199 protein-coding genes, 5 tRNA genes, 1 other RNA gene and 1 riboswitch (1 of these 206 only partly in view) are annotated in these 202,252 nt (G+C 69.7%); of the genes, 132 read left to right on the top strand and 73 right to left on the bottom strand.

Annotation, left to right across the window (positions count from 1 at the left end; genetic code table 11):
* The 3 genes from GEV27_RS12920 to GEV27_RS12910 form a co-directional block, all read right to left on the bottom strand.
* Nucleotides 1-454 (bottom strand): NAD(P)-binding protein (locus GEV27_RS12920; protein ID WP_153934580.1); only part of this gene is annotated, 454 nt, incomplete at its 3' end.
* Nucleotides 444-1,418 (bottom strand): glycosyltransferase, encoded by a 975-nt coding sequence (locus GEV27_RS12915; protein ID WP_309222232.1) that lies wholly within the window; start codon nucleotides 1,416-1,418, stop codon nucleotides 444-446. The genes GEV27_RS12915 and GEV27_RS12920, both read right to left, overlap by 11 nt.
* 52 nt (nucleotides 1,419-1,470) lie before the next feature.
* Entirely contained in the window at nucleotides 1,471-3,291 is a 1,821-nt protein-coding gene (locus tag GEV27_RS12910; protein WP_153934578.1) for a CDP-glycerol glycerophosphotransferase family protein, read from the bottom strand.
* 53 nt (nucleotides 3,292-3,344) lie between these two features.
* Between GEV27_RS12910 and GEV27_RS12905 the strand changes: the two genes are divergently transcribed.
* Complete coding sequence (locus GEV27_RS12905; protein WP_309222231.1) at nucleotides 3,345-4,700, top strand: potassium transporter TrkG; 1,356 nt, start codon at nucleotides 3,345-3,347, stop codon at nucleotides 4,698-4,700.
* The gene (locus tag GEV27_RS12900; protein ID WP_153911628.1) at nucleotides 4,693-5,367 is read left to right on the top strand and encodes a TrkA family potassium uptake protein; all 675 of its coding nucleotides are present in this window, start codon (nucleotides 4,693-4,695) and stop codon (nucleotides 5,365-5,367) included. Before GEV27_RS12905 ends, GEV27_RS12900 begins: the two co-directional genes overlap by 8 nt.
* 157 nt (nucleotides 5,368-5,524) lie before the next feature.
* Here the strand turns inward: GEV27_RS12900 and GEV27_RS12895 are convergent, their stop codons facing one another.
* Nucleotides 5,525-5,803, bottom strand: coding sequence for a protealysin inhibitor emfourin (locus tag GEV27_RS12895; protein WP_153652136.1), 279 nt, complete (start codon nucleotides 5,801-5,803; stop codon nucleotides 5,525-5,527).
* A gap of 18 nt (nucleotides 5,804-5,821) precedes the next feature.
* Nucleotides 5,822-6,874 (bottom strand): M4 family metallopeptidase, encoded by a 1,053-nt coding sequence (locus GEV27_RS12890; protein ID WP_153934576.1) that lies wholly within the window; start codon nucleotides 6,872-6,874, stop codon nucleotides 5,822-5,824.
* A gap of 137 nt (nucleotides 6,875-7,011) precedes the next feature.
* On the opposite strand from GEV27_RS12890, the gene GEV27_RS12885 reads away from it, so the two are divergent.
* From GEV27_RS12885 to GEV27_RS12840, 10 genes are all read left to right on the top strand, one after another.
* The gene (locus tag GEV27_RS12885; RefSeq protein WP_153652138.1) at nucleotides 7,012-8,709 is read left to right on the top strand and encodes a sodium:solute symporter family protein; all 1,698 of its coding nucleotides are present in this window, start codon (nucleotides 7,012-7,014) and stop codon (nucleotides 8,707-8,709) included.
* A gap of 9 nt (nucleotides 8,710-8,718) precedes the next feature.
* Complete coding sequence (locus GEV27_RS12880) at nucleotides 8,719-8,985, top strand: hypothetical protein (protein ID WP_153934574.1); 267 nt, start codon at nucleotides 8,719-8,721, stop codon at nucleotides 8,983-8,985.
* Between the two features lie 159 nt (nucleotides 8,986-9,144).
* Nucleotides 9,145-11,964 (top strand): leucine--tRNA ligase, encoded by a 2,820-nt coding sequence (gene leuS, locus GEV27_RS12875; protein ID WP_309222230.1) that lies wholly within the window; start codon nucleotides 9,145-9,147, stop codon nucleotides 11,962-11,964.
* A 25-nt stretch (nucleotides 11,965-11,989) separates the two neighbouring features.
* Nucleotides 11,990-12,829 (top strand): DegV family protein, encoded by an 840-nt coding sequence (locus GEV27_RS12870; protein ID WP_153652141.1) that lies wholly within the window; start codon nucleotides 11,990-11,992, stop codon nucleotides 12,827-12,829.
* 114 nt (nucleotides 12,830-12,943) lie between these two features.
* The gene (locus GEV27_RS12865) at nucleotides 12,944-13,720 is read left to right on the top strand and encodes a helix-hairpin-helix domain-containing protein (protein WP_309222229.1); all 777 of its coding nucleotides are present in this window, start codon (nucleotides 12,944-12,946) and stop codon (nucleotides 13,718-13,720) included.
* On the top strand, nucleotides 13,717-15,930 hold the full coding sequence (locus tag GEV27_RS12860; protein ID WP_153934570.1) for a ComEC/Rec2 family competence protein: 2,214 nt from the start codon (nucleotides 13,717-13,719) through the stop codon (nucleotides 15,928-15,930). Before GEV27_RS12865 ends, GEV27_RS12860 begins: the two co-directional genes overlap by 4 nt.
* 42 nt (nucleotides 15,931-15,972) lie before the next feature.
* Entirely contained in the window at nucleotides 15,973-17,142 is a 1,170-nt protein-coding gene (locus GEV27_RS12855; protein ID WP_309222228.1) for an exonuclease SbcCD subunit D C-terminal domain-containing protein, read from the top strand.
* Nucleotides 17,139-20,120, top strand: a complete 2,982-nt coding sequence (locus tag GEV27_RS12850; RefSeq protein ID WP_153934566.1) for an AAA family ATPase — start codon at nucleotides 17,139-17,141, stop codon at nucleotides 20,118-20,120. The genes GEV27_RS12855 and GEV27_RS12850 overlap by 4 nt, the downstream gene beginning before the upstream one ends.
* Nucleotides 20,121-20,169: 49 nt before the next feature.
* Nucleotides 20,170-21,141: a DNA polymerase III subunit delta gene (gene holA / locus GEV27_RS12845; RefSeq protein WP_309222227.1), complete on the top strand. Its 972-nt coding sequence runs from the start codon at nucleotides 20,170-20,172 to the stop codon at nucleotides 21,139-21,141.
* A gap of 2 nt (nucleotides 21,142-21,143) precedes the next feature.
* Nucleotides 21,144-22,280, top strand: coding sequence for a heparan-alpha-glucosaminide N-acetyltransferase domain-containing protein (locus tag GEV27_RS12840; protein WP_153911622.1), 1,137 nt, complete (start codon nucleotides 21,144-21,146; stop codon nucleotides 22,278-22,280).
* Between the two features lie 62 nt (nucleotides 22,281-22,342).
* Here the strand turns inward: GEV27_RS12840 and rpsT are convergent, their stop codons facing one another.
* Complete coding sequence (gene rpsT / locus GEV27_RS18095) at nucleotides 22,343-22,603, bottom strand: 30S ribosomal protein S20 (protein ID WP_153652148.1); 261 nt, start codon at nucleotides 22,601-22,603, stop codon at nucleotides 22,343-22,345.
* A gap of 180 nt (nucleotides 22,604-22,783) precedes the next feature.
* Between rpsT and lepA the strand changes: the two genes are divergently transcribed.
* The 4 genes from lepA (at nucleotide 22,784) to hemW (ending at nucleotide 28,472) form a co-directional block, all read left to right on the top strand.
* Nucleotides 22,784-24,640, top strand: coding sequence for a translation elongation factor 4 (gene lepA / locus GEV27_RS12830; RefSeq protein ID WP_153652149.1), 1,857 nt, complete (start codon nucleotides 22,784-22,786; stop codon nucleotides 24,638-24,640).
* Nucleotides 24,641-24,738: 98 nt separating this feature from the next.
* Nucleotides 24,739-25,374, top strand: coding sequence for an MOSC domain-containing protein (locus tag GEV27_RS12825; protein ID WP_153934564.1), 636 nt, complete (start codon nucleotides 24,739-24,741; stop codon nucleotides 25,372-25,374).
* A 68-nt stretch (nucleotides 25,375-25,442) separates the two neighbouring features.
* The gene (locus tag GEV27_RS12820; protein WP_153652151.1) at nucleotides 25,443-27,278 is read left to right on the top strand and encodes a long-chain fatty acid--CoA ligase; all 1,836 of its coding nucleotides are present in this window, start codon (nucleotides 25,443-25,445) and stop codon (nucleotides 27,276-27,278) included.
* 3 nt (nucleotides 27,279-27,281) lie between these two features.
* Entirely contained in the window at nucleotides 27,282-28,472 is a 1,191-nt protein-coding gene (hemW, locus tag GEV27_RS12815; protein WP_375335591.1) for a radical SAM family heme chaperone HemW, read from the top strand.
* A 133-nt stretch (nucleotides 28,473-28,605) separates the two neighbouring features.
* Here hemW and GEV27_RS12810 read toward each other — a convergent pair whose 3' ends face one another.
* A complete protein-coding gene (locus tag GEV27_RS12810) occupies nucleotides 28,606-29,439 on the bottom strand; it encodes a DUF3097 domain-containing protein (protein WP_153652153.1) in 834 nt (277 codons plus the stop codon).
* On the bottom strand, nucleotides 29,432-29,878 hold the full coding sequence (locus GEV27_RS12805) for a hypothetical protein (RefSeq protein WP_153911619.1): 447 nt from the start codon (nucleotides 29,876-29,878) through the stop codon (nucleotides 29,432-29,434). The genes GEV27_RS12810 and GEV27_RS12805 overlap by 8 nt, the downstream gene beginning before the upstream one ends.
* A 61-nt stretch (nucleotides 29,879-29,939) precedes the next feature.
* On the opposite strand from GEV27_RS12805, the gene hrcA reads away from it, so the two are divergent.
* Genes hrcA through era form a run of 8 tightly spaced genes read left to right on the top strand, consistent with a single transcriptional unit; the run spans nucleotide 29,940 to nucleotide 36,584 of the window.
* Entirely contained in the window at nucleotides 29,940-30,956 is a 1,017-nt protein-coding gene (hrcA, locus tag GEV27_RS12800; protein ID WP_153652155.1) for a heat-inducible transcriptional repressor HrcA, read from the top strand.
* A gap of 16 nt (nucleotides 30,957-30,972) precedes the next feature.
* Nucleotides 30,973-32,121, top strand: coding sequence for a molecular chaperone DnaJ (gene dnaJ / locus GEV27_RS12795; protein ID WP_153911618.1), 1,149 nt, complete (start codon nucleotides 30,973-30,975; stop codon nucleotides 32,119-32,121).
* Nucleotides 32,118-32,468 (top strand): histidine triad nucleotide-binding protein, encoded by a 351-nt coding sequence (locus GEV27_RS12790; RefSeq protein ID WP_309222226.1) that lies wholly within the window; start codon nucleotides 32,118-32,120, stop codon nucleotides 32,466-32,468. The genes dnaJ and GEV27_RS12790 overlap by 4 nt, the downstream gene beginning before the upstream one ends.
* A 43-nt stretch (nucleotides 32,469-32,511) precedes the next feature.
* Entirely contained in the window at nucleotides 32,512-33,552 is a 1,041-nt protein-coding gene (locus GEV27_RS12785; RefSeq protein WP_153652158.1) for a PhoH family protein, read from the top strand.
* Complete coding sequence (ybeY, locus tag GEV27_RS12780) at nucleotides 33,530-34,006, top strand: rRNA maturation RNase YbeY (RefSeq protein WP_153652159.1); 477 nt, start codon at nucleotides 33,530-33,532, stop codon at nucleotides 34,004-34,006. The genes GEV27_RS12785 and ybeY overlap by 23 nt, the downstream gene beginning before the upstream one ends.
* Nucleotides 34,007-34,016: 10 nt before the next feature.
* A complete protein-coding gene (locus GEV27_RS12775) occupies nucleotides 34,017-35,318 on the top strand; it encodes a hemolysin family protein (protein ID WP_153934562.1) in 1,302 nt (433 codons plus the stop codon).
* Nucleotides 35,302-35,640 carry a cytidine deaminase gene (locus GEV27_RS12770; protein WP_153652161.1) on the top strand — a complete coding sequence of 113 codons (339 nt, stop codon included), beginning with the start codon at nucleotides 35,302-35,304 and terminating at the stop codon, nucleotides 35,638-35,640. Before GEV27_RS12775 ends, GEV27_RS12770 begins: the two co-directional genes overlap by 17 nt.
* Nucleotides 35,637-36,584 carry a GTPase Era gene (gene era / locus GEV27_RS12765; RefSeq protein WP_153911617.1) on the top strand — a complete coding sequence of 316 codons (948 nt, stop codon included), beginning with the start codon at nucleotides 35,637-35,639 and terminating at the stop codon, nucleotides 36,582-36,584. Before GEV27_RS12770 ends, era begins: the two co-directional genes overlap by 4 nt.
* Nucleotides 36,585-36,634: 50 nt before the next feature.
* Here era and GEV27_RS12760 read toward each other — a convergent pair whose 3' ends face one another.
* Complete coding sequence (locus GEV27_RS12760; RefSeq protein WP_153934559.1) at nucleotides 36,635-37,930, bottom strand: HNH endonuclease signature motif containing protein; 1,296 nt, start codon at nucleotides 37,928-37,930, stop codon at nucleotides 36,635-36,637.
* Nucleotides 37,931-38,105: 175 nt separating this feature from the next.
* On the bottom strand, nucleotides 38,106-38,372 hold the full coding sequence (locus GEV27_RS12755) for an acylphosphatase (protein WP_153934557.1): 267 nt from the start codon (nucleotides 38,370-38,372) through the stop codon (nucleotides 38,106-38,108).
* Nucleotides 38,373-38,399: 27 nt separating this feature from the next.
* On the opposite strand from GEV27_RS12755, the gene GEV27_RS12750 reads away from it, so the two are divergent.
* Complete coding sequence (locus GEV27_RS12750; protein WP_309222225.1) at nucleotides 38,400-39,428, top strand: PHP domain-containing protein; 1,029 nt, start codon at nucleotides 38,400-38,402, stop codon at nucleotides 39,426-39,428.
* Here GEV27_RS12750 and GEV27_RS12745 read toward each other — a convergent pair.
* Complete coding sequence (locus GEV27_RS12745) at nucleotides 39,411-40,157, bottom strand: hypothetical protein (RefSeq protein ID WP_153934553.1); 747 nt, start codon at nucleotides 40,155-40,157, stop codon at nucleotides 39,411-39,413. The two genes, GEV27_RS12750 and GEV27_RS12745, sit on opposite strands and share 18 nt — an antisense overlap.
* Before the next feature lie 35 nt (nucleotides 40,158-40,192).
* The gene (locus GEV27_RS12740; protein ID WP_153934551.1) at nucleotides 40,193-40,675 is read right to left on the bottom strand and encodes a flavodoxin family protein; all 483 of its coding nucleotides are present in this window, start codon (nucleotides 40,673-40,675) and stop codon (nucleotides 40,193-40,195) included.
* Nucleotides 40,676-40,775: 100 nt separating this feature from the next.
* Here GEV27_RS12740 and GEV27_RS12735 point away from each other — a divergent pair, with 100 nt between their 5' ends.
* From GEV27_RS12735 to GEV27_RS12720, 4 genes are all read left to right on the top strand, one after another.
* Nucleotides 40,776-42,194 carry a bifunctional 2-polyprenyl-6-hydroxyphenol methylase/3-demethylubiquinol 3-O-methyltransferase UbiG gene (locus tag GEV27_RS12735; RefSeq protein WP_153934549.1) on the top strand — a complete coding sequence of 473 codons (1,419 nt, stop codon included), beginning with the start codon at nucleotides 40,776-40,778 and terminating at the stop codon, nucleotides 42,192-42,194.
* A gap of 72 nt (nucleotides 42,195-42,266) precedes the next feature.
* Entirely contained in the window at nucleotides 42,267-43,205 is a 939-nt protein-coding gene (locus GEV27_RS12730; RefSeq protein WP_153652169.1) for a MoxR family ATPase, read from the top strand.
* Nucleotides 43,206-43,254: 49 nt separating this feature from the next.
* Complete coding sequence (locus tag GEV27_RS12725; RefSeq protein ID WP_194839975.1) at nucleotides 43,255-44,469, top strand: DUF58 domain-containing protein; 1,215 nt, start codon at nucleotides 43,255-43,257, stop codon at nucleotides 44,467-44,469.
* Nucleotides 44,456-46,669, top strand: coding sequence for a DUF3488 and transglutaminase-like domain-containing protein (locus tag GEV27_RS12720; protein WP_153934547.1), 2,214 nt, complete (start codon nucleotides 44,456-44,458; stop codon nucleotides 46,667-46,669). Before GEV27_RS12725 ends, GEV27_RS12720 begins: the two co-directional genes overlap by 14 nt.
* A gap of 7 nt (nucleotides 46,670-46,676) precedes the next feature.
* Here GEV27_RS12720 and GEV27_RS12715 read toward each other — a convergent pair whose 3' ends face one another.
* Nucleotides 46,677-47,666 carry a glutathione S-transferase family protein gene (locus GEV27_RS12715; RefSeq protein WP_153934545.1) on the bottom strand — a complete coding sequence of 330 codons (990 nt, stop codon included), beginning with the start codon at nucleotides 47,664-47,666 and terminating at the stop codon, nucleotides 46,677-46,679.
* 54 nt (nucleotides 47,667-47,720) lie between these two features.
* Between GEV27_RS12715 and GEV27_RS12710 the strand changes: the two genes are divergently transcribed.
* Together GEV27_RS12710 and leuA are read left to right on the top strand one after the other, a co-directional pair.
* A complete protein-coding gene (locus GEV27_RS12710; protein ID WP_153934543.1) occupies nucleotides 47,721-48,368 on the top strand; it encodes a hypothetical protein in 648 nt (215 codons plus the stop codon).
* A gap of 162 nt (nucleotides 48,369-48,530) precedes the next feature.
* Nucleotides 48,531-50,276: a 2-isopropylmalate synthase gene (leuA, locus tag GEV27_RS12705; RefSeq protein WP_153934541.1), complete on the top strand. Its 1,746-nt coding sequence runs from the start codon at nucleotides 48,531-48,533 to the stop codon at nucleotides 50,274-50,276.
* Here leuA and GEV27_RS12700 read toward each other — a convergent pair.
* Complete coding sequence (locus GEV27_RS12700; RefSeq protein ID WP_153934539.1) at nucleotides 50,273-51,466, bottom strand: MFS transporter; 1,194 nt, start codon at nucleotides 51,464-51,466, stop codon at nucleotides 50,273-50,275. The genes leuA and GEV27_RS12700 overlap by 4 nt on opposite strands.
* A 201-nt stretch (nucleotides 51,467-51,667) precedes the next feature.
* Here GEV27_RS12700 and GEV27_RS12695 point away from each other — a divergent pair, with 201 nt between their 5' ends.
* The 3 genes from GEV27_RS12695 to GEV27_RS12685 are packed head-to-tail and all read left to right on the top strand — an operon-like array spanning nucleotide 51,668 to nucleotide 55,489.
* A complete protein-coding gene (locus tag GEV27_RS12695; protein ID WP_208431029.1) occupies nucleotides 51,668-52,750 on the top strand; it encodes a saccharopine dehydrogenase family protein in 1,083 nt (360 codons plus the stop codon).
* Nucleotides 52,751-52,754: 4 nt separating this feature from the next.
* Nucleotides 52,755-54,260 carry an aldehyde dehydrogenase family protein gene (locus GEV27_RS12690; RefSeq protein ID WP_309222224.1) on the top strand — a complete coding sequence of 502 codons (1,506 nt, stop codon included), beginning with the start codon at nucleotides 52,755-52,757 and terminating at the stop codon, nucleotides 54,258-54,260.
* Entirely contained in the window at nucleotides 54,257-55,489 is a 1,233-nt protein-coding gene (locus GEV27_RS12685) for a VOC family protein (protein ID WP_309222223.1), read from the top strand. The genes GEV27_RS12690 and GEV27_RS12685 overlap by 4 nt, the downstream gene beginning before the upstream one ends.
* On the opposite strand, the gene GEV27_RS12680 is transcribed toward GEV27_RS12685, so the two are convergent.
* Nucleotides 55,486-56,145: a DUF429 domain-containing protein gene (locus tag GEV27_RS12680; protein WP_194944198.1), complete on the bottom strand. Its 660-nt coding sequence runs from the start codon at nucleotides 56,143-56,145 to the stop codon at nucleotides 55,486-55,488. The genes GEV27_RS12685 and GEV27_RS12680 overlap by 4 nt on opposite strands.
* A 52-nt stretch (nucleotides 56,146-56,197) precedes the next feature.
* Here GEV27_RS12680 and GEV27_RS12675 point away from each other — a divergent pair, with 52 nt between their 5' ends.
* From GEV27_RS12675 to GEV27_RS12665, 3 genes are read left to right on the top strand one after another with little or no spacing between them, the layout of a single operon-like run.
* Nucleotides 56,198-56,635 (top strand): VOC family protein, encoded by a 438-nt coding sequence (locus tag GEV27_RS12675; protein ID WP_153934533.1) that lies wholly within the window; start codon nucleotides 56,198-56,200, stop codon nucleotides 56,633-56,635.
* 54 nt (nucleotides 56,636-56,689) lie between these two features.
* Nucleotides 56,690-57,418 carry a DNA repair protein RecO gene (recO, locus tag GEV27_RS12670; protein WP_309222222.1) on the top strand — a complete coding sequence of 243 codons (729 nt, stop codon included), beginning with the start codon at nucleotides 56,690-56,692 and terminating at the stop codon, nucleotides 57,416-57,418.
* Complete coding sequence (locus GEV27_RS12665) at nucleotides 57,415-58,179, top strand: isoprenyl transferase (RefSeq protein WP_153652179.1); 765 nt, start codon at nucleotides 57,415-57,417, stop codon at nucleotides 58,177-58,179. Before recO ends, GEV27_RS12665 begins: the two co-directional genes overlap by 4 nt.
* A gap of 109 nt (nucleotides 58,180-58,288) precedes the next feature.
* Here GEV27_RS12665 and GEV27_RS12660 read toward each other — a convergent pair whose 3' ends face one another.
* Entirely contained in the window at nucleotides 58,289-58,723 is a 435-nt protein-coding gene (locus GEV27_RS12660; RefSeq protein WP_153934531.1) for a MerR family transcriptional regulator, read from the bottom strand.
* A 53-nt stretch (nucleotides 58,724-58,776) separates the two neighbouring features.
* Between GEV27_RS12660 and GEV27_RS12655 the strand changes: the two genes are divergently transcribed.
* The 9 genes from GEV27_RS12655 (at nucleotide 58,777) to GEV27_RS12615 (ending at nucleotide 65,797) form a co-directional block, all read left to right on the top strand.
* Nucleotides 58,777-59,676, top strand: coding sequence for an NAD(P)/FAD-dependent oxidoreductase (locus GEV27_RS12655; RefSeq protein WP_153934529.1), 900 nt, complete (start codon nucleotides 58,777-58,779; stop codon nucleotides 59,674-59,676).
* Between the two features lie 143 nt (nucleotides 59,677-59,819).
* A complete protein-coding gene (locus tag GEV27_RS12650) occupies nucleotides 59,820-60,368 on the top strand; it encodes a hypothetical protein (protein ID WP_153934527.1) in 549 nt (182 codons plus the stop codon).
* Between the two features lie 40 nt (nucleotides 60,369-60,408).
* Nucleotides 60,409-60,930, top strand: a complete 522-nt coding sequence (locus GEV27_RS12645; RefSeq protein ID WP_153652183.1) for a hypothetical protein — start codon at nucleotides 60,409-60,411, stop codon at nucleotides 60,928-60,930.
* A complete protein-coding gene (locus GEV27_RS12640) occupies nucleotides 60,927-61,295 on the top strand; it encodes a WXG100 family type VII secretion target (protein WP_153652184.1) in 369 nt (122 codons plus the stop codon). Before GEV27_RS12645 ends, GEV27_RS12640 begins: the two co-directional genes overlap by 4 nt.
* Nucleotides 61,292-63,166, top strand: a complete 1,875-nt coding sequence (locus tag GEV27_RS12635; protein WP_153911599.1) for an alpha/beta hydrolase — start codon at nucleotides 61,292-61,294, stop codon at nucleotides 63,164-63,166. Before GEV27_RS12640 ends, GEV27_RS12635 begins: the two co-directional genes overlap by 4 nt.
* A gap of 62 nt (nucleotides 63,167-63,228) precedes the next feature.
* Nucleotides 63,229-64,011, top strand: coding sequence for a fumarylacetoacetate hydrolase family protein (locus GEV27_RS12630; RefSeq protein WP_153652186.1), 783 nt, complete (start codon nucleotides 63,229-63,231; stop codon nucleotides 64,009-64,011).
* Complete coding sequence (gltX, locus tag GEV27_RS12625) at nucleotides 64,004-65,512, top strand: glutamate--tRNA ligase (protein WP_153934525.1); 1,509 nt, start codon at nucleotides 64,004-64,006, stop codon at nucleotides 65,510-65,512. Before GEV27_RS12630 ends, gltX begins: the two co-directional genes overlap by 8 nt.
* 69 nt (nucleotides 65,513-65,581) lie before the next feature.
* Nucleotides 65,582-65,653, top strand: a tRNA-Gln gene (locus tag GEV27_RS12620).
* A gap of 68 nt (nucleotides 65,654-65,721) precedes the next feature.
* A tRNA-Glu gene (locus GEV27_RS12615) sits at nucleotides 65,722-65,797 on the top strand.
* 65 nt (nucleotides 65,798-65,862) lie between these two features.
* On the opposite strand, the gene GEV27_RS12610 is transcribed toward GEV27_RS12615, so the two are convergent.
* Complete coding sequence (locus tag GEV27_RS12610; protein WP_153934523.1) at nucleotides 65,863-67,209, bottom strand: MmgE/PrpD family protein; 1,347 nt, start codon at nucleotides 67,207-67,209, stop codon at nucleotides 65,863-65,865.
* Between the two features lie 175 nt (nucleotides 67,210-67,384).
* On the opposite strand from GEV27_RS12610, the gene GEV27_RS12605 reads away from it, so the two are divergent.
* Genes GEV27_RS12605 through GEV27_RS12590 form a run of 4 tightly spaced genes read left to right on the top strand, consistent with a single transcriptional unit; the run spans nucleotide 67,385 to nucleotide 72,329 of the window.
* On the top strand, nucleotides 67,385-68,584 hold the full coding sequence (locus tag GEV27_RS12605) for a CoA transferase (protein ID WP_309222221.1): 1,200 nt from the start codon (nucleotides 67,385-67,387) through the stop codon (nucleotides 68,582-68,584).
* Nucleotides 68,581-69,393, top strand: coding sequence for a cyclase family protein (locus GEV27_RS12600; protein ID WP_153934521.1), 813 nt, complete (start codon nucleotides 68,581-68,583; stop codon nucleotides 69,391-69,393). The genes GEV27_RS12605 and GEV27_RS12600 overlap by 4 nt, the downstream gene beginning before the upstream one ends.
* Complete coding sequence (locus GEV27_RS12595) at nucleotides 69,390-70,805, top strand: MmgE/PrpD family protein (RefSeq protein ID WP_153934519.1); 1,416 nt, start codon at nucleotides 69,390-69,392, stop codon at nucleotides 70,803-70,805. The genes GEV27_RS12600 and GEV27_RS12595 overlap by 4 nt, the downstream gene beginning before the upstream one ends.
* A gap of 60 nt (nucleotides 70,806-70,865) precedes the next feature.
* Nucleotides 70,866-72,329 (top strand): dihydroorotase family protein, encoded by a 1,464-nt coding sequence (locus tag GEV27_RS12590; RefSeq protein WP_153934517.1) that lies wholly within the window; start codon nucleotides 70,866-70,868, stop codon nucleotides 72,327-72,329.
* A 25-nt stretch (nucleotides 72,330-72,354) separates the two neighbouring features.
* On the opposite strand, the gene GEV27_RS12585 is transcribed toward GEV27_RS12590, so the two are convergent.
* Nucleotides 72,355-73,221 carry a CoA ester lyase gene (locus GEV27_RS12585; protein WP_153934515.1) on the bottom strand — a complete coding sequence of 289 codons (867 nt, stop codon included), beginning with the start codon at nucleotides 73,219-73,221 and terminating at the stop codon, nucleotides 72,355-72,357.
* Nucleotides 73,218-74,015, bottom strand: coding sequence for an IclR family transcriptional regulator (locus GEV27_RS12580; RefSeq protein WP_153911592.1), 798 nt, complete (start codon nucleotides 74,013-74,015; stop codon nucleotides 73,218-73,220). The genes GEV27_RS12585 and GEV27_RS12580 overlap by 4 nt, the downstream gene beginning before the upstream one ends.
* Nucleotides 74,016-74,239: 224 nt before the next feature.
* Here GEV27_RS12580 and GEV27_RS12575 point away from each other — a divergent pair, with 224 nt between their 5' ends.
* From GEV27_RS12575 to GEV27_RS12535, 9 genes are all read left to right on the top strand, one after another.
* Nucleotides 74,240-75,466, top strand: a complete 1,227-nt coding sequence (locus GEV27_RS12575) for an ABC transporter substrate-binding protein (protein WP_228765158.1) — start codon at nucleotides 74,240-74,242, stop codon at nucleotides 75,464-75,466.
* The gene (locus GEV27_RS12570) at nucleotides 75,463-76,446 is read left to right on the top strand and encodes a branched-chain amino acid ABC transporter permease (RefSeq protein WP_153934511.1); all 984 of its coding nucleotides are present in this window, start codon (nucleotides 75,463-75,465) and stop codon (nucleotides 76,444-76,446) included. Before GEV27_RS12575 ends, GEV27_RS12570 begins: the two co-directional genes overlap by 4 nt.
* Nucleotides 76,446-77,504 carry a branched-chain amino acid ABC transporter permease gene (locus GEV27_RS12565; protein WP_153652197.1) on the top strand — a complete coding sequence of 353 codons (1,059 nt, stop codon included), beginning with the start codon at nucleotides 76,446-76,448 and terminating at the stop codon, nucleotides 77,502-77,504. Before GEV27_RS12570 ends, GEV27_RS12565 begins: the two co-directional genes overlap by 1 nt.
* The gene (locus GEV27_RS12560; RefSeq protein WP_153911590.1) at nucleotides 77,501-78,217 is read left to right on the top strand and encodes an ABC transporter ATP-binding protein; all 717 of its coding nucleotides are present in this window, start codon (nucleotides 77,501-77,503) and stop codon (nucleotides 78,215-78,217) included. Before GEV27_RS12565 ends, GEV27_RS12560 begins: the two co-directional genes overlap by 4 nt.
* On the top strand, nucleotides 78,217-78,918 hold the full coding sequence (locus GEV27_RS12555) for an ABC transporter ATP-binding protein (protein ID WP_153654987.1): 702 nt from the start codon (nucleotides 78,217-78,219) through the stop codon (nucleotides 78,916-78,918). Before GEV27_RS12560 ends, GEV27_RS12555 begins: the two co-directional genes overlap by 1 nt.
* Entirely contained in the window at nucleotides 78,918-79,241 is a 324-nt protein-coding gene (locus tag GEV27_RS12550; protein WP_153911589.1) for a muconolactone Delta-isomerase, read from the top strand. The genes GEV27_RS12555 and GEV27_RS12550 overlap by 1 nt, the downstream gene beginning before the upstream one ends.
* Entirely contained in the window at nucleotides 79,238-79,879 is a 642-nt protein-coding gene (locus GEV27_RS12545) for a hydantoin racemase (protein WP_153934509.1), read from the top strand. The genes GEV27_RS12550 and GEV27_RS12545 overlap by 4 nt, the downstream gene beginning before the upstream one ends.
* On the top strand, nucleotides 79,876-81,243 hold the full coding sequence (locus tag GEV27_RS12540; RefSeq protein WP_309222220.1) for an FAD-binding protein: 1,368 nt from the start codon (nucleotides 79,876-79,878) through the stop codon (nucleotides 81,241-81,243). The genes GEV27_RS12545 and GEV27_RS12540 overlap by 4 nt, the downstream gene beginning before the upstream one ends.
* Before the next feature lie 189 nt (nucleotides 81,244-81,432).
* On the top strand, nucleotides 81,433-84,978 hold the full coding sequence (locus GEV27_RS12535) for a M1 family aminopeptidase (protein WP_194944196.1): 3,546 nt from the start codon (nucleotides 81,433-81,435) through the stop codon (nucleotides 84,976-84,978).
* Between the two features lie 65 nt (nucleotides 84,979-85,043).
* Here GEV27_RS12535 and GEV27_RS12530 read toward each other — a convergent pair whose 3' ends face one another.
* Nucleotides 85,044-88,334, bottom strand: a complete 3,291-nt coding sequence (locus tag GEV27_RS12530) for a M14 family metallopeptidase (RefSeq protein ID WP_194944195.1) — start codon at nucleotides 88,332-88,334, stop codon at nucleotides 85,044-85,046.
* Nucleotides 88,335-88,480: 146 nt separating this feature from the next.
* Nucleotides 88,481-88,915 carry an NAD(+)--rifampin ADP-ribosyltransferase gene (gene arr / locus GEV27_RS12525; protein WP_309222219.1) on the bottom strand — a complete coding sequence of 145 codons (435 nt, stop codon included), beginning with the start codon at nucleotides 88,913-88,915 and terminating at the stop codon, nucleotides 88,481-88,483.
* A 100-nt stretch (nucleotides 88,916-89,015) separates the two neighbouring features.
* Here arr and GEV27_RS12520 point away from each other — a divergent pair, with 100 nt between their 5' ends.
* The 4 genes from GEV27_RS12520 (at nucleotide 89,016) to GEV27_RS12505 (ending at nucleotide 92,029) form a co-directional block, all read left to right on the top strand.
* Entirely contained in the window at nucleotides 89,016-90,461 is a 1,446-nt protein-coding gene (locus GEV27_RS12520; protein ID WP_153911586.1) for a DNA-3-methyladenine glycosylase 2 family protein, read from the top strand.
* Complete coding sequence (locus tag GEV27_RS12515) at nucleotides 90,458-90,922, top strand: methylated-DNA--[protein]-cysteine S-methyltransferase (protein WP_153652206.1); 465 nt, start codon at nucleotides 90,458-90,460, stop codon at nucleotides 90,920-90,922. Before GEV27_RS12520 ends, GEV27_RS12515 begins: the two co-directional genes overlap by 4 nt.
* A 93-nt stretch (nucleotides 90,923-91,015) precedes the next feature.
* Nucleotides 91,016-91,519: a Rho termination factor N-terminal domain-containing protein gene (locus GEV27_RS17585; RefSeq protein WP_208430844.1), complete on the top strand. Its 504-nt coding sequence runs from the start codon at nucleotides 91,016-91,018 to the stop codon at nucleotides 91,517-91,519.
* Nucleotides 91,520-91,588: 69 nt separating this feature from the next.
* The gene (locus GEV27_RS12505; protein WP_153911585.1) at nucleotides 91,589-92,029 is read left to right on the top strand and encodes a hypothetical protein; all 441 of its coding nucleotides are present in this window, start codon (nucleotides 91,589-91,591) and stop codon (nucleotides 92,027-92,029) included.
* 7 nt (nucleotides 92,030-92,036) lie between these two features.
* On the opposite strand, the gene GEV27_RS12500 is transcribed toward GEV27_RS12505, so the two are convergent.
* Nucleotides 92,037-92,753, bottom strand: coding sequence for an IclR family transcriptional regulator (locus GEV27_RS12500; RefSeq protein ID WP_153652209.1), 717 nt, complete (start codon nucleotides 92,751-92,753; stop codon nucleotides 92,037-92,039).
* A 98-nt stretch (nucleotides 92,754-92,851) separates the two neighbouring features.
* Between GEV27_RS12500 and leuC the strand changes: the two genes are divergently transcribed.
* Together leuC and leuD are read left to right on the top strand one after the other, a co-directional pair.
* Complete coding sequence (gene leuC / locus GEV27_RS12495) at nucleotides 92,852-94,273, top strand: 3-isopropylmalate dehydratase large subunit (RefSeq protein WP_153911584.1); 1,422 nt, start codon at nucleotides 92,852-92,854, stop codon at nucleotides 94,271-94,273.
* A 2-nt stretch (nucleotides 94,274-94,275) separates the two neighbouring features.
* Nucleotides 94,276-94,875, top strand: coding sequence for a 3-isopropylmalate dehydratase small subunit (gene leuD, locus GEV27_RS12490; protein WP_153652211.1), 600 nt, complete (start codon nucleotides 94,276-94,278; stop codon nucleotides 94,873-94,875).
* 161 nt (nucleotides 94,876-95,036) lie between these two features.
* Here the strand turns inward: leuD and GEV27_RS12485 are convergent, their stop codons facing one another.
* The gene (locus GEV27_RS12485; RefSeq protein ID WP_153911583.1) at nucleotides 95,037-95,237 is read right to left on the bottom strand and encodes a cold-shock protein; all 201 of its coding nucleotides are present in this window, start codon (nucleotides 95,235-95,237) and stop codon (nucleotides 95,037-95,039) included.
* Nucleotides 95,238-95,280: 43 nt separating this feature from the next.
* Between GEV27_RS12485 and GEV27_RS12480 the strand changes: the two genes are divergently transcribed.
* Entirely contained in the window at nucleotides 95,281-96,009 is a 729-nt protein-coding gene (locus tag GEV27_RS12480) for a 1-acyl-sn-glycerol-3-phosphate acyltransferase (RefSeq protein WP_153652213.1), read from the top strand.
* 25 nt (nucleotides 96,010-96,034) lie between these two features.
* Nucleotides 96,035-97,036: an NAD(P)H-dependent glycerol-3-phosphate dehydrogenase gene (locus GEV27_RS12475; protein ID WP_153911582.1), complete on the top strand. Its 1,002-nt coding sequence runs from the start codon at nucleotides 96,035-96,037 to the stop codon at nucleotides 97,034-97,036.
* A 15-nt stretch (nucleotides 97,037-97,051) separates the two neighbouring features.
* Here GEV27_RS12475 and GEV27_RS12470 read toward each other — a convergent pair whose 3' ends face one another.
* Entirely contained in the window at nucleotides 97,052-98,119 is a 1,068-nt protein-coding gene (locus GEV27_RS12470; protein ID WP_153911581.1) for a PLP-dependent aspartate aminotransferase family protein, read from the bottom strand.
* A 36-nt stretch (nucleotides 98,120-98,155) separates the two neighbouring features.
* On the opposite strand from GEV27_RS12470, the gene GEV27_RS12465 reads away from it, so the two are divergent.
* Complete coding sequence (locus tag GEV27_RS12465; protein ID WP_153652216.1) at nucleotides 98,156-99,223, top strand: D-alanine--D-alanine ligase family protein; 1,068 nt, start codon at nucleotides 98,156-98,158, stop codon at nucleotides 99,221-99,223.
* 19 nt (nucleotides 99,224-99,242) lie between these two features.
* Here GEV27_RS12465 and GEV27_RS12460 read toward each other — a convergent pair whose 3' ends face one another.
* Nucleotides 99,243-99,710: a DUF3515 domain-containing protein gene (locus tag GEV27_RS12460; RefSeq protein WP_153911580.1), complete on the bottom strand. Its 468-nt coding sequence runs from the start codon at nucleotides 99,708-99,710 to the stop codon at nucleotides 99,243-99,245.
* A 3-nt stretch (nucleotides 99,711-99,713) separates the two neighbouring features.
* A complete protein-coding gene (locus GEV27_RS12455) occupies nucleotides 99,714-99,950 on the bottom strand; it encodes an Lrp/AsnC family transcriptional regulator (protein WP_153652218.1) in 237 nt (78 codons plus the stop codon).
* Nucleotides 99,951-100,036: 86 nt separating this feature from the next.
* Here GEV27_RS12455 and GEV27_RS12450 point away from each other — a divergent pair, with 86 nt between their 5' ends.
* Nucleotides 100,037-100,993, top strand: coding sequence for a thiamine-phosphate kinase (locus tag GEV27_RS12450; RefSeq protein WP_153911579.1), 957 nt, complete (start codon nucleotides 100,037-100,039; stop codon nucleotides 100,991-100,993).
* A 1-nt stretch (nucleotide 100,994) separates the two neighbouring features.
* On the opposite strand, the gene GEV27_RS12445 is transcribed toward GEV27_RS12450, so the two are convergent.
* Entirely contained in the window at nucleotides 100,995-102,416 is a 1,422-nt protein-coding gene (locus GEV27_RS12445; RefSeq protein ID WP_309222218.1) for an amidase, read from the bottom strand.
* Between the two features lie 62 nt (nucleotides 102,417-102,478).
* Nucleotides 102,479-102,664 (bottom strand): 50S ribosomal protein L28, encoded by a 186-nt coding sequence (rpmB, locus tag GEV27_RS12440; RefSeq protein ID WP_108577479.1) that lies wholly within the window; start codon nucleotides 102,662-102,664, stop codon nucleotides 102,479-102,481.
* A 157-nt stretch (nucleotides 102,665-102,821) separates the two neighbouring features.
* Between rpmB and GEV27_RS12435 the strand changes: the two genes are divergently transcribed.
* The 6 genes from GEV27_RS12435 (at nucleotide 102,822) to GEV27_RS12410 (ending at nucleotide 108,771) form a co-directional block, all read left to right on the top strand.
* Nucleotides 102,822-104,408, top strand: coding sequence for a DAK2 domain-containing protein (locus GEV27_RS12435; protein ID WP_153652220.1), 1,587 nt, complete (start codon nucleotides 102,822-102,824; stop codon nucleotides 104,406-104,408).
* A complete protein-coding gene (gene recG / locus GEV27_RS12430) occupies nucleotides 104,408-106,543 on the top strand; it encodes an ATP-dependent DNA helicase RecG (RefSeq protein ID WP_153911578.1) in 2,136 nt (711 codons plus the stop codon). The genes GEV27_RS12435 and recG overlap by 1 nt, the downstream gene beginning before the upstream one ends.
* Nucleotides 106,540-107,106 (top strand): 16S rRNA (guanine(966)-N(2))-methyltransferase RsmD, encoded by a 567-nt coding sequence (gene rsmD / locus GEV27_RS12425; protein ID WP_153652222.1) that lies wholly within the window; start codon nucleotides 106,540-106,542, stop codon nucleotides 107,104-107,106. Before recG ends, rsmD begins: the two co-directional genes overlap by 4 nt.
* Nucleotides 107,103-107,576: a pantetheine-phosphate adenylyltransferase gene (coaD, locus tag GEV27_RS12420; RefSeq protein ID WP_153652223.1), complete on the top strand. Its 474-nt coding sequence runs from the start codon at nucleotides 107,103-107,105 to the stop codon at nucleotides 107,574-107,576. The genes rsmD and coaD overlap by 4 nt, the downstream gene beginning before the upstream one ends.
* An 80-nt stretch (nucleotides 107,577-107,656) precedes the next feature.
* Nucleotides 107,657-108,538, top strand: coding sequence for a sigma-70 family RNA polymerase sigma factor (locus GEV27_RS12415; RefSeq protein ID WP_153911577.1), 882 nt, complete (start codon nucleotides 107,657-107,659; stop codon nucleotides 108,536-108,538).
* The gene (locus GEV27_RS12410) at nucleotides 108,535-108,771 is read left to right on the top strand and encodes a DUF1059 domain-containing protein (RefSeq protein ID WP_153911576.1); all 237 of its coding nucleotides are present in this window, start codon (nucleotides 108,535-108,537) and stop codon (nucleotides 108,769-108,771) included. Before GEV27_RS12415 ends, GEV27_RS12410 begins: the two co-directional genes overlap by 4 nt.
* A gap of 158 nt (nucleotides 108,772-108,929) precedes the next feature.
* Here GEV27_RS12410 and dinB read toward each other — a convergent pair whose 3' ends face one another.
* Nucleotides 108,930-110,114, bottom strand: a complete 1,185-nt coding sequence (gene dinB, locus GEV27_RS12405) for a DNA polymerase IV (RefSeq protein WP_153911575.1) — start codon at nucleotides 110,112-110,114, stop codon at nucleotides 108,930-108,932.
* Between the two features lie 6 nt (nucleotides 110,115-110,120).
* On the opposite strand from dinB, the gene GEV27_RS12400 reads away from it, so the two are divergent.
* The 10 genes from GEV27_RS12400 (at nucleotide 110,121) to GEV27_RS12355 (ending at nucleotide 117,901) form a co-directional block, all read left to right on the top strand.
* Nucleotides 110,121-110,834: a DUF177 domain-containing protein gene (locus tag GEV27_RS12400; protein WP_153911574.1), complete on the top strand. Its 714-nt coding sequence runs from the start codon at nucleotides 110,121-110,123 to the stop codon at nucleotides 110,832-110,834.
* A 3-nt stretch (nucleotides 110,835-110,837) separates the two neighbouring features.
* Nucleotides 110,838-111,023, top strand: coding sequence for a 50S ribosomal protein L32 (rpmF, locus tag GEV27_RS12395; protein ID WP_056607529.1), 186 nt, complete (start codon nucleotides 110,838-110,840; stop codon nucleotides 111,021-111,023).
* Nucleotides 111,023-111,733, top strand: a complete 711-nt coding sequence (gene rnc / locus GEV27_RS12390) for a ribonuclease III (protein WP_309222234.1) — start codon at nucleotides 111,023-111,025, stop codon at nucleotides 111,731-111,733. Before rpmF ends, rnc begins: the two co-directional genes overlap by 1 nt.
* A 4-nt stretch (nucleotides 111,734-111,737) precedes the next feature.
* Nucleotides 111,738-112,604, top strand: a complete 867-nt coding sequence (gene mutM / locus GEV27_RS12385) for a bifunctional DNA-formamidopyrimidine glycosylase/DNA-(apurinic or apyrimidinic site) lyase (protein ID WP_309222217.1) — start codon at nucleotides 111,738-111,740, stop codon at nucleotides 112,602-112,604.
* Between the two features lie 13 nt (nucleotides 112,605-112,617).
* Nucleotides 112,618-113,088: a GNAT family N-acetyltransferase gene (locus GEV27_RS12380; RefSeq protein WP_153911573.1), complete on the top strand. Its 471-nt coding sequence runs from the start codon at nucleotides 112,618-112,620 to the stop codon at nucleotides 113,086-113,088.
* Nucleotides 113,085-114,317: a deoxyguanosinetriphosphate triphosphohydrolase gene (locus GEV27_RS12375; RefSeq protein WP_153911572.1), complete on the top strand. Its 1,233-nt coding sequence runs from the start codon at nucleotides 113,085-113,087 to the stop codon at nucleotides 114,315-114,317. Before GEV27_RS12380 ends, GEV27_RS12375 begins: the two co-directional genes overlap by 4 nt.
* A gap of 51 nt (nucleotides 114,318-114,368) precedes the next feature.
* Complete coding sequence (dnaG, locus tag GEV27_RS12370) at nucleotides 114,369-116,258, top strand: DNA primase (protein WP_153911571.1); 1,890 nt, start codon at nucleotides 114,369-114,371, stop codon at nucleotides 116,256-116,258.
* Between the two features lie 75 nt (nucleotides 116,259-116,333).
* Complete coding sequence (locus GEV27_RS12365; RefSeq protein ID WP_153911570.1) at nucleotides 116,334-116,927, top strand: sigma factor; 594 nt, start codon at nucleotides 116,334-116,336, stop codon at nucleotides 116,925-116,927.
* A tRNA-Asn gene (locus tag GEV27_RS12360) sits at nucleotides 116,918-116,990 on the top strand. The genes GEV27_RS12365 and GEV27_RS12360 overlap by 10 nt, the downstream gene beginning before the upstream one ends.
* 245 nt (nucleotides 116,991-117,235) lie before the next feature.
* Nucleotides 117,236-117,901: a hypothetical protein gene (locus tag GEV27_RS12355; protein ID WP_153934505.1), complete on the top strand. Its 666-nt coding sequence runs from the start codon at nucleotides 117,236-117,238 to the stop codon at nucleotides 117,899-117,901.
* Between the two features lies 1 nt (nucleotide 117,902).
* Here the strand turns inward: GEV27_RS12355 and GEV27_RS12350 are convergent, their stop codons facing one another.
* Nucleotides 117,903-118,643: a PIG-L deacetylase family protein gene (locus tag GEV27_RS12350; protein ID WP_153911568.1), complete on the bottom strand. Its 741-nt coding sequence runs from the start codon at nucleotides 118,641-118,643 to the stop codon at nucleotides 117,903-117,905.
* A gap of 27 nt (nucleotides 118,644-118,670) precedes the next feature.
* Here GEV27_RS12350 and GEV27_RS12345 point away from each other — a divergent pair.
* Nucleotides 118,671-118,744, top strand: a tRNA-Met gene (locus tag GEV27_RS12345).
* Between the two features lie 18 nt (nucleotides 118,745-118,762).
* A complete protein-coding gene (locus tag GEV27_RS12340) occupies nucleotides 118,763-119,191 on the top strand; it encodes an HAD family acid phosphatase (protein ID WP_153934503.1) in 429 nt (142 codons plus the stop codon).
* Between the two features lie 4 nt (nucleotides 119,192-119,195).
* Here GEV27_RS12340 and GEV27_RS12335 read toward each other — a convergent pair whose 3' ends face one another.
* On the bottom strand, nucleotides 119,196-119,501 hold the full coding sequence (locus GEV27_RS12335; protein ID WP_153652236.1) for a GNAT family N-acetyltransferase: 306 nt from the start codon (nucleotides 119,499-119,501) through the stop codon (nucleotides 119,196-119,198).
* A gap of 126 nt (nucleotides 119,502-119,627) precedes the next feature.
* Here GEV27_RS12335 and GEV27_RS12330 point away from each other — a divergent pair, with 126 nt between their 5' ends.
* A complete protein-coding gene (locus GEV27_RS12330; RefSeq protein ID WP_194840018.1) occupies nucleotides 119,628-120,122 on the top strand; it encodes a DUF3145 domain-containing protein in 495 nt (164 codons plus the stop codon).
* Between the two features lie 12 nt (nucleotides 120,123-120,134).
* Here GEV27_RS12330 and GEV27_RS12325 read toward each other — a convergent pair whose 3' ends face one another.
* Entirely contained in the window at nucleotides 120,135-120,650 is a 516-nt protein-coding gene (locus GEV27_RS12325) for a hypothetical protein (RefSeq protein WP_153652237.1), read from the bottom strand.
* On the bottom strand, nucleotides 120,647-120,967 hold the full coding sequence (locus tag GEV27_RS12320) for an acyl carrier protein (protein WP_194944193.1): 321 nt from the start codon (nucleotides 120,965-120,967) through the stop codon (nucleotides 120,647-120,649). Before GEV27_RS12320 ends, GEV27_RS12325 begins: the two co-directional genes overlap by 4 nt.
* A 91-nt stretch (nucleotides 120,968-121,058) precedes the next feature.
* On the opposite strand from GEV27_RS12320, the gene GEV27_RS12315 reads away from it, so the two are divergent.
* Nucleotides 121,059-121,988, top strand: a complete 930-nt coding sequence (locus tag GEV27_RS12315; RefSeq protein WP_153934500.1) for an alpha/beta fold hydrolase — start codon at nucleotides 121,059-121,061, stop codon at nucleotides 121,986-121,988.
* On the opposite strand, the gene GEV27_RS12310 is transcribed toward GEV27_RS12315, so the two are convergent.
* On the bottom strand, nucleotides 121,972-123,078 hold the full coding sequence (locus tag GEV27_RS12310) for a phosphatase PAP2 family protein (RefSeq protein WP_153911564.1): 1,107 nt from the start codon (nucleotides 123,076-123,078) through the stop codon (nucleotides 121,972-121,974). The genes GEV27_RS12315 and GEV27_RS12310 overlap by 17 nt on opposite strands.
* Before the next feature lie 49 nt (nucleotides 123,079-123,127).
* Complete coding sequence (aceE, locus tag GEV27_RS12305) at nucleotides 123,128-125,884, bottom strand: pyruvate dehydrogenase (acetyl-transferring), homodimeric type (RefSeq protein WP_153652241.1); 2,757 nt, start codon at nucleotides 125,882-125,884, stop codon at nucleotides 123,128-123,130.
* Nucleotides 125,885-126,010: 126 nt separating this feature from the next.
* Here aceE and GEV27_RS12300 point away from each other — a divergent pair, with 126 nt between their 5' ends.
* The 3 genes from GEV27_RS12300 (at nucleotide 126,011) to GEV27_RS12290 (ending at nucleotide 127,327) form a co-directional block, all read left to right on the top strand.
* The gene (locus tag GEV27_RS12300) at nucleotides 126,011-126,397 is read left to right on the top strand and encodes a DUF3052 domain-containing protein (RefSeq protein WP_153652242.1); all 387 of its coding nucleotides are present in this window, start codon (nucleotides 126,011-126,013) and stop codon (nucleotides 126,395-126,397) included.
* A 223-nt stretch (nucleotides 126,398-126,620) separates the two neighbouring features.
* A complete protein-coding gene (locus tag GEV27_RS12295) occupies nucleotides 126,621-127,082 on the top strand; it encodes a peroxiredoxin (RefSeq protein ID WP_153652243.1) in 462 nt (153 codons plus the stop codon).
* A gap of 171 nt (nucleotides 127,083-127,253) precedes the next feature.
* Nucleotides 127,254-127,327, top strand: a tRNA-Val gene (locus GEV27_RS12290).
* Between the two features lie 353 nt (nucleotides 127,328-127,680).
* On the opposite strand, the gene GEV27_RS12285 is transcribed toward GEV27_RS12290, so the two are convergent.
* The 3 genes from GEV27_RS12285 to GEV27_RS12275 all read right to left on the bottom strand — a co-directional run bounded on the left by GEV27_RS12285 (nucleotide 127,681) and on the right by GEV27_RS12275 (nucleotide 130,519).
* Nucleotides 127,681-127,899: a hypothetical protein gene (locus tag GEV27_RS12285; protein ID WP_153934498.1), complete on the bottom strand. Its 219-nt coding sequence runs from the start codon at nucleotides 127,897-127,899 to the stop codon at nucleotides 127,681-127,683.
* 265 nt (nucleotides 127,900-128,164) lie between these two features.
* Nucleotides 128,165-128,695, bottom strand: a complete 531-nt coding sequence (locus tag GEV27_RS12280) for a hypothetical protein (protein WP_153934496.1) — start codon at nucleotides 128,693-128,695, stop codon at nucleotides 128,165-128,167.
* Between the two features lie 69 nt (nucleotides 128,696-128,764).
* Entirely contained in the window at nucleotides 128,765-130,519 is a 1,755-nt protein-coding gene (locus GEV27_RS12275) for a pyruvate dehydrogenase (protein WP_153934494.1), read from the bottom strand.
* Between the two features lie 119 nt (nucleotides 130,520-130,638).
* A riboswitch (guanidine-III (ykkC-III) riboswitch) is annotated at nucleotides 130,639-130,702 on the top strand.
* A 12-nt stretch (nucleotides 130,703-130,714) separates the two neighbouring features.
* Between GEV27_RS12275 and GEV27_RS12270 the strand changes: the two genes are divergently transcribed.
* Nucleotides 130,715-131,029 carry a multidrug efflux SMR transporter gene (locus GEV27_RS12270; protein ID WP_153934492.1) on the top strand — a complete coding sequence of 105 codons (315 nt, stop codon included), beginning with the start codon at nucleotides 130,715-130,717 and terminating at the stop codon, nucleotides 131,027-131,029.
* A gap of 12 nt (nucleotides 131,030-131,041) precedes the next feature.
* Here the strand turns inward: GEV27_RS12270 and GEV27_RS12265 are convergent, their stop codons facing one another.
* Complete coding sequence (locus GEV27_RS12265; protein WP_153934490.1) at nucleotides 131,042-131,437, bottom strand: hypothetical protein; 396 nt, start codon at nucleotides 131,435-131,437, stop codon at nucleotides 131,042-131,044.
* A 71-nt stretch (nucleotides 131,438-131,508) separates the two neighbouring features.
* Here GEV27_RS12265 and GEV27_RS12260 point away from each other — a divergent pair, with 71 nt between their 5' ends.
* The 7 genes from GEV27_RS12260 to GEV27_RS12230 all read left to right on the top strand — a co-directional run bounded on the left by GEV27_RS12260 (nucleotide 131,509) and on the right by GEV27_RS12230 (nucleotide 139,490).
* Nucleotides 131,509-132,288: a putative protein N(5)-glutamine methyltransferase gene (locus GEV27_RS12260; protein ID WP_153934488.1), complete on the top strand. Its 780-nt coding sequence runs from the start codon at nucleotides 131,509-131,511 to the stop codon at nucleotides 132,286-132,288.
* Nucleotides 132,289-132,319: 31 nt separating this feature from the next.
* Nucleotides 132,320-133,423: a hypothetical protein gene (locus GEV27_RS12255; RefSeq protein WP_153934486.1), complete on the top strand. Its 1,104-nt coding sequence runs from the start codon at nucleotides 132,320-132,322 to the stop codon at nucleotides 133,421-133,423.
* A gap of 227 nt (nucleotides 133,424-133,650) precedes the next feature.
* A complete protein-coding gene (locus GEV27_RS12250; RefSeq protein WP_153934484.1) occupies nucleotides 133,651-135,750 on the top strand; it encodes an ATP-dependent DNA helicase RecQ in 2,100 nt (699 codons plus the stop codon).
* A 21-nt stretch (nucleotides 135,751-135,771) separates the two neighbouring features.
* A complete protein-coding gene (locus GEV27_RS12245; RefSeq protein ID WP_153911555.1) occupies nucleotides 135,772-136,782 on the top strand; it encodes an aldo/keto reductase family protein in 1,011 nt (336 codons plus the stop codon).
* Nucleotides 136,783-136,822: 40 nt separating this feature from the next.
* A complete protein-coding gene (locus GEV27_RS12240) occupies nucleotides 136,823-137,650 on the top strand; it encodes a Nif3-like dinuclear metal center hexameric protein (protein WP_153934483.1) in 828 nt (275 codons plus the stop codon).
* Nucleotides 137,651-137,652: 2 nt separating this feature from the next.
* The gene (locus tag GEV27_RS12235) at nucleotides 137,653-138,393 is read left to right on the top strand and encodes a C4-type zinc ribbon domain-containing protein (protein ID WP_309222216.1); all 741 of its coding nucleotides are present in this window, start codon (nucleotides 137,653-137,655) and stop codon (nucleotides 138,391-138,393) included.
* On the top strand, nucleotides 138,390-139,490 hold the full coding sequence (locus tag GEV27_RS12230; RefSeq protein WP_309222215.1) for a bifunctional RNase H/acid phosphatase: 1,101 nt from the start codon (nucleotides 138,390-138,392) through the stop codon (nucleotides 139,488-139,490). The genes GEV27_RS12235 and GEV27_RS12230 overlap by 4 nt, the downstream gene beginning before the upstream one ends.
* Before the next feature lie 16 nt (nucleotides 139,491-139,506).
* On the opposite strand, the gene GEV27_RS12225 is transcribed toward GEV27_RS12230, so the two are convergent.
* The 3 genes from GEV27_RS12225 to GEV27_RS12215 are packed head-to-tail and all read right to left on the bottom strand — an operon-like array spanning nucleotide 139,507 to nucleotide 141,959.
* Entirely contained in the window at nucleotides 139,507-140,280 is a 774-nt protein-coding gene (locus tag GEV27_RS12225) for a peroxide stress protein YaaA (protein ID WP_309222214.1), read from the bottom strand.
* Nucleotides 140,281-140,305: 25 nt separating this feature from the next.
* Entirely contained in the window at nucleotides 140,306-141,367 is a 1,062-nt protein-coding gene (locus tag GEV27_RS12220; RefSeq protein ID WP_153934472.1) for an SLC13 family permease, read from the bottom strand.
* A gap of 19 nt (nucleotides 141,368-141,386) precedes the next feature.
* Complete coding sequence (locus GEV27_RS12215; protein WP_153652260.1) at nucleotides 141,387-141,959, bottom strand: TMEM165/GDT1 family protein; 573 nt, start codon at nucleotides 141,957-141,959, stop codon at nucleotides 141,387-141,389.
* Between the two features lie 242 nt (nucleotides 141,960-142,201).
* On the opposite strand from GEV27_RS12215, the gene rnpB reads away from it, so the two are divergent.
* From rnpB to GEV27_RS12200, 3 genes are all read left to right on the top strand, one after another.
* Nucleotides 142,202-142,621, top strand: an RNA gene (gene rnpB, locus GEV27_RS12210) — RNase P RNA component class A.
* A gap of 4 nt (nucleotides 142,622-142,625) precedes the next feature.
* Nucleotides 142,626-142,802, top strand: a complete 177-nt coding sequence (locus GEV27_RS12205) for a hypothetical protein (RefSeq protein WP_153934470.1) — start codon at nucleotides 142,626-142,628, stop codon at nucleotides 142,800-142,802.
* 160 nt (nucleotides 142,803-142,962) lie between these two features.
* Nucleotides 142,963-143,796, top strand: coding sequence for an aldo/keto reductase (locus GEV27_RS12200; protein WP_153934468.1), 834 nt, complete (start codon nucleotides 142,963-142,965; stop codon nucleotides 143,794-143,796).
* Between the two features lie 193 nt (nucleotides 143,797-143,989).
* On the opposite strand, the gene map is transcribed toward GEV27_RS12200, so the two are convergent.
* Nucleotides 143,990-144,838 (bottom strand): type I methionyl aminopeptidase, encoded by an 849-nt coding sequence (gene map / locus GEV27_RS12195; protein ID WP_309222213.1) that lies wholly within the window; start codon nucleotides 144,836-144,838, stop codon nucleotides 143,990-143,992.
* A gap of 51 nt (nucleotides 144,839-144,889) precedes the next feature.
* On the opposite strand from map, the gene GEV27_RS12190 reads away from it, so the two are divergent.
* The gene (locus tag GEV27_RS12190; protein ID WP_153652264.1) at nucleotides 144,890-145,096 is read left to right on the top strand and encodes a hypothetical protein; all 207 of its coding nucleotides are present in this window, start codon (nucleotides 144,890-144,892) and stop codon (nucleotides 145,094-145,096) included.
* Nucleotides 145,093-145,383 carry a hypothetical protein gene (locus tag GEV27_RS12185; protein ID WP_153934466.1) on the top strand — a complete coding sequence of 97 codons (291 nt, stop codon included), beginning with the start codon at nucleotides 145,093-145,095 and terminating at the stop codon, nucleotides 145,381-145,383. Before GEV27_RS12190 ends, GEV27_RS12185 begins: the two co-directional genes overlap by 4 nt.
* Before the next feature lie 3 nt (nucleotides 145,384-145,386).
* Here GEV27_RS12185 and panB read toward each other — a convergent pair whose 3' ends face one another.
* Together panB and GEV27_RS12175 are read right to left on the bottom strand one after the other, a co-directional pair.
* Nucleotides 145,387-146,256 (bottom strand): 3-methyl-2-oxobutanoate hydroxymethyltransferase, encoded by an 870-nt coding sequence (gene panB / locus GEV27_RS12180; protein ID WP_153934465.1) that lies wholly within the window; start codon nucleotides 146,254-146,256, stop codon nucleotides 145,387-145,389.
* A gap of 280 nt (nucleotides 146,257-146,536) precedes the next feature.
* Complete coding sequence (locus GEV27_RS12175; RefSeq protein WP_153934462.1) at nucleotides 146,537-148,288, bottom strand: NAD+ synthase; 1,752 nt, start codon at nucleotides 148,286-148,288, stop codon at nucleotides 146,537-146,539.
* A 90-nt stretch (nucleotides 148,289-148,378) separates the two neighbouring features.
* Here GEV27_RS12175 and glnA (GEV27_RS12170) point away from each other — a divergent pair, with 90 nt between their 5' ends.
* Nucleotides 148,379-149,716, top strand: a complete 1,338-nt coding sequence (glnA, locus tag GEV27_RS12170) for a type I glutamate--ammonia ligase (RefSeq protein WP_153652268.1) — start codon at nucleotides 148,379-148,381, stop codon at nucleotides 149,714-149,716.
* Nucleotides 149,717-149,728: 12 nt separating this feature from the next.
* Here the strand turns inward: glnA (GEV27_RS12170) and GEV27_RS12165 are convergent, their stop codons facing one another.
* Both GEV27_RS12165 and GEV27_RS12160 read right to left on the bottom strand, forming a co-directional pair.
* Nucleotides 149,729-151,003: an RNA polymerase sigma factor gene (locus GEV27_RS12165; protein WP_309222212.1), complete on the bottom strand. Its 1,275-nt coding sequence runs from the start codon at nucleotides 151,001-151,003 to the stop codon at nucleotides 149,729-149,731.
* 27 nt (nucleotides 151,004-151,030) lie between these two features.
* The gene (locus GEV27_RS12160) at nucleotides 151,031-151,459 is read right to left on the bottom strand and encodes a YciI family protein (RefSeq protein ID WP_153934458.1); all 429 of its coding nucleotides are present in this window, start codon (nucleotides 151,457-151,459) and stop codon (nucleotides 151,031-151,033) included.
* 111 nt (nucleotides 151,460-151,570) lie between these two features.
* Here GEV27_RS12160 and GEV27_RS12155 point away from each other — a divergent pair, with 111 nt between their 5' ends.
* Together GEV27_RS12155 and GEV27_RS12150 are read left to right on the top strand one after the other, a co-directional pair.
* Nucleotides 151,571-154,492, top strand: coding sequence for a bifunctional [glutamine synthetase] adenylyltransferase/[glutamine synthetase]-adenylyl-L-tyrosine phosphorylase (locus GEV27_RS12155; RefSeq protein WP_309222211.1), 2,922 nt, complete (start codon nucleotides 151,571-151,573; stop codon nucleotides 154,490-154,492).
* A 34-nt stretch (nucleotides 154,493-154,526) separates the two neighbouring features.
* Nucleotides 154,527-155,675 carry a DUF3152 domain-containing protein gene (locus tag GEV27_RS12150; RefSeq protein WP_194944192.1) on the top strand — a complete coding sequence of 383 codons (1,149 nt, stop codon included), beginning with the start codon at nucleotides 154,527-154,529 and terminating at the stop codon, nucleotides 155,673-155,675.
* Between the two features lie 12 nt (nucleotides 155,676-155,687).
* On the opposite strand, the gene GEV27_RS12145 is transcribed toward GEV27_RS12150, so the two are convergent.
* The 7 genes from GEV27_RS12145 to GEV27_RS12115 are packed head-to-tail and all read right to left on the bottom strand — an operon-like array spanning nucleotide 155,688 to nucleotide 161,916.
* Nucleotides 155,688-155,972 (bottom strand): WhiB family transcriptional regulator, encoded by a 285-nt coding sequence (locus GEV27_RS12145; RefSeq protein ID WP_153652273.1) that lies wholly within the window; start codon nucleotides 155,970-155,972, stop codon nucleotides 155,688-155,690.
* Nucleotides 155,973-155,975: 3 nt separating this feature from the next.
* On the bottom strand, nucleotides 155,976-157,205 hold the full coding sequence (locus GEV27_RS12140; protein WP_153911546.1) for a cyclopropane-fatty-acyl-phospholipid synthase family protein: 1,230 nt from the start codon (nucleotides 157,203-157,205) through the stop codon (nucleotides 155,976-155,978).
* Entirely contained in the window at nucleotides 157,202-157,969 is a 768-nt protein-coding gene (locus tag GEV27_RS12135; protein WP_309222210.1) for a DUF1365 domain-containing protein, read from the bottom strand. The genes GEV27_RS12140 and GEV27_RS12135 overlap by 4 nt, the downstream gene beginning before the upstream one ends.
* Nucleotides 157,966-159,243 carry an NAD(P)/FAD-dependent oxidoreductase gene (locus tag GEV27_RS12130; protein WP_153934454.1) on the bottom strand — a complete coding sequence of 426 codons (1,278 nt, stop codon included), beginning with the start codon at nucleotides 159,241-159,243 and terminating at the stop codon, nucleotides 157,966-157,968. The genes GEV27_RS12135 and GEV27_RS12130 overlap by 4 nt, the downstream gene beginning before the upstream one ends.
* 15 nt (nucleotides 159,244-159,258) lie before the next feature.
* Nucleotides 159,259-159,474, bottom strand: coding sequence for a hypothetical protein (locus tag GEV27_RS12125; protein WP_153652277.1), 216 nt, complete (start codon nucleotides 159,472-159,474; stop codon nucleotides 159,259-159,261).
* A 21-nt stretch (nucleotides 159,475-159,495) separates the two neighbouring features.
* Nucleotides 159,496-160,812, bottom strand: coding sequence for a fatty acid desaturase (locus GEV27_RS12120; protein ID WP_153911544.1), 1,317 nt, complete (start codon nucleotides 160,810-160,812; stop codon nucleotides 159,496-159,498).
* A 15-nt stretch (nucleotides 160,813-160,827) separates the two neighbouring features.
* Nucleotides 160,828-161,916 (bottom strand): ferredoxin reductase, encoded by a 1,089-nt coding sequence (locus GEV27_RS12115; protein ID WP_153652279.1) that lies wholly within the window; start codon nucleotides 161,914-161,916, stop codon nucleotides 160,828-160,830.
* 140 nt (nucleotides 161,917-162,056) lie between these two features.
* Between GEV27_RS12115 and GEV27_RS12110 the strand changes: the two genes are divergently transcribed.
* The gene (locus GEV27_RS12110) at nucleotides 162,057-162,689 is read left to right on the top strand and encodes a TetR family transcriptional regulator (RefSeq protein WP_153652280.1); all 633 of its coding nucleotides are present in this window, start codon (nucleotides 162,057-162,059) and stop codon (nucleotides 162,687-162,689) included.
* A 31-nt stretch (nucleotides 162,690-162,720) separates the two neighbouring features.
* Here the strand turns inward: GEV27_RS12110 and GEV27_RS12105 are convergent, their stop codons facing one another.
* Entirely contained in the window at nucleotides 162,721-163,134 is a 414-nt protein-coding gene (locus tag GEV27_RS12105; protein WP_153934452.1) for an SRPBCC family protein, read from the bottom strand.
* A 93-nt stretch (nucleotides 163,135-163,227) separates the two neighbouring features.
* Entirely contained in the window at nucleotides 163,228-163,875 is a 648-nt protein-coding gene (locus tag GEV27_RS12100) for a GNAT family N-acetyltransferase (RefSeq protein ID WP_194944191.1), read from the bottom strand.
* 105 nt (nucleotides 163,876-163,980) lie between these two features.
* Between GEV27_RS12100 and GEV27_RS12095 the strand changes: the two genes are divergently transcribed.
* The gene (locus GEV27_RS12095; RefSeq protein ID WP_194839980.1) at nucleotides 163,981-164,343 is read left to right on the top strand and encodes an STAS domain-containing protein; all 363 of its coding nucleotides are present in this window, start codon (nucleotides 163,981-163,983) and stop codon (nucleotides 164,341-164,343) included.
* A 117-nt stretch (nucleotides 164,344-164,460) separates the two neighbouring features.
* Here GEV27_RS12095 and GEV27_RS18085 read toward each other — a convergent pair whose 3' ends face one another.
* Nucleotides 164,461-164,592: a hypothetical protein gene (locus tag GEV27_RS18085; protein ID WP_255489194.1), complete on the bottom strand. Its 132-nt coding sequence runs from the start codon at nucleotides 164,590-164,592 to the stop codon at nucleotides 164,461-164,463.
* 92 nt (nucleotides 164,593-164,684) lie between these two features.
* Between GEV27_RS18085 and GEV27_RS12090 the strand changes: the two genes are divergently transcribed.
* On the top strand, nucleotides 164,685-165,224 hold the full coding sequence (locus tag GEV27_RS12090) for a universal stress protein (RefSeq protein ID WP_153934448.1): 540 nt from the start codon (nucleotides 164,685-164,687) through the stop codon (nucleotides 165,222-165,224).
* Between the two features lie 12 nt (nucleotides 165,225-165,236).
* Here the strand turns inward: GEV27_RS12090 and GEV27_RS12085 are convergent, their stop codons facing one another.
* Complete coding sequence (locus GEV27_RS12085) at nucleotides 165,237-166,745, bottom strand: acetyl-CoA hydrolase/transferase family protein (protein WP_153652285.1); 1,509 nt, start codon at nucleotides 166,743-166,745, stop codon at nucleotides 165,237-165,239.
* A 292-nt stretch (nucleotides 166,746-167,037) separates the two neighbouring features.
* On the opposite strand from GEV27_RS12085, the gene GEV27_RS12080 reads away from it, so the two are divergent.
* Nucleotides 167,038-167,508: a TspO/MBR family protein gene (locus GEV27_RS12080; RefSeq protein WP_153934446.1), complete on the top strand. Its 471-nt coding sequence runs from the start codon at nucleotides 167,038-167,040 to the stop codon at nucleotides 167,506-167,508.
* A 6-nt stretch (nucleotides 167,509-167,514) separates the two neighbouring features.
* On the opposite strand, the gene adhP is transcribed toward GEV27_RS12080, so the two are convergent.
* From adhP to GEV27_RS12055, 5 genes are all read right to left on the bottom strand, one after another.
* Nucleotides 167,515-168,525: an alcohol dehydrogenase AdhP gene (gene adhP / locus GEV27_RS12075; protein ID WP_153934443.1), complete on the bottom strand. Its 1,011-nt coding sequence runs from the start codon at nucleotides 168,523-168,525 to the stop codon at nucleotides 167,515-167,517.
* Nucleotides 168,526-168,628: 103 nt separating this feature from the next.
* Nucleotides 168,629-170,194, bottom strand: a complete 1,566-nt coding sequence (locus tag GEV27_RS12070) for a peptide chain release factor 3 (RefSeq protein WP_153652288.1) — start codon at nucleotides 170,192-170,194, stop codon at nucleotides 168,629-168,631.
* Between the two features lie 9 nt (nucleotides 170,195-170,203).
* Nucleotides 170,204-171,217, bottom strand: coding sequence for a 5'-3' exonuclease H3TH domain-containing protein (locus tag GEV27_RS12065; protein WP_153934442.1), 1,014 nt, complete (start codon nucleotides 171,215-171,217; stop codon nucleotides 170,204-170,206).
* 43 nt (nucleotides 171,218-171,260) lie between these two features.
* Complete coding sequence (locus GEV27_RS12060; RefSeq protein ID WP_153934440.1) at nucleotides 171,261-172,112, bottom strand: universal stress protein; 852 nt, start codon at nucleotides 172,110-172,112, stop codon at nucleotides 171,261-171,263.
* 51 nt (nucleotides 172,113-172,163) lie between these two features.
* A complete protein-coding gene (locus GEV27_RS12055) occupies nucleotides 172,164-173,228 on the bottom strand; it encodes a DUF2776 family protein (protein ID WP_153934438.1) in 1,065 nt (354 codons plus the stop codon).
* Nucleotides 173,229-173,348: 120 nt separating this feature from the next.
* Here GEV27_RS12055 and GEV27_RS12050 point away from each other — a divergent pair, with 120 nt between their 5' ends.
* Entirely contained in the window at nucleotides 173,349-174,992 is a 1,644-nt protein-coding gene (locus GEV27_RS12050; protein ID WP_194944190.1) for an APC family permease, read from the top strand.
* Nucleotides 174,993-174,995: 3 nt separating this feature from the next.
* Here GEV27_RS12050 and GEV27_RS17580 read toward each other — a convergent pair whose 3' ends face one another.
* Together GEV27_RS17580 and GEV27_RS12045 are read right to left on the bottom strand one after the other, a co-directional pair.
* The gene (locus GEV27_RS17580; protein WP_194839982.1) at nucleotides 174,996-175,157 is read right to left on the bottom strand and encodes a hypothetical protein; all 162 of its coding nucleotides are present in this window, start codon (nucleotides 175,155-175,157) and stop codon (nucleotides 174,996-174,998) included.
* 25 nt (nucleotides 175,158-175,182) lie between these two features.
* Complete coding sequence (locus GEV27_RS12045; protein ID WP_153652295.1) at nucleotides 175,183-175,569, bottom strand: carboxymuconolactone decarboxylase family protein; 387 nt, start codon at nucleotides 175,567-175,569, stop codon at nucleotides 175,183-175,185.
* 120 nt (nucleotides 175,570-175,689) lie between these two features.
* Between GEV27_RS12045 and GEV27_RS12040 the strand changes: the two genes are divergently transcribed.
* Nucleotides 175,690-175,950: a metal-sensitive transcriptional regulator gene (locus GEV27_RS12040; protein WP_153652296.1), complete on the top strand. Its 261-nt coding sequence runs from the start codon at nucleotides 175,690-175,692 to the stop codon at nucleotides 175,948-175,950.
* 18 nt (nucleotides 175,951-175,968) lie between these two features.
* Here GEV27_RS12040 and GEV27_RS12035 read toward each other — a convergent pair whose 3' ends face one another.
* Entirely contained in the window at nucleotides 175,969-176,547 is a 579-nt protein-coding gene (locus tag GEV27_RS12035; protein ID WP_153934435.1) for a TetR/AcrR family transcriptional regulator, read from the bottom strand.
* An 85-nt stretch (nucleotides 176,548-176,632) separates the two neighbouring features.
* On the opposite strand from GEV27_RS12035, the gene GEV27_RS12030 reads away from it, so the two are divergent.
* Nucleotides 176,633-177,349, top strand: a complete 717-nt coding sequence (locus GEV27_RS12030; RefSeq protein ID WP_153652298.1) for an SDR family oxidoreductase — start codon at nucleotides 176,633-176,635, stop codon at nucleotides 177,347-177,349.
* Between the two features lie 10 nt (nucleotides 177,350-177,359).
* On the opposite strand, the gene GEV27_RS12025 is transcribed toward GEV27_RS12030, so the two are convergent.
* Nucleotides 177,360-179,261: a carboxypeptidase-like regulatory domain-containing protein gene (locus GEV27_RS12025; RefSeq protein ID WP_194944189.1), complete on the bottom strand. Its 1,902-nt coding sequence runs from the start codon at nucleotides 179,259-179,261 to the stop codon at nucleotides 177,360-177,362.
* Nucleotides 179,262-179,578: 317 nt separating this feature from the next.
* Between GEV27_RS12025 and GEV27_RS12020 the strand changes: the two genes are divergently transcribed.
* The 14 genes from GEV27_RS12020 to GEV27_RS11955 all read left to right on the top strand — a co-directional run bounded on the left by GEV27_RS12020 (nucleotide 179,579) and on the right by GEV27_RS11955 (nucleotide 193,590).
* Nucleotides 179,579-180,112 carry an NADPH-dependent FMN reductase gene (locus GEV27_RS12020; protein WP_194839984.1) on the top strand — a complete coding sequence of 178 codons (534 nt, stop codon included), beginning with the start codon at nucleotides 179,579-179,581 and terminating at the stop codon, nucleotides 180,110-180,112.
* The gene (locus tag GEV27_RS12015; RefSeq protein ID WP_153652301.1) at nucleotides 180,109-180,600 is read left to right on the top strand and encodes a flavin reductase family protein; all 492 of its coding nucleotides are present in this window, start codon (nucleotides 180,109-180,111) and stop codon (nucleotides 180,598-180,600) included. The genes GEV27_RS12020 and GEV27_RS12015 overlap by 4 nt, the downstream gene beginning before the upstream one ends.
* Before the next feature lie 9 nt (nucleotides 180,601-180,609).
* Nucleotides 180,610-181,458 carry an ABC transporter ATP-binding protein gene (locus GEV27_RS12010; protein WP_153911527.1) on the top strand — a complete coding sequence of 283 codons (849 nt, stop codon included), beginning with the start codon at nucleotides 180,610-180,612 and terminating at the stop codon, nucleotides 181,456-181,458.
* Complete coding sequence (locus GEV27_RS12005; RefSeq protein WP_153652303.1) at nucleotides 181,458-182,357, top strand: ABC transporter permease; 900 nt, start codon at nucleotides 181,458-181,460, stop codon at nucleotides 182,355-182,357. Before GEV27_RS12010 ends, GEV27_RS12005 begins: the two co-directional genes overlap by 1 nt.
* A gap of 67 nt (nucleotides 182,358-182,424) precedes the next feature.
* Nucleotides 182,425-183,534 (top strand): ABC transporter substrate-binding protein, encoded by a 1,110-nt coding sequence (locus GEV27_RS12000; RefSeq protein ID WP_153652304.1) that lies wholly within the window; start codon nucleotides 182,425-182,427, stop codon nucleotides 183,532-183,534.
* Nucleotides 183,534-184,625, top strand: coding sequence for an LLM class flavin-dependent oxidoreductase (locus GEV27_RS11995; RefSeq protein ID WP_153652305.1), 1,092 nt, complete (start codon nucleotides 183,534-183,536; stop codon nucleotides 184,623-184,625). The genes GEV27_RS12000 and GEV27_RS11995 overlap by 1 nt, the downstream gene beginning before the upstream one ends.
* Entirely contained in the window at nucleotides 184,618-185,322 is a 705-nt protein-coding gene (locus GEV27_RS11990; protein WP_153934429.1) for a cysteine hydrolase family protein, read from the top strand. The genes GEV27_RS11995 and GEV27_RS11990 overlap by 8 nt, the downstream gene beginning before the upstream one ends.
* Complete coding sequence (locus tag GEV27_RS11985; RefSeq protein ID WP_153934427.1) at nucleotides 185,319-186,656, top strand: NtaA/DmoA family FMN-dependent monooxygenase; 1,338 nt, start codon at nucleotides 185,319-185,321, stop codon at nucleotides 186,654-186,656. Before GEV27_RS11990 ends, GEV27_RS11985 begins: the two co-directional genes overlap by 4 nt.
* Complete coding sequence (locus GEV27_RS11980) at nucleotides 186,647-187,906, top strand: MFS transporter (protein ID WP_153934425.1); 1,260 nt, start codon at nucleotides 186,647-186,649, stop codon at nucleotides 187,904-187,906. The genes GEV27_RS11985 and GEV27_RS11980 overlap by 10 nt, the downstream gene beginning before the upstream one ends.
* Before the next feature lie 9 nt (nucleotides 187,907-187,915).
* The gene (locus GEV27_RS11975; protein ID WP_153934423.1) at nucleotides 187,916-188,359 is read left to right on the top strand and encodes a hypothetical protein; all 444 of its coding nucleotides are present in this window, start codon (nucleotides 187,916-187,918) and stop codon (nucleotides 188,357-188,359) included.
* Nucleotides 188,360-188,461: 102 nt separating this feature from the next.
* Complete coding sequence (locus tag GEV27_RS11970) at nucleotides 188,462-189,574, top strand: LLM class flavin-dependent oxidoreductase (RefSeq protein WP_228765157.1); 1,113 nt, start codon at nucleotides 188,462-188,464, stop codon at nucleotides 189,572-189,574.
* Nucleotides 189,575-189,655: 81 nt separating this feature from the next.
* Complete coding sequence (locus GEV27_RS11965) at nucleotides 189,656-191,770, top strand: MMPL family transporter (protein ID WP_153934421.1); 2,115 nt, start codon at nucleotides 189,656-189,658, stop codon at nucleotides 191,768-191,770.
* 3 nt (nucleotides 191,771-191,773) lie between these two features.
* Nucleotides 191,774-192,949, top strand: a complete 1,176-nt coding sequence (locus GEV27_RS11960) for a sensor histidine kinase (protein ID WP_153934419.1) — start codon at nucleotides 191,774-191,776, stop codon at nucleotides 192,947-192,949.
* Nucleotides 192,946-193,590 carry a response regulator transcription factor gene (locus GEV27_RS11955; RefSeq protein ID WP_309222209.1) on the top strand — a complete coding sequence of 215 codons (645 nt, stop codon included), beginning with the start codon at nucleotides 192,946-192,948 and terminating at the stop codon, nucleotides 193,588-193,590. Before GEV27_RS11960 ends, GEV27_RS11955 begins: the two co-directional genes overlap by 4 nt.
* 34 nt (nucleotides 193,591-193,624) lie before the next feature.
* Here GEV27_RS11955 and GEV27_RS11950 read toward each other — a convergent pair whose 3' ends face one another.
* Complete coding sequence (locus GEV27_RS11950) at nucleotides 193,625-194,014, bottom strand: helix-turn-helix domain-containing protein (protein ID WP_153652313.1); 390 nt, start codon at nucleotides 194,012-194,014, stop codon at nucleotides 193,625-193,627.
* A 113-nt stretch (nucleotides 194,015-194,127) separates the two neighbouring features.
* Here GEV27_RS11950 and GEV27_RS11945 point away from each other — a divergent pair, with 113 nt between their 5' ends.
* A complete protein-coding gene (locus GEV27_RS11945; RefSeq protein WP_153652314.1) occupies nucleotides 194,128-194,499 on the top strand; it encodes a DoxX family protein in 372 nt (123 codons plus the stop codon).
* Nucleotides 194,500-194,656: 157 nt separating this feature from the next.
* Here GEV27_RS11945 and GEV27_RS11940 read toward each other — a convergent pair whose 3' ends face one another.
* The 3 genes from GEV27_RS11940 to glnA (GEV27_RS11930) form a co-directional block, all read right to left on the bottom strand.
* A complete protein-coding gene (locus GEV27_RS11940) occupies nucleotides 194,657-195,649 on the bottom strand; it encodes an HNH endonuclease (RefSeq protein ID WP_228765156.1) in 993 nt (330 codons plus the stop codon).
* A 740-nt stretch (nucleotides 195,650-196,389) separates the two neighbouring features.
* The gene (locus GEV27_RS18320; protein WP_375335592.1) at nucleotides 196,390-197,049 is read right to left on the bottom strand and encodes a DUF2971 domain-containing protein; all 660 of its coding nucleotides are present in this window, start codon (nucleotides 197,047-197,049) and stop codon (nucleotides 196,390-196,392) included.
* Between the two features lie 893 nt (nucleotides 197,050-197,942).
* Entirely contained in the window at nucleotides 197,943-199,364 is a 1,422-nt protein-coding gene (gene glnA, locus GEV27_RS11930) for a type I glutamate--ammonia ligase (RefSeq protein ID WP_153652321.1), read from the bottom strand.
* 172 nt (nucleotides 199,365-199,536) lie between these two features.
* Between glnA (GEV27_RS11930) and GEV27_RS11925 the strand changes: the two genes are divergently transcribed.
* Nucleotides 199,537-199,908 (top strand): RDD family protein, encoded by a 372-nt coding sequence (locus GEV27_RS11925; RefSeq protein WP_153652322.1) that lies wholly within the window; start codon nucleotides 199,537-199,539, stop codon nucleotides 199,906-199,908.
* A 7-nt stretch (nucleotides 199,909-199,915) separates the two neighbouring features.
* Here GEV27_RS11925 and GEV27_RS11920 read toward each other — a convergent pair whose 3' ends face one another.
* Both GEV27_RS11920 and lipA read right to left on the bottom strand, forming a co-directional pair.
* Nucleotides 199,916-200,623, bottom strand: coding sequence for a DUF4191 domain-containing protein (locus tag GEV27_RS11920; RefSeq protein WP_153652323.1), 708 nt, complete (start codon nucleotides 200,621-200,623; stop codon nucleotides 199,916-199,918).
* A 10-nt stretch (nucleotides 200,624-200,633) separates the two neighbouring features.
* Nucleotides 200,634-201,557 (bottom strand): lipoyl synthase, encoded by a 924-nt coding sequence (lipA, locus tag GEV27_RS11915; RefSeq protein ID WP_153911892.1) that lies wholly within the window; start codon nucleotides 201,555-201,557, stop codon nucleotides 200,634-200,636.
* A gap of 74 nt (nucleotides 201,558-201,631) precedes the next feature.
* Here lipA and GEV27_RS11910 point away from each other — a divergent pair, with 74 nt between their 5' ends.
* Nucleotides 201,632-202,252: the 5' portion of a sensor histidine kinase gene (locus GEV27_RS11910; protein WP_153911509.1), read on the top strand. It continues 654 nt past the right edge of the window; 621 of the gene's 1,275 nt are visible here — the first part of the coding sequence; it begins with the start codon at nucleotides 201,632-201,634; its stop codon lies beyond the right edge, outside the window.

Raw genomic sequence — 202,252 nt, 5'->3', positions numbered from 1 at the left:
TGAACGCCTCGTACAGCGGCTCGCCGATCAGCGAGATCGCCTTCTCCTCGAGGTTCGCCGGCTCGCCGGTGATCATCGCGGCCTGCTCGGCGACCCACGCGCGGGCCTCGTCGGGGGAGTACGCGGCACGCTGGAACTGGTTGATCGTGCCGAGGTTGATCGGCAGCGGGAACACCTCGCCGCGGTACGTCGTGTAGACGCGGTGCTGATAGGGCGTGAACGTCGTGAACCGGTTGACGTACTCCCACACCCGCTGGTTGGAGGTGTGGAACAGGTGCGCCCCGTAGCGGTGGACCTCGATGCCGGTCTCGGGATCGATCTCGGAGTAGGCGTTGCCGCCCAGGTGGTCGCGGCGGTCGATGATCTGGACCTTCAGGCCCAGCTCACGCGCACATCGGTCGGCGATCGTCAGGCCGAAGAAGCCCGAGCCGACGATCAGGAGGTCAGCGGTCATGACTCAATGGTGCCGGTACGTCCGCGGGATCCATCGGACGCCACGACTTGTCCCGCCACAGCGCGCGGTTGGCGCGGAAGCCCCGCGCGAGGTCGCCGATCCCCTTGAGGGTGTGCTGGACGACCACGAGGCGGAAGACCTCCTTGGCGAGCGTGAGCGCCGTGCCGAGACCGAAGCCGATGCGGTTGAGCTTGCCGTACTCGCGGAAGTACTTGCCGACGTAGGCCCGGTTGCGGATCACGTGGAAGCGGAACAGGGGGCTGCCGTCGTTGAGGTGCCGGATGCCCAGGTTGACCTGCTTCTGCTCGCGCTTGCGCTTCAGCACGAACGCATCCACGTACGCGACGTCGGTGTGCTGGGCGGCGAGCCACGCGTACGCGGCGTCGTCCCAGGAGATGAAGAAGCGGGGATCGGGCAGCCCGATCAGGCGCACGACGTCCGCGTGGATGAGCATGCCCTCGAACGTGCCGGAGTTGGTGATCGCATAGCCCTCGCGGCCGAACTGCTTTCCGCTGTAGGGCAGTGGCACGCCGAGGAACTCGTTGAACCGGGCCTGCCAGTAGAACGGGGTGCCGTCGAAGTCGTAACGACGACCGTGGATGACCTTGAAGCGCTCCATCCACGGGGCGAACTGCTCGATCGCGTCGGGCAGGATCTCGACGTCGTCGTCCATGAGCCAGACCCAGTCGGCGCCCAGCTCGAGCGCGAGCCGGGTGCCCTCGCTGAATCCTCCGGAGCCACCGGTGTTGGTGTCGAGGCGGTGGTTGACCAGCACGCCCTCGGGGAAGTCCTGCATCGCGGCGGCGATGACGTCCTGCGTGTCGTCGGTGCTGGCGTTGTCGACCACCACGATCCGAAACGGCGCCGTCCGCATGACCGCGGCGCTCGCGAGGAGCTCCTTGAGGAATGTCGATCGGTTGTACGTCACGATCGCGATGGCGATCTTCTCGGCAGCCGAATTCACCCGGCAACACTATCGCGAGGTGCCTGGTGGTCTGCGCTCCCGCTCGGCGCGCTCAGAGCTCGGCGGAGTCCGTCACGGGCATCTCGCTCGTCGGCGTGCCGTCGCGGTACGCGCCTCGCTCGGTCTCCGAGCGGACGATCATCGCGTCGATCGCGGCCTTGAACGACTCGAGGGTGCGGTGCTCGTGAGGGCCGAGCAGGTACGTCGCGAGGCGCTCGCGATCGGGAGCGAGCACGTCGGGAGCGGCGCGGGTGACGACGTCGATGAACTCCCCGATGCCCCGTCCGTCGCGGCCGATCGTGGTGCCCGCACTCGTCGAGGGGTACTCCGCGCGGAACGTCGCGTCGTCGAGATCGGTGTGGTTGAAGACCGCGTACGGCTTCTCGCTGGCGAGGAAGTCGCTGACGACGCTGGAGATGTCGGTGACCATCGCGGTCGCGCGGTTGAACCACTCGTTGATCGAGCCGCCCTTGACCACGCGGTGGTCGATGCCGGTCGCGGCCGCGGCGTCGTCGAGCAGGGCCGCGATGCGGGCGAGGACCGCGCGGTACTTCGCATCGCGCTGGCCGGTGAAGGGATGGGCCTTGAACACGACCCGGATCGGCGGCTCCGCGGCGAGCAGCGCCTCGACGACCCGGACGCCGACCGCAGAGACCGAGGAGTACTCCTGCTCGTGGTTGACGCCCTCCCAGGTCGGTGCGTAGAGGACGGTCGGGACCGCTTCGTCGCCGAGGCGCGGCTCCCGCGTGATCGCGTGCACCTGCGGGCGTCCGACGAACCGGTACTGGTCCTCGTGGATGCCGAGGCCGGAGCGACGGTAGCGGTCGGCGCCGGCCTCGCCCGCGACCCACAGCTCGTCGTACGCCCGGGAGAACGGGTTGTTCGAGGCGCTCTTGTCGCTGTCGCCGTGGCCGATGAACGCGCTCATGAGGGTCGGCAGACGCAGGAGGTGGATGTTGTTGCCCGTGTTGGACGGGTAGAGCGCGATGCGCGAGGAGGAGAAGTCGAGCATCAGGAGCTCACCGGCGTCCCGCAGCCCCAGCACCGGGATCGAGGTCGCGGCGATCTTGGCGAAGAGCGGCTGGTCGCGCACGACGATGAACACCCGCCGGTCGAGCGCCTCGAGGCTCTCCAGCCACGTGTTGATCTGGTACGCCGCGGTCTCGGGGCCGCTGAGGTGCACCACGACCTCGGGACGGTAGTCGTCGAGGAAGTCCTGGATCTGGCGCAGTGGGCCGGTGAACCCGGTCGCGCGCTTGGCCTGGCGCATCCGCCACGACGCGCGGACGTCCGGCCAGGTGAACCAGAACAGGGCCGCGGTGCCGACGGCTCCGAGCGCCAGCACGAGCCACCACGGTGCCTCGAGGGGGGCCGGCGCGAGCACCAGCAGCTGGGCGACCACGACCACGAGCAGGTGCTGCGGGGGAGCCTCGTGGATGCGAGGGGAGCCGGGGATGTTGCGCGTCGTCATGGGCTTCAGCGGGCCGACCCGGCGGTACTCCTCGTGCAGCGCCCGGCCGCACAGGGCGACCGCCAGCGCGATGCTGACCGCGAGCAGTGCGTGCCAGGCCCCCGGGTCGTCGAGGTGGCTGCGTCCGGCGACCAGGCAGACGATCGCGCGCAGCGCGAACCGCATGGGGACGCCCAGGGCGCCCTGGCGCAGCAGCTGGGCCGCGCTCGCCCGGGGACGTTCGAGGAGCAGCTCGCCGAGCACCGAGACTGCGAGCAGGACGAGGGCCACGGTGTCGAGCCCGACGGCGGCGCTGACCACCGCGAGGAACAGGCCGCCGACCGTGGTCGCCAGGCCCGGCAGCTCCTGATTGTGGCCCAGTCGGGAGAACACGGCCTGAGCAGCACGAACGGGCGAGACCATGACGAGGAAATTATCACGCGTGCGCTGGCTCCCTCCTGGGGTAACGTCGTGCCGTGCCCCGCCCTCTGAGGCTGCGGATTCCTGCCTCGATCGCGCATCCGGTCCGCCTGCTGCCCCTGACCTTCTTTGCCCTGATCCTCGTGGGGACGCTCCTGCTGCTCATGCCCTTCGCCCGGTCCGGGACGGAGTCGCCGGGGTTCATGCCGGCGTTCTTCACCTCGACGTCCGCGGTGACGGTGACGGGCCTGGCCACCGTCGACACCTCGACGTACTGGTCCCCGGCGGGGCAGGGCATCATCCTCGGGCTCGTGGAGATCGGCGGACTCGGCATCGTCGCGCTCGCGACCGTGCTGGGGCTGTTCATCGGCGGTCGCCTCGGGCTGCGGACCCGACTCGTGGCGCAGGCCGACATGCACGTCGTCAACATCGGCGAGGTCAAGCCGCTGTTCCGTCGCGTCGCGGTCACGATGCTGTTCTTCCAGACCGTCACCGCCGTGGTGCTGACAGCGCGCTACCGCGCGTCGTACTTCGACGATCTGCCCACGGCGCTCTGGCACGGCGTGTTCGACGCGATCATGGCGTTCAACAACGCAGGCTTCTCGCTCAACCGCGACAGCCTGGTGGGCTACGCGGGCGACGGTCTCATCATCATCCCCATCGCGTTCGCGGTGTTCGTCGGCGCGATCGGCTTCCCGGTGCTCGCCGAGCTGTTCACGGGCTGGCGCACCCCGTCGCGATGGACGATCCACACCCGGCTCACGATCTGGGGCTCGATCGGCCTGCTCATCGTGGGTGCGCTGGCCTTCCTCGCGCTGGAGTGGACCAATCCGGCCACGCTGGGCGGGGAGGGGGTCTGGCACAAGCTCGTGACCGGCATCGAGGGCGGCATCATGCCGCGCTCCGGCGGGCTCAACAGCTTCGACTGGGGTGCGGTGCGCCCCGAGACGCTCAACATGGGCACGATCTTGATGTTCATCGGCGGCGGCAGCGCCAGCACCGCGGGCGGCATCAAGATCACGACCTTCCTGCTCCTCGCGTACGTCATCTGGGCCGAGCTGCGTGGCGACCCCGAGATCACGGTCGGCGCCCGGTCGATCGGGCCGCGCGTCGCGCGTACCGCCATCACGATCGCGCTGCTCGCGGTGATGCTGGTCGTCACGACGACGTTCATCGTGATGGTGATGACCGACTTCGCATTCGACCAGGTCCTGTTCGAGTGCACGTCCGCCTTCGCGACGGTGGGTCTGAGCACCGGGATCACTCCCGATCTGCCGACCGACGCACAATGCGTCATCATCGTGCTCATGTTCGTCGGCCGTGTCGGTACGATCGCGGCGGCGGGCGCACTCGTGCTACGTCGCAGGATGCCGCGGTACCACCTTCCCGAGGAGCAACCGATCATTGGCTAAGGACCGCTCGACCTCACCCACCAGGCCGGTCATCGTGCTGGGCCTGGGCCGCTTCGGCACGGCCGTCGCCCGCTCGCTGGTGCAGCTGGGCCACGACGTGCTGGCCGTCGACGAACGCGCCGACATCGTCCAGAAGTACGCCAGCGACTTCACGCACGTCGTCGCCGCCGACACGACCGACACCGAGGCGCTGCGCCAGATCGGCGCCGAGCAGTTCCAGGTCGCGGTGGTCGGCATCGGCACCGACATCGAGGCAAGCGTGCTGACCGTGCTGGGCCTGCTCGACCTCGGGGTCAAGGAGGTGTGGGCCAAGGCGATCAGCGGCAAGCACGCCGCGATCCTCGAGCGCGTCGGCGCGACCCACGTGATCCGGCCCGAGTCCCAGATGGGCAAGCGCGTCGCGCACATGGTCACCGGCACGATGACCGACTTCATCGAGTTCGAGGGCAACTTCGCGATCGCGCGCACCCGCGCACCGTCCCGGGCGAGCGGCAAGACCCTGCAGGAGGCGGGGCTGCGACGCGACTTCGGCGTGACGATCGTGGCGATCAAGTCCCTCGGCTCGGACTTCATCTACGCCCAGGCGACGACCGTCGTGAGCGAGGGGGACGAGGTCATCGTCTCCGGGCCCACCACCAAGGTCGAGGCCTTCTGCGCCCAGCCCTGACCGCGCCCCCGGCGGGACGGGCGATGAGGGTTTGCGGCACCCCTAGCTGCCCGAAACCCTCATCGTCGGTCCCCGGCGGGACGGGCGATGAGGGTTTGCGGCACCCCCGGCTGCCCGAAACCCTCATCGTCGGTCCCGCGCGGCCTCGGGGACGGGACTACGGCGCGGTCGAGCGCTTGACCTCCTCGGCCAGCTGGCGCCACGGCCCGTCGAGCTCGCGCTCGGTGACGACGGCCTCCATGTCGGCGACGCGGAAGTCGTAGACGAATCCGTCGGGCGCGGGATCGTTCGGCGTGTGGTCCCACGGGCAGGCCTCGACGATCGGGCGCCAGTGCTCGGCCTCCTGCGGGGCGGCGACCTCGACCGTCCACTCGCGTCGGAGCCCGGCGAGCCCGCCGGTACGCACGACGGTGATGACGAACGGCAGCTCGTCCATCGCGGCACCTCCTGGCTGTCAGCCCCTCTGGACAGTGTCCCCGATCTGCACGCCGACGGTCGACCAGGCCCGCACCACGGCGGCGCGCTCGCTCGAGCCCTCGCCGTAGCGGGCCGCTGCGGCGGCAACCGTCGCCGCAGCGAAGTCGGCGAACGTCGCGGTGGGGCTCAGGTCGCCGCAGATCGCGTCGTACCAGATCTGTCCGGCCCGGTCCCAGGCCCGGCCACCCAGCTCGGTGGCCGCGAGGTAGAACGCATGGTTGGGGATGCCGGAGTTGAGGTGCACCCCGCCGTTGTCCTCGGTCGTGTCGATGTAGTCGGCCATCGTGGCCGGTTGGGGATCCTTGCCGAGCACGTCGTCGTCGTACGCGGTGCCCGGCGCCCTCATCGAGCGCAGGGCACTGCCCTGGACCTGGTCGGTGAACAGGCCCTCGCCGATCAGCCAGCTCGCCTCGGCTGCGTCCTGCCCGCGCGCATGCTGCTCCACGAGCGCGCCGAAGACGTCCGAGACGGACTCGTTGAGGGCACCCGACTGACCCGCGTAGACGAGCTCGGCGGTGTACTGGGTGACCCCGTGGGCGAGCTCGTGCCCGATCACCGACAGCGAGGCGGTGAACCGCCCGAACACCTGGCCGTCCCCGTCGCCGAACACCATCTGCTGCCCGTCCCAGAACGCGTTGTCGTAGTCGCGGCCGTAGTGGACCGTCGCCAGCAGTGGCAGCCCGGCGCCGTCGATCGACGCGCGCCCGAACGCCTCGGCGAACAGGGCGTACGTCGCGCCGAGGCCGTCGTACGCCTCGTCGGCCGCGGGATCGCCGGTGGGCCCCTCGCCCTCGCGCCTGACTGCGTCGCCGGGGAGCGTCTCGCTGCCGCGGGCGTCGGCGATCGTGCGCTCGGGGCCGGTCGGGCGTACGGGCGGCGGTGGGACCGTGGGCAGGGCGGCACCCCCGGGTCGGGGCCGCAGATCGTTCGCGAGAGCGCGTCGGGCCGCCTCCGCAGCGTCCCGGAGGTCCTCGCGGTCGAGGCGGGACAGGTGCTGCAGGAGATAGGGCGGGACGATTCCGTGACGCATGCCTTCACGGTAGGCGTGGCCGCCGACACATGCGAAGGCTCGAGGGGTCCTGCTGTGTGCACGACGAAGGGCCCGAGAGTAACGTCCCGTGGGGAGTCGACCGGGGGGTCGTGCTCGATCGGACAAGGGAGGCCTGCATGCTTCGCGCCGCAGAAGGAACGTTCCGGCTCGATGCCGACTTCTTCGACTACACGATCATCGCCCTCTACTTCGTCGTGGTGATCGGCATCGGCGTCCTCGCCCGGCGCCAGGTGTCGTCCAGCCTCGACTTCTTCTTGTCCGGGCGCTCCCTGCCCGCGTGGGTCACGGGTCTCGCGTTCATCTCGGCCAACCTCGGTGCGGTCGAGATCATGGGCATGTCGGCCAACGGCGCCCAGTTCGGCGTCGCCACGTTCCACTACTTCTGGATCGGCGCGGTCCCGGCCATGCTGTTCCTCGGCATCGTGATGATGCCCTTCTACTACGGCTCGGGCGTGCGCAGCGTCCCCGAGTTCATGCGGCGGCGGTTCGGCACGGGGGCGCACCTCGTCAACGCCCTGAGCTTCTCGATCGCCCAGCTCCTGATCGCCGGCATCAACCTGTACCTGCTCGCGACGATCGTCAACCGCCTGCTGGGCTGGCCGCTGTGGGTCTCGCTCATCGTCGCGGCGATCGTGGTGCTCAGCTACATCACGCTCGGCGGCCTGTCGGCGGCGATCTACAACGAGGTGCTGCAGTTCTTCGTGATCGTCGCGGCGCTGACCCCCTTGACGTTCATCGCGCTGCACAAGGTCGGCGGCTGGGAGGGTATCAAGGAGAAGGTGCAGCCCAACGGTGAGCAGCTGTCGTCGTGGCCCGGGACGGACCTCACCGGCATCGCCGATCCGTTCTGGTCGACCGTCGGCATCGTGTTCGGCCTCGGCTTCGTGCTGTCGTTCGGCTACTGGACGACCAACTTCGTCGAGGTGCAGCGGGCCATGGCCTCGGACTCGCTGTCGTCGGCCCGCCGCGCGCCGATCATCGGCGCGTTCCCGAAGATGTTCATCCCGTTCATCGTGATCATCCCGGGCATGGCCGCGGCCATCATCATCCCCGAGATCGCGAACCTCAAGTCCGGCGAGGGCGACACCGGTGGGGCGAAGTACAACGACGCGATCCTGCTCCTGATGCGCGATCTGCTCCCCAACGGCATGCTCGGGGTCGCGATCGCAGGTCTGCTGGCCTCCTTCATGGCCGGCATGGCCGCGAACATCTCGGCCTTCAACACGGTCTTCTCCTACGACCTGTGGCAGCAGTACGTGAAGAAGGACGAGAACGACAGCTACTACACCGGGGTCGGACGCATCGCGACCGTCGCCGCGACGGTCATCGCGATCGGGACGGCGTACTTCGCGTCCAACTACGACAACCTGATGAACTATCTGCAGACGCTGTTCGGCTTCTTCAACGCGCCGCTGTTCGCGACGTTCATCCTCGGCATGTTCTGGAAGCGCATGACGGCGACGGCCGGCTGGACCGGCCTGGTCGCGGGCACGGCCGCTGCGGTGACGGTCGCGTTCCTCAGTCAGGACGCGTTCGGTGGCGCCAGCACCGGCACCCTGGACCTCCGGGGACAGGGCGCGAGCTTCGCGGCCGCGGGTGCGGCGTTCGTCGTCGACATCATCGTCAGCATCATCGTCACCCTCATGACGAAGCCGCGGGTGGAGTCCGAGCTCAAGGGGCTGGTGTACTCCCTGACGCCGAAGGAGTCGCTGGTCGACCCCAACAGCGCGGCGCTCCCGTGGTACCAGTCGCCGACCCGGCTCGCGACGATCGGGCTCGTGCTGGTCATCATCCTCAACCTGCTGTTCCGATAGGAGATCACCATGAGTGACAGTGACAGCACGACCAAGAAGAAGGCCGGCCTCTTCGACATCCGGTTCGTGATCGCGGGTCTGCTCGGCGCCTACGGCGTGATCCTGGTGCTGCTCGGCATCTTCAACGCGACCGACGAGGAGCTTGCGCGGGGCGACGGGCTCAACATCAACCTGTGGGGCGGGCTCGGCATGCTGGTCGTCGCGATCGCCTTCGCGGTCTGGGCGCGCTTGCGCCCCGTCGTCGTCCCCGAGGATCCCGCCACCGACAGTCGCTGACGAGTCACGCACGGTCGCTGAGGAGTCGCGCACGGATCCCGTACGTGACTCCTCGCCTGCCATACGTGACTCGTCGCCGTCCGTGCGTGACTCGTCGGCGGATGGGGGGAGCGGGGGAGAGGCGCGGTGGGACGCAGGCGCACCGGTAACATCTCGTCAGTGAGCACGCCTGAGGAAACGACCACGTCCCACCGCTACACGAGCGAGCTGGCTGGGGACATCGAGCGCCGCTGGCAGGACCGGTGGGACGCCGAGGGGACGTTCGAGGCACCCAATCCCGTCGGGGACCTCGCCGGCGACGTCGCGGGCGAGAAGTACTTCATCATGGACATGTTCCCGTACCCCTCGGGTGCAGGGCTCCACGTCGGGCACCCGCTGGGCTACATCGCGACCGACGTGGTCGGCCGCTACCGCCGCATGCAGGGCGACAACGTGCTGCACGCGCTCGGCTACGACGCATTCGGCCTGCCCGCCGAGATCCACGCGGTGCAGACCGGCGAGCACCCGCGCACCAACACGGTCTCCAACATCGCCAACATGCGCCGTCAGCTGCGCCGGCTCGGGCTGGCCCACGACCCGCGCCGCAGCTTCGCCACGATCGACCCCGACTTCGTGAAGTGGACGCAGTGGATCTTCCTGCAGATCTTCGACGCCTGGTACGACGAGGAGCAGGGCCGCGCCCGCCCGATCAGCGAGCTGGTCGCCGAGTACGAGGCCGGCTCGCGCACCGCGCCCGACGGCGCCCCCTGGTCCGAGCTGGCCCCGCTCGAGCGTCGTCTGCTCATCGACTCCGTGCGCCTCGCGTACGTCGATGAGTCCCCGGTCAACTGGTGCCCGGGCCTCGGCACGGTGCTGGCCAACGAGGAGGTCACCGCGGAGGGCCGCAGCGAGCGCGGCAACTTCCCGGTCTTCACCCGCAACCTGCGCCAGTGGAAGATGCGGATCACCGCGTACTCCGACCGCCTGATCGACGACCTCGAGCGGGTCGACTGGCCCGAGTCGGTCAAGAACATGCAGCGCAACTGGATCGGCCGCTCGCACGGTGCCCGCGTCACGTTCCGGGTCGAGGACGCCGCGACGTCGTTCGACGTCTTCACGACCCGCCCCGACACGCTGTTCGGCGCGACGTACGCGGTCCTGGCCCCCGAGCACGAGCTCGTCGACACCCTGACGACCGAGGCCTGGCCCGAGGGCACCCCGCAGCTGTGGACCAACGGGCGCGCGACGCCCGCGGAGGCCGTGGCCGCGTACCGCGCGACGGCCGCCGCCAAGACCGACCTGGAGCGTCAGGAGAACAAGGAGAAGACCGGCGTCTTCACCGGCTCCTACGCGACCAACCCGGTCAACGGCGAGCAGATCCCGGTGTTCATCGCCGACTACGTGCTGACGGGCTACGGCACCGGCGCGATCATGGCCGTCCCCGGCGGCGACCAGCGCGACTGGGAGTTCGCCGAGGCGTACGACCTGCCGATCATCCGCACCGTCGAGGCGCCCGAGGGCGTCGAGGGCGCCTACCCGGGCGAGGGTCCCGCGGTGAACTCCGCGCACGGCGACCTGGACATCAACGGCCTCGGCATCGAGGACGCCAAGGCCGCGGTGATCACCTGGCTGCAGCAGCACGGCGCAGGCGAGGGCACCACGACGTACCGCCTGCGGGACTGGCTCTTCAGCCGCCAGCGCTACTGGGGCGAGCCGTTCCCGATCGTCTACGACGAGCTCGACCAGCCGATCGCGATCCCCGAGTCGATGCTGCCGGTCGACCTGCCCGACGTGCCCGACTACTCGCCCAAGACGTACGAGCCCGAGGACGCGCTGAGCAACCCCGAGCCGCCGCTGGCCCGCGCCGACGACTGGGTCAACGTGACCCTCGACCTCGGTGACGGCCCGCGCACCTACCGCCGTGAGACCAACACGATGCCCAACTGGGCAGGGTCGTCCTGGTACGAGCTGCGCTACACCGATCCGCACAACCCCGACCGCATCGCCGACCCCGAGAACGAGCGCTACTGGCTCGGCCCGCGCAAGGACGGCGAGACCGGTGGCGTCGACCTGTACGTCGGCGGTGTCGAGCACGCGGTGCTGCACCTGCTCTACGCCCGCTTCTGGCACAAGGTCCTGTTCGACCTCGGCCACGTCTCGAGCGAGGAGCCGTTCCACCGCCTGTTCAACCAGGGCTACATCCAGGCGTACGCGTACACCGACGAGCGCGGGACGTACGTGCCGGCCGACGAGGTCGAGGAGCGCGACGGTGGCTGGTTCCACGGCGACAAGCCGGTCAACCGTGAGTACGGCAAGATGGGCAAGAGCCTGAAGAACATCGTCACCCCCGACGAGATGTACGACGCGTACGGCGCCGACACGTTCCGGGTCTACGAGATGTCGATGGGCCCGCTCGACGTCTCCCGTCCGTGGGAGACGCGCGCAGTGGTCGGCGCGCAGCGGTTCCTGCAGCGCGTGTGGCGGCTGCTGGTCGACGAGGAGAGCGGTGAGCTCAGGGTCGACGACGCCGAGCTCGACCGCGACACCCTGCACGTGCTGCACACCACGATCGACGGTGTCCGCGCCGACATGGAGCACCTGCGGTTCAACACCGCGGTCGCCAAGCTGATCGAGCTGACGAACCACCTGACCAAGGTGGGCGTCAGCAGCCGCGCCGCGGTCGAGCCGCTCGTGCTGATGCTGGCGCCGCTGGCGCCGCACCTCGCAGAGGAGCTGTGGTCGCGCCTCGGCCACACCGAGTCCCTGATCCGCGCACCGTTCCCCGTCGCGGATCCCGCGCACCTCGCCGCGTCCTCGGTCACGTGCGTGATCCAGGTGCTCGGCAAGGTCCGCGGCAAGATCGAGGTCGACCCGGCGATCGGCGACGACGAGCTGACCGAGCTCGCGCTGGCCGAGCCCAACGTGGTGAGGTCGATCGACGGCCGCGACATCCGCAAGGTGATCGTCCGGGCGCCGAAGCTCGTCAGCATCGTCGTGTGACCAGGATCACCGCTAGGCTTCGGCCATGATCGCGATCGTCACGGACTCCACGTCGTCGCTGTCGGGGTCCGACGCAGAACGCGAGCGCATCACGGTCGTGCCCCTGCAGGTCATCATCGGGGCCGAGGTCCACACCGAGGGCGAGGACGTGACGTCGGAGATGATCGCCGACGCGCTGGCCTCGTTCGTGCCGGTCAGCACGTCGCGTCCCACCCCTGACGAGTTCCTCGCGGTCTACGAGCGGCTCGCCTCGGAGGGCGCCGAAGCGATCGTCTCGGTGCACCTGAGCGCGCGGATGTCGGGCACGCTCGACTCCGCGGTGCTGGCCGCGAAGCAGGCGTCGGTGCCCGTGACCTGTGTCGACTCGACGCAGGTCGGCATCGCCACCGGATTCGCGGCTGGGCGTGCCGCCCAGGCGCGGGACGCCGGCGAGGACGTCGTGGGGGTCGCGGACGCCGCGCGCCGGGCGGGCGAGACGTCCACGGCACTGCTCTACGTCGACACGCTGGAGTACCTGCGCCGTGGCGGACGCGTGGGCGCTGCGGCCGCGCTGATCGGCTCGGCGCTCGCGGTCAAGCCGATCCTCACGATCAGCGACGGCCTGGTCGTCCCGCTGGAGCGGGTCCGCACCCAGGCCAAGGCGCTCGCGCGTCTGGAGGCGCTCGCGGTCGAGTCGGCCCACGCGTGCGCCGACGGCTTCGACATCGGCGTCCAGCACCTGGCCGCGCTGTCCACGGCCACCGCGGTCGCCGAACGGCTGGCGTCCACCCTTGAGCGTGAGTCGATCCCGGTCGACGAGGTCGGCGCCGTGATCGGTGCCCACGTGGGGCCCGGCATGATCGCGGTGACGATCACCCCGCGCTGAGCGGTCGGGGCCGTCGACGCACGTTCTCCACCGTCGTCGGGCGCCGCGCGCGTCGTCCACAGGGGCGTGATCGCGCCGATGACGTACGCGCCCGGTCGTGCCTACGGTCGTGAGGTGAAGCCGAGCCACCGAGAGGCCCCCGACGAGACCAGGGCGGAGATCGCCCGGCGTCGCCTCGCCCAGCTGGCAGCGTCGTTCGACGCCGAGCTGCCGCCGCCCGAGGAGGAGCCGGCGCGCGTCCGGCCGCGGGTGGAGGTGCCGCACGTGCGCGCGCTGGCTGCCGTGGCCGTCGCCGCCTCGGTGCTGCTGGCGTGGTGGCTGCTGTCAGGACGTCCGGAGTCGAGCGGGCCGGTGGCGCCGCTCGCGTTCTCGTCCTCCGCGTCGCCCGGCCCGCCCGGCAGCGCGGGGACGGCGGGCCCGAGCGGCGCGCAGGGCTCCGCGACCCCGGCGCCGGCCGCCGAGGTCGTGGTCGACGTCGCAGGCAAGGTGCGTCGTCCCGGCATCGTGACCGTGCCCCGCGGATCGCGCGTCTACCAGGCGATCGAGGCCGCAGGGGGCGTCCGGGGAGAGGTCGACACCACCTCCCTCAACCTCGCTCGCGAGCTCACCGACGGGGAGCAGATCCTGGTCGGGCTCGAGCCTGTCGATCTCGGCGCCGCCGGCGTGGCTCCCGGCACCGGGGGAACGGCCGCCACCGGGGCGAAGGTCAATCTCAACACCGCGACCGCCGAGCAGCTCGACACCCTGCCCGGCGTCGGCCCGGTCACCGCCCAGGCGATCCTCGGGTGGCGCGAGGAGAACGGCCGGTTCTCGTCGGTCGACGACCTCCTCGACGTCAAGGGCATCGGGGAGGCGACCTTGGCCGAGCTGCGCGACCTCGTCGTCGTGTGACCCACGACCTGCGGATGCTCCCGGCCGCGGTGGTGGCCTGGGGTGCCGCCGCCTGGCTCGTCACGGCCGGGTCGGTCGCCGCGCTCGCGGTGGTGGCCGCAGGGATCGCGCTCGCGATGGTCGCGGCCCGGTTCGCACCCGTGCGTGCCGTCGCGCTCGTCGGCGTCTGCCTGGCCGCGGTCGCGGCGTCCTGCGCCTGGCGACTGGCCGTGGTCGAGCACTCACCGCTGACGGACCTGGCCCGCGAGCATCGTCTCGCGACCATGGACGTCGAGGTCGTCCGGGACGCCCGGTCCTTCAGCCACCAGGGACGCGATGCGGTCGTGGTCGAGGTGCGGGTCCGCCGGGTCGTGACCGCCGGGCAGGACGTCCGGGTGCGCGACCGGGCCACGGCCTTCGTCGACGGCAGTCCGAGCGATCTCGTGGTCGGCAGGCGGCTGGTCGTCGTCGGCCGGCTGAGCCCGTCGGAGGCGTCCGAGGAGGCGGCCGTGATCGACGTCCTGCGGCGCGGTCCGGCCGACCGGGCGGCGTGGTGGTGGGAGGCGTCGGAGCGGGTCCGCGAGGGCGTACGCCGCGCGGTCTCGCACCTCTCGGACGAGCCCCGGGCCCTGGTGCCTGCCCTGGTCGACGGCGACGACACCCGCATCACGGTCGAGATCGAGGAGGACTTCCGCCGCAGTGGGCTCACCCACCTCATGGCCGTCTCGGGCACCAACCTGACGATCGTGCTCGCGGTCGTCATGCTGCTGGCGCGTTCGGCCGGTCTGCGGCGGCGGGGTCTGTGGGTGGCCGGCGCCGTGTCGATCGTCGCGTTCGTGCTGCTCGCGCGCCCCGACCCGAGCGTCGTGCGGGCGGCGGCCATGGGCGCGGTCGGGGTCGCGACCCTGGGCTTCGGCTCCCGGGGCGGCGTGCGCGCGCTGTGCTGGGCGGTGATCGGCCTGCTGTTCCTCGACCCGTGGCTCTCACGCACGCCCGGATTCGTCCTGTCCGCGGTCGCGACGGGCGGGATCCTGCTGCTGGCCCCCGTGCTCACCCGTCGTCTGGAGCGGTGGATGCCGCGGTGGTGTGCCCTGGCGATCGCGGTGCCCGTCGCCGCGCAGCTCGCGTGCACCCCCGCGATCGCTGCGCTCTCGGGCGAGGTCTCGCTCGTCGCGGTCTTCGCCAACCTGCTCGCGGGTCCTGCGGTGGCCCCGGCCACCGTGGCGGGTCTGGCCGGTGGCCTGCTGGCCGTGGCCTGGGCTCCGCTGGGCCAGGCCTTCGGATGGCTGGCCGGTCTCTGCGCGAGCTGGATCCTGACGGTCGGGCACCGCGCCGCAGCGATGGAGGCGGCGTCGCTGGAGTGGCAGGCCCCGTGGCAGGTGCTGCTAGTGGTGGCGCCGGTCGCGACGTGGCTGGTCGTGCGGCTGTCGTCGCGTCCGGCGGTCTTCGTCGGCCTGGCGCTCGGGCTGGTGATCGGCATCTGGCGGCCGCCGCAGACGGGGTGGCCGCCCGCGGGGTGGGTCATGGTGAGCTGCGACGTGGGCCAGGGCGACGCGACGGTGCTGCCGGTCGCCGCGGGAGAGGCGGTCGTCGTCGACACCGGTGGGGAGGACGCGCCGGTCGACCGCTGCCTGACCTCGCTGGGCGTCCGGACGATCCGCCTGCTGGTGCTGACCCACGGCCACGCCGATCACGTCGACGGGTGGCGCGGTGCGGTCGCGGGGCGCCGGGTCGACCAGGTGGTCGTCGGGCCGTCGGGCGGGCCGCAGATCCCGGGGGCCGCTCGCCGCGTCGCGGGTGCAGGGGAGTCGTTCGTGCTCGGCGAGACCGGCGCGGAGGTGCTGTGGCCGCCTGCGCACGCGGCCGAGCGGGACGACCCCAACGCGGTCAGCCTCGTGCTGCGGGCCACGGTCCGTGGCGTGCACCTCCTGCTCGGCGGTGACGTGGGGGAGGAGGCCCAACGACGGTTGCTGCGGTCGGGCGTCGACGTCACGGCCGACGTCCTCAAGGTGCCGCACCACGGCAGCGCCGACCAGGACGACCGGTTCCTGACCGAGGTGGGAGCGTCCGTGGCCACGATCAGCGCGGGGGTGGACAACGACTACGGCCACCCCGCCGCCTCGCTGCTGACGCGGCTTCGGGAGCGGGACGCGCGGTGGTGGCGCACCGACGTCGACGGCGACATCGCGGTCGTGGTCCGTGACGGACGACTCGTCGTGGTGACACGCTGAGGGCGGGCGGACCTGTCGGTGGCGGGCACTACCGTTCTAGAGGTGAAGATCCTGCACACCTCCGACTGGCACCTGGGCCGCACGCTGCACGGCACCGACATGCACGAGCACCAGCGCGCCTTCGTCGACCACCTCGTCGAGCTCGTGCAGGAGCACGAGGTGGCGGCCGTGCTGATCAGCGGCGACGTGTACGACCGGGCGATCCCTGCGGTCGAGACCGTGCGGGTGCTCGAGGACGCTCTCGGCCGGCTGAGCCGGCTCACCACCGTGATCATCACCCCGGGCAACCACGACTCGGCGGTCCGGCTCGGCTTCGGTGCGGACCTCATGCGCGACAGCGTCCGCATCCTCGCCTCGGTGCCCGATCTCGACCGTCCGGTCATCCTCGACGACGGCGCGGTGCAGGTCGCGGTCTACGGGCTGCCCTACCTCGACCCCGAGACCGCCCGCGCGGTGCTCCTCGACGAGGCGGGCGAGCGCCCTGCCCGCAGCCACGAGGGAGTGATCGGTGCCGCGATGCGGCGGGTCACCGACGACCTGGCCACGCGCGGAGCGGTCCGCTCGATCGTCATGGCCCACGCGTTCGTCGTGGGCGGCGAGCCGTCCGACAGCGAGCGCGACCTGTCCGTCGGCGGCGTCCAGTCGGTGCCCTCGGGAGTGTTCGGCGGGGTCGACTACGTCGCCCTCGGCCATCTGCACGGCCCCCAGGTCGTGCCGGTGCCGGGCTCGGCGACGATCGCCCGCTACTCCGGGTCGCCGCTGGCCTACTCGTTCTCCGAGCGCTCCCACCGCAAGTCCACCGTGCTGCTCGAGCTCGCGCCGGAGGGACCGCCCTCGGTCACGCTGCTCGACGCCCCGGTCCCGCGCCGGCTCACCGAGATCCGCGGCGAGCTGGGCCACGTCCTGTCCTCGCAGACCGACGCCCACCTCGACGACTGGGTCAAGATCACCGTCACCGACCCCACGTATCCGCCCGACATGCACGCGCTGGTGCGCGCCCGGTTCCCCCACGTCCTGCACCTGACGCACGAGCCGGTCGCCGGCGAGCGGTCCGGTGCCGCCCCCGTGGTGACCGAGGCGATGCAGCCGACCCGGGTGGCGGCCGACTTCGTCGAGTTCGTGACCGCCTCGCCCGCCTCCGAGGTCGAGCTCGACGTCATCCAGCAGGCGTACGACGCCGTGCGGGCCGCCGCCGTCAAGGCGGACCGATGAAGCTCTACTCGCTGACACTCCAGGCGATCGGTCCGTTCGCGGGGCCCCACACGATCGATCTCGCGGCCCTGGGCCGGTCAGGACTGTTCCTCCTGGAGGGACCGACCGGTGCCGGCAAGTCCACGATCATCGATGCGATCGTGTTCGCCCTCTACGGAGGCCTGGCCGGCGAGACCGCGAGCAAGGAGCGGCTGCACTCGCACCACGCCGCCCCCGGCGTCGAGCCCTACGTCGACCTGGTGTTCGAGGTCGAGTCCGGCATCCACCGCGTACGCCGCACCGCATCGCACCGCCGGCCCAAGCGCCGCGGCGACGGCTTCACGCAGGAGAACGAGAAGGTCGTCCTCACGCGTCTGACCGACGTCGACGCACCTGACGCAGGCGTGACGATCTCGACCAGCACCCAGGAGGTCGGTCACGAGATCGCCGAGCTCGTCGGACTGCGCAAGGACCAGTTCCTCCAGACCGTCGTGCTGCCCCAGGGCGAGTTCGCCAAGTTCCTGCGCTCCTCCGGCGAGGACCGCAAGAAGCTGCTCGAGACGATCTTCCGCACCGACGTCTACGAGCTCATCACCCGCGCGCTGACCGAGATGCGTCGCGAGGCCAAGGTGCGCACCGAGGACGCCCGACAGGCCGTCGACACCGCGGTCGCCGTGCTCGCGGGCGCGGCCGGCGACGACCCCGCGGCGTTCGCCGACGACGGCATCGTCGATCTCGAGCGGGTCGATGCCGCGATCGCCGAGCTCGAGCAGGTCGCCGAGGTGGCCGCTGCCGCTGCCGCAGGGACCGCCGCGGCCCGGGTGGCCGCCGACGCCCGGGTCCGCGCCGCCGAGACACTGGCCGACTGCCTGGCACGACGCAGCGATCTCCTCGCGCGCCGACAGGCGCTGCACGACGAGGCCGGAAGCGTCGCCGAGACGGCGGCAGCGCTCGAGGCGGGTCGCCGCGCAGCCGTGGTCGCCACGGCCGTGGCAGCCGCCCGCCGGGCCGCCGCCGACGCCGAGGAGGCAGCAGCGGCGCACGCCGCCGCGTCCGCCGAGCTGGCGCCCCCGCACGAGCTCACCGAGGAGGAGTGCGCCGAGCTCGCCGACCGCCTGGGCGAGCGGCTGACCCATCTTCGCCAGTTCATCGACCTCGAAGCAGGCTTCCCGGCGCGCGACGCCGAGATCGAGCGACTCGACGGGCAGATCGCCGACGCCGATCTCCGGCTCGCCGAGATCGAGGCGAGACTCGCGGCACGGCCAGCCCGCTACGAGCTCCTGCAGCAGGCCCGCGACGAGCAGGTCGTGCTGGCCGACAGGCTGGCGGCGGCCACGACGAGCCACCACGAGGCCGTCCGCGAGCTCGACGCCGCCAAGAACGCCGAGGCCCGGCTCGACGAGGTGGCCACCGCGCACTCCCTGCGCGATGAACGCATCGGCGCCGCGCGAGCGGCCGTCGACCACCACCGCGATCTGCGCCAGCGACGGCTGCAGGGCATGGCCGGCGAGCTCGCCGTCTCCCTGGTCGAGGGCGAACCGTGTGTGGTGTGCGGCGGCGTCGAGCACCCCCGGCCCGCCGAGCAGGCCCACGACCACCCCGACGACGACTCGATCGCCGCAGCCGAGGCCGCAGCCGAGGTCGCCGAGCAGCTCGCGCGTCAGGCTGCCTCGGTCGTCGACCGGCTCGAGGCCGAGCTGGCCGCGGCCCAGGAGGCGGCAGGCGGGCTGACCGCTGCGGCAGCCGAGGCCGCCCGGACCGTGGCGGAGCAGGCGTTGCGCGACGCCGAGGGTGCAGTCCGCCAGATCGCCGTGATCGACGCCGAGGTCAAGCAGCTCGACGCCGCCGAGCTGGTCGACGAGAAGCAGCGGGCCGAGACCGACAAGGCACGCGGTCAGCTCGCCGACCGCAGGGTCACGATGGCCGAGTCGTTGGCTGCCGACCGCAAGCGGGTCGCGGCCGCGCTCGACGACGATGCGCCGTCGCTCGCGGTGGCGGCCCAGCGCGCCACACGCGAGCGCGCCCTCGTGCAGCGCTACGCCAGCACGGCCCGCGAGCGCCGCCGCGCCGACGTGCAGCTCACCGACGCCCGCGCCACGCTGCGGCGCCAGCTCGACGAGCAGCAGTTCCCCGACGAGGCGGCAGCGTTGGCCGCCGTCGTGCCCCCCGCCCGGCTGCGCGAGCACGAGCAGGTGGTCACGGCCCACGACAAGCAGCTCGCGATCGTCACCCACGGTCTGCAGGAGCCCGACGTCGCGGCGCTCACCGGCGACGAGGACCCTGATCTCGACGGCGCCCGTCAGGCCTGCGCCGAGGCTGCCTCGGCAGATCAGGTCGCGGCCGACGAGGCCAGCACCGCGAGACACCGCGCCGCGCAGGTCCGCCACCTGCGGGCCGGTCTCACCGCTGCGCTCGAGCAGCTCGACGCGGCAGCGGCAGACGCCGAGGCGGTCATCCGCATGGCCGACGTCGCCGACGGCACCTCCCGGGCCAATCTCAAGCACCTGACCCTCGGCACCTACGTGCTGATGCGTCGGTTCGAGGACGTCGTCGTCGCGGCCAATGCGCGCCTCGGACCGATGTCCGACGGCCGCTATCAGCTGCGCGCGACCGACGAGAAGGAGCGGGGCGCTCGTGGGCGCCGCACCGGCCTCGCGCTCGCAGTCGTCGACACCGAGACCGGTCAGGAGCGTGAGCCGCGCACCCTGTCGGGTGGCGAGACGTTCTACGCCTCGCTGTGCCTGGCGCTCGGGCTCGCAGACGTCGTCACGGGGGAGGCAGGCGGCGTCGAGATCGGGACGCTGTTCGTCGACGAGGGCTTCGGCTCGCTCGACCCCGAGACGCTCGAAGACGTCATGTCCGAGCTCACCGCCCTCGCGCGCGGCGGACGTGTCGTGGGCATCGTCAGCCACGTCGAGGACCTCAAGCTGCGCGTCGCCGACCGCATCGAGGTGCGCCGCCGGGACGACGGCTCGTCCACGTTGACCGTCCGCGCGTGATGCCGCAGTGCCCGCACGCGATGTCGTGACCCGCGACTAGGCTGAGCCCGTGGCCTCGGCATTCGGCAAGATCCTGCTCATCACCGGCAATGCCGAGTTCCTCGCCGACCGCACGCGCGCCAAGGCCGTCAAGGTCGTCACGGCCGAGCAGCCCGAGGTCGAGGTGGCCACGTCGACCGCGTCGGGCCTGCAGCCCGGCGAGCTGGCCGGACTGACCAGTCCGTCGCTGTTCAGCGACGCCAGCGCGTTGGTGCTGACTGAGCTGCAGGACCTCCCCGAGGTCGCCCAGAAGGAGCTGCTGGCCTATGTCGCAGAGCCCTCTCCCGACGTCGCCGTGATCCTCGTGCACAGCGGGGGCCAGAAGGGCAAGGGTCTGCTCGACAAGCTCCGCAAGTCGCCGGCCGTCACCGAGGTCAAGCTCGAGCAGCCCAAGTACGAGCGTGACTTCGCCTCGTGGGTCTTCACCGAGGTGCGCGATCTGGGCGCCCGCATCGACCAGGAGGCCGCGACCCTGCTGGTCGCCTCGATCGGCCAGGACCTGCGAGCTCTGGCCGGTGCGGCCGATCAGCTCGTGGCCAATCTCGAGAAGGGAGCCGAGATCTCGGCCTCCCTCGTCCGTCAGTACTTCGGCGGCCGCGCCGACGTGCGCGGCTACGAGATCGCCGACGCGACGATCAACGGGCAGATCAGCATCGCGCTGGAGCAGGCACGGTGGGCCGAGTCGGCCAAGGTCGCGCCCGTCCTGATTACCAGTGCCCTCGCCACCGGGCTGCGATCGCTGGCCAAGCTCGCCGGAGCGCCCGAGGGCATGCGGGACAACGACCTGGCGGCCCACATCGGGGCCCCGCCGTTCAAGATCCGGACGATGCGCTCGCAGCTGCGCAGCTGGGACCAGGCAGGTCTCGCGGCGGCGATCTCGGCGGTCGCGCAGGCCGATCTCGACGTCAAGGGCGGCGCGGCCGACCCCGCGTTCGCGGTCGAGCGCATGGTCCTGCAGGTCGCGGCGCAGCGCAGGCGTTAGCGATGGCGGTCGCGACGGAGCCCCGGGTGCTGGCCCCGTCGCGGGTCGAGGCGGTCGACGTCGCCCGCGGGGTGGCGCTGATCGGCATGATGCTCGCGCATCTCGGACCGGTCTGGTCCGGGACGGATCCGCCGCTCGGCCAGATGATCGCCGGGGGCCGGGCCGCGCCGTTGTTCGCGCTGCTGGCAGGCGTTTCGTTGACGCTGGTGCAGCGCCGCGATCCCGATGGGGTCGGATCGGTGCGGGCCACGGTCGTCCGGGGCATCCTGCTGGTCGCGCTCGGGCTCTCGCTCGGGGCCGTCGAGGACATGCCGGTGCTGATCATCCTGGCGTTCTACGGCCTGCTGATCGTGGCGGCGCTGCCCTTTCGGCGCCTGCCGACACCGTGGCTCGCGGCGGTGGCCGTGTCCTGGACGCTGCTCTCGGGGTTCCTCGTCGTGGGGGCCGAGGTGCTGCACGCCCCGGTCGATGCGGGCCAGGCCGAGGCCTCCGACCTGCAGCACCCGCTGTCGCTGCTGCGGGAGCTGACGGTCTTCGGCGCCTATCCCGCGCTGGCCTGGTTCTCGTACGTCCTGGTGGGCCTGCTGGTCGGGCGCCTCGACCTGCGCCGTGCCGCGGTCGCGTGGCGACTGGTTGTCGTCGGGGCGGCGCTGACGGCAGCGACCTTGGCCGCCGGCTGGTTCCTCGTGCGGACAGGTGCCCTCGACGACCCGCTCGGCCTCGGCTGGCGCTCGCTGTTCGCCGGCCGCCACCGTCAAGCGGAGTGGAACGACCTGCTCCAGGTCGGTGAGCACACCTCGACACCACTCAACCTCCTCAGCGCGACCGGATCGGCGCTGCTGGTCATCGGCCTGTGCGCCCTTGCAGTCCGCGTGCCGTGGGCACGGCTCGTGCTGACGCCGCTGCGCGCAGCAGGCATGATGACGCTGAGTCTCTACACCGTGCACGTGCTGTGGTTCTGGCGTCTCGCCTCGACCCGTGACGACACCCTCGGCCCGCGCGAGGGCGGCTACGACGACTGGCTGCTGCAGGTCGTGGTGCTGTGCCTGGCCGCGGTCGCGTGGCAGCGCTGGATCGGCAGGGGACCGCTCGAGTGGCTCATCCGCGTGGCGTCCGTCCGAGGCACCACGCGGCAATGAAAAACGTCCCGGACGAGGTCCGGGACGTCATTCGAGACCGCGAGACGGTCAGCAGGCTCAGGTCAGAGCGATGCGGCCTTCTTGGCGATGGCCGACTTGCGGTTGGCTGCCTGGTTCTTGTGGATGACCTTCTTGGAGGCAGCCTTGTCGAGCTTGCGAGTGGCCTCGCCGGCGAGCTTCTTGGCATCGTCGGTGTTGCCGGCCGTGATGGCCTCCTCGAAGCGGCGCACGGCCGTCTTCAGCGCGGAGCGCACGGACTTGTTGCGCTCGCGAGCCAGCTCGTTCTGCCGGTTGCGCTTGATCTGCGACTTGATATTCGCCACGGGGCAAACCTGTTTCTCTCGAATGGAACTCGGTGATGAAAAGTAGTGGACGTGCCGGGGGCACGCGACCGCCAACTCTACCAGCGACCTGCCCGCAGCCTCAAATCGGTGGCCGCCACCGGGCTGCGGCCGAAGCCGGTGGTACGCGCAGGGCCGAGGTGATGGGAGAATGGGCACATCATGAGCACCAGCCCCGTACCCCAGCCCGGGGCCACCGACCCGAGGATCCTGCGCAACTTCTGCATCATCGCGCACATCGACCACGGCAAGTCGACGTTGGCCGATCGCATGCTGCAGCACACCGGCGTGGTCGACGGCCGCGACATGAAGGCGCAGTACCTCGACCGCATGGACATCGAGCGTGAGCGCGGCATCACGATCAAGAGCCAGGCCGTCCGCATGCCATTCACCAAGAGCAGCGGCGACGACGCGGGCACGGTCTACGTGCTCAACATGATCGACACGCCCGGCCACGTCGACTTCACGTACGAGGTCAGCCGCAGCCTCGAGGCGTGCGAGGGCGCGATCCTGCTGGTCGACGCCGCGCAGGGCATCGAGGCCCAGACGCTGGCCAACCTCTATCTCGCGATCGACGCCGACCTCGACATCATCCCCGTGCTCAACAAGATCGACCTCCCCGGCGCGCAGCCGGAGAAGTACGCCGAGGAGATCGCCGGCATCATCGGCGGCAACCCCGACGACGTGCTGCGGGTCTCGGCCAAGACCGGCCAGGGCGTCGAGGAGCTGCTCAACCTCATCGTCGACGAGATCCCGCCGCCGCAGGGCGATCCCGACGGGCCGCCGCGAGCGCTGATCTTCGACTCGGTCTACGACACCTACCGCGGCGTCGTCACGTACGTCCGTGTGGTCGACGGCAAGCTGTCCCACCGCGACAAGATCAAGATGATGTCGACCGGGGCGGTGCACGAGATGCTCGAGGTCGGGGTCATCTCGCCCGAGCCGGTGAAGGCCCCGGACCTCGGCGTCGGCGAGGTGGGCTACCTCATCACCGGCGTGAAGGAGGTGCGGCAGTCGCGCGTCGGCGACACCGTCACGTCCAGCATCCGTGGTGCCACCGAGCCCCTCGGCGGCTACAAGACCCCCAACCCGATGGTCTACTCCGGCCTCTACCCGCTCGACGGCGACGACTACCCGACGCTGCGCGACGCGCTGGAGAAGCTGCAGCTCAATGACGCGGCGCTGGTCTACGAGCCGGAGTCGTCCGGTGCCCTCGGCTTCGGCTTCCGCATCGGCTTCCTGGGTCTGCTGCACCTCGAGATCGTCCGCGAGCGGCTCGAGCGCGAGTTCAACCTCGAGCTCATCTCGACCGCGCCCAACGTGGTCTACCGCGTCGAGATGGAGGACGGCAAGGAGATCGTCGTCACCAACCCGTCCGAGTACCCGTCGGACGGCAAGATCGACAAGGTCTACGAGCCCGTCGTCCGCGCGACGGTGCTCAGCCCCAGCGACTACATCGGCGTGATCATGGAGCTGTGCCAGGCGCGGCGCGGTCAGCTGATCGGCATGGACTACCTGTCCGAGGACCGGGTCGAGATCAAGTACACCCTGCCCATGGGCGAGATCATGTTCGACTTCTTCGACGCGCTGAAGAGCCGCACCAAGGGCTATGCGTCGCTGGACTACGAGCCGACCGGCGAGCAGGCGTCCGACCTGGTCAAGGTCGACGTGCTGCTGCAGGGCGAGGTCGTCGACGCGTTCAGCGCGATCGTCCACCGCGACAACGCATATGCGTACGGCGTCTCGTTGGCGGGCAAGCTCAAAGAGCTCATCCCGCGCCAGCAGTTCGAGGTGCCGATCCAGGCGGCGATCGGCGCCCGGGTCATCGCCCGAGAGAACATCCGCGCGATCCGCAAGGACGTGCTCGCCAAGTGCTACGGCGGCGACATCAGCCGCAAGCGCAAGCTGCTCGAGAAGCAGAAGGAGGGCAAGAAGCGCATGAAGATGGTCGGCCGCGTCGAGGTCCCCCAGGAGGCGTTCATCGCCGCGCTCTCGACCGGCGACGTCGACAAGAAGTAGCCCCACCCAGATCTGCGGGGTCCTGCACCGAATCGACCACGCAGAGCGTGCAGGAGTCCGCACATCTCGCCGGGTTGGCCGTGGATAGGGTGACGGCCATGAGTGGTGTCGTCTCGTCGGTCAACGTGGGTCCGGCGGTGGACGTGCCGTGGGGCAAGTACAAGTGGAGCGCGATCGACAAGCGTCCGGTGGACCACCCGGTCATGCTGCGAGCGTCCGGCGTCGAGGGCGACGAGATCGGCGACCTGGTCAACCACGGCGGCGCCGTCCAGGCGGTCTACGCGTACGCGGCCGAGGATCTGCAGGCGTGGTCCGACGAGCTGGGCCGCGAGCTCGTCCCCGGTCAGTTCGGCGAGAACCTCACCACCACCGGGATCGACCTGACGAACGCCCGCGCGGGCGAACGCTGGCGGGTCGGGGGAGCGCTGCTGGAGATCTCGGGCGTACGCATCCCGTGCTCGGTCTTCCAGGGATTCCTCGACGAGCGCCACTGGGTCAAGAGATTCATGCAGGGCCGGCGACCCGGCGCGTACTTCCGGGTCATCGAGGAAGGGCCGGTGTCGGCGGGTGACGTCGTCGAGGTCGCGGAGGAGCGCGATCACGAGGTCACGATCGACTTCTTGTTCCGGGCGCTGACCACCGAACGCGCGTTGATGCCGCGGCTGGCGGCCGAGCCACGGGCCGCCGAGTTCGTGGCTCGCAGGTTGGGTGAACATCGCAACGACCCCTCGTAGTGACCTGTCAGTAGGTTAGGGTGATCGGCACCACATTCCCCCAGTACGTCCGTGCGAAGGATCACCACATGCCCGCTCAAGTCGTCACGCCCGAACAGCTCGCAGTGATCGAGAACCGGCCCACGAGTGTGTCGGCCATGTTCTTCGACCGCGTCAAGAACAGCGGCTCCCGCGAGGCATACCGTTACCCCGACGCCGACGAGGTCTGGCAGTCGCTCACCTGGTCGCAGACGGGGGACCGGGTGAGCCGTCTCGCCGCGGGACTGGTCGCGCTCGGCATCCAGCCCGAGGAGCGGGTCGCGATCGCGTCCAACACGCGTGTGGAGTGGATCCTGTCCGATCTGGCGATCAACGCCGCCGGCGCCGCGACCACCACGGTCTACCCCACGACGATGGCCGACGACGTCGCGTACATCCTGGCCGACTCCGACAGCCGCATCGTGTTCGCCGAGGACGACGAGCAGGTCGCCAAGCTGCGCCAGAAGCACTCCGAGCTGCCCTCGATCGTCAAGGTCGTCGTGTTCGACGGCACCACCGACGGCGACTGGGTCATCGGTTTCGACGACCTGGAGGCCCTCGGCGAGAAGTACCTCGTCGAGCACCCCACGGTCGTGGAGGACCGGGTCGCAGCCATCACCGGCGACTCGCTCGCGACGCTGATCTACACCTCGGGCACCACGGGCCGGCCCAAGGGCGTCCGGCTGTCGCACGACGGCTGGGTCTACGAGGGCTATGTCATGGTCGCCGCCGACATCCTGTCCCAGGACGATCTGCAGTTCCTGTGGCTGCCGATGGCCCACTCGTTCGGCAAGGTGCTGCTGACGACGCAGCTCGCGATCGGGTTCCCCACCGCGATCGACGGCCGCGTCCCGCGCATCGTGGACAACCTCGCGGTCGTCAAGCCGACCTTCATGGGCGCCGCTCCCCGCATCTTCGAGAAGGCGTACGGCCGCATCGTCGGCATGACCGAGGCCGACGGCGGCGCCAAGCTCAAGATCTTCAAGTGGGCCGAGAAGGTCGGGCTCGAGTACTCGCGGGCGATCCGCTCGGGCAAGCCCGTCTCGCCGGTGCTCAAGGCGAAGTTCGGCCTCGCCGACAAGCTGGTGTTCTCCAAGGTGCGTGATCGCTTCGGCGGCCGGGTGCGCTTCTTCATCTCCGGCGCCGCGGCTCTCTCGCCCGACATCGCGGAGTGGTTCCACGCCGCAGGCGTCCTGATCCTCGAGGGCTACGGCCTCACCGAGACGTCCGCGGGCGCGTTCGTCAACCAGCCCGACAACTTCAAGCTCGGCTCGGTCGGTCGTGCGTTCCCCGGCAGCGAGGCCAAGATCGCCTCGGACGGCGAGGTGCTGATCAAGGGCCCGCACGTCATGCGCGGCTACCACAACCTCGACGGCGAGAGCGTCTCGTCGCTCACCGAGGACGGCTGGCTGCACACGGGCGACGAGGGCCGTATCGACGAGGACGGCTTCTTGTTCATCACGGGCCGCAAGAAGGAGCTGTTCAAGACGTCGGGCGGCAAGTACGTCGCGCCGCCGCACATCGAGGGCATCTTCAAGGGCATCAGCGCCCTCACGAGCCAGATCATCGTGCACGGCAACGACCGCAACTTCTGCTCCGCGCTCATCACGCTCGACCCCGACGCGGTCGCCGAGTGGGCCGCCCACCACGGCATGGAGGGCAAGTCGTACTCCGAGGTCGTCTCGTCCCCGCAGATGCACGAGGTCATCCAGGGGCAGATCGACGAGCTCAACTCCAAGCTCAACCGGTGGGAGACGATCAAGAAGTTCGCGATCCTCGACCACGACCTGTCGATCGAGAACGGCGAGATCACGCCGAGCATGAAGGTCAAGCGCACCGTCGTCGAAGCCAACAACAAGGCGATTCTGGACGGCTTCTACGCTTAGGGAGTGAACCCGACCGAGATCCCGCGCCCCACCACCGGGGAGCGGGATCTCGGCACGTCCGGGGCCGCGCGTCCGTTCGGCGTGTACGTCCACGTGCCGTTCTGCCGGGTCCGGTGCGGCTACTGCGACTTCAACACGTACACCGCGGACGAGCTCGGCGAAGGGGCGACGCGGGCCACGTACGCCGACACCGCGATCCGCGAGATCGTGCAGGCCGCCGAACGGTTCGGCCGTCGCCCGGTCGAGACAGTCTTCTTCGGCGGCGGCACCCCCACCCAGCTGCCCTCGACCGATCTCGTGCGGATCCTGCAAGCGATCGACGAGCGACTCGGCCTGGCCGAGGGCGTCGAGGTCACGACCGAGGCCAATCCCGACTCCGTGACGCCCGAGTCGCTCGCCGTCCTGCGTGCGGGCGGATTCACCCGCATCTCGTTCGGGGTGCAGTCGGCCGTCCCGCACGTGCTCGCGACCCTCGAGCGCACCCACGACCCCGCGAACGTCCCCCAGGCGGTCCGCTGGGCGCGTGAGGCGGGTTTCGAGCAGGTCAGCGTCGACCTGATCTACGGGACGCCGGGGGAGTCGTTCGATGACTGGCGCACGAGCCTGGAGCAGGCCATCGCGCTCGGGCCCGACCACGTGAGCGCGTACGCCCTGATCGTCGAGGAGGGGACCGCATTCGCCCGCAAGGTCCGGCGGGGCGAGGTCGTGATGCCCGACGACGACGAGACGGCTGACAAGTACGTCCTGGCGGACGAGATGCTGTCGGCCGCCGGTCTCGGCTGGTACGAGCTGTCCAACTGGGCGCGCGACGGGTCCGCCCAGTGCCGCCACAACGTGCTCTACTGGCGCAGCGACGACTGGCTCGGCATCGGACCGGGCGCGCACTCGCACGTCGCGGGTGAGCGCTGGTGGAACGTCAAGCACCCCGCGGCGTACGCGCAGCGGCTGGTCGCGGGGGAGTCACCGCGGCACGACGGCGAGACGATCGACGCCGGGACCGCGCACGTCGAGCAGATCATGCTCGAGACCCGGTTGCGCAGCGGGCTCGGGCTCGACACCCTCAGCGAGGCCGCGCGTGCGTCCGTCCCCGAGCTCGTGGCCCGCGATCTCGCGACGCTCGAGGGGGACCGGCTCGTCCTCACCCGCACGGGCCGCCTGCTGGCCGACGCCGTGGTCCGCGAGCTCGTCGACTGACGCCGAGGGGAGCCCCCGGTCCGCTGAGGGGAGCCCCCGGTCCGCCGAGGGGAGCCCCCGGTCCCACGTCGGCGGACGGGAGGCGCGCGTCGGCGGACGGGAGGCGCGCCTCAGCGAATTGGGGGGGGTGGGGTCAGGGGACGGTGACGAAGTCGATGAGCTCCTCGACGCGGCCGAGGAACTCCGGCTCGAGATCGGCATAGGAGTCGACCCGGCTGAGGATGTGCTTCCACGCACGGGCGATGTCGGTCTGGTCGCTGTGGGGCCAGCCGAGCTCGCGGCAGATGCCGTACTTCCAGTCCTGGCCCCGGGGGATCGTGGGCCAGGACTCGATGCCGAGGCGGGCAGGCTTCACCGACTGCCAGACGTCGATGTAGGGGTGCCCGACCACCAGCACGTGCGGCCGGCCGGAGACCTGCTCGGCCAGTCGGGTCTCCTTGGACCCCGGCACGAGGTGGTCGACCAGCACGCCGAGGCGGCGCTCGGCGGTCGGGGCGAACTCGTCCACGATCCCGACGAGGTCGTCGATGCCGCCGAGGTACTCCACCGCGACGCCCTCGATGCGCAGGTCGTCGCCCCAGACCTTCTCGACCAGCTCGGCGTCGTGGCGACCCTCGACGTAGATGCGGCTCGGCAGCGCGACCCGCGCCCGTGCGCCACGCACCGCGCGCGATCCCGACGCCGTACGCGTGGCGGTGGCCTTGGTCGCGGCCGACGGGGGCCGGGCGATGATCGGCTTGCCCTCCAGCAGATAGCCCGGGCCGAGCGGGAACGAGCGGCGGACCAGTCGGCGGTCCTCGAGGATCATCATCCCGAGGTCCTTCTCCACGACCATGACCTCGCCGCAGAAGCCGGTCGTGGCGTCCTCGATGACCATGCCGCGCTCGATCACGACCTCCTCGGAACGTCCGCGGGGAGGCTTCTTCCAGTCACCGGAGAGGACGTCGCTGCCGTACCGGTCAACCATGCAGAGCTCCCAGGAGTCGTTGGTGGAGGGTCTCGAGATCGTCCTTGGCGATGTCGGGCGCCAGCAGCACGGTGCCGTCGCCGACGAGACCGAGCGCCAGGTCGACCGCTACGGGCCAGCTCGGCGGGACGGTGCCGGGGACCTCGTCGGTCCACAGGGCGCCGACCAGGACGTAGGACGCGAGCACGGCACCATCTTCGCTCACTGCGGTGAGGCTCGTGACGAGCTCACCGCCCTCGGGCCCGTCGCCGAGGTGCATGACCTCGACGCTGATGCGATCGAGCTGGGTGGCCCACACGGACGCCAGTGAGCCGCCGCGCGACTCGTGGGCGATCGTCGTCCCGTCGTCGAGCACCACCTCGTAGGGGCCGATCGTGAGCGATCTCTCGTCGCCCTCGACGACGATGTGACCGTCGCTGTTCTCGGAGATGCTGCTCACCTCGCTAGACTGGCACTTGACCACTGAGAGTGCCAACAGGCTCGCGGGAGAGGGATGTGTGATGACTGACGATCGCCGGCTCGACGTCCTCCGGGCCATCGTCGAGGACTACGTCGCGACCCAGGAGCCCGTCGGCTCCCGCTCGCTGCTCGAGCGGCACCAGCTGGGCGTCTCGCCCGCCACGGTCCGCAACGACATGGCAGCGCTCGAGGAGGAGGGCTACCTCACCCAGCCCCACACGAGCGCAGGTCGCATCCCGACGGACAAGGGCTACCGGATGTTCGTCGACCGGCTCGCGACGGTCAAGGCGCTGTCGCCGGCCGAGCGCCGCGCCATCGAGACGTTCCTGAGCGGAGCGGTCGACGTCGACGACGTCGTGCAGCGCAGCGTCAAGGTGCTCGCGCAGCTGACCAACCAGGTCGCGATCGTGCAGTACCCGTCGCTGACCCGCTCGACGGTCCGCCACATCGAGCTCGTGTCGCTGGAGGGCTCCCGTGTCCTCCTCGTCGTGATCACCAGCAGCGGCCGGGTCGAGCAGCGCATCGTCGAGCTCGTCGAGACGCCCAGCGACGATCTGATGTCCGACATGCGCTCGCGCATCGCCCGCGCGACGATCGGCGAACGCCTGCCCGAGGCCTCGCTCCGGCTGGCCGACATGATCGAGACCTTCGGCGCCAACGACCGACCGATCGTCACCTCGATCGTCACGACGCTGTCGCACACGTTCACCAATGAGCGCAGCGACGAGCGCATCGCGGTCGGCGGCACGGCCAACCTGGCCCGCTTCGGCAGCGACTTCGACACCTCGATCAAGCCCGTGCTCGAGGCGATCGAGGAGCAGGTCGTCCTGCTCAAGCTGCTCGGCGAGGCCACGAGCGGACTCTCGGTCCGCATCGGCAGCGAGACCGGCCACGAGAGCCTCATGAGCACGACGGTCGTCTCCTCGGCGTACGGTTCGGACGACCTCGCACTCGCGACCCTGGGCACGGTCGGCCCCACCCGCATGGACTATCCCGCAACGATGGCAGCTGTCGGCGCCGTCGCCCGCTACGTCGGCCGCACGCTGGCGGACAACTGACACCCCTCGAGGACTCATGGCACAGGACTACTACGCAACACTCGGCGTCGACCGCGACGCCACGGCCGAGCAGCTGAAGAAGGCCTACCGCAAGCTGGCGCGGCAGTACCACCCCGACGTCAACGACGCGCCCGACGCCTCCGAGAAGTTCAAGGAGGTGACGCTCGCGTACGAGGTGCTGTCCGATCCGCAGAAGCGGGCGGTGTTCGACCGCGGCGGCGATCCCATGAGCAGCGGCGGTGGCGGCTTCGGCGGCGGCCAGGGGTTCAACTTCGACGACATCATGGACGCCTTCTTCGGGCAGAACGCCCAGCGCGGCCCGCGCCCGCGCCAGCAGCGCGGCCAGGACGCCCTGCTGCGGCTCAACGTCGACCTCGCGGAGGCGGCGTTCGGCGTCACCCACGAGATCAAAGTCGACACGGCCGTGACCTGCACGACGTGCGAGGGCAGCGGAGCCGCCAACGGCTCGCAGCCCGAGACCTGCCGCACCTGCCACGGCCACGGCGACGTCCAGCACGTTCAGCGCTCGCTGCTCGGCGACATCCGCACGTCGCGCCCGTGCCCCACGTGCCACGGCTTCGGCACGGTCATCCCCGACCCGTGCCCCGAGTGCAACGGCGAGGGCCGCGTGCGCTCGCGTCGCTCGATCTCGGTGACGATCCCCGCGGGCGTCGACCAGGGCACGCGGATCCAGCTCAGCGGTGAGGGCGAGGTCGGGCCCGGAGGCGGGCCTGCCGGCGACCTCTACCTCGAGATCAACGTGGCCCGGCACCCGATGTTCCAGCGCAAGGGCGATCAGCTGTTCTGCCAGGTCACCCTGCCGATGACGGCTGCGGCGCTCGGCACGCAGATCGACCTGCCGACCCTCGAGGCCGACGTGCCGGACTCCGACGAGGACGCGCGGACCGTACGCCTCGAGGTCGCGCCGGGCACGCAGTCCGGCGACACCCTCACGATCAAGGGCCAGGGCGTGCCGCGCCTTCGCGGCGCCGGTCGCGGGGACCTCAAGGTGCAGGTCGTCGTCGAGACGCCGACCCGCATCGACGACCAGCAACGTGCCCTGCTGGAGGAGCTCGCGCAGCTGCGCGACGAGGAGCGTCCCGAGACGCTCATGGCCACGAACCACAAGGGTGTGTTCGGCAAGATCAAGGATGCATTCAAGTGAGCGACACTGACCCGAACTGCCTGTTCTGCAAGATCGTCTCGGGCGACATCCCGGCCGAGATCGTCTCGGAGACCGAGCACACTGTCGCCTTCCGTGACGTCGATCCGCAGGCGCCCACGCACGTGCTGGTGATCCCGCGGGTGCATCAGCCCGACATCGCGAGCCTCGTCGACGCGGCGCCCGAGGCCGCGGTCGAGCTGCTCAAGGAGACGCGCCGCGTGGCCCAGGCCGACGGGCACGACTCCTACCGGCTGGTGTTCAACACCGGTCCCGATGCGCACCAGACGGTGTTCCACGTGCACGGCCACGTGCTTGCCGGTCGCAGTCTCACCTGGCCTCCGGGCTGACAATTCGCGCGCTGTCACACCGGATGCGTACGATTGAGACCACATGACTGATGACACCGTCCCCGCACCGCTGCCCACCCACACGTTCACGATCCCGTCGAGCGTCGCGGCCGTCGCCCTGCTCGGCCCTGCCGACGAGTTCCTGCGCCTGATCGAGGACTCGTTCAAGGCGCGCATCCACGCGCGCGGCAACACCATCACGGTGACCGGTGCGCCGTCGGAGGCAGCTCTCGTGGAGCGGCTGCTCGACGAGCTCGTCACGATCCTGCGCACCGGCCAGAACCTCACGCGCGAGACGGTCGAGCGCAGCGTCTCGATGCTGCGCACCGAGACCCGCGAGAAGCCGGCCGAGGTGCTGAGCCTCAACATCTTGTCCAACCGCGGACGGACGATCCGGCCCAAGACGGTCAACCAGAAGCGCTACGTCGACGCGATCGACAAGCACACGATCGTCTTCGGCATCGGCCCCGCCGGCACCGGCAAGACGTACCTCGCGATGGCCAAGGCCGTGCAGGCGCTGCAGGCCAAGGAGGTCAACCGCATCATCTTGACCCGGCCCGCGGTCGAGGCCGGCGAGCGACTGGGCTTCCTGCCGGGGTCGCTGAGCGAGAAGATCGATCCCTACCTGCGCCCGCTCTACGACGCGCTGCACGACATGCTCGACCCCGAGACCGTGCCCAAGCTGCTCGCCTCCGGCGTCATCGAGGTCGCTCCGCTGGCCTACATGCGCGGCCGCACGCTCAACGACGCGTTCATCATCCTGGACGAGGCGCAGAACACGACGCCCGAGCAGATGAAGATGTTCCTCACCCGACTGGGCTTCGGCTCCAAGATGGTCGTCACCGGCGACGTCACGCAGGTCGACCTGCCGTCGGGCAACAAGAGCGGCCTGCGGGTGGTCCAGGAGATCCTCGACGACGTCCGCGACATCCACTTCGCCAACCTGTCGTCCGCGGACGTCGTGCGCCACAAGCTCGTCGGCCACATCGTTGCGGCCTACGGTGAGTTCGAAGAGCAGGCTTCCCAGTCACTGCTGGCCCGCGAGGCAGGTGCTGACTCCCGTGAACGTCGACGTTCTCAATGAGTCCGGGACCGACGTCGACGTCGTCGGTCTGACCCGACTCTGCCGCTTCACGATGCGGCGCATGAGGCTGCACCCTGCGACCGAGCTGACCGTACGCCTCGTGGACCCCGACACCATCACAGTGCTCAACGAGCAGTGGATGGGCAAGAAGGGTCCCACCGACGTGCTGTCGTTCCCCATGGACGAGCTCACGCCCGGCACCGACGCCGCGGAGAGTCCCGAGGGATATCTCGGCGACATCGCCCTGTGCCCGCAGGTCGCGGAGCAGCAGGCACCCGCCGCCGGCCACTCGACGCAGGACGAGATCGAGCTGCTGACGGTGCACGGCATCCTGCACCTCCTCGGCTACGACCACGCCGAGCCGGCGGAGCACCAGGAGATGTTCGGCATCCAGGGACGACTGCTCCTCGAGTGGCAACAGGCCGCCGAGGGCATCGACCCCGAGCAGCAGTGAGGGCAGCTCCATGAACTGGCTTCCCGTGGTGCTGTCCGTGCTCCTCGCCGTCGCGGCGGGCATGCTCGCGAGCGTCGACGCGGCGATCTCCGCATTCTCCAAGGCCCGGGCCGAGGAGCTCGAGGACGAGGGACGCTCCGGCGCCTCCCGGCTCTCGCGCATCCTTGCGGACCCCGCCCCCTATCTCAACTCGGTCCTGCTCCTGCGGGTCATCGCCGAGACCGCGAGCATCGTGCTGGTCGCCCTGGTGGTGGCTGACGAGCTCGACGGCCTGTGGACGCGCGCGGCCGTCGCGGTCGCGATCATGTCCGTCGTGAGCTTCGTCCTCATCGGTGTCGGCCCGCGCACGCTCGGACGCCAGCACGCCGAGGCCATCGCGCTCGCGTCGGCCATGCCGGTCATCGGCGTCACCCGGCTGCTGGGTCCGGTCCCGAAGCTGCTGATCATGCTCGGCAACGCGGTCACGCCGGGCAAGGGGTTCAGCGAGGGACCGTTCGCCTCCGAGGTCGAGGTCCGTGAGCTCGTCGACCTCGCGGCCGCGAGCTCGCTGATCGAGACCGACGAGGGCAAGATGCTGCAGTCGGTCTTCGAGCTCGGCGACACCATCGTCCGCGAGGTCATGGTGCCCCGCACCGACCTGGTGTTCGTCGAGAAGCACAAGACCCTGCGCCAGGCGATGTCGCTGGCGCTGCGCAGCGGATACTCCCGCATGCCGGTGATCGACGAGAACCTCGACGACGTCGTCGGGATGGCCTATCTCAAGGACCTGACCAAGCGCGTGTTCGACAACCACGTCGCCGAGACGACCGAGCGGGTCGAGTCCATCGCACGACCGTGCCTGTTCGTCCCCGACACCAAGCCCGCAGGTGACCTCCTCAAGGAGATGCAGGCCCAGCACACGCACGTGGCGATCGTCGTGGACGAGTTCGGCGGCACCTCGGGCATGATCACGATCGAGGACATCCTCGAGGAGATCGTCGGCGAGATCACCGACGAGTACGACAACGAGCCCGAGGCCAAGGAGCAGCTCTCCGACGGCTCGTGGCGGGTCAGCTCGCGGTTCGAGGTCGACGATCTCGAGGACCTCTTCGACATCCCGATCGAGGACGAGGACGTCGACTCGGTCGGCGGCCTGATGGCCAAGCACCTGGGCAAGGTGCCGATCCGGGGCAGTGTCGTCGAGGTCGAGGGACTACGTTTCGAGGCCGAGGGGCCGTCCGGGCGACGCAACCGCATCGGTCACGTCCTCGTCAGCCGCATCGCACCTCCGCCAGAAGACCTGAAAGGCTCCGACCATGGATATCAGTCCTGAGGACGCAAAGCTGGTGACGCTCGCGCGCACCTCCCGCGCCCGCACCAACGCGGAGCACGGCGCCGCCGTCCGCGACCAGGACGGGCGCACCTACGTCGCGTCGACCGTCGTCCTGCCCTCGATCCGCATCGACGCCCTCGACCTCGCGGTCGCGATGGCCGTCTCGTCCGGCGCGACCGGCATCGAGGCCGGTGCGCTGGTGGGGGAGATGATGCCCGAGCCCCTGGTCAGCGGCACGGCCGTCCGGGACGTCTCGGGGCACGGCATCCACGTCTACCTGGCGGACCCGTCGGGTCAGGTCGTGCGGGTGAGGACCACATGAGCGCCGAGACGGGCCGCGTGCACCGCTCGGGATTCGCCTGCTTCGTCGGTCGTCCCAACGCGGGCAAGTCGACGCTGACCAATGCGCTGGTCGGTGGCAAGATCGCGATCACGTCCTCCAAGCCACAGACGACGCGGCATGCGATCCGCGGGCTGGTCAACCGTGACGACGCCCAGCTGATCCTCATCGACACCCCGGGCCTGCACAAGCCGCACACGCTGCTCGGCGAGCGGCTCAACGCCCTCGTGCGCTCCACCTGGTCGGAGGTCGACACGATCGGCATGTGCCTGCCGGCCAACGAGTCCGTCGGCGAGGGCGACAAGTTCCTCATCAAGGAGCTGGCCCAGATCAACCAGGGCAAGCGTCGGCCCAAGCCGATCTTCGCGATCGCGACCAAGATCGACCTGGTCAAGCCCGACCGGCTGCGTGACCACCTGCTCTCGATCCAACAGGCCGGTGCGGACGCAGGCCTGCAGTGGCAGGAGATCATCCCGGTCTCGGCCGTGGCCGACGACCAGGTCGACCTGCTGGCCGATCTGCTGATCGACACGCTGCCCGAGGGCCCGGCTCTCTATCCCGAGGGTCAGCTGACCGACGAGCCCGAGGAGACGCTCATCGCGGAGATCATCCGCGAGGCCGCGCTCGAGGGCGTCCGCGACGAGCTGCCCCACTCGATCGCCGTCGTGGTCGAGGAGATGGTGGCCCGCACCGACCGTCCGAAGGACAAGCCGCTCGTCGACGTCCGGGTCAACGTCTACGTCGAGCGGGACAGCCAGAAGGGCATCATCATCGGCAAGCAGGGCTCGCGGCTGCGCCAGATCGGCAGCGACTCGCGCTCCCAGATCGAGAAGATCCTCGGCACGCCCGTGTTCCTCGACCTGCACGTCAAGGTTGCCAAGGACTGGCAGCGCGACCCCAAGCAGCTCCGCAAGCTCGGCTTCTAGCTGCTGCGCCCCTCGGGCGCCTACGCTGCGGCCTCGCCCCCGCGCCACCCCTACGCGGCGCGGGGTTGCTGCTGGGTGAATCTGGCGTGGCGTCGAGGACGCTGCTCGGGGTCGATCCGGGGCGGCGGGATGATCTCGGGGATGCCGTCCTCGCCCATCCGGGCGGCCCACTCGCCTTCGTGGACCAGGAAGTGGTGGAAGTGGCACAGCAGCGCCGCGTTGGTCAGGTCGGTCGGTCCGCCTTCGGACCAGAAGCTGAGGTGGTGCGCCTCGCACCAGGCCGGAGGCCGGTCGCAACCGGGAAACACGCAGCCTTGGTCGCGGACCGCGAGGGCCAGTCGCTGGTGCCGGTCGTACAACCGCTTGGTCATGCCGTGGTCGATGACGCGCGTGCCGTTCTCGAGGTACAGCGCGACGAGATGGGCGTTGCAGGCCAGCCGCTGGGCCTTGGCGGCCGAGGTGGTCGTGCCGGACGTGTTGGTCGCGGTGCCCTGCCCGGTGCGCAGGTCGTCGATGTCGATCGTGACGGCCACCGTCGCGGCGAGCCCACCGGCCTGGGGGAGAGCGCCGGTCGGCAGGTGCTCGATCAGCTCGGTGAACGCGTGGCCCATCTTCTGGTCGCGCGGCAGCGCCAGCCAGTCGTCGGCGCCGAGGCCGTGGTGCTCGGCGTTCTCTGCGGTCCGGCGTGGCGCGATGATCCCCTCGATCGCCGCGCGCAACGTGTCGGCGTCCGCATCGGGGATCGTGAACGCTCCGTGCGTAGTGCCGTCGCCGCGCCGGCGCATCGACAGCTTCGTGGCGTCCCAGGCCTTCTGCTCCTGCTGGCGCAGCTGCTCGCCCAGGTGCTCATCGGCGCCGTCGGGGTCGATGACCTCCAGGACCCGGTTGGCCAGACGCCTCAGGTCGTCGAGTGAGTAGTCGGCGGCGAGACGGATCAGGTGCGCCTCGGCGTCGCCGCGCTCCTCGTCACCGCACCACTCGGGCAGCGCGTCGATCGCCTTCATGATCACGCCCGCCTGGTCGGTCGACAGCCCACCTGCGGCCCATGCCGCCCGGGTCGCCTCGGTGTGGGTGCCTGTGACCCGTGCCAGACCGACGAGCTTGGCGGCCTCGCCCTTGCTGATCCCCGTGGTGCTCGCCAACCAGGTCGTCGTCGAGGTCGCGCCCTCCTCCTTGGCCAGTCCCATGCCCTCGGCGCAACCGGCCAGTCTCGACAGGGCGGCATCCATCGAGGTCCGCGCCCTCACGAGCGCCAGCGCGACCTGCTTGACCTCCGAACCGGTCAACGTCCACGGCTCGAGCGCAGCCATGTCGTCGGTCAACGATGACAGCTGCTCGACGATCATGGGCGGACTCCGGAGGACTAGAACGTATGTTCGATCCTATCGCGCTCCGCGGCTCGAGCACAAGGGCTCGCGCAAAGAAGTATCCTGCAATGTCAGTCAGAATCGACCACGGAAAGTTCCCGGTCCCAGCCTACGCCGAGGCTCCGACACCGTCCCTGACGACTTGGTGGGGCGGTCAGCGGACCTCGAACCCGAGCTCGCCGACCGGCTGCTGCTCGGTCACCTGGACGTCGGACACGGCCGCCCGGGGCGGGCCGGTGCGGCACCACTCCACGAGCCGGTCGACCACTTCGGGCGGGCCCTCGAAAACGGCCTCGACCGATCCGTCGGGGCGGTTCGCGACCCACCCGGTGGCTCCCAGCCGAGCGGCCTCCTGCTGGCACGAAGCCCGGAAGAAGACGCCCTGCACGGTTCCTCGCACGATGACATGTCGACGCTCCATGTCTTCCACCGTAATAGGGTCGGGCAGGTGGAAGACCTCGATGCTGTCGACGCCCTGAAGGAGATCGCGTTCTGGCTGGAGCGCGCCCAGGCCAAGAGCTACCGCGTCGAGGCGTTCCGCAAGGCCGCTGCCGCGATCGGTCATCTCAGCCCCGACGAGATCGCCGCGCAGACCCGGGACGGCCGCATCAAGCGGATCAAGGGCATCGGCGACCGGACGTACGGCGTGATCGGCCAGGCCGTGGACGGGCAGGTGCCGGACTACCTCGCCGAGCTGCGCGAGGAGGGGGCAGCGCCCCTGGCGACGGGCGGTACGGAGCTCCGCGCGCAGCTGCGTGGCGACCTGCACAGCCACTCGGACTGGTCGGACGGCGGATCGTCCATCGAGGAGATGGCCCGCGCGGCCCGTTGGCGCGGCCGGGAGTACCAGGTGCTGACCGACCACTCGCCCCGCCTGACGATCGCCAACGGACTGAGCGTCGAACGCCTCACCGAGCAGCTCGACGTCGTCGCCGAGGTCGACGGGGCGTACGACGACTTCAGGCTGCTGAGCGGCATCGAGGTCGACATCCATGACGACGGCAGCCTCGACCAGACCGACGAGATGCTCGAGCGCCTCGACGTCGTGGTGGCCAGCGTCCACTCCAAGCTGCGGATGGACGCCCAGGCGATGACCCGCCGGATGATGACCGCGGTCGCCGATCCGCACACCAACGTCCTGGGCCACTGCACGGGCCGCCTGGTGCAGGGCGGGCGCGGGCAGCGACCGCAGTCGCAGTTCAACGCCAAGGCCGTTTTTGCGGCGTGCGCCGAGTTCGACGTCGCGGTCGAGATCAACTCCCGGCCCGAACGTCAGGATCCGCCCGACGAGCTCATCGCGCTGGCCCTCGACGCCGGTTGCCTGTTCGCGATCGACACGGACGCGCACGCACCCGGGCAGCTGGACTTCCTCGACCTCGGCGCCGCACGCGCGGAGGCGGGCGGCGTGCCGGCCGACCGGATCGTCACGACCTGGCCGGTCGACCGCCTGCTCGAGTGGTCACACGCCAAGCGTTGACGGTGAGCCCAGGCCGGCGGCGAGCTCGCGGACGTCGTGCTCGGTGACGTCCGGGACGAGGCGTCCGGTGACGGCGTCGTAGACGTCGATGAGCCCCGACAGGTCCTTGACCATGCGTCGCGCCCGTGCCGGGGCGTTGCCGCAGTCGGCCCGGCACTCGCCCGACGCGGCCACCTTGTGGGCGATCACGAGCGCCGTCAGTGCGTACGCCTCGGCGGTGCCCAGGTCGGGGGAGAGGGCGAACGGGAAGATCCGGGCCATCCGTTCGTGGAACCCGACGTGCTCGGGGTCGAGGTCGCCGTGGTGGGTCAGCGGGAACTGCATCGCCTCCGTGAACGCGGCGTGCACGTCGTCGTCGGTGTCGAGGCCGATCAGCCGCTCGGCCCGCTCGATCGCCGCCAGCGCAGGCCCTCTCGAGCTGGGCTCCAGCAGGGCGACGACCTGCCGGGCCTGCGCGAGACGCAGGTGTGCGCGCAGGGCGGGGGAGTCCTCGGTCGTGCCGAACAGGCGCCCGATCAGCGGCACGAGCCGTGAGCGGTCGCTGTCACGCAGCAGGTCGTTGACGGTGCGGGCCTCGTGGGACAGCAGCTCGTGGGTGCACTCGGGACGATCGCTCCACTCCTCGCCGGCCAGCAGCGAGACGTACTCCATCACGCAGGCCTCACCGCGCGAGGAGTCGTGGGACCCGGCCGAGAGGGTGGGCAGGGCGTCGGGCACGCGGGAGATCACCCCTTCATCCTCCTCGCGCCGTCAAGCACGCTCGCTCACGTGAGCAGGGCCGCGAGCGTGCCGCCCAGCTCGTACGCCCGGTCGAGGTCGTCCTGGCCCGGATCGCCCATCACCTCGAGCACGTCGGCCGACTGCGCCCATGGAAGTGCCTGGACGATGCTCTGGACCGATCGCACCGCGCCCGTCGTGTCGTACCTGCCGTGCACCCACAGTCCGTACGGCTTCCTCCCGGTCCCGGTCGGCCCGGCCGAGCCGTCATCGCTGAGCGCGCCGCCCACCTCGAGGAAGATCGTGTCGAAGAAGTGCTTGAGGGCGCCGCTCATGTAGCCGAAGTTGGCGCTCGTGCCGAGGACGTACCCGTCGGCACTGAGGACGTCGTCCGCGCGGGCCTCCAGCGCCGGACGCACGACCACGTCGACGCCTTGCACCTCATCGTCGTGGGCGCCGGCCACCACCGCCTCGGTGAGCTGCGTCAGGGTGGGCGTGGGCGAGTGGTGGACGATGAGCAGACGAGCCATGGGTCCAGCCTGCACCCTGACGCGGTCGCCCTCGCACGGCACGTGGCACGAGAGCTGATTCGCCCTCGAATCAGACCCTTCTTCCCCTAGTGTGAGCGACATGCGATCCGGTGCGCGGTCCCTCCTTCGTCGTGGTGCGCGCCGTGCGAGGACGGCCGCCCGGGTGCTCGTGCGGGGGCTGCCCCCGGCCCCGACGGCCGTCGCGCTGCCTGCCGCGAAGCGCTCCACAGATCCGATGCCGGGTCGCTGGGTGCGCCTCACGCACGGTCCGGCACGTGGAGCGGGGCTGCCCGAGCGGCGGGGCCTGGACCCGGCCGAGGCCGCTGCGGTGGACGCCGGCTGGCTGCTCGTGGACGCGTACGAGCGCATCAGCACCCACGCCGCGAAGCACGTCTTCGGGCACGAGCAGGAGGCGTGGGACGCCTATGCGCGGGACACGATCGAGCTGCTGAAGAGCCCCGAGGGCCGCCAGATGGTCGACATCGAGGAGAGCCGGGTCAACCGGCTGCGCTACCGACGCACGATGGATTTTGCGATGAAGGGCGACCGGGTCTTCGACGTGGGGTTCGGCCGTGGATATCTCGCGGCCCAGCTCATCAAGGGCCGCGAGGTCGCCCGCTATCACGGCATCGACATCATCGACACGTGGGTGGAGGAGTCCTACCGCCTCCTCGAGACCAATGGCCTGGCCGACGCCGACATCAGGCTCGAGGCGGGTGACCTGTTCGCGCTCACCGCCGAGAAGATCGCGGCGACCGATGCCAACCTGGTCATCTGCTGCGAGGTGCTGGAGCACGTCGACGACGCCGAGCTCGCGCTTCGGATCCTCGCGGACGCCCTTCCCGAGGGCGCGGACCTGCTGTTCTCGGTGCCGCTGCACGGCCGGCTCGAGCACGTGTGGGGCCATGTCTCGGTGTTCGACGTGGCGCGGCTGAAGGGCATGCTGGCCGGCGCGGGACTCTTCGCCCATCACGTCCAGCCGCTCGCGAACACCTGGACGCTCGTGGTCGCGTCGAGATCGCCCGAGCCGTCAGCACGCGTCCGTGACGCCGACCGCCGGCCGGACGTGGACGCCTCCGCCCCACTGGTCCGCGCGCGTCACTTCGTCGACGTGCCGCAGGCGGGGTTCGTCCCGGCGCGTGGCGGCGAGGCCACGGTGGAGCCGCAGCAGGGGTCGTGGGTCACCTGCCGCTCGACCGGCGGCGGCGTACGGTTCCCCGTCGCCGGCATCGAGTCGCTCCGCCTGGGTCTTGGCTACACCGAGTGTGCCGATCTCGAACGTCTCGACGTCGTGGCGTACGCGGGCACCACGCGCGTCACGTCGTGGTCGTTCAAGCCGAGCGAGCGGCTCCCCGCCGAGGGCAAGCGGGCCGTCTGGCTGCGTGCGGGGGAGGCGTCGAGGGGGTTCGTGCCCGCGCCGTACGGGGCGATGCTCGACGTGGACGCCGTCGAGGTCCGGCCCCGCCTGGGTGCTGGGGGATCGGCGACGTTCGAGCTGCGGGCGGCCTACCTGCCGTAGCCGAGGCCCCCGTGGTGTCGGGCGCACGCACTTTCTGGCTGCGCGTTTGCCTCCATGTGCTTACCATCACATATGGAGTTCGACACCGTAGCGCGGGCCATCCTCGGCAACATCGAGAAGGTCCTCGCCGGCAAGCGCGAGGCGGCCGAGGCCGCACTGGTGGTCGTCCTGGCCGAAGGACACCTCCTGATCGAGGACGTGCCCGGGGTCGGCAAGACCATGTTGGCAAAGGCGCTCGGCCGCTCGGTGAGCTGTTCGGTGCGACGCATCCAGTTCACGCCCGACCTGCTCCCGTCGGACATCACCGGCGTCTCGGTCTACAACCAGGTCGAGCGCGAGTTCGAGTTCAAGCCCGGTGCGGTGTTCGCCAACATCGTGATCGGCGACGAGATCAACCGGGCGTCGCCCAAGACCCAGGCAGCCCTGCTCGAGGCGATGGAGGAGCGGCAGGTCACGGTCGACGGGACGACCTACACGCTCGCCAGCCCGTTCTCGGTGGTCGCGACGCAGAACCCCTTCGAGATGGAGGGCACGTACGCCCTGCCCGAGGCTCAGCGCGATCGGTTCATGGCCCGCATCTCGATGGGCTATCCCGACGCCGCGGCCGAGCTGGCGATGGTGCAGGGCCGCGATGCGCAGAATCCGTTCGACGCGCTCGAGGCGGTGGCCACGATCGACGACGTCCAGCACATGATCGCGACGGCCCGCGCGGTCTACGTGTCACCGGCGGTCGAGCAGTACGCGGTCGCGATCGCGCAGGCCACCCGCGTGCATCCCGATCTCCGGCTCGGCGCGAGCCCGCGCGCCACGTTGCAGCTGGTGCGGGCGGCCAAGGCGCGCGCCGCCGTGCAGGGTCGCGACTTCGTCCTGCCCGACGACGTCGACGCGCTCGTCCAGGTGGTTCTTCCGCACCGACTGATCCCGATGCGCGGGGTCGCCTCGGTCGAGGACGTCGTGGCCCGCATCGTGGCCGAGACGCCCGTGCCGGCCGGCACCGTCCAGCCGAGCTGACATGGCCCGCGACAGACCTCAGGGTCGGCTGCGCGAAGCGGCGAGGTCGGTGGTCCTGACCCGACGCGGCATCGGCTTCCTCGTCGGTGCGGTCATCTCGTTCATCCTCGCGCCGCTGCTGTCGCTGCCGGCCATGCTGTACGTGACGGGGCTGCTGCTCGGCCTGGTCGTGCTGTCCACGGCGTTCGTCCTTCTCGGGCACTCGCGGGTACGGATCGAGCGGTCGTTCAGCCCGCAGGTCGTGCAGCCGGGCGCCCTGTCCCGGGCGACGGTGCGGGTCACCAACCTGTCGGTGCTGCCCTGTCTCGAGGCCCGGTGGGAGGACCATCTCCCGCACGGCATCTCGGGGGACGCCTCGGGTGTCCTGCCGGCCCTCGGCGGGAGCCACAGCGCCGAGTCGCGGGTCACCTTCTCGTACGCCCTGCAGGGCCTGCGGCGGGGGCGGCACGCGATCGGACCGCTGCGGGTCGACGTCTGCGACCCCTTCGGCCTGGTCTATCGCCGTCACGCGTTCGGCACGGCCGAGCCGCTCACGGTCCTGCCCCGGCTGGTCACCCTGCCGGCCATCACCCCGCGCGGGTCGAGCGCCGACGGCGCGACCCGGCCCGCCCCGCAGAACGCCGGTGTCGGCGACGACGACGTCGTCGCGCGCACCTATCTGCCTGGTGACGCGCTCAAGCGCATCAACTGGAAGGCCACCGCGCATCGCGACCAGCTCATGGTGCGTCAGGAGGAGCAGCAGATGACGCCTCGGGCCGCGGTCCATCTCGACTGCGAGCCGTCGAGCCAGGGAACGGCCCGCGACCGCAGGAACGACTGGGAGTACTCCAGCGCGTTCGAGTGGTGCGTCGCCGCCGCGGCCTCGGTCACGGCCCACCTCGTCCGGGCGGGTTACGTCGTCACGGTGCAGTCGAGCGGCCACGCCGTCGATCGCGTCGTCGCGGAGGGGCAGGACACCCTCGAGGACGCGATGGTCGACCTGGCGGTGCTGGAGCCCGAGCCGCGCGACCACGACGCGCGCATCAGTCCCGAGCGCGCAGTGTTCGCGGTGCTGGGGCGGCTCACGCCGGAGCGCGCCCGGCACTGGACGGCCGCTCTCGGGGCGTCGCGGTCAGTCCTCGCGTTCGTCGCGGTCGGCACGTCGACCGCGGCGCTCGACGTGCTCGACGCGGCCCGATGGAACGTCGTGGAGTACGAGCCGAAGGACGATCTGGCCGAGCTGTGGACCCACTTCGACGGGGCGAGGGCCGATGCTGCGAGCTGACCCCCACCCCCGCACGCCGGCCAGGAGCACCGGCGAGATCTGGTTCGACCACGCGCTCGTCGCGGTCGCGCTCCTGCTGCTGCTGAGCGGCTACGGCTCGATCATCGAGGGCAACGACTGGCGCGTCACGACGATGCTGATCGCCGCGATGACGGGCGTCACGTGTGCACTGCTGCGGGGGCTCGGGTTCCGGTTCGTGGCACCGGTGGCCCTTCTGGTCCTGCTGATCGCGATCGCGTGGATCTTCGTCCCCGACACCCTGCTCGCGATCCTCCCGACCGGGGACACGTTCAGCGCCCTGGCCGATCTCGGCCGGTCCGCACGCGAGATCATCGTCGAGGAGCAGGCGCCGGTGGGCGCGGCCGAGCCGATCGTCCTGGTCGTCTCCTCGTCGTTCGGCCTCATCGTGATCGTCGCGGACATGCTCCTGCAGAGCAGACGTGCGGCCCCGCTCATCGGCACGCTTCTGATGGCGGTCTTCGTTGCCCCGGGGCTGATCTCGGGCGAGACCCCGTCGCTGTGGCTCTTCCTGGCCGTCGCAGCGCTGTGGCTGGTGCTGCTGCGCTCCCGCACGCCCGGCACGGGCCTCGCACGCCGCGGGGCGGGACCCGCGCTGGTCCTGGGTGCGGGTGCGCTCGCCGCAGCGGTCGCCTTCCCGGTCGTGTCGCCCGACGTCAGCGCGGTGGCCGCGAGCTGGGGACGTCCGCCGCCGGCCGTGTTCGGGCGCGACATCAACCCGATGCTCCAGCTCGGGCAGAACCTGCGTCGCAACTCCAGCAGCCAGGCGCTGACCTACACGACCACCGCGGACACCGCGCAGTACCTCAAGGTCGCGACCCTGCGCGACTTCACCGGCAAGACGTGGCGGCCCGCCGAGTTCGGCCGCTTCGACCGGCTGGAGGGCCAGCTGCCGATCAACAACGAGATCGCGATCGACCAGATCAGGACCACGATCTCGATCAAGGGGCTGCGCAGCTCACTGCTGCCTGTCCCGTACCCGGCGCTGCCGATCGTCCGAGGCCTCAAGGGGGAGTGGAGCTTCCGCAACCCCGGCCTCACCCTGCGCTCGGAGCAGGACGACTCCCGCGGGGAGACGTACTCGGTCGAGAGCCTGGAGGTCGCGCCGACGGCCGAGCAGATGCGGGCGATCGAGACCCCGATCGGCCCCCAGCTGGCCCGATACGTCGAGCTTCCCAACGACCTGCCGCGCATCATCCGTGACACGGCCGAGGAGGTCACGGCGGGCGCGGACAACGACTACGACCGCGCACGGGCGCTGCAGAGCTTCTTCCGCTCGAGCGGCGGCTTCCGCTACTCCGAGACCACGCCCGCGGCCGAGGACTACGACGGCAACGGCATGGACGTGATCGCCAGGTTCCTCGAGGTCAAGGCCGGCTACTGCGTGCACTTCTCGTCCTCGATGGCCGTCATGGCCCGGGCGCTCGGCATGCCCGCGCGCATCGCGGTCGGCTACGCGCCGGGATCGGTGATCGGCGACCGGGGCGGCTCGACCGAGTACGAGGCGACCTCGGACAACCTGCACGCGTGGACCGAGATCTACTTCCAAGGCGTCGGGTGGACGCGCTTCGACCCGACCACCAACGTGGGCAGCTCGACCGCGTTCGAGGAGCCCGCCGCCGTGGTGGAGGACAGCGAGGACGAGGCGTCCCCGGCCCCCGCCGCGCGCGACCGGAGCCAGGACAACGTGCCCGAGGAGGCGGCCGCAGCCGAGGCCACCGAGTCCAAGACGTCGTCGCGCACCGCCTTCACGACGCTCGCGGCCCTCCTGGTCCTCGGCGCGGCTCCCTGGCTCGTGCGCAGCCTCCGACGACGGTGGCGGCTGGCGCGTGGACACACGTCCGTCGAGCCGTTGTGGCGTGAGCTCGAGGACGTCGCGCGTGATCTCGGGATCCCTGGCTCCGCCGCCGACACGCCACGCGGCTTCGCCGCTCGGCTGCGTCAGCGGGACGGGGTCGACACCGACGCGCTCGACCGGCTGCTCCGGCGGGTCGAGGCGACCCGCTTCGCCAAGGACGCAGCCGGCGGCGGTGACGAGACGGCCGACCTGGTCGCGGTCGCCTCCTCGCTCCGCGCGGGCGCGAGCCCGGTCGATCGGCTCCGAGCGACCCTCCTGCCCCGCTCGCTCGGTGGCCGGGTCGCGGTCCAGGCGCCCGCCGCGCCGGGCACGCTGGCCACCTGACCAGGCGTTACCGCTCGGGTGAGGGCGGGGTGCCGTCGCCGAACGGACGGCCGCCGAGCGCCTCGCGTCCGTGCGGGGTCAGCCAGACCTCCGGATCGGGGCCCTGCGGCACGATCTGTGTCGGGTTGATGTCGGTCTGCACGACGTAGTAGTGCTGCTTGATCTGATCGAAGTCGATCGTCTCGCCGAAACCCGGGGTCTGGAACAGATCGCGCGCGTACGCCCACAGCACCGGCATCTCGGTCAGCTTCTGCCGGTTGCACTTGAAATGACCGTGGTAGACCGCGTCGAAGCGGGCCAGGGTCGTGAACAGCCGCACGTCGGCCTCGGTGATCGAGTCGCCCATCAGGTAGCGGCGGTCCGCGAGCCGCTCCTCGAGCCAGTCCATCGCCGCCCACAGGCGTTCGTACGCTGAGTCGTACGCCTCCTGCGTGCCGGCGAAGCCGCAGCGGTAGACCCCGTTGTTGATCTCGGTGAAGATCCGCTTCATGACGTCGTCCATCTCGTCGCGGACGTCGGCGGGCCACAGGTCGGGGGCGCCCTCGCGGTGGTGCTCGGTCCACTCGGTCGCGAGGTCGTGGGTGATCCACGGGAAGTCGTTCGTGACGACCTGACCGGTCGGCACGTCGACCATCGCGGGCACCGTGATGCCTCGCGGGTAGTCGGGGAACCGCTTGAAGTACGCCTCCTGCAGGCGCTCGATGCCGAGCACCGGGTCGCGACCGCCGGGGTCGAGGTCGAAGGTCCAGCTGCGGGCGTCGTGGGTGGGACCGCAGTAGCCGATCGAGATGACGTCCTCGAGGCCCAGCAGGCGCCGGACGATGATCGCGCGGTTGGCCCACGGGCACGCCTTGGCCACGATCAGGCGGTAGCGCCCCGGCTCGACGGGCCAGCCATCGCGCCCGTCGCGGGTGATCCGGTCCGGGATGTAGTTCATGTCCCGGTCGAACTCCTTGTTCGGCTCGACGTACGACCCCATGCTCGACTGGCTGCTCATGCAGCCAGCGTAGATCGCAGGGGCAGACCGCGCCGGGCGACTAGGGTGACCTGCGTGTTGGAGCCGGCGGGGGAGGTCGAGAGCGACACGTTCGAGCGGGCGGTCGACCTCGGGCGGTTCGACCCGCGCGCACGGCGGACGTTGGTCGCCGCCGCGGCGACAGGTGTCGTCGGCATGATCTTCGCGGGATGGCCCGTGGTGTGGCACCTCCTGGACACGGCCGCGGTCCTCGGCGACGCGGCCGGGAGCGGTGCCCCATCGGCGCTGGACGGGGACCGGGCCTACTTGCCGCTGTACACCGCGGCGTACGTCGTCTCGATCCTCCCGTTCGTGATCGCGGTGGTCGCCTATCTGCTCTGGCGCCGGGGGCACGCCGCTGCCGACCGGTTGCCGACGCGGCTCCTGGTCGCCCTGGCTGCCCTGTTCGCCCTGCAGCTCACGTCGGTCGCGGTGGCCTGGGGCGATCAGTACACCGGTCGCGCGATCCAGGAATCGTTGGAGGACGTGGGCGTCAGTTGGTGGGGTCGCGACGTGATCGAGCGAGCCTGGTACGCAGGCTACGCGGCCCAGGCCGCGACGGCGGCCCTGTGCTCCGCCGTGCTCGGGCTCGACCCGCGTCGGGGGTGGTGGGTGTTCGCGATCGGCTTCGTCGCCGTGGTGCCCGCCGGGTGGCTGGTCCTGGGCGGGCCGTACCTGGGCTGACTCCAGGCCTGATAGCCTCAGGGCCTATGCGGAACCAGAGCCTGCTTCTTCTCTGCCGCGTCGAGGTCCTCTAGGTCGGACCCCTCGGCGCGGAGTTTGTCACGTCCCGGCCGCACGTCAGCCCCTGACGGACCATCACAGACAAACACCCCGAGGAATCCGATGAACGCCTACGTCTCCACCCCCCAGCAGCCGAGCGGGATGCCGTTCCAGCGCTACGCGCCGTTCGTGCCCGTCGACCTGCCGGACCGCACCTGGCCCGCGACGACCATCACGAAGGCCCCGCGCTGGTGCGCGGTCGACTTGCGCGACGGCAACCAGGCCCTGATCGACCCGATGACCCCCGCGCGCAAGCTGGCGATGTTCCAGCTGCTCGTCCGCATGGGCTACAAGGAGATCGAGGTCGGCTTCCCGAGCGCGAGCCAGACCGACTACGACTTCGTCCGCCAGCTCATCGAGGGCGACCACATCCCCGACGACGTGGTCATCCAGGTGCTGACGCAGTGCCGTGAGCCCTTGATCGACCGCACCTTCGAGTCGCTGGTCGGTGCCAAGCAGGCCATCGTCCACTTCTACAACTCCACCTCGACGCTGCAGCGCCGGGTCGTGTTCGGGCTGGACAAGGACGGCATCACCGACATCGCGACGCAGGGCGCGCGTCTGTGCATGAAGTACGCCGAGATCCACAGCCCCGACACGAAGATCTTCTACGAGTACTCGCCGGAGTCCTACACGGGCACCGAGCTGGACTACGCGCTCGAGGTCTGCAGCGCGGTCATCGACGTCATCGACCCGACGCCGGAGTGGCCGCTGATCATCAACCTGCCGGCGACGGTCGAGATGGCCACGCCCAACGTCTACGCCGACTCGATCGAGTGGATGCACCGCCACCTGCCGCGCCGCGACAGCATCATCTTGTCGCTGCACCCCCACAACGACCGGGGCACGGGCGTCGCGGCGGCCGAGCTGGGCTACATGGCCGGCGCCGACCGCATCGAGGGCTGCCTGTTCGGCAACGGCGAGCGCACGGGCAACGTGTGCCTGGTGACGCTGGGCATCAACATGTTCAGTCAGGGCATCGACCCCGAGATCGACTTCAGCAACATCGACGAGGTGCGCCGCACGGTCGAGTACTGCAACGAGCTGCCGGTGCCCGAGCGGCACCCGTACGGCGGCGACCTGGTCTACACCGCGTTCAGTGGCTCGCACCAGGACGCGATCAAGAAGGGCTTCGAGCACATGGCGGTCGACGCCGCGGCCGCGGGCCGCGACGTCGACGACATGCCGTGGGCGGTGCCCTACCTGCCGATCGACCCGAAGGACGTGGGCCGGTCGTACGAGGCGGTCATCCGGGTCAACAGCCAGTCCGGCAAGGGTGGCGTCGCGTACATCCTCAAGAACGACCACCAGCTGGACCTGCCGCGCCGCCTGCAGATCGAGTTCAGCCAGGTCGTCCAGGGCCTCACCGAGGGCGAGGCCGGAGAGATCGAGCCGGCCGAGATCTGGGCGGCGTTCCAGCGCGAGTACCTCGAGCGCGAGGCTCCCTACTCGTTGATCACCTACAGCTCGGTCACCTCGGCCGACGGCAGCGACCAGCAGGTCGTCGAGATGCAGGTGCGCGGCGAGGTGCAGGAGTTCAAGGGCGAGGGCAACGGCCCGGTCGCGGCCTTCATCGAGAGCCTGCGCCAGGCCGGCGCCGACATCCGTCTGCTGGACTACTCCGAGCACGCCCTGTCCTCGGGCGGTGACGCATTCGCCGCGGCGTACGTCGAGTGCGACGTCGCGGGCGAGACCGTGTGGGGCGTCGGCATCCACGAGAACATCGTCACCGCCTCGCTGCGGGCGGTCGTCTCGGCGGCCAACCGCGCCGCGGCCCAGACGATCCCGGCCCAGACGATCTCGGCCTAGCCGATCGCGGCCGCGCTGCGCCGCTGGTCGACCACGAGGGTCACCAGCGCCAGCGCGGCCAGCACGGCGGCCGCACCCGAGAACGCGATGCCGGTGGCGTCGAGGCCCCAGCGGTCCGACGCGATGCCGCTGCCGATGACCGGCACCGAGATCGCAACGTAGGCGACCACGAAGAACGCCGACGTCGTGCCGGCCCGCTCGTGGGCCGCCACCCGGGTGAGCACCGCCGCGAGGCCCTTGCTGAACGAGACGCCCTGGCCGGCACCCGCGACCACCGCGGCGACGAGCATGAGCCACAGCGACCTCTCGACCAGCGAGGTCGTGAAGAGCGCGAGACCCACGACCAGCAGGCCGCACCCCAGGTTGACGCCCGGATCGGTGGGCATGCGGTGCAGCAGCACCTGCGCGACGACCGAGGCGGCGAAGAGGGCGAACACGACCGAGACCGAGACGAGCGGGGTGGGGGAGTCGACCGCCTCGGCAACGAAGCGTGGCGACACTGCGGTGAACAGACCCGAGACGGCGAATCCCGCGAAGCCGGCGATGCCCGCGCCGATGAACGTCGTGCGTGCCGCGGCCGGGACGAGCGGACGCTGCAGGCGTGGGCGGGTGCCCCTGGCGACGTCGACGGTCTCGGGCACCTGGGTGAGGAGCACCAGCACGAGCAGCGCGGCGATCGCGTGCACCACGAACGTCAGGTGCAGGGGCCACGCGAAGGCGTCCACCAGCGTGGCGGCCACGACCGGGCCCAGACCCAGCCCGCCGATGTTGGCGACCGTCGCGAGGAGCGGTGCGCGGGCCCTCCACCGCTCGGGGGCGGCCTCGATGACCGCGGCTGTCGCGGCGCCGACGTAGATGCCGGCGGAGATCCCGGACACCGCCCGGGCCACGAGCAGGAGCCAGGTGGTGTCCGCGACGAGGAAGACCAGGTCGCTCGCGAGGGAGATCGCCAGGCCCGCGAGCAGCAGCGGGCGTCGGCCGATCGCGTCGGACCAGCGTCCGAACAGGAGCAGTGCCGCCAGGACCCCGAACGCGTAGGTCGCGAAGACGATCGTGATCGTGGTCAGGGAGAAGCCGATCTCGTCCTGGTAGAGCCCGTAGAGCGGGGTCGGCAGCGTCGTGCCGATCATCGTGACCATGAAGGCCAGCACGATGACGGCGAATGCGCGAGCGCCGGCGAGTCGAGGCATGGGAGGGCTCCTGAGGGGGACCACGGGGTCAACTCCGGTGTGCCCTGCGCGCGTCCCGAGCGCCGTGTGAGGTGCACCACTGGTGTACCGACCAGCCGGTACACAGACAACGGCCGGTGGGCGGTACGCTCGCTGTGACGCCGGTCACCACCGGCGCATCGGTGTGCTCCGCCGGACCGGCGGAGTCGTGAGGAGGATTCCGTGACGCGCATCATCAACCAGGTCGCCGTGTTCGGGCTCGGCAAGGTCGGCGAGCTCGTCGCCGACCTGCTCGGCGAGTCGGGCTTCAAGGTCGTCGGCTACGACGCAGCCCCCCGTGACGACCTCGCCTTCGAGGTCAAGGCGCTCGACGTCAGGGACGCCGCCGGTCTGCGCGACTCGCTCCGCGGCGTCGACGCGGTCGTGTCCTGCCTGCCGTACCACCTCAACATCGACGTCGCCGAGGCCGCGTACGACGCGCAGGTCCACTACTTCGACCTGACCGAGGACGTGCCCACCACGAACCGGGTCATCGAGCTCGCGTCGGACCGCCCCGCCACGGCGTTCGCGCCGCAGTGCGGGCTCGCGCCGGGACTCATCGGCATCATCGGTGCCTCGATCGCGAAGACGTTCGACGACATCCGCTCGATCGAGCTCAAGGTCGGCGCGCTGCCGCAGAACCCGACCGGTCTGCTGGGCTACGCGATCAACTGGTCGCCCGAGGGCGTCGTCAACGAGTACCTCAACGACTGCGAGGTGCTGCGCCAGGGCCACCGCCAGATGGTGCCCGCCATGACCGAGAAGGAGCGGGTGCTCATCGGCGGCATCGAGCTCGAGGCGGCGCTGACGTCCGGCGGCCTCGGCACGATGTGCGAGACGTACGAGGGTCGCGTCAGCCGACTGGACTACAAGACGCTGCGCTATCCCGGTCACTTCGACCAGATGCACTTCCTGTTCGACGAGCTCAACCTGCGCGAGCGCCGTGACCTGGTCGGCCAGATGCTGGTCGACTCCAAGCCCCCGGTCAACGACGACGTGGTCTACATCCACGCCGCGGTCGAGGGCGTCAAGGCCGGCAAGCCGTTCCGTGAGAACCACGTCCGGGCCTACAAGCCGCTCGACATCTCGGGCCGCACGTGGCGTGCGATCTCGTGGACGACGGCCGCCTCCGCGGTGAGCGTCGTCGAGCTGGTCGCGGACGGGGTGCTGCCTGGGGCAGGATTCATCAAGCAGGAGGACATCACGCTGGAGGCGTTGTTCTCGACTCAGGCCGGCCGGCACTTCGCCGAGCAGGGAAAGGTGTGAACCAGTGACGGACATCGCGACACGTACGCAGCAGATCCTCGAGCGCCTCGGGGCGGGTGACCCCTTCACCGCCGACGGTGACCTGGTCAGCAGGTCGCCGATCGACGGCAGCGAGCTCGGTCGGCTCCGCTCGCACACCGCCGACGAGGCGTCCGAGCTCATCGGCCGGGCCCAGCAGGCGTTCGAGCAGTGGCGGACCGTCCCGGCGCCGGTGCGTGGCCAGTACGTCCGTGAGCTCGGCAACCTCCTGCGTGAGCACAAGGACGATCTTGGCGCGCTCGTGTCCGTCGAGGCGGGCAAGATCGTCTCGGAGGGCCTCGGCGAGGTGCAGGAGATGATCGACATCTGCGACCTGGCCGTCGGCCTGTCGCGCCAGCTGCACGGCCTGACCATCGCCACGGAGCGTCCCGGTCACCGCATGATGGAGCAGTGGCACCCGCTGGGCGTCGTCGGCGTCATCTCGGCGTTCAACTTCCCGGTCGCGGTGTGGTCGTGGAACGCCGCTCTCGCCTTCGTCTGCGGCGACGCCGTGGTCTGGAAGCCGTCGGAGAAGACCCTGCTGACGGCGCTCGCCTGCCAGGCGCTCGCGGCCGAGGCCGGTCGACGCGCCGGCGTGCCGGAGGGTCTGTCGGCCGTCCTCGTGGGCGACCGCACGGTCGGCGAGGTGCTGGTCGACGACCCCCGCGTGCCGCTGGTCTCGGCCACCGGCTCGACCCGCATGGGCAAGGAGGTCGCGCCGCGCGTGGCCGCCCGGCTGGGGCGCTCGCTGCTCGAGCTCGGCGGCAACAACGCCGCGATCGTGGCCCCGTCGGCCGATCTCGAGCTCGCGGTGCGCGGCATCGTGTTCTCGGCCGTTGGCACGGCCGGCCAGCGGTGCACGTCGCTGCGCCGCGTGATCGTGCACGAGTCGATCAAGGACGACCTGGTCGCCCGGCTCAGGGCCGCGTACGAGACGCTCTCGATCGGCTCGCCGCTCGAGTCCTCGACGCTGGTCGGGCCGCTGATCGACGAGAGCGCGTACGCGGGCTTCGAGAAGGCCGTCGCCCAGGCGCAGGCCGACGGGGGCGAGCTCGTCACGGGCGGCACCCGGGCCGAGGTCGACGGCGACGGGTTCTACGTCCGTCCCGCGATCGTCGACATGCCCAAGCAGACCGAGATCGTCAAGGCCGAGACCTTCGCGCCGCTGCTGTACGTCCTGACGTACACCGATCTCGACGAGGCCATGCGTCTGCACAACGAGGTCGCCCAGGGTCTGTCGTCGGCGATCTTCACCCTCGACGTCCGTGAGGCCGAGACGTTCATGTCCGTCGTCGGCTCGGACTGCGGCATCGCCAACGTCAACATCGGCACCTCGGGCGCCGAGATCGGCGGTGCGTTCGGCGGCGAGAAGGAGACCGGCGGCGGTCGCGAGTCCGGATCGGACGCCTGGCGCAACTACATGCGTCGCGCGACCAACACGGTGAACTACTCGACCGAGCTGCCGCTGGCCCAGGGCGTGGAGTTCGGGTGAGCGACGCGCAGGACCGGGTGACTCCGACGGCGCTGCGCGCGAGGTTCGCACGCAGCCTGTCGGAGCTCTACGGCTCCGAGGTGCCCGCGTACACGACGCTCGTCGAGGTGTCGGAGCAGGTCAATGCCGACGTCATGGCCTCGCGCGACGACGCCGAGCGCCTCGGCTCGATCGAGCGCGTGACGGCCGAGCGTCACGGGGCCATCCGGCTCGGGACGGCCGAGGAGATGGCGCAGGTTGCCCGCATCTTCGGCGCGTGCGGCATGTATCCGGTCGGGTTCTACGACCTGCGCGAGGCGAGCCCGCCGATCCCGGTCGTCTCGACCGCGTTCCGCCCGCTCGACCGTGCGGAGCTGGCGGCCAACCCGTTCCGGGTGTTCACCTCGCTGCTCGTGGTCGACGACCGGCGCTTCTTCGACGACGACCTGGAGGCCGAGCTGCGGACCTTCCTGGCCGAGCGCACCCTGTTCCCCGACGAGCTGCTGCAGCTGGCCGACCGTGCCGAGACCGAGGCCGGGCTGTCACCGACCGACGCGGATCGTTTCATCGAGCTGGCCACCGCGGCGTTCGAGCTGTCGCCCGAGCCGGTCGACCGAGCCTGGTACGCGCGGCTCGAGGCCGTCTCGAGCGTCGCGGCCGACATCGGGGGCGTCGCCTCGACCCACATCAACCACCTCACCCCGCGCGTGCTGGACATCGACGCGCTCTACGCGCGCATGACCGATCGCGGGATCGAGATGATCGATCGGATCCAGGGGCCTCCCCGCACCGACAAGCCCGACGTCCTGCTGCGGCAGACGTCATTTCGTGCGCTGGCCGAGCCGCGGACGTTCCGCGACGCCGACGGGTCGCTGTCGACCGGCGAGCTGCGGGTCCGGTTCGGCGAGGTCGAGGCACGGGGCGTCGCCCTGACGCCCAAGGGGCGCGATCTCTACGACAGTCAGGGCATCGACGCGTTCCCGGCGACGGACGAGGAGCTGGACGCGCGCGACCTGGCCTACTTCGTGCGCGACCCGAGCGGCGCGCTGGCGCCGATCGTGTACGAGGACTTCCTGCCCAAGTCGGCGGCCGGCATCTTCGCCTCCAACCTCACGAGCGACGGCAGCGTGGACGCGACGCGCGAGGGCGCGGCTCGTGACGCGGGCTGGCTCCAGGCCGTCCTCGGCCGTGAGCTCCACGACCCGTACGCGCTCTACGACGCGGAGCGCGCCGCGGGAGCGGTAGGCTAGCACCAGATCGCGGGGGAGAGCTGGTCGCGGGGCTCCGGTGGCAGCCGCTCGGCCTGCCCGAGGAGGAGCCGGCGAGCGGTCCATGCCGTGGCGGCCGCGTCGAGCACGTCGTCGACCGCGACGCCCCGGCGTGCGTGTGCCTCGACGGCCAGACCGTGGTCGGCCAGCAGCCGTCGTCGGTGCGCCTCGCCGGCCGCGGTCGTCTTGCCGTCCACCAGGACCGCGCCGTTCATCGCCGCGAAGCAGACCTCCGGGTGCGCCTCGACGACCGGCATCGTCGGCCGGGTCGTCAGCCACTCGTGGACGTCGCGGATCTTCGGCACGAGGTACCAGGTCTGCTTGCTGAGCCCCAGGCCGAGCGCGGCCCGGTTCGCGCTGTTCGCGGCGTGGTAGTCCGGCTGGTCGAGCACCGCCCGGGCCGGGGCGTTGAAGACCGTCGATGCGCGGCCCGGCAGCTGTCGCCGGGCCAGCTTCTCCGCCGTACGTGGCTCGGCTGTCGGCAGGCCGATCGGGATGTCGATCGCGACGGCGGCGACGTCGCCGGCCGCGGCCACGAGCTCGGCAATCGTCGGCGCGACCACGACCTCGGTGGCGTCCTCGTCCCACCGGACGCCCACCCATCCGAGCCTGCATCCGTCCACCCCGAGCACCGCCATGAGGACGATCCTGCCAGTGGATTCTGTCGGTGGCCGGGCGGACAGTGGGTCCATGAGCAAAGACATACAGATCACCTATGACTGTGCCGACCCCGCGGCCCTCGCCGCGTTCTGGGCCGAGGCGCTGGACTACGAGCTGCAGCCCCCGCCCGGAGGTTTCGAGACCTGGGAGGCAGCCCTCGCCGCGCTGGGGGTGCCGGAGAGCGAGTGGAACAGCCGGAGCGCGATCGTGCCTGCGGACGACGACGGCCCACGGCTGTTCTTCCAGCGGGTGCCCGAGGGCAAGGCGGCCAAGAACCGCGTCCACCTCGACGTGCGCGTCGCACCCGGGCTCGCGGGGGACGAACGGATGGCGGCGCTGGAGACCGAGGCCGAGCGCCTCGGCGCCCTGGGTGCGACCCGGGCCTACCGAATCGATCCCAGCCCGTCCATGGAGGCCGGGTTCATCACGATGCACGACCCGGAGGGCAACGAGTTCTGCCTCGATTGACGTGGGGCGGCGAGCCGGGGCCGGCCTGTCACCCCCGCACGGCACAATGGACGGGTGAGCCTCTACCGCGACACCGGCATCGTGCTGCGGGTCCACAAGCTGGGTGAAGCCGATCGCATCATCACGCTGCTGACCCGCGAGCGCGGTCTCGTGCGCGCCGTCGCCAAAGGTGTGCGCAAGACCACGTCGCGCTTCGGCGGTCGGCTCGAGCCGTTCATGCACGTCGACCTGCAGCTGGCCGAGGGGCGCTCGCTCGACATCATCACGCAGGCCGAGACGATCAACGCCTTCGCCCGCGACCTGGGCTCGGACTACGCCGCGTACACCGCGGGCACCGCGATGCTCGAGACCGCTGAGCGGCTCGTGCAGGAGGACGGCGAGCCCGCCGTCGCCCAGCTCCAGCTGCTCACCGGAGCGCTGCGCGCGCTCACCGAGCACCGCATGACCCCGGGCCTGATCCTCGACTCCTATCAGCTGCGTGCGCTGTCGATCGCGGGCTACGCGCCGACGTTCGACGGCTGCGCCCGCTGCGGCGAGGAGGGCCCCCACCGCAACTTCCACGCGGCGTCCGGCGGCATGCTGTGCGACGCCTGCCGGGTCACCGGCTCGGCCGCGCCGTCGCCGTTCACCGTCACGCTCCTCGCGGGCCTGCTGAGCGGCGACTGGGCCACGGTCGGCACGTCCGACGACCGGTCCCGGCGCGAGGCCAGCAGCATCATCAACGCCTATCTGTCCTGGCACCTCGAGCGCGGCCTGCGCTCGTTGAGCCACGTGGACCGGTGAAGCGGGAGGTCCGCCGGCCCGTGCCGCACCCCTCGGGTGCCACGCCGCCGAGCATCCCGATCGAGCAGGTGCCGCGTCACGTCGCGATCGTCATGGACGGCAACGGGCGCTGGGCCAAGCAGCGTGGCCTGCCACGCACCGCAGGTCACGAGATGGGCGAGGCCGCACTGTTCGACGTCGTGGAGGGTGCGATCGAGATCGGCGTCAAGGCGATCTCCGCCTACGCATTCTCCACCGAGAACTGGAAGCGCTCGCCCGACGAGGTCCGCTTCCTGATGGGCTTCAACCGCGACGTCATCCGCCGTCGCCGCGACGAGATGCACGAGCTCGGCGTCCGCGTGCGGTGGGCCGGTCGGCGTCCGCGCCTGTGGCGCAGCGTCATCAAGGAGCTGGAGACCGCGGAGGAGCTCACCCGCGACAATGACGTCCTGACGCTGACGATGTGCGTCAACTACGGCGGACGCGCCGAGATCGCCGATGCCGCCGCCGCCCTCGCCCGTGACGTCGCGGCCGGCCGGGTCAACCCCGACAAGATCGACGAGAAGGTGTTCGCCCGCTATCTCGACGAGCCCGACATGGAGGACGTCGACCTGTTCTGGCGCACGTCGGGGGAGCAGCGCACCAGCAACTTCCTGCTGTGGCAGTCCGCGTACGCCGAGATGGTGTTCAGCGACATCGCCTGGCCCGACGTCGACCGCCGCGCCCTCTGGACCGCGATCGAGGAGTACGCCGCCCGCAACCGCCGCTACGGCAGCGCCTGACCCGCCGCGGTTTCCCAGGAGAACCTGGGAAACTGTCACCTCACCCCTGTTGCAACGAGGGTGACGTGGCGGCAAAGGGGGATCTCCTGGGAATCAGCGGCGCCGGGCCCTACGGCCGCGCCTGGGCGATCGCAGCAGACCAGGTGCTCGAGCCGTCGAGGACGTCCGCGATCGTGGCCCGGAAGCCGGGGCACCGGGTCATGTCGTGGGCCTCGCACTCTAATGCGTGCACTGCCATGGCGCGCGAGCGGCGCATCTCCTCCATCCGGCGGTCGAGATCGGCGAGGTGCTCCTGCAGCACCGTGTGACGCCTCGACCCGTGATCGTCGGCGAGCAGCACGCCGATCTGGTCAAGGGTCATCCCGGCCGCCTTGGAGCGCAGGATCACGGCGATGCGCACGAGGTCGTCGTCGCCGTACAACCGGCGGTCCGCGCCGTCGCGGGCCGGTGCCAGCAGGCCTTTGTCCTCCCAGTGCCGCAGCACGTGGGTCTCCAGCCCGAACCGGGCCGCGGTGTCGCCGATCGATCGAAGGCTTGACTTCATGTTGACATGAACTCACAGAGTGGGGGCTCAGGCAACCACCAAGGAGAACCACCATGCTCGACACCATCGTCATCGGCGGCGGACCGGCCGGTCTGCAGTCCGCCCTCACGCTCGGCCGCATGCACCGGGACGTGCTGGTGCTCGACTCCGGCAGCTATCGCAACGGCACGGTCGAGCACATGCAGAACGTCATCACCCACGACGGCCGCGATCCCGACGAGCTGCGGCTCCTGGCCCGGAAGGACCTCGCGGCGTACAGGACGGTCGAGCTCCGCGAGGCGTCTGCTGACATCGTGCGCCAGGCCGAGGACGGTTTCGAGGTCGTCGTGGGTGACGAGGTCCTGGCGAGCAGGACGATCATCCTGGCGACCGGCGTGCGCGACACGCTCCCGGACGTCCCCGGGGTCGCCGAGGCGTGGGGCCGGGAGATCGCGTCCTGCCCGTTCTGCCACGGGCACGAGCTCGCGGCAGGTCGCGTCGCGCTGCTCGGCGCCGGGCAGCAGAGCGCACACCTGGCCTCGCTGCTGGCGGGGCTCGGTGGAGAGCTCGTCGTGCTGGCGGACGGCGAGGTGCCGGACGACGACGTCGCCGCGAGGCTCGAGGCGCTCGCCGTCGACGTCAGCCCGGAGAATGTGCAGCAGGTCGAGCGCGTCGACGGTGGCCTGCTGGTGCACCTCGACGGGGGCGAGGCCCTCGCCGTGCGCGGCATGTTCGTTGCCACCCGGATCAGCCAGTCGGCCCCCTTCGGCGAGCAGCTCGGCCTCGACCTGCTGCCGTCCGGGTGCATCGAGGTCGATGCGATGGGTCGTACGAGCCTCGCGGGGGTCCTCGCAGCGGGCGACCTGGCCCACGTCTCCGCCCTGCCCGGGCCCATGCCATCGGTCGCGGGCGCCATCTCCGCAGGACTCACAGCCGCCGCCGTCTGCCACATGGAGCTGGCCCAGCGTGGTTGACGCGCGGGGGGAGGAGAACCCCGGAACCCGCCACGTCACCCCTGTTGCAACGAGGGTGACGTGCCGGGAAAGGGGGATCTCCTGGGAATCAGCGGCGGCGCAGCAGCCGGGACAGGGCAGCGAGTCGCTGTTAGCCTCTGCGCATGAGACGCGTGATGGTGAGCGTCCTCGGGGTGCTGCTGCTGGTCAGCGCGTGCGGGTCGTCGGGCGGCGGCAGCGACGAGGACAACGGCGAAGGTGGCAAGAAGGTGTCGTACGAGTCGGTCAAGTCCTCGGTCGATGACCTGACGGCGAAGATCCTCCCGGCACTTGCCTCGGGCTTGGACGGAGAGTTCCCACTCGTCCGCGGAAAGTTCACCGAGTGCGGCGTCGGGCCCAACAACCAGAAGTACTCGGTGCGCGGGGAGCTGCACTCGCAGGTCGACGACAATGCCGAGGCGGCGGAGAGCATCCGTGCCGTGCTGACCGATGCCGGTCTCGACGTCGAGATCACCGATGACCAGACGGTCAAGGGCACGATCGACGGGACGGATGTCGTCGTGCTGTCGAGCAGCGGGCGATCGGTGGGCGGGGTCATGATCCGGTCGTTCAGCCTCGATTCGGAGTGCCAGTGGTACTCCGAAGGCGATGCGGAAGCGATGCGGGAGATCGCTCCCAATGAGTACGGAAGCCCCGTGACCGGAGCCTCCTGAACCCTCGACCGTTGGCCTGACAGGCTGTTACGGTCAGCGCATGAGACGCGCCGACGAAGGCGTCCTCGGGGGCGAACCGCTCTTCCGGGTCCTGCGCGAGCAGCACCCGGATGTCGATCTGGTGATCCTGCCTCCGGTGGACGCCGCCCAGCCCGAACAGTCCCTTGCCGCAGCACCGGACGTCGCCACGACCGTCCGCGCCGCCCGGGCGGCGCTGGACGGCTTGCTCGAGGCGATCGGCCACCCGGACCCCGACGCCCGGCACGAGGCATGGCGCTTCGAGAACTCGGCGTTCGTCCGCACATTTGTCGTCCGCGCCTCGCTGCGGGGTCTGCCCGAGGGCGAGGCCGTCCCGCTCCTGCGCCGCATCGGTGACACCCTCCTGGCCCAGGGCTGGGACGCCCGCGCGGTCGTGGACCGACCGGCAGAGCTGCTTGCCAGCGATGGACGTCATCTGCTCGACGCCGAGGTCGCCGCAGGATCGATCGACCTCCGGCTGGAGTCGATGAGCCTTGCCGCCGCGCCGGAGACGATCGACGCCGTCACGGAGACGCTGCGATGAGCTTCGTCGTGTGGACCGCTGCGCTGACCCGGGCAGCCGCGGGCTGGGACGATCAGGCCGAGGCGCTGTCGCAGGCGCAGTCCAGCCTCAACAAGGTCGACCCCGAGCTGCTGGGCAGCCGTGTGTCGAGCGCCGCGACGGCGTTCCTCGAGACCTGGCGCACGGAGATCAAGGACCGGGTGGCCACGGCCGAGGCTCACGCAGACGCCCTGCGCACGAGTGTGGGCAGCTACCAGCAGGCGGACGACAGGGCCGTCCAGGACCTGCAACGGCTGCTGCCGTGGGACGACCGTGGTGTCGAGCCCGGGCCGCTCCCGCCGGTCCTCGCGCCCAGGACCCTGCCCGGCGTGGCGATGCCGCAATGACCGTCCACATCCCTGACCAGGTCGCCGTCATCCCCGAGATGGAGGTCGACCAAGGTGCCAAGGCGGTCACCGACCAGCTGCGCGCCACAGCGACCAAGACGGCGGACGTCGGCTCCTGGTCCGCTGAGAACGGCGCTCCCGATGGCTGGTCCGGCGATGCGGCCGAGGCGGCCAACCACGCCATGACGACCTTCAGCACGGCGGTCGACGCCGTCACGGCGGCGTTCACGACGGTCGCGGCCGCCTGTGACGCGTACGTCTCGCAGCTCGCCGTCCTGGCTGGTCAACGGCTCGACATGATGGAGACCCGGTCCGGAATCAACATCGACATCCAGACCTTGGTCGATCTCGTGAACTCCTCCGACGTCGAGGACGAGCCCGAGCTCCAGGTGCGGGCCGACGCGCTCAAGGCCCGCGTGACCCGGCTCGACGAGCGGCGGATCGCGTGGGAGGCGCGGGTCAAGGCGAACGAGGACAAGCTCGTCGCGGCGTTCCGCTCGGCCGACACCGTGGGCGAGGGACGTGCACTCAGCACCAGCTCCGACCGGCCCGACGTGGACGCCCTCAACCGCGAGCTCGAGCAGAAGAACGGCGACCCGAAGGCGATCAATGCGTGGTGGATGGCGCTGACGCCCGCCGAGCGCGAGGCGCTGAAGATCGACAATCCCGATGCCGTCGGCAACACCGACGGCATCCCCGTGGATGACCGTGACGAGGCCAACCGGGCGTCCATGACGCGCGACATCGATCGGCTCCACGGGCTGGACAAGGAGCGCGAGCTCACGCCGGAGGAGCAGCAGCTGCTCAAGAACGCCGAGGCCGCGCGTGACGCGCTCGACGCCGGAGCGACCGTCACCGATCCGTCCACGGGGCTGCCGGTCGACAGCAATCTCATCCTCTACCAGCCCGAGGCGATCCACGGCGATGGTGCCGCAGCAGTCGCCTACGGCAACCCCGACACGGCCGACAACACCTCGGTCGTCGTGCCAGGCATCATGAACACGATGGCATCGCTCGGCGCCAACGGAGAGAGCGCCCTCGACCTGTTTGCCCAGGCGAACAAGGCCGATCCTGGTGCGTCGAACGCCACGATCGCCTGGATCGGCTACGACTCGCCCGACTTCGACATGAGTCAGGCCAAGGATCCGGTCAACGCGATCGACATGGCGATGGTGAGCAACGAGGAGTTCGCCGAGGCGGGCGGCAAGCGGCTCTCGGCCTTCGTCGACGGTCTGCGGGCGTCCGACACCGGCGACCAGTCGCACCTGACCGTGATCGGGCACAGCTACGGCTCCACCACGGTGGCGCACGCCGCCCACGACGGCCTCGCGGCCGACGACCTCGTGCTGCTCGGCAGCCCAGGCGCGGGAGGCGACGCCCACGACGTGAGCGATCTCAACATGGGCGAGGGGCACGTCTACGTCGGTTCGCGCGACGAGGACTTCGTCACGTGGCTCGGCGGCGACACCCGTCTGGGTCTGGGGGAGGACCCGTCCCAGTCCTCGTTCGGCGCAGACCGCATCGACGTCGGCAACGGTGAGAGCTTCCACGCCGAGGACATCGGTGGGCAGGGGCTCAACAACCACACCTCGTACTTCGACCCGGGCAGCGAGTCCCTCGAGAACATCGCCGACATCACGGTCGGCAACGATCCGGAGACGATCGACGGTCGCGACCAGCCGGCGCGCGACTACCTGACCGACTACGCCAAGGACGAGGGGATCTATTACGGCAACCAGGTGTACGACAAGTACGTCGACCCGGTGGTCGACGGGGCCCGCGACGCCATCGACACCGCGAGCGACGTCCTGGAGAACACCGGCCGACTGCTGAGCCCGCCCATGCCGTCGTTCGGGGGCATGTTCGGCTGAGTGACGGGTGGGGAGCTCTTCCGCCGACGGGCATGTCGCCCGACAGCGATAGGCTGGGCCATATGCGCATCGCCAGATTTGCCGGGGACGACGATCCTCGTTTCGGAGTCATCGGGGACGACAACGGAGTCCCCACCATCGCTGTCCTGAACGGCGATCCGCTCTACGCCGGGCTCAACCTCAGCGGTCAGAAGATCCCGCTGGCGGATGTCCGCCTGCTCGCGCCGGTCATCCCGCGCAGCAAGGTCGTGTGTGTGGGCAAGAACTACGCCAAGCACGCCGCGGAGATGGGCGGGGAGGTGCCCGAGGAGCCGCTGATCTTCCTCAAGCCCAACACGAGCGTCATCGGCCCGGGCGACCCCATCTTCTACCCCGAGCAGAGCAGCAACGTGCACTTCGAGGGTGAGCTCGCGGTCGTCATCGGCCGCATCTGCAAGGACGTGTCCGTCGAGGACGCGCCCAAGGTGATCTTCGGCTACACCGTCGCCAACGACGTCACGGCCCGCGACCTGCAGGCCAAGGACGGCCAGTGGGCGCGCGCCAAGGGCTTCGACACGTTCTGCCCGCTCGGCCCCTGGATCGAGACCGACTTCGATCCCTCGAACGTCCGCGTGACGACCGAGCTCGGCGGCGAGCTCAAGCAGGACGGGCGTACGTCGGACATGGTCTTCACCGTGCCCGACGTCATCGCGTACGTGTCGTCGTTCATGACGCTCCTGCCCGGCGACGTGATCCTCACCGGCACCCCTGACGGTGTCGGTCCCATGGAGGTCGGCGACTCGGTCAGCGTGTCGATCGAAGGCCTCGGAACTCTGACGAACTCGGTGGTGTCCCGCAATGACTGACCTGACCAGCACGACCGGCACGCGACCGGTCGTCGCCCGCTTCTGCCCGTCCCCGACCGGCAACCCGCACGTCGGCATGGCCCGCACGGCCCTGTTCAGCTGGGCGTTCGCCCGCCACCACGGTGGGAAGTTCGTCTTCCGCATCGAGGACACCGACACCTCACGCGACAACGAGGAGTCTTACCACCTGCTCGTCGAGGTCATGAAGTGGCTGGGGCTGGACTGGGACGAGGGACCCGAGGTCGGGGGACCGCACGGACCGTACCGCCAGTCCGAGCGCATGGACATCTACGCCGACGTGGCCCAGCGCCTGCTCGACGCGGGCTTCGCCTACAAGGCGTACGACACCGCCGAGGAGCTCGAGCAGCGCCGCAACGCGGCCAGGGCGGCCGGCAAGCCCAGCGGCTACGACGGTCTGCACCGCGACCTCACGCCCGAGCAGCAGGCCGCGTACGAGGCGGAGGGGCGCGAGCCGGTCATCCGGTTCAAGATGCCCGAGCGCACGTACACGTTCACCGACCTCGTGCGCGGTGAGATCACCTTCGACTCGGCCAACGTGCAGGACTACGTCCTCGTGCGGGCCAACGGACAACCGCTGTACACGCTGACCAACCCCACCGACGACGCGATGATGGGCATCACCCACGTGCTGCGCGGCGAGGACCTGCTGAGCTCGACGCCGCGCCAGATCGCGCTGTACGAGGCGTTCGCGGAGATCGGCGTGGGGGGCGGCTTCACCCCCGAGTTCGGCCACCTGCCGTTCGTGATGGGGGAGGGCAACCGCAAGCTGTCCAAGCGCGATCCCGAGTCCAATCTGCTCGACTACAAGCCCAAGGGCTTCCTGCCCGAGGGTCTGCTCAACTACATGGCGTTGCTCGGCTGGTCGATCGCCGAGGACCGCGACGTGTTCTCGCTCGAGGAGATGGTGGAGGCCTTCGAGATCGGACGGGTCAACCCCAACCCCGCTCGGTTCGACATCAAGAAGGCCGAGGCGATCAACGGATCGCACGTACGGCTGCTGACCGACGAGCAGCTGCGCGAGCGCCTCACGCCGTACTTCCAGGAGGCCGGCCTGATCGACGAGACGCCCACGGTGTCCCAGATGGGCACCCTCGCGGCAGCGACGCCGCTCGTCCACGAGCGGATCACCCTGCTGACCGAGGCCGTCGACATGCTGCGCTTCCTGTTCGTCTCCGACGACGAGTTCGTGGTCGATGCGGCGGACGCGGCCAAGAACCTCGACGCGTCCGGTCTCGAGGTCGTCCGGGCGGCTCGTGACGCGCTCGACGCGATCCCCGGGGCCGCGGAATGGACGACCGGCACGATCGAGGGGGCCCTCCGCGCGACCCTCATCGACGGCATGGGGCTCAAGCCGCGGCTCGCATTCGGCCCGGTTCGCGTTGCGGTGACGGGAAGCCGCATCTCCCCGCCGCTGTTCGAGTCGCTCGAGCTGCTGGGTCACCGCAAGACCATCGCGCGCCTCGATGCGGCCTTGGGGTGAGCCCGGTTTGAGTGCCGGGAGGTGCGTCAGGTAAAGTTTGACCTCGGTTCGGACAGCGTCCGAAACCGGTGGGATATGGTGTAATTGGCAACACAGCGGTTTCTGGTACCGCCATTCTAGGTTCGAGTCCTAGTATCCCAGCGACACCCTCCGAACAGCTCGAACAAGGGCTTTGGTAGGGTTTCATCCGGTCGAGAGACCAACTCCATGGCCCCGTTGTGTAGCGGCCTAGCACGTCGCCCTCTCAAGGCGGTAGCGCGGGTTCGAATCCCGTCGGGGCTACCATGGAAAAAAACCCCCTGACCTGCGGAAACGCGGGTCAGGGGGTTTTCCGTGTCCGGGGGCGATGATCAGGGCAGGGCGGCGAGGGTTCGTACGGCGTCCGGGCTCGCGTCGAGCGCGGTCACCACGCGAGCGATGCGCGAGGTGTCGTCGGACCCCACCAGTCGCTCGAGCTTCGCGACGACGTCGTCCGCCGACATCGGGAAGTGGTCGACGTCCCCGATCGGGTTGGGCACGCCGAGGCTGATCGCGGTGCCGTCGTGAAGCGTGATCGTCACCTCCGCCGGGCGTCGGTGGGGGAGCAGGGCGTCGAGGGCCGGGCTCGCCGTGACCTCGACGCGTGCACTCAGCTCCTGTGCCGCGAGGAACGTCGCACTGCCCGGGTCGAGCGTCGTCGCATCGATCGTGGGGCTGACGACCGCGGCAGCCACGACGAACGGCAGCGAGAACATCGCGCCGAGCCTGGACGTGGGATCGCGGACGAACAGGGGCTCGGCAAGTGAGTGGGTGCGCACCGTGACGTGGGCGACCTGGTCGGCAGCCACGCCGTACGAGGACCTGAGTGCCTGGACTGCGTCCACCGCGGCGTGGGTGTAGGAGCACGACGCGTGCTGCTTGGTGTAGCCCTCGGTCGTCAGCCACTCGTGCCCCAGTCCATCGATCAGGACGGTCGGGTCGAGCGAACCGACGATGTCGCCGAGGGAGTGCTGGGCTCTGCCGGCGTTGTCGACCAGTCCGGCCAGGCTGAGGCGGGCTGCATCGAGACCGGCCCGGTTCGCCCCCGCGATCCACAGGTTCCGGCTGAAGCCGCCGCTCAGCACGACGGCCCACGGAGTGACCTGGACGAGTGAGGTCGAGGCGTCGATCGCGGCCGCGGTCTGGGCGGTGGTGGCGCCGAGGATGAGTGAGGCCGCACAGGCTGCGCCGGCCGCACCCCAGTGCCCGTGGGGGTGCCAACGGGGATCGCGCGTCACGGCGCGACCGAAGCGTGCGGCGACCTCATAGCCCGCGGCGATCGCGTCGAGCAGCTGTCGGCCGGTCACGGGACGATCAGCGAGTCGGGCGGCCGCGATCGCCGCGAAGACGACATGGGCGGCGGGGTGCCCTGCAGCGTGCTTGTTGCCCTCGTCGAGCTCGAGGCAGCAGGCGGCGATCGCATCGAGGTGGGCCACGGTCTCGGCCGAGCCGGACAGCATGGATCCGGTCGTGGTGTGCGGACCGTCCTCGGCGCGCCACGCTGCCGCGAGCGCCCGGAGCTCGGGCGTCCTGTGGCCCGCGAGAGTGACGCCCAGGAGGTCGGTCAGCATGACCTCGATCCGGTCGCGGACATGAGACGGTACGCCCCCGCGGCGACATCGACTCGCCAGCTCTGCCAGCCTCTCGGTGGCTGCTTGCTGTTCCGCCAAGCGAAACATAAGATCCGTAGACACAGTCAATGACGCTACGTGGCGCGGTGGGGATCGTCAATCCTCGATCAGCGGACTGGCCAGTGATGAGAAGTATGACGGCGAGATCAGGGGTTCCCTTAGGCGTTGACGGCCGTTAGAGTGAGCCGGGACATCTGTTCCTCTGAGCGAAACGAGCGTCTCTGTGAGTGACCAGCCGATGCCGTTGTCCGGTGTCCGAGTGCTTGATGTGTCCACGATCCTTGCGGGGCCGCTGTGCTGTCAGATCCTCGGTGACTTCGGCGCGGACGTGGTCAAGATCGAGCATCCCGTCCACGGCGACAACATGCGCGGACATGGTGCGAGCAAGGACGGCGTCCCGCTGTGGTGGAAGGAGATCAGCCGCAACAAGCGAGCCGTCGCGCTCGATCTCAAGGCGCCCGGCGGGGCCGAGGTCTTCCGGCGCCTCGCCGGCGAGGTGGACATCGTGGTCGAGAACTTCCGGCCCGGAACGCTCGAGCGGTGGGGACTGGGCCCAGACGTCCTGCTCGCCGACAACCCCGGGCTCGTCCTGGCCCGGCTGACCGGATTCGGCCAGACCGGCCCCTACGCGGGCCGTCCCGGCTTCGGCACGCTGGCCGAGGCGATGAGCGGCTTCGCGGACGCCACCGGAGAGGCGGACGGCCCGCCCACGCTGCCCGCCTTCGGTCTCGCCGACAGCATCTGCGGGATCGCCGCGTCGTCGGCGGTCATGATGGCGCTGCGTCACCGTGACAGCACCGGCAAGGGCCAGGTGGTCGACCTCAGCATCCTCGAGCCGATCATGACCGCGGTCGGTCCCGCGCCCACCTACTACCAGCAGCTGGGCACGATCGCGCAGCGCCACGGGAACCGCTCGACCAACAACGCACCGCGCAACACCTACCGGACCGCGGACGGGGCCTGGGTCGCGGTGTCGACGAGCGCGCAGCGGATCGCCGAGCGCGTCCTGACCCTCGTGGGGCACCCCGAGGTCATCGAGGAGGACTGGTTCGCCACCGGGAGTGGTCGCGCGGAGCACGTCGAGCTCCTCGACGCGTACGTCGGTGACTGGATCGCCCAGCGTGACCGTACGGAGGTCCTGGACGTGTTCGAGAAGGCAGGAGCCGCGATCGCGCCGGTGTACGACGCTCGCGACATCACGCAAGATCCCCACATCAAGGAGACCCAGATGCTGCTCGAGGTCGACGACCCCGACGTCGGTCCACTGCTGCAGCACAACGTGATGTGGCGGATGAGCGAGAGCCCGGGCAGCATCCGGTTCACCGGTCGCGCGCTGGGCCAGGACACGCACGAGGTGCTCCGGGAATCGGGCTACAGCGACTCCGAGATCGCCGAGCTCACCACTGCAGGGGTCGTCCGATGAGCGACGCACTCCTCGATGCGGTCCTGGGTGGGGTCGACGTGGTCGACCTGGGACGACAGCTCCGCGTCGGCATGCCGCAGTCGCCCAACCACCCCCAGTTCTGGCACACCCTGCCCCGGCGGCACGGCGACATGATCCGCGCCGACGGCGGCAGCGCCGCGAACGACATGATCACGACCGGGACGCACGTCGGCACCCACATCGATGCACTGGCACACGTGTCCCACGACGGCGAGATGTTCGGCGGCGTCGATGCGATGGCTGCGGGCGTGGGCGGCAAGTACGACGAGCTCGGCGTGCACACGATCGCGCCGATGATGCGGCGTGGCGTCCTGCTCGACGTCCCGGCGGTGCTGGGCGTCGACGTGTGCGAGGGCGGCTACGAGGTCACCGTCGCCGACCTGGAGTCGGCGGCCGAGCACGCGGGCGTCGAGGTGGGTGAGGGGGACGTGGTCCTCATCCGCAGCGGCTGGGGGAGCCTGTTCGCCGACGGTGCTCCCTACGTGGGCGGGCCCAGCGGCGTGCCGGGCATTGGCGAGGCCGGTGCGCAGTGGCTCGCGGAGCGGCGCGTCCACGCGGCCGGTGCCGACACGATCGCGTTCGAGCGGCTCGCCCCCGGCGGCGGCCACGCCCTGCTGCCGGCGCACCGAGTGCTGCTCGTCGAGAGCGGCATCTACATCATCGAGGCGCTCGACCTTGAGCAGCTGGCGGCACGGCGCCGGTACGAGTTCACGTTCGTGCTCATCCCGCTCAACATCTACGGAGCCACCGGCTCGCCGGTGCGTCCTCTCGCGGTGACGCCGGCATGAGCGGCCCCACGCTGGCCGAGCAGATCGCCGCATTCGCGGTCGCGACGACCTACGACTCGCTGCCCGCCGACGTCGTGGAGAGCGTCGGGATGCGCGTCCTGGACACGCTCGGGATCGCTGTCGCCGCCGCCGACCTCGACACCAGCCGTGCGGCCCGGTCGTGGGCGCGCGACCAGGCAGGCGGCGGCCCGGCCTCGGCGGTCGGCGTCGCGGAGCCGTTGCCGGCCAACCTGGCCGCGTTCGTCAACGGGGTGCTCGCGCACTCGCTCGACTACGACGACACCCACCTCCCGTCGGTCCTGCACCCGAGCGCGACCGTCGTCCCCGCGGCCCTCGCCGCAGCCCAGGCCCACGGGGCGGACGGTCGCGCGCTCGTGCGAGGCATCGCGATCGGCCTCGAGGTCTGCGTCCGTCTCGGCATGGCGGGCTACGACACCAGGACGAAGAACTCGACCTTCTTCGAGAACGGTCAGCACGCCACCTCCATCTGCGGCGCGATGGGCGGGGCCGTCGCGGCAGCCGTGATCGGCGGAGCCTCGGCCAAGGCGATCACCGACACGATGGGCGTCGCGGCGTCGATGGCGTCGGGCATCATCGAGGCCAACCGCACGGGCGGCACGGTGAAACGCATCCACTGCGGCTGGGCGGCCCATGCGGCGATCTCCGCCGCGAGCCTCGTCGAGTACGGCATCACCGGACCCCCGACGGTGCTCGAGGGTCGGTTCGGGTTCTTCCAGTCCTGGCTGCACGGCAACTACGATCCGGCCCAGGTCAGCGCCGACCTCGGCACGGCCTGGTCCGTGCCGGGGATCTTCGTCAAGCCCTATCCGGCCAACCACTTCACGCACGCGGCGGTCGACGCTGCTGCAGCGCTGCGCGCCGCGGGAGTCACCCCGGACGCCGTCCGGCGCCTGACCCTGGGCGTGCCCGCCCCGAACCTGCGGACGATCGGCGAGCCGATCGAGGTCAAGCGGGCACCGGAGACCGGCTACATGGCCCAGTTCAGCGGGCCGTACGCAGTCGCGGTGGGCCTGCTCGGCGGTCACGGACTCGGAGCCGGGCTGGAGGACTACACCGATGCGCTCGCGCAGGATCCGGCACGCCGCGCCCTCATGGCGAAGGTCGACGTGGTCGCCGACGCGCAGTGCACCGAGATCTTCCCCCACCAGTTCCCCGCGGTCCTGACGGCCGAGCTCGACGACGGGCGCGTCCTGGTGGAGAAGGTGCTGACCACCCGCGGTGGGCCCGATCGACCGTTGTCGTTCGATGAGATCGTCGCCAAGTTCGCGACCAATGCAGGACGTCAGCTCGACGACGCGGCGGTCTCCACCCTGGCCGACCTCTGTCGAGACCTGGCCGGAGCATCCACGATGGACGCGCTCCTTCGACCCCTCACCGCGATCGACGCGTGACCACCCGACCTCGCACGGTGCGACCGCCCGTGTCCTGCTCCCCGACCGAAGGAAGTTCCCATGCCTGAATTCGATCTGCTGATCACCAACGCCCAGGTCGTCCGGCCCGGCCACGAGGCGCCCGAGCGTCTTGACGTCGCGATCAAGGACGGCCGCTTCGCCGCACTCGAGGCCGATCTGGACCCGGCCCGTGCCACGGAGGTGCTCGATGCGGGGGGCAAGCACCTGTTCCCGGGTGCGGTCGACGTCCACCAGCACTGGGGCATCTACAACGAGCTGGGGGAGGACGCCGCGAGCGAGAGCCAGGCGTCAGCCCAGGGTGGTGTCACGTCGGGAATCACCTACATGCGCACGGGCGCCTACTACCTCAACCGCTCGGGCCCCTACCGGGAGATCTTCCCCGACGTGCTCGCCGCCACCGACAGCCGCGCGTACATCGACTACGGCTTCCACATCGCGCCCATCCTGGCCGAGCACATCGACGAGATCCCGTACCTCATCGAATCCGGCGTCCCCTCGTTCAAGGTGTTCATGTTCTACGGCAGCCACGGACTGCACGGACGCTCGAGCGACCAGGGGTCGTTCCTGATGCTCCCCGAGGACGAGTCGTACGACATCGCGCACTTCGAGTTCATCATGCGCGGCCTGCAGAAGGCGCGTGAGGACGGGCGCTTCTCCGCCGATCGTGACCACATCTCGCTGTCGCTGCACTGCGAGACCGCCGAGATCATGCGTGCCTACACCAAGCTGGTCGAGGCGGACGGCACGCTGAGCGGGCTGGAGGCGTACAGCGCCTCGCGCCCGCCGCACTCCGAGGGCCTCGCGATCACGATCGCGTCGTATCTCGCGCACGAGACCGAGCTGCCCAACATCAACCTGCTGCACCTGACCTCCCGCAAGGCGATCGAGGCCGCGATGATGATGCAGGCGACGTTCCCGCACATCGACTTCCGCCGCGAGGTCACGGTGGGCCACCTGCTCGCCGACTTCAACACCGCCAACCTGGGCGGCAAGGTCAACCCGCCGCTGCGCTCGCGCGAGGACGTCGAGGCCTTGTGGGACCACGTCCTGGCCGGCAACTTCTCGTGGGTCACGTCCGACCACGCGTGCTGCAAGGACGAGACGAAGTTCGGCGAGCCCCGTGACGACGTGTTCGTGGCCAAGTCCGGCTTCGGCGGCACCGAGTACCTGCTGCCCGGCATGATCTCCGAGGGACGCAAGCGCGGACTGTCGTACAACGCGATCGCCGAGCTCACCGCCCGCAACCCCGCGGACCGCTTCGGCCTGGCCAACAAGGGTGACCTCAAGGTCGGGTACGACGCGGACTTCAGCCTGGTGGACGACGACGTGGAGTACGTCGTCCGCGCCGCGGACTCGGTGTCCACGCAGGAGTACACGCCGTTCGAGGGCTTCGAGCTGACGGCCAAGGTCACCGACACCTATCTGCGCGGCGAGGCGGTGTGGGCAGACGGCGCGATCGTCGGTGAGCCGCGCGGCACGTTCCAGCGCCGCTCCGGCAGCTGAGGGCTGACCGGCCCGGCGCCGCTGGTCAGCGCCGCCGGGCCAGCGTCTCGACGGCCTCGCGGACGACCGCGGCGTCGATCAGGCGACCCCGGGCGTCCAGGGTGATGCCACCTTTGGCCCGGCTGAACTGATCGACGATCTCCTGCGCCTGCGCGAGGGTCTCGGGGGATGGGCTCGTGGCGGTGTGGATCACGTCGATCTGGGAGGGGTGGATCGCGGTCCGCGAGCGGAAGCCGAGATCGAGCAGGTGGTGGGTGCTGTCCTCGAACGCCGCCAGGTCGCGGAAGTCGGTGGACGTGGGGGCGACGGGCGCGGCCCGGCCGGCCGCGGAGCAGTGCATGACGACCTGCGTGCGGAGCGCGTCGACCGCGGCCGCGGTGCGGGGCGAACGGGTCATCCGCAGATCACCGAGCAGGTCGACCTCGCCGATGCCGAGCGTCGTGATCCGGGGGTGGGCGGCGATGCGGGCGAGGTCCCGCACGGCGGCAGCGGTCTCGACCAGGCCCACGACGTCGAGCCGGGACGTGCCGCGCTCCTCCTCGAGGGCGGCCATCATCTGCGACGCTGCGTCGAGGTGCTCGGCCGAGCACTTCGCGATGAACAGCCCCTGCACGCCCGGGCGGACCGCGGCGCCGAGGTCCTCGGCGAGGAAGTCCGGTGAGACGCGGACCCACACCTCGGGACCGGTCGCGGCGGGCGTGCGCCCGCCCAGCCACGCGATGACCTCGCGTCGGGCGGCGGCCCGGTCCGGAACGGGGACCGCGTCCTCGAGATCCAGGACGAGTGCATCCGCCGGGCCCGCCGCGCCCTTCACGAAGAGGTCGGGCCGGTTGCCGGGGACGTACAAGAACGAGCGCGGCAGGATCCGGGTCACGCCGGTCACGGCGGTCACGAGCGGGCCGGCTGGAGAAGCTGGGTGATCGCGTGTGCGGCTGACAGCACCTCGGCGACGTGCTCCTGGTGGGACTCGTCGGCGAGCTCGGCATAGCGTGCCGCGGGGCCCGACGAGCTGATCGAGCCGAGCACGTTGCCGCTCGCATCGAAGAACGGGGCGGCGATCGAGGCGGCTCCGGTCATGCGCTCGTTGTTCGACGTCGCATATCCCTGGGTGCGGACCAGGTCGAGGCCCTGCCGGTACTCCTCGACGTCGGTGGTCGGCCGTACGTCCACCAGCTCGGCGATGACCTCGTCGATGAAGGCCGGGGGGAGGAAGGCCAGGATCGAGCGGCTCGACGCGCCTGAGTGCAGGGGGAACTGGGGACCGATCTCGACCACCATCTTGACCTCCTGCGGGCTCTCGTACTGGTCCAGGTAGATGCGCCGGTTGCCCACGAGGACCGAGAGCGTCGCGGTCTCTCGTGTGAGGTCGCGCAGGCCGCGCAGGGTCGGGGCGGCCAGGCTGCGCACGTCGAGCTGGCTCCAGGCCTTCGTCCCCAGACCGACCGCCGTCGGCCCGAGGGCGTACCTGACGTCACCGGGGACGACCTGCACGAGCGAGCGCGAGGCGAGCGACTGCAGGATGCGGTGCACGACCGCCTTGCTGAGCCCGAGGTCCCGGGCGATCTGGGAGACGCCGAGGGGCCGGTCCGAGCGGGTGAACGACACCAGGACATCCGCGACGCGATCGGCGGACTCCGTGCCGCTCGCACTCTCCGGAGAGGGCCGTGAGGAAGTGGTCGACGCCATGCTGTTCCTTTCGAATGTTCTGAGTGTTCCGCTCAGCGAACCGTACATTTTGCGGACGAGTGTGATGCAAGTCTAGTAATCCCGGCACAGCCGTGGAATAGTGACCGAAAAGTAGCCGTCGGTTCTCAGCTGGAGTTCGCTGAGCGGAACACATGGTCCGCACGGCGTTCCTTTCAGTGGAACATATCTCTGGTGCCGTTGGCACGGAAGGCAGGGTCTCAAGGATGAAGAAGATCGCGAGCGTGGTGACCGCACTGGTCGTCGCCGGAGGGCTGGCAGCGTGCAGCGGCTCGGACGGGGGCTCCTCGGGCTCGAGCACCATCACCATCGGATCGATCCACCCCACGTCGGGTGCCCTCGCGGGCGTCGGCGGCCTGATGGACGACGGCGCCAAGCTGGCGGTGGCCGACATCAACGCGGCCGGCGGCATCAAGGCGCTCGACGGCGCCAAGCTGAAGCTGTCGAGCGGTGACAGCCAAGGCAAGGCGGAGGTCGGCCAGAGCGAGGCTCAGCGCCTCATCGGCGACGGTGCCGTCGCGCTCATCGGCACCTACCAGAGCGACGTGACCCAGAACGTGGCGGCAGTGGCCGAGCGCGGACGCGTCCCGTTCGTGATCGACGTGGCTGTGGACGACAAGATCCTCGACCAGGGCTACAAGTACTCGTTCCGGGTCCAGCCCGATGCGACCAGCATGGGCACCTCCGGCGCCGAGTCGCTCGCCAAGATCGGCGAGGACAGCGGCACGCCGATCACGTCGGTGGCCTACCTGCACATCGAGGGCGCGTTCGGCGACAGCGTGTTCAAGGCGTTCGAGGAGGAGGCTGCGAAGCAGGGCATCACCGCGGTCAAGGAGATCACCTATCCGGCGACCAACTTCTCCGACGCGACCACGCAGGTGCGCGAGGCCGCAGCGTCCAACCCCGATGTCATCGTCGCGACGGGCTACTTCCCCGACGGCGTGCTCATCGCCAAGGCCGTCTCGGAGCTCAAGCCCGACATCCGCGGGCTGTACGGCATCGCCAACGGGGCGTTCGACGACGGATCGTTCCCGCAGGCCTCCGGCGCATCCGGCCAGGAGGTGCTGAGCGCGAACTACCACTACGACGCCAACAGCAAGCGGGTCGGTGACATCCGCACACGCTTCGAGAAGAAGTACGGCAAGCCGATGGAGACGGCGTCGATCCTGTCGTACCAGGCGGTCGAGGTCATTGCGGCGGGGCTGGAGAAGTCGGGCTCGGATGATCCCGAGGAGCTGCGCGAGGCCATCTCCGGCATCGAGATCGACGATCCGCTGCTCGCCTTCGGCGGTCCGATCACGTTCGACGAGCGTGGCCAGAACAAGAACGCCACGGTCATCGTCATGCAGGTCCAGGACGACGCCGTCGAGCAGGTCTTCCCGAAGGACTTCGCGACGAAGGACCTGGTGTTCCCGGTGGGCTCGAACGGATGACCGACACCTCCACCGGGCAGCAGGCCCAGATCCTCAGGGTCTCCACCCACCCCACGACCGTGGTGGCGGTGACCGTCGTCCTCCTGCTCGCCGCGGTGTACGTGGTGGGTGGGAAGGACAGCGGGCTCGTCACGCAGTCGATCGTGACGGGCGTGCTGCTGGGTGGGGTGTACGCGCTCGTCTCGATCGGGCTGACCCTGATCTTCGGTGTGCTGGGCGTCGTCAACTTCGCGCAGGGATCGATGCTGACGATGTCGATGTACATCGTCTACGCACTCGTCGCGGGGCCCGGCATCCCCGTCTACGTCGCGACCCTCCTGGCGATCCCGGTCATGTTCATGTTCGGCATGTTCGTGCAGCAGTTCCTGCTCAACCGGCTGACCTCGACCGGCAGCCACGAGGGCCCCTTGCTCGTGACGCTCGGCCTGCAGCTGCTCATCGCCAACGTGCTCCTGATGATCTTCAGCGGTCGGCCCAAGTCGGTCGGCGCTCCGTTCGACGGATCGTTCGACATGTTCGGCGCGATCGCGTCGTACTCCCGCGTCATCGCGTTCGTGGGCGCAGTGCTGGTCGGCATCGCCCTGACCCTCGTCCTGCGGCGCACGTCGCTCGGTCTGTCCATCCGTGCAGTGGCCGCCAACGCGCAGGGTGCCGCCCTGGTCGGCGTCAACGTGCGTCGGGTCTACGCCCTCACGTTCGGCATCGGCGCGGCCAGTGTCGCCGTGGCCGGAGGCCTGATGACCCCGTTCACGAGCCTCACGCCGTCGGTCGGTGAGCAGTTCACGATCCTCGCCTTCGTGATCGTGGTGCTCGGCGGGCTGGGCAGCGTGCTCGGCGCGACGATCGGCGGGCTGATCATCGGACTGGTCCAGACGGTCGGTGCTCTCTACCTGCCCGGCACAGGATCGCTGATCCTGGTGTTCGCGGTCTTCGTCGTGGTGCTCTTCCTGCGCCCCCAAGGTCTGTACGGAGCCAAGTGATGACTGAGACCTCTGTTTCGTCACCCCCGGCACACGAGCTGCCGGCGGCGGACGACCCGCGGCTCAAGGACACGTGGGCGCGCCGCCAGCTCATCGTGCTCGTCGTGGGTGTCGCGGTGCTCGCATGCCTGCCGCTGGTCCTGGGCGAGCAGGGCGAGAGCGTCGCGATCCGCACGCTCATCTTCGCGATCATGGCGGTCGGCTGGAACCTCATGAGCGGGTTCGGCGGCATGTTCAGCTTCGGTCACGCGGCCTTCTTCGGCATCGGCGCCTACACGGGTGCCTACCTGCTCGTCGACCACGGCATATCGCCGTGGATCTCGATGATCGTCGCCGCAGTGCTGTCCGCCGCGGTGGGAGTCACGATCGCCTACCTGTGCCTGCGGTACAAGCTCGCGGGCTCGTACTTCGCCCTCGCGACCTTCGCGTTCGCGCAGATGTTCCTCCTGATCGTGCAGAACCTCGACGTCCTGAACAAGACGGAGGGGTTCAACGTGGAGATCCTGCCGAGCGACTCGTGGTCGATGCTGCAGTTCCAGCAGGGCAGCCCGCTGTACTTCTGGATCCCGCTCGCGATCCTCGCGGTCGCGGTGCTGATCTCGATCCTCTACGTGCGCTCACGGGCCGGCCAGTACGCCCAGGCGGTGCGCGACGACGAGGTCGCCGCGTCGTCGCTCGGCATCGACACGATGCGGGCACGCCTCATCGCCGTGGCGCTGAGCTGCGGCATCACGGCGGTCGCCGGCGTCTACTACACGCAGTACTACTTCTTCGTCGGTCCTGAGCAGGCCTTCGGCTCGGCGGTGTCCGTCGAGGCCATCATCCCGGCCGTGATCGGCGGTATCGGCACGATCTGGGGGCCGGTCATCGGCGCGGCCGTCGTGGGCCCCCTGTCGGAGCTCGTGGCGACGGTCCTTCGCAATCCCCCCGGGTTCCTGTCGTTCCTGCAGGGCACGTCGGGGCTCGACGTCGCGGTCTACGCAACGCTGCTCATCATCATCGTGATCGTGATGCCCAAGGGCATCTTCGGCACCATCAGGGATCGGTGGCGCTCATGAGCCTGCTCGAAGTGCAAGGACTCACCAAGACGTTCGCGGGGCTCACGGCCGTGAGCTCGGTCGACATCAGCGTCGAGGACCGGGAGTTCCTGGGCATCATCGGACCCAACGGCGCGGGCAAGACCACACTCTTCTCCCTCCTGGCCGGCAGCCTGCCGCCCACCGAGGGCCGGGTCGTGTTCGACGGCGTCGACGTCACCGGCTGGTCGGCGCAGAAGGTCGCCCGGACCGGCCTGGTGCGCACGTTCCAGCTCATGCGGCCGTTCGAGTCGATGTCGGTGCTCGAGAACGTGACCATCGCCTCGCTGGCCAACCGTTCGCGCAAGGACGCCAGGCGTCACGCGCTCGGAGTGCTCGAGCGGGTGCAGCTGGCGCAGTACGCCGGCACGAGCTCGGGCAGCCTGCCGACGGCCGGGCTCAAGCGCCTCGAGCTCGCCCGCGCGCTCGCGATGGAGCCGCGGATGATCCTGCTCGACGAGGTGCTGGCCGGACTCGTCCCGGCCGAGCGGGCGCCCATGATCGAGCTCCTGCGCGATCTGCACGCAGACGGGCTCAGCGTGATGTTCGTCGAGCACATCATGGCCGCGGTCATGGCGCTGTCGGAGCGCCTCGTGGTGATGCACGACGGGCGGGTCCTCACACAGGGCGTCCCCGCCGAGGTGATCGCCGAGCCCCAGGTGATCGAGGCCTATCTCGGAGAGGACTACGCGTGATGCTCGAGCTGAAGAACGTGTGCGCGGGCTACCGCCGCCTGGAGATCCTGCACGACGTCAGCCTGACGGTCGGCGAGAAGGAGATCGTGTCCCTCATCGGCGCCAACGGTGCCGGCAAGACGACCACGTTGCGTGCGGTCGCGGGCATCATCAAGGCGACCGGTGGCGAGATCCTGCTGGGCGGCAAGCCGGTGCAGTCGCAGCGGGCCGACGAGATCGTCCGGGCCGGCATGCTGCACGTGGCGCAGGACAGGGCGCTCTTCGGAGACCTCGACGTGATCGAGAACCTGGAGATGGGCGCCTACTCGCAGCCCCGGTCGAGCATCAAGGCATCGCTGGACCAGGTGTTCGACCTGTTCCCGATCCTCGCGACGAGGCGGACCCAGAGAGCCAACACGATGTCGGGCGGTCAGCAGCAGATGCTGGCGATCGGCCGGGCGCTCATGGCACGTCCGACGTGCCTGACGCTCGACGAGCCCTCGGTGGGACTTGCGCCCAACCTCGCGGCACAGGTGATCACCGCGATCACGCAGATCCGCGACACCGGGGTCACCGTGCTGATCGTGGAGCAGAACGCCTCGCAGGCGCTGGCGATCTCCGACCGGGCGTACGTCATCGAGAGCGGCGCGATCGTGCTGGAGGGCTCGGGTGCCGAGCTCGCCGACGATCCGCGGGTCCGCGCGGCCTACCTGGGCACCTGATGGCGGAGTTCCTCGTCCACATCGAGATCGAGTGGCCCCCCGAACGCTCCCAGGACGAGCGGGAGAGCATCTTCGCCGCCGAGCTCGTCCAAGGCCAGCGCCTCGCGCACGCCGGCCAGCTCCGCCGGTTGTGGCGGGTGCCGGGGAGGTGGGCCAACTGGAGCCTGTACGACGTGCCCGACGCCACCGTCCTGCACGAAGCGCTCACCTCGCTGCCGCTCTACCCCTGGATGAACATCGAGGTCCACGCGCTGGCCGAGCACCCCAACGATCCACGCGCCCTCGGCATCGAGCCGCCCGCCCCGACGAAGGAGACAGCATGAGGATCTTGGCGTACACCCCGATCGCGGTCGGCGAGCAGGAGCTCGCCCGGCGTCAGGCGCGCTATGCCGAGCACAGCCCTGCGGGTGTCGAGGTCGAGCTGCGTGACATCGGCCCCGACAGCGGCGCTCCCTCGGCACTCGACACGCCCGAGGACGTCGCAGCGTCCGAGCGGGCCGTGCTGAGGGCGTTCACGGAGGCAGATCCCAGCGGCTTCGACGCGTTCCTGCCCGATTGCGTCCTGGACCCGGGCATCGACGACCAGGAAGACCTGGCTCGTCCGCTGCTCGGCATCGGCCGGCTCACGGGTTCCTTCCTGGCGAGCCAGGGGACCCCCCTGTACTCGGTGGCGCGCAACGAGGCGATCGCCGCCGAGCTGGACCGTCGATTCGCGTCGTACGGCGTGGCCGCCCCCGCGACGCGCGTCCTCGACCTGGGGTTCGACGTCATCGCCGACGACCGGGTCTGGAACGAGACGGTGTCGCGCAGCGTCGCCGATCTCGACGAGGGATTCGTCTTCAACGCGTGCTCGGCCGTCGACGTCGCCGTGAGCGGCGCCGGACCGGTGCTCGTGGACCCGACGGCGACCGCGCTGCGTCTGCTGGGCCTCCGGGCCGCCTTGGAGGGCGGAGTCGCGTGAACGCCGACGGCGGTCCCGATCTCGTCGTCGCCGGTGCTGGCGGCGGTCTCGCGGCGGCCATTCGGGCGGCCTCACTGGGTCTCGACGTCCTGGTCGTGGACTCCAACGAGCACTTCGCGGTCGGCAACAACACCGCGATGTCGACCGCGATGATCCCGGGGGCCGGGAGCCGCTGGCAGCGCGAGAGCGGTGTCGAGGACTCGGCCGAGATCTTCGTGGGCGACATCATGGCCAAGACCCACGACGAGGCGGATCCCGCGCTGGCCGCGACCCTGGCCGGCGTGAGCGCCGAGCTCGTGGAGTGGCTGGCCGACGACGTGGGCATGCCCCTGTCGCTCGTCACCGACTTCGATTACCCGGGGCACAGCAGACGTCGCTGCCACACCGTGCCGGGCCGCTCGGGCCGCGCGATGCTTGCGCACCTCGTCCGCGAGGCCAGGCGCCATCCCCGGATCGATCTCCTCGTCCCGGCGCACCTCGACGACGTGCTGATGGGAGAGACCGGTGTCCGCGCCGTCGTCGTGTCGACGCCCAGTGGCACCGAGGAGATCCCGACCGACGCGGTCCTGCTCGCGACGAACGGATTCGCCGCCAACCGCGATCTCGTCGCGCAGCACGCCCCCGAGATCGCCGAGGCGGTGTACCACGGCAGCGAGGCCTCGACCGGCGACGCGTTGGCGATCGGCGCGCGACTGGGCGGCGCGACGGCGTACCTCGACGCGTACCAGGGGCACGCCGCGCTCGCGATGCCCGCGGCGACACTGGCCGGGTGGGCGACCGTGATGCACGGTGCGTTCCTGGTCGATCGCCACGGACGGCGCTTCGGCGACGAGACGACGGGCTACTCCGAGTACGCCGCCGAGGTCCTGCGGCACGCGGACGGCCAGGCCTGGATCATCCTCGACAGCCGCATCGACGAGGCGTGCTCGGTGTTCCAGGACTATCTGGACACCCGGGACTCGGGCGCCGTGAAGTGGGCCGGTACGGCTCGGGAGCTGGCCGCCGAGACGGGCATCGACCCGGAGGGGCTCGAGCGGACGTTGCGCCAGACGCAGCTGTTCGCCAGGGGGGAGCAGGACGACGAGCTCGGTCGCACCTTCTGGGAGCAGGAGCTGGGCGGCCGACTCGCCGCGGTCGCGGTGCGACCCGCGCTGTTCCACACGCAGGGAGGTCTTCGCGTCGACGAGCACGCGCGAGTGGTCGACGAGGCCGGGTCACCCATCGTGGGGCTGTACGCGTCGGGCGGTGCCGCGATGGGCATCTCGGGCCACGGCGCGGGCGGCTACCTGGCCGGCAACGGGCTGCTCCCGGCCCTCGGCCTGGCCTACCTCGCGGCCGATCATGTGGCGGCCGGGCACAGCTAGCGAGAGATCTTGACCGATGTGCACCCACGAGCGTGCCGGGTCAGCGATAGTGAGCATGAGGGTGTCGCCCCCCGAACCGACCGACGTCGTCCTCGTGGCCAGGATCCGGTTGTTCGCTGCTCTGCGCTCGCGGCAGGGCCTCGCGGGCACGACACAGATGGAGGGCGCATGACGCTCCGAGCACGGCACATGGGAAGACTCCTGTCGTTGGCACTGGTCAGCGGGACGCTCGTCGCCACGGCGGGAGCCGGGACGGCGTACGCGGCCGACCCGGTGAATGGTGGGCTGAGCGCCGGCGACAGCCTCTTCCCGCGACAGGGAAACAGCGGCTACGACGCATTGCACTACGACATCGAGCTCAAGGTCGACGTGGCCGTGTCGTCGACCAACAACGCTCCCGCGACGACCACTTTTCCGGCTGCGACCACGACCGTCACGGCGCGGACGACCGATGCTCCGCTCGCGTCGTACGCATTCGACTTCCAGGGTTCGGTGGGTGATCTGGACGCCAGCACGCTCAACGTGGACTCCGTGGCCGTGGACGGCGCCCCGGCCACCTTCACTCGCATCGAGAACACCACCGAGTCCGACGCCACGACCGATGAGCACAAGCTGATCGTGACCCCGTCGCGTCCGGTCATCGGCGAGTTCACGACCGTCGTGAGATATCACGGCACCCCTGTCCGCCACACCGACACCGACGGCTCCTACGAGGGCTGGAACAACACCACCGACGGCGCCACGTTCGTCAACCAGCCGGTCGGCTCGATGACGGTGTTCCCCAACAACAACACCCCGCGGGACAAGGCCACGTACACGATCACGGTGGATGCGCCGAGCAGGCTGGGCACCTCGGCGCAGGCCGCAGCTGCGAACCCCGGCCTGCGCGACGCGGCAGTCGTCAGCAACGGCGAGCTGACGTCCCGCACGCGCAGCGACAGCGGTGCGCGCACGACCTGGGTCTGGGAGCAGACCAAGCAGATGGCCAGCGAGCTCTCGCTGATCTCGGTCGGTCGCTACGACATGTACGAGTCGGACATCGCGCTCGCCAGCGGCCGCACGATCAAGGAGTGGTCGTTCATCGACCCGGCCATCTCGGTGGGCAACCAGCAGACCACCCAGTCGACGCGGGCCCAGCTCAAGCAGATCCTCGACTTCCTGGAGAGCAGGTACGGCCCGTACCCGGGCAACAGCACCGGTCTGGTCACCGACGTCGTGCCGAGCGAGATCAACTACGCCCTGGAGACCCAGGACCGCTCGTTCTTCCCCAACAGTGCGAGCCGCGGGACCACGATCCACGAGGTCATGCACCAGTGGTTCGGCGACAACGTCTCGCCCGTGGACTGGAACGACATCTGGCTCAACGAGGGCCCGGCGACGTACGCCGAGGCCCAGCTCACGTACGAGGGCTCGGGCTCCTCGACCACCAGCACGGAGTCCTCGTACTTCACGTCGTGGAACAACACCGCCCCGACGAACGCGCTGTGGAGCGTCCCGGTCGCCAAGATGGCCAGGGCCGAGCAGCTGTTCGGCCGCCCGACGTACACCCGCGGATCCATGACCCTCGAGGCGCTGCGCACCGCGATCGGCGGCCGGGACTTCGCTCGGGTGATGGAGCAGTGGCAGGCCCGCTACGGCGGCACGAGCAAGCGGACGGCTGACTTCATCGCGCTGGCCGAGGAGATCTCGGGCCGCGACCTCACTGCGTTCTTCGAGGAGTGGGTCTACACCACCGGCAAGCCCGCGTGGCCCTCGAAGTTCGATCTCACCCTCGCCGCGCCGAGCGCACCTGTCGGCGCGGACGAGGCGATCAGCTTCACGCTGACGAGCCGCAACACGGGCCGGGTCACGCAGACCGGAAGCGTCGTCATCGTGGACCTGGACGACGTCCTCGACGACGCGACGCTGGGCGAGCTGCCGGCCGGCACGACGATCGATGGCAGCACCCTGACGTGGGCCGTCCCGACGACCGCGGTCGGCGCCACCTCGACCGTGTCGATCCCGCTGACCACCGCACCCGACTCGACCGGGGCCGCCCTCAAGGCGTCCGCTCGGGCCAGCACGCTCGGCGCCACGTGCGTCGACTGCACGACGTCCATCGTGGTGGGCGCACCACCGGTCGCGCCCTCGGCTCTGCCGACCGTCGCCGGCACGCCCGTCGTGGGCCAGCAGCTGACCGCGGGGACGCCCGGATGGGCCTCCGGCACGACGTTCGCGTACCAGTGGCTGGTCGACGACTCGCCGGTCGCGGGTGCCACCAAGGAGACCTTCACACCCGACGTGTCAGCCGTGGGCCTCGCGGTCCGCGTGCGGGTGACCGGGTCCAAGGGCTCGGCATCACCGGTCACCAGGACCAGCGAGCCCACGGCCGCGGTCGCGCGGGCGACCCAGCCCGGGTCGATCCCGACGGTCTCCGGCACGCCGCAGATCGGCAGGACGCTGGTGGCCGACGTCGGCACCTGGGAGCCCGGCACGTTCTTCACCTACCAGTGGGCGACGAACGGCACCAACGTCTCGGCCGCCAACGGCGGAACCGGTCCCACCTTCACCCCGTCGCTCGCCGCTCAGATCGGTCAGACGGTCACGGTGACGGTGACCGGCACCAAGGCCGGTTTCGTCACCACGGCCAGGACCAGCGCCGCGACCGGGGCGATCGCGACCGGGGAGTTCGGCAGTCTGCCCAGGCCCACCCTGAGCGGCGTCCCGCGCGCACTCGCACCTGTCACGGCCGATCCCGGCACGTGGGACACCGGTACGGCGTTCACCTATCAGTGGGCGGTCGACGGTGAAGAAGTCGCGGGTGCCACCGGCGCGACGTTCACCCCGACGCTGGACCAGGTCGGCCTGCCGCTGACGGTGACGGTCACCGGGACCAAGGCCGGCTATGCGATCCCGGCGAGCCGCACCAGCAAGCCGGTCGCCATCGCGCCTGCCGAGCAGACCGAGACGCCCAAGCCGACGATCTCGGGGACGCCGAAGGTTGGCGCCCCGCTGACCGGTGATCCCGGGACGTGGCCCGAGGGCGTGTCTCTCGCGTACCAGTGGTTCGCCGGCGACCAGGCCGTCGAGGGCGCGACAGGCCTGACGTACGTCCCCGCCGGTGACGCGGCGGGCAAGCGCATCACGTTCGCGGTGACCGGTACGCGGGCGCGCTACGCGCCGGCGACGAGGACCAGTGACCCCACCGACGAGGTGGCGACGGGCGATCTCGTCAGGACCCCCAGGCCGACCGTCAGCGGCAGTGTCGCGGTGGGCAAGAAGGTCACCGCGCGTCCGGGTTCCTGGGACGACGGCGTGCGGCTGGGCTACCAGTGGTTGCTGGAAGGCAAGGCGATCCGCGGCGCCACCTCCACGACGTACAAGATCACGGCAGCCGATCGGGGCCGCACGCTGTCGGTGGTCGTGACCGGTTCCAAGGCGGGCTACACCGCCGTCTCCCGGACCAGCGCCGGTCACCGCGTCGCCCTGGGCACGCAGACCCGTCGCCCGAGGCCGTCCATCAAGGGGACGCCCAAGGTCGGCCGCACGCTGACCGTGAAGAAGGCGACCTACGACAAGGGCGTCAAGCTGTCCTACAAGTGGTACGCGGACGGGCACCGCGTCGGCAGCAACCGGCCGACGCTCACGCTCAAGAAGGCGTACCGCGGCGATCGCATCACCGTGCGAGTCGTGGCCAGGAAGACCGGTTATGTCACGTGGGGCAGCACCAGCGCGAAGACCGGCAAGGTCCGGTAGGCAGGGGGACAGCACAACGGCCCGGCTCCCTGTGGGGAGCCGGGCCGCGGTGTGTCAGGCGGAGATCAGCGGATCGTGACCTTCACCGTCTTGCTCTTGCTGGACTTGGTCAGCCCGTTGCCCGCGAAGGTGACCCGCAGCTTGTGCGTGCCCTTCTTGAGCTTCAGGGTGATGACCTCGGACTTGTTGGCGTCGACGCGAACGGTCTTGACCTTCTTGCCCTTGTCGGTGATGACGACCGAGCCTGCGGTCTTGACGCCGGGCGCGATCAGCTTGACCGTGACCCGCGCCTTCCTGGCGTTCTTCCACTTCTTGACCTTCAGCGACAGCGACGAGCTTGCCTTGGCCACGCTGATCGAGGCCGGGGCGCTCGTCGAGGAGCCGTAGCTCGCCGACGAAGGCTCGAACGTGGCGACCACGGAGGTGGTCCCGGGGCGCAGACCCTGCACCTTCAGGCTCGCCTTGCCACCGCTGGTCGTACCGGTCGCCAGCACCTTGGTGCCGGCTCGCAGGGTGACGGTGCCGTCGAGAGCCGTGCCCTCGGCGTCCTCGGCGCGGACGGTCACGGTGGCCGCTCGCGGGTACGTGACCCCCTTGGCCGACGTGATGGCCACGCTCGACCCACCCGGGGCGACGACGGGGTCGCCCGCGGGGGCGGCCCAGAACAGACCGCGTGCGGCCTGGCTCATGCCGCCCTTGGTGTGGGTGCGGAAGAACACCGACGTGCCGAAGACCATCGAGCGGGCTCCGGTCGTGGCGTTCTCGGACGACACGACCGAGGCCTGGCCTGCGGCCGTGCTCGGACCGTTCGTCGCCGCGGAGGCGCCGCTCGCACGCCAGTGGCCCGCGAGCAGCGGGTTCGCGGCGTACCTCTGCTCGACCTTCACGTTCTCGCCGAGCGACGTGAACGAGTAGGCCGGGTAGATGAACGCGCTGTCCTGCTTGTACGGCGCGAGCACCGAGTCCGCAGGCGTGTCGACCGCGACGATGCCGTTGCCGGAGCTGTTGCCGTTGACGACCGTGCCGCTCATGAGACCGAACGACGAGGCCGCGTTGAACGCAGCGTTCGAGCGACCGAGCAGTGCGCCGCCCTCGTCGAGGAAGGCCTGCACGGCGCCACGGGCGGGGGCGAAGCTCACGGCCGGGTTCGAGCCGGAGGCGGCCCGGTCAGCGGTGTTGAACGTCGTCCCGATCCACAGGACGTCGATCCCGTCGAGCAGCTGCGGGTTGGCGTTGACCGAGTCGGCGGTCACCTGCACCAGATCGTCGAAGCCGAGCTGCTGCAGGGAGAGCCTGTCGTCCTGCGTGCCGACGTAGGCGATCGTGAGATCCTGCAGCGCCTTGGTGTCCTCGTCATCGAGGGCATCGAGATCGGCCTTGGTGGCCGCCTCGACGTCGATGTCGTATGCCGAGGCAGCCTTCTTGGCTGCGTCGTACGCCTCGGGCCCGACGACGACCGAGCCGTCGGCGAGCATCGAGACACGCGCGTCCTCCTCGAGGAGGGCATTGAGGGCCTGGTAGTCGGGGACGCCTGCGACGTCGAACGTCAGGTAGCCGGCCTTGGTGGGGATCGACTCCTGGGGAGTCGCCGCCTTGATCGGCGTGGTGGCTCCGACGGGAGCCTCCGTGGTCAGGCCGATCTTGTCGACCGTGGCGCCCCAGGTGTACGAGTAGCTCCACGCCGAGATGTCGTACATCGAGGGCACCTTGTTGGAGATGTCCTCACCGAGGTCGAGCAGGGAGTTGGCCAGTCCGCGCAGCGGCTGGTGCATGTCGATGACGTAGGAGCCCTTGGGGTACGTCGTGCCGTCGATCGTGGTGGCGGCGTCGAGCGTGCCGACCTCGATGTCGTGGGTGATCAGCTGATCGACCAGGCGGGTCGCATCGCTCTTGGAGCGCTGTCCCTCGCCGACCGGGATGACGTACGCGCGCGGCAGGGTGATCTTGTCCTGGTCGTCCACGACGTCCCACAACGGCTGCCACTGGGTCGGTCCCGGGACGCTCTTGACCTTGTCGACGGTCAGGTTGTCCTTGGGCTCGCCCGCGACGCCACGACGGAAGGTCTCGATCTGGTTCTTGATCATGTCCCGCGCGTTGCCGGCGGTGTTCATGTAGTCGACGATGCTGTCCATCGTCTTGTACGCGACGGCGGAGTTGATGACCGCGTTCGCTGGCGACTGGCGCCCGCTCGGGGTGCCGTTGCGGCTCTTGGGCAGCTCGACCGTCGCTGCGGCGGCTCCGTAGAACGAGTTGTACTGCGCCGTGAAGATCGGCGGGAAGTCATCCCATCCGTCCGGGGTGTCGCGGTAGGGGATCTTGATGTGTGCGGTCTCGGCCGACGTGTTCTCGTTGACGACCCGGCCAGTCGTGGTGTTGTAGTACGTGTTGCCGGGGATGTCCGCGGCGACGACGTCCTTCTCGACCTTGAGCGCGAGCGCGTAGTTGTGCGGCATGATCAGGTCGTACTCGTAGTTGGAGCCGTGCGGCGGGCCGGTGGGCTCCATCTGCAGCACGCTGGTGTACCCGTGGAAGTCCGCGGCGTAGATCGGCTGGATCGCCTGTGCCTGACGGATGAACGACTTCGTCTCGGGCGTCGAGTTGGTGATCATGTCGCGGTTGGGATCGAGTCCCAGCGCGGTGGCGCGGGTCGCGTTGGTGCGACCGTCAGGGTTGAGCGACGGCGAGAAGTACAGGCGGTTGTTCGCGAGGATGCTGCGCACCTCGGCGATGGGAGCCGTGGCGAGGTAGTCGATGTACTTCATCGCCGCGTCGGTGCCCTCCCACTCGTTGCCGTGGATGTTGTTGCTGATCCAGACCGGCGTCTTGTAGTTCTCGAGCAGCGCCTTGTCCGTCGCGGCAGCGGCCGGATCGGTCTTGATCTTGTTCTTCCAGGCGGTCTGCTGCGCGGTCTCGTCCGCGCTCTCGGGCGCGGTGACCGTCACCAGGTAGAGATCGCGGCCCTCCGTCGACTGGCCCACGACCTGCGCCGACACCCGGTTGCTGGTCTCCATGAGATCGAGCAGCTTCGAGGCGATCTCGGGGTGCCCGATCAGCTCGGCCGAGCTGGCGGCGTCGTCGGCGTTCGGCCGGTAGATCTTCAGATCCGGCTGGTACGGGTACGACGTGGGCATGTCGATCGGATCGCCGGCGACCGCAGTCTCGGCGGCCCGGCGGACCACCTGGGCCTTGCTGAGCGGATCGACCTTCGCGGCGGTCGAGGGGCCGCGGCCGGGGGTCGGGCTGGAGGCGCTGGGGGACGGTTCGACGGCGGACGCCGCGCCACTGGTGCTGGACAGCACGCAGGTTGCGGCGAGCGCCATACCGGTCACACCGATGAGAGCGCGAGATTTCCTCACGGATGGGCTCGTTCCTGTGGGGGTGCGGAAGGTGCCGTCCGGCACGGACGGCACCCCATGGTGAAGACAGACTGCCTGACTTGCCGGTCGTTTGGCTACGTTTTACGCAGCATTAACATGACGTCGGGGGCGCGAGATGCCCCGGCTCAGTCGTGGATGACGGCCCTGCCCAGGCGTCGCAGCTCCGCCAGGCCGTCGATCATCGACCGGATCTGCGCGGGCGAGTGCCCCTGCCAGTCGTCCAGCTCGCCGACGATCCTGACCGGTTCGCGGGTGCGGAACGAGCGCGTCGGATTGCCCGGCATCTTCTTGTCCGTCACGTTGGGATCGTCCTCGGGCTCGCCGAGGGGCTCCACGACGTAGATGCGCGGACGTCCGTCGCCCGCCGCGAGCTCGGCACCCCACGCAGCGGCGTCCAGCGTCTGCGTGACGTACACGTGATTCATGACCCGTTCCTCCTCGAAGTTGGAGAGCCGGCCGGGCACCAGCAGATCGCCGATCTCGAGCTGGGCCCTGGTCCCGTGGAGCAGCGATCCTGAGGGGTGGACCTCGAACGGTGTGGGTCCTTGCGAGCTGCTCACGAGGCCTCTTTCGTCGCGGGTCGTCGGCCGTGGGGACGATTGTGCCGTCCATGTCCGATAGCCGCCAGTGACTGTCGGCAGGGCGAGTCATGATGGAGTCATGATCACCGACCACGAGCGCTGCTACCGGGCCGTGCAGGCGCGCGACGCGCGCTTCGACGGGGTGTTCTACACCGCAGTGCGGACGACCGGCATCTATTGCCGTCCGTCGTGCCCGGCCGTCACCCCCAAGGCGCACAACGTCACCTTCCACCCGACGGCCGCGGCTGCGCAGGAGGCCGGCTACCGGGCGTGCCGACGGTGCCGCCCCGACACGACGCCCGGCTCGCCGGAGTGGAATGTCCGCGCGGACGCGGTCGGGCGGGCGATGCGGCTGATCTCCGACGGCGTCATCGAGCGCGAGGGTGTCGAGGGGCTGGCCGATCGCCTCGGCTACAGCCAGCGGCACGTGACCCGGATGCTCACCCAGGAGCTCGGCGCCGGACCGCTCGCCCTGGCGCGCAGCAATCGCGCTCAGGCCGCACGGGTGCTGATCGAGACCACCGAGATGCCGATGGGCGACATCGCCTTCGCTGCCGGATTCGCCTCGATCCGCCAGTTCAACGACTCGGTGCGCCAGGCGTACGCGCTGACGCCGACCGAGATGCGGGGGCGCCGGCGCGGCACGCCCACTGGACGCATCGCGGTGCGTCTCGCGGTCCGGCAGCCGTTCCATGGCGAGTCGTTGCTCGACTTCCTGGCTGCGCACGTCCTGCCGGGTGTCGAGACCGTGCAGGGTCGCACGTACGCCCGGGTGCTCCGCCTGCCCCACGGGCTCGGCGTGATGTCGCTGACGATCCACGACGACCGGGTCGACTGCGAGCTCGAGCTGGCCGATCTGCGTGACACCGCGGTCGCGATCGGGCGGGCCCGCCGCATGCTCGACCTCGACGCGGATCCGGTCGCGATCGACGAGGTGCTGCGCGCCGATCGCGTCCTGGCCCCGCTGGTCGCCGAGGCGCCCGGACTGCGAGTGCCCTCCCACGTCGACGCCTTCGAGCTCGCGGTGCGCACGATCGTCGGCCAGCAGGTCTCCGTCGCCGGGGCAAACACCGTGCTCGGGCGGCAGGTGCCCACCCGGGGCACCCCGGTCGACTTCGCCCTCGCCTCGGCCTTCGGCCTGACGCACGCCTTCCCGCCGCCCGAGGCGTTCGCCGACGCCGATCCCACCACCCTCGGCATGCCGCAGTCCCGTGCGAGGACGATCATCGGGCTGTCGCAGGCCGTGGCCGACGGCAAGCTCGATCTCGATCCCGGCGTCGACCGCGATGCGGTCCGCGAGCAGCTGCTCGAGATGCGCGGCATCGGCCCCTGGACGGCCGACTACATCGTGATGCGCGGCCTCGGCCATCCCGACGTCCTGCTCACGACCGATCTGGTCCTGAGGCGCGAGCTCGAGCGCCACGGCCTGACCCCGGACGACACCGACCGATGGCGTCCCTGGCGCTCCTACGCCGGCATGCACCTGTGGCGTGCCACCTCCGCCAGCGAAAGGACAGCACCATGACCACTCGATGGATGAGCTCACCGATCGGCGCTCTGCGGCTGCACGCGTCCGCCGGCCTGATCACCGCGATTCGCTTCGACGCCGGGCCACCCGTGGGCCGGCGGTGCGCCGATCCGCTCCTGGATCGCGCCGAGGAGCAGCTGGGGGAGTACTTCGCGGGCGACCGCACCGAGTTCGACCTGCCCCTGGCCAGCGACGGGACCGAGTTCCAGCGCAAGGTGTGGGCCGAGCTCCAGCGCATCCCCTACGGCGAGACCGCGAGCTACGGCGACATCGCCCGTCGCCTCGGCTACGAGCCGGTGATCTCCCGTGCGGTCGGCGCGGCCAACGGCGCCAACCCGATCCCGATCGTGGTGCCGTGCCACCGGGTCATCGGGTCCAACGGGACGTTGACCGGCTACGCGGGCGGCGTCGAGCGCAAGCGCACCCTGCTCGACCTCGAGCGTCCCGGCCTCTTCTGACGCGGATGCCAGCACCGACACGGCCGATCTGACCCCGCTGCTCATCTGGGGATGGCACGATCTGGAGCAACCCCGTCCCGTCTGAGGAGCGCCATGGCCACCAAGAGCAAGACCGCGACCAGCACCAAGTCCAAGCGGTCGAAGAAGTCCGCCGACACCGAGCTGGACATCGCCCGCGCCACGATCAAGAAGCTCAAGAGCACGATCGCCGGGCTCGAGAAGAACGTCGGCAAGCTCGAGAAGAAGACCTCCGGGCTCAAGGCGGAGGCCAAGAAGCTGCGGGCGTCCGCGAGCTCGTCGGCCAAGAAGACCAAGAAGGTCAAGAAGGCCAAGAAGTCCGACGAGGCCAAGAAGTCCAATGAGGCCAAGGCGAGCAAGCAGGCCGATGTGGAAGGGGCCGCGAAGGTGACGGTTCCCGCCGAGACCCCTGCACAGGCCCCCGTCGAGACCGCATCGACGGCCGACTCGGCGCTTCCCCTCGAGACCGTCCCGGTCGCCGAGCGTACGGTCGCCCAGCTGCGCGCCGCGGCCCGCGAGCAGGGCATCCCGGGCTACTCGCGGATGCGCAAGGACGAGCTCGTCGCCGCCCTGTCCTGACCCAGGGGGTCCGGGCCCGCCTGTGGACGATCGTTCGACGTGCCCCGCGAATCGGAGCAGGGTCGGAGCATGACCGACGAGATACCTCCGCTCCTGCCGCCCGACCAGATGCCACCTCTGCGCGTCGTCGCCGATCTCGACCGCTTCTGGCGATCCCTCAAGGGTCCGTGGGGCTTCACGCGACCGCAGCTGTGGTGCGTGATGCTCGGGCCCGAGGGGGAGTGGACCTCGGTGTTCATGAAGATCGAGGACTGCCCCGATCGTCCCGATCCCGCCATGGTCCGCAGCCTGTTCGGGACGTTGACGTCCGTGGTCCTCGACCACGCCCCCGGCGGATCCCTCGCGCTGATGTACGCCCGCCCGGGTCCCGACGACCACCGCGCGGACGATCGCTGCTGGGCACGTGGGCTCGACGACGCCGGACGCCGGGCACCCGTCGACGTCTGGCCGGTATTCCTCGCCAACGACGTGTGCGTCCGCATCGCGGCCCCCGACGACCTCGCGGCCTAGCGAGCCGTCAGCTGCTGCGGCGCAGGCTCTGCGAGAGCCGCTCGGCCGCGGCGACGACTGCGGGGGCGTGCATGCGGCCGGGCTGGCGGGTGAGGCGCTCGAGCGGGCCGGAGACCGAGACCGCTGCGACGACCTTGCCGGAGGGTGAGCGGACGGGCGCCGACACCGACCCCACACCGTTCTCGCGCTCGCCGACGCTCTGGGCCCAGCCGCGACGGCGTACGGCGGACAGCTCGGCGGCGGAGAAGGTGGCCTTGAGCAGCCCCTTGTTCATGCGCTCGGGATCCTCCCAGGACAGCAGCACCTGGGCGGCCGAGCCGGCGCTCATGGTCAGCTGGCCGCCGACGGGGATCGAGTCCCGCAGACCGGTGGGGCGATCCGCGGCCGCGACGCAGACCCGGAAGTCGCCCTGGCGGCGGAACAGCTGGGCCGACTCGCCCGTGATGTCACGCAGCCGGGCCAGGACGGGGCCGGCTGCCGCCAGCAGGCGGTCCTCGCCGGCCGCCGCGGCGAGCTCGCCGAGCCGGGGTCCGAGGATGAACCTTCCTTGCATGTCGCGGGCGACGAGCCGATGATGTTCGAGAGCGACGGCGAGGCGATGCGCGGTCGGTCGGGCGAGGCCGGTGCTGGCCACGAGGCCTGCGAGTGTCGCCGGTCCGGGCTCGAGCGCTGCGAGCACCATGGCCGCTTTGTCGAGAACGCCGACTCCGCTAGAGTTGTCCATGTCTTGATACTGCCGTATCGCATTGTGAGACGCAAGCGGCGAGATCGCCGAGCTACGAACCCACAGCCCCGCATGCGGGGGACCCCGAGGAGAGCGCCATGGGCAAGACACTTGCCGAGAAGATCTGGGAAGAGCACGTCGTACGCCGTCACGAGGGCGAGCCGGACCTCCTCTACATCGATCTTCACCTCATCCACGAGGTCACGAGCCCGCAGGCGTTCGACGGTCTGCGCCTCTCCGGCCGTACGGTTCGTCGCCCCGACCTGACCCTCGCAACCGAGGACCACAACATCCCGACGACCGACCTGGACAAGCCGATCGCGGATCTCGTGTCGCGCACGCAGGTCGAGACGCTGCGTCGCAACTGCGAGGAGTTCGGCGTCCGGCTGCACCCCATGGGCGACATCGACCAAGGCATCGTCCACGTCGTCGGTCCCCAGCTCGGCCTGACCCAGCCGGGCATGACGATCGTGTGCGGCGACTCGCACACCTCGACCCACGGCGCATTCGGCTCGATCGCGTTCGGGATCGGGACGTCCGAGGTCGAGCACGTCCTCGCGACGCAGTCCCTGTCGCAGGCCAAGCCCAAGATGATGGCCGTCGAGGTCATCGGCGAGCTGCCGGCCGGTTCGACCGCCAAGGACCTGATCCTCGCGCTGATCACCCAGGAGACCACCGGCGGCGGCCAGGGCTACATCGTGGAGTACCGCGGCGAGGCGATCCGCAAGCTGTCGATGGAAGCCCGCATGACGATCTGCAACATGTCGATCGAGTGGGGCGCCAAGGCCGGTCTGATCGCGCCCGATCAGACGACGTACGACTACCTCAAGGGTCGTCCATCGGCCCCGACCGGTGCCGACTGGGACGCGGCGGTCGCGCACTGGGACAGCCTGGTCACCGACGAGGACGCCGAGTTCGACAAGGTCATCACGATCGACGCCTCGACGATCACGCCGTTCGTCACCTGGGGCACCAACCCCGGTCAGGGCGTCGCGCTGTCGGGCAACGTCCCCGACCCGGCCACGTTCGAGGACGACAATGAGCGGGTCGCCGCCGAGAACGCCCTGCGCTACATGGGGCTCGAGGCCGGCACCCCGATGAAGGACATCAAGGTCGACACGGTCTTCATCGGCTCCTGCACCAACGGACGCATCGAGGACCTGCGCGTCGCAGCCGACCTGATCAAGGGTCACAAGGTCGCCGACGACACCCGCATCCTCGTGGTGCCGGGCTCGGTGCGCGTACGTCTGCAGGCCGAGCAGGAGGGCCTCGACGTGATCTTCAAGGACGCGGGCGCCGAGTGGCGCGGAGCGGGCTGCTCGATGTGCCTCGGCATGAACCCCGACCAGCTCGTCCCGGGGGAGCGCAGCGCGTCGACGTCCAACCGCAACTTCGAGGGACGCCAGGGCAAGGGCGGGCGTACGCACCTCGTGTCGCCCGACGTCGCCGTCGCGACCGGCGTGCTCGGCCACCTGGCCGGGCCGGCCGACCTCGCTCAGCTCGAGAAGGCAGGAGCCTGACCATGGAGAAGTTCTCGTCCCACACCGGCGTCGGTGCACCGCTGCGCCGCAGCAATGTCGACACCGACCAGATCATCCCGGCGGTCTGGCTCAAGAAGGTCACCCGCGACGGCTTCGAGGAGGGATTGTTCTCCGCGTGGCGCAACGACCCCGACTTCGTCCTCAATCAGCACGCCTACAAGGACGCGACGGTCCTGGTCGCGGGTCCCGACTTCGGCACGGGCTCGTCGCGTGAGCACGCGGTCTGGGCGCTGCAGAACTACGGCTTCAAGGTCGTCATCTCGCCGCGATTCGCCGACATCTTCCGGGGCAACTCGGGCAAGGCCGGGCTGCTCGCCGCGCAGGTCGACGAGAAGGTCGTCCAGCGACTCTGGGACTACCTCGACGAGAACCCGGGTGCGTCCATCACGGTCGACCTGGAGACCCGGACGGTCAAGGCGGGTGAGGGCGTCGATGCGATCGAGGACTCGTTCACGATCGACGACTACACGCGCTGGCGCCTGCTGGAGGGCCTCGACGACGTGGGGATCACGCTGAGCCACGAGGACGACATCGTCGCGTACGAAGCCGCCCGCCCCTCCTTCAAGCCCGCCACCCTCTAACCCCCACCGCTGACGCGCGCCTCCGGTCCGCCGAGGGGAGCCTCCGGTACGTCGAGGGGAGCCCCCCGGTACGCCGCGAAGCGGACGGAACCCTCCCGTCAGCGGACGGAACCCTCCCGTCAGCGGACGGGAGGCGCGCGTCAGCGGACGGGAGGCGCGCGTCAGCGGGGGGTGGGGAAGATGCTGATCGAGGTGGCGGTGTCGGTCGGGCCGTCGGTCTCGACGAAGACCCGCTGGCCGATCCGCAGATGGCGGATGTGGTCGGCGAGGGACTCGGCAGCGAACGTGATCGACATGCCCTGGTCGGTCAGCAGATGACCTGATCGGGTCGTCTCGTCGAAGCTCGCCACGGTGCCTTGCATGTCCCACACCCTAGTCCCGAGCACTCGGGACTAGGCTCCCCTCATGGAGCGTCGTCACTTCCCGAAGACCTTGCGGGTCATCGTGTTCTTCCTTCGGCCCGTGCTGATGCTGATCACCAAGCGTGACTGGCAGGGCCAGGACAAGCTCCCCACGGGCGGATACGTGCTGGCGCCCAACCACCTCTCGCACCTCGACCCGTTCCTGATCTCGCACTTCATGGTCGACCAAGGCATCCCCCCGCGGTTCCTCGCCAAGGACACGTTGATGTCGCTGCCCGTGGCCGGCCGCATCCTGCGCAACGCCGAGCAGATCCCGGTCTACCGCAGCACGGCGGGCGCGGCGGAGTCGCTGCGCGCCGCGATCGCCGCGGTCGAGGCAGGCAGCGTCGTCACGATCTACCCCGAGGGGACGATCACCCGCGATCCGGCGGCGTGGCCGATGTCCGGGCGTACGGGAGCGGTGCGCGTGGCCCTGGCCACCGGCCGCCCGCTCGTCCCGGTCATGCAGTGGGGGCCGCAGGAGATCCTGTGGCCCTACACGAAGCGCCCGCGATTCTTCCCCCGCAAGACGATCCACGTCCGGGTCGGCGATCCGCTCGATCTCTCCGAGCTCGAGGGCAAGCCGCTCACCGAGGAGCTGCTCTCCAAGGCGACCTCCCAGCTGATGGACGCCCTGACTGAGATGATGGCCGAGGTGCGCGGCGAGGTACCCTCGACGCCCCGCATCGACGTGCACGCACTGAGCAGGCCCAAGACCAAGTACCAGGGCTGAGCCCTCCAACAGATGGGAATCGTGAATGGCGCAGATCGCCGTGATGGGCGCAGGATCCTGGGGAACTGCGTTCGCCCTGGTGCTGGCTGACGCCGGCAACGACGTACGCCTCTGGGGCCGTCGGCCCGAGCTCTGCGACATGATCAACGACAAGCACGAGAACTCGGAGTACCTGCCGGGCGTCGAGCTCCCCGAGGCGATCTCCGCGACCCCCGATCCTGCGGACGCCCTTGCCGGCGCGGAGGTCGTCGTCCTGGCCGTCCCGTCGCAGCAGCTGCGCTCCAACCTGGAGTCGTGGGCCGAGCACATCCCCGCCGACGCGATCCTCGTCAGCCTCATGAAGGGTGTCGAGCTCGGCACCCACAAGCGCATGAGCGAGGTCATCGCCGAGCTGACCGGAGCGGGCCCCGAGCGGATCGCGGTCGTCTCCGGGCCCAACCTCGCCCGGGAGATCGCCAACCGTGAGCCCGCTGCGAGCGTCGTGGCGTGCGAGGACCAGTCGGTCGCGGAGCACCTGCAGAAGCTCATGCACTCCGCGGCGTTCCGCCCCTACTCCATGACGGACGTCGTGGGCTGCGAGCTGGCCGGCACCGCCAAGAACATCATCGGCCTCGCCGTCGGCGTGTGCGTGGGCCTCGGCTTCGGCGACAACACCAAGGCGTCGGTCATCACTCGCGGCCTGGCCGAGACCGCGCGCCTCGGCGTCGCGATCGGCGCGGACCCCGTCACGTTCATGGGACTGGCCGGCATGGGTGACCTCGTCGCGACGTGCTCGTCGCCGCTGTCCCGCAACCGGACGTTCGGTGAGAAGCTCGGCGAGGGCATGAGCGTCGAGGAGGTCACCTCCCAGACACGTCAGGTGGCCGAGGGTGTGAAGTCCTGCCAGTCCGTCAGCGAGCTCGCGAAGATCAACGGCGTCGAGATGCCGATCGTCGAGCACGTCGCAGCGCTGGTGGCAGGCGAGCTGAGCCCCGACGAGCTCGTGCGCCGGCTCATCTCGCGCCAGGCCAAGCCCGAGACCGTCTGACCGCTCCGCGCTCCGTCAGGAGCAGGCTGCGAGGACGTTCTGGATGTCGGCCCACAGGTCGTCGACGTCCTCGATGCCGACCGAGAACCGGATCAGTCCCTCAGGGACGCTCTCCGGCTCGCCCGCGTGGCGACGCCGGCGCTCCCACGTCGACTCCACGCCGCCGAGGCTCGTGGCGTACGTGATGATCTCGCTCTGCTCGGTCATCTTCTGGGCGACCGCTGCGCCGCCCTCGACCTCGAAGGCGATCATCGTGCCGAAGCCCGGATAGCGGCTGCGGGTCACCTGAGGGGCTGCGGAGAGCCGTTCGTGCAGCTCGCGGGCATTGGCCTCGGCCCGCTCCAGGCGCACGTGCAGGGTGCGGACGCCGCGGGTGGCCAGCCAGGTCTCCATGGCCCCCGGGATCGCTCCAAGCACCGAGCGGCGCTTCTCGATCGCGGTGAAGGCCCGGTCGTCGTTGGTGACGACCGCCCCGAGGATGAGATCGCTGTGACCTGCGAGCAGCTTGGACGCCGAGTGCACGACGAAGTCGGCGCCCAGGTCGAGCGGTCGCTGCCGCAGGGGAGTCGCGAACGTGTTGTCGACTGCGACCACGGCACCGGCCTCGGCGGCGGCGCGGGCGATCGTCTCGATGTCGGCGACCTCGAGGGCCGGGTTGGTCGGTGACTCGATCCACACCAGCGCGGCTCCCTCGAGCGCGGCGAGCACCTGCTCGGTGTCGTGGATGTCGACGAGCCTCAGGTCGATCTGGTCACGGCGGTTGCGCTCGACGAGCTGCTCGATCGTGCCGTAGTACGCGTGCCGGGGTGCCACGACGATCGACTTCGCGGGCACCAGGTCGAACAGCGCGCCGGAGGCTGCGACCCCGGAGGAGAAGGCCAGGGCACGTCCCCCCTCGAGGGCGCCCAGCACTGCCTCGAAGGAGTCCCACGTGGGATTGCCGGCTCGTCCGTACTCGGATCCGCCGCCCGGCACGAGGGCGCTGGCCATCGTGATCGGCGCGTTGAGCGGTCCCCCCGGGACCCTGTCCGGACGCCCCGCGGAGACTGCGAGGGTCGCGGGCGAGAGATCGTGTCCATGCATCGATCCATTGTGCACCGAACGATAAGGTGCTGGGCAATGAGCCTCGTCAACGATTCCCTCGACAAGCCCCGACTGGCCGTGATCTTCGGCGGCCGATCCAGCGAGCACGGCGTGTCCTGCCTCACCGCGCGCGAGATCCTCGCGGTCATCGACCGCGACCGCTACCACGTGGTGCCGATCGGCATCACCCGCGACGGCGCCTGGGTCCACGAGACCGCGGAGTGGGACGGCGTCCCGGCCGGCACCCTGCCGTCGGTGCGCGACGACCGGCCGCCGTTCGCGTGGGAGGGCCTGCGTGACATCGACGTGGCGTTCCCCGTGCTGCACGGCCCGTGGGGCGAGGACGGCACGATCCAGGGGCTCCTCGAGATGGCCGACGTCCGCTACGTCGGCGCGGGCGTGCTCGCGAGCGCGGTCAGCATGGACAAGCCGTTCACCAAGACGGTGTTCTCCGCCGCGGGCCTGCCCCAGCTGCCCTACGTCACGATCCGTCCCTGGGAGTGGAAGCAGGAGCGGTCGAAGGTCGAGGACCGCATCCGCGCCCTCGGGCTGCCGGTGTTCGTCAAGCCCGCACGTGCCGGCTCGAGCTCGGGCGTCATGATGGTCGACTCCTGGGACGTCCTCGAGACCGCGGTCCTGACCGCGCGCGAGTTCGACCCCAAGGTCATCGTGGAGTCCGCGGCCCGGGGCAAGCGCGAGCTGGAGTGTGCCGTGATCCAGCGGCCCACCGGCAAGCCGACCGCGAGCGTCGTCGGCGAGATCACGGTCGCCGAGGAGTCCGAGCACGAGTTCTACGACTTCGAGGCCAAATATCTCGACGGCACGAGCAGCAACGTCGTGCCGGCCGACATCTCGGTGACGCTGAGCGAGCGCATCCGGGCGTACGCCGTGCAGGCCTTCGAGGCCGTGGGCTGCGAGGGCCTGGCCCGGGTCGACTTCTTCCTGACGGATGACGGCCTGGTCATCAACGAGATCAACACGATGCCTGGATTCACGCCGTACTCGATGTTCCCGCGGCTCTGGGAGGCCAGCGGCGTCCGGTACGCAGATCTGGTCGACCGGCTCATCCAGCTCGGGTTGCAGCGCGACAAGGGCCTGCGCTGACCGACCGCACCGCCAGGCACTAGACGCAGGGCTTGACCAGGGGATCGTGCTTGGTGATGGACGGTGCCAGGTCGGCGAGGGCGTCGGCCTGGGGGTCGTAGGCGTTCGGCACCTCGACGCTGACGAAGAACGTGCGGCCGATCGTGGTGAACAGATATCCGTCGGACGTCGTCTCGACGAACCAGCCGACGTCCTTGACCGGATAGCACTCCGACGACGGGGTCAGGTCGGCCGGCTTCTCGACCCCGCAGCGCATGATGATGGGCGGCGCTCCCCAGGCGACTGCATTGTCACCGTCGACCCGGATCGTGTCCTCACCCGCGACCTCACGGGGCGCGTCGGCGAACAGGGCCTGGCAGTCGACGTCGGTGCCCGGCTCGGTCGGGTAGGCGTCGACGCCGAGGCCCGGGCTGCAGGCGGACACGGTCAGCAGCGCGCCCAGCAGGACGGCGCCGGGAAGGACGCCGCCGGGCAGGAACGAGCGCATGGCTCAGATGCGCACGATCGGGCAGGTCAGCGTGCGGGTGATGCCCGGGACGGTCTGGATCCGGGACACGACCAGCGAGCCGAGCTCGTCCATCGAGGGACCCTCCGCGCGGGCGATGACGTCGTACGGACCGGTGACGTCCTCGGCGAGGGTCACACCGGGGATCTCACCGATCGCCACGGCGACGTCGGCGGCCTTGCCTACCTCGGTCTGGACGAGGATGTAAGCCTGAACGGCCATCGGGTGCTCCTTCGGTGTGACGGGGACTGTGCCACGCTACCGGATGTCGCGCGGAGATCGAGTCCCGGCTGCGAGAAGATGGACCCATGAACGCGAGCGCGACGAACGACCCCACGATCGGCGACATCGGGGAGTTCGGCCTCATCGACCGGTTGCGCGAGCGGATCGGCCACAACCGCCACGTGCTGCTGGGCCCGGGCGACGACGCCGCCCACGTGTCGACCCAGGACGGGACCTTCCTCGTGTCGTCGGACCTCCTCATCGAGGGACGGCACTTCCGCCGTGACTGGTCGTCCCCGCGCGACATCGGGCGCAAGGCCGCGGCCTGCAATCTCTCCGACATCAGCGCGATGGGCGGGGTCGCCACCGCGCTCACGGTGGGCTTCGGCGCGCCCGCCGACCTGCCGGTCTCGTGGGCCCTGGAGATGGTGCGGGGCTTCGAGGACGAGTGCGCCCACGTCGGTGCCCACATCGTCGGTGGCGACGTCACGGAGTCGGACAAGATCATCATCGCGGTCACCGCGATGGGCGATGCCGCCCGTCCTGTCCGCAGGTCCGGGGCGCTGCCGGGCGACTACGTCGCGTACTCGGGCCAGCTCGGCCTGGCCGGCGCGGGGTTCGCGACGCTCAGCCGCGGCTTCCGCTCGCCCAAGGCGGCCGTCGAGGCCCACCGCGTGCCGAGCCCGCCGTACGCCGCCGGTCCTCAAGCGGCGGGTGTGGGTGCGACCTCGATGACCGACGTGAGCGACGGTCTGCTCGCCGACCTCGGCCACATCGCGGACGCGAGCGGGGTCGCGATCGACCTGGACTCCCACCTGATCGTCGTGCCGGAGCCGGTCGCGACCGTCTCCGAGGCGCTCGGGCGCAACGCGATGGACTTCATGCTGACCGGCGGAGACGACTACGCCCTCGTCGCGACGTTCAGCTCCGAGACCACGGTCCCCGCCGGCTGGACCCGCATCGGGCAGGTCGCCGACGGCAGCGGCGTGACGGTCGACGGAGCTCCCTACGACGGCGCTTCGGGCCACCAGCACTTCCGCTGACTCAGTCCTGGATCCGGGCGAACGGCTGGGCCGCCTCGAGCTCGTACGCGATCTCGAGCAGGGTCTGCTCGTCGCCGTGATCGGCCGAGAAGTGGATGCCGACCGGCATGTCGGCCGACGAGCGTCCGAGCGGGAGCGAGATGGCGGGGCCGCCCGACGCGTTGTTGAGCGGGGTGAACGCCGCGTACTGCACGAGCCGTTGGAACATCAGCGAGAACGGCTCGACCGCGGGGGAGAGGTAGCCGAGCTCGGGAGTCGTGTAGCCGAGCGTCGGTGACACGATCAGGTCGACGTCGTCGAAGGCTGCACGATATGCGCGCGTCGAGCGCTTGAGGCCCGTGATCGCCATGGGCGTGCGCCAGGCCTGGCGCACGAAGCGCCTGGCCAGCCCGCGGGTCAGCGGGTCCGTCAACGTCTTGTCGAAGTCCGGGCCCATCACCTGTCGGCCGAAGTGCTGGGTCGAGAAGGCGAGCAGCGCCCAGTAGTGCTTGAAGTCCTTCATGAACCGGTGGTCCACGGGCAGCCCGACCTCCATGACGTCGTGACCCAGCGAGCCCAGCAGGTCCGCGGTCGCGAGCACCGCCTTGCGGGTGTCCTCGTCGGTGGGGATGCCGGTGACGGAGTCGAGGATGAGGCCGATGCGCAGGCGTCGGTCGGAGGGGCCCTCGACGAGTCCGAGGGGGCGGAGGTCGGGAGCGGGCCGGTACGCCTGGGTCGCGGCGAGGAAGTGCGCGGTGTCGCGGACGGTCCGGGTGAGGACGCCGTTCGAGATGATGTCGATCGGCAGGCTGGCGGCCTCCGCGGCGGCGGCGACGCGGTCACGGGTCGGCTTGAGGCCCACCAGCCCGCAGGCCGCGGCGGGGATGCGGATCGAGCCACCGCCGTCGTTCGCGTGAGCGATCGGCACCACCCCGGACGCGACCAGGGCGGCCGAGCCCCCGGACGAGGCGCCCGCCGAGTAGCCCGTGTGCCACGGGTTGCGGGTCGGTGGCAGTGTCGCGTACTCGGTCGTCGCGTTGAAGCCGAACTCGGGCATCGTCGACTTGCCGAGCACCGTCAGCCCCGTCGACAGCAGCTGCTCGGTGAACGGTGCGTGGGCGGCGGCCGGACGGGCCCGCACCGCGAGCGAGCCCTGGTCCGACGGCAGCCCCGCGACGTCGGTGTTGTCCTTGACGAACGTCGGAACGCCCGCGAGCGCACCGGCCGGCTCGGCGGCGAGGGCGGCGAGGGCGCGCGCATAGTCGGGCCGCTGGATCGCGTTCAGCAGCGGGTTGACCCGCTCCGCGCGGGCGATCGCCGCCTCGGCGGCCTCGCGCGCGCTGATGTCGCCTGCAGCAACGGCAGCGGCGACCCCGACAGAGTCGAGGTCGCCGAGTGCGTCGTCGCCGAAGGCATGGACACGGGGCGTCATCTCGTCGTTCACGAGATGACTGTAGGTTCACCCCGATCAGGTGAACAGGGCCCAGTGTCCGGGCACAGCCAGCCTCAGCGGCTGACCTTGCCTGCCTTCAGGCACGAGGTGCAGACGTTGACGCGCTGCGGGGTGCCGTTGATCACCGCGCGCACGCGCTGGATGTTGGGATCGAAACGACGCTTCGTGCGTCGGTGCGAGTGGGAGACGTTGTGGCCGAAACCAGGTCCCTTGGCACACACATCACAGACCGCAGCCATGGCGAACTCCTGAAACTTGAGACTTACCGAGAATGGGGAGACTCCTGAACTGAATCGCCAGAAGTCAACCGCTCAAGGATAGCCGACGACCCGACGCCGACGCCAATCAGCACCGTCGGTCCCTCGGAGGGGAGGTGTCGGACGATAGCCTCCCCCCATGGGCCTCACCCTCAGCGCCGCGGGCTTCCGGGCGTGGACGCAGCTGTGCGCGGGTGCGTTGTCGTCCGCGCGCGCCGAGATCGACGCCCTCAACGTGTTCCCCGTGCCCGACGGCGACACCGGCACGAACGCCTACCTGACCTTCATGTCCGGTGCCGACGCGGTCGAGGCGCTCGGACCGGAGGCCTCCTTCGAGCAGCTGGTCAAGACGTACGTCGACGGCCTCCTCACCGGCGCCAAGGGCAACACCGGCGTGATCTTGTCCCAGCTCGTGCGGGCCTGCTTCCGTGACCTCTCGCTCGTGGGGCCGGTCGAGGCCGCGGACGTCGCCCGGGCGTTCGTCGCGGCCTCGGACGCGGCGTGGGCCGCGGTCGGTGCCCCTGTCGAGGGCACCATCCTGTCGGTCGCGAAGGCCGCCGCGGTGGGCGCCGAGGACGCGGCCGAGGCCGGCGTCGACGGGCGCACGGTCTTCGGCAAGGCGGCGACCGCCGCGCGTGAGGCGCTCGCGCGCACGCCGTCGCAGATGGAGGTGCTGGCCCGTGCCGGTGTCGTCGACGCGGGCGGACGGGCACTGGTCGTCGTGCTCGACGCCACGGAGCAGGCGCTCACCGGCCGGATCCCCGAGCAGGTCCGGGCCCACGTGCCGCAGCCGATCCGCGACGCCGACGACCTGCTGAGCGCGGACGGTCCGTCGTACGAGGTGATGTACCTCCTGGAGGCGGACGACGACCGCATCCCCGGGCTGCGGACCGACCTGATGGCGCTCGGCGACTCCCTCGTCGTCGTCGGCGGCGAGCGGCTCTGGAACGTCCACGTGCACGTCGACGACGTGGGCGCCGCGATCGAGGCCGGCATCGCGGCGGGCCGGCCGTACCGGATCGCGGTGACGCACTTCGCCGACCAGGTCGCGCGGGGGCCGCAGAAGGGCCGGGTCGTCATCACCGCGACCACCGGCGCGGGTCTGACCGCGCTCTGCGAGGAGGCCGGCGCGCGCACCCTGGAGTTCACCCGCGACACCCCGCTGACCGTCGCCGAGATGAGCGCGTCCCTGCGTGACGTGGGCGCCGACGAGATCATCGTGCTGCCCAACAACTTCCGCTACATCCGCCAGTTCGAGGCTGCGGCCCAGGCCGCCCGCCAGGACGGAGTGCGGGTCGCGGTCATCCCCACGAACGCCCAGGTGCAGGGCCTGGCGGCACTCGCGGTCCACGACCCGGGTCTCGGCTTCGACGAGGTCGTCGTCGCGATGTCGAGCGCTGCCGCGCACACCCAGCACGGCGCGGTGACGGTCGCGACGGAGCACGGCATCACGATGGCCGGACCGGTCGGTCCCGGCGACGTCCTCGGCGTGGTCACGGGCGACTTCACGGTGATCGGCGACGACGTGCTCGAGGTGGCGTACGAGGTCATCGACAAGATCTTGTCCCCGGCGGGTGAGATGGTGACTGTCGTGCTGGGCGAAGGGTCGGATCCGAGCTACGAGGCGTCGCTGCGCGCCTATCTCCGCACGATCCGCCCCGACGTCGACCTCCTGGTCTACGACGGCGGGCAGGAGAACTACCCGCTCTTCATCGCGGTCGAGTGATGGTCGACCTCACCACCAAGCTCGTCAACGTCCTCGGGGACAAGACCGCCACGCCCCTGGCCAAGGCCTTCGACATGCACGTCGTGGGCGATCTCCTGCGGCACTACCCGCGCCGCTACGTCGAGCTCGGCAAGCCGACCAACCTGTCGGACCTGCGGGTCGGTCAGCACGCGACCGTCCTCGCCCGGGTCGTCGAGGCCAAGAACTACTCCTTCGGTCCCGGTGGCAAGCGCACCCGGACCGAGGTCATCGTGACGGACGACTCCGGGGCGCGGTTGTCGTTGACGTTCTTCCAGCAGCGCTGGCTCCAGGACCGCATGAAACCGGGCAAGATGTGCCTGTTCTCCGGCGAGGTCGGCCAGTTCAACGGCCGGCTGCAGCTGACCCACCCCGACTACGACCTCTTCGACGAGGACGGTGACACCGCCGCGTCGCGCCTGTCGCGCGGGGTGCTCCCGATCTATCGCGCGACCGCGAAGATCCCGACCTGGAAGCTCGAGAGCTTCATCGCGCTGTGCCTCGACAGCCTCGACGAGGTGGACGACCCGCTGCCCGAGCAGGTGCGGACCGCTCACGGCTTCGCCGGCACCCGCGCGGCGCTGGAGTCGATCCACCGCCCCCACACGATGGGCGAGGCGGTCACGGCGCGCGCCCGCTTCCGCTTCGAGGAGGCATTCATCGTCCAGACCGTGTTCGCCCAGCGGCGGCACGCCCTCGAGGACGACCGCGCGGCCGCCCGTCCAGCCGTCGACGGCGGCCTGCGCACGCGCTTCGAGCAGCAGCTCCCGTTCACCCTGACCGCCGGCCAGCGCGCGGTCGTGGAGGAGGTCGGAGCCGATCTCGCGCGTACGCACCCGATGCACCGGCTGCTGCAGGGAGAGGTCGGCTCGGGCAAGACCGTGGTCGCCCTGATGGCGATGCTGCAGGTCGTCGACGCCGGGGGACAGGCCGCGCTCCTGGCACCGACCGAGGTGCTCGCCTCGCAGCACTTCCGCGGCATCACGGCGCTGCTCGGCGACCTGGCCAAGGGCGGGATGCTCGGCGGGGCGGACGGCGCGACCCGCGTACGCCTGCTCACCGGATCGATGGGCGCCAAGGCCCGCAACGAGGCGCTGCTCGACGCCGCGTCAGGAGAGGCCGGCATCGTGATCGGCACCCACGCGCTGATCCAGGACCATGTGCAGTTCGCCGAGCTCGGGCTGCTGGTCGTCGACGAGCAGCACCGCTTCGGCGTCGAGCAGCGGGCCGCCCTGGTGGATCGCTCCGACGTCACCCCCCACGTGCTGGTGATGACGGCCACCCCCATCCCGCGGACCATCGCGATGTCGGTCTTCGGCGACCTCGAGGTCTCCACGCTGCGCGAGCTCCCCGCCGGTCGGCAGCCGATCCAGACCAACGTCGTCCCCTACGCCGAGCGACCCGGCTGGCTCGCCCGCGCGTGGGAGCGGGTGCGCGAAGAGGTCGGCAAGGGCCGCCAGGCGTACGTCGTGGTGTCACGCATCGGCGACGAGCCGTCCGAGAGCGACACGTCCTCGCTGGTCGAGCTGCACGAGGAGCTCGTGCACGGGCCGCTGCACGGGCTGCGGGTCGGCACGCTGCACGGTCGCATGAGCGCCGACGACAAGGACGCCGCGATGAACGCCTTCGCTGCCGGCGCGATCGACGTGCTCGTCGCGACGACCGTGGTCGAGGTCGGTGTCGACGTCCCCAACGCCACGGTCATGGTCGTGATGGACGCCGACCGGTTCGGCGTGTCCCAGCTGCACCAGCTGCGCGGCCGGGTCGGGCGGGGGAGCGAGGCCGGGCTGTGCCTGCTCGTGACCGGCGCCGAGATCGACTCGCCGGCACGCGAGCGGCTCGACGCGGTCGCCTCCACGACCGACGGATTCGAGCTGTCGAAGCTCGATGTCGAGCTGCGCCGGGAGGGCGACGTGCTGGGCGCCCGCCAGTCCGGCGTACGGTCCAGCCTGCGGCTGCTGTCGGTGGTCAAGGACGAGGCGGTCATCGAGCAGGCCCGGGCGGCGGCCGACGAGATCGTCCTCGCCGATCCGACGCTGTCCCACCACCCGACACTGGCGGCCGCGGTCCACGAGCTCGAGCACTCCGAGCAGGCCGACTACCTGGAGCGGACATGACACGCATCATCGCCGGACGACACGGCGGCCGACAGATCAAGACCCCCAAGGGCGACGGCACCCGGCCCACCTCCGACCGGGTCCGGGAGGCGATGTTCTCCTCGATCGAGTCCGAGCTGGGTGGGCTCGAGGGCATCGCGGTGCTCGACCTCTACGCGGGCTCGGGCGCGCTCGGCATCGAGGCGATCTCCCGCGGCGCGGGGCACGCGGTGTTCGTCGAGGCGCACACCCAGACCGCCGCCGTGATCACCCGCAACCTGCGCGATCTCGGCGCCGACGGCGTCGTGGAGCGCACCAAGGCCGAGCGGTGGGTCGAGGACGGCGACCGGGATGTCTTCGACCTGGTGCTGATCGACCCGCCCTACGCGGTGCCCACCGACGCGGTGACGGCTCTCGTCCAAGGCGTCCTGGAGTCCTTCTCGCACGAGGACACCCTCTTCGTGGTCGAGCGCGCGACCCGCGACCCGTTCGTGTGGCCCGAGGGCGTCGAGGGCCTGCGCAACAAGAAGTACGGGGAGACCACGGTGTGGTTCGGACGCCCTGCGGTACGGTCACTGCCATGACGAAGGTCGTGTGCCCCGGGTCCTTCGACCCCGTGACCAATGGCCACCTCGACATCGTGGAGCGCTCGGCGCACCTGTTCGACGAGGTCGTGGTCGCGGTCCTGGTCAACGAGAACAAGCGGGGGCTGTTCTCGATCGACGAGCGGCTCGAGCTGCTCACCGAGGCGACCAAGCACCTGCCCAACGTCACGACGGCGTCCTTCACGGGCCTGCTCGTCGACTTCTGCACGACCAACGGCGTCGACGCGATCGTCAAGGGCCTGCGGGCGGTCACCGATTTCGACTACGAGCTGCAGATGGCGCAGATGAACGGCAGCCTGACCGACGTCGACACGGTCTTCATCCCGACGTCGCCGGAGTACTCGTTCCTGGCCTCCAGCCTGGTCAAGGAGGTCGCCAAGCACGGAGGCGACGTCTCGGGACTGGTGCCCGGATTCGTCAACGACGAGCTGAAGGCCAAGTACGCCTGAGGGATCACCGCCTCCGTGCGGTCACATCCGGCCCCGCCCATTCGTCAGGTGAGTGACAATGGCGACGAGAGGTGGACCGGATGGATCCCACGCACGCATTCGAGCTCGAGCGGCCGAGGCTGCTGAGCATCGCGGCCCGCGTGCTGGGCGATCCGGTCGAGGCCGAGGACGTGGTGCAGCAGGCCTGGCTGCGGCTGGACGCCGCCGAGGCTGACATCGCCAGCGCGCCCGCATGGCTGACGACCGTGACGACGCGGCTGTGCCTGGACCGGCTGCGTGCCCGCGTGCCCGTCCCGACCGAGCAGACGGCAGCTGTCGTCGAGACGGCTCCGGACCCGGCAGACGACGTCGCTCTGGCGGACTCCGTCGGGATCGCCCTCCACGTGGTGCTCGAGAGGCTGTCGCCCGCCGAGCGGGTCGCCTTCGTGCTCCACGACAGCTTCGGGTTCGAGTTCGCCGCGATCGCGGTGATGCTGGAGACCACCCCCACTGCGGCGCGCAAGCTGGCGTCACGGGCGCGGGCGAAGGTCAGGCAGCCGGCCTCCGAGGGCGGCCCGGCTGACTGGGAGGTCGTCGACGCGTTCATGGCCGCAGCCCGCGAGGGCGACTTCGAGCGTCTCCTCGCGATCCTCGCGCCGGACGCACAGGTGACAGCCGATGCGGCAGCAGTGGGGCAGGGCACGCCGGGGCTGATCCGCGGCCGGCAGCAGGTCGCGGAGTTCTTCAACGGCAGTGCCCACGCCGCCCTCCCGGTGTTCGTCGGGGACCGGCCGGGGGTCGCGTGGTTCAACCGCGGCGAGGCCAAGGTCCTGTTCGACTTCGACGTCGTCGACGGCCTGGTGCGCGGCATCGTGTTCCGCGCCGACGCCGACGTCCTCGCCCGCGTGACGCGGCGCGACCGCAGCGAGCGTCGCGGACCTGCCGACGCCTCCACCAGTGAGAGAGAAGGGGATCGACGATGAAGACCATGACCTGCCGCCAGCTCGGGGGGCCCTGCGACCTGCAGCACCGCGGAGAGACCGCCGATGACGTCATCAGCGCCCAGGACCAGCACCTGAAGGAGGCGGAGAAGGCCGGCGACACCACGCACCAGGAGGCCCGCGACGCCATGAAGAGCCGCTGGCGCCACCCGAAGAAGTCGCTCGGCTGGTACAACGACGCGAAGAAGGCGTTCGCCGCCCTGCCCGAGTCCTGACGCCCCGCCCGGCCGGGCCGCGGCGGACCGATCTTTCGACGTTGACGTCGCCCCAGCAGCGCGAACGTCGAAAGATCAGTGCGGCGTACGACCGAAGTCTCGACGTTGACGTCGTCCCAGCAGCGCGAACGCCGAAAGATCGGTGCGGCGCGGGGGGCTCAGTCGGGCAGGTGGGGTGCCGCGACGGGGTCGCTCCGGCCGAGCTGGACGGCCCGGCGCAGCGCCGTCGAGCCGAACTTGTCGCGCACCGCGTCGATCGCGTCGTCGAGCTCGGCCCCGCTCGTGACGTCGAGCGGCAGCGCGAGCTGCGCGGGCTGGTCGTCGAGCGAGCCGACCGAGACCCCGACCAGGGTGATGCCCTTGTCCTTGATGACGCCGGCGCGCGAGGCCAGCAGCTGCCGGGCGACCTCGAGCACCGTCACGGTGTGGGCGGTGGGCCGCGCCAGGGTGTGCGACGACGTCGACCGGGTGAAGTCGCCGAACCGCAGCCGGATCGTCACGGTGCTGCCGGTACGCCCGGCGGCGCGCATGCGTCGGGTGACCCGGTCGACCAGCGTGAGCAGGACGAGGTCGAGATCGGCGGGGGAGTGATCGCCACGGCCCATCGCGTGCTGGGCCCCCATCGAGCCACGCCGCTTGCCGGTCTGCACCGGCCGCGGGTCGCGGTTGTGGGCAAGGGCGTGCAGGTGGCGCCCCGCGGCAGGTCCGAGCAGCTGGACGAGCTCGCCCTCGAACATCTCGGCCACGTCGCCGACGGTCGTCAGGCGGGCCTCGCGCAGCTTGGCGGACGTGACCTTGCCGACACCCCACAGGCGTTCGACGGGAAGGGCGTGCAGGAAGGTGAGCTCCTGCTCGACCGGCACGACCAGCATCCCCTCGGGCTTGGAGACCGCCGAGGCGACCTTGGCGAGGTACTTGGTGCGGGCCACCCCCACCGAGATCGGCAGGCCCACCCGGTCGCGAACGTCCGCGCGCAGCTGGGTCGCGATCGTCGACGGGGCGCCGCGGATGCGCCGCAGACCGCCCACCTCGAGGAACGCCTCGTCGATCGAGATGCCCTCCACGAGGGGCGTCGTGTCGTGGAAGACGTCGAAAACTGCCCGGCTCGCCTCGGTGTAGGCGTTGAACCTGGCCGGCACCACGATCGCGTCGGGACACACCTGCAGCGCCTGGCGTCCACCCATCGCGGTGCGCACGCCACGCGCCTTGGCCTCATAGCTCGCGGCCAGGACCACGCCGCCGCCCACGATGACCGGGCGGCCACGCAGGGCGGGGTCGTCGCGCTGCTCGACCGACGCATAGAACGCGTCGAGGTCGGCGTGCAGGACGGTGCCCTCGGTCATGCTGGCATGCTGCCACCCGCCGCCGACACCTGCGCGTCCCGGGCGATTGGCCTCGGCGTGTGCCGGGGGGTTACGATTGACCTCGGCCTGCTTGCAGGTCTGTCTCTTGTCGTGCTCTTGGATGGATGGTTGATCGTGCTGTCCGGACCGCTGGTCTTCGATACCCACGAGATGGGTCGCAAGCCCGGTGCCGAATGTACCTTCACCCGCACCATCGAGGCGCCGGCAGAGATGGGTTACGACGTCTACGCCGTGCCCGAGGGCTCCACGATCGAGCTCGAGCTCCGGCTCGAGGCGATCATGGAGGGCGTCCTGGCGACAGGAACCTTCTCGGCGCGGGCCGTGGGCGAGTGTGTGCGGTGCCTGGAGCCCATCGACGAACCTGTCGTGGTCGGTTTCCAGGAGCTCTTCCTCTACGAAGCACCCTCCAGCCAGGAGGAGGCGGACGAGGAGGATCATGTCCTCGAGGACGAGCTGCTCGACCTCGAACCCGTTCTGCGGGACGCGGTGGTGCTCGCACTCCCGCACAACCCGTTGTGTGGTCCGGACTGTCCGGGACTGTGCCCCGAGTGTGGGGCGCGACTCGCGGATGACCCAGATCACACACACGGTGAAGCGATCGACCCACGGTGGTCGGCGCTGAGCCAGCTGGCGGAGCAACCGGTCCCGTCAGCCGACCAGTCAGAGTCGGACATCGCGTCCGACCCCAGCAAGGAGTAGATCGTGGCCGTTCCGAAGAGGAAGATGTCGCGCAGCAACACGCGTCACCGTCGTTCGCAGTGGAAGACCACCGCGACGGCGATCGTCGACTGCGCCAACCCCGCGTGCGACTCCAAGGTGCAGCCGCACCACGCGTGCACCAAGTGTGGACAGTACGGAGCTCGCGGCGAGCGTCGCCAGGTCCTCTGATCTCTGCCGCAGCTGACGCTGGGGCGCTCCGGGAGGTTCTGGGAGTCCAGGACCTCGACCCGGAGCTGCTCCAGCATGCGCTGACACACCGCTCGTACGCGTACGAGAACGGCGGTGTGCCCAACAACGAGCGCCTGGAGTTCCTGGGGGACTCGGTGCTCGGCCTCGTCGTCACCGACACCCTCTTCACCGAGCATCCCGACCTGCCCGAGGGGCAGCTCGCGAAGCTCCGTGCGGCGGTCGTGAGCGCCAAGGCGCTCGCCGAGGTCGCGCGCACCCTCGGCATCGGCGAGCACGTGCGCCTGGGCCGCGGTGAGGAGACCACCGGTGGCCGCGACAAGGCCTCGATCCTGTCCGACACGGTCGAGGCCATCCTGGGCGCGATCTACGTCCAGTTCGGCATCGAACGTGCCGCGATGGTGATCCACCGGGTCTTCGACCCCGTGATCGCCGACGCCGCCAAGCTCGGTGCGGGCCTGGACTGGAAGACCTCGCTGCAGGAGATCTCCGCCAACAACGATCTCGGCGTGCCGCACTACGTCCTGGTGGGCACGGGGCCCGATCACAACAAGAGCTTCACCGCCGAGGTCGTGGTCGGCGAGCGGACGTTCAGCGGTGGCGCCGGCCGATCCAAGAAGGAAGCCGAGCAGATGGTCGCCGAGATCGCCTGGCGCGAGATCAACGCCGGCCTCGACCAGCCCGTCTCCTAGAGCCGTGCCCGAGCTGCCCGAGGTCGAGGTCGTCCGGCGCGGCATCGCCGACCACGTCGTCGGCCGCACCATCACGGGCGTGACGGTCCACGACGTCCGCTCGGTCCGTCGCCACCTCGCGGGCCCGGCCGACTTCCGCCACCGGCTCGAGGGCCGGACGGTCGTCGGCGCCGCCCGCCGCGGCAAGTACCTGTGGATACAGCTCGCAGATCCCGAGGGCGGGGCGAGCGACGCGATCCTGTGCCATCTCGGCATGAGCGGGCAGTTCCTCGTCTCCGACGCGTCCGCGCCCCCGCAGCGGCACCTGCGCATCACGCTGGAGCTCGACGACGGGAATGAGCTCCGCTTCGCCGACCAGCGCATCTTCGGCGGCATGTCGTTCAGCGAGGACGGTGCCGAGCTGCCGCCCGAGATCGCCCACATCGCCCGTGACCCGCTCGACCCGTTGTTCGACCCCGCGGAGTTCGCGGCGCGGATCCGCAGGCGCCAGACCGGCGTCAAGCGCGCGATCCTCGACCAGACCCTCATCTCCGGCGTGGGCAACATCTACGCCGACGAGGCGCTGTGGCGCACACCGCTGCACTACGCCCGCAACACGCGGCACCTGCGCACGCGGGAGATCGAGTCGCTGCTCGGGCACATCGGCGACGTCATGCGTGAGGCGCTTGCGCAGGGTGGCACGTCGTTCGACGCGCTGTACGTCAACGTCAACGGCAACAGCGGCTACTTCGACCGGTCGCTGCAGGCGTACGGACAGGAGGGGCGGCCGTGCCAGCGGTGCGGCACGCCGATCCGCCGTGACCCGTTCATGAACCGGTCGTCGTTCTGGTGCCCGGTGTGCCAGCCGCGTCCGCGCAACGGTCGGTTCTGACTACGCTGGCGACATGAGCATGACCCTGGAGCCCATGGGCGCCGCGCAGTTCGCGTCGTGGATGAACCACGTGATGCAGTGGTACGCGCAGGGCAAGGTCGACGCCGGCAGCTGGCCCGAGGAGGGCGCGTTCGAGCGGGCACGACGTGAGAACGCCGAGCAGCTGCCCGACGGGGTGCAGACCCCCGGCAACCACTTCTTCGTGGGCACGGTGGACGGCAGGGAGGTGGGATTCCTCTGGCTCCACAGCGATCCGGACCAGTCCCCGCCGACGGCGACGATCGAGGCGATCGAGGTCCTCGAGAGCGAGCGCGGGCAGGGCCTCGGACGCGCGCTGCTCGAGGCGGCCGAAGGATGGTGCGCCGACCACAGCATCGCCACGCTGCGCCTGCACGTCTTCGGCCGCAACACCGCGGCGATCAACCTGTACGAGTCGGCCGGCTTCGAGACCACCAACGTCCTGATGGCCAAGACGATCCGATGACCGATCAGCCCTACGGCGACGAGGCGTACGAACGTTTCGTCGACGAGCCGCCGAAACGTTCGGGACGTACGTCGTTCGAGCGCGACCGGGCGCGTGTCGTGCACTCCGCGGCCCTGCGACGGCTGTCGGCCAAGACCCAGGTCATGGGTGCGGGGTTCGACGACTTCGTGCGCAACCGGCTGACGCACTCGCTCGAGGTCGCCCAGGTCGCGCGCGAGCTCGGCAAGTCGCTCGGCTGTGACCCGGACGTCGTGGACTCCGCGGCACTGGCCCACGACCTGGGCCACCCGCCCTTCGGCCACAACGGCGAGGTCGCGCTCGACGAGGCGGCGCAGAGCTGCGGCGGCTTCGAGGGCAACGCCCAGACTCTGCGGATCCTCAGCCGCCTGGAGTCCAAGGCGTTCGGGCCCGACGGTCGCAGCGTCGGGCTCAACCTCACCCGGGCCACGCTCTCGGCGTGCGTGAAGTATCCGTGGCGGCGGGGCGAGGTACCGGAGGCTGCGGGCAAGTTCGGGGTCTACACCGACGACCTGCCCGTGTTCGACTGGCTGCGGGACGGTGCTCCCGCCCGGCGACGGCCGATCGAGGCCCAGGTCATGGACCTGGCCGACGACATCGCGTACTCGGTGCACGACGTCGAGGACGGCGTCGTGGGCGGCTGGTTCGGGCTGCGCGCCGGCGAGCTCGACATCGCGGCGATCCACGCGGTCGCACGGGACTGGTACGACGGGACCGCGACCGACGACCGGCTCGGGGCGGCGCTCGAGCGGCTGCAGGACCTGCCGGAGTGGCCCACCACGAGCTTCGACGGCAGCCGAGCCGAGCGGGCGGTCCTGAAGAGCCTCACGAGCGCCCTGATCGGACGCTTCGCCCACGCGGCCGAGGTCGCGACGGTCGAGGCCTGGGGTGGGGGACCGCTGACCCGCTTCGGTGCCGACCTGGAGGTCCCGGTCGGCACGCGCGACGAGATCACGGTGCTGAAGTCCATCGCAGCGCACTACGTGATGCGCGCGCACGACCGAGCGGGGCCGCTGGGACGCCAGCGCGAGCTGCTGCTGGCCCTCGTCGAGGCGCTCGACAGGTCCGAGGGCCGGGCGCTGGAGGCGGAGTTCGCGCAGGACTTCGCCCGCGCCGAGGACGATGCGGCCCGCCGCCGGGTCGTGATCGACCAGGTCGCGAGCCTCACCGACGTCTCCGCCCGCGCCTGGGGCCTGCGCCTGCTGGGATGAGCGGTCTTGCCGCTGGCGGGCAGGTGGGCGGGGCCGACTAACATTCACCCCATGGCCGGGCGAATCAAGGACGAGGACATCCAGCTCGTCCGCGAACGTACCCGCATCGACGAGGTCGTCGAGCAGTACGTGACCCTCAAGAACGCCGGCGGTGGATCCCGCAAGGGGCTGTGCCCGTTCCACGACGAGAAGTCCCCGTCCTTCAACGTACGGCCGTCGGTGGGCTCCTACCACTGCTTCGGCTGCGGGGCCGGCGGTGACGTCTTCAAGTTCGTGATGGAGCTCGAGGGGCTCAGCTTCGTCGAGACCGTCGAGCGCCTCGCTGCCAAGGCGGGCATCACGCTGCGCTACGAGGAGGGCATCGGTCCGAGCGGACCGCGACGCGACCCCAACCAGCGCAATCGTCTGCTCGAGGCCCACCGCGAGGCGGGCGCCTTCTACGCCGCGGCGCTGCAGTCGTCGCCCGACGCGCAGGCGGGTCGCCAGTTCGTCCAGGACCGCGGCTTCGACCAGGCGGCCGCCGAGATGTTCGGCATGGGGTTCGCGCCGCGCGGGGGAGAGGCGCTGGTCGCCCATCTGCGCGGCAAGGGCTTCTCCGAGGACGAGCTCGTCACCGGAGGGCTCGCCAACCGCGGCACCCGCGGCCTCTACGACAAGTTCCGGGGCCGGCTGCTCTGGCCGATCCGGGAGATGACCGGCGAGATCATCGGCTTCGGCGCGCGTCGCATGTTCGACGACGACCGGGTCGAGGCGAAGTACCTCAACAGCCCCGAGACGCCCATCTACAAGAAGTCCCAGGTCCTCTACGGCATCGACCTGGCCCGCCGCTCGATCTCATCGTCGAGCCAGGCGGTCATCGTCGAGGGCTACACCGACGTCATGGCCTGCCACCTGGCGGGTGTCACGACCGCGGTCGCCACGTGCGGCACCGCGTTCGGCGAGGACCACGCGCGGGTCATGCGCCGGCTCATGCTCGACGACCAGGCCTTCCATGGCGAGGTCATCTTCACCTTCGACGGCGACGAGGCCGGCCAGCGCGCGGCACTCAAGACGTTCAGCGGCGATCAGCAGTTCGTCGCCCAGACGTACGTCGCGGTCGAGCCGCGCGGCATGGACCCGTGCGATCTGCGCCTCGCCGACGGCGATGCGGCCGTACGCGACCTGGTGGCCTCGCGGATCCCGCTGTATCGCTTCGTGCTGGACAACCTGCTCGGCAAGTACGACCTCGACCGCGGCGACCAGCGCGTCGACGCCGTCCGCGAGGCCGTGGGCCTGGCCTCGGCCATCCGTGACAAGTCCAAGGTCGACGCGCTGCTGCGGGAGATCGCCGGACGCGTCGGTACCGACGTCGACCAGGTGCGGGCCGAGCACCGCCGACGTGTCGCGTCCGCGCCCAAGGGCGCCGGTCAGCCAGCGACCCAGGAGGCGCCCACGGACGCGCTGCCGTCGCCCGCCGTCAACTTCGGCCAGCCGCAGTTCGCCGACGAGCGCGAGGCGTTGAAGGCGATCGTCCAGCACCCGCACCTGGCCTCAAGGTTCGCCGACGACATCGACGACAACGACTTCACCCACCCGATCTCCAAGCTGCTCTGGAAGCACATCGAGGCCATGCCGTGGCCGACCGGGCCCAACGCCAACTGGTTGCCGCAGCTGTCCGACTCGGTCCACGACGAGGACGCCAAGCGCATCCTGTCCATCGCGGCGGTCGAGCCGATGCGTGCCCGTGAGGGCAACACCGGCGCGGTCGTGTCGTCGATCCTCATGCGGCTGCAGCTGCTCACGCTGGGGCGCCGGATCGCGGAGATCAAGTCCAAGCTGCAGCGCACCAACCCGATCGACGAGGCGGAGAGCTACAACCGCATGTTCGGCGACCTGATCGCGCTCGAGCAGCAGTTCCGCACCCTGCGTGACCGATCGCTGAGCGGCGACGTCCCCACCTGACGGCGGGCTCTCTCGCGATCCACAGGCGGGTCCTGGCGGGCTGACGGGCACGCGCCGGCGCCGCAGGGTGGTGGCGTGGATCGATTCGTCCGAGAGCTCCTGTCCCTGCCGTCGCTCGACGCCGAGCAGGAACGGGCACTGGCCGTCCGTGCCGGTGAGGGCGATCGCGATGCCCGGGCGGACCTCATCACCGCAGGCCTGCGGCTCGTGGCTCTGCGAGCCTGTCTGCTGGGTCTGACGGGGGAGGACATGCGGGACGCCGTGCAAGCCGGCGCGGTCGGGCTGATCCGCGCGGTCGACCGATTCGATCCCGATCGCGGAGCGCGCCTCGCGACGTACGCCTGGCACTGGATCGGCGCCGAGATGTCGGTCGCCCGCCCACGCGACGTCCCGCTGGGCGAGGTCGATCCGCCGTACGCCGAGCCCGATGTGCTCGGCGACTCCCTGCTGGACGGTCTGTCCGACGACGCGGTGGCCGTGCTGAGCCTGCGGTTCGGGCTCGGCCCCGGCGGCGGCTCGCCGATGCCGAGAATCGCCGTGGCACAGCGCCTGGGGGTGAGTGTGACGAGGATCCGGACGATCGAGGGTGAGGCGATGCGACAACTCCGTGAGGGGCTTGCTAAAGTTGTCGACCGTGCTCCTCTTCAACGAGAAGCCGATCCCCCATAGCTCAATTGGCAGAGCATTCGACTGTTAATCGGAGGGTTCTTGGTTCGAGTCCAAGTGGGGGAGCAGGACCCACGAGACCCCCGCTTCGGCGGGGGTTTCGTCGTTTCCGGCCCCGCCCCGGTGGTCGGTTTCCCACGGGACCGTGGGGTTTCGTCACTTCCCTCGCGTCACAACACGAGGGAAGTGACCAATTCCCACGGGACCGTGGGAAACCGCGAAAGCGGGGCGGGGCGGGTTGGGGTGCGGGGGGTGGGGTAAGCCCTCGGGCACGTCGGCCGGCCGTGGTCGGCGGGATCGGGGGGACCGACATGGGTGACGTGCTGACGGGACCTGCGCGAGGGCTGTTCGACGCCGGTGGACGCGCGTTGGCCGCCGCGTTCGGCGGGCTGGCGCGCGTGCGACCCGCGGCCAAGCCCCTGCACCCACGCGGCCGGCTGTACGACGCTGCGATCGAGCGGCGGGGGATGGACGAGCCCGTCGGGGTCCCGTGGACCGACGAGGCCGGGGTGACGACGGGCCTGGTCCGGCTGTCGCGCGCCGCGGGGCTCCCGTCCGCCCTTCCGGACATCCACGGCATGGCGATCCGCCTGCCCACGGACGGAGGCGGCCACGGCGACCTCCTCCTGGCCACGACGGGCCTCGGCCGCATCACGCGCTACGTGCTCGTCCCCGGTGCGAGGGCGGACCACCGGTCCTACTCGACCCTCATCCCGTACAGGACGCAGGCGGGTCCGCTCAACCTCGCTGCGATGCCTGCTCCCGACGAGGACCGCGCCTTCGATCTCGCCTGTGCCACGACGCGCGGCACGTGGACGGTCTTCGCTCGCATGCAGCTGGCCCAGTCGCCCTCCGAGGACTCGCCGTCGTTCGACCCGGTGCTCAACACCCTCCCGGGCCTTGCCTACTACGACTGGGCGACGCGGTTGCGCGAGAGGTCCTACCGGGCCGCGCGGCACTCCCGGGCGGACCGCTGACTCACTCGCCCCAGGTGAGCCCGAAGACCTCGAACGACGCCGCGTGCGTGGTGCCCAGGCGCGAGCCGGTCGGCCGTGACATGCCCTCGAGGAACTCAGCGGGGTCGAAGTTCTCCCACCCCAGACCCTCGATGTACGCCCGATGGGCCGCGAGGGACTCGACGCCGCGGTCGAACGTCTCGGTGGTGTCGACCGCGTGCGTCGCGTCGGGCGACCCGGCCGCCCACACCTGCCTGACCCCACCCCAGGGCTTGAGGCCCTCGACGAGCTGCTCGGAGAAGATCCACCGGTTGCCCGCGTCGCCGGCCGCGTTGAGAGCAGCCCGGCCGACCGCCATGTGATCGGGCTGGTTGGGCGCCGAGCCGCCCCACGACTCGCGGAAGTTGTTGGTCACGATGATCTCGGGACGGTGCCGCCGCACGACCGCGGTGATCGCGCGGCGCAGCGACACCCCGTACTCCAGCACCCCGTCGGGCAGCCCCAGGAACTCGACGGTCTCGACGCCGACGATCCGCGCGGACTCGATCTGCTCGTCCATCCGCACCTCACGGCACTCGTCCGGCGGCAGGGCGTCGATGCCGGCCTCGCCGCTCGTGACCATGCAGTAGACGACGGTCTTGCCCTGCGCGGTCCATCTCGCGACGGCCGCCGCGGCGCCGAACTCGACATCGTCGGGATGTGCCACGACGACGAGAGCGCGGTCCCAGCTCTCGTCGACGGGTTCGAGGGGTGTGGGCTCCATGTCGATAGGCTAAGCCCGCATTCCCTCGGGGAGGTAGCTCAGCTGGTTAGAGCAGGGGACTCATAATCCCTGGGTCGCGGGTTCGAGCCCCGCCCTCCCTACCGACAGAAAGGCCGGCCATGCGCGATGCGGTGATCTTCGACATGGACGGCACGCTGTGCGACACGAGCAGCATCCAGCATCTCGTGGAGGGCGACGACAAGGACTTCACCGCGTTCCACGCCGCGTCCGCCGACTGTCCTGCGCACGCGGACGTGGTCGAGGCCGCGAGGGCGCAGCATGAGCAAGGCCGTGCCGTGCTGGTCGTGACGTCGCGCGAGTTCATCTGGCGCGACCTGACGCTCGACTGGCTCGTCGCGCACGACGTCCCGTACGACGCGCTCTACATGCGGATCGTGGGCGACTACCGCAAGGACGTCGTGATCAAGTCGGAGATCCTGCAGCGCATCGCGGACGACGGCTACACGGTCCTCGAGGCGTGGGACGACAAGCCTGCGGTCGTCGACCTCTGGCGCGAGCACGACATCGTCGTGCACGTCGTCGGCTGAAGAGCTACAGGCCGAAGGTCGCGCGCTGGTCGACCGGGACCAGGTCGAGGAACGTCGGGTTGTCGCGGATGACCTTGGGCACGAACGGGCAGTAGGGGAGCACACTGCCGCCACGGGCGGCGATCTCCTCGAGCGCGCCGGTGATCAGCCGGCCGCCGATGCCCTGCCCCTCGAACTGCGAGAACACGCGAGTGTGCGGGAGGGCGTACTCGTCGCCGTCCTTGCGGTAGTCGACGAAGCCTGCCAGCTCGCCGTCCACCGTGATCTCGAAGCGGGAATCGCCGGGATTGTCCTGCACGGAGGTCGTCATCGGACACTCTCCTCGGGTGAGATGTTGTCTGCGGACGTGGAAGTACGACACAATGGTCGCAGGTGCACCCAAGACGCTGGGGAAGGCGACACTAGGGAGGCACCGATGAACATGTCTTCGCCGACGATCCCCACGCGGGGAGTGCTGTTTGTGCACTCATCCGCGTCTGCGCTGTGCCCGCACGTCGAGTGGGCGGTGGCCGGAGTGCTGGGCGGTACGCCCGACCTCTCCTGGGTGCCGCAGCCCGTCGAGCCCGGTACGTACCGGGCCGAGCTCTCGTGGCAGGCGCCCGCGGGCACCGCGGCGGCGCTGGCCTCTGCCCTGCGGGGCTGGGAGCAGCTGCGGTACGAGGTCACCGAGGAGCCGACGGCGTCCAGCGAGGGCGCCCGTTACTCCTACACGCCCAAGCTCGGGATCTTCCACGCGATGACCGGCCTCCACGGCGACATCCTCATCCCCGAGGACCGCATCAAGGCGTTCCGGGTGAAGGCCTCGCTCGGCGAGGTCGACATCGAGACCGCGCTCGACGGTCTGCTGGGCGTGGCGTGGGACGCCGAGCTGGAGCCGTTCCGGCACGCCGGCGACGGTGCCCCGGTGCGCTGGCTGCACCAGGTGATCTGACGGGGTCGTACGTCAGCCGATCTCGACCTCGACCGTCGGGGTCGACAGGCCGGTGACGACGTTCTTGATCCTGAACTCGCGCCCGCCCGTGCGGGAGGTGTAGAGCTCGGCCTTGAACTCGCCGCCGTCGCGGGTCTTGGTCTGGATCGGGAAGTCGTCCCAGTCCTGGTCCTCGCCGACGTCGCGCACCTCGACCTGGAGGGTCTGTCCCGCGTCGCTGTCGGGGAACTCTCCGGTCAGGAAGAAGCGCTCGCCCGGCGACACCTGCGTGCTGGACGCCTCGATGGACGGCTTGGGCGCCTCCTCGGGGGACTTCGGCTTGGGCGCGGGCTTGGGCTTGGCGGCCTTGGTGGGCTCGGGGGTCGTCGGCGCCGCGATGGGCGGCAGGTCGACCCCGCCGATGCCGCTGGCGCTGACGAGCGCAGCCCCCCCGAGGCCCAGCACACTGCCGATGACCAGTCCGGTCAGCGCGAATCGCGTGGCGAACCAGGCGGGGTTGCCACGGCGCTCGCGCTCGTCAGGGGTCACGTCTCATACCTCGTTGCTCGCGGTGGAGTGGTCGCCACGGACGACGGCACGCGCGGTGCGTCGGCGGGCGGTTGGGAACCATCATGCCGGACCACGGCGTCGATCGCGTCCTGCACCGTGACCATCGAGTCGATCGTGTCGTCGGACAGGTAGACGTCGAACCGGCGTCCCAGCTCCTCACCCACCTCGACGAGGGTCAGGGAGTCGGTGCCGAGGTTCGCAAGGACTGCGCCGGGCCTCACCTCACGTGCGTGGCAGCCCACCGCGCCGACGAGGATGTCGGTCAGCTGGTCTTGGACTGCGGACGACGACGGCACCAGGCCAGTCTACCGGCGGGGTGCGACGGGTCACGTCCCCGTGGAGATCGTTCGTCGTACCCCCAGCGCCGCCCAGACCTAGACTGGATCGATGGAGAGCATCGAGGACGTGCAGCACGTCGTGGTGCACGGCCACCGCCGGGCGTACCGCATGTGCGGCTCCGGCCCGGCCCTCCTCCTGGTGCACGGCCTGGCCTGTGACTCCTCGACCTGGCTCGAGGTCATGCCCATGCTGGCCGAACGCTTCACGGTGATCGCACCCGATCTGCTCGGGCACGGCCAGTCCGACAAGCCGGACGCCGACTACTCCCTCGGCGGCTACGCCAACGGCATGCGTGACCTGCTGACGGTGCTGGGCATCGACAAGGTCACGGTCGTGGGCCACAGCTTCGGGGGAGGGGTCGCGATGCAGTTCGCGTACCAGTTCCCCGACCGCACCGAGCGGGTCGTCCTGGTGGCGACCGGCGGGCTCGGCAAGGAGGTCACGCCGCTCATCCGCTTCCTCACGGTCCCGGGCAGCGGGCTCGCGATCGGCGCGGCCACGAGCAGCCCGCTACGTCCTGTCGTGAGCGCGGCGATGCGTACGCTCGCGCGTCTGCCGGTCCGCGCGACCCGCGACCTCGGCGAGGTCGCCACCATCTACGAGGCCCTCGCCGATCCGGCCCAGCGGCGGGCGGTGCAGCGGGTCACCAGCCACGTGCTCAACTGGCACGGCCAGTCCGTCACGATGACGGACCGCAGCTATCTGGCCCGGCTCATGCCCGTGCTCGTGATCTGGGGGCGCGACGACGTGGTCATCCCCGCCTCGCACGCGGACCTCGCGCCCACCCAGGTCTCCGACGTCCACGTGCTCGAGGACTCCGGGCACTTCCCGCACAAGGACCACCCCGAGAAGGTCGCCCGCCTCGTGACGGAGTTCGTCGCCAGCACAGAGCCGGCCCACTACCACCGCGGACGGTGGAGGGCGCTGCTGCGCCGCGGTGGCGAGTACGAGCTGGAGAGCGTCACGCCGTCGGCTTGACGGTGGCCGCCTCGGACGCGTCCGCGGCCTCGGACTCGAGCTGCGGCGACTCGTCGTCGATGTGCGCCGTCGCTGCCCGTTTGCGTTTCTGCCGTCGGGTGTTGCCGGTGACCAGCGCGCCGATGTAGACCGCGAGGGCGCCGATGACCAGACCGCCGATGTCGTCGGCGATGTAGTGCCAGCCGAGGTACAGCGTGGCCAGGATCGTGAAGCCGAGGTAGATCCACGCGGTGTAGCGGACCGCGCGGGCGATGCCCGCGAAGTGCAGGAACAGTGCGAGGGTGAAGACGACCGAGACGTGCAGCGAGGCGAAGCCCGCGATGCCGTAGATCTTGTCGCCCTGCGGGTCCTCCTTGAAGCCGAACGCGCCACGCAGCAAGGACATCTGCAGCTGGGTCGCCCCGTTGTCGGGGAGATCGGCGAATCGCTGAGGCTCGTAGAACGCCGGACCGAGGGTGGGCAGCGAGTAGTAGCTGACGACTCCGAGGACCCAGTTGAGGCTGACGGCTGTCGCGTACCAGGCGCCGACCGTGAAGTCGCGGTGCAGCACGAGGACCGCGCCGACCGTGATCGGCACGATCGGCAGGTACAGCACGTACAGGATGGCAAGCACCTGTGCGGTGATCGTCGTGCCCAGCAGATCGTGCAGCACCGTGGCCGGGTTGTTGCCGAAGAACATCCAGTGGTCGAGCTCGAGCAGCTCCCGGTCGTGCAGGGTGTCGCCCGCGAGAAGCGGGAGATAGCTCTTCAGGTTCCGGTAGCTGACGTAGCAGATGTAGAACGAGATCATGCCCGTCGCGACGTACAGCACGCGGCGCATGCTCCACTCGTCACGGACGATCGTGGCGACCCCGCGGAACGCGTTCTTGAACCCGTAGCGATAGATCGACTGGGGCACGATCGCGACGCCGAAGATCAACAGACCGATCAGCGGCAGCCGGATGTAGGCGGGCCCGAGGAACCCCTCGGGGTCCTTCAGACCCACGTCCAGGTGCTGCGAGTAGTAGATGGTCACGACGCCGACCAGGAGGGACAGGCAGAACGCGAACGCGTACGGCCAGCGGAGGAACGCAGCAGGCCAACGGAGCATGGACGTCATCTTAAACGCCCATGCTGAGAGCCTGCTGCGAACCCCGGTGTCAGGCGTCGCCTCCCACCTGCTGAACCCCTGCGACCGCAGTCGGGTCGTCGATGCGGAATGTGGCGAAGGCCTCACGAACCGTCTCCGACGGGATCGAACCCTGCTGAGCCAGGCTCTGCAGGACGCCCACCACGATCGACTCGGCGTCGACCTGGAACGTCCGTCGTGCGGCCGCGCGGGTGTCGGCGAAGCCGAAACCGTCGGTGCCGAGCGACTGCCACGGTCCGGGGACCCAGCGGGCGATCTGGTCGGGCACCGCGCGCATGTAGTCGCTGACCGCAACCGTGACCGCGGAGGTGTCCATGAGTCGGGACGTGATGTACGGCACGCGGCTGTACTCGCCCGGGTGGTTGAGGTTCCACTTCTCGGCGGCGACAGCGTCGCGCGCCAGCTCGTTCCACGAGGTCACCGACCAGACGTCGGCGGCGACGCCGAACTGCGAGGCGAGGATCTCCTGGGCCTTCAGCGCCCACGGCACCGCGACGCCGGACGCCATGATGCGCGCCGTGACGTTGCCCTCGGTCGCCTTCTTGTAGACGTACGCACCCTTGAGCATGCCCTCGACGTCCACGCCCTCGGGCTCGGCGGGCTGGTTGAACGCCTCGTTGTAGACCGTGAGGTAGTAGATGATGTCCTCGCCGTGCGGGTGCGCGTCGGTCGAGCCGTACATCCGCTCGAGGCCGGCCTTGACGATGTGGCTGATCTCGAAGCTGAACGCCGGGTCGTAGTGCACGACCGCGGGGTTGGTCTGCGCGATGAGCGGCGAGTGACCGTCCGCGTGCTGCAGACCCTCACCCGTCAGCGTCGTACGTCCCGCGGTGGCGCCGATGAGGAAGCCACGCGCGAGCTGGTCGGCCATCGCCCAGATCGAGTCGGCGGTCCGCTGGAAGCCGAACATCGAGTAGAAGAGGTAGACCGGGATCATCGGCTCGCCGTGCGTGGAGTACGCGCTGCCGGCCGCGATCGTCGACGCCATCGCGCCGGCCTCGCTGATGCCCTCGTGCAGCAGCTGACCCTGGGCGGACTCCTTGTACGCCAGGAGCAGCTTGCGGTCGACCGACTCGTACGTCTGGCCGGCCGGGTTGTAGATCTTGGCCGACGGGAACATCGAGTCCATGCCGAACGTGCGGTACTCGTCGGGCGCGATCGGGACGATGCGACGTCCGATCTCCGGATCCTTCATGAGGTCACGGAGCAGGCGGACGAACGCCATCGTGGTGGCGATCTGCTGCTTGCCCGAGCCCTTCTTGAGCTCCTCGTAGACCGACGGGTCGGGCAGCTTGACCGACGTCGGGTTGACGATGCGCTGGGGCAGACCGCCGCCGAGAGCCTCCCGGCGGGCCTTCATGTACTGGATCTCCTCGGAGTCCTCGCCCGGGTGGTAGAACGGCGCGATGTCGCTGCCGTCGATCTGCTCGTCCGTGACGGGGATGTTGAGGCGGTCGCGGAAGCCCTTGAGGTCGTCCTTGGTGAGCTTCTTCATCTGGTGGGTCGCGTTGCGGCCCGCGAACGACTCGAGGAGCCAGCCCTTGATGGTGTGGGCGAGGATCACGGTCGGCTGGCCGGTGTGCTTCTGCGCGGCCTCGAACGCGGCGTAGACCTTGCGGTAGTCGTGACCGCCGCGGGGGAGACGCTCGATGTCCTCGTCGCTGAGGTGCTCCACGATCTTGCGCAGGCGCGGGTCGGGACCGAAGAAGTTCTCCCGGTTGTAGGCGCCGGTCTCGACCGAGAGGGTCTGGAACTCGCCGTCGGGCGTGCGGTTCATCTGGTTGACGAGCACGCCGTCGGTGTCACGGGCGAGCAGGTCGTCCCACTCACGTCCCCAGACGACCTTGATGACGTTCCAGCCGGCTCCGCGGAACGTCGACTCCAGCTCCTGGATGATCTTGCCGTTGCCGCGGACGGGTCCGTCGAGCTGCTGCAGGTTGCAGTTGACCACGAAGGTCAGGTTGTCGAGCTCTTCACGAGCCGCCACGCCGATCGCACCGAGCGACTCGACCTCGCCCATCTCGCCGTCGCCGAGGAACGCCCAGACGTGCTGCTGGCTCGTGTCCTTGATGCCGCGGTTGTGCAGGTAGCGGTTGAAGCGCGCCTGGTAGATCGCGTTGATCGCACCGAGGCCCATCGAGACCGTGGGGAACTCCCAGTAGTCCGACATGAGGCGCGGGTGCGGGTACGACGACAGGCCCTTGCCGACGCCGTGCGAGCGCTCCTGGCGGAAGCGGTCGAGGGTCTCCTCGTCGAAGCGACCCTCCAGGAACGAACGCGCGTAGATGCCGGGCGCGGCGTGACCCTGGAAGTAGATCTGGTCGCCACCACCGGGGTGGTTCTTGCCCCGGAAGAAGTGGTTGAAGCCGACCTCGTACAGGCTCGCTGCCGACTGGTACGACGCGATGTGACCGCCTACGCCGAGGCCGGGACGGTTGGCGCGCGAGACCATGACGGCCGCATTCCACCGGATGAACGCGCGGATGCGGCGCTCGATCGCCTCGTTGCCCGGGAACCACGGCTCACGCTCGGGCGGGATGGTGTTGATGAAGTCGGTGCTCCGCAGCGCGGGCACCCCGACGTTCTGCTCACGTGCTCGCTCAAGCAGCTTCAGCATCACGTAGCGGGCACGACTCCGTCCGCGGCTGTCGACCATCTCGTCGAGGGAGCTGAGCCACTCAGCGGTCTCGTCGGGGTCGATGTCAGGCAGTTGGGTCGGGAGACCCTCGTGGATGACGGTCGGACGTTCCTGGCCGGATTGCGGCATGTTCTCTCCCAGATGTCTTATGGACGTGTCCATCATTCCACTCCGAGTTCGCTACTGTGAGACCGGCAACGTTGCTGATCAACCTACTTTTGAGTAGGTTTTCGTCGAACTTGAGGAGACATACCGGTGGACGCGGGCAAGCTGGGCTTCGATCCTGACACCGTCATCCAGGAACTTGGCTGGGATGAGGACGTCGATGAAGAGCTTCGGGTCGAGATCGAGCGTCACACCGGCAACAACCTGGTGGACGGCGAGCACGGCGACGATGTCGAAGGTGTGATCCTGTGGTGGCGCGACGGCGACGGTGATCTCACCGATGCGCTCGTCGACTCGCTCGCCGACCTGGTCGAGGGTGGCTCGGTCTGGCTGCTGACGCCGAAGGTGGGGCGCGACAACTACGTGCCGGGCGCCGACGTGGTCGAGGCCGCGGAGATCGCCGGCCTCTCGGTCACGACGACGTCCTCAGCCACGGCCGACTGGGCCGCCACCAAGCTCACCGCGCACAAGCGCTGAGGCCGAGGGCGTCTGCGCCCGAGCGTCGAGGCGCGCCAGCGAAGCGTGAGCGTTCGCGGCGAAGCCGCTGAGGTTGAGCGAGCGCAGCGAGGGAACGCCGAGGCGCGCCAGCGAAGCGTGAGCGTTCGCGGCGAAGCCGCCAGCTGCGAGGCGTGGTGAGGGGAAGGGCTCGCCCAACCCAACTCATCACGCCGAACGCGACGACCTCTCGTACGCTGTCGCCATGACTCTCACGATCGGCGACTCCGCCCCCGACTTCACGCTCAAGAACCAGCACGGCGAGGACGTCTCGCTGTCGTCGTTCCGCGGTGAGAAGAACGTCGTCCTGGTGTTCTTCCCGTTCGCGTTCAGCGGCATCTGCACCGGCGAGCTGTGCGAGATCCGCGACAACCTCAGCGCGTTCGAGACCGATGACGCCGAGGTGCTGGCGGTCTCGTGCGACCACTTCTTCTCCAACCGGGCCTTCGCGGACCGCGACGGCTACGAGTTCTCGATCCTCAGCGATTTCTGGCCGCACGGTGAGGTCTCGCGCGCGTACGGCACGTTCAACGACGGCGCGGGCGCCCCGAACCGCGGCACGTTCGTGATCGATCGCGACGGCATCCTGCGCTGGCAGGTCGTCAACGGCATCGGCGACGCGCGCGACTTCGGCGCCTACCGTGCGGCTCTGGCCGACCTGTCCTAGACATTCGTCCCAGTCCGTCTAATCGGCTGCGGCCCGATGGTCGGATGGACCATGATGAGCGTGCTGCGGCTGCCAGGGACCCGAGACCTTGGCAGCCGCCGCTTGCGTCCGGGCCCGACCCCGCTGATGGGTTCGGCTGCGCCGGCTGGGGTAGTCTTCCGCTGGTCCTGAGGGCGAATAGCTCAGTTGGTTAGAGCATCCGGTTTACACCCGGAAGGTCGGGGGTTCGAGTCCCTCTTCGCCCACCGTCGAACGTCGCCGAGAACGGCTCCGCGTGGATACCGCCTCGCGGATGCCCGGCGGTGGAGGCGGGGATTCCCAGGAGAACCCCGAAACCTGGCACCCGACACAGGTTGCGCGCGGGGTGAGGCGTCGGATTCCTGGGTTCTCCTGGGAAACCGCGCGGCGGTGGCAGCGCCGCGTAAAGATCACCGCGTGGCTTCGCGATGTCCCACCCTCTTGCGGCGCTGGTAGGTCTCCCAGGACCAGATTCCGCCGACGATGGCGAGGGCCAACGAGATCGTGTGTCTCGGCACGCGGTGAACGTCGTCCGGGGTCTATCGCACGACGATCGTCATGGCATGTTCGCGCTGGGGGTTCACACGCCTCCGCCGCCGAAGGGGTTGATCTTGGCTTCGGTGCCCGCTGCGCCGTGGAAGCTGGCCCTGGACGCGGCCTGAGCGGACCTGATCGAGGCGATCTCCTCGCGGGTGCGGCCGTCCCAGTAAGACGGTCGCTTGACCGCCCGGTAGGCGCCCCAGGTGAAGCGACCAAGGACGAAGAGGGTGACGGCGGTGATGAGAATCCACATGAACATGCTTGGTTCCTGACGACGGGGAACGTGCTGTGTGGGGGCGATCAGTGTAACGCTGATCACGCCGATGTGGCGGCGACGAGAAATCGGATGATGAGCCAGCGCGGGTCGCGCTCGTCCTGGGCGTGCTCGCCACGCTGCTTGGCGCGATCTTCCAGCAGGTGACCACATTCGTGAGTGGGGTGCTGGCACTCGTTGGCTTCGCCTTCAACCGGTACGCGACCTGGCGGAGGGACCGTGGTTTCCGCCTCAGCATTGCCCTGGCCGCTCAAGAGTCTGATTTGACGATCGTGACGACCTGGGAGACGACGGTGACGTCCTGGCTCGTGCCCTTGGTGGTCACCCAGGTGGGCTCCGGGACGTCGGGACCGGCGATGCCCGACCCCTCCCTGCCGATGTCCATCGTGTAGCGCGGGGCGTACGGGACGGTGATGGTCATCTTGGACTCGCACGCGCCCATGCTCAGCTGTGCCTCCAAGGGGATCTTGAACGACTTCAACGTGGTGATCCCCTTGTCACCGTCCGGCCCGCCGACGACGAGGCGATGAGGGAACTCCTTCGGCGCGTTCGAGAGGCATCGAGTCTCTCCCGCCGTGTACTCGTTGACCCCGCGGACGTCACGGATCGTCACGCGGAACGTGTGGGTCCTGCCGTCGCTGGCAGCAGAGGGCACGCTGTGGCTCGTCGATGCGGCAACCGGGTTCGACGCCGGCTTCGGCTCGGTCCCGGCGTCGTTGTCACTGCATGCGGCGAGCGCGGTCAACGCGACGGCCCCGACCAGGATCCCGGCTCTTCTCATGGGCCTGACGGTAGCCGCGCACCGCCTGATCCGGCTGCGAATCGCCGATCACGATCCACGCCCCGGGTGTCAGGGACGCGGGACGTTGCGCAGGTTGGAGCGGGCCATCTGCAGCGCCTCGCCCACGCCGCCGTTGAGCACGACCTTGCTCAGCGCCATCGCGAACCCGCGCACCTGCTCGCCGGTGACCGTGGGCGGGATCGACAGCGCCATCGGGTCGGTGACGAGCTGGACGAGCGCGGGGCCGTCCACCGCGAAGGCGGTCTCGAGCGCCTCTCGGATCGTGCTGGGGTCCTCCACCCGCTGGGAGTGGATGCCGGCAGCGGCAGCGATCGCGGTGTAGTCGACCGGCGGGACGTCGACGCCGAAGTCGGGCAGACCGTCGACCAGCATCTCGGCCTTGACCATGCCCAGCGTCGAGTTGTCGAACAGGACGATCTTGACCGGGAGCTTGTACATCGCGACCGTCAGCAGCTCGGACAGCATCATCGACAGGCCGCCGTCGCCGGAGATCGACACGACCTGCCGTCCCGGGTGGGAGATCTGCGCGCCGACCGCGTGAGGGAGCGCATTGGCCATCGAGCCGTGGAGCATCGAGGCGATGAAGCGGCGCTGTCCCGTCGGGTTGATGTAGCGCGCGGTCCACACGTTGCACATGCCGGTGTCCGTCGTGAAGATCGCGTCGTCCGCCGCGACCTCGTCGAGGATCGACGCGGCGTACTCGGGGTGTATGGGCACGAGGGTGTCGGCCGACCGGGTGTACGCGCCGACGACGCGGTGCATCATCTTGTCGTGCTTGCCGAGCCACCGCTCGAGGAAGCTGCGGTCGTCCTTGCGCTCCACGAGCGGCGCGAGCGCCCGCAGGGTCGCCAGCACGTCGCCGTGCACCGGCACGTCGACACGGGTACGGCGTCCGATGACACCGGCGTCGACGTCCACCTGTGCGGTGGTCACGTCGCCCGGCAGGAACTGCGAGTACGGGAAGTCGGTGCCGAGCATCACCAGCAGGTCGGCGTCGTGCATCCCGGCGTGGGCGGCGCCGTAACCGAGGAGCCCGGTCATGCCGACGTCGTACGGGTTGTCGTACTGGATGAACTCCTTGCCGCGCAGCGAGTGGCCGATCGGGGCACCGATCTGCTCGGCCAGGGCGATGACCTCGTCGTGCGCGCCACGCACCCCGTACCCGGCGAAGATCGCGACCCGCTCGGCCCGGTTGATCGCCTCGGCGAGGCGTTCGACAGCGGCCTGGTCGGGGACGATCGTGGGCGGGTCGGGGAGCAGCAGCGGGACGGTGTCCCCGACTGCGGGCAGCTCGGCGATGTCGCCGGGCAGGGTCACGACGGAGACGCCGTGGCCGGCGGTCGCTGAGCGGATCGCGGCGCGGAACATCCGCGGTGCCTGCTCGGCGGTCAGGACCAGCTCGTTGAACGTCGAGCACTCGCCGAAGATCCGGTCGGGGTGGGTCTCCTGGAAGTATCCCGAGCCGATCTCGTTGCTCGGGATGTGCGAGGCGATCGCCAGGACGGGGGCGCCGGAACGGTGCGCGTCGTAGAGACCGTTGATGAGGTGCAGGTTGCCCGGGCCGCAGGACCCCGCGCAGACGGCGAGCTCGCCGGTCAGCTGGGCGTCCGCCGAGGCAGCGAACGCTGCGGCCTCCTCGTGCCGGACGTGGATCCAGTCGATCCCGCCCTTGGCCGATCCGCCGGTGCGACGGACCTCGTCGACGACGGGGTTGAGGCTGTCGCCCACGATCCCGTAGATCCGGCGGACACCCGCCTCGACGAGATACTCGACCAGCTGTCCGGCGACGGTGCTCGAGCTCATCGGTGTGAATCCGTGGTCATGTCGTCTCCTCGTTCACGGGCCGGGACGCCCCGTCTCAGTATGTGCCGGAGGCCAAGGACCAGCACCCGCGCGGCGATCACCACCGGGATGAGAGACTCGGAGAGCCACCACAGGCACCCGGACGAGGTGCGCCGTACCCGGCCAGCGACAAGACGGCGCGTGGAGGTCATCGTCATGGCATGGGCCGTTCTGATCGTCTCGGGTCTTCTCGAAGGTGTGTGGGCCACGGCCCTCGGCCGCTCCGACGGACTGACTCGGGTCACCCCGACGATCGTGTTCGGTGTCGGGCTCGTGCTGAGCATGGTCGGCCTCGCCGTCGCGATGCGTGACCTGCCGACCGGCACGGCCTACGCGGTGTGGGTCGGGATCGGTGCGACGGTCACGGTCTGCGTCGCGATGGCCACCGGGCAGGAGACCGTGAGCCTGGTCAAGATCCTGCTCCTCGCCGGGATCGTGGCGTGCGTCGTGGGGCTCAAGCTCGCGCACTGACCGGACGGTGTGTCAGCGCGGATCGGATCCGTCGCAGGCGTCGTCGACGAGCTCGCGCACCTGGGTCAGTCCCGAGACGGTGCGCGCCCCGTCGTCCTCCAGGGGCGCCACGACCGCGACCCCGTACGTGCCGTTGAGCTCCTCGAACGCCTTGCGCGCATCGCCCTCGACGAGCGCCACGACGCCGAGTCGCGTGCTCTCGGTGAGCTTGACGACGAAGTCGTCGGTGACGAGTCCGCCGATCCGCTCCACGGTGTCCTTGTCCTCGTCGGAGGAGAAGTCGTGGTCGCAGACAAGACGCTCGTCCTGGAAGACTCGCGCGTCCTGGTCCGCATCCGACGAGCAGCCCGACAGCGCGAGCACGGCGGCGCCCGCGACCAACCACGCGGGGGACGTCCATCGGGCCATGCCCCACTCTGGCTCACCGACGGCACGGCCGACAAGGCATCCGGGCCGGCCGGGTCTGGCACGATGGCGCCATGGTCGAGGTCTTCGACGTGTCCGACGTGGTCGCCCGGTTGCGCGCCGCCGGCAGCGTGTACGCCGAGGACGAGGCCGCCGTGCTCCGCACCGCCGCCGGCTCGCAGGACGACCTCGAGTCGATGGTCCGCCGGCGGGTGGCGGGGGAGCCGCTCGAGGTCGTCGTCGGCTGGGCCGAGTTCTGCGGCCACCGTGTGGTCGTCGAGCCCGGTGTCTTCGTGCCCCGCACCCGCACGGGAGTCCTGGTCGACCAGGGCGCACGCCTCATCGGGCCCGGGGCCGTCGTGGTGGACCTGTGCTGCGGCACCGGCGCCGTGGGACTCGCGCTGCACGCCCGGGTCGACGGCATCGAGCTCCACGCGGCCGACATCGATCCGGCGGCCGTACGCTGCGCCCGCCGCAACCTCGAGCCGCTCGGCGCCGTGGTCCACCAGGGCGACCTCTTCGACGCGCTGCCCGGGACGCTGCAGGGTGCCGTGGACCTGCTCGTGGTCAATGCGCCGTACGTGCCGACCGCGGCGATCTCCACCATGCCGCCCGAGGCGCGTGAGCACGAGCCCTTGGCCGCGCTGGACGGGGGAGGGGACGGTGTGGACCTGCATCGCCGCGTCGCCGCGCACGCGCTCACGTGGCTGGCACCGGGCGGCCATCTCCTCATCGAGACGAGCCCGCGGCAGGCTGCGCTGACGACTGCGGCGATGGCGACCGGAGCGCTCGTGTCGAGGGTCGTGGCCGATGCGGTCATCGATGGATCCGTTGCCATCGGATGGGCGCGATGACATCATGTCTCGAATGAGGTTGGCTCCCGGGGTGTCAGTGCTCCTCGCCCTCCTGGTCGCGGGCTGCGCCTCCGGGATCGAGGACCCCGCGCCGAGGACGGCCTCTCCGCGCACGAGGGTCATCCCCGCGCAGTCCGCTGCTGCGCTGAAGGACGGCCGGGACGTCGAGCTGGTCGCCACGCTGCCCGCCTCGATCGACGGCAACAGGACCTTCTGGCTGGGTGCGGACGCCAGGGGCACCGTCTACGGCGAGATCGTCGTCCCGGCCCCGAAGGTCGCTCCTGGCAGCATGGCGGAAGTCGACTCGTACTCCCAGCCGGTCCTGATCGACCTGGCGGGCAAGGTCACGCACCTGACGCCCCCCAGGACCTCCGGCACCACCACCCAGATGACGGGCGCCGACGCCGATGACGAGTGGGTCACCTGGCTCGAGTCCGCGTCCGCGCAGGCCGGCAGTGGGGAGTGGACGCTGTACTCGTACGAGCGCGCGACGCAGAAGCTGCGCGTCCTCGGATCGTACGAGGACGAGGTCGCCGGTGAGGACTCCTTCCTCGACTACGACGGTCGCCCCGAGATCCTCGGCGGCGACGTGGTGATGGGCATCGGGTCGACGAACAGGGGCGGAAAGGGGAGTGCGGTGCTCAGCGCCCCGCTCGACGGTTCGCGGCCGCTGGAGGTGCTGGTGCCCACGGCCAACGATCCCGACGCCGACGAGGACGGGTTCAGCTACGTGCAGGGCAAGGACGCCCTGATGTATCGCGATGCCGCGACGGGCAGGACGCGGCAGCTGGCCCCCGGCGACGACGAGTGCCAGCGCTTCCGGTTCGGCGTCCTGCTCACCTGCGACAGGAGCGATGAGGGCGTCGTGGTCCGCCTCGAGGGCACCGACATCGACGCCCGCCTCGGACCGTTCGGCGCCCACGTCGGCTACGTCGAGCTCGAGGACGGCTGGGCCTCGTTCGTGACGGATCCGGACGGCGACCCGAGGATCTACGCGGTGGAGCTCGCGACGTCGACGATGTACGAGACGTCCCGGTCCCAAAACGACTGGAACCTGATGGGCCACGGGTACGCGATGGTGACGCACCGCGACGGCGACACGGTCACCGGCAACGACCTCGTCAAGCTGCTCTGATCCCCCCGCCCGCCCGCCCGCCCCCGCTCGCAGATTCCCAGGAGAACCCCGGAAACCGACGCCTGGCGTCCGTCGCAACGAGGGTGAGGTGCCGGCTTTCGGGGTCAGGCCCCGAACCTCCGACAATTCCGGGGTTCTCCTGGGAAACCGCGGGCAGGGCGACCGCCCGCGGGCGGGGCGGCAGGGCGAGGCGGGGGCGTGTCGGGGGCGCCTGACACGATGGCGGCATGACCACCGAAGCCGACGCCACGACCGCTCTGCGACGCCTGACCGGGCGGGACGACGCGGTCTTCCACGACGGCCAGCTGGAGGCGATCAAGGCGCTGGTGGACGGTCATCGGCGCGCGCTGGTCGTGCAGCGCACCGGCTGGGGCAAGTCCGCGGTCTACTTCATCTCCACCCTGCTGCTGCGTCAGCGCGGGGCGGGCCCGACGCTGCTGGTGTCGCCCCTGCTCGCCCTGATGCGCGACCAGGTCGCGGCAGCCGCCCGCGCCGGGGTGCGGGCCGTGGCGATCAACTCGGCCAACCCGCACGAGTGGGAGGAGACCCGGGCCAAGCTGGCGGCCGACGAGGTCGACATCCTGCTCGTCTCTCCCGAGCGGCTCAACAACCCGCGCTTCCGTGACGAGCAGCTGCCGGCTCTGGTCGAGCGCATGGGCATGCTGGTCGTCGACGAGGCCCACTGCATCTCTGACTGGGGCCACGACTTCCGTCCCGACTACCGCCGGCTCGCCGAGCTCATCGCCAAGCTGCCCGACGACCTGCCGGTGCTGGCGACGACCGCGACGGCCAACGCCCGCGTGGTGACCGACGTCGCGGAGCAGCTGGGGGCCGAGGGCGAGGTGCTGACGATCCGCGGCTCCCTGGCGCGTACGTCGCTGCGACTCGGCGTCCTCGAGCTGCCCGGCGCGCGCGACCGGCTCGGCTGGTTGCTCAGCCACCTGGCCGAGCTGCCCGGCAGCGGCATCATCTACGCGCTGACGGTCTCGAACGCCGAGGACACCGCGCGGCTGCTGCGCGAGGGCGGCCACGCGGTGCGCGCCTACACCGGCCGCACCGATCCCGAGCAGCGCGAGGAGCTCGAGCGCCAGCTCAAGGACAACGAGATCAAGGCGCTCGTGGCGACCAGCGCCCTCGGCATGGGGTTCGACAAGCCCGATCTCGGTTTCGTGATCCACCTCGGGGCACCGTCGTCGCCGGTCGCGTACTACCAGCAGGTCGGCCGTGCGGGCCGCGCCACCGACAACGCCGACGTGCTGCTGCTGCCCGGCCGCGAGGACCGCGACATCTGGACCTACTTCGCGACGTCCTCGATGCCGAGCGAGGAACGTGCGGCGGCCGTGATCGACGCGCTGGGCGACGAGACGCTCTCGACGCCCGCTCTGGAGGCCAGGGTCAACCTGCGCCGTTCGCCGCTCGAGCTGCTGCTCAAGGTGCTCGACGTCGACGGTGCGGTCCGCCGGGTGCAGGGCGGCTGGGTCGCGACCGGCGTCCCGTGGACGTACGACCGCGAGCGCTATGAGCGCATCGCCGCGGCCCGCGACGCCGAGCAGCAGTCGATGCTCACCTACCAGCGCGACACCACGTGCCGCATGGAGATGCTGCAGCGAGACCTGGACGACCCGACCGCGTCGCCGTGCGGTCGCTGCGACAACTGCACGACCCCTTGGTACCCGACCGGCATCGACCCCGCCGCGACCCAGGCCGCGTCCAGCACGCTGGACAAGGTCGGCGTCGAGATCGAGCCACGCGCCCAGTGGCCCTCGGGGGCCGAGCGGCTCGGCGTCGAGGCCAAGGGCAAGATCCCGGTCGACGACCGCGCCGAGCCCGGTCGCGCGGTCGCGCGGTTGACCGACCTCGGCTGGGGCAACGTGCTGCGCGAGCTGTTCGCGGCCGGGGCGCCCGACGGACCCGTCACCGACGAGTTGCTCGGCGCCTGCGTGCGCGTGCTGAAGGACTGGGGCTGGGACGAGCGTCCCGCGGCCGTCGTGAGCATCCCGTCGCGATCGCGTCCCCAGCTCGTCGACTCCCTGGCCCGTGGCATCGCCCGCATCGGCCGGCTCACCGACCTGGGCTCGCTCGACCAGGTCGGTCCCGAGCCGCGCGGGGGGCCCGGCGGCAACAGTGCCTACCGGCTCGCCGACGTGTGGGGGACGTTCGCGGTGGGCCCCGCCCTCGCGGACGGTCTGCGCGAGCTCGGCGGCAGGCCCGTGCTCCTGATCGACGACCGGGTCGACAGCCGCTGGACGCTGACCGTCGCGGCCCGCGAGCTGCGCCGCAGCGGCGCCGGGGCGGTGCTCCCGCTCGCTCTCGCGGTGGTCGCCTGACATCGGCGGTACGTTGACAGCATGGAGCATCGATACCTTGGCAACAGTGGTCTCAAGATCTCGGAGATCGCCTACGGCAACTGGCTGACCCACGGCTCGCAGGTCGAGGAGGACGCTGCGACGGCCTGCGTGAGGCAGGCGCTCGACGAGGGCATCACGACCTTCGACACCGCCGACGTCTACGCCAACACCAAGGCGGAGTCGGTCCTCGGCCGTGCGCTGGCCGGCCAGCGCCGTGAGTCGCTGGAGATCCTCACGAAGGTCTACTGGACCACCGGACCGGGCGGGCCCAACGACTCGGGCCTGTCGCGCAAGCACATCATGGAGTCGATCAACGGCTCGCTGACCCGTCTGCAGACCGACTACGTCGACCTCTACCAGGCCCACCGCTACGACATCGAGACCCCGCTCGAGGAGACGATGCAGGCGTTCGCCGACGTCGTCCGTGCCGGCAAGGCGCTCTACATCGGTGTCTCGGAGTGGACCGCCGACCAGATCCGCGAGGGACAGGAGCTGGCCCACCAGCTCGGCTTCTCCCTGATCTCGAGCCAGCCGCAGTACTCGATGCTGTGGCGGGTCATCGAGGACGAGGTGGTGCCGGCGAGCGAGGAGCTGGGGCTCAGCCAGATCGTCTGGTCGCCGATCGCCCAGGGTGTGCTGACGGGCAAGTACAAGCCCGGCCAGCCCGTGCCCGAGGGCTCGCGCGCCACCGACGACCAGGGCGGCGCGCAGAACATCAGCCGGTGGATGAAGGACCACGTGCTGGAGGCCGTGCAGCGGCTGCAGCCGATCGCCCACGCGGCCGACCTCACGATGGCGCAGCTCGCCGTGGCGTGGGTGCTGCGCCGGCCCAACATCGCCGCCGCGATCATCGGTGCCTCACGGCCCGAGCAGGTCACCGACAACGCCAAGGCGTCCGGCGTCGTGCTGGGCGATGACGTGATGGAGGCGATCGACGACGCGCTGGGCGACGTGGTGGTCCGGGATGCGTCGTTCACGGCCCGCCAGACGCCGGACACCCGCCCGACCTGATCGCCACGGGGTGGGCGTGGCCGCTCGATAGAGTGCGGCCATGCCTACCCCTCTGCTGCGTGACGTCGTCGCGGTCCTCGACGAGCTCTACGATCCGTCGTGGGCGGACGACTGGGACGCGGTGGGCACCGTCGCGGGCGATCCGCAGGCCGAGGTCGGCCGGGTGCTGCTCGCGGTCGACCCGGTCAGTGCCGTGGTCGACGAGGCGATCGCGTGGGGCGCCGACCTCATCGTGACCCACCACCCGCTGTGGCTCAAGGGCGTGACCTCCGTCGCCGCGACCTCGCCGAAGGGTCGCCTCGTGCACAACCTCATCACGCACGGGATCGCGCTCCACGCGTGCCACACGAACGCCGACAGTCCTCGCCTCGGCGTGTCGGAGTCGATGGCGTACGCGCTGGGGCTCTTCGACGTCCGCCCGCTCGAGCCCGACACCGACGACGAGCAGCCCGACCGTGGCAGCGGGCGCATCGGCGTCCTCCAGAGCCCCACGACCCTGGCGGCGTTCTCCGAGTACGTCGCCCGGAGCCTGCCGTCCCATCGAAGCGCCGTTCGCGTCGCGGGCGACCCCGGCCGGCCGGTCCGCACGGTCGCCCTGTGCGGCGGCTCGGGCGACTTCCTGCTCGGCGCGGCGCAGGCGCAGGGTGCCGACGTCTACGTGACGTCCGATCTGCGACACCACCCCGTCAGCGAGCATCTCGAGCAGCCCGATCCGTGCGCCGTGATCGACGTGCCGCACTGGTCGGCGGAGTGGACGTGGCTGCCGGTCGCCGCGTCAGCGCTGGCAGAACGCCTGCCAGAAGTGGAGGTCAAGGTCTCCACGATCGTGACCGATCCATGGACCGCGATCGTGCCGGGTACGGTGTGAGGGTGAAAGCCGATCCCACCGCCCAGGCCGCGCTGCTCGCGCTGCAGTCCACGGACGCGATCCTCAGCCAGCTCCAGCACCGCCGCAACAACCTTCCCGAGCATGCCCGCATCAAGGAGCTCGAGGCCCAGATCAAGGACGTCGACGGGACCCGCATCGAGCTCGACACGCAGGTCTCCGATCTGAGCCGTGCCCAGAAGAAGGCCGACGCCGAGGTCGAGCAGGTCAAGGCGCGACGGACTCGCGACGAGGAGCGACTCAACTCCGGCGCGGTGAAGAACCCCAAGGACCTCGAGAGCCTCCAGCACGAGCTCGTCGCGCTCGAGCGCCGCATCTCGACCCTCGAGGACGATGAGCTCGAGGTCATGGAGAAGCTCGAGGACGCCCAGACCGGGCTCGCCTCGGTCCAGGCCGATCTCGACAGCCTCAAGACCGAGCTCGCCGAGCAGGTCTCCGCACGCGACACCGCGATCGAGGTCATCGACCATCAGGTCGCCGAGGCCCAGTCCGAGCGTGGCTCGACCGCCGAGGTCATCCCCGCCGATCTCATCACCCTCTACGACAAGCTGCGTGGCCAGTACGGCACGGGTGCCGCTGCGCTGCGTGCTCGCCGTTGTGAGGGCTGCCGCCTCGAGCTCAACGGTGCCGACCTGCGCGAGCTCGCCGCGGCGCCCGAGGACGACGTCCTGCGCTGCCCCGAGTGCAGCCGCATCCTGGTGCGTACGCCCGAATCCGGCCTGTGACCGATCGGGTCATCCTCGAGGCCGACGGCGGTTCACGTGGCAATCCGGGCCCCGCGTCGTACGGTGCGCTGATCCGTGACGCCGGCACCGGACGGGTCATCGCCCAGCGGGGCGAGACGATCGGGCGGGCGACCAACAACGTCGCCGAGTACTCCGGGCTGATCGCAGGGCTCGAGCTCTATCGCGAGCACACGCCCGACGCCCGGCTGGAGGTCCGCATGGACTCCAAGCTCGTCATCGAGCAGATGGCCGGACGGTGGAGGATCAAGCACGCCGACATGATCCCGCTGGCCGAGAAGGCCCGCAGGCTCGCGCCCGCGGACGTCACCTGGACCTGGGTGCCGCGCGAGCGCAACAAGGACGCCGACGCGCTGGCCAACGCCGCGCTGGACGACGAACGTGACGGCGGCTCGGGTGTCGTGTCGGGCAGCGGCACGAGCGCTGTCGCCCCGTCCGCCCCGTCCACCGGATGGTCCGCGGCCGGTGGGCGCCCCACGACCCTCGTGCTGGTGCGTCACGGCGTCACGTCCGCGACCGAGCGCAAGGCCTTCTCCGGCAGCACGGGCGACGACCACGGCCTGACCGACGCGGGCCGCCAGCAGGCCGATCGAGCCGCGGCGTGGATCGCCGAGCGCGGTCCGGTCGACGCGATCGTCACGTCACCGCTGCTCCGCACCCGCGAGACCGCCGCCGTGATCGGCAGCGACCTCGGCCTGGACGTGAGCGTCGAGAGCGGACTGGCCGAGACGTCGTTCGGCGACTGGGACGGCTACACGTTCGCGGAGATCCAGGAGCGCTGGCCCGAGGAGATGTCCGCGTGGCTGGCCTCGACCGACGTCGCGCCGCCGGGCGGGGAGTCGTTCGCCGAGGTCGACCGGCGCATCACCGCGACCCGCGAGGCGTTGCTGGCGGCACATCCCGGCGAGACGGTGGTCGCGGTGAGCCACGTGACGCCCATCAAGCTGCTCGTGCGCCATGCGCTCGGCGCGCCCCTCGCCTCGATCTACAAGATGGAGCTGTCGCCGGCGTCGATCACGACGGTCGCGTGGTGGCCCGACGGCAACGCGTCGCTGCGCGGGTTCAACATCGTCCCGTAGAACCGGCCCGGCGCCGTCAGGACGTCGCGACCTCGTCGACCACGACGTCGAGCCGTCCGCCGTGACGCTCGACCGTCCAGCCCAGATCCTGCAGCACGCCCTGGAGCTCGTCGACGCTTCGAGGATCGGCGCCCGACTCCATCAGCCCGCGGACGATGCGTCCCTTGGTGGCCTTGTTGAAGTGGCTGACGACCTTGCGCTTGCCCTGGTGCTCGTGGAGCACCCGCATCGTGGCCGTGCGTCCCGCGATGTCGGCCGGAGGCTTGCCGAGCGCCGTGTAGGTGCCTGAGCGCAGGTCGACCAGCAGGCCGTCGCCGACCTCGTCCTGCATGACCTGGGGGAGGGTCGTGCGCCAGCGGGCCGCGACCGTGCCGAGTCGGGGGAGCGTGACGGTGCCGGACAACCGGTACGCCGGGATGTGGTCGTCGGGGCGGACGAGGCCGAACAGTGCGCTCGCGATCGCGATCGTGGAGTCCGCTCGGCCGCGTGCGGCCTCGTCGAGCGACGGCAGGTCCAGGGCCGAGAACAGGACGCCGGTGTAGATCGCGTCGGCGCGCGCCGTGGGCTCGTTGTTCAGGGCCGCGTTGACGGCGATCGCGCCGGCCTGGGTCGGACCGAGACCGAGCACCTCGGCGGCATGCTCAGGCTTGCCGTTGCAGAGCTTGACGAGGCTGCGCAGCAGCACCTCGCGCACGGGGGTCAGGGCGGGGAAGGACAGCGTCTCGAGGTCGAGCGGCGATCCGGACTCCGGCCGGGTCTTGCCTTCGGACGGGGGAAGCAGGATCAGCACGTGACGACCCTAGCCGGGCGGGTCCTCACCAGATCAGGGACGTCCATCCCCACAGGACGACCGTGCACAGCAGCACGAGCGGCGGCGTCGTGAGGACGCCCAGCAGGTGGAACTCGCGCACCGACGACACCGCCTTGCCACCGGCCTGACGCCACAGCAGGTTGGCGACCGAGCCGATCAGGGTCAGGTTGGCGCCGACGTTGACGCCGACGAGGAGCGCGAGCGCCGCGGCGGGGCCTGCGGCGTCCGCTGCCGGCAGCAGCAGGAGCGTCGCGGGCAGGTTGTTGACGACGTTGGCCGCGATCATCGCGACCACCGCGGCGATCAGCAGCGAGCCGAGCCCGGTCCCGGACGGCATCGCGTCGTCGAACCACGCGCCGACCGGCGTCGAGCCGAGCCATGACACCACGAACGCCCACGTGAGGACCAGGGCTGCGAGGGGAAGGTTCGCGGCGGCGCGCAGGTCACGCCAGGTCGTCCGGCGCCTCACGAGCGCGTACGTCCCGACGAGGATCGCGCCCGCGGTCGCCGGGATCCACGGATCGGTGCCCCCGGCCAGGGCCAGCAGCACGACGACGACCACCGCGAGGGGGAACAGGGGGAGCGCGAAGTCGTCCTCGAGGGCCGGCGCGGGTGTCCGCAGCTCGTCGGCGAACCAGAACCGCAGGATGACGTACTCCGCCGCGACCGCCACCAGCCAGACCGGCAGCATGGCCCACGCGAAGCCGAGGAAGGTCAGGCCCGTGGACCCGAACACCAGCAGGTTCGTCAGGTTGGAGACGGGCAGCAGGGTCGAGCCGGAGTTCGCGAGCCGCACGGTCGCGTAGGCGTACGAGCGCCGGGCCGATGCCGCGAGCAGGACGGGTGTCAGCAGCACGACCGTCGCGTCGAGGCTCATGGTCGCGGTGACCACCGCTGCCAGGCCCACCGCCAGCGCGAGCAACCGGTGGGCGGAGCCGCGGGACCAGCTCGCGATGCGGCGGCCGAGGACGTCGAACAGTCCCTCGTCCGCGCACGCCTGGGCCAGCACCATCATCGCGACGAGGAAGGCGACGATCGCCGTCAGGGAGCCCAGGTCGTGTGTCACGCCGCGAATCTACTGATCGTCACAGCACGCCCTCGAGGATCAGCAGTACGCCGAACACGACGAACGCCGCGGTGGCGCCGATCTTGATGGCCCGATCCGGCAGGTGCTTGCCGAGGATCGCACCGACGCCGATCGCGAGGGCGTCGGCCGCGACCATGCCGACCGTGCTGCCGATCCACGTGCCGAGCCAGCCCTCCTGCGTCGCGAGGGTGATCGTCGCGAGCATGGTCTTGTCACCGAGCTCGGCGAGGAAGAACGCGACGCCGACGGCCAGGATCGCCGCGCCCTGGCTGAGCCGCGCCTTGTCCGCCTCGCCCTCGGTGAGCTCGTCGCCGCGCCAGGTCCACGCCGCGAACAGCAGGAAGGCGACGCCGGCGACGATCGAGATGATGTGCTGGCTGTCGGCGAAGCTGTCGCCGATCCACGCCCCGATGCCGACCGATGCCAGGTGCACGATCGCGGTGGCCACGCTGATGCCGATGATGACGTCGCGCACCTTGTAGCGCGTCGCGAACGTCATCGCCATGAGCTGGCTCTTGTCACCGAGCTCGGCCACGAAGATCACGGCAGTGCTCAGCAGGAAGGCGTACATGAAAGAAAAAGACCCCTCGTCCGCCTGGACGAAGAGCCTGGACGACGAGTCTTCGACCAGGTACGTCAATGACACATCTGGTCGAAAGTCTCGTCCGCCACCGAGGTGGCCTGCTGCACCGGACTCCACAGCCTCGTGGGGTCAGTATGTCGACACAGCCGTTGGGGACTACTCCCTTTCGCGCCTGAAGCCTATCGGACGTCGGTGCACCCCCTGGCAGGCGGTAGGATCGGGGACGCGAATGAGTCGGCCGGGCGGCCGCGGCACCGGGTCGTACGACCACGGTGTCGAGGAAAGTCCGGACTCCGCAGAGCGACGGTGGTGGCTAACGGCCACCCACGGCGACGTGCGGGACAGTGCCACAGAGAACAGACCGCCAGCGGCCTGCGCCTTCGGGCGCAGGTGCGGGTAAGGGTGAAACGGTGAGGTAAGAGCTCACCAGCGCTCCGGGTGACCGGGGCGGCTAGGTAAACCCCACCGGGAGCAAGACCAAGAGGACTCCTCCGCGTGCGGAGGGGTCTGCGCTGACGGGCTGCTCGTCCGATGTCAGCGGGTAGGTTGCACGAGGCGTCCAGCAATGGGCGTCCCAGATGGATGGTCGCCCGGGCCGGTGGAGTGATCCGCTGGTCTGACAGGATCCGGCTTACAGGCCGGCTCATTCGCCCCATGACCACGACGTTCACGCCCCAGGACGTGGCCGATCCCGGTGACAATCTGCTCGGCCGCATCCGTCTGCGCAAGGTGTTCGCCGGCACCCTGCTCAAGCCGTCCTGGAAGTTCCCGAGCTCCTACGAGCCGGCTGCGGAGCAGACACTGGGGTCTCTGCGCGTCGAGCAAGCCTGAGCAGCGGACGGGCGGGGACGTACTCCCTCGCGCCATGGTGTGGAATGTTGTCGCCAGTGGTCGGGTGACAGTTTGACGGGGAGGGGGCGTGGGTACGCCAGACCACGGCCCCTCTTCGGAGGCGAGGCTCCCACCCACCGATCTTCTTTCAGGAGTACGCATGACCGTGCCCAACATTGCCCTCAACAACGGCGTCGAGATCCCGCAGCTGGGGTTCGGTGTCTTCCAGATCGATCCGTCCGAGACCAAGGACGCGACGCTCACGGCCCTCGAGGTCGGCTACCGGCACATCGACACGGCCGAGATGTACGGCAACGAGAAGGAGGTCGGCGAGGCGATCCGCGAGTCCGGCATCCCGCGTGACGAGATCTTCGTGACGAGCAAGCTCAACAACGGTTTCCACGCGCCCGACGATGCGATCAAGGCGTTCGAGGGCACCCTTGAGGCGCTCGGTCTGGACAAGATCGACCTGTTCCTCATCCACTGGCCGCTGCCGGGCATCGACGTCGACTTCGTCGACACCTGGAAGACCCTCGAGGGGTTCTACCGCGACGGCCGCGCCCGCTCGATCGGCGTCTCCAACTTCCAGCCGACGCACCTGCGTCGCGTGATCCAGGAGGGCGAGATCGTTCCGGCCGTCAACCAGATCGAGGTGCACCCCTACCTGACGCAGGACGAGGTCCGCGCGGTCAACACCGAGCACGGCGTCGCGACCGAGGCCTGGTCGCCGATCGCCCAGGGCCTCGTGCTGAACAACCCCGTCGTCACGGGGCTGGCCAACGACAAGGGCAAGACGCCCGCCCAGGTGGTCCTGCGCTGGCACGTGCAGCGCGGCGACATCATCTTCCCCAAGTCGGTGACGCGCAGCCGCGTCGAGGAGAACTTCGACATCTTCGACTTCGAGCTCACCGACGGTGAGATGGGCACGATCAGCGCTCTCAACAAGGACGAGCGCACCGGCCCCGACCCGGACGTGTTCAACTACATCCCCTGACACCGGAGCCCCTCCGGCGCGGCCGGGGACCGACGATGAGGGTTTGGGGTAGCTAGCGCAGCCGCAACCCCTCACCCTCGGGCGCGGCCGGCACCGACGATGAGGGTTTGGGGTAGTCACCGCTACCGCAAACCCTCATCGTTCGTCCTCCTCCGGCGCGGAGCCACGCCGACCACGGCGCCGGGATCCCGACCTACGACAGGGTCAGGATCTCGGCGCCGTTCGACGTCACCAGCAGGGTGTGCTCGAACTGCGCGGTCCGGGACCGGTCTCGGGTCGTGGCGGTCCACCCGTCGTCCCACATGTCCCAGTCGATCGAGCCCAGCGTGAGCATCGGCTCGATCGTGAACGTCATGCCGGGCTGCATCACGGTGTCGGCCGACGGGTCGTCGTAGTGGGGGATGACGAGCCCGTCGTGGAAGGCCGGGCCGACCCCGTGCCCGGTGAAGTCACGCACGACGCCGTAGCCGAACCGCTTGGCGTACGTCTCGATGACCCGGCCGATCACGTTGATCTCCCGACCCGGCTTGACCGCGCGGATCGCCCGCATCGTGGCCTCCTGCGTGCGCTCGACCAGCAGTCGTGACTCCTGGTCGACGTCGCCCACGAGATAGGTCTTGTTGGTGTCCCCGTGGACGCCCCCGATGTACGCCGTGATGTCGATGTTGACGATGTCGCCGTCCTCGAGCGGACGATCGTCGGGGATGCCGTGGCAGATGACCTCGTTGACGCTGCTGCACAAGGACTTGGGATAGCCCCGGTAGCCCAGCGTCGACGGATAGGCGCCCTGCGCGACGATGAACTCGTGGCCGATCCGGTCGAGCTCGTCGGTCGTGACGCCCGGTGCGATCGCGGCCTCGACGGCGTCCAGCGCCTGCGCCGCGATCCGGCCGGCGATCCGCATGGCCTCGATCGTCTGGGCGTCCCGCACGAGCGGGCCGCGATAGGGCAGGGGAGCGATCTGTCCGACGTACTCGGGACGTTCGATCGAGGCGGGGACGGGGCGGCGGGCCGAGACACGGCCGGCGGTCAGGACACTCACGCGGGGAGTTTAGTGGGAGCACCCGAGCCCGGGTTGGGGCAGGATGGGCACATGAGTGACGCCAAGTTCTACTACTGCACCAAGCACGGCACGGTCGAGGGTGAGGACGGCTGCCGGGCGGCGGACCGCCTCGGGCCGTACGACACCGCGGAGGAGGCCGCCCGCGCTCTGGAGATCGCCGCGGAGCGCACCAAGAGCTGGGACAACGACCCCGACTGGAACGACGACGCGACCCCGGACGAGCCCACGAAGGAATGAGACGCCGACGCAGACGCAGGTCCGGTGGTCTGCGCCTCGAGCGTTCGGGTCCGTGGATCGCGGTCGGCGGGCTGTTCGTCCTGCTGTGGCTCGCGATCTCGACGTCGATCTACGCGCCGTGGTGGGGCGTCGTCCTGCACGTGCTGGTCCTCGCCCCGCTCGTCGGCTGGGTCGTCAGCTGGGCGAGGACCCGCCCGGCGGCATGCACCTTCGTGCCGCTGGCGGGCCTGCCCCTGCTGGCGCTGGTGACCGCCGTGGGCGTCGGCCCGGGCGGCTGGAGCGCCTGAGGTCTACTCGGCGAAGCTGTGCTCGTCGTCGGGGAAGGTGCCGCCCTTGACGTCCGAGACGTACGCCTGCGTCGCCTGGAGCATCACGGCGTGCAGGTCGGCGTACTTCTTGACGAAACGCGGGGTGCGGCCGGAGTTGAGGCCCAGCATGTCCTGCCACACCAGCACCTGGGCGTCGCACTCGACGCCTGCGCCGATCCCGACCGTGGGGATGCGCAGCGCCTTGGTGACCTCTGCGGCGACCGGGGACGGGACCATCTCCATGACGATCGCGAACGCCCCGGCGGCCTCGAGCGCCCTGGCCTCCTCGACCATGCGGGCGGCACCGTCACCACGGCCCTGCACGCGGTAGCCGCCGAGATTGTGCTCGGCCTGCGGGGTGAACCCGATGTGGGCGCACACGGGGATGCCCGCGTCGGTCAGGAGCTTGACCTGCGGCACCATCGCGAGACTGCCCTCGAGCTTGACCGCGTGCGCACCGGCCTCCTTCATGAACCGGACAGCGGTGTGGAACGCCTGCTCGGGGGAGCCCTGGTAGGAGCCGAACGGCAGATCGGCCAGCACGAGCGCGTGCGGCGCGGAGCGGGAGACGGCCCGCACGAGGGGGATGAGCTCGTCCACCGTGACCGGCAGTGAGGTCTCGTTGCCGTAGACGTTGTTGGACGCGGAGTCGCCGACCAGCAGCACCTCGACGCCGGCCTCGTCGAACGTGGCCGCGGTGTACTGGTCGTACGCGGTCAGCATGGTCCACTTCTCGCCGCGTTCCTTCATCTGCTGCAGCGTGTGGGTGCGGACGCGCTTGCGGGCTGCCGGGGCAGGTGAGGCAGGCCCGGTGCCGTACGGCGCGGTCTCTTCAGGGGTGGCGTCGGCCATGGGAATGCTCCTGTTCGTCTCGCAGCTCCTGGCGGAGTCCACGGATGGCACCAGCGTGCCAGATCCGCGTAGGAGCAGCGGCGGAGTGTGAACCAACTCACCCGTCCGACTGCCGACGGGGACCAAGGATGAGGGTTTGCGGTTGCTGGAGCTGCCCCGAACCCTCATCGCGCGGACGGGGCGCACCGAGGATGAGGGTTAGTGGTCGCCGGAGTTGCCAGAAACCCTCATCGTCGGTCCCCCGGAGGGCGGCGACCGGGTGGCGACGACCGGGTGGGCGTCAGAGCTTCTCGCGCCACCGGTGGGTGATGGGCACGCGCCGGTCGCGGCCGAAGTTGCGCCGCGAGACCTTGGGTCCCGGCGGGTACTGGCGACGCTTGTACTCCGCGCGGTCGACCAGGCCGATGACGCGCTCGACGAGTGCGGGGTCGAAGCCCTCGGCGATGACGTCCACGGAGCCGAGATCGCGCTCGACGTACGCGTCGAGCACGGCGTCGAGCTGGTCGTAGGGCGGCAGCGAGTCCGAGTCGAGCTGACCGGGCCGCAGCTCGGCCGACGGGGGCTTGGAGATCGTCCCCTCGGGGATGGGCGGAGTCTCGCCGCGCTCGACCGCGTACGCGTTGCGCCACCGCGCGAGCTCCCACACGAGGGTCTTGGGGACGTCCTTGATCGGGGCGTAGCCGCCGACCGCGTCGCCGTAGATCGTGGAGTAGCCCGTGGCGAGCTCGGACTTGTTGCCGCACGCGAGCACGAGGTGGCCGTGCTGGTTGGACAGCCCCATCCAGATGACCGCGCGGATGCGGGCCTGCAAGTTCTCCTCTGCGAGGCCGTCGAGGTGCAGCGCCTCCTGGTACGCATCGAAGATCGGCGCGATCGGCACGGTCTGCAGGGTGAGGCCGGTGCGGCGTGCCTGCTCCGCGGCGTCGCTGCGGGAGTGCTCGGTCGACCACGCGCTCGGGTTGGAGACGCCGAAGACCTTGTCGGCGCCCAGGGCGTCCACCGCGATCGCCGCGACGAGGGTGGAGTCGATGCCGCCGGACATGCCGAACAGGACCGACGAGAAGCCGTTCTTGTGCACGTAGTCGCGCAGCCCCGTGACGAGCGCGGTCCAGATCTCCTGGTGGCGCGGCATCCGCTCGGCCTGGGTGACGGGCAGGGGCTCGTACGCCGCGAAGGGCTCGGAGCTGATGATCGTGCGCCTGATCGCGAGGCCACCGAAGCGCTCCTCGGCATCCGGCATCGCCGGTGTCGCAGCAGGCAGGTCGAGATCGACGACGAGCAGCTCGGGATCGAACTGGCCCGAGCGCCCGAGGACGGTCCCGTCCTGGTCGACCACGAGCGAGTCGCCGTCGAAGACGAGCTCGTCCTGGCCGCCGACCAGGTTGACGTACGCGAGGACGCACTCGCCCTCGCGGGCCCGGCGCGAGCACAGCTCGAGGCGTACGTCGTCCTTGTCGGCCTCGTACGGCGAGCCGTTGGGGACGACCAGGAGGGCTGCCTCGGCTGCCTTCGCCGCGGCGGAGGGGCCGTCACGCCACAGGTCCTCGCAGATCGCCAGCGCGACGTCGATGCCGCCGATCTGCAGGATGTTGATCTCGTGGCCGGGGACGAAGTTGCGGATCTCGTCGCCGACGCCGTAGTTCCACAGGTGGTGCTTGGCCTGGCGCGCGACGATCCGGCCGCCGTGCATCACCGCGACGGAGTTGAGCGGCGCGTTCTTGGGGATGCCGAATCCCTGCGAGGAGCCCTCGGCATGGTCGAGGAAGCCGACGACCGCCACGACGTCGCCGCAGCCCTCGTCCTGCAGGCGGGTGGCGAGGGACTCCGCGGTCGCGCGTGACGCCTTGATGAGCGAGGCCCGCATCGCGAGATCCTCGATCGGGTAGCCGGTCAGCATCATCTCGGGGAAGACGACGAGGTGCACGCCCTGGGCGGCGGCGTCCTTGCAGTGCTCGACGACGAGGTCGGCGTTGCCGGCGAGGTCACCCACCGTGGCGTTGACTTGGGCGAGGGCGAGGCGCAGCTGGGGCATGCCAAGAACCCTAGTGCGGCGCCAGTGGGCACGCCCGGGCCGCCGCCGGGCGTAACAACGCCGTAACAATCCGCGTGGGACAATGACCGCATGGGAAAACAGGAAGACTTCGTCCTGCGCGCGCTCGAGGAGCGCGACGTCCGATTCGTACGTCTGTGGTTCACCGACGTCCTGGGATCCCTGAAGTCGGTCGCGATCGCGCCGGCCGAGCTCGAGGGCGCATTCGCCGAGGGCATCGGCTTCGACGGCTCGGCGATCGAGGGCTTCGCCCGCGTCCATGAGGCCGACATGCTCGCGATGCCGGACCCGTCGACGTTCCAGATCCTGCCGTGGCGCGGCGAGACCCCGGCGACGGCCCGCATGTTCTGCGACATCCTCATGCCCGACGGCACGCCGTCGTACGCCGATCCGCGCCACGTGCTGAAGCGTGCGCTGCAGAAGGCGGCCGAGGCGGGCTTCACGTTCTACACGCACCCCGAGATCGAGTTCTTCCTCTTCAAGGGCAAGCCCGACGCAGGTGACCGTCCGGTTCCCGTGGACGACAGCGGCTACTTCGACCACACCGCGCAGGGCGGCGGCCAGGACTTCCGCCGCGAGGTCATCACGATGCTCGAGAACATGGGCATCTCGGTCGAGTTCAGCCACCACGAGGGCGGTCCGGGCCAGCAGGAGATCGACCTGCGTTACGCCGACGCACTCTCGACGGCCGACAACATCATGACGTTCCGCACGGTCGTGCGCGAGGTCGCGCTGAGCCAGGGCAAGTGGGCCTCGTTCATGCCCAAGCCGTTCACCGAGCACCCCGGATCGGGCATGCACACGCACGTCTCGCTGTTCGAGGGCGACGAGAACGCGTTCTACGAGGCCGGTGCGGAGTACCAGCTGTCGCGGACGGGACGCGCGTTCATCGCCGGCGTCCTGCACCACACCCCCGAGATCACCGCGGTCACCAACCAGTGGGTCAACTCCTACAAGCGCCTCGCCGGCGGGGGAGAGGCACCCAACTACGTGTGCTGGGGCCACAACAACCGCTCGGCCCTGATCCGCGTGCCGATGTACAAGCCGCACAAGGGCAACTCCGCGCGCGTCGAGAACCGGGCGGTCGACTCGGCCTGCAACCCGTACCTCGCGTTCGCGCTGATCCTGGCCGCGGGACTCAAGGGCATCGAGGAGAAGTACGAGCTGCCGCCCGAGGCCGAGGACGACGTCTGGTCGCTGTCGGAGAACGAGCGCAAGGCCATGGGCATCGCGCCGCTGCCGCGCAACCTCGACGAGGCGATCCGCACGATGGAGACCAGCGAGCTGGTCGCCGAGACCCTCGGCGAGCACGTCTTCGACTTCTTCCTGCGCAACAAGCGCGCGGAGTGGCAGGACTACCGCTCGCAGGTCACGCAGTTCGAGATCGATCGCCTCATGCCGATGGTCTGAGCGGACCGCCGCTCAGGTCCGCCCGGCCTTCTGCAGCAGCACGGCCCGCTCCCGCTCGTTGCGGGTGAGGGCAGCCGCTGCCAACAGCTCCTCGCGTGCCTCGTCGCGCCGACCGAGGCGAGCCAGCAGCTCTCCTCGTACGCCCGGCAGGAGCGCGGAGCCGGTCATCGCCCCGGTCGCGACGATCTCGTCCACCGCTGCCAGACCGGCCGCCGGACCGTGCGCCATCGCGACGGCGACAGCGCGGTTGAGATCGACCACTGGTGACGGCGCGACCTCGGCCAGCGACTCGTAGAGCCCGACGATGCGCGCCCAGTCCGTCTCGTCGGTCGAGGGTGCGACCGCATGGCACTCGGCGATCGCCGCCTGCAGGGCGTACGCGCCGCGGCCCCGGCCGATCGCGTCAGCCTTCGCGAGCGCGGCCCGGCCTCGCCGGATCTGGTCGTGGTCCCACCGCGAGCGGTCCTGGTCCGCGAGCAGGACGGGCTCGCCGTCCGCGTCGACGCGCGCGGCGAAGCGCGAGGCCTGCAGCTCGAGCAGCGCCCGGAGGGCGTGGGCGTCGGGCTCGTCCGGGACGAGGGAGCTGACGATCCGTGCGAGCCGCAGCGCCTCGCCGGCGAGATCGGTCCGCATCCAGCTCGAGCCGGCCGTCGCGGCGTACCCCTCGTTGAAGATCAGGTAGACCACCTGCAGGACCGACGCCAGCCGGCCGCCGAGCTCCTCGCGGGACGGCACCTCGAACGGCACCGCTGCCGCGGAGATCGTCCGCTTGGCGCGCACGATCCGCTGCTGCACCGTGCTCACCGGCACCATGAACGCGCGCGCGATCTCCTCGGTCGTCAGTCCGCCGACGACGCGCAGGGTCAGCGCGATCTGCGACTCGCGCGGCAGGATCGGGTGGCACGCGGTGAAGATGAGCCGCAGCACGTCGTCGTCGACCGTCTCGGGGTCCCACGGCGGCTCGTGATCGATCGCGGCGAGCCGGTGCTGCTCGGCGAGCGAGTACGCGATAGCGGCGTGGCGGTCGTCCAGGCGCGCGAGCCGGCGACGCCGGTCGATGCCCTTGCGCTTGGCGACGGTCGTGAGCCACGCGGCGGGGTTGGGCGGAACGCCGTCGCGCGGCCACTGGGTGAGGGCGTCGACGAATGCCTCCTGGGCGAGGTCCTCGGCGAGGCCGAAGTCGCCCACGACCCGGGTCAGGGTCGCCACGATGCGGGCGGACTCGATGCGCCAGAGCGCCTCGACACGGCGACGGGCGGCGGCCGCCTCGCTCTCGGAGGCAGCCACCGCCCGGTCCTCGGCCATGGGCGGCGATCAGCCCTGGACGGGCCGGTCAGTCCCCAGCTGCTCGCGCCACTCGTACTCCTTCTGGATGTACTCGTTGTCCTGGTCGAACTCCTCGGTCTCCGTCACCCGCCGGACCTCCAGGCGCATGCCGGGTCCGAGCGGGCAGCGCTTGGCCCACTCGGCGGCCTCCTCCTTGGTCGAGGTCTGGATCATCCAGAAGCCGTTGAACAGCTCCTTCGCCTCGGCGTACGGGCCGTCGGTCACGACCGGCGGCGTCTGGTCGAAGTCGACCACGAACCCCTCGTCGGGAGGAGCCAGGCCCTCGCCGGCGAGCAGGACGCCGGCCTTGATCAAGGACTCGTTGTAGGCGCCCATCGCGTTGATGACCTCGGTGAAGTCGACGTCCTCGGGCATCTCGACCATCTCGGGCGTTCGCATGATCAGCATGTACTTCATGGTCTGTCTCCTCGGTGTGCGGGCCGCACGTCGACCCTCTCACCAATGCTTCGAACGGGCCATGCCCAGATCGACCGACAGGCCGGGGCGGTCTGCCGGTAGCCTGCAGACGTGGCAACAGACGCACGTGACCTGGCCGTGACACTTGCCCGCAAGGGATTCCGCGACGGGCAGGCCGCCGTGGCGAGCCTGGAGTCCCTCGGCGACGTCCCGGAGGCACTGGTCGACCAGATCGCCTCGGTGGCGAGCCCGGACGCCGCGCTGTCGTCGCTCAGCTCGATTGCGTCGCGCATGGCGCCTGGCGAGCTGCTCGAGATGCTCGCGAGCGACGACGAGCTGCGGTTGCGGCTGCTCGTCGTGCTGGGCACCAGCGAGGCCCTCGGCGACTTCCTGACCCGTCACCCCGAGCACGTGCGCGACCTGGCCTCGACCGATCTGGCTCGTCGTCCCATCCCGCTGGACCTGCGCCGCCAGCAGATGGAGGAGGCGACCGACGCCGACGAGCTGCGGGTCGCCTACCACCGCAAGCTGCTGCACATCGCCGCTCGTGACCTGACTGCGCTGACCACGTTCGAGGAGTCCTCGGCCGAGCTCTCCGACCTCGCCGTGGCCACCCTCGGCGCGGCGCTGCGGATCGCCCGTGAGGCCGAGCCGGACGCCGATCTGTGCCGCCTGACGATCATCGCGATGGGCAAGACCGGCGGTCACGAGCTCAACTACCTCAGCGACGTCGACGTGATCTTCGTGCACGAGCCTGCGGAGGGCGCCGACGACGGTGCGGCGATCGGCGCCGCCACACGCCTGGCCGCGGCGGTCATGAAGCTGTGCCGTGAGCACACCGGTGAGGGGACGATCTGGGAGGTCGACGCCGAGCTGCGTCCCGAGGGCAAGAACGGACCCTTGGTGCGGACGCTCGCGAGCCACATCGCCTACTACGAGAAGTGGGCCAGCACGTGGGAGTTCCAGGCGCTGCTCAAGGCCCGCTTCGCGGCCGGGGACGAAGAGCTCGGCCAGGCGTACATCGACGCGTTGTCGCCCATGATCTGGCTCGCCAGCACCCGGCCCCACTTCGTCTCGGACGTCCGCGCGATGCGCCGTCGCGTGATCGACAACATCCCGGCGGCGCAGCGCAGTCGTCAGCTCAAGCTCGGGGCGGGCGGGCTGCGGGACGTCGAGTTCGCGGTGCAGCTGCTGCAGCTCGTCCACGGCCGCGCGGACGAGACCCTGCGCAGCCCCACGACGCTGAAGGCGCTCGGGGCGCTCATCGACGGCGGCTACGTGGGACGGCGCGACGGCGCGGCGATGGAGGAGGCGTACGAGTTCCTGCGCACGCTCGAGCACCGGATCCAGCTCTACAAGCTGCGCCGCAGCCACATCGTCCCCGACGACCCGGAGGACCTGCGCAGACTCGGCCGCAGCATGGGATTTCGGCAGAACTCGGCCGAGGCGCTCACCAAGGAGTGGCAGGCGCACCGCCGCATCGTGCGGCGCCTGCACGAGAAGCTCTTCTACCAGCCGCTGCTCGAGGCCGTGGCCTCATTGCCCACCGATCACCTGCGGCTCACCCCGCTCGCGGCCGAGGAACGTCTCACGGCGCTGGGCTTCGTCGACCCGAAGGGTGCGCTCGCGCACATCCAGGCGCTCACGTCCGGTCTGTCGCGTCGCGCCTCGATCCAGAAGTCGCTGCTGCCGGCGATGCTGGCCTGGTTCGCGGAGTCACCCGACCCGGATGCGGGCCTGCTGGCGTTCCGCAAGATCTCCGAGGGGCTCGGGGAGACGCACTGGTACCTGCGCAAGCTGCGCGACGAGGGGGAGGGCGCCGAGCAGCTCGCACACGTCCTCTCGTCGAGCCGCTACGTCACCGATCTGATCCTGCGCGCACCCGACTCGGTCGCGCTCCTCGGCGACGACGCCGAGCTCAGGCCGCTCGAGCGCGAACGCCTGCGGACCGAGGTCGACCTCGCGGCCGACCGGCACCGCAACCCGCAGGACGCGATCCGGGCCGTGCGCCGCGTGCGCCGCCGTGAGCTGTCCCGGGTCGGCATCGCCGACGTGCTGGGACGCCTCGACATCACCGAGGTCGGCGAGGCGCTGACCGACATCTCGACGGCCACGCTGGCCGGCGCCCTCAAGGCGTCCACCGCCGCGGTCGAGGCCGAGCGCGGTGCGATGCCGACCCGGCTCTCGATCGTCCTGATGGGACGACTCGGCGGGGGCGAGGCCGGCTACGGGTCCGACGCCGACGTCATGTTCGTCCACGACCCCTGCGAGGGGGCGGACGACACCGAGGCCGCTGCGGCCGCCACCGCGGTCGTCCAGGGCCTGCGCCGCATGCTGGCGGCGCCGGGCGACGATCCCGCGCTCGAGGTCGACGCGGAGCTGCGACCCGAGGGCAAGAACGGTCCCCTCGTGCGGACGTTCGCGTCCTACCGGGCGTACTACGAGAAGTGGTCGGCCGTCTGGGAGGCCCAGGCGCTGCTGCGGGCCAACGCCGCGGTCGGCGACGCCGACCTCAATGCGCGCTTCACCGAGCTGATCGACCCGCTCCGGTTCCCCGAGGGCGGTGCCACAGCCGACGAGATCCGCGAGATCCGCCGCATCAAGGCGCGCGTGGACTCCGAGCGGCTGCCGCGCGGCGCGAACCCCAAGACGCACCTGAAGCTGGGCCGTGGCGGTCTCGCCGACGTCGAGTGGACGGTCCAGCTGCTGCAGATGCAGCACGCCCACGCGGTGCCGGAGCTGCGGACGACCCGCACGCTGACCGCGCTCCATGCCGCGGTCGGCGCAGACCTCGTCAGCCACGACGACGCGATGGCGCTCGAGGCGGCCTGGCGGCTCGTCAGCCGCATCCGCAACGCGGTCGTCCTCATGCGCGGCAAGGCGGCCGAGTCCATGGTCGAGCACGCGGGGGAGCGGGCCGGCGTGGCGCACCTGCTCGGCTACGGCATGGACGAGGGGGAGCGGCTGAACGACGACTACCTCCGGACGACCCGTCACGCCCGCAAGGTCGTGGAGCGCATCTTCTACGAGTGAGGGCTGTCGGCGAGTATCGTCGGAAGCTGTCGACGTGGGGAGCACGATCATGCGCAGGAGCGTCCGGGCGGTCATCGCCCTGGTCATCACGGTGCTGGCGGCCTCGCTGCTCGCCGCACCTGCCAGCGCGGCGGACGAGGCCATCGTGCCCGGCACGCCGACCGTGTCCGGACGCGCGCAGTACGACGGCACGCTGAGGGCGGTCCCCGGTGCGTGGACGCCCGGCGACGTCACGTTCTCGTACCAGTGGCTGCGTGACGGCGCACCGGTCGGGAGCGACTCACCGGCCAACGTCACGCGCCGGCTCACGAGCACGAACGACATCGGGCGGACGTACGCGGTGCGGGTGACGGCGACCCGGGACGGCTCGGCGCCCGTGGCGGCGACCAGCGCCAGGACCCGCCCGGTCGCGAAGGGAACGATCACCCACACGGCCCGGCCGAAGATCTCGGGCAGCCCCAGGTACGGGCACCGGCTCACCGGCACATCGGGGTCGTGGTCACGAGGTGTGCGGTTGGAGTACCGCTGGCTGCGCAACGACAAGCCCATCAGCGGTGCCACGGGCCGCCACCACACGGTCGGTCCCTCGGACGTGGGCGCGAAGATCCGCTTCCGGGTCAAGGCCAAGCGCACCGGCTACTCGACCGCGACGGCACGATCGACCGCGGTGACCGGGCAGCACGTCCGCAGCGTCCGCAAGGTCGTCACCTACCGGGTCGCGACCCGCGGCTCGATCAGCACGAGCCTGACGACGTTCAAGAGGCACGCCCAGGAGACCTATGACGACCCGCGCGGCTGGCGCGCGATGGGTGTGCGGTTCAAGCGGGTGTCGAAGGGCGGTGACTTCACCCTCGTGCTCAGCCAGGCCTCGAAGGTCCCGAGCTTCTCCTCCGGGTGCAGCTCGACCTACAGCTGCCGGGTGGGGCGCAACGTCATCATCAACCAGACCCGCTGGCTCAAGGCCAGCCCGGCCTGGAAATCCCGCAAGGGCTCGGTGCGCAGCTATCGCCACCTGGTGGTCAACCACGAGACCGGGCACTGGTTCGGTCGCGGGCACGTGGGGTGCGGAGGCAAGGGCCAGGCCGCGCCGGTGATGCAGCAGCAGTCCAAGGGGCTCGGCGGCTGCACGATCAACCCGTGGCCGAAGAGGAACGAGCTCCACGCCCCCCGCTACGGCTGGTGACCGGGGCGGAGGCTAGCCGGCCTTCTGCGCCTGCAGGATGCTGTCGCGCTCGTTGATCGTCAGGCCGCCCCAGACGCCGTACGGCTCGCGGACGGCCAGCGCGTGCTCGAGGCACTGCTGCACGACCGGGCACACCGCGCACAGGGCCTTGGCGGCCGACTCACGGGCGCGGCGACGGGGTCCGCGCTCGGCGTCGGGGGAGAAGAACGTCTCCGGGTCGGCCCCGCGGCACGCACCGTCGTACTGCCACTCGTAGGTCTCCTGGATGGGCATCGGCAGACGCGAGATGGAAGCCATGGCTCACACCTCGCTCGGGCGCGACATGCGCAGCTGGAAGACGTCGATGTAGCCGGCCGCGAAGCCCGCCTCGCAGTACGCCAGGTAGAACTCCCACATCCGTCTGAACGTCTCGTCGAAGCCCTGGTCGTGGATCGTGGCCCAGTTGGCGTTGAACCTCTCGCGCCACTGTCGCAACGTGCGGGCGTAGTCCTGACCCAGCGACCGCTGGTCGGTCACCGCGAGCGTCGTGTGATCGGCCAGCGTGTGGTCGATCGCCTCGAGGGACGGGATCAGGCCGCCCGGGAAGATGTACTTCTGGATCCAGCCGTACGAGTCGCGCGTGGCCAGGTAGCGGTGGTGGGCCATCGTGATGGCCTGGATCGAGACCTTGCCGCCGGGGGCCAGGAGCCGGTCGATCGTGGCGAAGTACGTCGGCCAGTACTCCTCGCCGACCGCCTCGATCATCTCGACGCTGACGATCGCGTCGTACTGACCGGTGACCTCTCGATAGTCCATGAGCCGCAGGTCGACCTCGACGCCCGCGTCGGCGAACCGCTCCTCCGCGAGGACGGCCTGCTCCTTGGACAGCGTGATCGTGGTGACGTCGGCGCCGCGCTGGGCCGCGCGGATCGCGAGGGCGCCCCAGCCGCTGCCGATCTCGAGCAGCCTGGTGCCGGCGGTGACGCCGGCCTGGTCGAGGATGCCGTCGATCTTGTGCATCTGGGCGGCCTCGAGGTCCTGGTCGGGCGTCGCGAACCAGGCGGCCGAGTACGACATCGAGGGGTCGAGGAACTGCGCGAACAGATCGTTGGACAGGTCGTAGTGGGCCTCGATGTTCTTCTTCGAGCCGGTGAGCGAGTTGCGCTGCTGGTGCGGCAGCTTCTCGTCGACGAAGACCCGGAACTTCTGCAGGGGCACCGGCACGATCGTGGCCATGCGCTCGGCGAACGGCCGCAGGAGATCGGCCAGGTCGGTGTCGGGGCCGGCCGTCCAGTCGCCGGCCATGTAGGCCTCGCCGAAGCCGATCTTGCTGCCGGCGCCCAGCCGCGCGAAGAACGCCTTGGGGCGCACGATGCGCATCTCGGGCGAGGACGCGTCGCCCGCGCCCCAGACCGTCCCGTCGGAGAACGTCAGACGGACCGGGACGTGCTTGGCCGTCGGGCGGAGGATGGCACGTGCGGCGCGCGCCTTGAGCGGGGTGCGAGGGGTGTGGGCGATGCCGGGCCAACGAGCGGTGGCGAGCTGCGTCATCGGGTGCCTTCCTGCGGTTCGTACGCCGGTCGCGGAACGACCGGCAGTCTGCGGATCCAGAGCCATGCACCGTGTATTCGGATCAGAAGGCTGGTGCGATGGGTCATGAATGGCATCTTGATGAGAAGTTCTGCGAGGTGCCGCCGGGTGGCCGGTCGGGGCGTCCCGCGGAAGGTCGCGCTGAACACCGCCTCGCCGTCGTGACGCAGCACGATGCTGGACGAGATCTGCTCGGCTGCCAGCACGAATCGCAGGTCGTACCTGCCCTCGACCGCGAAGAACGGCGAGACGTAGAACGCCTTGTCGACCTCGGTGCGGCCGGCGTCGTCGGGCTGCAGGAGGTACGCGTGCCGCTCGCCGTACGTGTTGTGCACCTCCGCGACGATGCAGGCCAGCGATCCGTCCGCTGCGATGGCCCAGAAGACGCTGAGCGGGTCGAACGTGTGACCCAGCACTCGCGCATTGGCGAGCATCAGCAGTCGGCAGCCGGTCACGTCAACGCCGTGGGCGGCGCAGAACCGCTCGATGTTGGCGCGGATCGTGGCCTCGGGGTCGCCGATGTGGTCCGCGGCGCGGAACGTCGAGAACGCGCTGAACGGGCGGCCCATGCGCGGCAGGTCGTCCACGTCGACCAGCCACTGGTAGACGCGGTGCGAGAACCGGTGACGCAGCGGGGTGCGCCGGGTGTGCGCGACGGTGCCCTCCACCAGGGCCGGCAGCTGGGGGAGCGTCCGGAGCCCGCCCCTGGGCTGGACCGTGCTCACCACGGCGATCCCAGCGCCTCCGCAGCCGCGACGCCCGAGCGGCAGCCGTCCTCGTGGAATCCCCAACCGTGGTACGCCCCCGCGAACACGGTCTGCTCGCTCGAGAGGGCCGCGAGACCGGCCTGGGCGGCCACCGACTCCGTGGTGTAGATCGGGTGCGTGTACGCCATGGTCGCCACGACGGTCGTGGGATCGATGCTCTCGGTCGAGTTGAGGGTCACGAGGAACGGGTCGGCGCTCTCGATGCCCTGCAGCCGGTTCATCCAGTAGGTGACGGCTGAGTGCTCGCTGCGGGTCGAGCAGTCGTCCATCCGGTAGTTCCAGGCCGAGCGCGCCGCCTCCGCACCAGGCAGCAGCGTCGGGTCGCGGTGCAGCACGACCTCGTTGTCGGAGTAGGCGAACGCCCCCAGCACGTGGCGCTCCTCGTCGCTGGGATCGGTGAGCAGCGCGAGCGCGTCGTTCGCGTGCGTGGCGATGACCACGGCATCGGCGTGGTGGAGGTCGCCGTTGGTGTCGATCAGCTCGACCTGGTCGGGCTTGCGGGTGACCGACCGGATGCCGACCCCGGTGCGCACGTCGCCGATCGCGTCGGCGACCTTGTCGACGTACGTGCCCGATCCGCCGACGACCGTGAACCACTGGGGCGAGCCCTTGATGGACAAGAAGCCGTGGTGCTTGAGGAACTCGAACAGATAGCGCGCGGGGTAGGACAACGCGGTCTCGTGCCCGGACGACCACACGCACGACACGACCGGGATCGCGTAGTGGGAGATGAAGTGGTCCGAGAAGCCGTTGATGCGCAGGAAGTCCCCGTACGTCAGGGGGTCCGTCGGTGACTCCTCGGAGTCGAGCAGCCGGTTGGCCAGTCGCCCGAACCTCTTCACCGCGAGCAGCAGGCGCAGATGGCGCACGTCCAGGAGGCGTCGCCGCTGGGCGAACACGCCCTTGCCGCCGCGCCCGCCGGCGTACTCGAGCCCGCAGCCGTCGCAGCGGATGCTCATGCTCATCTCGGTGGGGTGCACCTCGACGTCGAGCTCCGCGAAGAGGCGCCGCAGCAGGGGATAGGTCCGGTCGTTGTGGACGATGAAGCCGCTGTCGACACGGTGGGTCGCGTCCGCACCCTCGACCGTGTGGGTGTGGGCGTGGCCGCCGACCCGGCCGTCGGACTCGAAGACCGTGACGTCGTGGTCCCGGCGAAGGAGATAGGCGGCGGTGAGACCCGAGACGCCGGATCCGATGACAGCGACCCGGCGCCGGGCAGAGGACGATTCCATGTCGGGGATTCGTCGCTAACCGGCAGCCGGATGGGTGTCCTCGACGTCCTCGTTGGCCCGTTTGCTCGCCTCGGCGATCTCGAAGATCTCCGTGCCGAACGCGCCGACCTCACGCGTGATCTGTCGAGCCGTGTCGAACAAGATGGCCACGACGTGGCCGGCACTGCCGATGGCCGCCTCGGTCGACTGCTGCAGGACGTCCTTGACGATCTCTCGCCGACTCAGCGCCATGGCGTCCCCTCCTGATTTGACCTAGGAGGCCAAGTGTGACGCACCAGCGGTCTCAAGGCGACGTGCGGCCTCTTCACGCTTGGCGCGGCGCAGCGCCTTGCTCTCGGGGCTGTTGCCGATCTTGTAGGGATCGCTGGGCTTCTTGCCGAGCTTGGCCAGCTGGCGGATGACGCTGCCGAGCTGCTTGGAGAGCCGTCCCGTGTTGTAGTGCAGGCCGTACTTCTCGACCAGACGGTTGACGTCCTCGGCGACCTCGGGGTAGCGACGGGCCGGGATGTCGGGGAACAGGTGGTGCTCGATCTGGTAGCTCAGGTTGCCGGTCATGACGTGGAACGGCTTGCGACCGGTGATGTTCGCCGAGCCGAGCAGCTGGCGCAGGTACCACTGGCCACGGTTCTCGTTCTGCGCGTCCTCTTCCTTGAACGTCTCCACCTCGGCCGGGAAGTGGCCGCAGAAGATGATCAGGAAGGTCCACACGTTGCGGATGACGTTGGCCGCGACGTTCGCGCCGAGGATCGCGACAGGCGCCCACCAGCCCATGAACGGGACGAGGGCCAGGCCGAGTGCGGGCCAGGCGATGTAGTCCTTGAAGACCTGCTTGCGGATCTTCTTGAACGCGCGCTTCTTGCGACCCTCGAAGTCCTCCTTCGAGATCTTGCCGTGGAGGTACTGGTCGAGCTCGACGCCGTGGTACATGATGCCCCACTCGAACACCATCATCAGTGCTGTTGCGAGGGGCAGGTTGAAGCGGTGGCTGGGGTACCACGGCTGGTCCTCGTCGATGCGGAACATGTTGTAGCCGATGTCCCGGTCCATGCCGTGGATGTTGGTGTACGTGTGGTGGATGTAGTTGTGGCCGTGCTTCCAGTCCTGGGCCGGCGCGATGTTGTCCCACTCGTAGCGGGCGCCGTCGATCATCGGATCGTTCATCCAGTCGTACTGGCCGTGCATGACGTTGTGGCCGATCTCCATGTTGTCGAGGATCTTGGCCACGGCGAGCGAGCCGATGCCCGCGATGAACGCCGGCGGGAAGAACGGCATGAAGATGCCGATGCGACCCACGACCTCGGCGCCACGCTGGATGCGGATGACCCGGCGGATGTAGTCGGCGTCCTTCTGCCCCAGGTCGTCGAGCACGCGCTGGCGCACGGCGTCGAGCTCACGCCCGAACTCCTCGAGCTGCTCGTACGTCATGTAGTCCAGACCGATCGTGGCCGGCCTCTCGGACGTCGGGTTGATCAGCGTCAGGGGAGCGGTGTTGTGGTTGCTCGCACTCCGCGGCTTGATGGGCGCGTTCTTGGTGAACTTGCGTGCGATGGCGGTCGTGAGGGCGGCCATGGTGAACTCCTTGGCTCAGAGGGCGACGTTGACGTCGCCGATGGGGACCTGGACACAGATCTTGATGGTCTCGTCGGTGCTTGCGTTGATCTCGCCGCTGACGACGTGGCGGACGGCGCCGCTGTTCTTCTTGACGGCGCAGGTGTTGCAGACGCCCATGCGGCAGCCGAACTCGGGCTTGAGGCCTGCTTCCTCGGCCTGGACGAGGATCGTGGCACCGCTGTTGGGGGCCTCGATACCGGCGTCGTCGAACGTGAGCGCGCCGGTCGCGTCCGCAGCGCCGAGGTCGACGCTGGGCACCTTGAAGTACTCGACGTGCAGCTGCTCGGCGGCGCCGAGCTCGTCGTAGGTGTCACGGACCGACGCGATGAGCCCCGCAGGACCGCACGCGTAGGTCAGGGTGGTCGACGGGTCGATGCCGAGGTGCTTGAGGTGGTCAACGTGGAACCGGCCCGCGAGCTCGGCTCCCGGCTCGGGCTCGCGCGTGTAGACCCGCACGACCCGGAAGTCGGATGTCGCGGCGATCTCGTCGAGCTCGTCGGTGAACATCTCGTCGTCGCGGGAGCGCGCATAGTGCAGGAACGTCACGTCGCCCGTGTGGTGGGTGTCGCGCAGCGTGCGGAGCATCGACATGACGGGGGTCGCGCCCGATCCGCCGCTGACGAGCAGGAGCGGGGAGGAGACCTCGCGGGGGAGGACGAACTCGCCCTCGGCCTGCGACAGGAAGACGATCGTGCCGGGCTGGAGCTCGTGGTGCAGGAACTGCGAGACGTAGCCGTCGGGGTGCGCCTTCACCGAGACGCTGAACGTGCCCTTGCCCGCGGTCTGCGAGCTGGAGACCGAGAAGACGCGCACGCGACGCTTGCCGTCGACCTCGACGCCGAACTGGACATGCTGGCCGGGACGGAAGCCCTCCCACGCGCCGTTGGGGCGCATGACGACGGTGCTGGCGACGCCGGTCTCACGGCGCACCTCCACGACGCGGGCGCGGACGTTGCCGGCCGCGAGCATCGGGTGGATCTGCTCGAGGTAGTGATCGACCGTGAACGGAGAGGTCAGGGACGCAACCGGGCGCGAGGTGAGCGCCTTGCGGATGATGCCCATGCGGACCCCTCGCGGGTTGAGTGAACGTGCGTACACTCAAAGTCTGCACGAGGTGCCCGCCGGGCGCAACCGACACGCCGCGTGACCTGACGCACCATCGCGACACATGTGCACCGAAAGCCCCGCGATACCCTGACGGCATGACCGAGTCGGCGCAGACAGCCTCGCGCCAGGAGCAGAAGGAGCGCACCCGACAGGCGATCCTCAGCTCCGCGCTCGAGCTCGCCCAGACGCAGGGCTTCGCGCAGATCAGCCTGCGCCAGGTGGCCCGCCACGCCGGCATCGTGCCCACGGCCTTCTACCGGCACTTCGACTCGATGGACGAGCTCGGACTGGCATTGGTCGAGCAGTCGTTCTCGACGCTGCGACGGATGATCCGCGAGGCCCAGCGCGATCCGCAGGTGTTCGAGAACATCATCGACGCCGCAGCCGTGGTCCTGGTCGAGACGGTCAAGCAGAGCAAGGCCCACTTCGCCTTCGTCGCCCGCGAGCGCGTCGGTGGCTCCGAGGCCGTCAGCCGGGCGATCAATCACGAGCTCGAGCTGTTCGTCAGCGAGCTCGCCGTCGTGCTGGCGCGGTTGCCCAACATCGAGAACTGGTCGTCCGAGGACGTCCAGATGGTCTCGCGGCTGTTCGTGCGCAACATGGTCTCGAACGCCGAGGAGGTCGTCGCGATGCCCGACAACCGGCCCGACCTCGAGGAGAAGATCAAGGAAGGCGCGCGCCGGCAGATGCGGCTGATCGTCATCGGGTTCCGCGACTGGCGCAGCTGACAGCCGTTCGAGGCGTCAGCGGGCGCCGGTGTCAGTTGGCGTTGGCGACCTGCTGCGCGCCGAACGAGTCCTGCGCCGCGGTGGCGAGGTTGTCGAGGGCCTGGGCGAAGATGTCGTCGCCGATCGAGTCCTCGAGCTGCGCCAGGACCGTGGGCTCGGCGCTGAACTCGGCCGACCACGTGACGTACGCGCACTGGTGGCCGGCGTCCTCGACGAGGATCGTGGCGCGGTGGTCCTTGATCGGGAACGGCGGGTCGGGCATGTGGTACGAGAGGGTCATGCCTTCGTCGTCCTGCTCCACGACGGTCACCACGAGATCGGCCGGGGCCTCCGGGCCGTCGGCGTAGATGCGGAGCTTGGGGTGCCACTGAGAGAAGTCGTTGGCCATGGACCAGACGACGTCTGCCGGTGCGGCGACGAACGTACGACGTGAGATGCGGGGCATGGATGTCCTCTGGTACGACAAAAACGGTATCTGTCATTCAACCCTGAGCCGGGGCTCAGTGCCCCATTGTTGCAGTGAGGCATTTCTCACTCGTTACTCGTGGCCCATCAGCGACAGCATCTCGAGCCGGGGTTGCCACCCGAGGGCGGTGTAGAGACTCCGGCCCTGCGCCGAGGCCGCGAGGACGCCGCGGGTCGCGCCGCGTCCCACCGCCTGACGGGTCAGCGTCGTCATGACGTGCCGGCCGAGACCCCGTCGTTGGAACGCCGGAGTCGTCTCGACCGCGTCGAAGGTCGCCCAGCCGTCGTGCACCCCGACCGAGCCCTCGGCCGCGACGGTGTCGCCTGCCTCGACCGAGTAGGTCGTGCGGTGGGCGTCGATCGTCCACCGGAACGTGAGGCCGTCGGCCAGGGGAGGGACGTCCTCGCCCGTCAGGTCTGCCGACATCAGGGTCTCGTCGTCCCGGTCGATGCGGACGCCCGGGGGCATCCGCGCGGTGAGGTACGGGCCGATGTCGCGGCCCACGACGGTCAGCATCGCGCGCGGGTCCCCGGCGACGTGTCGCGTCAGGTCCGTGAACGTCTCGACTCCCGGATCGAGGCAGACGAGCTCGGTCTCCCGGCTCGGCGATGCGACGTGCATGAGCGGCCAGCCGTCGAGCTCGGTCCGGCGGATGCCGCGGATGCTCGCCCACGTCGTGAGCCATGCGTCGATCAGCTCTGTCGGGTCGTCGATGGCCATGTCCGGATCCTTGCACGCCGGATTCGCTAGGATCGTGACTGGTTGTGCAGCAGCCGTGTGAGTGACATGCATGAGGACGATGGACGAGCACGCGGGGGAGCACGTATGACACAGGACCTGACGGTGGCGATCCGGGACGAGCACCCGTACGTCATCCTCGACGTGGTCGGCGAGATCGACATCGCCACCGCGTCCGTGCTGCGTAACGCCATGATCGAGGCGACCGACACCGGAGCGAGCAGGCTCGTGTTCGACCTGAGCCGCGTCACGTTCGTGGACTCGGTCGGTCTCGGTGTGTTCGTGCTGGCCCGCAAGAAGATGCACCTGCGCCGCGGGACCGTCGACATCATCGCCTCGACGCGACGCGTCCTCGCGATCTTCAAGCTCGCGGGTCTGGAGCAGGCCTTCCGCATCCGGCCGACCCTGGAGGCCCTCGCCGCCGAGGACGATCCCGCCGAGCCCGCCTAGCCCCACAACAAAGGTGTCCCCGCGCCGTTGGTGCGGCCGGGGACGTCGAGCCCGTGCCGCTAGATAGGGCGGCCGGTGCTGAGACCAGCGTAGCCGACCGCCCCGCCGGTCAGCACGTCACTCGATCGACGTGGCGTCCGGGTCCTGCTCGGCTGAGTCGTCGCCCTCGGCGGGGGACGAGTCCGGTGCCTCGGTGTGCGCCGGGTCGTCGGGTCCCTCGGCGGGCTGCTCGGGGTGCGGTGTGGTCATGAGATCTCCTCTCGGTCACCCCGCTCGTACCCCGCCCTCGGCGGCTCAAGCCCGGGTCCGCCACGCATCGCCTCGGCGGGATATCGTGGAGCATGAGCGTATCGAAGAAGATTGAACTCCACGGCGGCGTCCTGGTGGCCCACGACGGATCTGTTCCCGCCGAGGCGGCCCTGCGCACCGCGGTCCGCGTGGCCGCCGGACTGGGCAAGCCGGTCACGGTGGTCCGCGCCTGGACCATCAGCACCGCACCTCGTCCCGAGACTGCAGCGCCCGGATACATGCCGCCGTTCGAGGACTTCGAGGCCGCGACCCTCGCCGCCCTCGAGAAGGACGTCGCCCGTGTGCGAGCCGACAACCCCGACGTACCGATCACCGCGGCGGTTGTCCACGGCAGCGCCGCCGAGCGGATCGTCGAGGCCTCGGACCAGGCCGACCTCGTGGTCGTGGGCAGCCGCGGACGCGGCGGCTTCCCGGGGCTGCTGCTCGGCTCGACCAGCGACCAGGTCGTGCGCTACGCGAAGTGCCCCGTGCTCGTCGACAAGGCGGTCGGCGGCAACGTCCCGGAGCCCGAGACCACGTCCGACACCGAGGAGATGGAGCGCGCCCTGCTCAGCGAGCTCAAGCTCGACTGAGCCGGCAGCGGCTCACATGCTGCCGGTGTCGAGATAGCGCTGGTGCCAGCTGAGCGCCTCGTCGAGCAGGTGCGGCGTGTGCCGCGCCTCGGGGCGCTCGGCTCGCGCGCGGTCGAGATAGTCCTGCAGGGCCGGCCGGAACCTCGGGTCGGCGCACCGCTCGATGATCTTGACCGCGCGGTCGTTGGGCGAGGAGCCCCGCAGGTCGGCGATGCCGTGCTCGGTGACGATCACCTGCACGTCGTGCTCGGTGTGGTCGACATGGCTGACCATGGGCACGATCGCGGAGATCGCCCCGTTCTTGGCCGTCGACGGGGTGAGGAAGAAGTTGAGGAAGGCGTTGCGGGCGAAGTCGCCGCTGCCGCCGATCCCGTTCATGATCGCGCTGCCCATCACATGGGTCGAGTTGACGTTGCCGTAGAGATCGGCCTCGAGCATCCCGTTCATCGCGATGATCCCGAGCCGGCGGACCAGCTCCGGGTGGTTCGAGATCTCCTCGCTGCGCAGCAGGATGCGGCCCTTGTACGCGTCGATGTGGTCCATGAAGCGGCGGACGCCGATCTCGGACAGGCCGAACGAGGTCGCGGACGCCGCGCGCAGCGTCCCGCTGTCGAGCAGGTCGAGCATCCCGTCCTGGATCACCTCGGTGAACGCGACCAGGTCTGTGAACTCGCTGCCGTCGAGTCCCGCCAGGACCGCGTTCGCGACGTTGCCCACGCCTGACTGCAGGGGCAGCAGGCCGGGGGGCATCCGGCCCGCCGAGACCTCGTGCCGCAAGAAGTCCACGACGTGCTCGGCGATCGCGGCCGAGGTCGCGTCGCTCGGCGCGAACGGCGTGTTGCGATCGGGTCGGTCCGTCTCCACGACCGCCACCACCTTGGCGGGGTCGACCCGCAGATAGGGCTCGCCGATGCGCTGCATCGGGTCGGTCAGAGGGATCGGCTGGCGCATGGGAGGCAGGGCCGTGCCGTAGTAGATGTCGTGGAAGCCCTCGAGCTCACGGGGCTGCCAATGGTTGACCTCGAGGATGACCCGGTCCGCCTGGTCCAGCCACGTCTTGTTGTTGCCCACGGACCCGCTCGGGACGAGCAGCCCGCCGGGGAGCACCGCGGTGACCTCGATGACCGCGACGTCCAGGTTTCCGTAGAAGCCGAACCACATGTGCTGCGCGGAGTGGCTGAGGTGGGCGTCGATGTAGTCGACCTCGCCGGTGTTGATGAGCCGGCGCATGACCGGATCGGAGTTGTAGGGAAGTCGGCTCGAGACTCCGTGCGCCTCCGCCAGCACCCCGTCGGCGTCCGGCGCGGTCGATGCACCCGTCCACAGGCCGATGCGGAACTCGTCCCCGCGGTCGTGGGCCGCGACGATCTGGTCGTGCAGGGCTGCGGGAGTCGCCTTGGGGTAGCCGGCACCCGTGAACCCGCTGAACCCGACGTTGTCGCCGTGGTGGATGTGCGAGGCAGCGTCCTCCGCACTGGTCACTCGGGTGCTCAGGACGGGGCAGGTGATCCGCGCGGACATGGGCTCCATTGTGCTGGGCGCGCCTCCGCCCCCGCGACCCGCATGCGCCATCGGCTGCGTCAACCCCCGAAAGACCCTGGAAATTCAGCGGCTGCGGGGTTAACGTGTGGCAAGCCCACCGCTCCGGCGACGGGCGGCAGGCGACCCCCCTACGAAGACGGCACCCCCGACTTACGCAGACGGGACGTCCGCCTCTTCTGCACCCCGGTCCCGCAAGGGGCCGGGGTGCCTCCCCGTTCGGGTCGTGTCGTTCTGAGATGTGCGAGGACCACGCCGTGTCTAGGCTGGCCGGATGGAATCTCGAACGCTCGCCACCAGCATCGGTCTGCCGGTCGCCGCAGCGGCTCTCGGGTCCGTGGCCACCGCCACTGGCACCAGGAGCGCCTGGTACCGCACCCTGCGCAAGCCGGCGATCCAGCCGCCTCCGGCGGTGTTCCCGGTCGTGTGGACCGCGCTGTACGCCCAGATCGCGCTGGCCTCCGCCGACGCCCAGTCCCACATGACGCCCGAGCAGGCACGGGCCTATCGCGGCAAGCTGGCGGCCAACATGGTCCTCAACGCGGGCTGGTGTTGGTCGTTCTTCCGCGGGCACCGCCTCGTCCCGTCCATCGTGGTGGCCGGCGCGCTCGCCACCAGCACGGCCGATCTCGCCCGGTCGGCGGGCAAGGCCTCGCCGCGAGCCGGCTGGCTGCTGGTGCCCTACGCGCTGTGGAACGGCTTCGCGACGATCCTGACCACGGCGATCTGGCGCAAGAACAGCTGAACGCCGCTACATCTCGAAGACGAGACGCGCGGAGACCTCCCCGGCGAGCACCTGGGCCATCGCCTCGTTGACCTGGTCGAGGCGGCGGGTCTCCGCGATCACCCGCGTACGTCCACGGGCGTGCAGGTCGAACACCTCGGCCAGGTCCTGGCGGGTGCCGACGATCGAGCCGATGATCTGGATGCCCTTGAGGACCGTGGGAAAGATCGGGATGCTCATGACCCCCTCGGCAGGCAGCGCGACGCAGACGAGCCGCCCCCCGCGGTTGAGGGAGGCAAAGGCCTGGTCGAACGAGGTGGGCGACACGGCGTACGCGAGGGAGACGTCCGCGCCGCCCAGGGTGGCGATCGCCGTCACCGGGTCCACCTCGGCCGCGTTGACGACGTGGTCGGCACCGAGGGACGTCGCGAGCTCGAGCTTCGCGTCCTCGATGTCGACGGCGATGACGACTGCGCCGACCAGGCGTGCGTACTGCACCGCGAGATGGCCGAGACCGCCGATGCCGAACACGGCCACCTTCTCGCCCGGTTGGACGTGCGCGACCTTGACCGACTTGTACGACGTGACGCCCGCACAGCTCAGCGGTGCGGCGTCGACGGGGGAGACTCCTTCGGGCACGCGGACCGCGAACGCGGCGTCGACGAGCGCGTACTCGGCATAGGCGCCGTCGATCGAGTAGCCGCTGTTCTCCTGCCGCTCGCACAGGGTCTCGCGGCCGTCGATGCAGTAGCGGCAGTGACCGCACGCGTGACCGAGCCACGCGATCGCGACCCGGTCACCGACCGCTCGCTCGGTGACGCCCTCGCCGAGACCGGTGATGATGCCCACGCCCTCGTGGCCCGGCACGAACGGCGGGGCGGGCTTGACCGGCCAGTCCCCGTGCGCCGCGTGGATGTCGGTGTGGCACAGCCCCGAGGCCTCGATGCGCACGACCGCCTGCCCGGGTCCGGGGTCGGGGACGGGGCGCTCCTGCAGCTCCAGGGGCTGGCCCAGCTCGGTGACGACGGCAGCTTTCATCGGAACTCCTCGGGCCTCGGGAGTCTCAGCCTGTCGCGCGCCGACCTGGTGCCGTAGGGCCGACTGCCCTGACGTGATGGACCTAGGTCCTCAGCCGCGTGTCTCAGGCGCCGCCTGCTGGCAGCTCCTCGAGCAGGACGTCGGGGTGCTCACGAGCTGCGTTGTTGGCCCGCCACTTGTCGATGAAGAGGGCGAGGTACGTGCCGTCCGTGCGCTGCAGGACCTCACAACCGCGCGCGCCGCGCAGCTCCTGGGCGCCGTCGGCGTCGGTGCGGCGTGCCACCTGGTAGTCCAGCCGGGTCAGCCGGATGGGCGAGTTGAACTCGTGTGTCATGCGCTCCTCGACGACCTCGAACTGCAGCGGGCCGACCGCGGCGAGCACCGGGCTCTGGTCGCCGCGCAGGTCCGACCGCAGGACCTGGACCACGCCTTCTTGGTCGAGCTGCTCGATGCCCCGACGGAACTGCTTGTAGCGTCCGATGTCGCGCGCGGTCGCGGTCATGAAGTGCTCGGGCGCGAAGCTGGGCACCGGCGGATACTCGATCTTGTCGCCGAGGTGCACCGTGTCACCGACCCGCAGCGCCTGTGCGTTGACGAAGCCGATGATGTCGCCCGGCGAGGCTTCCTCGACGGCACTGGTCTCACGGCCGAACAGCGACTGCGCGTACTTCGTCGCGAAGGGCCGGCCCGTCGAGGCGTGGGTGACGATCATGCCGCGCTCGAAGGTCCCGGACACCACACGCGCGTACGCCATCCGGTCCCGGTGGGAGCTGTTCATGCCCGACTGCACCTTGAACACGAAGGCACTGAAGTCGTCCTCGACCTCCCTGACCGAGCCGTCGACGCCGGCCGTCGCGCTCGGCGCGGGGGCCAGGTCCAGCAGCAGGTCCAGCAGCTGGGCCACGCCGAAGTTCTGCAGCGCGGAGGCGAACATGACCGGTGTGGTCTCGCCGGCGAGAAACCGCTTCTGGTCGTGATCGGCATCGTCGAGACCGAGCAGCTCGTGCTCGTCCATCGCCGCTGCCCAGGCCTCCGCGTCGACGTCCTCGACCTCGTCGGCCGACATCCGGCGCTCCGGCGCGCGGGTGGCTCCGCCGGCGGTGCGCGTGTACTTCACGAACTCGCCGGTGCGGCGGTCCAGGACGCCGCGGAAGTCGCCCGCCTCGCCGACCGGCCACGTCAGCGGGGTGGGACGCAGCTTGATCTGCCGCTCGATCTCGTCCATCAGGGCCAGGGGTGACAGGCCCGGCCGGTCCCACTTGTTGATCACGGTGATCACCGGGATCCCCCGGAGCGCGCACACCTTGAACAGCTTGAGGGTCTGCGGCTCGAGCCCCTTGCCGGCGTCGACGAGCATCACGGCCGAGTCGACCGCGGAGAGCACGCGGTAGGTGTCCTCGGAGAAGTCGCTGTGACCGGGGGTGTCGACCAGGTTGACCACGTGGTCGCGGTAGACGAACTGGAGCGCAGCGGACGTGATCGAGATCCCGCGGGCCTTCTCCATCGCCATCCAGTCCGAGACCGTGGCGCGCCGGTCGCCCTTTCCGTGCACGGCACCGGCCTCGGTGATGACTCGTGCGTGGAGGGCGAGTGCTTCGGTCAGCGTGGACTTGCCGGCATCGGGGTGGCTGATCACTGCAAAGGTGCGGCGGGGGCGTTTGTCGGGCACCTAGCGAATTTACCGGTCTGCGTGCAATGCGGCAGACGCCGGGTCCGTGCTGAGCACCCGGATCGCGAGCGAGGTCGTGGCCTCGACCCCCAGATAACCCACGACCGTGTGGATGCGATGGGGATCGAGCGGGAGCAGCCCCGGGGTGCCCGGGACGTCAGGGGTCAGCCCGAGGTCGAGGTCGTCGCGTCCCGACATGATCTGCACGTTGAAGTCGTAGCGCTCGCGGGCCCCGGCCGCGGTGAGCCGCCGGACCACGGTCGCGCCCATGCGGCGGGCTCCGGTCTCGGCCGCCCAGGAGTCCAGCGTCGCAGCGACGACGCGTCCCTCGTTCTGGTCGATGTCCGCCCAGACGCCGCGCATGGGGCCCGCCTGGGTCAGCAGCACCGCCGCGGTCTTCTCCCCGATGCCGGCGACCCCGGGGAGGTTGTCGCTGGCGTCCCCGCGCAGGGCGGCGAAGTCGAGGTAGTGCTCGGCCTCGACGCCGTACATCGTGACCAGCCGGGCCGGATTCAGCAGCGGGGAACCGCTGATGCCACCGTTGATGAGCCGCAGCACCTGGGTGTGCTCGCTGATGTGCGCGAATGCGTCACGGTCCGAGGTGATGATCACGCAGCTCCACCCGTGCTCGCGCGCCCAGGTGGCGCCCGCGGCGCTGACGTCGTCGGCCTCGAGGCCCGGGGGAGTTAGGGTCGCGAGGCCCAGGGCGTCGAGCAGCGCCCCGGCGCGCTCGAGCTGGTCGACGAGGGCGGCGTCCTTGTCGGCCCGTCCTGCCTTGTAGTCGGGGTAGAGGTCCCGGCGCACGGACGCGGCCCGGTCGTCGAGCCCGAAGATCACGGCATCGGGCGCGAACCTGTCGATCGCCTCGAGGATCTGGCACAGCATCCCGTGGAGCGCCCACACCGGTCGGCCCGACCGGTCGGTGATCTGGGTGTGGGCACGCGCGTGGTGGTTGCGGTGCAGGAGCGAGGGGGCGTCGACGACCAGCAGCAGCTTGCGGGGACGATCTGGTGCGGTAGGCATGGGGTGGTCGTCATCGTACGGGCGGCGCACAGGGGCCCGTGGGTCACCCGGCCGGCTGGTCGCGGGTCACTAGGACCGGGCAGCGGGCCGCTCGCAGCACACGTCCGGCGACGGGGCGCGCGATCAGGGAGCCCTGCTCGACCGGGCGCGGCCGACCGAGCACCAGGAGCCCTGCGTGCTCGCTCGCTCGCAGGCACGCGTCATCGGCCTCGTCGGCCACGACGTTCGTGACGACCCGGACTGCGGGGTGCTCGAGCTTGGCCCGGGCCACGAGGCCGTCCACCACCGCGTGCGCGTGATCGGCTTGCGTCTTCGCCAGTCGTGGGGCCACGGCGTGCAGCACGCGTACGCGAGCGTGTCGCAGCTCGGCCTCCTCGAAGGCCGCGCGCAGCAGGCCGGCCGACACGGTGTCGAGGTCGACCGCGACCACGACGTCGCTCCACGAGGGGGAGGGGGCGACCACGTTCTCGGGCACGACGAAGACCGGGCACTCCGCGTTGCGCACGAGCCACCGTGCGACCTCGCCCCCGATGAGTCGCTCGAACCACGGCACGTCGTCGGTGCCGACGACCAGGCACGACGCCGAGCGGCTCTCGTCCATGAGTGCGGAGGCCGGGCTCTCGGTGCGCAGGGCGTACTCGACCGAGGGGGCGGCCGGCGCCTGCTCGATGAAGCGCCTCCCGGTCTCGAGGACCGCCTTCCCGTTCGTCCGGAGTCGCTCACCCTTTTCGTCGGTCCGCCGCTCCGAGGGCATCCAGATCGCGTGCACGACACGCATCGCCTCGTGGCGGCGGTTGGCCTCGGCGATCGCGAACGTGAGGGCGTACGGCTGGTGTCTCTTGACGCCCACCACCACCCGGCTCGTGGTGCCGGTGGACTCCGCGGGTGTGCTCATGCCCTCATCATCCCTCGTCGCCACCGAGTGGTGCCACTGCGTCAGGGGCTGTCATTTCGACGTGGACGTACCGCTCTCCAGGATGGAGACGATCGAGTAGAGTGTGAAGCAGATCGCGCCGAGGCCCACCAGCACCCGTGCGGCGATGAAGACGTTCGTGTCGGTGACCGAGAGCTGGAAGGCGAACGCCGCCAGGAACAGGCAGCTGAGGGCGGTCACGACCGGGATCAGGGGCACGCGGTTGGCGAGCGCGAACGTGCGCCGCCACACCAGGGCGAGCAGGCCGACCTTGCTCAGGATGCTGAAGCAGACCAGGCCCAGGCCGATCATCACGAAGCCGGGTGTCCGGTAGTACGGCTCCTTGTCGAGGATCAGCAGCACCACGCCCCACCCCATGCTGAGGGCCCCCATCACGATCACGAGCCACGGCCAACCGACGCGGTCCCGCGGACCGTAGGTGTCCTGGACCTGGCGCAGGATGCTCAACACCAGCCCGATCAGGCTCGTGCAGATCATCGCGAGGCCGCTGACCACGTGGCCCACCGTGAACCTGCTCGGCGAGGTGGTCATCAGCAGGTTGCCGATCCCGAAGGCCCAGGCGGCCGCGGCCATCAGCACCGGCAGGGCTGCCAGCACGACGAGGGAACCGCGGGAGAAGGCCCCTGATGGCGTCGTGTGGTCGCCGACCGGCTTGGCGGAGTTGGCAGGGATCATCGAGAACTTGGTGGAGGCTGTCGCCACGGTGGCCACGCACCCGCAGATGAGGCCGAGCCCGAAGACGACGTGCCCAGCGACGTACTCCGGGCTCGTACCGCTGCCCGAGACGCCGGCGAAGAGATTGATGCCGTACGCCGCGGTGCCGATCGCCGCCAGGTAGCCGAGCGTCGGGTACAAGATCCGGTCGACCGTGTTGAACCGGCCGATCAGCTGGCGGATGATCGTGGCGGCGGTGCAGAAAAGGCACAAGCAGATCGCGCCGAGGAACGTGACCACGCGCCCGGCGACGAAGTTGCCGGGCGCGTCGCCGTCGTTCCAGACGTAGGCGCCGAACCCGACGCAGACGCCCATCATGGCCAGGGGGATGGCCCGGAAGATGATGCTCACCCAGTAGTTCATGTCACCACGACCCATCTGAACGTCGGCGTCCTTCGACCTTCCAGCGAAACACGAATGGTGAGGAGGGTCGCAGGTCCTTCGGCCCGTGTGGGCGGCGGACGGGGCGCCTACGGTCCGAGGGTGGAGGCCATCAATGCAGGCGCGCCGAAGCGCTCGGTCGGGCCCTTGGGCCTGACCTTCGTGGCAGTCGGCGGCATGGTGGGATCTGGCATCTTGTTCGCGCCACTGTTCGCTGCCCGTCGGGCCGGACCGGCGGCGATCATCGCGTGGCCCGTCGGGGGCCTGCTGATGCTCTCGATCGCCCTGGTGTTCGCCGAGGTCGCCGCGATGCTCCCGGTCGTCGGGGGGCTGGGCAGGATGCCGACATTCAGCCATGGACGGGGCGTCAGCATCGTGGTCGGCTGGGTGGCCTGGGTCGGATATGTGACCGCTGCGCCGATCGAGACGCAGGCGATGCTGGAGTACGCGAGCAACGAGCCGGCCTTCGACTGGCTGTTCGTGGCCAGCTCGTCGGCGGACGGGGAGAGCGCATTGAGCCTGGGCGGTGTCGTCGCGGCCGCAGTCGTCATGGCGGCGTTCGTGGTGTTGAACGCCTTCGGCGTGGCGGTGTTTGCCCGCTTCAACACCATGCTGACCTGGATCAAGGTCCTGGTCCCCACCGTCATCGCACTGGCGCTCCTGACCCGGTTCTCGACCGACCCGATCCGCGAGCAGGGATTCGCGCCAGAGGGTCTCAGCGGGGTGCTGGCCGCGATCAGCAGCGGTGGGGTGGTCTTCGCCTTCCTCGGCTTCCGCCATGCCCTCGACATGGCGGGTGAGACGAGACGGCCGCAGCGGACGATCCCGGTGGCTCTCATCGGTGGGATCGCGCTGTGCACGGTGCTGTTCACCGTCCTGCAGATCGGCTTCGTGGGCGCCCTCGACCCCGACCAGGTCGCGCGGGGCTGGCCGGAGCTGCAGCACGGTGGCGCCAACGGGCCGTTGGCGGCCATCCTGACCGCGCTGGGCATGAGCCTCCTGGCGAAGACCGTGATCGCTGATGCCGTCATCGGTCCTTTCGGCGCCGGTCTCGTCTCGACCGCGTCGACCGGCCGGCTCGCGGTGGCAGTGAGCGAGGCCGGCCTGTTCCCGCCCAGGATCGCCCGGTTCTCGATGGCCGGGGTGCCGCTGCCGGCCCTCGTGCTGAACCTGGTCGTGGGACTCGTGCTGCTGGTCGGCTTCCGGGACGGCTGGTCCGAGCTGCTGGCGTTCAACTCCAGTGCCATCGTGCTCTCGATGTGCCTGGGGCCGATCACGGTGCTCGCCCTGCGCAGGCAGGTCCCGGACCGTCGTCGTCCGCTGCGGCTGCCCGCCCTGCCGGTGTTGGCGCGCTTCGCCTTCGTCGTGGTCGGGCTGATCGTGTACTGGACCGGATGGGACACGATGTCCAGGCTCGCGATCCCCGTCGTGCTGGGTGCCGCCATCCTGGCGTGGCGCGTCGTTCACGATCGGAAGCTGGCGGCGACGCTGGACCTGCACTGCGTCGCCTGGCTCGGGCCGTACTTCGTGGGGCTGCTCGTCCTGGCGTTCGCGGGTCGCTACGGCGGCGGTCGCGAGTGGCTGCCGCCGGGCGTGGACCTGGCGGTGGTCACCGGCTTCGGGCTCATCATGTTCGAGTGGGGACTTCGTTCCGCCCTGCCCGCCTCGAAGGCGGCGGCCCTGGTCGCGGAGGTCCCGCCGGTCACCGAGGCTCCGCCGGCGCCGCCGGGGCGCAAGCGTGCCTGAGCCTCAGCGGCCGAGGATCCTGCGGAGCCAGCTGTCGTTGTGGGGGTCGGCGTGGCCGTTGCACCACTGATCGTCGGGCACTCCGGCCTTGACGTCGGCGACGTGCTGGCCGCAGCCCGCCCAGGTGGTCTTGTGGCAGGTCTTGCAGGTGACGGGTCGACACATGTGGGGATTCCTTCTCTCTCTCGGGTCAGGCGGGGGTCTCGTCGGCGTCCAGCGCGTCTGCGAACTCGCAGACGGCCGCGTACGCCCGAGCGCCGTGGATCGTCGCGGGGCCACCGTGCATCAAGAACGTGACGCCGATGGCCTCGGCCGCTTCCTGACGGGTCGCACCGGCGCGGACGGCGGCCTGCGCGTGGGACGCCACGCAGCCGTCGCAGCCCTCGACGACGCCGATGGCCAGGGCGATGAGCTCCTTGGTCCGGCGAGCGAGAGCGCCGTCGGCGAACGCGGCGGAGGAGAGGGCGCCGAAGCCCTGGTAGACGTCGGGAATGGCCTTGCGCAGACTGCGGTGCAGCGGTGAGAGCTCCTGCAGCACGGACTTGCCGTGCGAGTGCTCGACGTGGGTGGTCGTCATGATGATCCTTTCGATGGCGCTTCTCTCGCGCATCCGCTTCAACCCCCCGGGGGGATGTAAATTCACCGTAACACAACCCCCCGGGGGGATGTACCATGAGCGGCGACGAAGGGAATCCCCATGAAGCTCGAGGCCGATGAGGTCAAGGCCATCACTCTCCGCCTGAAGAAGGCCAACGGTCACCTGGCATCGGTGATCCGGATGCTGGAGGAAGGTGCGGAGTGCGAGGACGCGCTGACCCAGATCGCGGCAGTCAGCAAGGCCATCAATCGCGGGGGCTATGCGCTCGTTGCCACGGGGCTTCAGCGCTGCCTGGTCGAAGGTGGTCCTGACAGCGTCGACGCGAAGAAGATGGAGAAGCTGTTCCTCGCACTGGCGTGATCCAGTGCGCGGCCGGACTCAGGCGACGGCGGGCGTCTGATCACCTGGTGGGGCCGGCAGGGCCGCCATCGCGGTCTCGGCGATGCCCAGGAGCTCGTCGGTGCTGCCGCCGTCGCGTGCACAGCCCGACATGCCGCGCAGGACGGCAACGAGGAACGACGCGAGCCGATCGGTGTCCGTGCTCGCCGCCAGCTCGTGGTCGCGTACGCCTTGGTCGAGTCGGTCCTTGAGGCGCTGACGGATCGCCTCGCGCTGCGCCTCGAGTCGCGGCTCCGTCAGCATCAGGCACCCGGGCGGGGTCGCTGGGTCGGTGTGGGCGCGGGCGGTGTCGTGCAGCACCCGTGCGATGGCCTCACGCGCAGTCGGCAGCGCCGTGGCGTCGTCGACCGCCTCGCACGTGCGCTGGAAGTACAGCGCTGAGGCCTCCTCGAAGAGGTGCTGCTTGTCGCCGAATGCCGCGTAGAGGCTCGGAGGCGTCACGCCCATCGCCGAGGTCAGCATCGCAACGGAGGTCTCTTCGAAGCCCGTGCGCCAGAACTGCTCGACAGCTGCTGCAAGCGCGGCTTCGCGATCGAAGCTGCGGGGTCGTCCGGCCATGCCTCCAGCATAACGTATCGATCGCTACAGAACGTGCTACTGTTCTGATCGCCAATCAATAGTGATCGTTACAGAATGGATCGTCATGGACATCAAGGGTGCGGTGGTGCTGGTCACCGGAGCCAACCGGGGCATCGGGGCCGAGTTCGTCGAGCAGCTCAAGAGGCGTGGAGCGGCCAAGGTCTATGCCGCCGCGCGCGACGTCGGCACGATCGAGGCAGACGGCGTGCACCCGCTGGAGCTCGACGTCACGAGTGCCGGTCAGATCGCCGCGGCCGCGGCCGCGGCAGGGGACGTCCAGGTGCTCATCAACAACGCCGGCATCTCGACGGGCACCCCGCTCGTCTCGGGGGACGAGGCGATGATCCGGCGCGAGATGGAAACCAACTTCTACGGACCCCTGCTCATGACCCGGGCCTTCGCCCCCGTCCTGGGGGCCAACGGCGGCGGCGCGATCGTGAACCTCGTCTCGGCGCTGTCGTGGTTCACGACCCCGACCGGTGGTGCGTACGCTGCGTCGAAGGCGGCGACGTGGATGCTGACTGACAGCACGCGCCTCGAGCTCGCCGCACAGGGCACGCACGTCGTCGGCGTCCACATGGGGCTCGTCGACACCGACATGGTCAAGGGGATGGACGCCCCGAAGATCGCTCCCTCGGAGCTGGCGAATGCGGCTCTCGACGCGATCGAGTCGGGTGAGGCAGAGGTGCTGGGCGATGACTGGGCCCGGTTCATCAAGTCCGGGCTGGCCCTTGAGCCCATGGCGCGTTACGAGCAGATCTTCGGCGCGCTGGGAGCCTGACCGTCCCGCGTCACCGGACCCGCGCGGAGGCCCGTGTCGTCGCCGAGGCGGCGAACGTCTCAGGCGCTTTCAGGAACCGGACTCGGTACGTCTGGCGCCCCCTCGGTTGATCCCGGAGCGTGAGGTTGAGGCGCCCGTTCTTGATCGCTCGCGTGTAGACGGCGTCGCCTCCGGCGCCGCGACGGGCTACCTGGACTCGACCGTCGAGGAGGGAGGTTGACACGCTTTTCGCCTTGACCGCGATCCGAAGGCGTACGGTCCGGTGGTGCCGGCTGGACGAGGTAGCGGTGACCCGAGGTTTCGTCGTTGCAACCCTGGAGGTCGCGCGCGACATGAACGACAGGGATGCGCCGCCGCGTCGAGGGCGGTACGTGACGCTCAATCGAGCCCGATGGTCGGCCTTGGTGACCCGGTACGTGCGCCCCGTCGCGCCCGGGATGGTCTTGCCGTCACGTCGCCACAGCCATGACGCACCCGCCTGGGGTGTCTGATCGCCGGAGGTGAGCCTCGCCTCGATGACTTCCCCGTATGTGGGCTCCGCGTCCGACACCACCGGCAACGGCGGTCTCATCACGACGTCCAGATCAACAGTCGTCTCGACCTCGACCGGGGTCCAGGTGCGGGCGTCCCTTGGTGAGAATCCCTCTTGGTGTCTGGTCGCGTAGACCCCAGAGGGGTCGGTGAATGTCATCAGGTACTTCGTGCGGGGCCGTCCAACAAATCTGTAGCGGCCGAGAGCATCGGTGACCTGCGTCTGACCCTGGGGATGAGCGGGTCCTGCCATGACCAGGATGCCGGGCAGGGGGAGACCCGTCGAATCTCGGACAGTGCCCTGCAATGAGCCGCCCTCCCGAACGATCACGTCCTCAGTGGCTACGTCCCCAGCATCCACCGTGATGCGTCGCGCGTCGTCCGGGACGTCAGGTCCCGCGTCCCAGCCCGAGAGGAATTTTCCGTAGGCTCCCCCGGAGAAGACAGCCTCGTAGGGATCCGGTGGACCGAACCTTAGGACGTAGGTGCCTTTGCTGAGGCTTCTGACTTCGTACTCGCCGTTGTCGTCGGTGGTTGCGTAGTACGACTGTGTGTTGAAGGGGATGTCGCCTGGCCGCGTGTACAAAGCGGTGACCGTGGTCCGCGGTACTGGCCGGCCTGATGCGTCCGTGACCTTGCCGCGGATGTGAGCGCCGCGGCGCACCGGCAGGTCGACCCGTGTCGTCTCGCCCGCCTCGACCCGCACGGGGGTGGCCTCCTCGGGGTCGTCAGTGCCCCCGAGGTAACCGGTCGCGACGTCGAGCGGCGTGATGGTGCCTCCGTTCTTGTTGACGAAGCGGAGACGGTACGTGCCCGCGGGAAGCCCACCGAGGCGGAACGTGCGCCCGTCCGAGTCGACGCTCCACACCCCATTCGGGTTGTCCAACCACGTGCTGCCGTCGCGCGACTGGGCGACAACGCTTCCCACCGGGTCACCGTCAGGAATTCCGGGCGGAAGGATGATCTCGCCCTCGATCGTCCCGGCGCGCTCGAGCGTGGCATCGATACCGGTGATTTTCTGCCCTGGCGCGACAGTCACGATCTTGGCGTCAGCCGTGGTGTGCCCTCCGCCGAAGAACTCCCAGGCGCTCTCACCAGCCCTGGAGCTGTAGAACATGACTCGGTACTCGCCAGGCTCGAGGTACATCGTGAATGTGCCGGCTGGGACGACGTGGGTGCCGCGTTGCGTGCCGCTGGGGGCCAGGGGGTAGGCAACGACGTCGACCCAGTCGCCGTGGTCGAGGCCGTACCCGGTCACCGTCCCGGAGATGGAAGCCTTCGCGTCACGTTCGGAGCTGCTCGCGGCACCTGGGCTGCCAAGGAGCGCGATCAGCAAGAGCGCCGCCGTGACAGCGGCGGCTGGGACCAGACGAAGACGCATGGCTGAAGCGTAGGTGCGATCGGACCGCCCCACCGACGATTCGGGCTCTGGACCGCACCGCATCTCACCGGGACGTGAGCCCCGCCAGCCGGACGTGATCGTCATGAGCCGGACCGAGCAGATCTTCGGCGCGCTGGGAGGTTGACCGCGGCCCGATGAGCCCCTCCATTTTACGAAATGGAATTGAACGTGGCCGACTCGCGAAACATTCGCTGTCTACGTTTCAACTCATCGGATGATCCGCGGCACATTCAAGATCCTTGATCGGCTGCACGCTCTCCTTCAGAACGGAACCACCTCGTTTTCAGGAGACCACTGTGCACCACTCGCCCCTCATCGTCGGCCTCTGCGGCAACCCCGCACCGGCGTCCAAGACCCTCACCCTGACCACCGAGGTCACCGCTGCCCTGGCCGACTTGTTCGCCGGCGCAGCCACCGAGGTCATCGATCTGTCCACCCACGCCGAGCGCGTCCTGGTGTGGGGCGACGAAGCTGTCGCCGCATCACGTGACCTGCTGCGCAGCGCCGACCTGCTCGTCGTCGCGACACCGGTCTACAAGGGCGCCTACACCGGGCTGCTCAAGGCGTTCCTCGACGGCTTCGACCTCGGCGAGCTCGCGAACGTCCTGGCAGTGCCGGTCACCGTCGCGGCGTCGCCGGCTCACGCGCTGGCCGGTCCGACCCACCTGGAGCCCGTGCTCAGGGAGATCGGCTGCCTCGTCCCCGGTGGCACCCTGCACGTGCCAGACAAGATCGCCCGCGACGCCGACGCCCGCTCCGTCCTGGTCGCCGAGTGGATCAGCGTCCGCACGCCGATGCTGGCGACGGCCGGACGGGAGCTCGTCCGATGACGACGACGCAGGACCACCTCGAGCCCCAGACGTTCCGCAGTGCCCTGGCCAGCATGGCCACACCGGTCAGCGTCGTCACGACCGAGCTGGCCGGCGAGCGGTTCGGATTCACGGCCAACAGCTTCACGAGCATCTCGATGGCGCCGCCCCTCGTCGGTGTCTACATCGCCGAGACGGCCTCCGCGTACCGCGCGTTCATGGAGACCGAGACCGTCGCGATCAACATCTTGGCCGCGGATCAGGCCCACGTCGCCCGCCAGTTCGCGACCAGCGGGATCGACAAGTTCGCAGGCCTCGACTTCGATCCGGACCTCGCCGGCGCCCCGGTGCTGGCCGGCACCCAGGTCAGCTTCGTCGGCGCGATCGTGGACCGACCCGTCATCGGTGACCACGTGCTGCTGGTCGTCGCGCCGACCCGGTCGACGATGCCGGGGCCCCAGCCCTTGATCTACCACCAACGGTCCTTCTGCCAGCTGCCGTCCGTCTGAGGAGCACACATGACCATCACCGCACCGCACAAGCTGGGCAGCGGCCTCCGCGAGCCCGAGATCGTCGTCACCGGCGCCCGACGGACGTACGAGCTGGCCGACTACTCCCACCTGGTCGCCTTGCACGACGTCGACGTGACGATCGAGGCCGGCTCGTTCACCAGCGTCATCGGGCCCTCCGGCTGTGGCAAGTCCACCCTGCTGCGCATCATCGGGGGTCTGGAGACGCTCGACGAGGGGGACGTGACGGTGTGCGGTGTCGCACCGCGCGAGGCCGCCGCGGCCAAGGCCCTGGGCCTCGTGCCCCAGAAGCCGGCGTTGCTGCCCTGGCTCGACATCATCAAGAACGTCACCCTGCCGGCCAGGGTCAACCGCCGCCACAACCGGTCGCCGCTGCCCGACATGGAGCACCTGCTGCAGAAGGCCGGTTTGGGCGACGCGATCCACAAGCTGCCGAGCCAGCTGTCCGGCGGCATGCAGCAGCGCGCGGCGATCGTCCGGGCCTTCGGCCTGCGACCCGACGTCATGCTGATGGACGAACCCTTCTCGGCACTCGACGAGTTCACTCGTGAAGCCCTGCAGGAGCAGCTGCTCGACCTGTGGGACGAGACCAAGTCGACGGTGGTGTTCGTGACTCACTCGATCAGCGAGGCCGTACGGCTGTCCGACCGGATCGTCGTCATGGCCCCCCGGCCGGGCCGGGTCGTCGACATCATCGACGTCGACCTGCCGAGACCGCGCAGCGCCGCGCTGATCAAGACGCCGGCATTCCACGCCTACGAGGACCTGGTCCGTGAGCGCCTGCAGGCGGCGTTCGAGAAGCCCCACCACCCGGCGACCGAGAAGGGACGCGTCTGATGACCGCGATCGAGCTGACGTCCAAGGAGACGACCAGGGGCGGACAGCCGTCACTGGTCGAGACCTCGACCCACCTGTCGGCGCTCGCCGTCGAGGCAGCGCTGCCCGCGGCGGTACGTCGCAAGCGTCGCCAGAAGCGGCTCGCGATGCTGCATCCCCGGTTCTGGCTGCCGTTCGGCGTCGTGCTCGTCGTCCTCGGCTGGGGTTGGAACATCGGTGCCGACAAGATGCCCTACCTCCTGCCGCCGCTGGGAGACGTGTTCGGTGCCATCAAGGACGAGCCGCAGTACTTCCTGGAGAACGCGTGGGTGACCCTGCGCGAGGCCCTGATCGGGCTGGCCATCGGCTTCGGGGTCGCGTGCGTGCTGGCGGTCGTGATCAGCGAGTCCGGCATCGCCCGGCGCGCGATCATGCCGGTCGCGGTGGTCCTGAACGTGACCCCGCTGGTCGCGATCGCACCGGCGCTGGTCGTCGCCTTCGGCTTCGGCGCCGCGCCCAAGCTCATCCTGACGTCCCTGATCTGCTTCTTCCCGATCCTGATCAACGCCGCCGTGGGGCTCAGCTCGGTCGACCGCCAGGTGCTCCAGGTGTTCCAGACCGTCAATGCCTCGCGGTGGGAGGTGCTGCGACACATCCGCATCCCGAGCTCGTTGCCCTACGTGTTCGCCTCGCTGCAGATCGTCTTCCCGCTCTCGGTCGTCGGCGCCGTCGTCGCCGAGCTGTCGGCTGCCGGATCCGCGGCCGGGCTCGGCACCACGATCCAGGTCGCCACCTCCATGAACAACATGGCGATGGTCTGGGCCGCGATCTTCGTGCTGGCCGTCATGGGCTCGCTGCTGTTGCTGTTCGTGACGGCCGTCGAGCGCAAGATCCTGCACTGGCACGAGTCCAAGCAGTAGCCGGCCCGTCCACCCGCACCGCTTCCTCACCCTCTCCCGCACCGCCCACCCCACAAGGAGCTGACCCATGCCCAGTCGCACTCGCTTGCGTTCGACCCTCGCCGCCGCCGCCGCCGCGGCGACCCTCCTCACCATGACCGCCTGCGGCAAGGACTCCGAGGGATCGTCCTCCGAGAAGGCCGGGACGGCGGGCTCCGCGATCTCCGCCGATCGCTGCGCCGCCAACAAGGCTGCCGGCACCATCACCTACATGTCGGGCTACTACTGGCAGGCATCCGCATCGATCCTCGAGGTCATCTCGGCCGACCAGCTGGGCTACTTCGAGGACCTGTGCCTCGATGTTGAGATGCAGCCCGGACCGGGTGACACCTCCCAGAACGCCAAGCTGCTGGCCGCCGGCAAGGTGACGATCAGCCCGCTGTCCGAGCAGGACGTCATCACCTCGAACCTCAACGGGCTCGACATCACCGGTATCTCGTCGTACTCCAACGCGGGCCTCGACGTGCTGATGACCACCCCCGAGATCACCGACCTCACCCAGCTGAAGGGCAAGAACCTCGGCCACAAGGGCTGGGTCCCGATGAGCGTCAGCGCGATGCTGGCCAAGGCCGGGCTCGAGGGCGAGGCCGTCAAGCAGGTCAAGGTCGGCTACGACCCGTCGATCCTGCCCCGCGGCCAGGTCGACGCCCTGACCGCGTTCGTCTCCAACGAGCCCAACCAGCTCAAGAAGGCCGGCAGCGAGGTCACCGTCTGGTCGCCGAAGGACTTCGACGTCCCTGCCTCACTGGGCGCCTTCGCCGTCAACCCCGCGTTCGCCGGCAAGCACCCGACGGCTGTCGAGGACTTCCTGCGGGCCAGCTTCAAGGCGTACACGCACTGCGCGGACGACGCGAACGTCAAGGAGTGCATCGGCTACCAGAAGGATCTCGCCGGCGCCGAGTCCGACTCCGAGCACGAGACCGAGGTCTGGACCACCGAGACCGCGGTCGTCGCCGACAACCCGTTGCCCGGCAAGTTCGGGTCGGTCGACCTCGACAACGTCAGCGCCCTCGCCGAGGTCGTCGCGACCTCGATCGGCGCCGACGTCACCGGCGAGCAGGCCGTGAAGTGGTTCGACAACTCGTTCGCCGACGCCGTGGTCGGCGACGACGGCGCCGTCATCTGGCCGGCACGCTGATGTCGGCGTCCACGGAGTACGGCGTCTTCCTGCCCATCGGCAACGGCGGCTGGATGGTCTCGACCACCGCACCGCACCCCGAGGCCAGCTACGCCTACAACAAGCAGGTCGCCCTCGACGCCGAGGAGGCCGGGCTCGACTTCATCATGACGATGGCCAAGTGGAAGGGCTTCGGCGGCACGACCGACCACTGGGGCGAGACGCTCGAGTCCATGACCATGATGTCGGCGCTTGCCGAGGTCACGTCGCGGGTCAAGATCTGGGCGACGATGCACGCCAACATCCACCACCCCGCCGTCGCGGCGAAGATGTACACGACGCTGCAGCAGATCTCGAACGGGCGGGCCGGGATGAACATCGTCAACGGTTCCTACCCCGACGAGTTCACCCAGATGGGCCTGTGGGAGGAGCTGAGCAAGGACGACCGCTACCGGATGACCGAGGAGTGGCTCATCGCGGTCACCCGACTGTGGTCCGAGCACTCGGTGTCGATGGAGTCTGACTTCTTCACCCTGGACGCGTGCGAGTCGCGACCCCATCCCGCGACGCGGCCGACGATCATCAACGCCGGCACGTCGAAGCAGGGGATGGACTTCCAGGCCAGGTATGCCGACGGGGCCTTCCTGGGCGCCGACACCTTCGAGGAGATGGTGGACAAGTCGGCCTACGTCCACCGCGTGGCCAGGGAGCACGGCCGCGAGTGCAAGACGTACTCGATGATGACGGTCGTCCTGGCCGACACGGACGAGGCCGCACAGGCCAAGGTCGCCGAGTACGGCGAGGGAGTCGACCGCGAGGCGCTGCTGAACATGAGCCTGGCCTGGGGTGTGCCCCTGGACCGGGCGCGTGCCTGGGCCGACGACGCCACCGGCGAGGAGGCCTTCCAGGTGCAGTACGTCGCCGGGTCGGCCGAGACGGTCGCGACCGAGATCCTGCGACTCGTCGACCTTGCCGACCTGGACGGCTTGATGCTCATCTTCCCGGACTACCTGACCGACCTGCCGGCGTTCGGCCGGACCGTCCTGCCGCTGCTGCGCGCAGCCGACACCGCCACCGGCCCCACCACCCACGAGGACCTGACCCATGCCTGAGACATCCGCCTTCCGCAGCGTCGCCGAGTCGCTCGACGCGCTCGACCGCAGCCGCTTCGAGTCCCTGCGAGGCCTGACCGGCGCCCTCCTGGTCGTCGACGTGCAGCACGACTTCGCGGCGCCCGAGGCCATCGGCCACATGTGCGAGACCCCGCAGGACCTGCAGAACGTGCAGGATGCCGTCGGGCAGATCCACCGCCTCGTCGACGGCGCCCGCGCCGCCGGCGTCCCGGTCGTGTGGATCCAGCTGGAGACCTCCCACACCAGCTGGACGGTCAACAACTGGCTGCGCAACGGCTCGCGCGACATCCCCCTCGGCGAGCACAATCCCTGCATCAAGGGGACGACCGGCGCGCAGTGGTACGGCGGCCTGGCCCCCGCCGACGGTGAGCTGGTGGTGTCCAAGGACTCCTACTCCGGGTTCATCGGCACGACCCTGAAGGCGGACCTCGACCAGGCCGGCATCGACTGGGTCATCGTCACCGGCCTCACGACCGAGTGCTGCGTCCACTCCACGGCCAACGACGCGATGCAGCACGACTTCCCGGTCATCGTCCCGTCGGACGCCTGCGCGTCCTACGGCACCGACTTCCACGACGCGGCACTCAAGTCGCTCGCGCTGAACTCGTCCATGGTCACCACGACCGACGTCGTCCTGTCGCACCTCGCCACGTCCCAGCAGCAGGTCTCGGCATGACGGGCATGCACCTGGCACTGGACCTGTCGTTCTCGCACACCGAGGGACGCTGGGCCATCCCGGGATCGTTCGTGGGCCGGGAGTTCCCCGACGTGCGCGCCTACATGGAGCTGGCCCAGATGGCCGATCGCGGGGGCGTCGACCTGCTGTTCTTCGGCGACGGGTCGGGCATCCCCAGCACCTGGCAGGGCAGCCGCGACGGTGCCGTGGAGTGGGGTGTGCAGTGGCCCCGGCACGACATGAGCCCGGTCATCGCGGCGATGTCGACCGTGACGGAGCGGGTCGGCTTCGGCCTGACTTACTCCTCGACGTTCATGCACCCGTTCTACGTGGCCCGACTGCTCAACAGCCTCGACCACGTGACGAGCGGGCGCATCGCCTTCAACGTGGTGGCCTCGACCCGCTTGGCGGACGCCCAGAACTACGGCTACGACCAGCTGCTGGAGCACGAGCTGCGCTATGAGCGCATGGAGGAGTTCATCGGGGTCTGCAAGGCGCTGTGGCGGTCGGTCGAGCCCGATGCGATCCTCCGCGACCGGGAGACCCGTCGGTTCGCCGATCCCACCAAGGTGCACCCGATCGACCACCACGGACGCTTCTTCGACGTCGCCGGCCCCCTGGCATCGGTGCCGAGCCCGCAGATCGAGCCGGTGCTGGTGCAGGCCGGGGCGAGCCCCCGTGGCATCCAGGCGTCCGCGAGCTTCGCCGACCTGGTGTTCGGCTTCGGCACGTCGCTGGCCGGCATGCAGCGGCACCGCTCCCTGCTGGACGAGCAGCTCACGGCGCAGGGCCGCGACGCACAGGCTGTCGGCATCCTGTGGGACCTGCAGGCTGTGATCGGTGCGACCGAGGAGGAGGCGCAGAACCGCAAGCAGACCATCCTGGACGCCTGGACGCCCGAGATGGTGGCGGTCTCGCTGTCCCACAACTCCGGATACGACTTCTCGACCCTGCCGGACAAGTTCCGGCTCGGCGACCTGCGCGAGAGCATCATCGCGGCCCAGGCGAGCCCGGCCGGTCTCGTGGGCACCCTGGTGCAGGAGCTCGGGGAGGACCACCTCATCACCAACGAGGACTTCTTCTCCCACGGCTGGGCAGCGGCCACCGGGGTCGACCACATGCTGGTCGGCTCGGCCACGGCGATCGCCGACGAGCTCGAGGAGACGTTCGCGGCCACCGGGTCACGGGGCGGCTTCATGATCTCCAGTCCCTCCGCGTTCCCGTCCGGTTTTGCCGCCGTGGTCGAGCTGCTGATCCCCGAGCTGGAGCGTCGCGGTGCCATGGCCGAGCGCGCACCAGGTCCGCAGACGCTGCGGCAGACGCTGTGCGCCTGAGGTCCACGCCCGGCCTGCGGGAGCAGACCCTGCTCCTGTGCCTGATGATCGCCGCGGCCCAGATGACGTGGGGGTCGATCGTGCCGGTGCTACCGCTGTACCTGGAGCGGTACGGCCTGGCGGTGGGGGCGCTGGGGCCGATCCTTGCGGCGTTCGCGGTCGGCCGGGCGCTGGTGAACACGCCGGCGGGGCTCGCCCTGCGCTGGCTGCAGCCCCGGCGCTACCTGTGGGCGGTCGCGGCGTGCCTCGTGGTGGTGACAGCGCTGACCGGCCTGGCGACGACCACGACGTCGATCATGGCGATGCGCTTCATCGCCGGCGTCTTCGGGGGAGCGGTGGTGACGATCGCCTTCTCGGTGCTCGTCACCGCCGCGCCCGCCGACCGGCGCGGCGCCACGGTGGCGATGTCGATGATGGCGATGACCGGAGCCGTGGCGGCGGGCGCCCTGCTCGGAGCCGTCGTGGTCGAGCTGTTCGGCCTCCGCGCGTCGTTCGTCGCGGCGGCGGGGCCGCTCGTGATCGTCCTCGCCTGGGAGGCACTGCGACCGGCCGCCCGGTTCTGGGACGCGTACCGGCCGCCGGCTCCCCAACCTCACGTGCAGGCGAGCGGCTCGGCACCGCCCGAGCCGGCCGGTCCGGCTGACCCGGTCGGCTCGAGACGACGGCTGCTCGGCGCGTTGTGCGGCGTCTCGTTCGCGACCTTCTTCGTGCGGTTCGCCGGCGAGCAGGGCCTCGTACCGGTCATGGCCTATGACGGCGCCGACATGCGCCCCCTCACCTTGTCGGCCGCGATCGCCGTCGGCACGGTCGCAAGCCTTGCGCTGGCACCCGTGCTGGGCCGGGTCGTCGATCGTGGGGTGCGTCGCCCGGTGCTGGTGCTGTCGGGTGTCGCCGCTGCCGCGGGCGTCGCGGCACTGCCGCTGCTGGCCGAGGCATGGCTCTTCTCGCTCGCGCTGGTCGTGTACTTCGCCGCCACGACTTCGCTGAACGTCGTGCCCAGCGTCATCGCGGGGGAGCGCTGGGGACCGGCTGAGTCGGGGGCGGTCATCGGCCTCACCCGCACCGTCGGCGACATCGGGGCCGCAGCCGGACCGCTGGTGATCTTCTGGCTCGTCGAGCAGACGTCCTGGCTGGCGGCGTGCCTGCTCATGGCCGGGCTGCTGGTCGGCACGGTGCTCCACCTGGCCCGTGTGGCCCCGCGAGACGTCGTCCGAGAGGTGCGTGAGCATGCCGAACCCCGCGATCACTAATCTGCGAGCATGGAACGACGAGAAGATCCCGTGGACGACGAGGCGTCGTGGCGCCGCTTCACGCCCGGCGCGCCCGAGCGCGAAGCTCTCCTGGCCCTGTCCGCGGAGCTCGGTCTTCGCCTGCGGCCGCGACTCGTCCCCCTCAGTCTCGGCACCACGTTCGAGGTCGAGGGCATCGACGCCGACGACACCCACCTGGTCCAGGTCGTCGTCAACCGGGGCGCGTTCAGCTCGAACCAGCGCAACAAGGTGCTGGCCGACATGTTCAAGCTGCTGTGGCTGCGTTCCACCCGCTTCCCGCAGGCAGAGGTGTGCCTCGTGCTCAGCGAGTCGACGGCCGAGGCGTTCAAGCCCCGGGCCTGGACCACGCTGGCAGCCGACGAGCTGGGGTTCCACCTGTTCGTCGTCTCCGAGACCGGCACGGTCACCCGCCTCGTGCGCGAACCCGTCTAGCCCTCCGTCCTCCCCGGCTCTCCGCCGCCCAACGGCCCCGGCCGCTCGGGCAGCACGCTTGCCGGTTCCTTACCGAACCGAACCGAGCGAAAGGCCCCCGAGATGACCATGAGCACCCCGACCAACGCCAGCACCCCGACCAAGGAGTACGGCGTCTTCCTGCCGATCGGCGACGGCGGATGGATCATGTCCACGACCTCACCGCGCCCGCTGGCCGACTACGAGTACAACAAGAGGGCAGCCCTCCACGCCGAGGACATGGGCCTGGACTTCATCATGACGATGGCCAAGTGGCGCGGCTTCGGCGGCGACTCGGACTACTGGGGCAACACGTTGGAGTCCATGACGCTGATGTCGGGCCTCGCCGAGGCCACCGAGCGGGTCAAGGTGTGGGCGACGATGCACGCGAACATCCATCACCCCGCTGTCGCCGCCAAGATGTACACGACGCTCCAGCAGATCTCCGGCGGTCGCGCAGGCATGAACATCGTCAACGGTGCCTATCCCGGCGAGTTCACCCAGATGGGGCTGTGGGACCACGACCGCACGCAGGAGGACAAGTACCGTCTGACGTCCGAGTGGTGCGAGGCCGTCACTCGGCTGTGGAGCGAGGACACCGTCAGCATGGAGTCGGACTTCTTCACCCTCGACGAGTGCGAGTCGCGACCTCACCCCGAGGTGCGTCCCGCGATCATCTCGGCCGGCAACTCGTCCCAGGCCCGCGCCTTCCAGGCCGAGTGGTGCGACGGTGCGTTCATGGCTGCGAACGACCTGGAGACGATGAAGGCGCAGTCCGACGACGTCAAGGCCCGCTCCGCCGCCCTGGGACGTGAGTGCCGCACGTACGCGATGCTGACCGTCGTGCAGGGCGACACCGACGCAGAGGCCGAGGCGCTCGTGGCCGAGTACGGTCGCGGCATCGACCGTCCGGCGATCGCCCTGATGCGGCAGTCGTGGGGCATCCCCGCAGAGCATGCGCTGAACTGGGCCAACGGGGCCGGTGCCGAGGGCGCCTTCCAGACTGCGTACGTCGCAGGCGCGGCGGACACGATCGTCGATCACATCCGGCACGTGGTCGGTGAGACCGGTCTGGACGGGCTGATGCTGATCTTCCCCGAGTTCGACCGTGACATGGTGCTGTTCGGTGAGACCGTGCTGCCCGAGCTCCGGCGGCTCGACGCCCTCGACGCGATGGACGCGGCCGTGGTGAGCTGACGGCGTACTCCGCACGGAGTACGGCGAAGTGCCTGCTGTGGCCGGACGCGTCAGCCCGGTCAGGCTGACAGCGTCATCTCCATGACTTCTCAACTCAGAGCACCTGACCACAGCGGTGCCGACACCAGACCGAAGACATCCCGGACCAAGACCCTGCTGCCCTGGCTGATGGTGGCCGTGTGGGTCGGTCTGGTGGTGGGCGGCTACTCGCTCGCCGGCAAGCTCGACTCCGTGACCCGCGACGGGCAGGCCGACTACCTGCCGGCGAGCGCCCAGTCGACCAAGGTGCTCGAGGCCGAGGCCGAGCTGCCCGGCGGGGAGAACGGCCTGCTCGTGGTGGTGTCCGAACGAGCCGGCGGCCTCCAGCCAGGAGATCGGGAGGCGGTCGCGCGCGGCCACGCCGAGCTCGTGGAGCGATTCGGCAGCGACGGCGAAGGGTCGCCCGAGATCGTCGAGTCCGACGACGGCACGGCCCTGATGTACGCCCTGTCGCTCGAAGGTGATGCGGCCGCCGAGGACGCCGAGGTCACCCCCGATGCGCGTCAGCTCCTCAAGGACCAGCCGGACGGTCTTGACGTGTACGTCACCGGTCCGACCGCGCTGGGGGCCGACATGGACGAGGTCTTCGATGCCGTCGACTCGAGGTTGCTGCTCGCGACGGCCGGGGTGGTGGCGCTCCTGCTGATCCTGACGTATCGCAGTCCACTGCTGTGGCTGGTCCCGCTCGCCTCGGTCGGGGTCGCGGCCATCACGTCGATGGGTGTCGTCTACGCACTGACGCAGGTCTTCGACTTCACGATCACCAGCATGAGCTCGGCGCTGCTGATCGTGCTGGTGTTCGGTGCGGGCACCGACTACGCCTTGCTGCTCGTGGCTCGCTACCGCGAGGAGCTGCACCGTCACGAGCGACCCATTGACGCCATGCTGGTGGCACTGCGCGCGGCCGGGCCGGCCATCCTTGCCTCCGCAGCGACCGTGGTCGCCGGACTGTTGTGCCTCTTGGTCGCTGATCTCAACAGCATCAGCAGCCTCGGGCCAGTCGGTGCGGCTGGCATCGCGGCCGCACTGGTGGTCATGCTGACGCTCTTCCCGGCCCTGCTGGTGCTGCTCGGACGTCGTGTCTTCTGGCCGTTCGTGCCGCGGCTCGGTGCTGACGTACGCGCATCCGGATCGCGGTGGGCTCAGCTCGGCGAGCTGGTGGCACGTCGCCGCGTCGTCGGCTGGGCGGTGCCGCTGATGATCCTCGGCGGTCTCGCGCTGGGTACCGTCGGTGTCAACAGCGCCCTTCCGCAGCTGGACCAGTTCACCCGTTCGACACCGGAGTCGGTGACCGGCGCGAAGCTGATCGAAGAGCGCTACCCCGACCAGGGCGGTCAGCCGTTGACCGTGATGAGCCGACCGGCCGAGAGCCGGGAGGTCCTCGCTGCTGTCGAGAGCACGTCGGGAGTGGCCAGCGCCGAGATCGGCCGGGCCGGCGACGACTGGGTGGAGATCTCGGCGATGCCGGTCGACCCGCCAGAGAGCTCGGGTGAGACCGCGACGATCCACCAGCTCCGGGAGAACGTGCGCGAGGTCGCCGGTGAGGCCGCGCTGGTCGGCGGTCCGAGTGCCGAGAAGCTCGACGAGGCGGAGACCAACAAGAGCGATCGCAATCTGGTGATGCCGCTGATCCTGCTGGTGGTGCTCGCCATCCTGGGGCTGCTGCTCCGGGCGATCGTGGCCCCGCTGGTGCTGGTCGCCACCGTGGTGGTGTCGTACTTCGGAGCGCTCGGACTGTGCAACCTGCTGTTCGATCATGTGCTCGGGTACGCCGGCTTGGAGTCGTCGGTGCCACTGATCGGATTCCTCTTCCTGGTCGCGCTGGGTGTCGACTACAACATCTTCTTGATGACCCGGGTGCGTGAGGAAGCCGTACTGCACGGCACCGTCGAGGGCACGAAGCGTGGTCTCGCCACGACCGGCGGGGTGATCACCTCGGCAGGCATCGTGCTGGCGGCGACGTTCGCGGTGCTCGCGTCGCTGCCCCTCGTCATGCTCGTCGAGATCGGGATACTGGTGGCTGTCGGCGTGCTCATCGACACCTTGCTGGTGCGGTCCATCGTGGTTCCGGCACTGACGATGTCCCTGGGTTCGCGGATATGGTGGCCCAGCAAGCTCTGGCGTGCAGAACAGGACCGTGTCGATGACCGGGTGTGAACGATGACGGCGCTCCGTCCGCCAGTGGCCGACAGGCTGCTGGCGGCGGGGTCGTTCGTGCTCGGCGTCGTCCTTGCGCTGACGCTCGAGTCGGTCGACTTCGACGGTGAACGGCGTGTGGACCTGTTGGCGATCGCGCTCCTGGGAGCGATGTCGCTGCCGTTGCTGGCTCGCCGTCGCTGGCCGATCCTCGTCGTCCTCGCGGTCGTCGTGGTGTCGACGCCGTACCACCTGCTCGACTATCCCCACGAGGCCACGATGGCGGCCTCGTTGGTGGCGGCGTTCACTGCGGCGCGCTACAGCGAGCCGGAGCGGCAGGCACTCGCCGCGCTGGTGGCGGTGGCCGCGGTGACGGTGCCCGTCCTCGCCGACGAGGCGTCAGGGGGATCCGGCGATGCTCTCCTCGGAGCCGGCTGGTTGTTCATGGCCTTCTTCGCCGGACTGGCGGTCCGCTTCCGCCAGAACTGGACGGCCGCCGTTGCCGCGCGGCTGGAGCAGGAGCGCGCCGACGAGGTCGAGCGGCGGGTCGCCGAGGAGCGGGTACTGATCGCCGCCGAGCTGCACGACGTCCTGGCGCACGGCCTCGCGGTCGCGAACGTCCAGGCGTCCGTCGCTGCCCACCTGATCGATCAGCTCCCGACGCGAGAGGATGCGCCGCTGCGGGAGCTGTCCGGCACGCTGCACAGCCTGTCGGACACGAATCGGGCCACGCTCCACGAGCTGCGGGCCGTTCTGGACGTGCTTCACGGAGGTGGGGCCGAGCCGACCGAGCCGGCCCCTCACCTCGGTGAGCTGCAGCGTCTGGTGGACATGGCCGAGGCGGCGGATGTCCGGGTCGACGTGGAGGCTGACGGTGTCCCGGACGAGCTGCCGTCGACGGTGTCCGTCGTGGCCTATCGGATCATCCAGGAGTCGCTCTCCAACGTCATCCGACACTCGACGGCCAAGCACGCGACCGTCCGCCTCGACCAGGACGGTCGCCACCTGCGGATCGCGGTCATCGATCAGGGGCCCGCGCGACCGAGCACGACAGAGGCACCCGCCGGCTTCGGGATCGCCGGGATGACCGGGCGGGCACAGGCCGTCGGAGGCGAGCTGTCCGCCGGCCCGGACGAGTCCGGGGGATTCGAGGTCTGCGCCCGCCTGCCGCTCCCGGAGATCTGGCGGGTGCCGTCGTGATCCGGGTCCTGCTCGCCGACGATCAGGCGCTGGTGCGCGGCGCGTTCGCGCTGCTGGTCAACTCAACGGATGGCATGCAGGTCGTCGGGGAGGCCGGCACCGGCGACGAGGCGGTGACGCTGACCCGGGACCTGCGCCCCGACGTCATCTTGATGGACATCAGGATGCCACGCACCGACGGCATCGAGGCGACCCGGCAGATCGTCGCCGACGGCGGATCCAGTGACAGCAAGGTGCTGATCCTCACCACGTTCGAGACGGACGCCAACGTGCTGCGCGGGCTCCGCGCGGGGGCGTGTGGATTCCTCCCCAAGGACACCCGTCCCGACGCGCTGCTGGACGCCATCCGCACCATCGCGGCGGGGGAGGCGCTGCTGTCACCCGGCGCGACCAAGGCAGTCATCACTCGTGCGCTGAGTCGCCCCGACGCTCCTGCGCCCGAACGGCTGGCCAGCCTGACGGCGCGCGAGCACGAGGTGCTTCGGCTCGTCGCCGCAGGCCTGACCAACCAAGAGATCGCGGACGAGCTGGTGGTCAGCCCGTTGACCGCCAAGACGCACGTGGGCCGCATCCTCGCGAAGATGGGCGCTCGCGACCGGGTCCATCTCGTGATCGCCGCGTACGAAGCGGGTCTTCTCTAGGTCCTGAGCCACGCAGTGGGATCACCTCGTGGGATCAGAGCGGGGGAGTGCCTCGCTGGGCGTCGTACGCCTGCTGGCTGGCCTCGATCTGGGGATTGTGAGCGACCGCCCACTCCGCGAGGCGGACCGCGGGGTCGATCAACGTGCGTCCGGCATCGGTGAGCTCGTACTCCACCCGCGGAGGCACTTCGGCGAAGACGTCCCGGCTCACCAGACCGTCCCGTTCAAGGTTGCGCAGCGTGCGCGTCAGCATCCGCTGAGAGATGCCGGGGATGCGCTGGTGCAGCTCGGTGAACCGCATCCGGCCGTCCTCGAGGGTCGCAACGACCAGGAGGGTCCACTTGTCGGCGACCCGGCCGAGTATCCCGCGGATGGCTCGGCCGCCATCTCCTCGGATGAGGCAGGTCTTCTCGTACGTCGACATGTGTCTCCTCTCGCCTCCCGTTGTGGCCAAGGCACACGCATGTGCCTTTTGTGGACGCTATCTCGGTACCCAACAATGGCGCTACTTACCTTCAGTAACGAATGGAGTTGGACATGGAGATCGCCTACTGGATCGTCGCGGGTCTGCTCGCCCTGATGTACCTCTACTCGGGCGGCATAAAGCTGGTCCAGAGCCAGGAGAAGCTGGCGCCGATGATGGCCTGGGCGGGTACGGCGGTGCCGATGTCCGGCGTCCGTGCCATCGGGCTGCTCGAGGTCCTCGGCGCGGTCGGGCTGATCCTCCCCCCGCTGGTCGACGTCGTTCCGGTCCTCGCGCTGGTGGCGGCGATCGGATTGCTCGTCCTTCAACTGCTCGCAGGTCTCTTCCACCTCTCGCGGCACGAGACCAAGGACATCTGGCTCAACGTGACCCTCGTCGTCGCAGCGGCGGTAACCGTATGGCTGGCCACCGCGGTCTGGAGCTGAATCGCCGCAGCCGTGCGGGGGGATTCCGCCCACATAGACGCGCCGCGTGGGCAATTGACCGATGGCCAGACAAGCCAAGCCGCGGCTCAGCCCGGTTGAGGAACCCGGGTCAGCCGATGAGTCTTCCTCACGTTCTACCGACTCATTGGCCCGTGGCCTACGCGGTGGGTAGCTTGTTCGACTTCGTCCGATTGCAGCGCCAGCACAGGGTTTGCAAGTTCGTTACCTCCGACAAGCCTCCCTTGGAGACAGGGATGATGTGGTCGACCTCCAAAAGGAGGTTGGGCTCGACCGCGACGGAGGCTGCGCACTGTTGGCACGAGAAATGGTCGCGCTCCTTGATGAATCCACGGAGCTTTGCCGTCATCAACGCTCGCTGCCCTGCCGCGCTTTTGGCGAAGCGGATCTTCTCAGAGAGCAGCTCGATCAAAGCATCGATAGTCGGGGTATTAAGGGTCACGAGGGTTCGCTGAGAGCTGTTCCCGCCGGCGCTCACGTATTCAAACCGGTACTCCGGGTAGGGCACGGCTATGGGAGTGAGGTGGACACCGACCTGCTTCATGAACTCGTCCGAATAGTGCTTAAGGATGAACGCCGGTGGGTTGACGTTGATCGAGATGTCGTCCTCGCGTCGCTTGAGGTTCGCGACGGCGGCCTCCAGCCGGGAGACGCTTTCCCCAAGGCCCTCGACGTCCTCGAGCGTTGTTTCGGTCGGCCTGATGCTGAAGTATTTCGTCAGGTACTTCAACGGATCGGACGCGGCGTTCCGAACGACCTGGAGCGAGCAGTTATGCACATTCGAAGAAGCGTAGTCAGCGACGTTCCTGTCCCGCCGGTGTGCGTGGCGGCTGGTGTTCTCGAAGGTCGCCAAATGCGCTTGGGTGCCCGTGGACGATGCGCCGAGCTCAAAAGTCCCGCTTGTACGGATCTCAGTTGTGTAGGCGGCGACCTCGTTGTGCTCCTCAACTACGCCAGCGACTGCTTCCTTATGGGCGAGAAAACTCTCGCTCGCGAAGTATCGCTTCATTCGGAAGTGCCGGACGATTCGGGGCGATACTAAAGCCGCCGCTACGAGCAAGGAGATGTACCAGTATTGGATCATTAGTCCGAGGACGACCAAGACGGCAACGATCGCCAAGAGGTATTGCATCTTCACTCCTAGATCGCGCTTAAGTGAGGAGGTCTACTTCGCCGCCTCTCGGGCAAGCGACCATGACGCGCGGCGCAAACGCTACTGCGGATCATGACCGGTGGGGGCGTAACTGTCGAAGAAGGTCGGTTCCCGGCTTCTCATACCGCTGAGGATTCCTTCTAGCGAGGGACCAGCCTCTAAGTCGCAACCTTCTGCTTGGTCTGCAGGCTGTTGCGTCGCTGCCCGGCGAGTGGCCAGCAAACTGAGACGCTGTTGACTCGTCTGACCGGTCCAGCCGACCAAACTCCGTCTCCACCTAGGCCAGGGATCAACATTCCTCCGCTCCGTTCTGTCGGATGTCTCAGCTAGAACAGGAGTCAGAGCGGAGGGAGGTGAATGTGAATGGCGAAGAGTGGCGGAAAGCCCAGCAAGGGTGCGCTGTCCAAGGCAGGAAAGACACTGGCAGCTAACGGATCGTCAAAGCCTGCCAAGTCGAAGGCAGGTAAGACTCTCGGCAAGGGCTAGACGAGCCGCAATTGAGACCAGCGCTTGGCAGGGTGACGATGGTGGATATACCGCATGTCGCCCTGCCAAGTAGCGGCGCTGCCGCAACTCACGTTGCCTCCGCGGTGTTCACGTCATACCCCCGCGATCGGCGGGCACGGCTCCCTTTGGGGCTTCGCTCGATGAGTCGCAACATCCAAAGCAACTCAGGGCTCTCAATGACATCGCGAAGATGACGAACGATAGCGGCCCGTTTACTCCCGTAACGGTATGTCCGAGCCATAGACAGGGACTCCCTCATATCCGAAGTCGCGAAGCGCATCAGTCGCGATACCCGACCGTCGCTCGCGCCCGATCGGATCGTCTGGGCCACACGTGAGAGATCGGATCGGCAGAGCGTCTGGGGGGTCCGATGTCAACGAACTGAATCGCGGGGGCTCGGTGAAGGTTCTGGCCGCTCCGACGCTGATGTAAGGAACCAGGCCGGCAGGGCTCACGCGGTATTCTGTCTTAGTGGTTGGCAGACGGTCGAACAGCACTCGAACTTCGGCCTCCTCTATGAAGGCGGGGTGCTTGAGCCGGCAAGCAAGCATCGCGAGACTCACCATGACACCATCTCGTGTCATTTGGTCCTCTGGATCATGGAGGCTGGGCCACTCAAGCAAATTTGCGAAAGTCTCGTGTATGAGTTCGTTTTGGGAGTCCTCGGTGTAGAGAACGTCTTGCCATCCCTGCCCCACTCCAGACCGCGCTGGGTTCGAAACTAGGGATGCGCCGGTTGGATAAGTTACGTGCGACGGCGTCGGGACTTGCCCGAGGAACCCAGTCGCGAGTCCAACTGCATATCCGCCGTCAGAATAGTTGCGCCACAGACCCAACGAGTCTTCGTTGTGCGATGCCGAAAGCACGAACATCTCCCTGCTCAGCACGTCCTCCGATGCTGAGAGCACCAATTCACGCAGTGAATTGATCGCCTCGGGCCGAGAATCCGCGGTGTTTAGTCCCGGAAGCGCCTGCTGAATTCGGCTCAGCCCGTATTCGATCTCGGAGATGTCGTTGAGAGCTCGGAAGGAAGACGCCCAGAGCGTTCGAGTGGTGAGTATCCCTAGTAGGCCAGCGGCGCTCGTATAGTGGTATACCAATTTCCGTTCGGTCATTCGCGCGATGCGCTGGCTGCCCATAGTGCAACCCTAGCGATCGCCGCCCTGGGCTATGCGTACCCGAGACACCGGGCGCTTAACACCCAAATGATGAATCACTCGATCAAAACGGATCGAAGCGCCAACTAGTTGACTGACCTGCGTCAATCCCCCGCGAATGCCGCGCCCGACTGGATCCACTCAGTGGAGATGCGTTGGTTATCGAGGACGCCGGCCAGAGGCTGAACGATCTGATCTGGACATAGAGGGCGTGTACGTCAAACTCGACGGCGACAAGGCGATGGGTGCGTACGCATATGCAGTCATGGCTACCGATCAGACAGATGAACCCCGGCTCGTTGAAGGATCGGGGCTGGAGGAACGATGACCGCTGACGACGGTCTCGGCGAGTCATACCCAAACGGCGTTCGAGGACACGGTTGCTTGCCGTCTGCCCGTCTGCCCGTCTGCCCGTCCGGTCGAAGGTCGCGCAGGTGGTGTAACGACGCCGGGAACTGCTCCGTAAATCGGCTCCGTGAGCGTCTTGTGGCTGCTGAACCAATTCTCCTGCGGAATCCCTGCGGAATCTGACCACTTTCGGCCAACGGAAACAGCCCCCGATCCTGCGTATGCGCAGGTCAGGGGCTGTTTCAGTGTTCGGTTGAGACTCAGATGTCGTAGTACAGCTCGAACTCGTGCGGGTGCGGACGCAGCTGCACGGGCAGGATCTCCTCGGAGCGCTTGTAGTCGATCCACGTCTCGATCAGGTCGGGCGTGAAGACGTCGCCCGCCGTCAGGAACTCGTGGTCGGCCTCGAGGGAGTCGAGCACCGCGTTGAACGAGGTCGGCACCATGTCGATGGCGTCGTACTCCTCCGGCGGCAGCTCGTAGATGTTCTTGTCGATCGGGGCCGGCGGCTCGATCTTGTTCTTGATGCCGTCGAGTCCGGCCAGCAGCAGCGCCGAGAAGGCGAGGTACGGGTTGGCCGACGGGTCGGGGCAACGGAACTCGATGCGCTTGGCCTTGGGGTTCGAGCCGGTGATCGGGATACGGACGCATGCCGAGCGGTTGCGCGCGGAGTAGACGAGCGCGATCGGGGCCTCGAAGCCGGGGACCAGGCGGCGGTAGGAGTTGACCGACGGGTTCGTGAACGCCAGCAGCGACGGCGCGTGCTTGAGGATGCCGCCGATGTAGTGGCGCGCGAGATCGGACAGTCCGCCGTAGCCGGACTCGTCATAGAACAGCGGCTTGCCGTCGTTCCAGATCGACTGGTGCACGTGCATGCCCGAGCCGTTGTCGCCGAAGATCGGCTTCGGCATGAACGTGACGGTCTTGTCGTTGGCCCACGCGGTGTTGCGGACGATGTACTTGAACTTCATGACGTCGTCCGCGGCCTTGAGCAGCGTGTCGAACTTGTAGTTGATCTCGGCCTGGCCCGACGTGCCGACCTCGTGGTGACCGCGCTCGAGCACGAGTCCCGCGTTGGTCAGGTTGGTCATCATGTCGTTGCGCAGGTCGGCCGTCTTGTCGGTCGGCGCGACGGGGAAGTAGCCACCCTTGTAGCGGACCTGGTAGCCGCGGTTGTCGTCGATGCTGTCGCCCGTGGACCACGCGGCCTCGGAGGACTGGATCTCGTAGAACGACTTGTTGGCGCTCGTGCCGTAGTTGACGCGGTCGAAGATGTAGAACTCCGCCTCGGGCGCGAAGAAGGCGGTGTCACCGATGCCGGTGGTCGCGAGGTACGCCTCGGCCTTGCGGGCGATGTTGCGCGGATCACGCGAGTACGCCTCGCCGGTGATCGGGTCATGGACGAAGAAGTCCATGGCGATGGTCTTGCGCGCCTTGAACGGGTCGACGTACGCCGTCTTGACGTCGGGGAACAGGACCATGTCCGACTGGTCGATGGTCTGGAATCCACGAATGGACGAGCCGTCGAACGCGACACCGTTCGACACCATGTCCGCGTCGAACGTCGACGCGGGCAGGGTGACCTGCTGCTGAATGCCCGGAAGATCGGTGAAACGGACATCGAGATACTCGACGCCCTCGTCCTTGATGAACTTGAACAGCTCGTCGGCATTGCCGAACATGTGGCCTCCTCGACCGCGCAGCGGCCTTCGTTGTCGATAGCAGGTAAGTGCGTCACTGCACCGTACCCAGAAGGCTACGGGGGTGCAGTTTCCCATCGGTCTCGTGATTGTTTCGGGAATGTTACAAGTCCCCTCCGGGAGGGGAACGGGCCTTGCTCGGTAGGCTTCCCGGGTGGAGATTCCCTCGCTCGGTCGTCGTCTCGCAGCCCTGCTCATCGACTGGGTCGTGGCCGCTCTCAGTGCGGTTGCGCTGGCCGGCGTGAGCTATCCGCCGGCACCACTGGACGAGGACCCTAGCCAGACGTTCATCATCATCGCGTTCTTCGTCGCGGAGGTCGCGATCCTCGAAGGACTCGTGGGTCGCTCGATCGGCAAGCAGCTGCTGGGCCTGCGGGTCGAGGGCCGCACAGGCCTCCCCATCGGCATCCCGCGGGCGCTGCTGCGCACGCTGCTGCTCAGCATCGTCCTGCCGGCGATCGTGATGACCGACGACAAGCGGGGGCTGCACGACCTGGCCGCGGGGTCGCGGGTCGTACGGGTCTGACGCAGCGTCAGCCGCGCATCGCCTTGCGCTGGCCCTTCATGCTCGTCGGCACGGGGCCACGCGGCATGGGAGCGGCCGGACGCATCGCGTCGAGCGCCTTGAGCTTGTAGATCAGGTCGGTCATCTGGGCCGGCTTGATCTTCTTGGGCAGCTTGTTGATGTGCTTGACGAGCTTGGTGAGGGGAACCTGTCCCTCTTCCTTGCCCACGACGATGCCGGTGACCGGGACGTCCTCGCCGCCCACGCGGGCGTGCTTCTTGACCTCAGCGGCCAGCAGACCACGCACGGCGTTGGGGCTGCCCTCACCGACCAGGATGATGCCGGGGCGACCGACCACGCGGTGCACGACGTCCTGGTTCTTGTTGAACGCGATCGCGGGCTTGACCTCCCAGCCGCGGCGCAGCATCTGCAGCGCACCGGCGGCGGCTCCCCGCTGTCCCTCCACCTGGGCGTACGCAGCCTTCTCCGCACGCCGGCCGAAGACGATCAGCACACCAAGCACACCGATCAGCAGCGCGAACAGGATCGTGATGATCAGTCCGATCGTGCTGGTGCCGAACACCAGGTAGCCCAGCGCGCCGAACACGCCGGCCACCAGGATGAACGTCAGCAGAAGGATGAGACCGATCTTGCGGTCGCTCTTCTTGGTGATCGAGTAGGCCTGGCGCATCTGGCCGAGGCGACCCTTGGCGGGGGTGGGGGCGGTGTTGGACATGCCCACCAGTCTACGGCGCGAGGGTTGCGGCGCTCATTCCGCGTCCTGAGGCGACGGCCTGCTTGTAGAGGTTGCCCGCGCGGTAGGACGAACGGACCAGCGGCCCGGACATCACGCCGGCGAAGCCGATCTCGTCGGCCTCGGTCGCCAGCTCGACGAACTCCTCGGGCTTGACCCAGCGCTCGACGGGGTGGTGACGCTTGGACGGGCGCAGGTACTGGGTGATCGTGATCAGGTCACAGCCGGCCTCGTGCAGGTCGACCAGCGCCTGGGAGACCTCTTCGCGGGTCTCACCCATGCCCAGGATGAGGTTGGACTTGGTGACGAGCCCGAAGTCGCGCGCCTGGGTGATGACGTCGAGCGAGCGCTCGTAGCGGAACGCGGGGCGGATGCGCTTGAAGATGCGCGGGACGGTCTCGACGTTGTGGGCGAGCACCTCGGGGCGGGACTCGAAGACCTCCGCCAGCAGCTCGGGGACACCGTTGAAGTCGGGGATCAGGTTCTCGACGCCCGTGCCCGGGTTGAGCTCGTGGATCTTGCGGACGGTCTCGGCGTACAGCCACGCGCCGCCGTCGGGCTGGTCGTCGCGGGCGACGCCCGTGATCGTGGCGTAGCGCAGCTCCATCTTCTGGACGCTCTCGGCGACCCGGCGGGGCTCGTCGCGATCGATCGGGTCGGGCTTGCCGGTGTCGATCTGGCAGAAGTCGCAGCGACGGGTGCACTGCTCGCCGCCGATGAGGAAGGTGGCCTCGCGGTCCTCCCAGCACTCGAAGATGTTGGGACAGCCGGCTTCCTGGCAGACCGTGTGCAGGCCCTCGCCCTTGACCAGCTTCATGAGCTCGTTGTACTCGGGGCCCATCTTCGCGCGGGTCTTGATCCACGCGGGCTTCTTCTCGATGGGGGTCTCGGCGTTACGTACTTCGAGCCGCAACATCTTGCGTCCCTCGGGTGCGATGGTCACGCACGCAAGCGTACGCCTGTCACCCACATTGCCCTAGGCTCGGTCGCGTGCTGGATCTGGACCGCCGGTGGACGCGACCGAAGCCCACCTCCGAGGAGGTGCGGCGAGACCTGTGGGGAGGCGTCGCCGCCGCGATCGTGTCGATCGTGTCCGTCGAGGTCTGGCACAGCGGCTACGGCTCTCCGCTCGGCTGGAACGGGATCGAGGCCTACGTGCTGTTCGGCCTGGCCGGACTGCTGCTGGGACTGCGGCGACGTCTCCCGCTGGTGACGGTCCTGCTGGTGTCGGTCCTGTTCCTCGTGATCGTGGAGCGGCTTGAGGACTTCGGCACGATCTTCACGATCCAGCTCATCGAGTTCGTCGCCCTGTACTCGGCGTGGGCGTGGTCCCGCTCGCGGCGGGGTCTGTACGTGACGAGCGTCGTCGTGCTCGTCGCGATGTTCGGCTGGTTGACGTGGGAGATCGTCACGACGGATCTGCCGGACCGCCCGCAGGAGGGTCTCATCCCGCCGTACGTCGCGGCGATCGTCTACTCGGTCGGGATCAACATCGTGTATCTCTTCGGGGCGATGGCCTGGGGCCACGATGCGTGGCGCAGTGCGCGCCAGCGTGAGGAGATCGCCGAGGGGGCCGCCGCGGAGCGCCGTGCCCAGGACCGCGCCCAGGAG

Source organism: Aeromicrobium sp. S22, assembly GCF_009661045.1.
In the GTDB taxonomy this organism is placed as follows: Bacteria; Actinomycetota; Actinomycetes; order Propionibacteriales; family Nocardioidaceae; genus Aeromicrobium; species Aeromicrobium yanjiei.
Note: the sequence above shows the minus strand (reverse complement) of the source record. Positions and strands in the feature narration are given on the sequence as shown.

Coding starts and splice junctions, on each gene's coding strand:
- GEV27_RS12910 (WP_153934578.1), bottom strand. CDS start 3,291: ATGGTCTCGCCCGTTCGTGCTGCTCAGGCCGTGTTCTCCCGACTGGGC.
- GEV27_RS12895 (WP_153652136.1), bottom strand. CDS start 5,803: ATGGACGAGCTGCCGTTCGTCATCACCGTCGTGCGTACCGGCGGGCTC.
- GEV27_RS12890 (WP_153934576.1), bottom strand. CDS start 6,874: ATGCGTCACGGAATCGTCCCGCCCTATCTCCTGCAGCACCTGTCCCGC.
- GEV27_RS12885 (WP_153652138.1), top strand. CDS start 7,012: ATGCTTCGCGCCGCAGAAGGAACGTTCCGGCTCGATGCCGACTTCTTC.
- GEV27_RS12880 (WP_153934574.1), top strand. CDS start 8,719: ATGAGTGACAGTGACAGCACGACCAAGAAGAAGGCCGGCCTCTTCGAC.
- GEV27_RS12870 (WP_153652141.1), top strand. CDS start 11,990: ATGATCGCGATCGTCACGGACTCCACGTCGTCGCTGTCGGGGTCCGAC.
- GEV27_RS12850 (WP_153934566.1), top strand. CDS start 17,139: ATGAAGCTCTACTCGCTGACACTCCAGGCGATCGGTCCGTTCGCGGGG.
- GEV27_RS12840 (WP_153911622.1), top strand. CDS start 21,144: ATGGCGGTCGCGACGGAGCCCCGGGTGCTGGCCCCGTCGCGGGTCGAG.
- lepA (WP_153652149.1), top strand. CDS start 22,784: ATGAGCACCAGCCCCGTACCCCAGCCCGGGGCCACCGACCCGAGGATC.
- GEV27_RS12825 (WP_153934564.1), top strand. CDS start 24,739: ATGAGTGGTGTCGTCTCGTCGGTCAACGTGGGTCCGGCGGTGGACGTG.
- GEV27_RS12820 (WP_153652151.1), top strand. CDS start 25,443: ATGCCCGCTCAAGTCGTCACGCCCGAACAGCTCGCAGTGATCGAGAAC.
- GEV27_RS12810 (WP_153652153.1), bottom strand. CDS start 29,439: ATGGTTGACCGGTACGGCAGCGACGTCCTCTCCGGTGACTGGAAGAAG.
- hrcA (WP_153652155.1), top strand. CDS start 29,940: ATGACTGACGATCGCCGGCTCGACGTCCTCCGGGCCATCGTCGAGGAC.
- dnaJ (WP_153911618.1), top strand. CDS start 30,973: ATGGCACAGGACTACTACGCAACACTCGGCGTCGACCGCGACGCCACG.
- GEV27_RS12785 (WP_153652158.1), top strand. CDS start 32,512: ATGACTGATGACACCGTCCCCGCACCGCTGCCCACCCACACGTTCACG.
- GEV27_RS12775 (WP_153934562.1), top strand. CDS start 34,017: ATGAACTGGCTTCCCGTGGTGCTGTCCGTGCTCCTCGCCGTCGCGGCG.
- GEV27_RS12770 (WP_153652161.1), top strand. CDS start 35,302: ATGGATATCAGTCCTGAGGACGCAAAGCTGGTGACGCTCGCGCGCACC.
- era (WP_153911617.1), top strand. CDS start 35,637: ATGAGCGCCGAGACGGGCCGCGTGCACCGCTCGGGATTCGCCTGCTTC.
- GEV27_RS12760 (WP_153934559.1), bottom strand. CDS start 37,930: ATGATCGTCGAGCAGCTGTCATCGTTGACCGACGACATGGCTGCGCTC.
- GEV27_RS12755 (WP_153934557.1), bottom strand. CDS start 38,372: ATGGAGCGTCGACATGTCATCGTGCGAGGAACCGTGCAGGGCGTCTTC.
- GEV27_RS12740 (WP_153934551.1), bottom strand. CDS start 40,675: ATGGCTCGTCTGCTCATCGTCCACCACTCGCCCACGCCCACCCTGACG.
- GEV27_RS12735 (WP_153934549.1), top strand. CDS start 40,776: ATGCGATCCGGTGCGCGGTCCCTCCTTCGTCGTGGTGCGCGCCGTGCG.
- GEV27_RS12730 (WP_153652169.1), top strand. CDS start 42,267: ATGGAGTTCGACACCGTAGCGCGGGCCATCCTCGGCAACATCGAGAAG.
- GEV27_RS12720 (WP_153934547.1), top strand. CDS start 44,456: ATGCTGCGAGCTGACCCCCACCCCCGCACGCCGGCCAGGAGCACCGGC.
- GEV27_RS12715 (WP_153934545.1), bottom strand. CDS start 47,666: ATGAGCAGCCAGTCGAGCATGGGGTCGTACGTCGAGCCGAACAAGGAG.
- leuA (WP_153934541.1), top strand. CDS start 48,531: ATGAACGCCTACGTCTCCACCCCCCAGCAGCCGAGCGGGATGCCGTTC.
- GEV27_RS12700 (WP_153934539.1), bottom strand. CDS start 51,466: ATGCCTCGACTCGCCGGCGCTCGCGCATTCGCCGTCATCGTGCTGGCC.
- GEV27_RS12680 (WP_194944198.1), bottom strand. CDS start 56,145: ATGGCGGTGCTCGGGGTGGACGGATGCAGGCTCGGATGGGTGGGCGTC.
- GEV27_RS12675 (WP_153934533.1), top strand. CDS start 56,198: ATGAGCAAAGACATACAGATCACCTATGACTGTGCCGACCCCGCGGCC.
- GEV27_RS12660 (WP_153934531.1), bottom strand. CDS start 58,723: ATGAAGTCAAGCCTTCGATCGATCGGCGACACCGCGGCCCGGTTCGGG.
- GEV27_RS12655 (WP_153934529.1), top strand. CDS start 58,777: ATGCTCGACACCATCGTCATCGGCGGCGGACCGGCCGGTCTGCAGTCC.
- GEV27_RS12650 (WP_153934527.1), top strand. CDS start 59,820: ATGAGACGCGTGATGGTGAGCGTCCTCGGGGTGCTGCTGCTGGTCAGC.
- GEV27_RS12645 (WP_153652183.1), top strand. CDS start 60,409: ATGAGACGCGCCGACGAAGGCGTCCTCGGGGGCGAACCGCTCTTCCGG.
- GEV27_RS12640 (WP_153652184.1), top strand. CDS start 60,927: ATGAGCTTCGTCGTGTGGACCGCTGCGCTGACCCGGGCAGCCGCGGGC.
- GEV27_RS12635 (WP_153911599.1), top strand. CDS start 61,292: ATGACCGTCCACATCCCTGACCAGGTCGCCGTCATCCCCGAGATGGAG.
- GEV27_RS12630 (WP_153652186.1), top strand. CDS start 63,229: ATGCGCATCGCCAGATTTGCCGGGGACGACGATCCTCGTTTCGGAGTC.
- gltX (WP_153934525.1), top strand. CDS start 64,004: ATGACTGACCTGACCAGCACGACCGGCACGCGACCGGTCGTCGCCCGC.
- GEV27_RS12610 (WP_153934523.1), bottom strand. CDS start 67,209: ATGTTTCGCTTGGCGGAACAGCAAGCAGCCACCGAGAGGCTGGCAGAG.
- GEV27_RS12600 (WP_153934521.1), top strand. CDS start 68,581: ATGAGCGACGCACTCCTCGATGCGGTCCTGGGTGGGGTCGACGTGGTC.
- GEV27_RS12595 (WP_153934519.1), top strand. CDS start 69,390: ATGAGCGGCCCCACGCTGGCCGAGCAGATCGCCGCATTCGCGGTCGCG.
- GEV27_RS12590 (WP_153934517.1), top strand. CDS start 70,866: ATGCCTGAATTCGATCTGCTGATCACCAACGCCCAGGTCGTCCGGCCC.
- GEV27_RS12580 (WP_153911592.1), bottom strand. CDS start 74,015: ATGGCGTCGACCACTTCCTCACGGCCCTCTCCGGAGAGTGCGAGCGGC.
- GEV27_RS12575 (WP_228765158.1), top strand. CDS start 74,240: ATGAAGAAGATCGCGAGCGTGGTGACCGCACTGGTCGTCGCCGGAGGG.
- GEV27_RS12570 (WP_153934511.1), top strand. CDS start 75,463: ATGACCGACACCTCCACCGGGCAGCAGGCCCAGATCCTCAGGGTCTCC.
- GEV27_RS12565 (WP_153652197.1), top strand. CDS start 76,446: ATGACTGAGACCTCTGTTTCGTCACCCCCGGCACACGAGCTGCCGGCG.
- GEV27_RS12560 (WP_153911590.1), top strand. CDS start 77,501: ATGAGCCTGCTCGAAGTGCAAGGACTCACCAAGACGTTCGCGGGGCTC.
- GEV27_RS12555 (WP_153654987.1), top strand. CDS start 78,217: ATGCTCGAGCTGAAGAACGTGTGCGCGGGCTACCGCCGCCTGGAGATC.
- GEV27_RS12550 (WP_153911589.1), top strand. CDS start 78,918: ATGGCGGAGTTCCTCGTCCACATCGAGATCGAGTGGCCCCCCGAACGC.
- GEV27_RS12545 (WP_153934509.1), top strand. CDS start 79,238: ATGAGGATCTTGGCGTACACCCCGATCGCGGTCGGCGAGCAGGAGCTC.
- GEV27_RS12535 (WP_194944196.1), top strand. CDS start 81,433: ATGGGAAGACTCCTGTCGTTGGCACTGGTCAGCGGGACGCTCGTCGCC.
- GEV27_RS12520 (WP_153911586.1), top strand. CDS start 89,016: ATGATCACCGACCACGAGCGCTGCTACCGGGCCGTGCAGGCGCGCGAC.
- GEV27_RS12515 (WP_153652206.1), top strand. CDS start 90,458: ATGACCACTCGATGGATGAGCTCACCGATCGGCGCTCTGCGGCTGCAC.
- GEV27_RS17585 (WP_208430844.1), top strand. CDS start 91,016: ATGGCCACCAAGAGCAAGACCGCGACCAGCACCAAGTCCAAGCGGTCG.
- GEV27_RS12505 (WP_153911585.1), top strand. CDS start 91,589: ATGACCGACGAGATACCTCCGCTCCTGCCGCCCGACCAGATGCCACCT.
- GEV27_RS12500 (WP_153652209.1), bottom strand. CDS start 92,753: ATGGACAACTCTAGCGGAGTCGGCGTTCTCGACAAAGCGGCCATGGTG.
- leuC (WP_153911584.1), top strand. CDS start 92,852: ATGGGCAAGACACTTGCCGAGAAGATCTGGGAAGAGCACGTCGTACGC.
- leuD (WP_153652211.1), top strand. CDS start 94,276: ATGGAGAAGTTCTCGTCCCACACCGGCGTCGGTGCACCGCTGCGCCGC.
- GEV27_RS12485 (WP_153911583.1), bottom strand. CDS start 95,237: ATGCAAGGCACCGTGGCGAGCTTCGACGAGACGACCCGATCAGGTCAT.
- GEV27_RS12480 (WP_153652213.1), top strand. CDS start 95,281: ATGGAGCGTCGTCACTTCCCGAAGACCTTGCGGGTCATCGTGTTCTTC.
- GEV27_RS12475 (WP_153911582.1), top strand. CDS start 96,035: ATGGCGCAGATCGCCGTGATGGGCGCAGGATCCTGGGGAACTGCGTTC.
- GEV27_RS12470 (WP_153911581.1), bottom strand. CDS start 98,119: ATGCATGGACACGATCTCTCGCCCGCGACCCTCGCAGTCTCCGCGGGG.
- GEV27_RS12465 (WP_153652216.1), top strand. CDS start 98,156: ATGAGCCTCGTCAACGATTCCCTCGACAAGCCCCGACTGGCCGTGATC.
- GEV27_RS12460 (WP_153911580.1), bottom strand. CDS start 99,710: ATGCGCTCGTTCCTGCCCGGCGGCGTCCTTCCCGGCGCCGTCCTGCTG.
- GEV27_RS12455 (WP_153652218.1), bottom strand. CDS start 99,950: ATGGCCGTTCAGGCTTACATCCTCGTCCAGACCGAGGTAGGCAAGGCC.
- GEV27_RS12450 (WP_153911579.1), top strand. CDS start 100,037: ATGAACGCGAGCGCGACGAACGACCCCACGATCGGCGACATCGGGGAG.
- rpmB (WP_108577479.1), bottom strand. CDS start 102,664: ATGGCTGCGGTCTGTGATGTGTGTGCCAAGGGACCTGGTTTCGGCCAC.
- GEV27_RS12435 (WP_153652220.1), top strand. CDS start 102,822: ATGGGCCTCACCCTCAGCGCCGCGGGCTTCCGGGCGTGGACGCAGCTG.
- recG (WP_153911578.1), top strand. CDS start 104,408: ATGGTCGACCTCACCACCAAGCTCGTCAACGTCCTCGGGGACAAGACC.
- rsmD (WP_153652222.1), top strand. CDS start 106,540: ATGACACGCATCATCGCCGGACGACACGGCGGCCGACAGATCAAGACC.
- coaD (WP_153652223.1), top strand. CDS start 107,103: ATGACGAAGGTCGTGTGCCCCGGGTCCTTCGACCCCGTGACCAATGGC.
- GEV27_RS12415 (WP_153911577.1), top strand. CDS start 107,657: ATGGATCCCACGCACGCATTCGAGCTCGAGCGGCCGAGGCTGCTGAGC.
- GEV27_RS12410 (WP_153911576.1), top strand. CDS start 108,535: ATGAAGACCATGACCTGCCGCCAGCTCGGGGGGCCCTGCGACCTGCAG.
- dinB (WP_153911575.1), bottom strand. CDS start 110,114: ATGACCGAGGGCACCGTCCTGCACGCCGACCTCGACGCGTTCTATGCG.
- GEV27_RS12400 (WP_153911574.1), top strand. CDS start 110,121: ATGCTGCCACCCGCCGCCGACACCTGCGCGTCCCGGGCGATTGGCCTC.
- GEV27_RS12380 (WP_153911573.1), top strand. CDS start 112,618: ATGAGCATGACCCTGGAGCCCATGGGCGCCGCGCAGTTCGCGTCGTGG.
- GEV27_RS12375 (WP_153911572.1), top strand. CDS start 113,085: ATGACCGATCAGCCCTACGGCGACGAGGCGTACGAACGTTTCGTCGAC.
- dnaG (WP_153911571.1), top strand. CDS start 114,369: ATGGCCGGGCGAATCAAGGACGAGGACATCCAGCTCGTCCGCGAACGT.
- GEV27_RS12355 (WP_153934505.1), top strand. CDS start 117,236: ATGGGTGACGTGCTGACGGGACCTGCGCGAGGGCTGTTCGACGCCGGT.
- GEV27_RS12350 (WP_153911568.1), bottom strand. CDS start 118,643: ATGGAGCCCACACCCCTCGAACCCGTCGACGAGAGCTGGGACCGCGCT.
- GEV27_RS12340 (WP_153934503.1), top strand. CDS start 118,763: ATGCGCGATGCGGTGATCTTCGACATGGACGGCACGCTGTGCGACACG.
- GEV27_RS12335 (WP_153652236.1), bottom strand. CDS start 119,501: ATGACGACCTCCGTGCAGGACAATCCCGGCGATTCCCGCTTCGAGATC.
- GEV27_RS12315 (WP_153934500.1), top strand. CDS start 121,059: ATGGAGAGCATCGAGGACGTGCAGCACGTCGTGGTGCACGGCCACCGC.
- GEV27_RS12310 (WP_153911564.1), bottom strand. CDS start 123,078: ATGCTCCGTTGGCCTGCTGCGTTCCTCCGCTGGCCGTACGCGTTCGCG.
- aceE (WP_153652241.1), bottom strand. CDS start 125,884: ATGCCGCAATCCGGCCAGGAACGTCCGACCGTCATCCACGAGGGTCTC.
- GEV27_RS12295 (WP_153652243.1), top strand. CDS start 126,621: ATGACTCTCACGATCGGCGACTCCGCCCCCGACTTCACGCTCAAGAAC.
- GEV27_RS12285 (WP_153934498.1), bottom strand. CDS start 127,899: ATGTTCATGTGGATTCTCATCACCGCCGTCACCCTCTTCGTCCTTGGT.
- GEV27_RS12280 (WP_153934496.1), bottom strand. CDS start 128,695: ATGAGAAGAGCCGGGATCCTGGTCGGGGCCGTCGCGTTGACCGCGCTC.
- GEV27_RS12275 (WP_153934494.1), bottom strand. CDS start 130,519: ATGAGCTCGAGCACCGTCGCCGGACAGCTGGTCGAGTATCTCGTCGAG.
- GEV27_RS12270 (WP_153934492.1), top strand. CDS start 130,715: ATGGCATGGGCCGTTCTGATCGTCTCGGGTCTTCTCGAAGGTGTGTGG.
- GEV27_RS12265 (WP_153934490.1), bottom strand. CDS start 131,437: ATGGCCCGATGGACGTCCCCCGCGTGGTTGGTCGCGGGCGCCGCCGTG.
- GEV27_RS12260 (WP_153934488.1), top strand. CDS start 131,509: ATGGTCGAGGTCTTCGACGTGTCCGACGTGGTCGCCCGGTTGCGCGCC.
- GEV27_RS12250 (WP_153934484.1), top strand. CDS start 133,651: ATGACCACCGAAGCCGACGCCACGACCGCTCTGCGACGCCTGACCGGG.
- GEV27_RS12245 (WP_153911555.1), top strand. CDS start 135,772: ATGGAGCATCGATACCTTGGCAACAGTGGTCTCAAGATCTCGGAGATC.
- GEV27_RS12240 (WP_153934483.1), top strand. CDS start 136,823: ATGCCTACCCCTCTGCTGCGTGACGTCGTCGCGGTCCTCGACGAGCTC.
- GEV27_RS12215 (WP_153652260.1), bottom strand. CDS start 141,959: ATGTACGCCTTCCTGCTGAGCACTGCCGTGATCTTCGTGGCCGAGCTC.
- GEV27_RS12205 (WP_153934470.1), top strand. CDS start 142,626: ATGACCACGACGTTCACGCCCCAGGACGTGGCCGATCCCGGTGACAAT.
- GEV27_RS12200 (WP_153934468.1), top strand. CDS start 142,963: ATGACCGTGCCCAACATTGCCCTCAACAACGGCGTCGAGATCCCGCAG.
- GEV27_RS12190 (WP_153652264.1), top strand. CDS start 144,890: ATGAGTGACGCCAAGTTCTACTACTGCACCAAGCACGGCACGGTCGAG.
- GEV27_RS12185 (WP_153934466.1), top strand. CDS start 145,093: ATGAGACGCCGACGCAGACGCAGGTCCGGTGGTCTGCGCCTCGAGCGT.
- panB (WP_153934465.1), bottom strand. CDS start 146,256: ATGGCCGACGCCACCCCTGAAGAGACCGCGCCGTACGGCACCGGGCCT.
- GEV27_RS12175 (WP_153934462.1), bottom strand. CDS start 148,288: ATGCCCCAGCTGCGCCTCGCCCTCGCCCAAGTCAACGCCACGGTGGGT.
- glnA (WP_153652268.1), top strand. CDS start 148,379: ATGGGAAAACAGGAAGACTTCGTCCTGCGCGCGCTCGAGGAGCGCGAC.
- GEV27_RS12160 (WP_153934458.1), bottom strand. CDS start 151,459: ATGAAGTACATGCTGATCATGCGAACGCCCGAGATGGTCGAGATGCCC.
- GEV27_RS12145 (WP_153652273.1), bottom strand. CDS start 155,972: ATGGCTTCCATCTCGCGTCTGCCGATGCCCATCCAGGAGACCTACGAG.
- GEV27_RS12140 (WP_153911546.1), bottom strand. CDS start 157,205: ATGACGCAGCTCGCCACCGCTCGTTGGCCCGGCATCGCCCACACCCCT.
- GEV27_RS12130 (WP_153934454.1), bottom strand. CDS start 159,243: ATGGAATCGTCCTCTGCCCGGCGCCGGGTCGCTGTCATCGGATCCGGC.
- GEV27_RS12125 (WP_153652277.1), bottom strand. CDS start 159,474: ATGGCGCTGAGTCGGCGAGAGATCGTCAAGGACGTCCTGCAGCAGTCG.
- GEV27_RS12120 (WP_153911544.1), bottom strand. CDS start 160,812: ATGGCCGCCCTCACGACCGCCATCGCACGCAAGTTCACCAAGAACGCG.
- GEV27_RS12115 (WP_153652279.1), bottom strand. CDS start 161,916: ATGGGCATCATCCGCAAGGCGCTCACCTCGCGCCCGGTTGCGTCCCTG.
- GEV27_RS12110 (WP_153652280.1), top strand. CDS start 162,057: ATGACCGAGTCGGCGCAGACAGCCTCGCGCCAGGAGCAGAAGGAGCGC.
- GEV27_RS12105 (WP_153934452.1), bottom strand. CDS start 163,134: ATGCCCCGCATCTCACGTCGTACGTTCGTCGCCGCACCGGCAGACGTC.
- GEV27_RS12100 (WP_194944191.1), bottom strand. CDS start 163,875: ATGGCCATCGACGACCCGACAGAGCTGATCGACGCATGGCTCACGACG.
- GEV27_RS12095 (WP_194839980.1), top strand. CDS start 163,981: ATGACACAGGACCTGACGGTGGCGATCCGGGACGAGCACCCGTACGTC.
- GEV27_RS18085 (WP_255489194.1), bottom strand. CDS start 164,592: ATGACCACACCGCACCCCGAGCAGCCCGCCGAGGGACCCGACGACCCG.
- GEV27_RS12090 (WP_153934448.1), top strand. CDS start 164,685: ATGAGCGTATCGAAGAAGATTGAACTCCACGGCGGCGTCCTGGTGGCC.
- GEV27_RS12085 (WP_153652285.1), bottom strand. CDS start 166,745: ATGTCCGCGCGGATCACCTGCCCCGTCCTGAGCACCCGAGTGACCAGT.
- GEV27_RS12080 (WP_153934446.1), top strand. CDS start 167,038: ATGGAATCTCGAACGCTCGCCACCAGCATCGGTCTGCCGGTCGCCGCA.
- adhP (WP_153934443.1), bottom strand. CDS start 168,525: ATGAAAGCTGCCGTCGTCACCGAGCTGGGCCAGCCCCTGGAGCTGCAG.
- GEV27_RS12065 (WP_153934442.1), bottom strand. CDS start 171,217: ATGCCTACCGCACCAGATCGTCCCCGCAAGCTGCTGCTGGTCGTCGAC.
- GEV27_RS12060 (WP_153934440.1), bottom strand. CDS start 172,112: ATGAGCACACCCGCGGAGTCCACCGGCACCACGAGCCGGGTGGTGGTG.
- GEV27_RS12055 (WP_153934438.1), bottom strand. CDS start 173,228: ATGAACTACTGGGTGAGCATCATCTTCCGGGCCATCCCCCTGGCCATG.
- GEV27_RS17580 (WP_194839982.1), bottom strand. CDS start 175,157: ATGTGTCGACCCGTCACCTGCAAGACCTGCCACAAGACCACCTGGGCG.
- GEV27_RS12045 (WP_153652295.1), bottom strand. CDS start 175,569: ATGACGACCACCCACGTCGAGCACTCGCACGGCAAGTCCGTGCTGCAG.
- GEV27_RS12040 (WP_153652296.1), top strand. CDS start 175,690: ATGAAGCTCGAGGCCGATGAGGTCAAGGCCATCACTCTCCGCCTGAAG.
- GEV27_RS12035 (WP_153934435.1), bottom strand. CDS start 176,547: ATGGCCGGACGACCCCGCAGCTTCGATCGCGAAGCCGCGCTTGCAGCA.
- GEV27_RS12030 (WP_153652298.1), top strand. CDS start 176,633: ATGGACATCAAGGGTGCGGTGGTGCTGGTCACCGGAGCCAACCGGGGC.
- GEV27_RS12025 (WP_194944189.1), bottom strand. CDS start 179,261: ATGCGTCTTCGTCTGGTCCCAGCCGCCGCTGTCACGGCGGCGCTCTTG.
- GEV27_RS12015 (WP_153652301.1), top strand. CDS start 180,109: ATGACGACGACGCAGGACCACCTCGAGCCCCAGACGTTCCGCAGTGCC.
- GEV27_RS12010 (WP_153911527.1), top strand. CDS start 180,610: ATGACCATCACCGCACCGCACAAGCTGGGCAGCGGCCTCCGCGAGCCC.
- GEV27_RS12005 (WP_153652303.1), top strand. CDS start 181,458: ATGACCGCGATCGAGCTGACGTCCAAGGAGACGACCAGGGGCGGACAG.
- GEV27_RS12000 (WP_153652304.1), top strand. CDS start 182,425: ATGCCCAGTCGCACTCGCTTGCGTTCGACCCTCGCCGCCGCCGCCGCC.
- GEV27_RS11995 (WP_153652305.1), top strand. CDS start 183,534: ATGTCGGCGTCCACGGAGTACGGCGTCTTCCTGCCCATCGGCAACGGC.
- GEV27_RS11990 (WP_153934429.1), top strand. CDS start 184,618: ATGCCTGAGACATCCGCCTTCCGCAGCGTCGCCGAGTCGCTCGACGCG.
- GEV27_RS11985 (WP_153934427.1), top strand. CDS start 185,319: ATGACGGGCATGCACCTGGCACTGGACCTGTCGTTCTCGCACACCGAG.
- GEV27_RS11975 (WP_153934423.1), top strand. CDS start 187,916: ATGGAACGACGAGAAGATCCCGTGGACGACGAGGCGTCGTGGCGCCGC.
- GEV27_RS11970 (WP_228765157.1), top strand. CDS start 188,462: ATGACCATGAGCACCCCGACCAACGCCAGCACCCCGACCAAGGAGTAC.
- GEV27_RS11965 (WP_153934421.1), top strand. CDS start 189,656: ATGACTTCTCAACTCAGAGCACCTGACCACAGCGGTGCCGACACCAGA.
- GEV27_RS11960 (WP_153934419.1), top strand. CDS start 191,774: ATGACGGCGCTCCGTCCGCCAGTGGCCGACAGGCTGCTGGCGGCGGGG.
- GEV27_RS11950 (WP_153652313.1), bottom strand. CDS start 194,014: ATGTCGACGTACGAGAAGACCTGCCTCATCCGAGGAGATGGCGGCCGA.
- GEV27_RS11945 (WP_153652314.1), top strand. CDS start 194,128: ATGGAGATCGCCTACTGGATCGTCGCGGGTCTGCTCGCCCTGATGTAC.
- GEV27_RS11940 (WP_228765156.1), bottom strand. CDS start 195,649: ATGCAATACCTCTTGGCGATCGTTGCCGTCTTGGTCGTCCTCGGACTA.
- GEV27_RS18320 (WP_375335592.1), bottom strand. CDS start 197,049: ATGTTCGTGCTTTCGGCATCGCACAACGAAGACTCGTTGGGTCTGTGG.
- glnA (WP_153652321.1), bottom strand. CDS start 199,364: ATGTTCGGCAATGCCGACGAGCTGTTCAAGTTCATCAAGGACGAGGGC.
- GEV27_RS11920 (WP_153652323.1), bottom strand. CDS start 200,623: ATGTCCAACACCGCCCCCACCCCCGCCAAGGGTCGCCTCGGCCAGATG.
- lipA (WP_153911892.1), bottom strand. CDS start 201,557: ATGTTGCGGCTCGAAGTACGTAACGCCGAGACCCCCATCGAGAAGAAG.